This window comes from Pseudomonas sp. LPB0260, assembly GCF_013388395.1.
Genome location: NZ_CP058247.1, coordinates 1,192,555 through 1,418,682 on the forward strand (window position 1 = coordinate 1,192,555; position 226,128 = coordinate 1,418,682).

A 226,128-nucleotide genomic window follows, 5' to 3' on the forward strand; every position below is an offset into this window, starting at 1 on the left:
CCGATTCGCCGGTCACCCGGTCGCGCACGGTTTCGCCGGTCTTGTACACGGCCAACACGTTGCCCACTTCCAGGCCGTCGCGGGCGCCCTTGTTCAGGGTAACCACATCGAACTGACCGATCTGGGTGACGCCACGCGGCACGTCGAGAATCAGGCCGCGAACTTCGCGGGACGGCTCGCTCGGCATAAAGGTGGAGTTGATCGCCCGCTCCTCGGTGGGGAACAGGCGGTCGCCGAGGCGCACTTCCTGGGTCGAGCGGGTCAGGGTCATGGTGCCGATGTCGCCTTCCTCGGCGACGATCTCACCGCCGCCGATGTCGTCGGCGTTGATCCCGAGGAATTCCTGGGTCTCCGGATCGATATAGGTCTTGCCCTGGCGGAAGATGCCGTACACCGGGGCGTGCTCGTCGAACTGGCCACGGGCATAGACGCGATCGCCGGCGCCGCTGACCACGCGCTCGGCGTTGCCGGCGACCACATAGGGCGCGCTCTGGAACTGTTCCGGGTTATCGACGATGCGGTTGCTCAGCAGGAAGCTGTTGATCGCCTCCAGCGGAATGGTCGGAATGGCTTCGGCCATCGGCGTGACGCGCACCTTCGGCGACAGCTTGATGGTACCGCGCGACTCGCCGCGGTTGAGCATCAGGCGCGGCTGACCGTCGACGTAGACCAGGCTGAGCTCGTCGCCGGGGTAGATCAGATGAGGGTTTTCCACCTGCGGGTTGGCGTGCCAGATCTCCGGCCATTTCCACGGCTGACTGAGGAATCGACCGGAAATATCCCAGAGGGTATCGCCTTTGACCACGGTGTAGCGGTCGGGGTGGCCCTCCTTGAGTTGCACTTCCGCCTGGGCCAAGCCACCTGCGGCCAGCAGCAGCAGGGCGAGTAGTGATTTCCTCATACAGTGAATCCCTTTATCATGTGTCTTCACGTGGAGCGCCCTAGCGCCGCGACTGAAACCCAGTGAAACAGCGGCTTGAAGCCGTTTTTCAATGCTGCTCATCATCTTAGCAGCGGATTTTGACTTTATTCCACAAGTGCATCACAAACGCATATGGCGATCCTAAACATCCTCGAATTTCCCGATCCGCGCCTGCGCACCATCGCCAAGCCGGTGGATGTGGTCGACGACGCCCTGCGTCAGCTGATCGACGACATGTTCGAAACCATGTACGAAGCTCCGGGCATCGGCCTCGCCGCGACCCAGGTCAACGTGCACAAGCGCGTGGTGGTGATGGACCTGTCCGAAGACAAGTCCGAGCCGCGGGTCTTCATCAACCCCGAGTTCGAGCCGCTGACCGACGAGATGGACCAGTATCAGGAAGGCTGCCTGTCGGTGCCGGGCTTCTACGAGAACGTCGACCGCCCGCAGAAGGTCAGGATCAAGGCGCTGGACCGCGACGGCCAGCCCTATGAGCTGATCGCCGAAGGCCTGCTGGCGGTGTGCATCCAGCACGAATGCGACCACCTCAACGGCAAGCTGTTCGTCGACTACCTGTCTACCCTCAAGCGTGACCGCATCAAGAAGAAACTGGAAAAGCAACATCGCCAGCGGGCGTGAGCCTCCACCTGTATAAAGGCTTGCTGCGGCAAGCCTTTTTCTTTAGCGAGACCCCATGACTGAAGCACTGCGCATCGTCTTCGCCGGTACCCCGGAATTCGCCGCCGAGCACCTCAAGGCCCTGCTCGACACCCGCCACCAGATCATCGCGGTCTACAGCCAGCCGGACCGCCCGGCCGGCCGTGGGCAGAAGCTCACGCCCAGTCCGGTCAAGCAGCTGGCACTGCAGCACGATATTCCCGTCTACCAGCCGCTGACGCTGCGCGACCCGGCGGCCCAGGCCGAGCTGGCCGCGCTCGAGCCCGACCTGATGGTGGTGGTGGCCTACGGCCTGATCCTGCCCCAGGTGGTGCTCGACACGCCGCGCCTGGGCTGCATCAACAGCCATGCCTCGCTGCTGCCGCGCTGGCGCGGCGCGGCGCCGATCCAGCGCGCCATCGAGGCCGGCGACGGCGAGAGCGGGGTGACCGTGATGCAGATGGAAGCCGGTCTGGATACCGGGCCGATGCTGCTCAAGGTCAGCACCCCGATCGGCGTGGACGACAGCGGCGGCAGCCTGCACGACCGCCTCGCCGCCCTCGGCCCCCGCGCGGTGATCGAGGCCATCGACGGCCTGGCCGCCGGCACCCTGATTGGCGAGGTGCAGGACGATGGCCTGGCCACCTACGCGCACAAGCTGAACAAGGACGAGGCGCGCCTCGACTGGACGCGTCCGGCAGAGGAGCTGGAACGCCTGATCCGCGCCTTCAATCCCTGGCCGATCTGCCACAGCACCCTCGATGGTGCGCCGCTCAAGGTGCTCGCCGCAAAGCTGGCAGACGGGCAGGGCGCAGCGGGGCAGGTGCTCGCCGCCGACAGGGACGGCCTGACGGTCGCCTGCGGCGAGGGCGCCCTGCGCCTGACCCGCCTGCAGCTGCCGGGCGGCAAGGCCCTGGCCTTCGCCGACCTGTACAACAGCCGGCGCGAGCAGTTCGCCCCCGGCAAGGTGCTGCTGTGATGAGGGCCGGGGCATGAACCCGCGCCTGGCCGCCGCCCGCGCCCTGGCCGCCGTGCTCAACGGCAAGGCCTCCCTGGGCAGCAGCCTGCCGCAGCAGCTGGACCGGGTCGAGCCGCGCGACCGCGGCCTGACCCAGGACCTGGCATTCGGCACCGCCCGCTGGCAGCCGCGCCTGGCCCTGCTGGCCGAGAAGCTGCTGCAGAAGCCCTTCAAGGCCGCCGATCGCGATGTCGAGGCGCTGCTGCTGATCGGCCTGTACCAGCTGTTCTACACGCGGATTCCGCCCCATGCGGCAATTGGCGAGACGGTGGCCTGCGTCGACAAGCTGAAGAAGTCTTCGCTCAAGGGCCTGCTCAATGCCGTGCTGCGCCGCGCCCAGCGCGAGGGCGAACAGCTGCTGGCCGAGCTGGAACGCGATCCGGTGGTGCGCACCGCCCACCCGCGCTGGTTGCAGAAAGCCCTCAAGGCCCACTGGCCGGAACACTGGGAAGCCATCTGCGCGGCCAACAACGCCCACCCGCCGCTGATCCTGCGGGTCAACCGGCGCCACGGCAGCCGCGATGACTACCTGGCCGAATTGCGCGCGGCGGGGGTCGAAGCCGAGCCCTGCGCCTTCAGTCAGGACGGTATCCGCCTGCTGCAGGCCTGCGACGTGACCGGCCTTCCGGGCTTCGCCGAGGGCCGGGTCAGCGTGCAGGACGAAGCCGCCCAGCTGGCCGCAGAATTGCTCGAACTGGCCCCCGGCCAGCGCGTGCTGGACGCCTGTTGCGCCCCGGGCGGCAAGACCTGCCACCTGCTCGAGGCCCAGCCGCAGCTGGCCGCGGTGGTGGCGGTGGACCTGGAAGAGAAGCGCCTGGTGCGGGTGCGCGAGAACCTCGCCCGGCTCAGCCTGCAGGCCGAACTGATCGCCGCCGATGCGCGCGCGGTCGATGCCTGGTGGGATGGCCAGGCCTTCCAGCGCATCCTGCTGGATGCCCCCTGTTCGGCCACCGGGGTGATTCGCCGCCATCCGGACATCAAGCTGACCCGCCAGGCCGAGGACATCCCTGCCCTGGCGCAGCTGCAGGGCGAGCTGCTGGACGCGCTGTGGCCGACCCTGGCGGTCGGCGGCATCCTGCTCTACGCCACCTGCTCGACGCTGCCCACGGAGAACACCGAGGTGATCGCCGGCTTTCTCGCCCGCACGCCCGGTGCCCGCGAGCTGGATATCGCCGGGCCATTCGGCCTGAAACAACCCCATGGCCGCCAGCTGCTCGCCCAGGCAGAGGGTCATGACGGTTTCTACTATGCCAAGCTGATCAAGATCGCCGCCGATCGCGGCTGAGGAACAGAGCGGATGAAGATCATCATTCTCGGCGCCGGCCAGGTCGGTGGCACCCTGGCCGAACACCTGGCCAGCGAGGCCAACGACATCACCGTGGTGGACACCGACAGCGACCGCCTGCGTCAGCTCGGCGACCGCCTGGACATTCGCACCGTGCAGGGCCGCGGCTCCTTTCCCGCGGTGCTGCGCCAGGCCGGGGCGGAAGACGCCGACATGCTGGTGGCGGTGACCAACAGCGACGAAGTCAACATGATCGCCTGCCAGGTGGCCTACACCCTGTTCCACACCCCGACCAAGATCGCCCGGGTGCGCGAGGCCGCCTACCTGTCGCGCAGCGGCCTGTTCAACAACGAGTCGATCCCGGTCGACGTGCTGATCAGCCCGGAACAGGTGGTGACCAACTACATCAAGCGCCTGATCGAATACCCCGGCGCCCTGCAGGTGATCGACTTCGCCGAGGGCAAGGCCCAGCTGGTGGCGGTCAAGGCCTACTATGGCGGGCCACTGGTCGGTCAGCAGCTGCGCCAGCTGCGCGAACACATGCCCAACGTGGACACCCGGGTGGCGGCGATCTTCCGCCGCAACCGGCCGATCATGCCCAAGGGCGACACGGTGATCGAGGCCGACGACGAGGTGTTCTTCATCGCCGCCAAGGCCCACATCCGCGCGGTGATGAGCGAGATGCGCCGTCTGGAGAACAGCTACAAGCGGGTGGTGATCGCCGGCGGCGGGCATATCGGCGAGCGCCTGGCCGAGGCCATCGAGAGCCGCTACCAGGTGAAGATCATCGAGATGAACCCGGCCCGCTGCCGTTACCTGTCGGAGAGCCTGGACAGCACCATCGTGCTGCAGGGCAGCGCCTCGGACCGAGACCTGCTAGTGGAGGAGAACATCAACGATGCCGACATCTTCCTCGCCCTGACCAACGACGACGAGGCCAACATCATGTCCTCGCTGCTGGCCAAGCGCCTCGGCGCGCGCAAGGTGATGACCATCATCAACAACCCGGCCTACGTCGACCTGGTCCAGGGCGGCGAGATCGACATCGCCATCAGCCCGCAGCTGGCCACCATCGGCACCCTGCTGACCCACGTGCGCCGCGGCGATATCGAGAGCGTGCATTCGCTGCGCCGCGGCGCAGCGGAGGCCATCGAGGCGATCGCCCATGGCGATGCCAAGTCGAGCAAGGTGGTCGGTCGCGCGATCGAGGAGATCGCCCTGCCGCCGGGCACCACCATCGGCGCGATCATCCGCGACGAAGAGGTGCTGATCGCCCACGACGACACGGTGATCGAGTCCGGCGACCACGTGATCCTGTTCCTGGTCGACAAGAAATACATCCGCGACGCCGAAAGCCTGTTCCAGGTCGGACTAACCTTTTTCTAAGAGCCACCGCTTGCGTGGTCCTCGGTCCACCTGCAAACAGGAGTCACCATGCTGGAATCCCTGGAAAAAATGCTCGCGCAAGGCATGGACAACGCCCTGCTGCGCTTCGGCCTGGGCAAGGGCTACCTGGATGCGGGAGAGTTCGCCCGCGCCGCCGAGCACTTCCAGCGCTGCGTGGAATTCGATGCGAACTATTCGGCGGCCTGGAAGCTGTTGGGCAAGGCGCACCTGGAACTGGGTGACCGGGCGGCCGCCGAGCACGCCTGGCAGCAGGGCATCGCCGCGGCCCAGAGCCACGGCGACAAGCAGGCGGAAAAGGAGATGACGGTGTTTCTCAAGCGCCTGCAGCGCCAGGCGCCGCAGGACTGAGCCTCAGTCCTCGACGAAACGCAGGCCCACGCCCTCGCTGTCCACGCGCATCACTTCCATCTGCAGCACCGGCGCCTCGATCGGCAGGTCCTGGACCTGTCCGGTGACCCGGGTGCCGGCCTCCAGACTGGCCAGTTGCGGGTGCTTGACGTAGACCCCTCCATCGGAGAGATCGCGGGTCTGCGCCACCAGCTCGCCGAAGCTCGGGTGACAGATCTTGATCCGGCATTTCATCGACGTACGGATGTGTTGGCGCTGGTTGGACATGGGTGCGGCGATCCTTGGCATGGGTCCTAAGGTTAATAGCGCAAGTTGCCGGCCACGCCCAGTGGCGCCGGCAGAAAAACCGCCATCGTGGGTCGATTTCCTCCGGCGCCATGGGATGGCGGCTAGTACCACTTCGCCTCGCCGTCCGGGCGCTTCTTGAAGCGCTTCATGCTCCACATGTACTGGCTCGGATAGGCGCGCACGTAGCGCTCGATCACCGCGCTCATGGCGGCCACGCCTTCCTCGACGTTCTCGCTGTACATGCCTTCGGGCGCGGCCTCGAAGATGACCTTGTAGCCGCTGCCATCGTCCAGGCGCAGCGCATGCAGGAACACGCCCCGGGCCTTGCCGCCGGCGAGCATGCCGGGCACGAACCTGCTGGTCAGGGTCGGCACGCCGCAGAAGGGCACGAATACACCGGAAGACCGGCTCGGCTCCGGATCGGCGGGAATACCCACGGCACCGCCGCGGCGCACCTCCTTGATGACACTGAGGATGCCCTCCTTGGTCGAGGGCGCCACGCGGTTGCCCATCTGCGCCCGCTGCCGGGCCAGCAGCTCGTCCACCGCCTTGAGCTTGGGCGGGCGGTAGAAGATGACCGGCTTGCACTGCGCGCAGTAGAAATGGTTGAGCACTTCCCAGTTGCCCAGGTGACTGGTGATGCCGACCACGCCCTTGCCGGACGCCAGGGCCTGCTGCAGCACCTCCAGGCCCTCGACCTCGCGCACCAGGGCCAGCGACCTGTGCGCCGGCCAGACCCAGGCGCAGGCGCTTTCGGTGAGGGTCTTGCCGATGTCCGCCAGGGTGTCGCGCAACAGGCGCTGATGGGCCGCCGCATCCAGCTCGGGAAAGCACTTGCTCAGGTTGATGCTGGCGACATCGCGCGAGCCGTTGGGCAGCTTCCACATCAGCCAGCCGATGGCGGCGCCCAGGCCTTGCACGGCGCGCCAGGGCAACAGAGCCAGCAGGTGCAGAAAGCCCACCACCAACGCTCCTTTGAGCTTCTCCACAGGCAACTCCCGAAAATTGCAAAGCGCCTATTGTAACCAGGCGGCGGCGCGCCTGGCAGGCGGCAACTGCGGGACCGCGCGGCGATGCCGCCCGGGCTCCGCTACCGAGGCGGTTAATTGGCGATCAGCACCGGGTAGCGGTCGCAGTCGGTGGTGTGGTCCATGACCATGCCGGCAGCCTGCATGTAGGCGTAGCAGATGGTCGGACCGACGAAGGTGAAGCCGGCCTTCTTCAGCGCCCGGCTCATGGCCTCGGCCTCGGCGGTGACGGCCGGCACCTGACTGCGCTCGCTGAAGTGGTTGACCTTGGGTGCGCCGCCGACGAAGGACCAGAGCAACCCCACCGGGTCCTCCAGCCTCAGCCAGGCCTGGGCATTCTGCCGCACGGCCCTGAGCTTGAGGCGGTTGCGGATGATCCCCGGGTCCTGCATCAGGGCCTCGATCTCCTCGTCGCTCAGCTGCGCCAGGCGCTCGGCGTCGAAACCGAACAGCACCTGGCGGTAGCGGGCGCGCTTCTTCAGCACGGTGATCCACGACAGGCCGGCCTGGAAGCCTTCCAGCAGCAACAGCTCGAACAGGGCCTGGGGATCGCGTTGCGGCACCCCCCATTCCTGGTCGTGATAGGCCTGGTAGAGGGGGTCTTCGGTGCACCAGAAGCAGCGTGGCATAGGGCCTTCCCGGGCGGCGGAGGCCGCCAGGATTGGGGTATACTCCCGCCCTTTCTGTCGCAGCCTCAACAGGTGAATTTTTCGTGAGCCAGACTACGCCTGCCGTGCGCACCTTCCAAGACCTGATCCTGACCCTGCAGCAGTACTGGGCCGAGCAGGGCTGCGTGGTGCTGCAGCCCTACGATATGGAAGTGGGCGCCGGCACCTTCCACACCGCCACCTTCCTGCGCGCCGTCGGCCCGGAAACCTGGAACGCCGCCTACGTGCAACCCAGCCGCCGCCCCACCGACGGCCGCTACGGCGAGAACCCCAATCGCCTGCAGCATTACTACCAGTTCCAGGTGGTTTTGAAGCCCAATCCGGAGAACTTCCAGGAGCTCTACCTGGGCTCGCTGGCGGCCATCGGCATCGACCCGCTGGTGCACGACATCCGCTTCGTCGAGGACAACTGGGAATCGCCGACCCTGGGCGCCTGGGGCCTGGGCTGGGAGATCTGGCTGAACGGCATGGAAGTCACCCAGTTCACCTACTTCCAGCAGGTCGGCGGCATCGAGTGCTACCCGGTGACCGGCGAGATCACCTACGGCCTGGAGCGCCTGGCCATGTACATCCAGGGCGTCGATTCGGTGTACGACCTGGTGTGGACCGACGGCCCGTTCGGCAAGGTCACCTACGGCGACGTGTTCCATCAGAACGAGGTGGAGCAGTCCACCTACAACTTCGAGCACGCCAACGTCGACAAGCTGTTCGAGCTGTTCGACTTCTACGAGAGCGAAGCCAACCGCCTGATCGAGCTGGAGCTGCCGCTGCCGACCTACGAGATGGTGCTCAAGGCCTCGCACACCTTCAACCTGCTCGACGCCCGCCGCGCCATCTCGGTGACCGAGCGCCAGCGCTACATCCTGCGCGTGCGCACCCTGGCCCGCGCCGTGGCCCAGAGCTACCTGCAGGCGCGACGCAAACTCGGCTTCCCCATGGCCACCCCCGAACTGCGTGACGAAGTACTGGCCAAGCTGGAGGCTGCAGAATGAGTGCATTGGATTTCCTCGTCGAACTGGGCACCGAAGAGCTGCCGCCGAAGGCCCTGAAGAGCCTCGGCGAGGCTTTCCTCGCCGGCATCGAGAAGGGCCTCAAGGCCGCCGGCCTGGACTACCAGGCCAGCCGCTTCTACGCCGCGCCGCGCCGCCTGGCCGTGCAGATCGACCAGCTGGCGAGCCAGCAACCCGATCGCAGCAACACCCTCGACGGCCCGCCGCTGCAGGCCGCCTTCAACGCCGAAGGGCAGCCGACCCAGGCGGCCCTGGGCTTCGCCAAGAAGTGCGGCGTGGAGCTGGAACAGATCGACCGCAGCGGCCCCAAGCTGCGCTATACCCAGCGCATTCCCGGGCAACCGGCCAGCGCCCTGCTGCCGGCGATCGTCGAAACCTCGCTGAACGAGCTGCCGATTCCCAAGCGCATGCGCTGGGCGGCGCGCCGCGACGAGTTCGTGCGGCCGACCCAGTGGCTGGTGATGCTGTTTGGCGACAACGTGATCGACTGCGAGATCCTCGCCCAGAAGGCCGGCCGCGAGTCCCGCGGCCATCGCTTCCACAGCCCGAGCAAGGTGCGCATCAGCACGCCGGCCACCTACCTGGAAGACCTGCGCAGCGCCTACGTGCTGGCCGACTTCGCCGAGCGTCGCGAACTGATCGCCCAGCGAATTGCCGAGCTGGCTGCCGAGCAGCAGGGCACGGCAATTGTCCCGGCAGGCCTGCTCGATGAAGTCAGCGCCCTGGTCGAGTGGCCGGTGCCGCTGGTCTGCGCCTTCGAGGAACGCTTCCTCGAGGTGCCCCAGGAGGCGCTGATCACCACCATGCAGGACAACCAGAAGTACTTCTGCCTGCTGGACGCCAATGGCAAGTTGCTGCCGCGCTTCATCACCGTGGCCAACGTCGAGAGCAAGGACCCGGCGCAGATCATCAGCGGCAACGAGAAGGTCGTGCGCCCGCGCCTGACCGATGCCGAGTTCTTCTTCAAGCAGGACCAGAAGCACAAGCTCGAGCACTTCAACCAGCGCCTGGCCGGCGTGGTGTTCCAGGCCCAGCTCGGTTCGGTCTATGAGAAGGCCCAGCGGGTATCGACGCTCGCCGCCTTCATCGCCGAACGGGTCGGCGGCGACGCCGAGCGCGCGGCGCGCGCCGGTATCCTCTGCAAGTGCGACCTGGCCAGCGAGATGGTCGGCGAGTTTCCCGAGATGCAGGGCATTGCCGGCTACTACTACGCCAAGCATGACGGCGAGGCCGAAGACGTCGCCCTGGCGCTGAACGAGCAATACATGCCGCGTGGCGCCGGCGCCGAGTTGCCGAGCACCCTGACCGGCGCCGCGGTGGCCCTGGCCGACAAGCTCGACACCCTGGTCGGCATCTTCGGCATCGGCATGCTGCCCACCGGCAGCAAGGACCCCTACGCCCTGCGCCGAGCGGCCCTGGGTGTGCTGCGCATCCTCATCGAGAAGGGCCTGGACCTGGATCTGAACGAAGCCGTGGCGGTCGCTATCGAGCAGTTCGGCGACAAGGTCAAGGCCGAGGGGCTGGCGGTCCAGGTGCAGGACTTCGTCTTCGACCGCCTGCGCGCGCGCTACGAAGACGAAGGCGTCGACGTGGCCGTGTACCAGTCGGTGCGCGCCCTGAGTCCCAGCGCGCCGCTGGACTTCGATCAGCGCGTGCAGGCGGTCCAGGCCTTCCGCGCACGCAGCGAGGCCGAGGCCCTGGCCGCGGCGAACAAGCGCGTGTCGAACCTGCTGAGCAAGTTCGACGGCCAGGTTCCCGCCCAGGTCGACGCCGCGCTGCTGCAGGAGCCGGCCGAACAGGCCCTGGCCGCGGCCGTGGCGCAGGCGGAGCAGGCGGTGCTGCCGATGGCCGCCGCGCGCTGCTACCGCGAGGCCTTGGAGCAGCTGGCCAGTCTGCGCGAACCGGTGGACAGCTTCTTCGAGGCGGTGCTGGTGAATGCCGACGACACGGCCGTGCGGGCCAACCGCTACGCCCTGCTGGCACGCCTGCGCGGGCTGTTCCTCGGCGTGGCCGACATCTCCGTGCTGGGCTGAAGCCCGGCCAAGACGGAATAGGGTGCCGGTCGGCAGACCACGGGTCTGCCGACTGGAATCCGCGCTCCTCAGCTCGAAGCGACCGATATGAAACTGCTGATTCTCGACCGCGACGGCGTCATCAATCACGACTCCGACGCCTACATCAAGAACCTCGAGGAATGGATTCCCCTGCCCGGGGCCATTGAGGCGATCGCCAGTCTGTCCAAGGCCGGCTGGACGGTGGCCGTGGCCACCAACCAGTCCGGTCTGGCCCGCGGCTATTACGACCTGGCGACCCTGGACGCCATGCATGCGCGGCTGCGCGAGCTGGTGGCGGAGCAGGGCGGCGAGCTGGGCCTGGTCGTCCATTGCCCGCACGGTCCGGACGACGGCTGCGATTGCCGCAAGCCAAAGCCCGGTATGCTGCGCACCATTGCCGAGCATTACCAGGTGTCGCTGGCCGGCGTATGGTTCGTCGGCGACAGCAGCGGTGACCTCGACGCCGCCCGCGCCGTCGACTGTCAGCCCGTGCTGGTCAAGACCGGCAAGGGTCAGCGGACCCTCGCCAAGCCGCTGCCAGCGGGTACCCTGGTATTCGATGATCTGCCGGCCGTGGCCGCGCAGCTTCTCCTCAGATAACGCAGGCCTGGCCTGCCACGGTAAGAGCTCCCATGTCGACAGTGCAGTCCATCAGAACCGTCCTTTTCTACCTGTTGCTGTCTGCCAGTGCTTGCTTCTGGTGCATCCTCAGCATGTTCGTCGCGCCCTTCCTGCCGTTCCGCGCGCGCTACCGCTTCGTCAACCAGACCTGGTGCCGCTGCGCCGTGTGGCTGGCCAAGGTGGTGGTGGGCATTCGCTATGAGGTCAAAGGCCTCGAGCACATCCCGCAGCAGCCGTGCGTGATCCTCGCCAAGCACCAGAGCACCTGGGAAACCTTCTTCCTCTCGGCCTTGTTCGAGCCGCTCAGCCAGGTGGTCAAGCGCGAGCTGCTTCGCGTGCCGTTCTTCGGCTGGGCGATGGCCATGCTCAGCCCCATTGCGATCGACCGAAGCAACCCCAAGGCAGCCCTCAAGCAGCTCGCCAAACAGGGCCACGAGCGCCTGCAGCAGGGCGCCTGGGTGCTGATCTTCCCGGAAGGCACGCGTATTCCCACGGGGCATATCGGCAAGTTCTCGCGAGGCGGCGCGGCGCTGGCGGTCAATGCCGGACTGCCGGTGCTGCCGGTGGCGCACAACGCCGGCGAGTTCTGGCCCAAGGAAGGCTGGAGCAAGACGCCAGGCACCATTCAGGTGGTATTCGGCCCGCTGATGTACGCAGAAGGGAGCGGGCCACGGGCGATTGCCGAACTGAATGACCGCGCCTTCGCCTGGGTCGCCCAGACCCAGCGCGAGATCGGCGCCCTGAGCGCCGATGCGACGCCAAGCGAGCCCGTCGAGTCCGCCTGAGCGAAATGTGGATAAGCTGTGTGTAAATAACTCGACCGACCACCAGCTTGTTATGTAACAAGCTGATTTATATAAATTTTATTCGATCAGGCGAATTTTCGATTTTGGTGGGTAAGTTTTCCAGGCATAGAAAAGCCGGCCAGTTTGGCCGGTTTTTTTTGCCCGGGTGCAGCTCAAGTACGCAGGCGCCGACAAGGCCGGTAGCTTCATCCGTAAAAACAAAGAACCCGCCGAGGCGGGTTCTTTCCTGACCATTCGACATCCTGTCGGCGCATCCTAGCGATGGTCAATCATCCTTGATTCCGAGCGAGTCCTTCGCTCAGTGGATTGGGTGTAGATTAATCTCCACCCGGGTCGGGAGATAGTGCCAAACGCCGCCAGTCCATGTAAGCCATTGGCTATTCAGTCGGGCTAACGCCACGATCCGGCACGTTACACCCGCTGCGCGCTGTGATCCGGCAGCTCTAACTGCGCCTGCCGCGCGGGGCTCGATTCAAGGAAGCGCTGTATGTCGATGACTGTTGTCACCCATGAATGTAGCGCTTGCGATTTCAGTCGCTGGGACTCACTCAGCTGGGTGTACCGCTTTTATCTAGATGGCGAAACCAGGGTCACCATGCAATCGGCATTGGGCTGGTGTCATGGCTGCAGTGACTTGAGAGTGGTTGAAGTGTTGCCCTCCGCACAAGCCGAGGGCCAACTGCAACGCCCATAAGGGTCAACTTCTCACACCCTGGTTGCGGCGGCGTGCTGACGGCAGCCTGCGACGGCACACGGCTAAGCATGCGCCTGACAGAGCAGGCCGTTGATCTCGGATGACGACGCACGGGCTAGATAGGGGTCAAGGGAGCTGCCTATCTCATCTGCCCGAGTCCTCCAGGCGGACGGCAAACGCTCCGGGCGCTATATGCACCAACGAAGATCGGCCCAGGCAACCCGATCTCGTCTCATGCCTATCGCTAGAGTCCGGTTAAGCGCTCTCGGCACAATGCCTTGTGCTACACAGCGTTGCCGAGCAATAGAAAACCCGGCTCTGGGCCGGGTTTTCTACTCATCGCACGGCAACTAATGCCCCGTGATAAGGCCTACACGTCGAGGTTGGACACCGCCAGGGCGTTGGTCTCGATAAAGTCGCGGCGCGGTTCGACTTCGTCGCCCATCAGGGTATTGAAGATCTGGTCCGCGGCAATCGCGTCTTCGATACGCACCTTGAGCATGCGCCGGACTTCCGGATCCATGGTGGTTTCCCACAGCTGGTCCGGGTTCATCTCGCCGAGCCCCTTGTAGCGCTGAATGCTGTGGCGCTTGGTGCTCTCGGTCATCAACCAGCCCAGGGCGTCCTTGAAGGTGCTGACCGGCTTCTTGCGCTCGCCACGCTGCACATAGGCGCCTTCCTCGAGCAGATTGTTCAGCTGATCGCCCAGGCTGGTGACCGTCTTGTAGTCGTTGCTGGAGAAGAAGTCACGGTTGAAGGTGATATAGCTGGAGTTGCCGTGGGAGATCAGCTCGACCTCCGGCAGCCACAGGTGGCGCTCGTGGTCTTCGCGCAGGCTGGTCTTGTAGACCAGGCCGGATTTCTCCATGGTCTTCAGGCGCGCGGCGAACAGCTCCAGCCAGGCCTGCATGGCGTCCTTGTCGGCCAGTTGCTCGAGGCTTACTGCCGGCAGGTAGACGAAATGCTCGGTCAGTTCCAGCGGGTACAGGCGCGAGAGGCGCTTGAGGGTCTTCATCACGGTGCGGTAGTCGTTGACCAGGCGCTCCAGGGCCTCGCCGGACAGGCCGGGGGCGCTCTCGTTGACGTGCAGGCTGGCGTCCTCCAGGGCCGACTGGGTCATGTATTCCTCCATGGCCTCGTCGTCCTTGATGTACTGCTCCTGCTTGCCCCGCTTGACCTTGTACAGCGGCGGCTGGGCGATGTAGATGTAGCCACGCTCGACCAGTTCCGGCAACTGACGGAAGAAGAAGGTCAGGAGCAGGGTGCGGATGTGCGAACCGTCGACGTCAGCATCGGTCATGATGATGATGTTGTGGTAGCGCAGCTTGTCGATGTTGTATTCCTCGCGGCCGATGCCACAGCCCAGGGCGGTGATCAGGGTGCCGACCTCCTGGGAGGAAATCATCTTGTCGAAGCGCGCCTTCTCGACGTTGAGGATCTTGCCCTTGAGCGGCAGGATCGCCTGGGTCTTGCGGTTGCGCCCCTGCTTGGCCGAGCCGCCCGCGGAGTCACCCTCCACTATGTAGAGTTCGGAGAGCGCCGGGTCCTTTTCCTGGCAGTCGGCCAGCTTGCCGGGCAGACCGGCGATGTCCAGGGCGCCCTTGCGACGGGTCATTTCGCGGGCCTTGCGCGCCGCCTCACGGGCGCGGGCGGCGTCGATCATCTTGCCGACCACGGCCTTGGCTTCGTTGGGGTTCTCCAGGAGGAACTCGGAGAAGTACTTGCCCATTTCCTGCTCGACCGCGGTCTTCACCTCGGAGGAGACCAGCTTGTCCTTGGTCTGCGAACTGAACTTGGGGTCCGGGACCTTCACCGAGATGATCGCGGTGAGGCCTTCCCGGGCATCGTCCCCGGTGGTGGAAATCTTGTGCTTCTTGGCCAGGCCTTCCTGCTCGATATAGGCATTCAGGTTACGCGTCAGCGCGGAGCGGAAGCCGGCCAGGTGGGTACCGCCATCGCGCTGCGGAATGTTGTTGGTGAAGCACAACAGGTTCTCGTTGAAGCTGTCGTTCCACTGCAAGGCGACTTCGACACCGACCCCATCATCGCGCTGCACGCTGAAGTGGAACACCTGATTAACGGTGGACTTGTTGATGTTCAGGTACTCGACGAAGGCGCGCAGACCACCCTCGTACTTGAACAACTCCTCCTTGCCGGTGCGCTCGTCCTTGAGGACGATGCCCACGCCGGAGTTGAGGAAGGACAGTTCGCGCAGGCGCTTGGCGAGGATGTCCCAGCTGAAATGAATATTGTGGAAGGTTTCTTCCGAAGGGCGGAAGTGGATCTGGGTGCCGGTGCCATCGGTATCGCCCACGGCCGCGAGCGGTGCCTGGGGAACGCCATGAACATAGGTCTGCTCCCAGATCTTGCCGTGACGGCGAATGGTCAGGATTAGTTCCTTGGACAGCGCGTTGACCACCGAGACACCCACGCCGTGCAGCCCGCCGGAGACCTTGTAGCTGTTATCGTCGAACTTACCGCCGGCATGCAGCACGGTCATGATCACTTCGGCGGCAGAGACCCCTTCATCCTTGTGGATGTCCACCGGAATGCCACGACCGTTGTCACGCACGCTGATGGACTCATCCGGGTGGATGGTGATGGTGATCTCGCTGCAATGGCCGGCGAGCGCTTCGTCAATCGAGTTGTCGACCACCTCGAAGACCATATGGTGCAGACCACTGCCATCGTCGGTATCGCCGATGTACATACCAGGTCGCTTGCGTACGGCATCCAGGCCCTTCAGGACCTTGATGTTATTGGAGTCGTACGTTTGGTTTTCGCTCATGCCTTCACTCCCGGTGGTCGTGGGTCTGGGTGATGCCGCCATGTTCCACGTGGAACATGGCAACCGGCGTATCCGTGCGCCAGCCTTCCCTCAACAATTCATGGTCTACACAGGTGATAAACACCTGGCAGTGCAAATCTTCCAATAAACGGCAAAGCGCGCGACGGTGCTGCTCGTCCAGTTCTGACGGCAAGTCATCCACCAGATAGATGCACTGGCCGCGCTTGGCCTGATCAACCAAATGCCCCTGGGCAATGCGCAGGGCACAGACAACCAACTTCTGCTGGCCACGGGACAAGATATCCGCGGCGTTATGGGCGCCCAGCCGCAACCTGAGATCGGCGCGCTGCGGGCCGGATTGCGTATGCCCGATCTGCTGATCGCGGGGCAGCGAAGTGGCCAGTACCTGACTCAGCTCACGCTCCTTGTCCCAGCCCCGGTAGTAGCTGAGTGTCAGTCCTTGTAGCTCGACCAACTCACTCAACACGCCCTCGAACACCGGCTTGAGCAGTTGAATATAGGCACGCCTATAGCCGTCGATCTCGTCGCTGGCCAGGCACAGTTCGCGGTCCCAGGCCGCCTGCGAAGCGGCGTCAAGTGTACCATGCCGCAGCCATGAGTTCCGCTGCCGCAGGGCCTTCTGCAGCCTCTGCCAGGCTCCAAGGAAGCGAGGTTCCACGTGGAACACCCCCCAATCGAGAAACTGTCGACGAACCTTGGGCGCCCCCTCCAGCAAGCGAAAACTGTCCGGATTAATCAGCTGCAGCGGCAGCGCATCGGCCAGTTGCGCGGCGCTGCGGGCACTCTCGCCGTCGATGCGTATCTGCAGCTCACCCTGACGATCACGGGACACGCCCAGGTTGCACAACCGGCCATCAGCCTGCTGGACCTGGCCGAACACGGTGCAGGTTGGTTGCTCGTACTGGATCAGCGGCAGCAGCCGATTGCTGCGAAAGGAACGGGCCAGGCCCAGCAGATGAATGGCCTCGAGCAAGCTGGTCTTGCCGCTGCCGTTGGCGCCGTGAAGGATATTGATGCGAGGGGAGGGGGAGAGGGTCACCGGGTGCAGGTTGCGCACCGCGGTGACCGTGACGCGGGTCAGGGACATTTAAGGGTTACAGGCGCATCGGCATCACGACGTAGGAGGAATCGTCGTTGTCTGCCTCCTGAACCAACGCACTGCTGTTGGCATCGGAGAGAATCAGGCGCACCTGCTCGGTGGTCATCACGCCGAGCACGTCCAGCAGATAGCTGACGTTGAAGCCGATCTCCAGGGCGCTGCCGTTATAGTCGACGGCAATCTCCTCCTCGGCCTCTTCCTGCTCCGGGTTGTTGGCCTGAATCTTCAGCAGGCCCGCCGCCAGCTGCAGACGGATGCCCCGGTACTTCTCGTTGGACAGAATCGCGGTGCGGCTGAAGGCTTCACGCAGCCCCTGACGGTCGGCCACCACCAGCTTGTCACCGCCGCGCGGCAACACGCGCTCGTAGTCCGGGAACTTGCCGTCTACCAGCTTGGAGGTGAACGTGAACTCGCCGGTGGTGGCGCGGATATGGTTCTGCCCGAGCACCACGCTGACGCTACCATCCTGCTCGGTGAGCAGGCGCGCCAGCTCTAGGATGCCCTTGCGCGGCACGATGACCTGGTGACGCTCGACCTGCTCGATCGCCGCCTCCATAGAGCACATCGCCAGACGATGACCGTCGGTTGCCACCGCGCGCAGCACGCCGCTCTGCACCTCCAGGAGCATGCCGTTAAGGTAATAGCGCACGTCCTGCTGGGCCATGGCGAAGCTGGTCCGCTCGATCAGGCGGCGCAGCTTGCTCTGCACCAGGCTGAAGGTCAGCGAACCCGGACCTTCCTCGACCGTGGGGAAATCGTTGGCCGGCAGGGTGGACAGGGTGAACCGGCTGCGGCCAGCCTTGACCAGCAGCTTCTGCTCGTCGACGCGAATGTCGATCAACGCATCGCTCGGCAGGCTCTTGCAGATATCCATCAGCTTGCGCGCCGGCACGGTGATCTCGCCCGGTTCGGCGGCATCTTCGAGGGTGACCCGTCCGACCAGTTCGACTTCCAGGTCGGTGCCGGTCAGCGACAGCTGCTGGCCTTCGACGACCAGCAACACGTTGGACAATACCGGCAAGGTCTGGCGACGTTCCACGACGCCGGCGACCAGTTGCAGCGGTTTCAACAGGGCTTCTCGTTGAATGGTGAAATGCATGGTCTAGTCCCTTGCCTAGTGGAAATGCGTAATTAAGTGGTCAGTGTACGCAGCAGATTCTTGTAGTCCTCGCGGATGTCCGCGTCGGATTCCCTAAGTTCAGCAATCTTACGGCATGCGTGCAATACCGTGGTGTGATCGCGGCCGCCGAAGGCATCGCCGATCTCCGGCAGGCTGTGGTTGGTCAGCTCCTTCGACAGCGCCATGGCCACCTGCCGTGGCCGTGCCACCGAACGCGAGCGGCGCTTGGACAGCAGGTCGGAAATCTTGATCTTGTAGTACTCGGCCACCGTGCGCTGGATGTTGTCGATGCTGACCAGCTTGTCCTGCAGGGCCAGCAGATCCTTCAGCGACTCACGGATCAGCTCAATGGTGATGTCGCGGCCCATGAAGTGGGAATGGGCGATCACCCGCTTCAGCGCCCCTTCCAGTTCGCGCACGTTGGAACGGATGCGCTGGGCGATGAAGAACGCGGCGTCATGCGGCAGGTCGACCTTGGCCTGGTCGGCCTTCTTCATCAGGATGGCCACCCGGGTTTCCAGTTCGGGCGGCTCGACCGCCACGGTCAGGCCCCAGCCGAAGCGCGACTTCAAACGCTCCTCGAGCCCTTCGATCTCCTTCGGGTAGCGATCGCTGGTGAGGATCACCTGCTGGCCGCCTTCGAGCAGCGCATTGAAGGTATGAAAGAACTCCTCCTGGGAGCGCTCCTTCTTGGCGAAGAACTGGATGTCATCGATCAGCAGGGCATCCACCGAACGGTAGAAGCGCTTGAACTCGTTGATCGCATTGAGCTGCAACGCCTTGACCATGTCGGCGACGAAGCGCTCCGAGTGCAAGTAGACCACCTTGGCATTGGGATTCTTGGCCAGCAGGTGGTTGCCCACGGCGTGCATCAGGTGGGTCTTGCCCAAGCCCACGCCACCGTAGAGGAACAACGGGTTGTAGCCGTGCTTGGGATTATCGGCAACCTGCCAGGCAGCCGCTCGGGCCAGCTGGTTGGATTTGCCCTCGACGAAGTTGTCGAAGGTGAAGGTGCGGTTCAGGTAGCTGGTGTGCTTGAGCGCCCCCTCGACCTGCACCGTGCGCTCGCTGCGTACCGGCTGCTGGACCGCCGTGGACTGCGCCATGCTATCGAACTTCGCCCGCGACGGCGGCTCGACTGCCGCAGGATTGACCGGCGGCGGATTGACCGGCACAGGGCTGGCCGCCACTGCGCTGGCTGGCTGCCGAATGCTGGCGCCGCCCGCCGCAACTCGTGGAGCCGCGGAGCGCTTGCTACCTATTAATAAGGAAAGCGCCGGCACCAGGCCGTTGGTCCGTTCTGCCAACAGCTCGAGCAGACGGCCCAGGTACTTCTCATTGACCCAATCGAGCACGAAACGGTTCGGCGCATAGACACGAAGCTCGTCGCCTTCGGCTTCGACCTGCAGTGGACGGATCCAGGTGTTGAATTGCTGAGCAGGCAGTTCATCGCGCAGAAGCTCCACGCACTGCTGCCAAAGTTCCACGGACACGGATATCCCCTAAGTCGTAAGGCGGTGAGGCAAAAACAGCCGCCATTGTAGCCGCCGGAGCACGAGTTATCCACATGAAAGCGTCGCGTCATCCAACCAAATCAGGCGCTTGCGCCCATTCCTGAAAAAGTCAATCACGCCCCTGAAGTCTGTGGATAACCGCCACGGAAACCAGCGGACAACCCCAGGGATAACCCATGGTATAAATCGTCTGTGGATAACCAGACATTTCATCCCCAGCTTATCCGCGCCAACCGCACAGGCCCAGCACCGTTTTCTGACAGACTTACTCCAGCGCGAAGCCCGCTAATCCAGGGGCTTAGAAGCGCTTATCCACAGATGACGGGTGTCCTAATCATTACAAACACTTCTAAACATCTTTAAATATTCTCTTCTTTATATTTCTTCTGATCGGAAGAAAGCCTGGTTGGAAATTGACCTGCCCCCGGCTTTCTCTACAATCGCCGGTCTCTTAAAACCGGGGCCATTCCGGCCCGTCGACGACCACCAGGTACCGCACCATGAAACGCACTTTCCAACCCAGCACCATCAAGCGCGCTCGCACCCACGGCTTCCGTGCCCGTATGGCCACCAAGAACGGTCGCGCAGTCCTGTCGCGTCGTCGCGCCAAAGGCCGCAAGCGTCTGGCCGTCTAAGCATTCTGTCTTGTGGTGAGTCGAGGCTTCGGTCGGGAAAAGCGTCTGCTAACTCCCCGCCAGTTCAAGGCAGTCTTCGACTCCCCCAGCGGCAAGGCTCCGGGCAGAAATGTCCTGCTGCTCGCGCGCAACAACGAGCTCGATCATCCCCGTCTGGGTCTGGTGATCGGCAAGAAGAGCGTCAAGCTCGCGGTTGAGCGCAATCGCCTGAAACGCCAGATCCGCGAATCGTTCCGCCTCAACCAGGACAACCTGGCAGGCTGGGACATCGTGGTGGTTGCGCGTAAAGGCTTGGGCGATCTGCAGAATGCCGAACTGGCTCAACAGTTCGGCAAGCTCTGGAAGCGTCTGGCACGCAACCAGCCCGGCCAGCAGGCCAATGCCCAACCCGGGGTGAACGACGGTCCCCATGCGTAAACTGGCTTTAGCTTCAATCCAGTTCTACCGCTACGCCATTAGCCCGCTGATGGCCAACCACTGTCGTTTCTATCCCAGCTGTTCTTGCTACGCGCAGGAAGCCATCGAGCATCATGGTCTTCTGCGTGGTGGCTGGCTGACCCTGCGTCGGCTCGGTCGCTGTCACCCGTGGAATCCCGGTGGCTACGACCCGGTACCCCTCTCGAATACCTCCCGTTCCTCTTCGATGGCCGAATAATCATGGATATTCAACGCACGATCCTGATCGTCGCCCTGGCAATCGTGTCCTATGTGATGGTTCTCCAGTGGAACCAGGACTACGGCCAAGCTGCCCTGCCGACTCAGACCGCCACATCCAGCAGCAGCGTACCGGGCCTGCCGGAAACGGCTGCGGCCACCAGCAGTGACGACGTGCCGACGGCTGGCACCGAGGTCAGCGAACCGAGCGTGATCAGCAGCCCGGTCAGCGAAGAGCTGATCCGGGTCAAGACCGACGTGCTGGACCTGTCCATCGACCCGCGCGGCGGTGACGTGGTGCAGCTGCATCTGCTGCAGTACCCGCGTCGCCAGGATCGCCCGGATGTCCCGTTTCAGCTGTTCGACAACGGCGGCGAGCGCCTGTACCTGGCCCAGAGCGGCCTGACCGGCGCCAACGGCCCCGATGCGCGCGCCAGCGGCCGACCGCTGTACAACAGCGAGCAGCGCGAGTACCGCATGGCGGAGGATCAGGACCAGCTGGTCGTAGAACTGCAGTTCAGCGAAGCCGGGGTCAACTACACCAAGCGCTTCACCTTTGAACGCGGCCAGTACGACCTGAACGTCAGCTATCTGATCGATAACCAGAGTGCCCAGGCCTGGACCGGCAACCTGTTCGCCCAGCTCAAGCGCGACGACAGCGGTGACCCATCCTCGAGCACCGCTACCGGCACCGCCACCTACCTGGGTGCCGCGCTCTGGACCAAGGAAAAGCCCTACACCAAGGTGTCGACGGGCGACATGGACGACAAGAACCTGCGCGAAACGGTGACCGGCGGCTGGATCGCCTGGCTGCAGCACTATTTCGTCACCGCCTGGGTCCCGGCGAAGGACAGCACCAACCTGGTGCAGACCCGCAAGGACAGCCAGGGTAACTACATCATCGGCTTCACCGGCCCGGCGTTGAACGTCCCGGCAGGCGCCAGTGCCGAGACCAGCGCGATCCTCTACGCCGGCCCGAAGACCCAGGAAAACCTCGAGGCGTTGTCGCCGGGCCTGGACCTGACCGTCGACTACGGCATCCTCTGGTTCCTCGCCAAACCGATCTTCTGGCTGCTCGGCCATATCCACGACCTGCTGGGCAACTGGGGCTGGTCGATCATCGTCCTGACCATCATCATCAAGCTGGCGTTCTTCCCGCTGTCGGCCGCCAGCTACAAGTCGATGGCGCGCATGCGTGCGGTATCGCCCAAGCTGCAGGCGCTGAAGGAGCAGTTTGGCGACGACCGCCAGAAGATGTCCCAGGCGATGATGGAGCTGTACAAGAAGGAAAAGATCAATCCGCTGGGCGGCTGCCTGCCGATCCTGGTGCAGATGCCGGTGTTCCTGGCCCTCTACTGGGTGCTCCTGGAAAGCGTGGAAATGCGCCAGGCCCCTTGGATGCTCTGGATCACCGACCTGTCGATCAAGGACCCCTTCTTCATCCTGCCGATCATCATGGGCGCCACCATGTTCATCCAGCAGCAGCTCAACCCGACGCCGCCGGATCCGATGCAGGCCAGGGTGATGAAGATGATGCCGATCATCTTCACCTTCTTCTTCCTCTGGTTCCCCGCCGGTCTGGTGCTGTACTGGGTGGTCAACAACGTCCTGTCGATCGGCCAGCAGTGGTACATTACCCGCAAGATCGAAGCCGCGAGCAAGGCCGCTGCCGCCTGACCCGCCCCAGCTTCTGAGCGCTAAACAAGACGCCCCCGCAGTGGGGCGTCTTGCTATCCAGCATTCGGAGTCCAGCATGCAAACAGCCCGTGAAACCATTGCCGCCGTCGCCACCGCTCAAGGACGGGGCGGAGTCGGCATCGTGCGCGTCTCCGGCCCGCTGGCGGAGCAGATCGCCCTGACCATCTGCCAACGCCAGCTGCAGCCGCGCTATGCCCACTACGGCGCGTTCTACGCCGGCCCCGAGCAACTGATCGACGAAGGCCTGGCGCTGTACTTTCCGGGCCCGAACTCCTTTACTGGTGAGGATGTACTCGAACTGCAGGGACATGGCGGGCCCGTGGTGCTGGACCTGCTGCTGCGTCGCTGCCTGGAACTCGGCGCGCGCCTGGCGCGGCCAGGCGAGTTCAGCGAACGGGCCTTCCTCAACGACAAACTCGACCTGGCCCAGGCCGAGGCCATCGCCGACCTGATCGAGGCCAGCTCCGAACAGGCCGCGCGCAACGCCCTGCGCTCGCTGCAAGGGGAGTTCTCCCGGCGCATCCACGCCCTCACCGAACGCCTGATCCAGCTGCGCATCTATGTCGAGGCCGCCATCGACTTCCCCGAGGAGGAAATCGACTTCCTCGCTGACGGTCATGTCCTGGCGCTGTTGCAGGGCGTGCGCGAAGACTTATCCACAGTACTGCGCGAGGCCGGTCAGGGTGCGTTGCTGCGCGACGGCATGACAGTGGTGATCGCCGGCCGGCCCAACGCCGGCAAGTCGAGCCTGCTCAACGCCCTGGCCGGCCGCGAGGCGGCCATCGTCACCGAGATCGCCGGCACCACCCGCGACGTGCTGCGCGAACACATCCACATCGACGGCATGCCCCTGCACGTGGTCGATACCGCCGGCCTGCGGGATACCGAGGACCAGGTCGAACGGATCGGCGTGGAGCGCGCGCTGAAGGCCATAGCCGAGGCCGACCGGATACTGCTGATGGTCGATGCCACGGCACCGGAGGCTGCCGACCCCTTCGCCCTCTGGCCGGAGTTTCTCGAGCGCCGCCCGGATCCGGCCAGGGTCACCCTGATCCGCAACAAGGCCGACCTGTCTGGCGAACCGGTGGCGCTGGACGTCTGCGACGACGGCCATGTGACCCTCAGCCTGTCGGCCAAGTCCGGTACCGGCCTGGAACTGCTACGCGACCACCTGAAGGCCTGCATGGGCTATGAGCAGACCGCAGAGAGCGGCTTCAGTGCCCGCCGCCGCCACCTCGAGGCCCTGCGTCAGGCCGCCGCCAGTCTCGATCACGGCCACGCCCAACTGACCCTGGCCGGGGCCGGGGAACTGCTGGCCGAAGACCTGCGCCAGGCTCAGCACGCCCTTGGCGAGATCACCGGGGCCTTCAGTTCGGACGAGCTGCTCGGACGGATCTTCTCCAGCTTCTGCATCGGCAAATAGCGCCCCCAGCGCTTCGCCAGGCGTCACCATCCAATCCATTTCCCCACTGCGGCGCTTTTGCGTCGCAGGGCTTTTGCCTGCGCGCGAGTCGCCGAAACGGTAATCCACAGGCCACCTAAGCCCTGTGGAAAACTGCCCTTGAGCCCGGTCGATAACCCGGTCACAAAACTGAGGATAAACCCGCCTGTGCATAACTGACACTTTGATCCACAGGTTGAGCCCAGCTCTCCCACCGCCTGCTGACCGGAATGGCACAGTCTTATACATCGCTCAATACAGCGTGCGACTAGGCCTGGCGCCATCTATCCACAGAAAAGCTCTTCATAAGTAATAAACATAAAAACAAAGCTTTATAAAAATTCATTCATATATTCTTTATTAACCGACCCGATTCCTCTCCCCCTCCGGGTTGGCTATTTTTTGTGCAAAAGGCTTCTTTCAGCCCGGCTAACTGCCTATACTTGCCGGCTTTCCAGCTTTTCGACCCAAAAGCCCCCCAAATTCTCAACAGGCACGAGGTGCGTGGTGGATTTCCCTTCCCGTTTTCAGGTGATAGTCATCGGCGGCGGCCATGCCGGTACCGAGGCGGCGCTGGCCGCCGCGCGCATGGGCGTGAAAACCCTGCTGCTGACCCACAACGTGGAAACCCTCGGGCAGATGAGCTGCAACCCGGCCATCGGCGGCATCGGCAAGAGCCACCTAGTCAAGGAAATCGACGCCCTCGGCGGGGCCATGGCCCAAGCCACCGACCGCGGTGGCATCCAGTTTCGCGTGCTCAACAGCCGCAAGGGCCCGGCGGTGCGCGCTACCCGTGCCCAGGCCGACCGCGTGCTGTACAAGGCGGCCATTCGCGAAACGCTGGAAAACCAGGCCAACCTGTGGATATTTCAACAGGCGGCGGACGACCTCATTGTCGAGCAGGATGAGGTCAAGGGCGTGGTTACCCAGATGGGCCTGCGTTTTCTCGCCGATTCGGTGGTTTTGACCACCGGAACCTTCCTCGGCGGACTTATCCACATCGGCATGCAGAACTATTCCGGCGGCCGCGCCGGCGATCCACCCTCGATCGCCCTGGCCCGACGCTTGCGCGAATTGCCGCTGCGGGTCGGTCGTCTGAAGACCGGCACCCCGCCGCGCATCGATGGCCGCAGCGTGGACTTCTCGGTGATGACTGAACAGCCCGGCGATACCCCGACGCCGCTGATGTCCTTCCTCGGCAAGGCGCAACAGCAGCCGCGGCAGATCAGTTGCTGGATCACCCATACCAATGCGCGCACCCACGAGATCATCGCCGCCAACCTCGATCGCTCGCCGATGTACTCCGGCATGATCGAAGGCATCGGGCCGCGCTACTGCCCGTCGATCGAAGACAAGATCCACCGCTTCGCCGACAAGGACAGCCACCAGGTGTTCATCGAGCCCGAGGGCCTGACCACCCACGAGCTGTACCCCAACGGTATCTCCACCTCGCTGCCGTTCGACGTGCAGCTGCAAGTGGTGCGCTCCATCCGCGGCATGGAGAACGCCCATATCGTCCGTCCTGGCTACGCCATCGAGTACGACTATTTCGATCCCCGCGACCTCAAGTACAGCCTGGAGACCAAGGTGATCGGCGGACTGTTCTTCGCCGGCCAGATCAACGGCACCACCGGCTACGAAGAAGCCGGTGCCCAGGGCCTGCTGGCCGGCGCCAACGCCGCGCTACGGGCCCAGGGCAAGGGCAGCTGGTGTCCACGACGCGACGAGGCCTACCTCGGCGTGCTGGTCGACGACCTGATCACCCTGGGCACCCAGGAGCCCTACCGCATGTTCACCTCGCGCGCCGAGTACCGGCTGATCCTGCGCGAGGACAACGCCGACCTGCGCCTGACCGCCAAGGGCCGTGAGCTTGGCCTGGTCGACGACGAGCGCTGGGCCGCCTTCGATGCCAAGCGCGAAGGCATTGCCCGGGAAGAACAGCGCCTGAAGAGCACCTGGGTGCGGCCGAACACCCCCCAGGGCGAGGCCATCGCCGCGCGCTTCGGTACCCCGCTGAGCCACGAATACAACCTGCTCAACCTGCTCAGCCGCCCGGAAATCGATTACGCCGGTCTGGTCGAGCTGACCGGCGGCGGCGCCGAAGATCCCCAGGTCGCCGAGCAGGTGGAGATCAAGACCAAGTACGCCGGCTATATCGACCGTCAGCAGGAAGAGATCGCCCGGCTGCGCGCCAGCGAAGACGTGCAACTGCCGGCCGACATCGACTACTCGAGCATTTCCGGCCTCTCCAAGGAGATCCAGCACAAGCTCGGTGAGACCCGGCCGCAGACCCTCGGTCAGGCTTCGCGGATCCCCGGGGTGACTCCGGCGGCGATCTCGTTGCTGCTGATCCACCTAAAGAAACGCAACGCCGGCCGCCAGTTGGAGCACAGTGCCTGATGCAAGTGGTCACCCATCGCCATGCCGAAGAACTGGCCCAGGGCGCCCGCGAGCTAGGCGTCGAACTGTCCGCGGCGCAGCAGGAGCAACTGCTCGCCTACCTGGCCCTGCTGATCAAGTGGAACAAGGCCTACAACCTCACCGCCGTGCGCGATCCCGATGAAATGGTCTCGCGTCACCTGCTCGACAGCCTCAGCGTGGTGCCCTTCGTCGCCGAGGCCGGGGACAGCTGGCTGGACGTCGGCAGTGGCGGCGGCATGCCGGGCGTTCCCCTGGCCATCTTGTTTCCCGAGCGGCGCTTCACCCTGCTCGACTCCAATGGCAAGAAGACCCGCTTCCTCACCCAGGTGAAGCTCGAGCTCAAGCTGGCCAATCTGGAAGTTATCCACAGCCGGGTGGAGGCCTACCGGCCGCAGCAGCCATTCGCCGGCATCTGTTCTCGGGCCTTCAGCGCTTTGGAAGATTTCGCCAACTGGACCCGCCACCTCGGCGACGAGCAGACCCGCTGGCTGGCGATGAAGGGCGTGCACCCGGACGACGAGTTGCAGGCATTGCCGCAGGACTTCCGTCTCGCCGCCACCGAGGTGCTCAAGGTTCCCGGTTGCCAAGGTCAGCGCCATCTGTTGATACTGCGGCGCTCGGTCTAGGGGGAACGGCAGATGGCTAAAGTATTCGCAATCGCTAACCAGAAAGGCGGCGTGGGCAAGACCACCACCTGCATCAATCTGGCCGCCTCGCTGGTGGCGACCAAGCGCCGCGTGCTGCTGATCGACCTCGATCCCCAGGGCAACGCCACCATGGGCAGCGGCGTGGACAAGCACGGTCTGGAGCACTCGATCTACGACGTGCTGATCGGCGAATGCGATGTGGCCGAGGCCATGCAGCTCTCCGAACACGGCGGCTACCAGCTGCTGCCGGCCAACCGCGACCTGACCGCCGCCGAGGTTGCGCTGCTCGAAATGAAGATGAAGGAGAGTCGCCTGCGCTACGCCCTGGCGCCGATCCGCGAGAACTACGACTACATCCTCATCGACTGTCCGCCGGCGCTGTCCATGCTCACGGTCAACGCCCTGGTCGCCGCCGATGGGGTGATCATCCCCATGCAATGCGAGTACTACGCCCTGGAGGGGCTCAGCGACCTGGTCAACAGCATCCAGCGCATCGCCCAGATGCTCAATCCGAGCCTGAAGATCGAAGGCCTGCTGCGCACCATGTACGACCCGCGCATCAGCCTGACCAACGACGTTTCGGCGCAGCTCAAGGATCACTTCGCCGACCAGCTGTACCAGACCGTGATCCCGCGCAATGTGCGCCTGGCCGAAGCGCCGAGCTTCGGCATGCCGGCGCTGGTATACGACAAGCAATCCCGTGGAGCCATCGCCTACCTGGCCTTGGCCGGCGAACTGGTTCGCCGTCAGCGCGCCAGCGCCCACACCGCAACCGCATAAGGAATTCCGCATGGCCGCCAAGAAACGAGGGCTAGGACGAGGCCTGGACGCCCTGCTGGGGGGGACCAGCGTCAACGCCTTGCAGGAGGAAGCCGTCCGGGCCGACAGCCAGGAGCTGCAGCACCTGCCGCTGGACCTGATCCAGCGCGGCAAGTACCAGCCGCGTCGCGACATGGACCCCACCGCCCTGGAGGAACTGGCCCAGTCGATCAAGGCCCAGGGGGTGATGCAACCGATCGTGGTGCGGCCGATCGACGGCGGGCGTTACGAGATCGTCGCCGGCGAACGCCGCTGGCGCGCCTGCCACCAGGCCGGGCTGGAGCGGATTCCGGCGATGGTCCGCGAGCTGCCGGACGAGGCCGCCATCGCCATGGCGCTGATCGAGAACATCCAGCGCGAGGACCTCAACCCGATCGAGGAAGCCGTCGCCCTGCAGCGACTGCAGCAGGAGTTCCAGCTGACCCAGCAGCAGGTGGCCGAAGCCGTCGGCAAGTCGCGCGTAACCATCACCAACCTGCTGCGCCTGATTGCCCTGCCGGAAGAGATCAAGACCCTGCTCGCCCACGGCGATCTGGAGATGGGCCACGCCCGTGCGTTGCTGGGCCTGCCCGCCGAGCAGCAGGTCGCCGGGGCGCGACATGTTGTCGCACGCGGACTCACCGTGCGCCAGACCGAGGCACTGGTCAGGCAGTGGCTGAACACCCAGGAAAAAACTGTCGAGAAGGTCAAGCCCGATCCGGACATCAGCCGCCTCGAACAGCGTCTGGCTGAACGCCTGGGCTCGCCGGTGCAGATCAAGCATGGGCAGAAGGGCAAGGGGCAACTGGTTATCCGTTACAACTCGCTGGACGAGTTGCAAGGTGTGCTGGCCCACATTCGCTGAAACATTTGCAGGTGTAACGAGTAGTCGGAAATCACTGCCGAAGGTTGAATGGGGGGGAACCACCCCTATACTCTGCGCGCATTTCGTCGGCACAAAGTATGCCAAGTCATTGATTGTTTTGGCGCTGACGCCAGAGGTCCGCTTCCAGGAACAGAACACGATGGATGCTCGCACGCCGAATCGCCTGCCCTTCCATCGTCTACCGGTAATCCCGGTGCTGGTGGCGCAACTGGTCGTGGCTTCGCTCGCCGCTGCCGTGTTGTGGCAATGGCGTGGCCCGGTGGCCGGTTACTCGGGGCTGTTGGGTGGCCTGATTGCCTGGCTGCCGAACCTGTATTTTGCCCACAAGGCGTTCCGGTTTTCCGGGGCGCGGGCCGCTCAAGCCATCGTCCGGTCGTTTTATGCCGGTGAGGCGGGCAAATTGATTCTGACGGCAGTGCTGTTTGCGCTGACGTTCGCAGGCGTGAAGCCATTGGAAGCGCTGGCGGTATTCGGCGTGTTCCTCCTGACCCAGGTGGTCAACTGGTTCGCGCCCCTGCTGTTGAAAATAAGACTTTTTAGACCTTAGGGCGTTTGAGGCAAACATGGCAGAACAAACCGCTTCGGGCTATATCCAGCACCACCTGCAAAACCTGACCTTCGGTCAGCACCCGGTGAACGGCTGGAGCTTTGCCCACACCGCACAGGAAGCCAAAGAAATGGGTTTCTGGGCCTTCCACGTGGATACCCTGGGCTGGTCCGTCGTATTGGGCCTGGTCTTTATCCTGCTGTTCCGCATGGCCGCCAAGCGCGCCACCAGCGGTCAGCCCGGCGGCCTGCAGAACTTCGTCGAAGTGCTGGTGGAGTTCGTCGACGGCAGCGTCAAGGACACCTTCCACGGGCGTAACCCGCTGATCGCCCCGCTGGCCCTGACCATCTTCGTCTGGATCTTCCTGATGAACCTGATGGACCTGGTACCGGTCGACTTCCTGCCGTTGCTGGCCGCGACCATCAGCGGTGATTCGCACCTGTTCTTCCGCGTGGTACCGACCACCGACCCGAACGCCACCCTGGGCATGGCCCTGTCGGTATTCGGCCTGATCGTCTTCTACAGCATCAAGGTCAAGGGCATCGGCGGCTTTATCGGCGAGCTGACCCTGCACCCGTTCGGCAGCAAGAACCTGCTGGTCCAGGCGCTGCTGATTCCGGTGAACTTCCTGCTCGAGTTCGTCACCCTGATCGCCAAGCCGATTTCCCTGGCCTTGCGTCTGTTCGGCAACATGTACGCCGGCGAACTGATCTTCATCCTGATTGCCGTGATGTTCGGCAGTGGCCTGTTCCTGCTCAGTGGCCTGGGCGTCGTCCTGAACTGGGCCTGGGCGGTGTTCCACATCCTGATCATCACCCTGCAGGCGTTCATCTTCATGATGCTGACCATCGTCTACCTGTCGATGGCGCACGAAGACAACCACTAACAGCACTTACGTACCCTGCAGCCGGTTCCTGAACGGGAGTCGGCCGAGGGGCCGGTGATGTCGGTGGCAGCCCGCAAGGGCAAGCTGGAAACGATTTAGCTTTACCGCTCTACCTTAGAAAACCTTAACCAATACGACATAAAAGTCGGGAGGAAAAATGGAAACTGTAGTTGGTCTGACCGCGATCGCTGTTGCTCTGCTGATTGGCCTGGGTGCCCTGGGTACCGCCATTGGCTTCGGCCTGCTGGGCGGCAAGTTCCTGGAAGGCGCTGCGCGTCAGCCGGAAATGGTTCCGATGCTGCAAGTGAAAATGTTCATCGTCGCCGGTCTGCTCGACGCCGTGACCATGATCGGTGTTGGTATCGCACTGTTCTTCACCTTCGCGAACCCCTTCGTTGGTCAAATCGCTGGCTAATCACTCGACTATTCGAGTGATTGGTTTGCCGGACAACGAACGAGCGAGGTGTTGGCGTGAACATTAATGCAACCCTGATTGGCCAGGCCGTTGCCTTCTTCATCTTCGTGATGTTCTGCATGAAGTTCGTATGGCCTCCGGTCATTACGGCTCTGCAGGAGCGTCAGAAGAAGATTGCAGATGGCCTGGACGCTGCCAGCCGTGCGGCTCGTGACCTGGAGTTGGCCCATGAAAAAGTGGCCCAGCAACTGCGCGAGGCGAAAACCCAGGCAGCCGAGATCATCGAGCAGGCCAAGAAGCGCGGTACCCAGATTGTCGACGAAGCCCGTGAACAGGCTCGTGTCGAAGCTGACCGCGTGAAGGCTCAGGCTCAGGCCGAGATCGAACAGGAACTGAACAGTGTCAAAGACGCCTTGCGCGCCCAAGTGGGCAGCCTGGCGGTCAGCGGCGCCGAGAAAATCCTGAGCGTATCCATCGACCAAAACGCGCATGCGGAGCTGGTTAACAAACTGGCAGCCGAAATTTAAGCGAGGGCGCGATCATGGCAGAACTGACCACGCTGGCCCGACCTTACGCTAAGGCTGCCTTCGAGTACGCCCAGGCCCACCAGCAGCTGGCCAATTGGTCAGCCATGCTCGGCCTGGCGTCTGCAGTGTCGCAAGACGACACCCTGCAGCGCGTGCTCAAGGCCCCGCGTCTGACGAGTACAGAAAAGGCCACCACCTTTATCGAGGTGTGTGGTGACAAGTTCGACGCCCAGGTACGCAATTTCATCCACGTCCTAGCCGAAAACGATCGCCTGGCCCTGTTGCCGGAGATCGTCGAGCTGTTCGAGCTTTACAAGGCCGAGCAGGAGAAGACGGTTGACGTGGATGTCACCAGTGCCTTCGCATTGAGCGATGAACAGCAAGACAAACTCGCCAAGGTTCTCAGTGCACGGCTCGGCCGAGAAGTGCGTCTGCACGCCGCGGAGGACGCCGCCCTGATCGGTGGTGTCGTCATTCGCGCCGGCGACCTGGTTATCGATGGCTCAGTTCGCGGCAAGATCGCGAAGCTGGCCGAAGCATTGAAATCTTGAGTTTGAAGGGGCAGCAGAGCTATGCAGCAACTCAATCCTTCCGAAATTAGTGAAATCATCAAGGGACGTATCGAGAAACTCGACGTCTCTTCCCAAGCCCGCAACGAAGGCACCGTCGTCAGCGTTTCCGACGGCATCGTGCGCATTCACGGTCTCGCCGATGTGATGTACGGCGAAATGATCGAGTTCCCGGGCGGCGTCTTCGGCATGGCACTGAACCTGGAGCAGGACTCCGTCGGTGCCGTTGTGCTGGGTGCTTACACCAGCCTGGCCGAAGGCATGAGCGCCAAGTGCACCGGTCGCATCCTGGAAGTTCCGGTTGGTCCGGAACTGCTGGGCCGTGTGGTCGATGCCCTGGGCAACCCGATCGACGGCAAAGGCCCGCTCAACAACGTCGCCACCGACGCGGTTGAAAAGGTTGCACCGGGCGTGATCTGGCGTAAGTCGGTCGACCAGCCGGTGCAGACCGGTTACAAGTCGGTTGACGCCATGATCCCGGTAGGCCGTGGCCAGCGTGAGCTGATCATCGGTGACCGTCAGATCGGTAAGACCGCCCTGGCCGTCGACGCCATCATCAACCAGAAAGACAGCGGCATCCGCTGCGTCTATGTGGCCATCGGTCAGAAGCAGTCGACCATCGCCAACGTGGTACGCAAGCTGGAAGAGAACGGCGCCCTGGCCAACACCATCGTGGTGGCCGCCTCCGCTTCCGAATCCGCTGCACTGCAGTTCATCGCACCGTACGCCGGTTGCACCATGGGCGAGTACTTCCGCGACCGCGGCGAAGACGCGCTGATCGTGTATGACGATCTGTCCAAGCAGGCCGTGGCCTACCGCCAGATCTCCCTGCTGCTGCGCCGTCCGCCAGGCCGTGAAGCCTACCCGGGTGACGTGTTCTATCTCCACAGCCGTCTGCTGGAGCGCGCCTCACGCGTTTCCGAAGAGTATGTGGAGAAGTTCACCAACGGCGAAGTGAAAGGCAAGACCGGTTCCCTGACCGCCCTGCCGATCATCGAAACCCAGGCTGGCGACGTTTCCGCGTTCGTTCCGACCAACGTGATCTCGATCACCGACGGTCAGATCTTCCTGGAATCGGCCATGTTCAACTCGGGTATCCGTCCGGCCGTCAACGCCGGTATCTCGGTATCCCGCGTCGGTGGTGCAGCCCAGACCAAGATCATCAAGAAGCTCTCCGGTGGTATCCGTACCGCCCTGGCTCAGTACCGTGAACTGGCGGCCTTCGCCCAGTTCGCTTCTGACCTGGACGAAGCCACCCGCAAGCAGCTCGAGCATGGTCAGCGCGTCACCGAGCTGATGAAGCAGAAGCAGTACGCGCCGATGTCCATCGCTGACATGTCGCTGTCGCTGTATGCCGCCGACCGTGGTTTCCTGCGGGACATCGAAGTCGCCAAAGTCGGCGCTTTCGAGCAGGCCCTGATCGCTTACTTCAACCGGGATCACGCCGCTCTGCTGGCGAAGATCAACGAGAAGGGTGACTTCAACGACGACATCGATGCCCAGCTCAAAGCCGGTATCGAGAAGTTCAAGGCCACCCAAACCTGGTAAGCCGCAGCGGGGGCCTCGCGGCCCCCGCCTGCTAACCCGATAGGTGTCAAATGGCAGGCGCAAAAGAGATTCGCAGCAAGATTGCGAGCATCAAAAGCACGCAGAAGATCACCAGCGCCATGGAAAAGGTGGCGGTCAGCAAAATGCGCAGGGCTCAACAGCGCATGGCGTCGAGCCGTCCCTATGCGGAGCGTATCCGCCAGGTCATCGGTCATCTGGCCAACGCCAACCCGGAATACCGTCACCCGTTCATGATCGACCGCGAAATCAAGCGCGTCGGTTATGTGGTGGTGAGTTCGGACCGGGGTCTGTGCGGTGGCCTGAATACCAACCTGTTCAAGGCTCTGGTCAAGGACATGGCGAGCAATCGCGAGCGCGGCGTGGAGATCGATCTCTGCGTGATTGGCAGCAAGGGTGCGGCTTTCTTCCGCAACTTTGGTGGCAACGTAGTCGCTGCGATCAGCCACCTGGGCGAGGAACCGTCGATCAATGATCTGATCGGCAGCGTCAAGGTGATGCTCGATGCGTACCTCGAGGGTCGCATCGACCGTTTGTCCGTGGTCTCGAACAAGTTCATCAATACCATGACGCAACAGCCGACAGTGGAACAGTTGATTCCGCTGGTGGCGACTCCGGATGAAGAACTCAAGCACCACTGGGACTACCTGTACGAACCCGACGCCAAGGAGCTGCTGGACGGCTTGATGGTGCGTTACGTGGAGTCGCAGGTGTACCAGGCGGTGGTCGAGAACAACGCGGCCGAGCAGGCTGCGCGGATGATCGCGATGAAGAACGCCACCGACAACGCCGGTGACCTGATCAGCGATTTGCAGCTGATCTACAACAAGGCGCGTCAGGCAGCGATCACCCAAGAGATTTCGGAAATCGTCGGCGGCGCTGCCGCGGTTTAAGAACGGTTCAAATATTCAGAGGAACCAAAGATGAGTAGCGGACGTATCGTTCAAATCATCGGCGCCGTTATCGACGTGGAATTCCCGCGTGATCAGGTGCCGAGTGTTTATGAAGCGTTGAAAGTAGTCGGCGCTGAAACCACCCTGGAAGTTCAGCAGCAGCTGGGCGACGGCGTGGTACGTACCATTGCGATGGGTTCGACCGAAGGCCTCAAGCGTGGCCTGGACGTCGGCAGCACTGGCAAGGCCATCTCCGTACCGGTCGGTAAAGCGACCCTGGGCCGGATCATGGACGTGCTGGGCAACCCGATCGACGAAGCCGGTCCGATCGGCGAAGAAGAGCAGTGGGAAATCCACCGCCCTGCGCCCTCCTATGCCGAGCAGGCAGGCTCCAACGAGCTGCTGGAAACCGGCATCAAGGTTATCGACCTGGTTTGCCCGTTCGCCAAGGGTGGTAAGGTCGGTCTGTTCGGTGGTGCCGGTGTCGGCAAGACCGTAAACATGATGGAACTGATCCGTAACATCGCCATCGAGCACAGCGGTTATTCCGTGTTCGCCGGTGTGGGTGAGCGTACTCGTGAGGGTAACGACTTCTACCACGAGATGAAGGATTCCAACGTTCTCGACAAGGTAGCCCTGGTCTACGGTCAGATGAACGAGCCGCCAGGCAACCGTCTGCGCGTGGCACTGACTGGCCTGACCATGGCCGAGAAGTTCCGTGACGAAGGCCGTGACGTACTGTTGTTCGTCGACAACATCTACCGTTACACCCTGGCCGGTACCGAAGTATCCGCACTGCTCGGCCGTATGCCGTCGGCGGTGGGTTACCAGCCGACCCTGGCCGAGGAAATGGGCGTCCTGCAGGAGCGCATCACCTCCACCAAGAAGGGCTCGATCACCTCGATCCAGGCGGTATACGTACCGGCGGACGACCTGACCGACCCGAGCCCGGCGACCACCTTCGCCCACCTGGACGCCACCGTGGTACTGTCCCGTGACATCGCCTCGCTGGGTATCTACCCGGCCGTCGATCCGCTGGACTCCACCAGCCGTCAGCTCGACCCGCTGGTGATCGGCCAGGAGCACTACGACACCGCTCGCGGCGTGCAGTACGTGCTGCAGCGTTACAAGGAACTGAAGGACATCATCGCGATCCTCGGCATGGACGAACTGTCCGAAGCGGATAAGCAACTGGTATCCCGCGCCCGTAAGATCCAGCGCTTCCTGTCCCAGCCGTTCTTCGTGGCGGAGGTCTTCACCGGCTCGCCAGGCAAGTACGTTTCCCTGAAGGACACCATCGCTGGTTTCAGCGGTATCCTGAAAGGCGACTACGACCACCTGCCGGAGCAGGCGTTCTACATGGTCGGCGGCATCGAAGAAGCCATCGAGAAAGCGAAGAAACTGTAATCACCCCATGCGCCTGGCAACGGGCGCATCAGGCTGTGGATAAAGTGTTATCCACAGCCTGTAATGTGAGGCAAGCGTATGGCTATGACAGTCCATTGCGATATCGTCAGCGCAGAAGCGGAAATCTTCTCCGGTCTGGTGGAGATGGTGATTGCGCACGGCAACCTGGGTGATCTTGGTATCGCTCCGGGCCACGCGCCGCTGATCACCGACCTCAAGCCGGGCCCGATCCGTGTGGTAAAGCAGGGTGGCGAAGAGGAGGTGTATTACATCTCCGGCGGCTTCCTGGAAGTGCAGCCGAACATGGTCAAGGTTCTCGCCGACACCGTGCAGCGCGCCGCCGACCTGGACGAAGCCTCTGCCCTGGAAGCCGTCAAGGCGGCCGAGAAGGCTCTGCACGAACAGGGTGCCGAGTTCGACTACGGCTCCGCCGCAGCACGTCTGGCCGAGGCCGCAGCTCAGCTGCGCACCGTCCAGCAGCTGCGCAAGAAGTTCGGCGGCAGCTGATTCCGCCAGGCTTCATCGCAAGTCAGTAAAAGGGTAGCCTTGGCTACCCTTTTTCTTTTCCGTCATTCCTGGATCAGCCCCGCCCATGTCTCTCGATATCGTCATCCTCGCCGCTGGCCAAGGCACCCGCATGCGCTCCGCCTTGCCGAAAGTCCTGCATCCGGTCGCCGGCAAGTCCATGCTCGGCCACGTCATCGACACCGCGCGGGCGCTGTCGCCCCAGGGTATCCATGTGGTGATCGGCCATGGCGCCGAGACGGTGCGTGAGCGCCTGGCGGCGGACGACCTGAACTTCGTCCTGCAGCGCGAACAACTCGGCACCGGCCATGCGGTGGCCCAGGCGCTGCCGGCGTTGTCCGCCGAGCGGGTGCTGATCCTCTACGGCGACGTGCCGCTGATCGAGCAGGCCACCCTGGAGCGTCTGCTGCAGAAGGTCGGCGACGATCAGTTGGCCCTGCTCACCGTCGACCTCAACGACCCCACCGGCTACGGCCGTATCGTTCGCGACACCAGTGGTGCGGTGCAGGCGATCGTCGAGCACAAGGACGCCACGCCCGAGCAGCGGCAGATCTGCGAAGGCAACACCGGCATTCTCGCGGTCCCCGGTGCGCGCCTGGGCGAATGGCTGGGGCGGTTGTCCAACAGCAATGCCCAGGGCGAGTACTACCTGACCGACGTGATCGCCATGGCGGTCGCCGACGGGCTGCCGGTAGCCACCGAGCAGCCGTTGGACGCGATGGAGGTGCAGGGCGCCAACGACCGCATCCAGCTGGCCGAACTGGAGCGCCACTACCAGCGTCGCGCCGCGCGCCAGCTGATGGCCCAAGGCGTGACCCTGCGCGATCCGGCGCGTTTCGACCTGCGCGGCGAGGTCACGGTCGGCCGCGACGTGCTGGTCGACATCAACGTGATTCTAGAAGGCCGGGTGGTGATCGAGGACGGTGTTGAGATCGGCCCGAACTGCGTGATCAAGGACAGCGTTCTGCGCAGGGGCTCGATCGTCAAGGCCAACAGCCACCTGGACGGTGCGGAGCTTGGCGAGGGCGCCGACTGCGGCCCCTTCGCCCGCCTGCGTCCGGGCGCGGTGCTCGGCGCCAAGGCCCATGTCGGCAACTTCGTCGAGCTGAAAAACGCCGTGCTGGGTGAGGGCGCCAAGGCCGGTCACCTGAGCTATCTGGGCGATGCCGAGATCGGCGCGCGCAGCAACATCGGCGCCGGCACCATCACCTGCAACTACGACGGCGCCAACAAGTTCCGCACCCTGATGGGCGAGGATGTGTTCATCGGTTCCAACAGCGCCCTGGTGGCCCCGGTTTCCCTCGGCGATCGTGCCACCACCGGCGCCGGTTCGGTGATCACCGGCGACGTGCCGGCCGACAGCCTCGCGGTGGGCCGGGCCAAGCAACGCAATATCGACGGCTGGAAGCGACCGACCAAGCGCAAGGGCTGAGTGCCGGAGGAGGCAAGGATGCCGTTACGCAAAGCCTGGCTAGGGGTGGCGGCTGCGCTGCTGTGGGCTGGTCTGCCGGAATGGCCCAAAATTCCGGTGGAGGGTGCCGGCCCCCGAGACTGGAACGCGCAGACCTTCTGGTACGAACCCTGGGGCCGCTCCGGCGTGCACAAGGGCATCGATATCTTCGCCAAGCCCGGCACTGTGGTACGTTCTGCCAGCTATGGGGTGGTGCTGTACCGTGGTGAGCTCGAGCGGGGCGGCAAGGTGATCCTCGCCCTCGGGCCGAAGTGGCGCATTCACTACTATGCCCATCTGCAAGCCTATGACGTCTATCCTGGGCAGCCGCTGCTTGGTGGCACTTACCTGGGCAGGGTCGGCGACAGCGGCAATGCGCGGGGCAAGCCTGCGCACCTGCACTATTCAGTGGTCAGCCTGCTGCCGTTGCCATGGCGAATGGACGATACGACCCAGGGTTGGAAGAAGATGTTCTACCTCGACCCCAACCAGGTCCTTTCACGCGCCGAGTGATGACCCGGCCCGGGATTCCGCCATTTGCCCATCTCGCGCTTGACGCAAAAGCTCCGTTAGGTTTTGATTCGCGCCATTAACTTTCGAATCGAAACTTATCCATGTCGAAACGCAACACCCCGCAGCGTCGCCACGCCATCCTCGCCCTGCTCGCTGAGCAGGGCGAGGTCAGTGTCGACGAGCTGGCCAGAGCCTTCGCCACCTCGGAGGTGACCATCCGCAAGGACCTCGCCGCCCTGGAGAAGAACGGCCTGCTGCTGCGCCGCTACGGCGGTGCGGTGCCGATGCCCCAGGAGCTCATAGGCGAGGGCGGTCAGCCGGTCTCCCGTTACAAGCAGGCCATCGCCCGCGCCGGCGTGGCGCGTATTCGCGAGCACGCGCGGATCATCATCGACAGTGGCACCACCACCGCGGCGATGATTCCCGAGCTGGGACACAAGCCCGGTCTGGTGGTGATGACCAACTCGCTCAACGTGGCCAACGCCCTGCGCGATCTGGAGCATGAGCCGGTGCTGCTGATGACCGGTGGAACCTGGGACCCCCATTCCGAGTCCTTTCAGGGACAGGTCGCCGAGCAGGTGCTGCGCTCCTATGATTTCGACCAGCTGTTCATCGGCGCCGACGGCATCGACCTGGCACGGGGCACCACTACCTTCAACGAACTGTTGGGGCTTTCGCGGGTCATGGCCGAGGTCGCCCGCGAAGTCATCGTCATGGTCGAGAGCGACAAGATCGGCCGCAAGATTCCCAACCTGGAGCTGCCCTGGAGCAGCGTCCATACCCTGATCACCGACGAGCGCCTCGCTGCCGAGGCTCGTGAACAACTGTTGGCGCGCGGGATCAAGCTGATCTGCGCAGCCGTGGAAGGCTAAGGAGAGAACACTATGTGTGGCATCGTAGGCGCCGTCGCCGAACGCAACATCACCGCTGTGCTGGTCGAGGGCCTCAAGCGCCTGGAATACCGTGGCTATGACAGCGCAGGGGTGGCGTTGCTCAACGCTCAGGGCCAGCTCGAGCGCCGCCGCCGGGTGGGCAAGGTCAGCGAGCTGGAGCAGGCCCTGGCCGCCGAGCCCCTGGCCGGTCGCCTGGGCATTGCCCACACCCGCTGGGCCACTCATGGGGCGCCGAGCGAGAAGAATGCCCACCCGCACTTCTCCGGCAGCGAGCTGGCGGTGGTGCACAACGGTATCATCGAGAATCACGAGGAGCTGCGTGCCCAGCTCAAGGACCTGGGCTATGTGTTCAGCTCGGACACCGACACCGAGGTCATCGTCCACCTGCTCGACCACAAGCTGAAGAGCCAGCCGGACCTCACCGCGGCGCTCAAGGACGCGGTCAAGGACCTGCACGGCGCCTACGGCCTGGCGGTCATCAGTGCCAAGCAGCCGGACCGCCTGCTCGCCGCCCGCAGTGGCAGCCCCCTGGTGATCGGCCTGGGCCTGGGTGAGAATTTCCTGGCCTCCGACCAGCTTGCGCTGCGCCAGGTGACCGACCGCTTCATGTACCTGGAAGAGGGCGACATCGCCGAGATCCGCCGCGATTCGGTGCAGATCTGGACGGTCGATGGCCAGCCGGTGCAGCGCGAGAGCGTGCAGTACCACGAGGGCGCCGAGGCGGCCGACAAGGGCGAATACCGCCACTTCATGCTCAAGGAAATCCACGAGCAGCCCAAGGTGGTGCAGCGCACCCTGGAAGGCCGCCTGGCCGCCGATCATGTGCTGACCCAGGCCTTCGGTCCCCAGGCCGCCGAGCTGTTCGCCAAGGTGCGCAATGTGCAGATCGTCGCCTGCGGCACCAGCTACCACGCCGGCATGGTCGCCCGTTACTGGCTCGAGGCGCTGGCCGGCGTGCCCTGCCAGATCGAGGTGGCCAGCGAGTTCCGCTACCGCAAGGTGGTGGTGCAGCCCGACACCCTGTTCGTCAGCATCTCCCAGTCCGGCGAGACGGCCGATACCCTCGCCGCATTGCGCAACGCCAAGGCCCTGAGTCCCGAGCAGGGCGGCTACCTGGCCAGCCTGGCTATCTGCAACGTCGGCATCAGTTCCCTGGTGCGCGAGTCCGACCTGACCCTGCTGACCCAGGCCGGACCGGAGATCGGGGTGGCCTCGACCAAGGCCTTCACCACCCAGCTGGTGGCCCTGCTGCTGCTGACCCTGGCCCTGGGCCGGGTGCGCGGCACCCTCGATCCGCAGCTGGAGGCCGAGCTGGTCGAAGAGCTGCGTCGCCTGCCGACCCGCCTCGGCGAAGCCCTGGCCATGGACACGGTGGTGGAGAAGGTTTCCGAACACTTCGCCGAGAAGCACCACACCCTGTTCCTCGGCCGTGGTGCGCAGTACCCGGTGGCCATGGAGGGGGCGCTCAAGCTCAAGGAGATCAGCTACATCCACGCCGAAGCCTACCCGGCCGGCGAACTCAAGCACGGCCCATTGGCGCTGGTCGACAGTGACATGCCGGTGGTCACGGTGGCGCCGAATGACGAACTGCTGGAGAAGCTCAAGTCCAACCTGCAGGAAGTGCGTGCGCGCGGCGGCGAGCTGATCGTCTTCGCCGATGAACAGGCGGGCATGAGCAATGGCGAGGGCACCCATGTGGTGAACATGCCGCACATCCACGAGGTGCTGGCGCCGATCCTCTACACCATTCCGCTGCAGCTGCTGTCCTACCACGTCGCCGTGCTCAAGGGCACCGATGTCGACCAGCCGCGCAACCTGGCCAAGAGCGTCACGGTGGAATAGGGCGAATCGACTGAGGGGCTGTCGAACGCCGAGGACGGCCAGCCGGCTGGAGCAGGGGAGGTATCGTTAGCACTGGCCGAGCGCGGTCTTCCGCGGTTTCATTCCATCGGGACGCGCTCGGTTTGCTCAGGAAGGTTGTCGAACCCAGGTGATGGGCAACTCATCGGTCGTTTCAGACGTCATCCCGATGAGTTGCGCCGTCATCAGCGGACGAGGCCGGCTTATTTGACTCCCATACGGCGCAGGGCCGCAGGTTGGAACTCACTCTTGGACGTTCTGACGCCAAACTGGATGGGATGCTGGGCATCCACCAGCAGTCCGTAGATCAGGTAGCGCGCGCTGTTCAGGTCGTAGATCGCCTCCCCGGCATACCAGGGCACGTCGGCGTAATGGAACTGCACGTGGAACCCCTCGGAGAATCGCCACAGCTCGCCGCGGTTGTCGTATTGCTCGGCCAGGGCGATCTGCCAGGTGTCCTCGTCGAGGTAGAACACGCGCTTGCTGTAGATGTGGCGCATGCCGGGCTTCAGTTTGCCGACTACCTTCCACACCCGGTGCTTCTCGTAGCGGGTCAGGTTCTGGTTGACATGGCCCTTGCCGGCGACATCGGCGACCGTAAGCGCTTGGTCGGTCAGGCGGAAGTTGTTGTAGGGAATGTAGATTTCCTCTTTCCCTTCCAGCGTCCAGTCGTAGCGATCCGGCGAGCCGATATACATGTCGGCGTTATCCGACGTGCGCAGACCGTCCGCCGCGGTGCCGGGGCCGTCATAGGCAACCTGCGGCGCGCGCCGCACCCGGCGCTGACCGGCGTTGTACATCCAGGCCAGGCGCGGCTGTTCCACCTGGTTGACGGTTTCATGAACCAGCAGGATGTTGCCGGCAAGGCGCGACGGGGCGAGTACGGCCTGGCGGGCGAAGAACAGGACGTTCTTGTCATCGACCTCGTCATAGCCATCGAGCTTTTCCGGCCACGCCCCCTCCTCTTTGATCCTGACTTCGCTGAAGCTGCCATTGGCCTGGGTGATGACCTGCAACTGATCGCGGACCAGGCTGCCCCCCCGGTAGCGCATGAAGTGGTTCCAGACGGCCTCGACGCCGTTCTTCGGCTCGGGGAAGGGGTAGTAGCCCTTGTAGCCCTCCACCCCGTTGCCGTCGGCGCTCAACTTTGCGTGACGCGCGTTGTACCTGGCGGCCTCCAGCACGGACTCAGGTAGCGCAGCCGTACGGTGGGTCGGATAGACATTGATAAAGTAGCTGTCCGGGTAGCGCTGAAACATGGCGATCTGGCCATCGGTCAGATGGCCCTTATGCGCCTGGTAGTTTTCAGGGGTGATGCGCAGCAACGAGGACTCGTTGGCAAACGGATCGGACAGTTCGGCGCCGGACACTTTGAGTCCACCGCTCCAGGCGGGGATCGAACCGTCGGCGTTAGCCGCCACTTCAGCGCCCAGCGCGGTCAGTTCCTGCGCATGAGCAGCCCCACTGCCGAGCAACAGCAAAGCAAACAGAATGGTATTTTTCATCTTACTTCACCTGCAGTTCATCAATTTTCGCCGCGGCCAGTTTCAGATAGCTCGGGCTGATCCCAGTGGATATCTGTTGGGCATAGGAAAACCAGCTGTAGGCAAACTGCGCGTGCTGCAGGGCAAGTTGCTTGCCGCTGTTTGCAGCGCTCAGGTGACACTCGCCAGCCGTAATGGCCATGCTGCTGCTGATCAGTTCCTTATCAATTTCATTGGTAAGGCAGACGTGTTCGACTTGCTCTTGACTTGCCGAGGCGTAGCCCACCAGGGACGCCGTGATGGCGGCCACGAGGCCGAGAGGCCGGATTCTGCTCATGTCGATCGCTCCAATATTTGCCATGCTGTGCGTGTGGTTCCATAATAGAACCAGCGCCAGCCTAGGTTCTGTAATAGAACCTGTCAAGGCATTTTGCGCGCTCGATCAGGGGCCCATATTTTTCAAGGTGTTAGGTGGTTGTTTATGGAAAGAGTGAGCTTTGAAGGGCGAAATTGCTCGCTGGCGCGGTCGCTCGATGTTCTCGGCGACTGGTGGAATGTGCTGATCGTCAGGGAGGCCTTGTGGGGCGCGAGCAAGTTCGATGACTTTCAGCGCAACCTGGGCATGTCGAAGAGCATCCTCTCCAAGCGGTTGAAACTGCTGCTCGAGCATGAAGTGCTGCAGAAGGAAAACCGCGGCGGCAGTGTCGACTACTTCCTCACGGAGAAAGGTCAGGAAATCAACACGATCATCATGAGCATGCTGCAGTGGGGGGATCGCTGGTATCCCCACGCCGAAGGGCCGCCCGTTGTCCTGATCAACAGGAAGACGGGGTCGCCTCTGACTCAGGTGAAGTTCTGTGACCAGGACGGTCAGGAAGTCAGCCTGGAGGAGATTGGCGTATGCGCAGGTCCCGGCGCCAATGCGGAAACCCGGGAGCGGATTCGCCAGGTACACCTCAAGCGCGCGATGGAGTAGCCGAGCTCCTTCGGGCGGCCGCTTGCCAATCGCCCAGACGAATCGGCCTCTAAGCCGGCGGGTGTCTGGATAATCGCCCCTGGCCGCGGCGGGGAGCGGGTTCACTCCCAGTCTTCATTCGGCGCCTGTTCTCGGCGCCAGCCGGAGTTCAGGTTGCCGGCGGCACACCGGTAGCCGGCATGTGTGCGGCTTCCCGCAGGCTTTCCAGCAGATCATCCAGCGCCGGGTCCTGATGCGGCTCATCGCGCCAGCACATGCCGAGCATGCCCTCGCCGTCCAGTTCGAAGTCGAGGATCTTGACCAGACCGCGCCCGGTGAAGTGCTCTGCCACCCGTCCGGAAACCGCCGACAGCATGTCACTGCTTTGCAGCAGCCACAGGTTGGCCATCAGCGAGGTTGACTCGACGCGGCAGGACAGGGGTTTGAGTCCGGCGCTGCTGAGCGCCGCATCGAGGCGGCTGCGGATGGGCGTGCCGGTTGGCCAGAGTACCCAGTCCTGGGCCTGCAGGTCCTGCCATTGAAGCTGCTTGCGCTCGGCGAGCAGGTGCCCGGGGCGCGCGACGATGCGCATCGGCTCGCGCTGAAGCATCTCGCTGTGCAGGTTGGCGCGCGGCTGATAGTTGTCCAGGCGACCCACCACTACGTCCAGTTCGCCCTGCTCGAGCTTCTCCAGCAGGGTGTTCATGGTGTTTTCCTGCAGCTCTACCCGGCCCTTGGGGTGGCGGCGAAGGAAGGCCATGACCGCGTCGGGAACCAGACTGGGCGCCGCCGCCGGGGAGGTGCCGAGAGCGACCTGGGGCGCGCCAAACTCCTGCAGGGCCGCCAGATTATGCTGGGCACGCTCCATCTCGCTGAGGATGCGCCGCGCGTGGTTGAGCAGCAATTGCCCCTCGGCGGTGGGCTTCAGGCCGCGGGCATGGCGCTCGAACAGCGTGGCGCCGACATCCTCCTCAAGTTCCTTGAGCCACTTCGACAGCCCGGGTTGGGTGGTGTGGGCCACGCGCGCGGCCTCACTGAGGCTGCCGGTTTCACTGAGGACGGTCAGCAGGTTCAAGTGATGCAGCCGCAGGCGTCGAGTCCAGTTCATGTCTTCGTATACCGTAAATGGTATGGATGCATATCAAAATATCATTATTAGGATATGTGTTCGAGTTGAATAATCCCCCATCGAACGCATTGCGCTTGCCGCCAAGCCGGTGCATCTGGAGCCGAGCGCGATGCGCGGGCAGACGATCAACTTGTTTGCATGAGGGGATGAGGAATGGACAGCCACGAGACCATTGGCGCCGCACGGCCAGACTTCTATCGCCGTATCGATGCCCACGCCTTGTTTCCGCTCTGGGAGCAGCTCCACAGCCTGGTGCCGGCGCAACCGGCAGGCCACTGCGTGCCGGCCCTGTGGCGCTATCGCGAGTTGCGCCCTTTCCTGATGGAGGCCGGCGAGTTGATTACCGCGGAGGAAGCGATTCGTCGGGTGCTGGTGCTGGAGAACCCGGCGATCCGCGGTCAGGCGGCGCTTACCCCTTCGCTTTACGGCGGCCTGCAGCTGATCCTGCCGGGCGAGATCGCCCCGAGCCACCGCCATAGCCAATCGGCCCTGCGCTTCGTGGTCGAGGGGCGGGGAGCCTATACCGCGGTCGACGGCGAACGGACCACCATGGAGCCGGGTGATTTCATCATCACCCCGTCCTGGACCTGGCACGACCACGGCAACCCGGCGGTTGTCGAGGGCGGCGAGCCGGTGGTGTGGCTCGATGGCCTGGATATTCCGCTGGTGCGCTTCTTCGGCGCCACCTTCACGGAAGACGCCGAGCAGGCGGTGCAGCCACTGACTCGCCAGGAAGGCAACAGCATGGCCCGCTACGGCATGAACCTGCTGCCGGTGCGGCAGCAGAGCAGGTCCCACACTTCGCCAATCTTCAACTACCCCTACGTCCGCACCCGTGAGGCCCTCGACACCTTGTTGAGGCAGGGCGAGGTGGATGCCTGGGACGGCGTCAAGTTGCGCTATGTCAACCCGACTACCGGTGGCTGGGCCATGCCGACCATCGCCACCTTCATGCAGATCCTGCCGCGCGGTTTCCGCGGACAGACCTATCGCAGCACCGATGCCACCGTGTTCTCGGTCGTCGAGGGCAAGGGCAGCGTGAGGATCGCCGGTGAGCGGTTCGACTTCCAGGACAAGGACATCTTCGTGGTGCCGAGCTGGGCTGCTGTGAGCTTCCAGACGGATGAAGACTGCGTGCTGTTCAGCTACTCCGACCGCCCGGTCCAGGAAGCGCTCGGCATTCTGCGCGAGCTGCGCGAACCCCAGTGACAGGAGGAGAAGACCATGACCTATGTATTTCCACCGCAGGCCCCGACCACGCTCCCGGTTGTCGGCAGTGATCAACAGTTTCCGGTGCGCCGGGTCTATTGCGTAGGCCGCAACTATGCCGCCCATGCCATCGAGATGGGATTCGATCCAGACCGTGAGCCACCGTTCTTCTTCTGCAAGCCCGCCGATGCCGTGGTCGCCGTGACCCATGGCCAGACGCTGGAGCTGCCGTATCCAACGGAAACCAGCAACTACCACTATGAGATCGAACTGGTCGTGGCCATCGGCAAGGCGGGGCGCGACATTTCCCTGGAGCAAGCCGAAGCGCACATCTTCGGTTATGCCGTGGGCCTGGACATGACCCGTCGCGACCTGCAGATAAAGATGCGGGAAATGGGCCGACCCTGGGAGCTGGGCAAGGCGTTCGACGCCTCGGCGCCCATCGCGCCACTGTATCCGGCGGCGCAGGTCGGTCCGCTTAAGGACGCCGGCATCTGGCTGCAGGTCAACGACATCGACAAGCAGCGCAGCGACATTGCCAAGCTTATCTGGTCGGTGCCGGAGACGATCTGCTACCTGTCGCGGTTCTTCGAGCTGCAACCCGGCGACCTGATCATGACCGGCACCCCTGAAGGCGTGGGCGCGGTCGGCCCCGGCGACCTGATGGTCGGCGGCGTGGATGGCCTTGGGGAAATCCAGGTGCGCGTGGTGTAACACGCCGTCCAACCAAGTCGTATCAGGCCATCCGGCTCGACCGACGATCGAGCCGGCAGGAAGGCCTAACTATGGGGAAGGCAGGCCATGCAGCTCTACGGTTTCTTTAACAGTTCGACGTCCTACCGGGTGCGCCTCGCGCTGGCACTCAAGGGATTGGACTACGACTACCACGGCGTGAATCTGCGCGGCGGCGAGCAGTACAGCCCGGAGCATCGTGAGCGAAGCCCGATCGGCGGCGTACCGGTGTTGATCAGCGAAGACGGCGCCGAGCTGACCCAGTCGCTGGCGATCATCGACTACCTCGATGGCCGCTATCCGCAGCCGCGCCTGATTCCGCTCGACCCGTCCACGCGGGCTCGCGTGCTGGAGATCGCCTGCCTGATCGCCGTCGACATCCACCCGATCAACAACCTGCGGGTGCTCAACTACCTGAAGCGGGAATTCGACTGCTCGCCCGAGCAGCAGAAGGCCTGGTACGGGCACTGGGTGGCGGAGGGCCTGGGCGCGGTGGAGCAATTGCTGCAGCGCCGGGGCCAGGTCGGCCCCTACTGTCTGGGCGACACCCCGACCCTGGCCGATTGTTGCCTGGTGCCGCAGGTGGCCAATGCCCAGCGCATGGGCTGTGACCTGCAGGCCTACCCGCGAGTGTTGGCGGTCTATGCACACTGCCTCGCTCAACCGGCATTCCAGGCGGCGGCGCCGGCCAATCAACCCGACTACGTCGGCTAGTCGGCGAGGCGCGCGTTCGGCCAGTCGGTCATCCACCGGGCTGATGCGCCGCCGAGCGCGATCCTGCCGCGGCCGGGGCAAGTACGCAGGCTAGTGTCGGCGGATATGTTCCAGCAGCCAGCTGGTCGCGGGACCGAGTTCCGAGCCGACGCGCTGCACCACATGGGCGGCGAGCGTTTCGCCGGCCACGGGAAGGGCTTCCAGTTGCAGGGCGACGAGTGATCCGTCGTCGAGATGTGGGCGGGTGAGGTGTCCCGGCAGACTGCCCCAGCCCACACCGGCGCGGATCAGTTGCAGCTTCATCTGGATGTCGGTCACCCGCCAGCTGTTGGAGGAGAACACGTTGAAGTCGCGGCCGCTGGTCAAGTTGCTGCGGTCGGACAAGACGATTTGCGGGTGGTCACGGAGCAGGTGGGTGGAAATGCGCCCGTCAACTTGCGCCAGTGGGTGATCGGGAGCCGCCACCACTTGGGTATCGATGGGGGACAAGGCATGGCCGATAAGTCCCGCGGGAACTTCGGGAAGGGTGGCGAGAATACCGAGGGCGCAGGTTCCGTTTAGCACCAGGTCGGCAACTCCGCCGAGCGAATCGGAATAGATTCTCAACGATACTTCGGGAAACTGTCGATTGAACTCATTGAAGAGTGAACTCAGGGGGATGAGCGGATAAACCAAGTCGCTGACAATTGAAACTTCCGCCTCCAGTCCGGCAGACATTGCCCGGGCGTGAGTCTTGAGTCGGTCAGTTCTGGCGATAATTTCTTTTATTTCTCCCAGTAGTGTCTTTCCGGCTGCGGTCAGTACCGGCCGATATCCGCTGCGATCAAAAAGTTCAACATCCAGTTGCGACTCAAGTGTCGATATTGAGTAGCTGACGGCCGACTGCGCGCGCCTTAAACGCCTGGCGGCGGCGCCGAAACTGCCTTCCTCGACGATGGTCAACAACACCCGCAATTGGTCGAGGGAGAGGCCTTCAATGTTCATGTTGGACACTCGGCACTTAATCTAAAAATTAGATCATCTTAGACAGAAGGATGCGCATATTCAAGGTAGAACAAAGCGCCTACAACATCACCACGGTTTACCGGAAATACCGAAAGACAACTAAGTGCGGCCCGACAAACAACATTCCGACGTGCAGGCGAACGCCGTGATGTCGCGACGAAAACAATGAGGTGAGCAGATGAACGACAAGAACTATGAGTTAAGAAGAAACTCAATCGGCCCCATGCAATTGGTGTGTTTCGTCATTGCCGCTGCCGGCCCGCTGGCCGCGACGGTCGGTGCATCGCCAGCCGCCTTCTCTTTCGGCAACGGTCTGGGCGTGCCGGCGGTCTACGCCTTCGTCGGTCTCATGTACCTGATCTTCAGCATTGGCTTCATGGCCATGAGCAAGCATGTCAAGAGTGCCGGCGCCTTCTACAGCTATGTCGCCCTGGGTCTGGGCAATGCCTCGGGACTGGGCGCGGCGTTTGTCGCGGTGGTGACCTATACCACGGTGCAGTGCGCGATCTACGGCCTGTTCGGTCTGATGTTGGAGGAAATGCTCTCCGGCCCGCTAGGGGTGCAGGTTCCCTGGTGGGTGTACTCGCTGGGCGCGCTGTTTCTGGTGCACCTGTGCGGCAGCCGCAACATCGACTTCAACGCGAAACTGCTGCTGGTCCTGATGGCCGGCGAAGTGGCCTCGCTGCTGCTGTTCGACCTGGTCGCGCTGCTGAGCGCGGACGGCCACGCAGAAGTGGTTGGCGAGGTGGTTGCCCTGTCCAATATTTTCTCTCCGGGACTCGGCATCACCATCATCTTCGCCGTGACCTGTTTCCTCGGCTTCGAAGCCACCGCCATCTACGCCGAGGAAGTCAGGAATCCGGAAGTCAACGTACCGAAGGCCACCTATATCTCGGTCATCGTCATTGCCCTGGTCTACACCCTGAGCACCGCGTCGCTGGTACTCGGATATGGCGTGCATGAAGTGGTGGACGCGGCCAAGAATGCACCGGCCAGTTTCGTCTTCGATATCAATACCGCCTATGTCGGCGAGTTCTCCACGCGGATCATGAGCGTGCTGTTGGTGACCAGCTTGTTTGCCGCGCTGTTGTCGTTCCACAACGCCCTGGTGCGTTATTACCACGCCCTGGCCAAAGTGGGTGTGTTGCCGAAGAAGTTCGCCGAGGTGAACCCGGTTCATCAAATTCCGACCAATGCCGGTGCCCTGCAATCCATTACCGCACTCTTGCTGGTAGGCGGCTTCGCGGTGATGCAGCAGGACCCCTTCGCCATCCTCTACTCGTGGATGAGCACCATTTCCACCATCGGCCTGCTGTTCGTTCAGTTGCTGGTGATGGTCGCGGTCATTGGTTACTTCCTGAGAAACAAGCACCAGGTCTCGATGCGCCGAGGGCTGCTGGCCCCGGGCCTGGCAGCGCTCTGTCTGCTCGCCTGTCTGGTGCTGGTCATTGCCAATCTCAACCTGTTGAGCGGATCCGAATCCTGGGTCGCGTATTCCTTCCCCATGTTGATCGCTTTCAGCTGGTTGGCGGGCTACCAGTTGGCCAAGTCCGGGGTGCGTCTGGGTGAACAGGAAGTCGGTGTTTAACACCGCACGGATTAACGCATTGATAACCGCTGAACCGGAGAACAATCATGAAAGCGCTCAATAAAGCATCTATTCGCGACAACAACACCAAGTATCAATGGCACTCCCACACTCAGCCAGGACGCGACAAGGACTGGCGGCCGATCGTCATCGCCAAGGGCGACGGCTGCTATGTCGAGGATATCGACGGCAAGCGTTATGTCGACGGACTGGCCGGCCTGTGGTGCGTGAACGTCGGCCACAACCGCCCGGAGATCAAGCAGGCAATTGCCGATCAGCTCGATCAGATCGAGTACTACGCCTCCTTCCTCGGCACGACCACGCCGCCGTCGATCGAGCTGTCGAAGAAGCTCATCGAGATGACCGCCCAGGAGGGCATGGACAAGGTGATTTTCTCCTCCGGTGGCTCGGACGCCGTGGAGAATGCCCTGAAGATCGCCCGGCAGTACTGGCGCGTGCAGGGCAAGGGCGAACGCACCAAGTTCCTCTCGCTCAAGCAGGGCTATCACGGCATCCACATCGGCGGCGCCTCGGTAAACGGCAATACCTTCTTCCGCAGCAACTACGAGCCGCTGCTGCCGGGCTGCTATCACGTGGCGACGCCCTGGTTGTACCGCAATCCCTGGACCCAGGACCCGGAGGAGCTGGCGGCGATCTGTGCCGACCTGCTGGAGCGGGAGATCGTCTTCCAGGGCCCGGAGACCATTGCCGCCTTCATCGCCGAGCCTGTCCAGGGCGCTGGCGGCATCATCATCCCGCCGGCCAGCTACTGGCCGATGGTGCGGGCGATCTGCGACAAGTACGGCATCCTGCTGATCGCCGACGAAGTGGTGACCGGTTTCGGCCGTGCCGGGGAGATGTTCGGGGTGCGCGCCTGGGGCGTGAAGCCGGACATCATGACCCTGGCCAAGGGCATCTCCAGCGGCTACATCCCCCTGGGCGCCACCGTGCTGAGCGAGAAGGTCACCTCGGCCTGGGAAAACAGCACCTCCGATGCCGGCATTCTGACCCTCGGCTACACCTACGGCGGCCACCCGGTGGCCTGCGCGGCGGCCCTGGCCTGCCTGGACATCACCGAGAAGGAAGACCTGCCGGGCAATGCCAAGCGCCAGGGCGAGCGCATGCTGTCGGCGGTCAAGCACTTCGCGACGACCTACAAGTCGGTGGGCGACGTGCGCGGCATGGGCCTGATGGTCTGCCTCGAGCTGGTCAGCGACAAGAAGACCAAGGAGTCGGTGGATGAGGGCTTCGTCCAGCAACTGGCGAGCAAGGTGATGGAGGCGGGGGTGATCATCCGTCCGGCCGGACAGAAGCTGATCGCCTCGCCACCCCTGGTGATCAACGACGCGGAGTGCGACAAGATCGTCGAGGCGCTCACCTATGCCTTCGATGCCCTGGACCGCCACTGAGGCGTGGACCCTGTTCCGCTGATGCGGCCGATCGGGAGTGCCGCCGAGACCATTCAGGCACTCCCCGACTCTCCCGCGAACGGCACCCGGCAGACGCCGGGCGCCCTCGCCTGAATACCCTGTGGAGTTATCGATGAGCACGAACAAAGCCTTGCACTGGATTGGTGGCGAGTGGCTGGACTCTGGCACCACCCGGGAGTCCTTCAACCCGGCCAACGGGGAGCCGCTTGGCGTCTATGCCGACGGCGGCACGGAGCAGGCCCGGGCGGCGGTCGCCGCTGCCAAGCTGGCCTTCGCCGAACCCGCGTGGAAGCACGACAGGCAGCTGCGGGCGAGGGTCCTCAGCGACCTCGCCGATGCCTTCGAGCTGTACGCCAATGCCCTGATCGACCAGCTGTGTCTGGAGAATGGCAAGACCCGGGCCGAAGCCACCTTCGAGGTGACGATGGTGCCGAACAAGCTGCGTTACTACGCCTCGCTGGTCAGAACCGACTATGGTCGCGCGCTCGACGCGGTGCCGGGCAAGTTGTCGATTCTGCTGCGCGAGCCGATCGGTGTGGCCGGCATCATCGTGCCGTGGAACTCGCCGGTGGTGCTGCTGGTGCGCTCCCTGGCGCCGGCGCTGGCGGCTGGCGCCACGGTGGCGGCCAAGATGCCGGGGGAAACGGCGCTGACCAATGCCCTGATCGCCCGGGTGATCGCCGAAGTGGCGTCGCTGCCGACCGGGGTGATCAACCTGTTCACCGAGTCCGGCGCCGAGGGCGCCAAGCACCTGGTCGATTCTCCCGATGTGGCGGCCATCAGTTTTACCGGCAGCACCCAGACTGGCCAGGCCATCGCCCAGGCGGGCAGCAAGACGCTCAAGCGCCTCAGCCTGGAGCTGGGCGGCAAGACGCCGATCATCCTGCTGGACGATGCCGACGTGGAGGCCGCGCTGCCGGTGCTGGAGAAGTCGGTCACGGTGTTCGCCGGGCAGTTCTGCATGACCGGCTCGCGCCTGTTGGTGCACCGCTCCCTCGAGGGTCGGGTGCTGGACCTGCTGGCCTCGCGGTTGGCCCAGGTCCGGGTCGGCCCCGCCAGCGACCCGGGCAGCGACATGGGGCCGATGATCAGCCAGGCGGCGGTCGAGCGGGTCGATGGGCTGGTCGAGCAGGCCATTGCCCAGGGCGCGCAGGTCATCTACCGGGGCGGCCGCCCGGAGGCGGGCGCTCACCCCCAGGGCGCCTTCTACCGCCCGGTGTTGCTCAAGGTGTTCGACCCGGACGCGGCCATCGTGGCCAACGAGACCTTCGGCCCGGTCATGACGGTGCAGGTGTTCGACTCGGACGAGGAAGCGATTCGCCTGGCCAACCACAGCGCCTACGGCCTAGCCGCCAGCGTCTGGAGCCGGGATATCGACCGGCCGCTGCGCCTGGCCCGGGCGCTGGATGTCGGTACCGTGTGGGTCAACGACTGGGCCTGCGTGCACGATGAGTTCGAGGAAGGCGGCACCAAGATGTCCGGACTCGGTCGCCTCAACGGCCCCTCGGCGATCGAGCATTTCACCGAGTTCAAGCACATCAACCTGAAGCCCGGGCTGTCCGCCTGATCCATCGGTGGGCGGCACGATGGAGCGCTGCCCGCCGGGTGCGCCAAGAGATGCCCGTCGCCGACAGCCATGCCGGGGCGGGCATTTTATCGTCGGCCTGTAACGCCAGCCGCAGACCGTCCTCTAGTTCTGTACCGATGGCCCAGATCGAAGGTCATCGGCTCAATCAGACTGTTCGAGGATCACTCCATGAATACCAAGACCACCGCCACCGGCGCCGCCCTGGCTTTTGCCGCCGCTACCCTGTTCGCCGGCCTGACCAGTACCGTCGCCGTGGCCGAAGAGGCGCAGATTCATTGCTACGGCGTCAATGCCTGCAAGGGTCAGAACGACTGCAAGACCGCCAGCAACGCCTGCAAGGGCCAGGGCTCGTGCAAGGGGCAGGGCTTCAAGACCATGACCCTGGCCGAGTGCAACCTTGCCAGGGGCCGCGTAGGCGAGTGAGCGATGGGGGCCGGCCGAGCGGCCGGCCCTTTTGCCTCGCACCACAGCTGCCAGGCCGATGAGCAACTAGGCTGTCTGAACGTTTCGCGCGGAGAGTCTGTGATGGGATTGCTGAGTTTCCTGGGGCGGGCCATGGGGCAGCCTAGCAGCCCGCGGCCAGATGGCGAGGCCCAGGCTCAAGTGCTGGCCAGCCTGCTGGGGATGGCCTGGGTGGTGGAGGCGCGCGACCCCTATACCGGCGGGCACTTGTGGCGGGTGTCGCGGTTTTCCGAGCTGCTGGCGCGCCAGGCCGGCCTGGCCGAGGCCGAGACCGCGCGGATCAGCCTCGGCGGCTTTCTCCACGACCTCGGTAAGATCGGGATTCCCGATGCGATCCTGAACAAGCGCGCGCGACTCAGCGAGGAGGAGTACGCGGTGATCAAGACCCACCCGGAGGTCGGCTTCCGCATGCTGCACGGCCATCCCTTGGCCGGGCTGGTCAGCGATGCGGTACGCCTGCACCACGAAACCCCGGATGGCCGTGGCTACCCGCTCGGTCTCAAGGGCGGCGAGATTCCGCCGATGGCGCGCATCGTCGGCATTGGCGACGCCTTCGACGCCATGACCAGCAGCCGTCCCTATCGAGTCGGCATGCCGGTGGAGCAGGCCCTGGGCATCATCGAGGCGAATCTAGGCCGGCAGTTCGACGCCGAATTGGGCGCCCGTTTCATCCAGTTGGGCCGCGCCGGTGCGCTCGACCACATCGTCGGGCACAGCGACCTGGGCATTCCCCTGCAGACCTGCATCATGTGCGGGCCGACCCTGGTGCAGCGTCGCGGGCAGCAGGCCGGCGAGCACCTCTATTGCCGTTCCTGCGGCGGCGAGTATCGCCTCGAGGACGGCGCCGATGAGCGACTGCAGGCAAAGCCGACCGGTGCCCGGGGCGGCCCGGCCGAGCTCGCGCCGGTGGCCGACGAGCAACTGATCGGTGAGCTGGTGCAGGCCACTGCCCGGCAGGTGCTGAGCCTGGACTCCGGCGCGCCGTCTCGATAATTCCGTCGCGGGCTTGTAACGGTGCCGAGCGCGCCGACTCTAAAAGGTGTCGGCCCAGATCCCGTCGTACCGGACCGAGCTATCCCACCACAAGAGGATTACCAGCATGTCCATCAAGACCACTGCCGCCGGCGCCGCCCTGGCGCTCGCCGCCGCCGGCCTGTTCGCCAGCCTGCCGACCCTGGTCATGGCCGAGGAGGCCATGGTCAACTGCTACGGCGTCAATGCCTGCAAGGGCCAGAACGACTGCAAGACCGCCAACAACGCCTGCAAGGGCCAGGGCGCGTGCAAGGGCCAGGGCTTCAAGAGCATGACCCTGACCGAGTGCAATGACGCCGGCGGCACGGTCGGCGAGTGAAAGGAATAGGGCGGCCCCGGCCGGGTCGCCCCGATCCTGTCAGCAAAGGAGTTCGGCATGTCCACTGATGCAGCCTGCCTGGGCTTCGGCCTGGGTCTGCGCACCCCGTATTACCAGCAGATCGTCGAGCAGCGTCCGCCGGTCGACTGGTTCGAGATCGTCACCGAGAACTTCCTGGTCGAGGGTGGCAAGCCGCTCTACTACCTGGACGCCATCGGCGAGCACTACCCGCTGGTCATGCACGGCGTATCGCTGTCGATCGGCGGCCCCCACCCACTGGATCGAGACTACCTGCAGCGCCTCAAGCAGCTGGCGCAGCGGGTCAATCCCGCCTGGATATCCGACCACCTGTGCTGGAGCCGTGGCAGCGCCCACCAGCTGCATGACCTGCTGCCGCTGCCCTTCACCGAGGAGAGCCTGCAGCACGTGGCCGCGCGGGTACGCCAGGTGCAGGACGTGATCGAGCGGCCGCTGGTGCTGGAGAACGTCTCCAGCTACCTGCGCAGTACCGACGATCAGTTCAGCGAATGGCAGTTCCTCGCCGCGCTGAGCGAGCTGAGCGGCTGCGAGCTGCTGCTCGACGTCAACAACGTCTACGTCAGCGCGCGCAACCTTGGTTTCGAGCCCTGGGATTTCATCAGCGGCCTGCCACCGCGGCGCATTCGCCAGCTGCACCTGGCCGGGCACAGCGACTATGGCAGCTACCTGATCGACACCCATGACCAGCCGGTGGCCGACCCGGTCTGGCAGCTGTACCGGCGCACCCTGCGCCATCTCGGGCCGGTCGCGACCCTGCTCGAGCGCGACGACCACTACCCACCGCTGGCGGAACTGCTCGACGAACTGGGCAAGGCCCGCGCCGTCGCCGCCGAGGCGCTGGAGGTCACGCCGTTATGCGACTGAACGACTGGCAGCGGCAAATCGAGGACTATCTGCTCGGCGCCGACCCCAGGCCCAGCCCGGCCTTGCGCGACAGCCTGCGTGGCAGTCCGGCGCTGGACGCCGAGCAAGGCCTGGCGATCTATCACAACGCCTATCGGGCGCGGCTGCTCGAAGCCCTGCGCGGTGACTACGGCGCCCTGCACGGCTGGCTAGGTGACGAGGAGTTCGACGCCCTGGCCCAGGCTTACATCGACCGTCATCCCTCCCGGCACTTCAGCCTGCGCTGGCTGGGCGAGCGCCTAGGCGAATTCATCGACGGCCACCTGGTGCCAGAGCAGGCCGCGCCGCTCGGCGAACTGGCGCGCCTGGAGTGGGCCTTCACCCTGGCCTTCGATGCGCCGGCGGGCGAGCCCCTGACCCTGGAGCAGATGGCCGCCCTGGCGCCCGAGGACTGGCCCGCCCTGCAGGTGCGCCTGCTACCCGGCGTGCAATGGCAGGCCTGTCGCTTCAACAGCCTGGCGATCTGGCGCGCGTACAAGGAGCAGGCCGCATTCCCTGGCAGCCTGGAATTGCCCCTGGCCCAGGTCTGCCTGATCTGGCGGCACGGCCTGATCAGCCACTACCGCAGCCTCGGCGCGGCCGAGGAGGCCGCCCTGCGCGGCATGGCGATCGAGGGCTGGAGCTTCGCCGAACTCTGCGAACAGCTCGGCGAGTTCGGCGACAACGCGCCGCTGCAGGCCGCCAGCTGGCTGCGCCAGTGGCTGCAGGACGGGCTGCTGCAGCGGCATGGCCGATAGCCAGCTTATGGGGAACCGATGGCCTGACTGAGCAGTCTTCTGAACTACTCTTTCCAGTGATCTGGAGAGGAGGGAGGTGCCATGCTCGCCTATCTGCCGGCAAATCTGCGTGACCTGCAACTGCCCTTGCGCCTGCGCCTGTGGGACGGCAAGCAGATCGATCTGGGCCCCCAGCCACGGGTCACCCTGGTGGTCAAGGACCCGAGCCTGGTGACGCAGCTGGCCCATCCGAGCCTGGACGCCCTGGGTGGCGCCTACGTCGAGGGGCGCATCGACCTGGAAGGGCCGATCAGCGAGGTAATCGCCGTCGGCGATGCCCTCAGCCAGGCGCTGATCGGCGATGAGGCATCGGCCGAGCCGGAGTTCCAGCCCCACGACAAGGACACCGATGCCGCGGCGATCAGCTACCACTACGACCTGTCCAACGACTTCTACGGGCTCTGGCTGGATCGCGAGCTGGTCTATTCCTGCGCCTATTTCGAGACCGGCACCGAAGACATCCACCAGGCGCAACAGGCCAAGTTGCGCCACCTGTGTCGCAAGCTGCGCCTGCGCCCGGGCGAGCGACTGCTGGATGTCGGCTGCGGCTGGGGCGGCCTGGCGCGCTTCGCCGCCCGCGAGTTCGGCGTCGAGGTGTACGGCATCACCCTCAGCCAGGCGCAGCTGGAGCTGGCCCGCCAGCGGGTCGCGGCCGAGGGCCTGGACCAGCAGGTGCAACTGGAACTGCTGGATTACCGCGACCTGCCCCAGGACGGCCGTTTCGACAAAGTGGTCAGCGTCGGCATGTTCGAACACGTCGGCCACGCCAACCTGGCGCTCTATTGCCAGCGCCTGTTCGGCGCGGTGAAGAGTGGCGGCCTGGTGATGAACCACGGCATCACGTCCCGCTACACCGACGGCCGCCCGGTGGCCCGCGGCGGCGGCGAGTTCATCGACCGCTACGTGTTCCCCGAGGGCGAACTGCCGCACCTGGCCACCATGACCGCGCGGATCAGCGAGGCCGGCCTGGAGGTGGTCGATGTGGAGAGCCTGCGCCTGCATTACGCGCGCACCCTGGATCACTGGAGCGCACGCCTGGAGGCCCAGCTGGACCAGGCGGCGCGGCTGGTGCCGGAACAGGCGCTGCGCATCTGGCGCCTGTACCTGGCCGGCTGCGCCTATGGCTTCGCCCACGGCTGGATGAACCTGCACCAGATCCTCGCGGTCAAGCCGCACGCCGATGGCCGCCACGATCTGCCCTGGACCCGCGCCGACCTGTATCGCTGAGCCGCGCACCGGCTCCCTATCCCCGGTCAGGGCATTTTTCTTCAATACCGCAGCCCTTCGCGGGCGTCAGTCTGCGCCTTCTCTCTGACGACCCCGATAGGTGTGCGATGAACCTCCAGCTTTCCATGGCGGCCTTTGCCCTGGCGGCCTCCATTTCCCCGGGCCCGGTCAATCTGGTGGCGCTGAGTTGCGGTGCCAACTATGGCCTGCGCGCCAGCCTGCGTCATGTGACCGGGGCGACCCTGGGCTTCACCCTGCTGTTGCTGGCCATGGGCCTGGGTCTGCACCAGCTGCTGAGTCAGTGGCCAGCGCTGGATGTGCTGATCCGCTGGTCGGGGGTGGCCTTCCTGCTGTACATGGCCTACGGTCTGGCGCGCGACGATGGCCGGCTGGACGGCGGCAAGGCGCAGCGACCGCCCTCGCTGCTCACCGGGGCGCTGATGCAATGGCTCAACCCCAAGGCGTGGCTGGCGTCCCTGGCCGGCATGGGGGCCTATGCGGCGGGCGGCGAGTTTGGCTTGGTCGGCCAGTTCGCCGCGCTGTACTTCGTCATCTGTTACCTGTCCATCGCCTGCTGGGCCTACGCGGGCACGTTCATGGGCCAGTACCTGCAGGAGGCCGGGCGCATGCGCCTGTTCAATCGCGGCCTGGCGCTGCTGTTGCTGGGCTCGGCGGTCTACCTGCTGTGGGCCTGATCAGCTGGCGCGGCGGTACTGCCCCGGGGTGGCGGCGAGCAGCTGTTTGAAGGTGCGCTGCAGGTGGGCCTGATCGGCGAAGCCGGCCGCCAGGGCCACCTCGACTATATCCTCGCCGCGCCTGAGCCGGGCCTGGGCAAACTGGATGCGGCAGTTGACCAGGTAGGCATGGGGCGTCATGCCGTAGTGGCGGCGGAAGCAGCGGGTCAGGTAGGAGGCCGAGAGGCCGGCCGCCGCGCAGATGTCCTCCAGCTTCAAGGGGCGGGTGCAATGTGCGCGGATGAACTCGGCGGCCAGGTGGATACGTGGGTTGTCTGCGCGGCGCCTGGCGGGCGTTGGCTCGAGGCGCTGCTGCAGGCCACTGAAGAACTCCAGCAGGGCACAGTGCTTGGCCAGAGTCTCGACCTGCGGATCGACGAGCAGGTGGTACAGGCCGGTCAGGCCGGCATGGAGCGCCGGGTCCTGGCTGAGGATAGCCGCGAAGGGGCGTAGCGGATGGTTGCGGTCGAAGCCCAGCTGGTGCTGCAGCTCAGTCAGCCAGGCGGTGTCCACATAGAACATCTGGTAAGACCAGGGCTGGCCCTCTATGGGGTTGCAGGCGTGCACGTCGCCCGGGTTCATCAGCACCACGCTGCCGGCGCCGATGCGCTCGCGCGCCTTCTCGTTGAGGTAGGTGCTGCGGCCGGTGGTGATGGCGCCGATGGAGAAGGTGTCGTGGGAATGCTTGGCGTAGCACACCCGTCGCCCATCCACTACATCCCGTACTTCGACGAAGGGTAGTGCGGGGTCGCGCCAGAAGCGTGGTGTGCTCGCCGGGTGTGCCTGTGCCATGTCGCTTCGCTCCCTCGTCCCTGTCGTCCGCGACTATAGCCGCGCCAGGCCAGGGCACAAAGCCCGGCCTGCAACAGGTGACGCATTGCCTTACCATGCCGGCATTGCCCTGAGCCGAGCCGTGCATGCCCGCTTTCCTCCTGCGTTATCGCGTCGTCCTGATCGTTGCGCTGATTCTCCTCGGCCTGTCCGCCAGCATCTGGCTGGCCGGGCGCTATGCCGAGCGGCGTGCCTGGGAGGAGCGCAGCGGTGAGGCCCGCGGCCAGCTGCAGCTGTATGCCCAGTCGATCCACACCCTGGTCGAGCGTTTCCGCTCGGTGCCCGAGGTGCTGGCCCTGGACAGCGACATCAAGTCGCTGCTGCGTGCGCCGAGCGACCGCCTGTTGCGCGGACGCCTCAATCAGCGCCTGGAACAGCTCAACGCCGCCGCCGGCTCCAACGTGCTGTACCTGCTCGACCAGCGCGGCGACACCCTGGCGGCGAGCAACTGGCGCGACTGGACCAGTTTCGTCGGCAACAACTACGCCTTTCGCCCCTATTTCCAGGATGCCCTGCGCCAGTCGGCCGGGCGCTATTTCGCGGTCGGCGTGACCACCGGGATTCCCGGCTATTTCCTCTCCCACGTGGTACGCGACGACGATGGCGGGGTGCTCGGGGTGCTGGTGGTCAAGCTGGAGCTGGAGGAGCTGCAGCGCGAGTGGGCCGCCCAGCCCGGGGTGCTGCTGGTCGCCGACAGCTATGGGGTGGTGATCCTCAGCAATCGTCCGGCCTGGCGCTTCCGTGCCCTGCAGGCCTTGAGCGATCAGGACCGCGCGGAGCTGGTGGAGGTGCGCAAGTACGCCGAGCAGGCGCTCCAGCCCTTGCCCAGCGAGCTGCGCGGCAAGATCGATACCGCCGCCGAGTGGCGCCGGGTGAGCGGGCCGGAAGGGCCCCGTGACTACCTCTGGCAGAGCCTGACGCTGGCCGAGGATGAGTGGACCCTGCACCTGCTGGTCGAGCCGCAGACCCTGGTCGACAGCGTGCGCAGCTATCGCCTGGCCGCCGCCGGGGTGTGGATGACCCTGGCCTTCCTCCTGCTCTATCTCGCCCAGCGGCGCAAGAACCAGCGCCTGCAGGCGGGCATCCGCGAGCGCCTGGAGCGCGAGGTGACGCTGCGCACCGCGGAGCTGCGCGAAGCTCAGGAAGGCCTGGTGCACGCGGCGAAGATGGCCGCCCTGGGGCAGATGTCGGCGGCCATGGCCCATGAGATCAACCAGCCGCTGACCGCCATGCAGATGCAGCTGGGCAGCCTGCGCCTGTTGCTCGACAGCGGCCGCCAGGCCGATGTGCGCGAGGGCCTGCAGCGCATCGACGGCCTGCTGCAGCGCATGGCCGGGCTCACCGGCCACCTGAAGACCTTCGCCCGCAAGAGCCCGGCCGGCCTCAGCGAGCGCCTGCGCCTGAGCGAGGTGCTCGAGCAGGCCCTGCAGCTGTTGGCGCCGCGTCTGCGCAACGAAGACGTGGAGCTGCGCCGCGAGATCGACGCCAGCGTGCAGGTGCTGGGCGACGCCATCCGCCTCGAGCAGGTGCTGCTCAACCTGCTGCACAACGCCCTGGACGCCATGGCCGGGGTCGACAAGCGGGTGCTCAGCCTGTCGCTGCAGCGTGATGGCGAGCACTGCCTGTTGCGGGTCGCCGACAGCGGCGGTGGCATTGCCAGCGAGCACCTGGGTCATGTGTTCGAGCCGTTCTTCACCACCAAGCCGGTGGGCCAGGGCCTGGGCCTGGGGCTGGCGGTGTCCTATGGCATCGTCCGCGAACTGGGCGGCAGCCTGGAGGCGGCGAACCACGCCGAGGGCGCGCTGTTCACCCTGCGCCTGCCGCTGGCCCCCGCGCCTTAGGCGGGCCTTTGCGGCTGCGAGGCAACCGGCCTGCGCGATACACTGGAACCATGGACTGAGGAGGCGTGATGAGCGGTCAGGTAATAGTGGTCGATGACGAGGCGGCGATCCGCGAGGCGGTGCAGCAGTGGCTGGAGCTGTCCGGCTTTCGCGTGCAGAGCTGCGCCAGCGCGGAACAGGCCCTGGCCCTGGTCGACCGCGACTTTCCCGGGGTGCTGGTCAGCGATGTGCGCATGCCCGGCAGCGACGGCCTGCAGCTGCTCGACAAGCTGGTGGCGCTGGACCGCGACCTGCCGGTGATCCTGGTCACCGGCCACGGCGATGTGCCGATGGCGGTGCAGGCCCTGCGCAACGGTGCCTACGATTTCATCGAGAAACCCTTTACCCCCGAGCGCCTGCTCGACAGCGTGCGCCGCGCCCTGGACAAGCGTCGCCTGGTCTGCGAGAACCGCCAGCTGCGCCAGCAGTTCGCCTTCAAGGACAGCATCGAGGGGCAGTTGCTCGGCATGTCCAAGCCGATGGAGAACCTGCGCCGGCAGATCCTCGAGCTGGCCGCCACCTCGGTCAACATCCTTATCCGTGGCGATACCGGCAGCGGCAAGGAGCGGGTCGCCCGCTGCCTGCACGACTTCAGCGCGCGCGCCGGCAAGCCCTTCGTCGCCCTCAATTGCGCGGCCATTCCGGAGAACCTGTTCGAGAGCGAGCTGTTCGGCCACGAGAGTGGTGCCTTCACCGGCGCCCAGGGCAAGCGCATCGGCCGCATCGAGCATGCCGACGGCGGCACCCTGTTCCTCGACGAGATCGAGAGCCTGCCGCTGGCCCAGCAGGTCAAGCTGCTGCGCGTGCTGCAGGAGAAGACCCTGGAGCGCCTCGGCTCGAACAAGAGCATCCGCGTCGATCTGCGGGTGATCAGCGCGGTCAAGCCGGACCTGATGGACGAGGTGCGCGCGGGGCGGTTTCGCGAGGACCTGTACTACCGGCTGAACGTGGCGACCCTGCGCATCCCGCCGCTGCGCGAGCGGCGCGAGGACATCCCCCTGCTGTTCGAGCACTTCGCCCGCCAGGCGGCGCTGCGCAACGGCCGCGAGGCACCGGCGCTGGCGCCGGGCGAGCTGGCCAAGCTGCTCGGCCACGACTGGCCGGGCAACGTGCGCGAGCTGATCAACGCCGCCGAGCGCCACGCCCTGGGCCTCAGCACGGCGGAGGCGGAGGGCGGGGCGCAGTCCCTGGCCGAGCAGATGGAGGCCTTCGAGGCCCAGTGCCTGCACAACGCGCTGTTGCGCTGCCAGGGCAATATCACCCAGGTCATGGCCCTGCTGCAGCTGCCGCGGCGCACCCTCAACGAGAAGATGCAACGACACGGCCTGCAGCGCAGCAGCTATCGGCCAGCCGGCAGCCCCGACGACGAATAGGCAATTTTCCGCCTATTGTCGGTTATGAATGGGCGGAAAGTTGCTTGTCTATCCCGCGTTGTTTGGGCTTGACCCCTCTATTACGGGGCTTTCCTGCCCTGGCACGCTACCTGCTATAGCTCTTGTCAGCCACGCGCCTCTGCAAGCGCGGGCGACCATAAGAAAGACAAGAGGTCAGCCAATGAACCGCCACTGCCGCTCCGCGAGCTTGTCTCGCCCCGCTGTTCCGCGCCTCCTCTTGCGCGCCAGGCCCTGGCCCGGTGTCGGCGATTGCCGCTTTCGCGAAATCCGCTAGTCCCCGGACGGGCCCCGAAGCTGCGGCGGACGGGCATCGTCTACAGTGAAAACTCTGCACAAGTCATAACAACGACGGAGATTCTTCCATGCGATTGACCAAGCGTTTCAGCCTGTTCGCCGCTGCTGCGGCCCTGACTGCCAGCACCGCGGTGCTCGCCGCACCGACCTTCATCAACATCCTCACCGGCGGCACCAGCGGTGTGTACTACCCGATCGGCGTCGGCCTGTCGCAGCTGTACAGCAACGGCATCGAAGGCGCCAAGACCTCGGTGCAGGCGACCAAGGCCTCGGTGGAGAACCTCAACCTGCTGCAGCAAGGGCGTGGCGAGCTGGCCCTGGCCCTGGGCGACTCGGTCGCCGACGCCTGGACAGGTGTGGAGGACGCCGGCTTCAAGACGCCGCTGAAGAAGCTGCGGGCGATCGCCGCCACCTACCCGAACTACATCCAGATCGTCGCCAGCCAGGAGTCGGGCATCACCAGCCTGGAAGACCTCAAGGGCAAGCGCATCTCCGTCGGCGCGCCGAAGTCCGGCACCGAGCTGAACGCCCGCGCCATCTTCGAGGCCGCCGGCCTGAGCTATGAGGACATGGGCAAGGTCGAGTTCCTGCCCTACGCCGAGTCGGTCGAGCTGATCAAGAACCGCCAGCTGGATGCCACCCTGCAGTCCTCGGGCCTGGGCATGGCGGCGATCCGCGACCTGGCCGCGACCCTGCCGATCACCTTCGTCGCCATCCCGGGCGAAGTGACCGCGAAGATCGGCAACGCCGCCTACCAGGCCGCCGCCATCCCAGCCGGTACCTATGACGGCCAGGACGCCGAAGTACCGACCGTGGCTATCACCAACATCCTGGTCAGCCACGAGGGCGTGTCCGACGAGGTCGCCTACCAGATGACCAAGCTGATGTTCGACAACCTCGAGCGCCTGGGCACCGCCCACTCCGCGGCCCAGGACATCAAGCTGGAAACTGCGGCGAAGAACCTGCCGATCCCGCTGCACCCGGGTGCCGAGCGCTTCTACAAGGAAGTCGGCGCGCTGTAAGCCACACCGGCGAACGAACGGTCGCCCTGGCGGCGGCCGTCCGTTCGCCCGCTGGTTCTCCACAGAGACGCTAGTAAAACCAGCGTGGCGGCCTGTTTCGCCGGCGGCCGCTTAGGCAGCTGCCGAGCGGCGGCGCGCCGCGTCCACGGCAGGTTTTGCTAGCGACTCTTCCGCTTTATCGATGTTGTATTGAGGGCGTGACCTCCATGAGTGAACACAACCAAGGCCTTGCTGCGCGTCCGGGCGACTGGCCGAAGGCGCTTTTTTACGTGGCGTTGCTGTTCTCCAGCTTCCAGATCATCACTGCCGCCTTCCACCCGGTATCCAGCCAGATCCTGCGCGCGGTGCACGTGGGCTTCCTGCTGCTGGTGGTGTTTCTCAGCTTTCCCGCCGATGGCAAGGACAAGCCCTGGCAACCCCTGGCCTGGCTGCTCGGCCTGGCCGGCATGGCCACCGCGGGCTATCAATGGTACTTCGAGGCCGACCTGATCCAGCGCTCCGGCGACCTGACCGACATGGACATGGTCATCGGCCTGACGCTGACGGTGCTGGTGTTCGAGGCGGCGCGCCGGGTGATGGGCATCGCCCTGCCGCTGATCTGCGGCCTGTTCCTCGCCTACGGCCTGTTCGGCCAGTACCTGCCGGGCGACCTGGCGCACCGCGGCTACGGCCTGGACCAGATCGTCAACCAGCTGTCCTTCGGCACCGAGGGCTTCTATGGCACCCCGACCTATGTGTCGGCCACCTACATCTTCCTGTTCATCCTGTTCGGCGCCTTCCTCGAGCAGGCCGGGATGATCAAGCTGTTCACCGACTTCGCCATGGGCCTGTTCGGCCACAAGCTCGGCGGCCCGGCCAAGGTCTCGGTGGTGTCGTCGGCGCTGATGGGCACCATCACCGGCTCCGGCGTGGCCAACGTGGTCACCACCGGCCAGTTCACCATTCCGCTGATGAAGCGTTTCGGCTACCGCGCGGCCTTCGCCGGCGGCGTCGAGGCCACCTCGAGCATGGGCAGCCAGATCATGCCGCCGATCATGGGCGCGGTGGCGTTCATCATGGCCGAGACCATCAACGTGCCATTCTTCGAGGTGGCCAAGGCCGCCCTGGTGCCGGCGCTGCTGTACTTCGGCTCGGTGTTCTGGATGGTTCACCTGGAGGCCAAGCGGGCCAACCTGCAGGGCCTGCCGAAAGCCGAGTGCCCCGATCCCTGGGCGGCGGTCAAGGCGCGCTGGTTCCTGCTGATCCCGCTGTTCATCCTGATCTACCTGCTGTTCACCGGGCGCACCCCGCTGTTCTCCGGGATGGTCGGCCTGTCGCTGACCGCCATCGTCATCCTCGGCTCGGCGATCATCCTGCGGGTGTCCTCGTTCGGCCTGCGCATGGCCTTCTGGATCGCCCTGGGCCTGCTCTGTGCCGGCTTCTTCCAGCTCGGCATCGGCGTGGTGTTCGCCGTGGTCGCGCTGCTGGTGGCGATCTGCTGGTTCATCAAGGGCGGCCGCGACACCCTGGTCATCTGCCTGCACGCGCTGGTCGAAGGCGCACGCCATGCGGTGCCGGTGGGTATCGCCTGCGCCCTGGTGGGGGTGATCATCGGCGTGGTGTCGCTGACCGGGGTGGCCTCGACCTTCGCCGGCTACATCCTGGCCATCGGCCAGGACAACCTGTTCCTCTCGCTGATCCTCACCATGCTCACCTGCCTGGTGCTGGGCATGGGCATCCCGACCATCCCCAACTACATCATCACCAGCTCGATCGCCGCGCCGGCCCTGCTGGAGCTGGGCGTGCCGCTGATCGTCTCGCACATGTTCGTCTTCTACTTCGGCATCATGGCCGACCTCACCCCGCCAGTGGCGCTGGCCTGCTTCGCCGCCGCGCCGATTGCCAAGGAGAAGGGCCTGAAGATCAGCCTGTGGGCCATCCGCATCGCCATCGCCGGCTTCGTCGTGCCGTTCATGGCGGTCTACGACCCGGCGCTGATGCTGCAAGGCAGCGGCGGCTGGCTGGCGACCCTGTACATCCTGTTCAAGGCGGCCGTGGCGATCGGCCTGTGGGGCGCGGTGTTCACCGGCTTCCTGCAGTGCAAGATGCCCTGGTGGGAGCGCGCGCTGGGTTTCGCCGCCGGCGCCAGCCTGATCCTCGCCACGCCGATGAGCGATGAGATCGGCTTCGCCCTGGCCGTGCTGTTCCTCGCCGTGCATTTCTGGCGCGGTCGCCGCGTCCAGGCGGCCGCCGCGTGATCGGGCTGTGCATGGGCCTGGCCGGGGCGATCTGGGCCGAACTGCCGGTTCCGGCGTTCACCCTGGCCTGGCGGCACAGCATCGAGAAGATTCGCTGGGAAGAGGATTACCGCGTCGCCGCCGAGGGCTTGTTGCTCGGCGAGGCGCGGGTCAAGGGTTCGGGCGCCGGCATGGAGATTCCTGCCGATGCCGAACTGCATGAGGGCAGCTGGCACTACCGCCGCCAGTTACCGCCCCTGCAACCGCTGCGCCTGGGGCGAACCCCCGAGGCAGGGGACTACCAACTGTGTTTCGACCAGCGTTGTCACCCAATGAGTGACTGGCTCGGCCCGCCACAAGCGAGCCAGCCGGCGTTGGAACTCTGGAGCTGTGAGCTCGGCTCCCCCTTGTCCCCGGTGGACAAGGGCCAGGGTGACGGCTGAGGCCGCGCCCGCTCCCGGCGCCACAAGCGCGGGCTGCTGCAAGAGGAAAACCCCCAGTCGGCCTGGCCACTGGGGGTTTTGTTCGTCTGCAGCTTGCCGAACGGCGCTGCCGCGGTGCTCAGTCGATTTCGTACTTGGCCTTGAGCCGTTGCACCAGCTGCGGCTGCTGCTGCAGGAAACGGTCGAAGGCGGCGATCACCTCGGGATGCAGGCGGCTGGACAGGTAATAGTCGCCGTCGACATGGGGCAGTCCGGGGTCGAACCGCAATGCGTCCTCCGCCAGGCCGGCGGCGCGCAGCGCCAGGCGTGCCACCCGCGGATTGAGGTAGATCGCATCGACCCGGCCGCTGGCCGCCATGCGCAGCAGCGAGTCGATGTGATTGCTCTGCGTCAGGCTCATGTGCCCGCCCTCGATGTCCGCCAGGTACGGCCAGGGGGTGAAGCCCAGCTGGGTGCCGAGCCGGCGTATCCGCGCCTTGCCCAGGCCGACGTGGGCGCGCAGCACCATCACGCCGTCGGTATAAGGCGCCACGGCCTGGCTGTAGTGGACCCGGTGGCCCTGCTTCTGCCGGGTTTTCCAGTGCGGGTGATCGGGGAACTTGAAGTCCAGCTTGCCGGCCAGGTAGTCGCCGAGCAGGCGCTTGACCGGCAGCGCCACGTAGGTGAACTGGTGGCCCTGGTCGGCGGCGAAGGCGTCCAGCAGTTCGCGGGCGTAGCCCCGGTACTGGCCGTCTTCGACGGTGAAGTAGGGCAGGTAGGGCTGGCGCTCGACGCCCACGCGGTACTGTTCGGCGTGCAGCGCAGTGGCGCCGGCCAACAGACTGAAGCAGAAGATGACCGGCAGGCGGAAGTTCATCGGCAGCGACTCGTTGAGACTCCGTAATGCAAAGCTCGCGACTCAGCACTAACCATAGCCAGTGACGCCGGCCTTCGGGGTTTTTCTGTCGGCCTAGAGTATCGGCGAGATCAGCCGCGCCACGCGCATGGCCAGGCGCTGCAGGTGGCGCACCTTGTGGCGGTCGGCCCGGACCAGCTCGCGCGAGCGGGCGAAGTCGGCCTCGAGCATCTGCGCGACCTGGCTGGCGAAGGCGTCGTCGACGGTGAGCAGGGTGATCTCGAAGTTCAGGCGGAACGAGCGGTTGTCCAGGTTGGCGCTGCCGATGGCGCAGGCGCCCTGGTCGATCAGCATGACCTTCTGGTGGAGGAACCCGGGCAGGTAGCGGAACACCCGGACCCCGGCGCGCAGGGCCTCGAAGGCGTACAGGCTGGAGGCGGCATAGACCACCCGGTGGTCGGGGCGCGCCGGCAGCAGGATGCGCACGTCGACGCCGCGCAGCACGGCCAGGCGCAGGGCGCTGAACAGCGCCTCGTCGGGCACGAAGTAGGGGCTGGTGATCCAGATCCGCTCACGCGCGGCGTGGATCGCCTCGACGAACAGCAGCGAGCCGGTTTCCTGGGGGTCGGCCGGGCCGCTGGTGATCAGCTGGCAGAGCATGCCGCTGCTCGGGTAGGCCTCGGGCAGCAGCAGCGGCGGGATCTGCCGGGTGGCCCAGAACCAGTCCTCGGCGAAGGATTCCTGCAGGCAGGCGACCACCGGGCCGCGCACCTCGACGTGGGTGTCGCGCCAGGGCGCCAGTGGCGGCTTGCGCCCGAGGTACTCGTCGCCGACATTGAGGCCGCCGAGAAAGCCGCGCTCGCCGTCCACCACCACCACCTTGCGGTGATTGCGGAAGTTCAGCTGAAAGCGGTTGAACAGCCCGCCGCGGGTGGGGAACGCATGGATCTGCACGCCGGCGCTGCGCAGGCTGTCGATGTAGTGGCGGGGCAGGGCGTGGCTGCCGATGCCGTCGTACAGGATGTACACCCGCACTCCGGCGCGCGCGCGCTCCAGCAGCCGCTCATGCAGGCGCCGGCCGAGGACGTCGTCGCGGACGATGAAGAACTGCAGGAGGATCACCTGGCGGGCCTCGGCCAGGGCGGCGAAGATCGCCGCGAAGGTCGCCTCGCCGTCGATCAGCAGCTGCACCTGATTGTTCGCCAGGCAGGGCATTGAGCCCAGGCGCGGCAGCGCGCGCAGGCGGCGGAAGGCCTTGGACGCGCGGGCGGTGATGGCTTCCTCGACCCAGGGCCGCCAGTTCAGCGCGGCGATGGCGCTGTGCATCTCCTGGTCGGCCAGGCGCCGGGCCTTGATATAGGCATCGAAGCGGCTGCGGCCGAACACCAGATAGGGCAGCAGGGTCAGGTAGGGCATGAAGAACAGCGATACCGCCCAGGCGATGGCGCCCTGGGCGGTGCGCACGGTGAACACCGCGTGGATGGCGGCCAGTACGCCGAGCGTATGGATCGCGGCGAGCAGGTAGGTCAGCAGGTGGGGGATGCCAAGGTCCGTGAGCATGCGCATTCCTGTGCGGCAGAAACCGGTGTAAAGCAGGCCAGTCACAGCGTGCAGTGTCGCATCAACCGGGGGCCAGGCGGCAAGATCTGACGCCTGCGCCTAGGGGCGTGCCGCGTTCGGACCGGCAGGGTGTCGGCTGGGCTGTTACGCTTATGGGCAGCCGAGCTGAAAATCGGTCGAAACGTGCAGGGCGCAGCCCAGTGTTTGCGTCTATCTGCGAGTCAAACAAAAAAGGAGCACGTCACATGGCAAAAGATCCTGCGCAGGGGAAAGCCCCGCCAGCAGAGAGCCTGGATAGCATTCCAGCCCCGACCGGGGCAGCGAACCTGATCGACACCGACTATGTCATCGGCCAGGACAACATCAAGGGTCGCTTCCTCTTCAACCTGGACATCCATGGCAAGGTGTTCACCATCTCGGCGCTGCTCAGCGTGCTGTTCGTGGTCCTGACCCTGGCCCTGCAGAGCGAGGTCGAGCCGCTGTTCACCGCCCTGCGCAACTGGCTGACCAGCAACCTGGCCTGGTTCTTCCTTGGTTCGGCGAACATCTTCGTGCTGCTGTGCGTCGGCCTGATCTTCTCGCCGCTGGGCCGGGTGCGCCTGGGTGGCAAGGAAGCCACCCCGGACTACACCTACAAAGGCTGGTTCGCCATGCTGTTCGCTGCCGGCATGGGTATCGGCCTGATGTTCTATGGCGTGGCCGAGCCGATGTCGCACTACGGCTCGTCCCTGGGCGGTACCAGTGTCGGCGAGGACGGTGTACGCACCGACTGGGCGCCCCTGGGTGCCGCGGCCGGCGACGAGCAGGCCGCCGCCAGCCTGAGCATGGCCGCCACCATCTTCCACTGGGGCCTGCACCCCTGGGCGATCTACGCCATCGTCGCCCTGTCCCTGGCACTGTTCTCCTTCAACAAGGGCCTGCCGCTGAGCATCCGCTCGATCTTCTATCCGCTGCTCGGTGAGCGGGTCTGGGGCTGGCCGGGGCACCTCATCGACATCCTCGCGGTGCTTGCCACCCTGTTCGGCCTAGCCACCTCCCTTGGCATCGGCGCGCAGCAGGCATCGGCCGGGCTGGAGTATCTGTTCGGCATCCAGTCCAACGACACCAGCATGGTGTTGCTGGTGGTGGGTATCACCGCGATCGCCCTGGTCTCGGTGATGGCCGGCCTGGACAAGGGGGTCAAGCGCCTGTCGGAAATCAACATGGTGCTGGCGGCGCTGCTGCTGCTGTTCATCATCGTGGTCGGTCCGACCCTGGCGATCATCACCGGCTTCTTCAGCAATCTGGGCAGCTACCTGGTCAACCTGCCAGCCCTATCCAACCCGATCGGCCGCGAAGATGCCAACTTCAGCCAGGGCTGGACCGCCTTCTACTGGGCCTGGTGGATCAGTTGGTCGCCGTTCGTCGGTATGTTCATCGCCCGCGTCAGCCGCGGCCGTACCGTGCGCGAGTTCCTTATCGCAGTGTTGCTGGTGCCTTCGCTGGTATCGGTGCTGTGGATGACCGCCTTCGGCGGCACGGCGCTCAGCCAACTGCTCGGTGATGGCTTCACCGGGGTGCAGGATGCCGCGCTGGAGCTGAAGATGTTCGCCATGTTCGGCGAGCTGCCACTGACCGAGATCAGCTCGTTCGTCGGTATCGTCCTGGTGATCGTGTTCTTCGTCACCTCGTCGGACTCCGGCTCCCTGGTGATCGATACCATCACCGCCGGCGGCAAGGTCAATGCGCCGGTGCCGCAGCGCGCCTTCTGGGCGATTCTGGAGGGTGTGGTGGCCATCGCCCTGCTGCTCGGCGGTGGCCTAGTGGCCCTGCAGGCGATGGCGGTGTCCGCTGGCTTCCCCTTCACCATCGTGCTGCTGGTCGGCTGTATCTCCATCGTCAAGGGACTGATGTCCGAGCCGCGCTGAGTGGGCAGCTGAGGCTGTTCGCTAGCACGCGCTACCGATAAAGGCGCACCCAGGCGGGTGCGCCTTTTTTCATTGCCAGAGTTCGCCGACCGCGATGCTCCCGGCGTCCATTCGCGCCACCTGGGCCTGCAGCAATTCGGCGGTGGCCAGGGCATCGGTCAGGGCATGGTGTGCCTGGTACAGCGGCAGGCCGTAGCGCAGGCGGCTGTCGGCCAGGCGGATCGACACCGGCTTGCGGCCCATCATCCGGTCCAGCCAGCCGGGCCGATGCTTGCCGCGGTGCAGCCGGGCTTCCAGCTGCATGGTGTCGATCAGCGGAAAATGCAGGCCTTCGCCGATCAGCTGGCGCATGGCCTGATCGAGAAAGCCGCGCTCGATGCGCTGGTAGTGCACCACCATCACCTTGCCGGCCATGACGGCCAGCAGTTCGTCGAACACGCTGGCCAGCGGCGGTGCGTCGCGGATGTCCGAATGGGTGATGTGATGGAAGGTTACCGACTGGCTGCTCAGCTCGCACGCCGGCTTGACCACCCAGTAGCGCGCCTGGCCGCAGCGGATGCGCCGCAGGTTGAACGGCACCAGGCCGAGGCTGACGATCGAATCGCGCTGGCTGTCGAGGCCGGTGGTTTCCACGTCCAGGGCCAGCAGAGGTACGTCTTCCAGCGGCGTATCCGCGCTTACGGTGCCTGCCTTATAGAAGCGCGATAGCCGTTCATCACGGGTTTTGGCCGCGAGTTCGCCGAGGATGTTCTGCCAGTCGGGGATGCTCGATTTGCCGTCCCTGAGCAGGGTGCCTGGCAGGCTCACAGTGGCCGCCCCGCTTCCTGTCCCGGATAGCGGAAGCGCAGGAACTTCTGCGCATTGCTCAGCACCTGGAAGGCCGACTTGAGGCTGTGCCGGTCGGCGGCGGAGATGTGCTCCGGCTCGATGTAGTTGTCCGGCTCGCGGCCTTCCTGAATGTCCATGGCCTGGTGGCGTATGCGCACGATGGAGAGAAACTCCAGGGCATAGCGCAGCTGGGTGATGGCCTCTTCGGTGAGCAGCTTGGTCTCGGCGATGGCGTCCAGGCGTTCCAGGGAGTTCTGCGCCTTGGAGCCGCAGGCCAGGGCATGCACGCGGATCAGGTCGGTGAGCGGCGCGGTGCCGCGGCCCTTGAGGTTGATGATGTTGTTCTGCTGGCCATCCTTTTCCATCACGAAGGTGCGGAAGAAACCCAGGGGCGGCGTGCGGTTGAGGGCGTTGCGCGCCAGGCTGGCGAGGAACAGCGGGTTGCTGCTGGCCTTCTCCGCCAGCAGCGCCTTCAGGCTTTCGGCCAGCGCGGCTTCGCCATAGACGCTGTCCAGATCGAAGAAGATGCAGGCGTTGAGCAGGGTTTCCGGGTTGGGGCGTTCGATCCACTGGGTGAAATAGCCCTTCCACACCCGCAGCGGCTGGCGCCATTTGGGGTTGGTGGCCATGATCCCGCCCTTGCAATAGCTGTGGCCGCAGGCCGCCAGGCCGTCGCTGACGAAGGTCGCCAGCTTGAGGAAATACTCGTCGTGCACCCGCGGGTCGAAGCGGTTGTCCAGCACCAGGGCGTTGTCCTGGTCGGTGACGATCAGCTGCTCATCCCGGGCCATCGAGCCCAGCGCCAGGAAGCAGTAGGGCACCGGTGGCGGGCCGAGCTCCTGCTCGGCCAGCTCGAGCAGGCGCTGGGTCAGGCTGCGGCCGATGCCGGACATGGCGCTGCCGATCATATGGGCGTTGGCCTGTTCGTTGACCAGGCGCAGGAAGGTCGCGCGCAGGTCCGGCAGCAGGCCCTGCAGCTCCGCCACCGACTGCCGGTTGAAGATGTTGTTGACCAGGTACAGGCTGCTCTGGGATTCGTAGCGGATGATGTCGGAGAGGTTGATCACCCCGACCGGCCGCTGGCGGTGCACCACCGGCAGGTGATGGATGTTGTTGCGCAGCATGCACAGCATCGCCTCGAACACAGAGTCCTCGGCCTGGATGGTGATCGGATCGGGTGACATCACCTGGTCCACCGGCGTGTCCAGGGCCAGGCCCTCGGCCAGTACCCGGGTACGCAGGTCGCGGTCGGTGGTGATGCCGGCCATAACCTGGGTCGGGCCGCTGTCGCCGGCGGCCTTGGTGCCAAAGATCACCAGGGAGGAGACGCCGTGCTCGGTCATCATCCGCGCGGCGTCCTGCACCGAGGTGCCCAGGGGCACGCTGACGGTGCGCCGGGTGATCAGCTTGCGCACCTCCGTGCTCATCAGCTCGGTGGCGTTGCCCTGGGGCGCCTCGCGTGGCTTGAGGCGTGACACGCCCTCGGCTTCGACGAAGTCGGCAAAGGCGTCATTCGCCTCGCAGAGTTGCTCGAACATGGCGCCGGGGATGAAGTAGATCAGGCTGTCTTCGATGGCGCGGGCCGGCAGGCGTACCTTGTGCCCGCGCAGCAGGCCGAACTGGCCGAACACTTCGCCCTCGGCCAGGCGGTTGTACAGTTCGCCGTTGCGCCGGTAGATCTCCACCGCGCCGCTGCGGATGTAGTGCAGATCCTCGATCGGCGCGCCGTAGCTGAGGATGTCGCTGCCGGCCTTGAAGTAGCCGACCTCCACCTGGCGGGCGATCTCGTCGAGGGTTTCCTCCGGCAGCGCATCGAAGGGCGCATGGCGGCTCAGGTGGTCGCGAATTTCGATCTGTTCGACCTGCATGCGCTCCTCGTAGGCTGATGTCTCGGGTCAAGGCAAGACCTTAACCGCTATTGCGTCATTGTGCCTGCTGCGCTGCGCCGACGCGAGATTGCTGGCCGGTCCGCGGGCCCTTCATTGCCGGGCCCGGCAGTGGCTCATGCCTGTCCGTCCCAGCGGCTTTTGGCCACCGCGTCGTGGGCATGCAGGCTCTCGGCGTGGATCACTTGCAGGGTGAAAGCGCGAATCCCGTGCTGCTCGCGCATCGCCTGGTGCAGGCGGCGAGCGGCGTCCTCGCAGAACATCAGGTTCTTCCCGTTCGCCAGGGCGAAGGCCTGCTCGTCGGCGCGCTTGACCGCCGTCTGCAGGGCGGTACCCAGTGCCGCTTCGGCAGCATCCACGAGGCGAAGCACTGGCAGGGTCTCCAGCGTCGGCTCGAGGCACAGCTGCAGGCGCGCCTCGCTGCGCTGGCTGTGGGGGGTGGCAAGGATGCCGCTGGAAGCGCCAAGCCAGGCGACTATGTCGGCATGCTCGAGCGGTCCTTGGGCAAAATCCGCGAGAAACTTTTGCTGAATCAGTTGCCGCGCCAGCGCCGCCGAGCACGGGCAGGTCGAGGAATAGCCGAGCGTCAGCTGCAGTTCCACGTGAAACCCCGTGTCGTCCAGGCGGGTGTTGAGTGCCAGCGGGTAAGCCTTCCATCCGGCCAGCGGGCTGACGAGCGCCGGGCGCTTGAGCAGCAGTTCACCGCGCAGGTTCAGATAGGCACGTTGCGACAGGCCAGCGTGGCTGCCTAGGAACTGGCGCAGCACCGCTTGCAGGGTCGGAAGGCTCAGCTCCTGCTGCTCCAGGGCCTCCAGCGCCAGGTACAGGCGCGACATATGGATGCCCCGCGCATTGGCATCGTCCAGGCTGACCCCGGCGTCCACCCGACAGTCCAGCGGCTTGCCGGCGAACAATACGGGCAAGGCTATCTGCTGCATGCCGACGAAATCCAAGGTGGGCAGAGCCCGGGGGCTGGTCTGGGCGGCGATATCGGGCAGGCTGAGGTCGGTCATCGTATTTCCGGAATGGTTGTGAACTAAAGTGTTATGTTATAACAGATAAAAGATGCAACCCTGACGAGACCCGACCGTGCTCAGCGAATCCGAACTGCTCGCCATGCCCGCCAGTGCCTACATGAACGACACGCAGAAGGCGTTCTTCCGCCAGCGCCTGATCGTGCAGCGCGGTGAACTGCAACGACGCATCGACGAGGAATTCGGTGAGCTGCGCGAACAGCAGCAGGCCAGCGATCCGGCCGACCTTGGCAGTGCCGAGGAGCAGCGGCAGTGGCAGCTGCGCCAGCTTGAGCGCGAGAAGAAGCTGCTGGACAAGATCGACGAAGCCCTGGAGCGCCTGGCCCGCGGCGAGTACGGCTGGTGCAGCGAGACCGGCGAGCCGATCGGTTTGCGCCGCCTGCTGCTGCGGCCCACCGCCAGCCTCTGCGTCGAGGCCAAGGAGCGTCAGGAACAACGCGAACGCCATATCCGTGATGTGCGAGGAACCCCCAATGGATAACCGTCTACCCGTAACCGTGCTGTCCGGCTTTCTCGGCGCCGGCAAGAGCACCCTGCTCAACCATGTGCTGAGGAACCGCGAGGGGCTCAAGGTCGCGGTGATCGTCAACGATATGAGCGAGATCAATATCGATGGCCGCGAGGTCCAGCGCGATGTCAGCCTGAGCCGCGCCGAGGAGCGGCTGGTGGAGATGAGCAACGGCTGCATCTGCTGCACGTTGCGCGAAGACCTGCTCAAGGAAGTCGCGCGGCTGGCGGCGGAGGGGCGCTTCGACTATCTGCTGATCGAATCCACCGGCATCTCCGAACCCTTGCCGGTGGCCGAGACCTTCACCTTCCGTGACGAACAGGGCCAGAGCCTGGCCGACCTGGCGCGTCTCGACACCCTGGTCACCGTGGTCGACGGGCTGAATTTTCTGCGCGACTACCATGAGGCCGAAGACCTGGGCAGCCGTGGCGAAACCCTCGGCGAGGAGGACCAGCGTTCGATCACCGACCTGCTGATCGAGCAGGTGGAGTTCGCCGATGTCATCCTGATCAGCAAGATCGACCTGATCAGCCAGGCCGAGCGTGAAGAGCTGACGGCCATCCTGCGCAGCCTCAATGCCCATGCCGAGGTGCATGCGATGAGCATGGGCGCGGTGCCCTTGGAAAAGGTCCTCAACACCGGGCGTTTCGATTTCGAGCGTGCGGCCCAGGCGCCTGGCTGGCTCAAGGAACTGCGTGGCGAGCACGTGCCGGAAAGCCAGGAGTACGGCATCGTCTCCAGCGCCTACCGCGCGCGTCGTCCGTTCCACCCGCAGCGCTTCTTCGACTTCCTCGGCCGCGAGTGGAGCAATGGCCGGCTGTTACGCTCCAAAGGCTTCTTCTGGCTGGCGAGCAAGCCGCGCGAAGCCGGCAGCTGGTCCCAGGCCGGTGGCCTGATGCGCCACGGTTTTGCCGGGCGCTGGTGGCGCTTCGTGCCGAAAAGCCAGTGGCCAGAGGATGAACAGGGGCTGCAGGCAATCATGCAGAACTGGCAGGCGGATGTCGGCGATTGTCGCCAGGAGCTGGTGTTCATCGGCCAGCACATCGACTTCGCCCGGCTGCATGCCGAGCTGGACGCCTGCCTGCTCGACGACACGGAAATGGCCCAGGGCGAGCAGTCCTGGACCAGCCTGGCGGACCCCTTCGGTCCCTGGGTCGAGGAGGACGCCGCCTGATGCATGCGCTCCTGTATCGACAGCCGCCCACCCAGATGCTCGGCGAGCAGCTGGAGGTGCTCACCGAAGTGCTGCGCGACGAGGTCAACCTGGCGATCTGGCAGCGTCGCCTGCCGGCGCAGATCGCCGACTTCGCCGGCCTGCTGCTGGCCCAGGGGCATGCCCTGGGGCAGACGTTGGTCCTCGACCTGGCGACCAGCGAGAGCCAGCCCGAGCTGACCGGCCTGCTTGCCGAGTACAGCGACCTGCCGGGTCAGGCCGTCTGTCTGGCCGATATTGCCTGGCTGGTCGGCGCCTTCGCCTGCCTGTTCGATGCCAGGCGCATCGGCCTGCGCCTGCGTGCGCTGGACCGGGCGATGTGCCCGCGCTTTCACGTCGACCATGTGCCCGTGCGGCTGATCACCAGCTATGCGGGGCCGGGCAGTCAGTGGCTGGCGGAAGGCGCGATGCTGCGCCAGCGGCTGGGCGATCCCAACGCGGAGCCGCAGGACCCGGCGCTGATCAACGGCAGCCAGGCCGGGCATGTGCTGTTGGCCAAGGGCGAGAAATGGTCGGGTAACGAGGGCCGTGGGCTGATCCACCGCTCGCCGCAGCCGCTCGGTGGCGAGCGTCGGCTGCTGCTGACCCTGGACTGGCTGGCGTAGTCGGGCCGGCCTTTAGCGGGCCATCCACACGCCCTTGTTCTGCCCTTCGCAGAAGGGCTTGAGGTAGGTGGCGTCGCTGCTCACGCCGTAGTAGTGGATATCCTGCTGGTACGGTGTGCCGCCGACCCTGGCATTGCGGCAGACGCCGAAGGCGCCCATCGGGCACTGCTCGACGAAGGCCACTTCGACCTTCTGCCCCTTGAGCTGCGGCTGGCAGAAGCCGTTGCGAAACAGCTGCGGCGGGATGCTGCGGTTCTGCTGGCAGACCTTGACGTCCAGGCGCTCGGCCTGGCTGTGGATGACGCAGGCCTCGCCCCAGGCCAGGGTGGACAGGGCGCAGAGGCTCAGCAGCGCTAGACGACGCATCGAATCGACTCCCGGTGAAGATGCCGGCGACTCTAGCACGACGCGATTTCCGCGTCTGCGCAGCACGCCGGGGCTTCTCCTCCCGGCCCTTTGACCGCACCATAGGCCCATGCTGAAGCACATCCCCACGCACCTGATCGGCGGCCCCCTGGGGGCCGGCAAGACCAGCCTGATTCGCCAGCTGCTGGCGCAGCGGCCGGCCCATGAACGCTGGGCGGTGCTGATCAATGAATTCGGCCAGATCGGCCTGGATGCCGCCCTGCTGGAAACCGACGCCCTGGGCGTGGCCCTCGGCGAGGTGGCCGGCGGCTGCCTGTGCTGCGTCAACGGCGTGCCCTTCCAGGTCGGGCTGGGTCGCCTGCTGCGCAAGGCCCGGCCGCAGCGCCTGCTGATCGAGCCCTCCGGCCTCGGCCATCCCGTGCTGCTCCTCGAACAACTGCGCCAGCCGCCCTGGGCCGGGGTCCTGGCCGTGCAGCCCCCGGTACTGGTGCTGGACGCTGCGGCGCTGGCCGCCGGTCAGGCCCTGGCGGACAGCCAGCAGGCGGCGCTGGCCAGTGCCGGGCTGCTGTTGCTGAACAAGGCCGAGGACCTGGACGAGGCGGCCAGGGCCAGGGTGCAGGCCCAGCTACCCGCGTGCGCGCTGCACTGGACCAGCCAGGCGGCGCTGGACCTGGCGCAGTTGCCCGGATATGCCCGCGAGGTGTCGGACGGCGGCGATCTGGCGGGATTGCCGGAAGCGTCTGCGCCGCTGCCGCGCATCTGGCGCACGCCTGCCGAGCCGATCTGCCAGGTCCAGGCGCTGCCCGAGGGCTGGAGTATCGGTTGGTCCTGGCACCCGAGCCAGCGCTTCGCCCAGCGCGCCGTGCAACAGTGGCTGGCGACCCTATCCTGGCGCCGCGCCAAGCTGGTGCTGCACAGCGACGCTGGCTGGTGCTCGGCCAACGCCCTCGACGGTCAGCCGCTGCGCTGGCAGGCCAGCGCCTGGCGCAAGGACTCGCGCCTGGAGCTGATCTTCGCCGCCCCCCAGGACGTCGACGCGCTGCGTCAGGCCATGGCCGCCTGCAGGGGCTAGTGTCCACGGCTTGTCGGCGGCGCCGAAGCCGACAAGCAGAACCGATTGGTCATCCGCGCCGGCCTGATAAGCTTGCCCGTCGTTCCCACCGCCGAATACAGCCATGCATCTAGAGTCCTGGTCCCACGCCTGTTCCGCCGGTTTTACCCTGCGTGGCTGGAACAGCCCGCCCTCGGGCAAGCCGCTGCTGCACTTCCTGCATGGCAACGGCTATTGCGGGCGGGTCTATGAGCCGCTGCTGGAACGCCTGGCCGAGGATTTCGACCTGTGGCTGTGCGATGTGCAGGGGCATGGCGACAGCGACCACGGCGGCCGTTTCCACGGCTGGAACCGCAGCGCCGAGCTGGCCCTGGAGGCTTTCGCCGCCGGGCGTGAGCAGTTTGCCGAGGTGCCGGCCTTCGCCGCCGGACACAGCTTCGGCGGCGTGCTGACCGGCCTGATGCTGGCCCAGCAGCCACAGCTGTTCCAGCGCGCGGTGCTGCTCGATCCGGTGCTGTTCACCCCGGCGATGATCGGCGTCATGGCGCTGTCCGATGTGGTTGGCCTGAGTCAGCGCAACACCCTGGCCAGCAAGGCGCGCAAGCGGCGCCAAAAGTGGCCGGATCGCCTCGCCGCCCATGCCGCCCTGCACGGCCGCGGCATGTTCCGCGGCTGGACCGAGGCGGCGTTCGAGGCCTATATCAATCATGCCCTGCGCGACACCGAGGAAGGCGTCGAGCTGAAATGCCGGCCGAGCCGCGAGGCGGACATCTTCTCCTCCTTCCCCAAGCGCCTGTGGCCGTCGCTGGCCAAGGTGGTGACGCCGACCCAGGTGCTCTATGGCCAGGCCAGCTATCCCTTCGTCGCCAAGTCGGTGGCGCGCTGGTGCGCCAGCAATGCTCATGTCCACGCCCAGGTGGTCCAGGGCGGCCACTGCTTCATGCAGGAGCAGCCCGATGACTGCGCCGAGCGGGTGCTCGCATTTCTCGTGCCCTGAAGTGGTCCAGGGCGCTGCGCTGTCTTGGTCGGAAGGTGCGCGCCTCAGCCCTCGCGCTCGCGGCGCCAGCGCTCCAGCTCGATCACCTGGGGATTGTCCGGCGGCGGGGCGTTGAATGGATGGGGCTCCAGTTCGATGCGCCCGAGGTGCTGGCCGAACATGACGATGCTGCCGACATGGCGCTGTTCGCCGGTGACGGTGAACTCGAAGCCATAGACCCGCGCCAGGCGCTTGCGGCCGCGGGCGTCGGCCAGCAGGGTGATCTTGCGCAGGGCGACATTGCCGTCGAGCAGCTCGACCTCGGCCTTCGCGCAGTGCTGCTTGACCAGGGCCAGGGCGCGCTCGCGCAGGCCGTGGGCGTGCCACAGCCAGGCGCCGGCGGTGGCCAGCAGCATCAGGACGAAGATATTGCCGAGGGTCAGCATGGTGAGCTCCAGGTAGCCGCGTGCATCTGCTGCGGATAGCCCGCATTCTGCCAGGGTGCCGGGGTGGCTGTCTTGGCCGTGGCCTCAGTCCTCGTCCTTCAGCTCCTGGTAGCGCTGCTCCAGTTCCTGGCGAATCGCCCGGCGCTGCCGGCCCTGGGCGAAGCGCCGCTGCTCCTCGACGGTTTGCGGCTGGCGCACCGGCACCGCGATGGGCTTTCCCTTTTCGTCCACTGCGACCATGGTGAAGAAGCAGCTGTTGGTGTGGCGCACCGAGCGCTCGCGGATGTTCTCCGTCACCACCTTGATGCCGATCTCCATGGAGCTGCGGCCGGTGTAGTTGACCGAGGCGTGGAAGGTCACCAGCTCGCCGACGTGGATGGGTTCGCGGAAGGTCACCTGGTCCACCGACAGGGTCACCACGTAGCAGCCGGCGTAGCGGCTGGCGCAGGCGTAGGCGACCTCGTCGAGGTACTTGAGCAGGGTGCCGCCGTGCACGTTGCCGGAAAAATTGGCCATGTCCGGGGTCATCAGTACGGTCATCGACAGCTGGGCGTTTCCGGCTTCCATGGTTGGGCTCTGTGTGGCTGAGGGGATACCCTTCTGAACGAATCAGGGGGACCGCGGGTCACGCTCGAGCTGGGCAAGTCCGGGCGCGGCCGAGCCGTCTGCGCCTACTTGCCGGCGGAAAGCCCGAAGTCGATGGCCAGGTCGGCGCCGGTGATCGCCTCGGCATGGGGCTGGCACAGGTACCAGACCATCTCGGCGACTTCCTCCGGACGCAGGAAGCGCGCCCCCCGGCCCTGCGGGTAGAGGCTCAGCAGCTCGCGCTTGTAGGCCGTGGGGTTGCCGTTGCCGTAGCGCTCGGCCTGGTAGTCGAGCATCGGCGTGGCGATATCGCCGGGCGACACCGCATTGACCCGCACCCCGTGCTCGGCCAGCTCCAGGGCCAGGGTCTTGCTCAGCATCACCAGCGCCGCCTTGCTCGCGCAGTAGGCCGCCGAGCCGCGATAGGCCTGGCGTCCGGCGTCGCTGGCGATATTGACGATGCAGCCGCGAAATTCCTTGAGGTGCGGGATGGCCGCCTGGCTGAGGTAGAAGGCGGCCTTGAGGTTGACGCCCATGACCAGGTCGAAATCCTCTTCGCTGAACTGCGCCACCGGCCCCTCGCGCCAGACCCCGGCGGCATTGATCACCGCGTCCAGGCGCCCGGTGCTGGCCATCACCTTGGCGATCAGTTCATGGCAGTTGTCGGCGCTGCGCAGGTCGGCGGTGCTGCTGAAATCCAGTGGCACCTGGCCATTGAGCGCATGCAGGCCGCCCTTGTCGACATCGGTGGCCGTGACCCGCCAGTGACTCTGCGAGAAGCGCTTGGCGATGGCGCGGCCGAGGCCGCCGGCGGCGCCGGTGATGAGGATAACGGGCGTGCTCATGGGGCGGTCCTCCTGGGCTAAATTCAATCAAGTCTAGGAAAGTGCAAGCACTTAGCGTCGCCTGGCTGGCCGGGCGAGCCTCCTTGGGGGGTGAACTGCTGCGTCGAGTAGGCGCTCGCTGTTTCAAATTCTTGCGATCAGGGAGCCATATTATTTTGAACGAAATGTTCGATTATCAGCACATCATCTGTTCGCGGTTCCGGTTGTGTCAATGCTTAGGCTTCGCGCGCTGTGCCACAGACTATAAGGCGGGACATTCAGATACCCAATGCGTTGACCTAGGCTTGTTCAACTTGGCCGATGCTGCTTGCTCAGTTGGCGCTGTCGCCATGGCCTTCGATGTAGACGCGGACTTGTGATTTCGAAAGGGGCCTGGCAGGAGCGCCAAGCATCCGGGGGAAATTGTGCCGCCTGCTGGGGTAGGCGGGTATCGTCGACTGGTGAGTGCCTACAGCCAAACTCTGGCCCGCGAGCGCGGGCCGAAGCTTGTGCACTTCATGCCTAGAAGTTGTAGCGAACTTTGGCCGTGAAGGTGTCCGACGCGTAGTCGCTCTTCTCCAGGCGATCGTAGCTGGCGCCTACTGTCAGCGCGCCGAGGCTGTAGTCCGCGCCGATGCCAACTTCATAGCTGTCGCGTGCTGGCCTTGCGCCGGAGGTGGAAAACGGTGTTCCGCCGAGCACGAAGCTGGAGGTGCTCTCGCTCTTGTCGGCGCCGAAGTCGTGGTATGCCATCAGCCTGATCTCGGGAACCAGCGTGCCCTGACCTGCATCCATGTTGCCTGCCAGACGCACACCAGCACCGAGTTCTGCCGCCTCATGTGTCTGGCCATCAACTTTCAGCGCGGCCGACGAGCCGGACTCGCTGTAGCCGTCGATTTTTATCTGGCTGAAGCGTGCGGCAAGACGTGGTTCGACCAGCAACGCACTGCTCAGGGGGTAGGCGTAACCAGCCATCAGATTGAGGCCAAGCAGATTAGTGTCGTAATTGCCCTTGGCAACCGTGGTAGCGATCTGGCGCTTGCTCGCGTTGTCGTTGAAACCGGCGGTCACGCTGGCATCGACGAAGACGTTGCCCTCGCTATAGCCCCCGTACAGGGTGATGGCGTGACTATCCACCTGGGTGGTGTTTCCGTTATCGCCGTTCACGCGGCTGTCGAGGTAGCTGTAGGCCACGCCAAGTGTGGTCCGGTCGTCGATCTTGCCATCGGCGCCGACAATGACGCCGTCGGTGCGAGCCGTATAGCCCGCCACGCCGTCACGCAGGTCTTGGTTGGCTTCGCTGTGCAGACCCTGGAGCCAGACACCGGTTTCCTTAAAGGCGTCACCCGACGCCATGCCGCGAGTGGAGCTGCTGCGCGCGCCAGTGGCACCTGCCACCTTGTTCTGGCTGCCTGCCGCTGCCTGAACCGCGCCAGCGGTATTCTGTGGCTGCAACTGTTCGGCCAGCTTGGCCAGCTTTACCGGATCGTTACCGGCAGCAATAAAGGCTTGCAGCACCGGATCGTTCGGGTTGCTCAGGGCCAGCTGATTCATACCAGTGACGAAGCTCGCGGTAGCGACCTGCGCGTTGCCGGTGGCACCTGTCTGCCTGATGGCTTCGGCTACCTGGACAGAGCTCTTGGTGCTGACTTTGGCGGTCACCTCGTTGCCTTGTGCCACAAAACTATCGACATTCAGAAAGGCCGAGCTACTGGTCACCGACAGGCCATTGTGCTCGAGGGCGCCGGCTTTGATGAGCTTGTATTCTTTGGCCTGAGCGCTGAAGTCGCTGCCCTGGGCAGCCAGTTTGATTAGCGCCCCTTGGGCGAACTCAGCCGTGCCAGCGACATCCAAAATGGCCTTGCTCGGGTCGGTTGTGCGGCTCAGGTTCAGACCAAGCGAGGAGTTACCGGCGACATAGATGTTGCCGTCCAGGCGGGTATGGGGGAGGCCCAGCTCGAAATGACCGACGCGCTTGTCGGAGGTGCTGCCAACATCGATCCAACCGCTGTGTGCCATATCCTTCATGCGGATATGGGCGTCTTCGCTGTCGCTGCCAGTGAAGGTCACATTGCCGTAAATTTCGATATTACTCAGGTCGATTAGGTTGCCGGTGATACTGCCGCCAGTTGCGGTCAGATAGACCGGGCCGCTTGCCTCGCTTGCATCAATGGCGCGACTCTGGGAAGACATGACGCCGCTGTTGGCGATTCGCAGCGGAGAGCGAGCTGTGCCGCCTTCGATGCTGAAAGTGCCGATTTGAATAGCGGCGCCTTGCCCTTCGATCGAACCGGTGTTGCTCACATGAGTTTGTTCGTTGCTGTCGTATGTCATACCGTCGAGCAGCAGGCCAATCGAGTTCTTACCCAGCGCGATGATTCGGCCGCTGTTTTCGATTTCGCCCATGAAGAAAGGCATGACGAGAGTGGCCGACTCTGTAGCGGTTACATCGATAGCGCGGGCATCTTCACCAATGGCCTGGATCAGGCCGTGGTTAATCAGTTTGCCTTCAAGATCGCTGCCCATCAGCAGCATCCCCTTGGCCTTTTGGCCCTCCGCCAGGATCTTACCGCTGGCGGTGTTGATCAGGTTTCCGCTGATCTGAGACATGCCGGAGAACTCGAGCGCTCGGACGCCTTCGCCCCAATGCACGCCACCAGTGGCGCTCAGGATGCCTTGGTTGACGAGGTTACCTTCGATGTTTGCGGGATCCAAAAGCATGGCGGCGGCGCCACCGCCGGTGACCGAGATGCTGCCCTTGTTGATCAGGCTGCCGCTAATATACGGCACTGGCGTCGCGTCATTGGTCAGGCCCAGACCCAGGCCGCCAGCGTTATCGCCGTAGGCATCGATTGTGGCGTTGAGGATAAGGTCGCCGTCGATGTCGATGCTGTTGAGTTCGATCGCATCTTGGTCGCTGTTGCTGCTGGTAAAAGCACCGATGACTTCGACGCTTTCGTTGAAGCTATCCTCGTTTAGCTCGATCCCGAGGTTGGTGAGAGAAAGGCTTATCGCGAGGGCCGGCGTGACTGCGCCGGTCACGGCCAGGGCGAGGAGGGTCTTGCAGAAAGAGACAGACGGCATTGTTCATCCTTGGGTGCGAGATCGTTTTCAATCGCTTCCGTGCGAGGCATCTGTGGAGGGTTGCGTCGGTTGTCAGGCCTAGTGGCGAGACGCCCCGGACAAAGCGCGCGGATAGTAGCCAAAAATATGGCCATTTGATATCTGCCATCCGGAAATTTTCTGTGCTGTCTGGACCCTCGCTTGGAGGCCGGGCAACCGACGGCCCGTTGCCTGCTACCCCCTTGTACCAGTTGCTGACTGCTGAGCCGCTCAGCTCTCCAGCCAGACGTCGCGGACCCAGTGCCACACCGACTCCCAGGATTCATCCTCATTGATCTCGCCGGTGTCGGCCTCCCACAACAATACGGTGCCGTCTTCTTCCACGACGTAGTAGTTGCCCTGGTCTTCACACAGCGGCACATACTCTCGCGGAACCCCGAGGGACCAGGCGGTGGCGGCGACTTCCGGTAGGTAGGTGTGTGACTGCGGGTCGGCGGCGGTCACCGGCTCCAGGCGGCCGTAGACCACGTCGCTGACGGTGAGCAGGAATTCGCGCAGGGCATAGGGCAGGTGGATGAGGATCTGTTCCTGGATATCCACAAGGGTTTCCTCGTCCGGAAGTTCCAACGGCACCGGTACCGGCTCGTTCAATTCGCGCAGCTGATCGATCACTTCTTCCACGACAACAGGTCCTCATGCATGGGGATGGGCTTTATACAGCAGCCGATGCCGCGAGGATAAAGCACAGTCGGTGTCCGTGCTCACCCCTGGTCCGGGCGGCGGGCCAATGCCTTCGCGCGCATAGGCCCGTAACTGCTGTTGGCGGCCGCTGCTAGCATCAAGTGTTCTGCCTGATGGGGCCCCGGCAACTAGAATTCAAGCATGAGCCGGTCGCTCATTTGCAGCCCGCAGCGCGGGCGTGAACCGGAGGTGCATCATGCATATGGCAGCAACAGTCCAGCGCAGCCTGGAGCGAGCGCAGATTAAATTCGATATCGTGCCCCACCCGCATTCGGAGAGCAGCCTGGAATCGGCGCGAGTCGCCAGCGTGCCGGCCGAGCGTCTGGCCAAGCCGGTGATCCTCGACGACCGCAAGGGGCACTACCTGATGGCCGTGCTCCCGGCCAACCGTCACCTGGACATGAGCATGGTCTGCAAGGGCGACGAGCTCTGGCAGCTGAGCAGCGAAGCGGACATCGCCGGCCTGTTCAAGGACTGCGAGCTCGGTGCGGTGCCGGCGGTTGGCGAGCCCTACGGGATGAACATGCGGGTCGATCCGCTGCTGACCCGCCAGCAGGACATCTACTTCGAGGCCGGCGATCACGAGAGCCTGGTGCACATGAGCACCGAGCAGTTTCTCAAGCTGGTGCCCCGTGCCGAAGTCTGCGAGCTGTGCCCGCAGGCCTGAGGCGCCGCGGCCGCCGATCTACTATCGGCGTCGCTCCATCGCCTGTCGGCGCCGTCATGGCACAGGCAAGAAGCAGGCTGGCCGGCGCTGACGCCTGGACATAAAAAACCCCAGGCAGGCCTGGGGTTCGCGCTGTACCGGGAACCGGTCAGTTCTGGCGGATGCCCGCCACCAGCCACGGCTGGTTGTCGCCGACGGCACGCTCCAGACGCCAGCTTTCGCTGAAGGCCTCGCCCTGGTCGAAGCGCGAAGTCTTCGACACGCCGCTGAAGGTCAGGGTGGCCACGGTCTTGTCGCTCATGTCGTCGACGCCGTCCAGCTGCACGTCGAGGTTGTCGATGTAGGTCGACTGGAAGCCGTCGCCCAGCTCGGCGCGCTCGCGCTTGAGGAAGTCCAGCAGCTGCGGGGTGACGAACTCGGCGATCTTGTCCATCTCGTTGGCGTCCCAGTGCTGCTGCAGGCTGAGGAAGTGCTCGCGGCCGGCGCTGACGAAGCTCTGCTCGTTGAACCAGGCCGGGGCGTTGATCACCGGCTTGATCGCGGCGCTGCCGCCGCCGAACACCGGGTTGGCGGCGGCCGGCATTTCCCGCTGGTAGGGCGCGCCACCGGCCATGGCCGGCTGGGCCTGACGGCGGCGGGCGGCGAGGAAGCGGAACAGCAGGAAGGCGATCAGGCCGAAGATCAGCATGTCCATGATCTGCAGGCCTTCGAAGCCGTCACCCATGAACATCGAGGCCAGCAGGCCACCGGCGGCCAGGCCGGCCAGTGGGCCGAGCCAGCGCGAGGCGCCGCTGGCAGCGGCAGGCTGACGACCGGCGGTCGGCGCGGTGGCGGCCGACTGGCCTTGTGGCGCAGCCTGGCGAGTCTGGTGGCTCGGCGCGGAGCCGAACGACTTGCCGCCGCCCAGGCGCTTGGCTTCGGCTTCGAAACTCATGGTAAGGCCCAGGCTCAGGCACATGGCCAGGGCGATGCTGAGGAAACGCTGCATGATCGGTCGTCTCTTGGTGGTTGGAACGCTGCACGGCATCTTGCACGGCCAGGGCGATTAAGGCCAGCCGCAGAGTGTTTCGGACTTTTGCCTATTGTCGGTTCCGCCGCCGCTGGCCATCGCGCTAGGGGCTCGCAGAGAGGCGCCGAATCAGGTTCAGGGCCGCAACAGCATCAGCAAGGGGCCGATGCGCAGCTGCCGGCGCAGGTAGGCGCGCAGCTCGGCCGGCTCCTCGTCGGGGTGGCGAAGCCAGTGCAGCACCGTGCGCAGGTAGGCGCCGCTGAGCAGGCTCTCTTCGGCGACCCGATGCAGGTGAATGGCCTCGCGCTGCGCCGCCTCGCGCCACCACTGCACGGTGCGGCTGACGCGCAGCAGGCCGAGCACCTGCAGGTGGATGTGCCCGGGTTCCAGCTTGTACAGCAGCATCTGCCCGGTCACCTCACGGTGGGCGGCGAGGCAGTCGAGCCAGGCGATCAGCAGTTCTTCCAGGCGCCTGGCCGGGTCCAGGGTGATCAGGTCGGCGGCCGTCGCCCGGGTCAACAAGGCGTGGTCGGCGCGGTCGAACCAGGCCTCGACCAGTTGATCCTTCTCCCGGTAGTGCAGGGCGATGCTGTCCAGGCCGACGCCCAACTGGGCGGCGACGTCGAACAGGTGCAGGCGCTCCCAACCGCAGACATCGGCCAGTTCCAGCGCGGCGTCGAGGATCTTCGGCGCGGTGACGGTGGTTTTCTTCATCGGCTCACCTCGTTTCAGAGTATGGGCCGGGCGCGCAGAGGGGCAGGGCGGAAACGACAAACGGAGCCCGAAGGCTCCGCTTGCATGGTGTGGCAGTCAGGCGCGGGTGCGCTCAACGCCAGTTGTACAGCTCCTTCTCGGACAGCTGGTGCATCTGGGCGACCTGGGCCTGGAAGGCTTTCATCGAGGCCCAGATGCGTCCGTTCAGCTCGCTCTGTGCGGCCAGCTCACCGAGTACTTCCTCGGACTGGAACTGCATGGCCTGCAGCACCTCGTCGGGGAAGCGCTTGAGCAGGGTGCCCTGCTGCTTGAGCTGATCCAGGGCCATGGCGTTGTGGTAGACGTAGTCGTCCAGCATGTCCTGGTTGGCGGCGCGGGTCGCCTCGGTGAGGATCGCCTGCAGGTCGGCCGGCAGGCTGTCGAGGGCCTTCTGGTTGATCAGCAGCTCGAGCACCGCCTGGGGCTCCTGCCAGCCCGGGTAGTAGTAGAACTTGGCCGCCTTGTGCAGGCCGAAGGCCAGGTCGTTGTAGGGGCTGACCCAGTCGGTGGCGTCGATCGCGTTGGTCTGCAGGGCGGTGAATATCTCGCCGCCGGGCAGGTTCACGGTGGTCGCGCCGAGGCGGCTGAGCACCTCGCCGCCGAGACCCGGCATGCGGATCTTCAGGCCCTTGAGGTCATCCAGGGAGTTGATTTCCTTGTTGTACCAGCCGCCCATCTGCATGCCGGTATTGCCCACCGCCAGTGGCTTCACGCCAAAGGGGGCATAGGCCTCGTCCCACAGCTGCTGGCCGCCACCCTTGCTCAGCCAGGCGTTCATCTCCGGGGTGGACAGGCCGAACGGCACGGCAGTGAAGAACTGCGCCGCCGGTACCTTGCCCTTCCAGTAATAGGCGGCGCCATGGCCGAGCTCGGCGGTGCCGCGCGACACCGCATCGAACACCTCCAGCGGCGGCACCAGTTCGCCACCGGCGTAGACCTTGATGGTCAGGCGGCCGTTGCTCATGGTCGCGACCCGCTCGGCCAGGCGCTCGGCGGCGGTGCCCAGGCCAGGGAAGTTCTTCGGCCAGGCGGTGACCATCTTCCATTGATAGGTCTGTGCTTGCTCGGTCGCGGCTTGCTCAGTGGTGGCTTTTTCGTCATTGCAGCCGGCCAGACCGATGGCGGCGAGCAGCGCCGCAGCGGCGCCGAACAGGAAACGGCGGTTCATCGAATATCTCCCCAATTGCGCGGTGGTGTGGTTGTTGGTCTTGTTAAAGCGCTTGCAGCTTGGCGTAGCTGAGCATCAGCCACTTGCTGCCTTCGTTCTCGAAGTTCACCTGGACCCGGGCCTGGGCCCCGGCGCCCTCGAAGTTGAGGATGGTGCCCTCGCCGAACAGCGAGTGCTGCACGCGCTGGCCGAGGCTGAAGGCGGTTTCCGGTACGGCGCTGCCGGCGAACATGCTGGCGCCGCTCATGTTGCGGCTGCTCGCGCCCAGGGGGCGGCTGACGCTGTTGGACAGGCGCACTTCCTGGATCAGTTGTGGCGGGATCTCGCGGACGAAGCGCGACACCTTGTTGTAGGTCTCGCTGCCGTACAGGCGGCGGGTCTCGGCGTAGGTGATCACCAGCTTGTGCATGGCGCGGGTGATGCCGACGTAGGCCAGGCGTCGTTCTTCCTCGAGGCGCCCGGGTTCTTCCAGGCTCATCTTGTGCGGGAACAGGCCCTCTTCCATGCCGACCAGGAACACCTGGGGGAATTCCAGGCCCTTGGCGCTGTGCAGGGTCATCAGCTGGATGCTGTCTTCGTTCTCCGCCGCCTGGGTGTCGCCGGCCTCCAGCGAGGCGTGGCTGAGGAAGGCCTGCAGCGGCGACAGCTCGTCGTCTTCGTCGTTGTCGAAGGCCCGCGCGGCGCTGACCAGTTCCTCGAGGTTCTCGATGCGCGCCTGGGCCTTCTCGCCTTTTTCCGCCTTGTGGTAGGCGATCAGCCCGCTCTGCTCGATGACCGTCTGGGTCATCAGGTGCAGCGGCATGCTCAGGACCTTGGCGGCCAGGTTCTCGATCAGCTCGATAAAGCCGGCCAACGCGCCAGAGGCTCTTCCCGGCAGGGCCTTGGCGGCGACCATCAGGCGGATCGCCTCCCACATCGAGACCTCATGGGCGCGGGCGTATTCGCGGATCGCCTCGACGGTCTTCTCGCCGATGCCGCGCGCCGGCACGTTGATCACCCGTTCGAGCGCCGCGTCGTTGCCGCGGCCGTCGAGCAGGCGCAGGTAGGCCATGGCGTTCTTGATCTCGGCGCGCTCGAAGAAGCGCTGGCCGCCGTAGATGCGGTAGGGGATCTTCTCGCGCAGCAGCGCCTCTTCCAGCACCCGCGACTGGGCGTTGGAGCGGTAGAGGATGGCGATCTCGCTGCGCTTGAGGCCTTCCTTGCGCAGGGCGTCCTCGATGGTCTCGACCACGTAGCGGGCTTCGTCGTGTTCGTTGAACGCCGCGTACAGGCTGATCGGTTCGCCGTCGCCGCCTTCGGTCCACAGCTCCTTGCCCAGGCGCCCCTGGTTGTTGGCGATCAGCGCGTTGGCGGCCTTGAGGATGCCGGCGCTGGAGCGGTAGTTCTGCTCCAGGCGGATCACCTCGGCGTCCTTGAAGTCGTCGGAGAACTGCTGGATGTTCTCGATCCGCGCGCCGCGCCAGCCGTAGATCGACTGGTCGTCGTCGCCCACCACCATCAGGCTGTCACCGCCCTTGGCCAGCAGGCGCAGCCAGGCGTACTGCACGGCGTTGGTGTCCTGGAACTCGTCGACCAGAATGTGGCGGAAACGCCGCTGGTAGTGCTCGAGCAGGCCGGGCTTGTCGCGCCACAGGTCCAGGGCGCGCAGCAGCAGCTCGGAGAAGTCGATGACCCCGGCGCGGGCGCAGGCCGCCTCGTAGGCTTCGTAGATCTTCAGCATGGTGGCGAGGAACAGGTCGCCGCCGGGCTGGATGTTGTTCGGCCTCAGGCCCTCGTCCTTCTGCCCGTTGATGAACCACTGAGCCTGGCGCGCCGGCCAGCGCTGCTCGTCCAGGCCCAGCTCGCGGATCACCCGCTTGACCAGGCGCTGCTGGTCGTCGGAATCGAGGATCTGGAAGTTCTCGGCCAGCCCGGCTTCCTGCCAGTGCGCGCGCAGCAGGCGGTGGGCCAGGCCGTGGAAGGTGCCGACCCACATGCCGGCCGGATTCATCCCGAGCATCTGTTCGATGCGCGCGCGCATCTCGGCGGCGGCCTTGTTGGTGAAGGTCACCGACAGGATGCTGTGCGGCGAGGCACGCTCGACCTGGATCAGCCAGGCGATGCGGTGCACCAGCACCCGGGTCTTGCCGGAGCCGGCGCCGGCCAGGACCAACTGACGGCCCAGGCCGGCGGCTACGGCCTGGCGTTGGGCATCGTTGAGGGAATTGAGGAGAAGCGAGAGGTCGTCATGCATCGCGGCATTCTAGGGGGCGGGGCCAGGCAGGGCAAACCGCGACGCATGTCGGGCTGGCGTGGACGACCGGCTGGTCACCAGGCCGGGTGCCGTGTCGGGCCTCTGGCCACGACCAAAGTCGCTCTTGCAACCGACGAAATGGCTGCAGCGGACGGTTGGGCCAGGCGTCTGCCTCGGGTATGCTCCGCCGACGCCTAGGCAACCACTACAAGAACATCGCCTATGACCGCCACCACACATGCCGCCGTCACGCAGCCTCCGCTGGACGAGGGCAGCCCCAGCCGTCGCCCGTTCGCCACCGATATCGCCGTGGAGCGCACCCGCCTGCTCTATCACGGTTCGCGGGTGCCGACCCTGTTGATGCTGCTCACCGGCCTGGCCTGTGTCTTCCTGCTGTGGGCGCCGCACAACCGCCTGTTGCTGAGCGTCTGGCTGGTCTGGCTGGTGCTGCTGGCGCTGCTGCGCCTGGTCCAGGTGACCGCCTTCAATGCCGCGCCGGCCGAGGCCCAGGCCCAGTCGCACTGGCGCTGGCGCTTTCTCGTCGGCGCCGGGGTCTCCGGCCTGACCCTGGCCTTCGCCGCCATCGTCCTGGTGCCGCCCGACGAGTTCTTCCAGCAGGCCCTGCTCCTGGGGTTGCTCTCCGCGGCGATCCTCTCCGCCAGTGTCGCCTATGCGGTCAGCCTGCCGGCCTTCCTGACCTTCGTGCTGCCCTGCCTGGTGCCGACCCTGGGCTACCTGCTGCTGAGCGACCACCAGCTGCTGCGCGGCTGGGGCCTGGTCGGTTCGATCCTGGCCCTGGCGTTGCTGGTGGTGGCCTGGCAGGTCAACCGCCTGTTGCAGCGCAGCCTGTTGCAGCGCTTTCAGAACCTGGCGCTGATCGACAATCTCGAGGACGCCATGCGCCAGGCCGAGGGGCTGAATGCCGAGCTGGGGCGGGAGGTCGAGCAGCGCTGGCGCGCCGAGCACGAGCTGCGTGAGGCCCACGGCGCGCTGGAAGTGCGCGTGGCCGAGCGCACCCTGGAGCTGGACGCCGCCACCCAGGCCCTGGGCAAGAGCCAGGCGCGCCTGGCCCTGGCCCTGGAGGCCAGCGAGCTGGGCCTGTGGGACTGGAACCTGGAGAGCGACGAGGTGCACCACTCGCACCTCAAGGAGATCTTCGGCCTGGAGCCGGAAGCCGTGCAGATCATGCTGCGCGACCTCAAGCCGCGGCTGCACCCGGACGACCTGCCGCTGCTGCGCCGCGCCCTGGTCGAGCACTTCAAGGGCCGCAGCGACGGCTACCAGATCGAGTACCGCATCCAGCACGCCAACGGCCATTGGGTGTGGATCGAGGACCGTGGCCGCGCGGTGGAGCGCGACGCCAGGGGCCGGGTCCTGCGCATGCTCGGCACCCGCCGCGACATCAGCGCGCGCAAGCTCCAGGAAGAACAGCAGCGCCTGGCCGCCACGGTGTTCGAGGCGGCCAGCGAAGGCATCGTCATCCTCGATCCGGACTACCGCCTGCTGGCGGTCAACCAGGCGTTCCGCCAGGTCACCGGCTATCGCCAGGACGAGCTGGTCGGCCAGAGCGTGGCGACCCTGATCGGCAGCCGCGAGTCGCGCCGCCAGTACCAGATGATCCGCCTCGAGCTGGAGGCGGTCGGCAGCTGGCAGGGCGAGCTGATCGAGACCCGCAAGAACGGCGAGCTGTATCCGCAGTGGCTGCAGCTCAAGGTGGTGCGCGACGGCAGGGGCCAGGCCAGCCACATCGTCGGCTTCTTCGCCGACCTGTCGGCGCGGCGCGAGACCGAGGAGCGCCTGCGCTACCTGTCGCATTACGACGAGCTTACCGGCCTGGCCAACCGCAGCCTGTTCAAGCAGCGCCTGCACGAGGCCAGCCAGCGCGCGCGGCAGAGCGGCCGCAGCCTGGCCCTGCTGCACATCGACCTGGACCGCTTCAAGCTGCTCAACGACAGCCTCGGTCACGAGCTGGCCGACCAGCTGCTGCGGCAGATGAGTCGCCGCCTGGCCCAGGCCGTGCCCGAGGCGGACACCATCGCGCGGCTGTCCAGCGACGAGTTCGCCGTGCTGCTCGATTCCTACGGCAGCCTGTCGAGCCTGGCGCGCATGGCCAGCCGTCTGCTGGCCAAGCTGCGCCTGCCGCTGCTGGTCGGCGGCGAGGAGCTGGTGGTCAGCGCCTCGGTGGGCATCAGCCTGCTGCCGGACAACGCGCGGGAGATCTCCGCGCTGATCAGCCAGGCCAACATGGCCATGCAGCATGCCAAGCACCTGGGCGGCAACACCTTCCAGTTCTATACCGACAACCTGCAGGCCTGCACCCTGGAGCGCCTGCAGTTGGAGAACCAGCTGCGCAAGGCGATCGAGGAAGGCCAGCTGGAGGTGTTCTATCAACCCAAGCTGTGCCTGGCCGACGACAGCGTGAAGGCCGCCGAGGCGCTGGTGCGCTGGCGCCACCCGAGCCTGGGCCTGGTGCCGCCCGGCGAGTTCATCGGCCTGGCCGAGGAAACCGGCCTGATTGCGCCGATCGGCGAGTTCGTCCTGCGCCAGGCCTGCCAGCAGGCGCGCGAGTGGCAGCGGCAGGGCCTGGCCGACCTGCGCGTGTCGGTCAACCTGTCGGTGCATCAGCTGCGCAAGGGCAACCTGACCAGCCTGGTGCGCCAGGTGCTGGAGGACACCGGCCTGGCCGCGCACAACCTGGAGTTGGAGCTGACCGAGAGCCAGCTGCTGGACAACGTCGAGAGCGTCATCGCCACCTTCCAGCAGTTGCGCGAGCTGGGGGTCAAGCTGGCGATCGACGACTTCGGCACGGGCTACTCCTCGCTCAGCTACCTCAAGCGCTTCCCGGTGGATTACGTGAAGATCGACCAGAGCTTCATCCGCGACCTGGCGATCGGCGGCGAAGACGCGGCGATCACCCGGGCGATCATCGCCATGGCCCACGGCCTGGAGCTCAAGGTGGTCGCCGAAGGGGTGGAGACCCAGGCGCAGATGGACTTCCTCAAGGCCCAGCATTGCGACGAGATCCAGGGCTATTTGATCAGCAAGCCGGTACCCGCCGAGGCGTTCGCGCGCCTGCTGAGCGAGCAGGCGGCGGTCACATTGCAGGCTTGAGCCGCGCCGAGGTCACGGCAGGCAGCCGACAGTCAGTTCCAGGGGGGCATCGGGGTAACGTCCGTTATCCTGCACCGCCGTGCACATCACCGGCGGCAGGGTTGCCAGGTGCGCGGGGTCGGGGCGTGCGTCGACGCGGCCACGAATCGCAAGGTCGAGTCCTTGGGTGGCCCGGGCCGGCAAGATCAGGGGCGTCGGGGTCAGACCGCTGACCTCCACCGCGAAGCTGTTGGGGTTGCGCACCGCGACCACTCGCAGCCTGTCCGAGGCGCCGGCGAACAGTTCTTCCAGCACGGTGCCGGCCCAGAACGGCGTACCGCGGCACTCGTAGGGGTGGGGCGAGGTGCGGGTCAGGTTGGGATCGACCACCACCACGGTGGCGCCGGCATCGAAGCGGCCGAGCGAACCGGGTATTCCGGCGCGCTGGCCGTCGATGTCGATCACCTCGCTGAAGAAGCCGATGCGGGTGGTCTGCTCGACCACGAACTGGCGTTCGCCGCGGTGCTCGTTCCAGATATCGCTGGCCCGCTCCAGAGGCGGAGTCGGCTCGGGGGTCAGTTCGAGGCGCGCGTTCATGTTGGGCAGGCAGCCGGCGTTGCTGGGTGTTGCGCAATCGGTGGTGCGGTTACGCACATTGACGATAGCCGCGCAGGCATTGCACTGGCCGTCCACGCAGGAGGCGCCGCTGGCGCAATCGGATGAGCTGCTGCAGCTCTGCAGGCTGGGGGTGTTGCCGTTGGCGAAGCGACAGAAACCGGGGTCGGCGCGGACCTGCAGGTCCCAGTCGATCAGCACGCTGTCGCCCGGGCAGGCCAGGGTCGGGCGCACGCCGAACGCGCCCGGTGCGCCGCCGAGGCCGGAACGGTCCAGCATGCAGCCGGAAGTGAGCAGGAGCAGGGCGAGGAGCGCGATCAGGGGATATTTGAACATGGCGAAGTCCCTTCGCTAGGTGAGTCCTTCTCTTAGCGATAGCAGCTGCTCGGGATGATGCAAGCCGTGGCGACCGAAGGCGGCCCGGCCGCAGGTTGGGCGCGGTTACAGCTATTGTCCGGACGGGTCGCGGCCCGCTACTGTCGCGTGCTTCGCACCGCGAGACGCACCCATGTCGACATCCGATAGTCGCCCCGCCAACGCCACCCTGCTGTTGCTGGCCTCGCTCTATTGCGCCCAGGGCCTGCCCTCGGGGCTGATCGCCCACTCGCTGCCGGTGCTGCTGCGCCAGCACGGCGTCGATCTGGCGCTGATCGGTCTGCTCAAGCTGCTGGCCCTGCCCTGGTTGCTCAAGGTGCTCTGGGCGCCCTGGGTCGACCGCCTGTCCTCCCCGCGTCTGGGCCATCATCGCGGCTGGATCCTGCCGCTGCAGGGCGGCATCGCCCTGGTCGTCGCCGGGCTCGCCCTGCTGGCGCCGGGCGAGCTGTTCGGCAGCCAGCTGCCGCTGTTGCTGGGCCTGCTGCTGCTGGTCAACCTGGCGGCGGCGACCCAGGACGTCGCCACCGACGGTCTCACCGTGCGCCTGCTGCCGGAGCGCTGGCGCGGCCTGGGCAACAGCCTGCAGGTGGGCGGCTACAAGGTCGGCATGCTGGTCAGCGGCAGCGGCCTGCTGCTGGTCTACGACAGCCTCGGCTGGAGCCTGTCGATGGGCCTGCTGCTGCTGTTGCTGCTGCTCACCCTGGTGCCGATCTGGCGCTTCGCCGAGCGCCAGCAGCTGCCCTTTCGCCCGGCGCTGGCCGAGCCGTCCGGCCCCGGCCTGCTGCTGCGGCACTACCGCGGCCTGCTGGTGCAGCCAGGCATGCTGCTGTGGCTGGCGGTGCTGCTGAGCTTCAAGCTGGGGGACGCCCTCGGTTCGCCGATGATCAAGCCGATGCTGGTGGACCAGGGCTGGAGCACGGCCGAGCTGGGCCGGCTGACCCTGATCAGCAGCCTGGTGGGGATCGCCGGGGCGTTGCTTGGCGGCCTGCTCTACGCGCGCCTCGGCGCGTTGCGGGCGCTGCTGCTGTTCGGTGCCCTGCAGGCCCTGGGCATCGGCGCCATGGCCGCGCTGGCGCAGGCTGGTGGCGATCACGCGCTGGTCTATCTGCTGGCGCTGTTCGAGCAGGCGGCCGACGGCATGTCCACGGTGGCGCTGTTCGCCGCGATGATGCGCCAGTGCCGCGCCGAGCACGAAGGCGCCGACTTCACCCTGCAGGCCTCGGCGCAGCTGCTGCTCGGCGGCCTGGTCGGCGCCACCAGCGGGCTGCTGGCCGCCTGGCTGGGTTATGCCGGACTGTTCTTGTGCGCCGGCGCGCTGGGCCTGCTGGTGCTGGGGCTGCTGCCGCTGTATTTCCGGCGGGCGCAGGCGGCTACGTGCTGATGCCCATGGCCGCCGCCCCGGCGCCCGGGCTCAGTCCGCCCACTGCCGGCCATGCCGCTCCAGCAGGCTCTGCGCTTGCTCCGGGCCGTTGCTGCCGGCCGGGTAGGGGCGCGGGCTCTGGTAGTGCTGGTGCCAGCCCTTGATGATCGGATCGATCCACTCCCAGGCGGCTTCCACCTCGTCGCGGCGCATGAACAGCGTCGAGTCGCCTTCGATCACGTCCAGCAGCAGGCGCTCGTAGGCATCCCAGCGGCGCTGCTTGCTGAATGCCGCGGCCAGGTTGAGGTCCAGCTCCACCGGTTTCAGGCGCATGCCCTTGCCGGGGTGCTTGGCCATCAGCTGCAGGCTGATGCGTTCCTCCGGCTGCAGGCGGATCAGCAGGCGGTTGGCTTCGCCGTCGCCGAACAGGCGGTGCGGCACCGGCTTGAACTGGATGAGGATCTCCGAGGCCTTGCGCGCCATGCGCTTGCCGGTGCGCAGGAAGAACGGCACGCCGGCCCAGCGCCAGTTGTCGATTTCCGCCTGGAGGGCGACGAAGGTCTCGGTATCGCTGTCGTTGTCGACATTTTTCTCGAAGTAGTACGCCGGCACGTCATGCCCGCCGAGGACCCCGGCGCTGTACTGGCCGCGCACGGTCTTGTCCTGCACGTCGAGGCCGCCGATGGGTTTGAGCGCCTCGAGTATCTTCACCTTCTCGTTGCGCACCGCCTCGGCGTCGAAGCGCACCGGCGCCTCCATGGCCACCAGGCAGAGCAACTGCAGCAGGTGGTTCTGCACCATGTCGCGCATGGCCCCGGCATGGTCGTAGTAGGCGCCGCGGTTCTCCACGCCGAGGGTCTCGCAGACGCTGATCTGCACATGGTCGATATGCCCGGCGCGCCACACCGGCTCGAACAGGGCGTTGGCGAAGCGCAGCGCCATCAGGTTCTGCACGGTCTCCTTGCCCAGGTAGTGATCGATGCGGAACACCCGTGACTCGTCGAACACCGCGCCGATGGCGGCGTTGATCGCCTGAGCCGACTCCAGCGAGTGGCCGATCGGTTTCTCCAGCACGATGCGCGCCTTGGGCCCGGCCAGGCCGGCGAGCTGCAGGTGCGCGGCGATGTCCTCGAACAGGTCCGGTGCGGTGGCCAGGTAGTGCACCCGCACGCGCGCCTCGTCACCCCCCAGGTACTTGGCCAGGCGGCCGAAGTCGGCGCTCTGCCCGGCGTCCATGGCGAAGTAGTCGAGGCGCTCGGCGAAGCGCTGCCAGGTGTCGTTGTCGAAATCGGCCCGCGCCACCTGGGCGCGGCAGCGGCGCTCGGCGAGGGCCTGGTAGGCGGCGCGGCTGTGCTGGCTGCGCGCCAGGGCGACGATGCGCACCTCGGCGTGCAGGCGGCCTTCGCGATGCAGGTGGTAGAGGGCGGGCAGCAGCTTGTGCAGGGCGAGGTCGCCGGTGCCGCCAAAGACCAGCATGTCACAGGAAATGCTCAAAGCAGGAACTCCGACTCGGTTTGGCCGTGCGGGGGAGGCGGGCATGTAGTATAACTACAAGCTCACTACAACCCGGCTGTTCCGATCATAACCGAGTCGCCACTTGGATGAGGGGCGGTCGCCGGATACGCCATCCATCAAGCCGAGCCTAATCTTGTGAATTTGTTGCAGCACATCGCCCAGTCCCGCCACCTGTTACGCAAGTCGGAGCTCAAGGTCGCCGACCACGTACTGCTCGATCCGGCTGCGGTGATGCACAGCTCCATGGCCGAGCTGGCGCACAACGTCGGCATCAGCGAGCCGACCATCGTGCGCTTCTGCCGGGCCATCGGCTGCGGCGGCTTCCAGGACCTCAAGCTCAAGCTGGCGCAGAGCCTGGCCGCCGGCGCCAGCTTCGGCCAGTTCGCGATCCACGAGGACGACTCGGTCGCCGACTTCAGCCTGAAGATCTTCGACACCACCCTGCACACCCTGATGGAGGTGCGCGAGCACCTCGACCCCCAGGCCCTGCAGCAGGCCATCGCCGCCTGTGCCCAGGCCCAGCGCGTGGAGTTCTACGGCTTCGGCGCCTCCGGCGCGGTGGCGGCCGATGCCCAGCACAAGTTCTTCCGCCTGCTGCTGAACGCCGCGGCCTATTCCGACCCGCACATGCAGGCGATGAGCGCGGTGACCCTGAAGCCCACCGACGTGGCCATCTGCATCTCCCAGTCCGGCCGCTCCAAGGACCTGCTGATCACCGCCAACCTGGTCCGCGAGACCGGCGCCACCCTGATCACCCTGTGCCCGAGCCAGACCCCGCTGGCCGACCTGGCCTCGGTGGTGCTGGCGATCGACGTGCAGGAGGACACCGAGATCTACACCCCGCTGACCTCGCGCATCGCCCACCTGGTGGTAATCGACGTGCTGGCCATGGGCGTGGCCATGGCCCGCGGGCCGAGCCTGGTCAACCACCTCAAGAGCGTCAAGCGCAGCCTGCGCAGCCTGCGCCTGTCGCCCAAGTCGGTGAAGGTGGTCGAGGAGCACTAGGGCGGCAGCGGCGGCCATGAAGCAACGACTCCTGCAGTAGGGTGCGCCGCGCGCACCTTAAACAATCCAGGGCCTCGGTGCGCGAGGCGCACCCTACCGGCATCGGTCATCGCAGCTTCATCGCGCTGCCGTCATCGCGTCATCAAGCAAAAGCAGGCTGGAACTCCCGCTACTCGGTCTGGGAGTCACAGCATGTCTGGTTATGTGGATCAGGCGCAGTCCTGCGCCAAGCTCGATGCCAAGGCCCGCCGCAAGGCGCTGGACCAGCGCCGCATGGCCTATCGCCGGGCCATCGAGAGCTATGCCGAGCAACGCCGCTTGCAGGCGCTGCTGGCCGACTATCCCGAGCTGATCGCCGCTAGCTACCCGGCGTCGCGTCAGGCCCTGGAGCCGCGAAGCGCTCGGCCAGGGCACTGATCTGGCTGCGCTGGTTGCGCACATAGGCGAAGAAGGCCTGGGCCACCGGCGACAGGTACTTGCCCCGCGGGTGCACCACGCACCAGCTGCGCATCAGCGGCAGCTCGGCGACCGGCAGCTCGCGCAGCACGCCCTGGGCCAGTTCGCGGCGCACCGCGTGGCGTGGCAGCAGGGCCAGGCCGAGGCCGGCGATCACCCCTTCCGCCTGGCCCTCCAGGGAGCCGACCTCCAGGGTGTGGGCGAAGTGCGCGCGCTTCTGGTGGCAGTATTCCTCGCAGGCCTTGCGCGTGCCCGAGCCGGGCTCGCGCACCAGCAGCGGCCAGCCGGTCAGGTCCTGCAAACGCAGTTGCTCGGCGCCGCACAGCGGGTGCTCGGGTGGCGCCACGGCGACGATGGGGTTGTTGAGAAACGGCAGGAACTCCAGGGCCATGTCCGACGGCACCAGCGACATGATCAGCAGGTCGTCGCGGTTGGCGCTCAGGCGCTTGAGCGCCTGGGCGTGATTGACCACCACCAGTTGCAGGCTGACCTCGGGGTAATCCCGGCGAAAAGCGGCGAACAGGTGAGGAACGAAGTACTTCGCGCTGGATTCCACCGCCAGGCTCAACTGCCCCTGCAGGGAGCCCTGCAGGTCGGTCAGCTGCATGTCGAGGCTCTCCAGGCGGCCGAAGATGTCGGCGCTGGCCAGTTGCAGGGCCTCGGCCGCGTCGGTCAGGTGCAGCTTCTTGCCGACGTAGTCGAACAGCGGCTGGCCGAGCAGTTCCTCCAGCTGGCGAATCTGCAGGCTGACCGCCGGCTGGGTCAGTGACATCTCTTCCGCGGCGCGACTGTAGGAGCGCTGTTGGCACACCGAGCGGAACACCTGGAGCTGGCGCAATGTCATGCGCATCAAAGACTTACGCACTTTGTACCTCGTTTTCGAGCGATTCGGGCGGGCTGCCAGGCAGAGTGTATTAGCTATTACTTATAGCTAATCAAATTATTATTAATTTTGGGTAATTGGTTGTTCGGCGTAGGGTGATGACGCGACCGCTAGCTGGATAGCAGTCGCGCGCAGACCGGCTGATGCCGGCGCGCCAGCAACGATCTATCTGAGCCTGGCCGAGGAAAACGCTTGTGATCAAGAAAATCCTGATTGCCAACCGCGGTGAGATTGCCGTCCGCATCGTGCGTGCCTGCGCCGAGATGGGCATCCGCTCGGTGGCCATCTACTCCGACGCCGACCGCATGGCGCTGCACGTCAAGCGCGCGGACGAGGCCCACGGCATCGGCGACGACCCGTTGGCCGGCTACCTGAACCCGCGCAAGCTGGTGAATCTGGCGGTGGAAACCGGTTGCGACGCCTTGCACCCGGGCTACGGCTTCCTCTCGGAAAACGCCGAGCTGGCGGAGATCTGCGCAGAACGCGGGATCAAGTTCATCGGCCCGAGCGCCGAGGTGATCCGCCGCATGGGTGACAAGACCGAGGCCCGGCGCAGCATGATCAAGGCTGGCGTGCCGGTCACCCCCGGCACCGAAGGCAACGTCGCCGACCTGGAAGAGGCGCTGCGCGAAGGCGAGCGCATCGGTTACCCGGTGATGCTCAAGGCCACCTCCGGCGGTGGCGGCCGCGGCATCCGCCGCTGCAACAGCCGCGAGGAGCTGGAGCAGGCCTACCCGCGGGTGATCTCCGAGGCGACCAAGGCCTTCGGCAGCGCCGAGGTGTTCCTCGAGAAGTGCATCGTCAACCCCAAGCACATCGAGGCGCAGATCCTCGCCGACAGCCACGGCAACACCGTGCACCTGTACGAGCGCGACTGCTCGATCCAGCGGCGCAACCAGAAGCTCATCGAGATCGCCCCGAGCCCGCAGCTGACCCCCGAGCAGCGCGCCTATATCGGCGACCTGGCGGTGCGCGCGGCCCAGGCGGTGGGCTACGAGAACGCCGGTACCGTGGAGTTCCTCCTGGCCGAGGGCGAGGTGTACTTCATGGAGATGAACACCCGGGTGCAGGTGGAGCACACCATCACCGAGGAAATCACCGGCCTGGACATCGTCCGCGAGCAGATCCGCATCGCCAGCGGCCTGCCGCTGTCGGTCAAGCAGGAAGACATCATCCACCGTGGCTTCGCCCTGCAGTTCCGCATCAACGCCGAGGACCCGAAGAACAACTTCCTGCCCAGCTTCGGCAAGATCACCCGCTACTACGCCCCCGGCGGCCCCGGTGTGCGCACCGACACTGCGATCTACACCGGCTACACCATTCCGCCCTACTACGACTCGATGTGCCTGAAGCTGATCGTCTGGGCGCTGACCTGGGAAGAGGCGATGGACCGTGGCCTGCGCGCCCTGGATGACATGCGCGTGCAGGGGGTCAAGACCACCGCCGCCTATTACCAGGAAATCCTGCGCAATCCGGAATTCCGCAGCGGCCAGTTCAATACCAGCTTCGTCGAGAGCCATCCGGAACTGACCGAGTACTCGATCAAACGCAACCCGTCGCACCTGGCCATCGCCATCGCCACTGCCATCGCGGCCCACGCTGGCCTGTAAGGGAAGGATCAGAACATGAGCAAGAAGATCACCGTCACCGATACCGTCCTGCGCGACGCCCATCAGTCGCTGCTCGCCACGCGCATGCGCACCGAGGACATGCTGCCGATCTGCGACAAGCTGGACAAGGTCGGTTACTGGTCCCTGGAAGTCTGGGGCGGCGCCACCTTCGACGCCTGCATCCGCTTCCTCAAGGAAGATCCCTGGGAGCGCCTGCGCAAGCTCAAGGCCGCGCTGCCCAACACCCGCCTGCAGATGCTCCTGCGCGGGCAGAACCTGCTCGGCTACCGCCATTACAGCGACGACGTAGTCAAGGCCTTCGTGGCCAAGGCGGCGGTCAACGGCATCGACGTGTTCCGCATCTTCGATGCGATGAACGACGTGCGTAACCTGCGCGTGGCCATCGAGGCGACCAAGGCCGCCGGCAAGCACGCCCAGGGCACCCTGGCCTACACCGTCAGCCCGGTGCACACGGTCGAGGCCTTCGTCAAGCAGGCCAAGGCCATGCAGGCCATGGGCATCGACTCGGTGGCGATCAAGGACATGGCCGGCCTGCTCACCCCCTACGCCGCCTTCGACCTGGTCAAGGCGCTGAAGGAGGAGGTCGACCTGCCGGTGTTCGTGCACAGCCACGACACCGCCGGGCTCGGCGCCATGTGCCAGCTCAAGGCGATCGAGGCCGGCGCCGACCATATCGACACCGCCATCTCCAGCATGGCCTGGGGCACCAGCCACCCGGGCACCGAGTCGATGGTCGCCGCGCTCAAGGGCAGCGAGTACGACACCGGCCTGGACCTGGAGCTGCTGCAGGAGATCGGCCTGTACTTCTACGCGGTGCGCAAGAAGTACCACCAGTTCGAGAGCGAATTCACCGCCGTGGATACCCGCGTGCAGGTCAACCAGGTGCCCGGCGGGATGATGTCCAACCTGGCCAACCAGCTCAAGGAGCAGGGCGCCCTGGACCGCATCAACGAGGTGTTCGAGGAGATCCCGCGGGTGCGCGAGGACCTCGGCTTCCCGCCGCTGGTCACCCCGACCTCGCAGATCGTCGGCACCCAGGCGGTGTTCAACGTGCTCGCCGGCGAGCGCTACAAGACCATCACCAACGAGGTGAAGCTCTACCTGCAGGGTCGCTACGGTCTGGCCCCGGGCAAGATCAACGAGCAGCTGCGCAAGCAGGCGATCGGCAGCGAAGAGGTGATCGACGTGCGCCCGGCCGACCTGCTCAAGCCGGAGATGGTCAAGCTGCGCGGCGAGATCGGCGCCCTGGCCAAGTCCGAGGAAGACGTGCTGACCTACGCCATGTTCCCGGACATCGGCCGCAAGTTCCTCGAGGAGCGCGAAGCCGGCACCCTGACCCCCGAAGCGCTGCTGCCGATTCCCGAGGCGGGTGGCGTGGCGGCGGCGGGCGGCGAAGGGGTGCCGACCGAGTTCATCGTCGACGTGCACGGCGAGAGCTACCGAGTGGATATCACCGGCGTCGGCGTCAAGGGTGACGGCAAGCGCCACTTCTACCTGTCGATCGACGGCATGCCGGAGGAGGTGGTGTTCGAGCCGCTCAACGAGTTCGTCGCCGGTGCCGGCGGCAAGCGCAAGGCCGCCGCGGCGCCGGGCGACGTCAGCACCAGCATGCCGGGCAACATCGTCGAGGTCCTGGTCAAGGAAGGCGATGCGGTCAAGGCCGGCCAGGCGGTGCTGATCACCGAGGCGATGAAGATGGAAACCGAGGTGCAGGCGCCAATCGCCGGCACCGTCAAGGCCGTGCATGTGGCCAAGGGCGACCGGGTCAACCCGGGCGAAGTATTGATCGAGATCGAGTGAAGGCCGCGACATGTATCGTCATCTAGGCTTTCCAACGTCTTGTAACGAGTGAGTCCTCTGGGAGCCGCAAGGCTCCCTTTTTTTGCCCGGTCGATGGGTGTCGGCCGATTCAGGAGCGTGAAATGGGTATCGATCCCGTAGTGTTGTTCTTTGTCTTCGGTCTGGCCGCCGGCCTGCTGAAGAGCGAGCTGAAGCTGCCACCGGCGCTCTACGAGACGCTGTCGATCGTGCTGCTGCTGGCCATCGGCCTGCACGGCGGGGTGGAGCTGGCCGAGCAGGCAAGCGCGCAACTGCTCGGCCAGTCGGCGCTGGTACTGCTGCTGGGCATCGGCTTGCCGCTGCTGGCCTTCGTGATGCTGCGCGGCCTGCGCTTCGACCGCATCAACGCGGCGGCGGTGGCGGCGCACTACGGCTCGGTCAGTGCCGGTACCTTCGCCGTGGTGGTCGCCTACATGGTCTCGCGGGAGATCGCCTTCGAGAGCTACATGCCGCTGTTCGTGGCCATCCTCGAGGTCCCGGCGATCCTGGTCGGCATCATCCTGGCCAAGGGCATCAGCCGCGATACCCACTGGGGCGAGCTGGGTCGGGAGATCTTCCTCGGCAAGAGCATCATGCTGCTGCTCGGCGGCCTGATCATCGGCGCGGTGGCCGGCAAGGAGGCGATCAAGCCACTGGAGCCGCTGTACACCAGCATGTTCAAGCCGGTGCTGGCGTTCTTCCTGCTGGAGATGGGCCTGATCGCCTCTGGCCAGCTGGGCTCACTCAAGCAGTTCGGCCTGCGCCTGGTGAGTTTCGCCCTGCTGATGCCGCTGCTCGGCGCGCTGATCGGCGCCCTGCTGGCACGCTTCATGGGCCTGTCGCTCGGCGGCACGGCCATGCTCGCCACCCTGGCGGCCAGCGCCTCCTACATCGCCGTACCGGCGGCCTTGCGCCTGGCCTTGCCCCAGGCCAATCCCTCGTTATCCTTGACCGCGTCCCTGGGGATCACCTTCCCCTTCAATATCCTGATCGGCATTCCGCTCTATCACGCGCTGGCCGAAAAACTCATCGCCTGGGGGATCTGACATGAATGCATCGACCCGTACCCTGCTCACCGTGATCTGCGAGGCGGCCCTGGAGAAGAAGCTGGTGGCCGACCTGGAACACCTCGGCGCGCCCGGCTGGACCATCGCCGATGCGCGCGGTCGCGGCGCCCACGGCGTGCGCAGCGCCGGCTGGGACACCGAGGGCAACATCCGCGTGGAGATCATCTGCACCCGCGAGCGGGCCGAGCAGCTGGCCGGGCACCTGCAGCAGCGCTACTACGCCGACTACGCGATGATCTGTTACCTGGCCGAGGTCGAAGTGCTGCGCCCGCAGAAGTTCTGATCCGCGGCCACCGCGGGCCGGCGCTGTGATCAGCGCCGGCCCGCGAGCGTCTAGCAGCCATAGCCCGGGCGCCGTCCGGGGATGGCTGCGAACCCGACCATGCAAGCACTGCTGAACGAGATACTCGACGAAGTCCGCCCGTTGATCGGCCAGGGCAAGGTGGCCGATTACATCCCCGCCCTGGCCGATGTCGCGCCGAACCAACTGGGCATCGCCGTGTACGGCAACGACGGCGAGCTGCACCTGGCCGGCGATGCGCGTACGGCCTTCTCGATACAGAGCATTTCCAAGGTGTTCAGCCTGGTCCAGGCCATCGGCCATTCCGGCGAGGCGATCTGGCAGCGTCTCGGCCACGAACCCTCCGGGCAACCGTTCAACTCCCTGGTGCAGCTGGAGTTCGAGCGTGGCCGGCCGCGCAATCCGTTCATCAACGCCGGTGCCCTGGTGATCTGCGACATCAACCAGTCGCGTTTCGCCGCTCCGGCCCTGTCGATGCGCGACTTCGTCCGCCGCCTGGCCGGCAACCCCGAGCTGGTGATCGACAACCGGGTCGCCGAGTCGGAGTACCAGCATCGCGCGCGCAACGCCGCCATGGCCTACCTGATGCAGGCCTTCGGCAACTTCCACAACGACGTCGAGGCGGTGCTGCGCAGCTACTTCAGCCACTGCGCCCTGCGCATGAGCTGCGTCGACCTGGCCCGGGCCTTCAGCTTCCTGGCCAACGACGGCTTCTGTCCGCACAGCGGCGAACAGGTGCTCAGCGCCCGCCAGGCCAAGCAGGTCAACGCCATCATGGCCACCAGCGGGCTGTACGACGAGGCCGGCAACTTCGCCTACCGGGTCGGCCTGCCGGGCAAGAGTGGGGTTGGCGGCGGCATCGTCGCGGTGGTGCCGGGGCGCTTCAGCGTCTGCGTCTGGTCGCCGGAGCTGAACGCCGCCGGCAACTCCCTGGCCGGCATGGCAGCACTGGAGCTGCTCAGCCAGCGCATCGGCTGGTCGGTGTTCTGAGTCCGCCGCCGCCCGGCGACTGAGTCCTAGGGTGGATGTCGCCGTTCACATCCAGCACGGGGTCTGGTGGATCGAGAACGGGCGATCCACCCTACAGCAGCTTGCGGTACTGGACGAAGCCCGAGCGTTCGGCGACGCGCTCGTACAGCAGCATGGCGCGGCTGTTGCTCTCGTGGGTCAGCCAGTAGACCCGCGCACAATCGGCCTGGTGCGCCTGGTCGTAGACATGCTCGATCAGCTGGCGGCCGACGCCGCTGCTGCGCAGGTCCTTGGCGATGAACAGATCCTGCAGGTAGCAGTAGTCGCCGGCGGTCCAGGTCGAGCGGTGGTAGATCCAGTGCACCAGGCCCACGGCCTGGCCGTCGTGCCAGGCCAGGGCTGCGTGCATGGGCTCGCCGGGGTCGAGGAAGCGCTGCCAGGCCTGGTCGCTGGCGGCGCTGGGGATTTCGGTCATGTAGAAGCGTTGATAGCCCTGCCACAGCGGCAGCCAGGCGGCATGGTCGTCGGCGCCGACCGGGCGGATCTCAACGTCGATACGAATGGGCATGGGAGCGGGCTCCTGGGGGGCTGAGCTGTCATCCTGAAACCCTTGGGCCCAGGCTGCAAGCCCGCAGTGGGCCGTGCGCCCCGAACCGGCGGTGCGCCGGCGCAGGGCACAGCGGGCCTCAGTCGGCGTTTTCCCCACACAGGTCGACGGCGAACCACTGCTCCACCTGCGCCTGGTCCAGGCCGGCGCCGAGCAGGGCGAACAGCTTGCCCAGGGCCGCTTCGCGGGTCATCCCACCGGCCGAGACCAGGCCGGCGCTGGCCAGCTGGCTGCCGGCGGCATAGACGCCGAACTCGACATGGCCGTGGGGGCACTGGCTGATCGCCGCCAGCACCACGCCACGCTCGTGGGCCGACCTGAGCGCGGCGAGCAGCGCGGCATCGTCCGACGGTCCGGTGCCACTGCCGTAGCACTCGACCAGCAGCCCGCGCACGTCGCCGGCCAGCAGCGCCTCGACCTGGGCGGCCTGGATGCCCGGGTACAGCGGCAGCACCGCGAGGCTCACCGGCTGGCGCGGCCGGCGGTAGTCGAGCTCGGCGGGAATCACCCCGGCCCGTGCCGCGCTGCGCCGGCGCGGCAGTTCGCTGAAGGCGTCGAACACCGCGCTGCCCAGCTTGCTGACCCGGTTGCCCTGCATCAGCCGGCCGTTGAAATACAGGTGCACGCCGGCGGCGATGCCCTGGTGCAGCGCCTGCATGGCGCCGAACAGGTTGCTCCAGGCGTCGCTGTCCGGGGCGCCGGCCGGCAGCATGGAGCCGGTCAGCACCACCGGCACCGGCAGGCCCAGCAGCAGGAAGCTCAAGGCCGCGGCGCTGTAGGCCAGGGTATCGGTGCCGTGCAGCACCAGCACCGCGTCGCAGCCCTCCTGTTCGACGCCGGCGCGGATCGCCTCGACCATCGCCAGCCAGTTGGCCTGGCTCATGTTGGCGCTATCGATCGGTGGCAGCAGTTCGCGGAATACCCAGTCGGGCAGCTGGCGGGCGGTTTCCAGGGCCTGTTGCGAGCGCAGGCGCGACTCGAAACCGGAGGCCGGCGCCAGACCGGCGGCGGTCTGCTGCATGCCGATGGTGCCGCCGGTGTAGAGCACCAGAATTTTTGTCGTAGGCATTGGCGTCTCCTCAATAAGCAACAGGGGCCATTTCGGCCCCTGTTGTATCACTGCGCTGACCGATCAGCGCTGATGCGCGGCGTGGGCGATCTCGGCATCCGCCGCCGGGGCGGCGCTCGGCGGGTTGGCGGGCCAGGCTGCCGGGTCCAGATCCAGGTCGGCGAACTGCTTGGGATCGAATACCGGCGACTCGACGCCGGCCTTGACCTGGCTGTCGTAGTCGCGCATCAGGCGCAGGCCGACCTTGAACAGCAGCGCCAGGGCCACCAGGTTGGCCACCGCCAGCAGGCCCATGGTCACATCGGCGAAGGCGAACACGGTGCCCAGGTCCTGCACCGAGCCCCAGAGTACCAGGGCCACCACCAGGGCGCGGTAGACCATCACCGGTCCACGCTTGCTGCTGAAGAAGCCCAGGGCGTTCTCACCCAGGTAGTAGTTGTAGATCAGGGTGGTGAAGACGAACAGCAGCAGGGCGACGCTGACGAACACCCGGCCCCACTCGCCCACCACGCTGGCCGCGGCGGTCTGGGTCAGCACCACGCCGGCCATCTCCATGCCCGGCTGGTAGACACCGGAGAGCAGGATGATCAGCGCGGTGCAGCTGCACAGGATGATGGTGTCGATGAACACGCTGAGCGACTGCACGATGCCCTGGGCCACCGGGTGCTTGACCTCGGCCACCGCGGCGACGTTGGGCGCGCTGCCCAGGCCCGCCTCGTTGGAGAACAGGCCGCGCTTGACGCCCATGATGATCGCCGCGCCGATGCCGCCGGCGAAGGCCGGCTCCAGGCCGAAGGCGCTCTTGACGATCAGTGCCAGGGTTTCCGGGACCTGACCGACGTTGCTGCCGATCACGAACAGCGCCAGGGCGAGGTAGGCGAAGGCCATCACCGGCACCAGCACGTCGGCGATCTTGGCGATGCGCTTGATGCCGCCGAAGATGATCAGGCCGATGACGGCGGTCAGGACCAGGCCGCTGATATGGGTCGGCACGCCGAAGGTGTCATGCAGCGAGCTGGCCACGGTGAAGGACTGCACGGCGTTGAAGCCGAAGCCGAAGGTCACCAGCAGCAGGATCGAAACGACGATGCCCAGCCAGCGCTGGCCGAGGCCGTGCTGGATATAGAAGGCCGGGCCGCCACGGTAGCTGCCGTCGGCCTCGCGGCGCTTGTACAGCTGGGCCAGGGCGCACTCGAAGTAGCTGGTGGCCATGCCGACCAGGGCGACTATCCACATCCAGAAGATCGCGCCCGGGCCACCGAGCATGATGGCCACGGAAACCCCGGCGATGTTGCCGGCGCCGACGCGCCCGGCGACGCTGAGCATCAGGGCCTGGAACGAGCTGAGCTGGCCCGGCTGACGCTGGAAGGCTTCGGCGAGGATGCGGAACATGCGGCCGAAGTAGCGGAACTGCACGAAGCGCGACAGCACCGTGAAATACAGGCCAAGGCCGATCAGCATGACGATCAGCAGCTTGCTCCAGAGCAGGTCGTTCAGAAGGTCGAGCATGAGAGTGTCTCTCTTGTAGTTGTGCGGGGAGGCCACGCTGGCGGGTGACGGGGGCATGGTTGGGTAAAGTCCCGCGCCAGGCAATTTCGCGGGTTGCGGCGATCCGATGCGAGTTGATGCTATAGTCGCGCCGCTCGCATCACCCCTCGCAGGTCCCATGTCCGATCACTTCAGTCACAACCTCAAGTTGCTGTGCAGCCACTACCGCTCGATCGCCGAGGTCTGTCGGCAGCTGGCGATCAACCGCGGCCAGTTCAACAAGTACCTGAGCGGCCAGAGCCGGCCGACGCCCTACAACCTCAAGCGCATCTGCGACTTCTTCGGCGTCGAGGACTACGAGCTGGGCCTGCCGGCGGAGCAGTTCGCCGGCCTGATCGGCGCCCGCAGCGGCGGCCAGGAGCGCGCGGCGGCCGGCGATCCGCTGCTGGAGCTGCTGCAGCCGTTGCGCGAGCAGGGCAGCAGCCTGTCGCGCTACTGCGGCTACTACCTGGAGTACGCCAACTGCATGTCGGTGCCGGGGCAGATCCTGGTGTCGCTGGTGCAGCTGCGCGAGGAACGCGGCAGCTACCTGTTCGAGCGCCAGGAGCGCCAGGGCCGCCCCCACGGCCCCGGCCCGGAGGCCGACGACTCGGTGCGCTGCCGCTACCTGGGCGCGGCCTTCTACCTGCAGGACCGGCTGTTTCTGATCGACTATGAGTCGCTGACCGGCAACGAGATGAGCCAGACCATCCTGATTCCCAGCTTCAAGAGCCGCATCACCCGCCTCAACGGCCTGAAGACCGGGGTCTCCAGTGGCGACCGGCGCACCCCGGCCTGCACCCGGGTGGTGTGGGAGTTTCTCGGGGTGGAGGTCAATCGGGTCAACGCCTACCGCCAGGTGATGCTCTATGGCCCGGACGATCCGCGCATCGATGCCGACGTGCGCCAGCGCCTGGCCGCGGCCCACCTGCGCGACGGCCTGTTCGAGATCGAGTGAGCGGGCTCAGGCCTGGCCGCCATCCTCGCGCAACTGCTCCAGGCTGCGTATCTGCCGGCCCCGGGCATCGAAGTTGTCGGGCGCCAGCCAGCGCCGGAAGGCGGCGCGACAGCCTGGCCAGTCGGCGTCGATGATGGCGAACCAGGCGCTGTCGCGGTTGCGCCCCTTGACCACCCTATGCTGGCGGAAGGTGCCTTCGTAGACGAAGCCCAGACGTTCGGCGGCGCGCATGGAGCGGGCATTGCGGGCGTCGCATTTCCATTCCAGGCGGCGGTAGCCGAGCGTGCCCATGGCCAGCTCGGCCAGCAGGAAGACCGCCTCGGTGGAGGCCGGCGAGCGCTGCATGACGCCGCCGAAGGCGATATGGCCGATCTCGATGCAGCCGTCCTTGGGCGCCAGGCGCAGAAAACTCAGCAGGCCGACGGCGCGCTGGCCGGCCAGGTCGATCACGGCGAAGAACAGCGGGTCGGCGCTGGCGGCGTTGGCCGCCAGCCAGGCATCGAAGTCGGCGCGCTCGGTGAAGGGGCCGTAGGGCAGGTAGTCCCACAGCAGCAAATCGGCGCCCGCCCCCTGCAGGGCCTGCCACAGGTCTGCGCCGTGGACCGCCGGATCCAGCGGCTCGAGGCGTACGTAGCGGCCCTGTAGCGGGGCGCGCTGCGGCAGCGGGCGGGGTTGCCAGTCGCTCAGGTCGGGGCGGGTCATGGCGCGGCTCCCTTCACAGGTTCTTGCGGTATTGGACAAAGCCGGAGCGCTCGGCGATGCGCTGGTACAGCCGCATGGCATTGCCGTTGCTCTCCTGGGTCAGCCAGTGCACCCGGCTGGCGCCGGCGTCGCGGGCCTGGGCGTAGACGTGCTCGATCAGCCGCCGGCCGATGCCGTTACCGCGGCTGTCCGCGGCGACATACAGGTCCTGCAGGTAGCAGCTGTTCTCCACCGACCAGTTGGAGCGGTGGAAGATCCATTGCACCAGTCCCACGGCCTGTCCGTCGCGCCAGGCCAGGGCGGCATGGGTCGGCTCGGCGGGGTCGAGAAAGCGCTGCCAGGTGACCGCGCTGGTTTCGGCGGGCAGCGCGGTTCGATAGAAGTCCAGATAGCCCTGCCACAGCGCCAGCCAGGCGGCGTGGTCGGCGGCGCCGATGGGGTGAATCTCGATCGCCATGCTGGTTCCTCGGCTCAGTGGTCGTTGCCCATGCGCGCGGCCAGCGCGCGGTCGCGGTGGGCATCGCTGCCGGTCAGGCCCTGGTGCACGCCCTGGCGGTCGGCCTGGTTGCGGTTCTGGCTGAGCTTCCATTGGCCATCGAGGCGCTGGATCGGCAGGGCGAAGCCGACAATGGCGCGCAGCATGGCGTCGATATAGTCGCGCGGCGCGTCGCTCACCGCCCAGGGTTGGGCCCGGCCCGCCTCGTGGTGCTCGCTGAGGCGGCTGACCAGTTGCAGCAGGCGCTCGGCATCATCGAACACCTCGGCGCGGCCGTGGGCGTGCACGGCGATGTAGTTCCAGGTCGGCACCGCCTTGCCGTGCTCGGCCTTGCTCGGGTACCAGCCTGGGCTGACGTAGGCATCCGGGCCCTGGAAGACCGCCAGGACCTCGCCGCCACCCTCGAGGTCGCGCCACTGTGGGTTGGCCCGGGCAAAATGGCCGTAGAGGGTGCCGAACTCGCCCTCCTCGGGGGCCAGCAGCAGCGGCAGGTGGCTGGCCTGCAGGCCGTTCGCGCCCTGGCTGAGCACCGTGGCCAGGCCGCTGGCGGCCATCTGCTGGTGCAGGGTGGGGAGGTCGTGCTGGCGAAAGATCGCAGGAGTGTGCATGGCGAGTCTCCGAATGGGGTATTGCCATGTTAGGCAAGGTATTGGTCTGTTGTAAGATCCATTAACTGCGACTTTGATGGAGCCAATCCGTGCCATTGCCTGCGCCACTGCCCGTCGACCTCTCCGGTATTCGCCTCGACCCGGCCCTGGGCCTGGCGCGCCAGCTGTACCAGGCCCTGCGCGAGCGGATTCTCGATGGACGCCTGGCCAGCGGCACCCGCCTGCCGGCCAGCCGCGACCTCGCCGCGTTGCTGGGCATCGCCCGCAACACCGTGATCCGCGCCTTCGACCAGTTGTATGCCGAGGGCTATGTGGAAGGGCGCGTCGGCGCCGGCACCTATGTCGCCGAGTTGGCCGCGGTGGTGCGCCCGCCATCGGCGCTCTGCGGCGCAGCGCCGGCCAGCGGGCCCTTGCAGCGCCTGCAGCAGCACCATCTGGGGCAGCCGCTGGAGGGCGCCCCGCGGGCCTTCCGGGTCGGCGTGCCGGCCTTCGACCTGTTTCCCTTCGAGACCTGGGCGCGCCTCAGTGCGCGTTTCTGGCGTAGACCGGACCCTGCGCGCCTGGGCTATGGCGACCCGGCCGGCGACGCGCAGCTGCGCGAGCTGGTCGCCGCCTACCTGCGCCACAGCCGCGGCCTGCACTGCGACCCGGCGCAGATCGTCATCACCTGCGGCGCCCAGCAGGCCATCAGCCTGTGCGCGCAGCTGCTGGTCGAGGCGGGCGACCGGGTGGCCATCGAGAACCCCGGCTACCGTGCCGCCGGCCACGCCTTCGCGGTGGCCGGCGCGCAATTGCAGGGCATCGCGGTGGACGGCGAAGGGCTGGACACGGCGGCCCTGACGCGGGCAGGCCGTTGCCGTCTGGCCTATGTCACGCCCTCGCACCAGTACCCGACCGGGGTCACCCTGTCGCTGGCGCGGCGCCTGGCGCTGCTGGACTGGGCGGAGCGCCAGGACGCCTGGATAGTCGAGGACGACTACGACGGCGAGTACCGCTACAGCGGCACGCCGCTGGCGCCCTTGGCCGCCCTCGATCGCCGCGGCCGGGTGCTCTATGTCGGCACCTTCTGCAAGATCACCTTCCCGGCGCTGCGCCTCGGCTACCTGGTGCTGCCAGCGACGCTGGTCGAACCCTTCGCCCGGCGCCGCGCCCTGGACATGCGTCACTCGGAGATCGGCACCCAGGCGGTGATGGCCGAATTCATCGCCGCCGGCCATTTCCAGCGGCACATCAGGCGCATGCGCAGTACCGCGCGCAGTCGCCGCGACGCCCTGCTGGCCGGCTGGCCGCGGCAGGTGCCCGGCTGCGCGCCGTTGCCCGTGGTGGAAGCGGGCCTGCACCTGTGCGTGCGGGTCGACAGCCTGGCGCGCGAGCGCGAGCTGGTCGCCGCCGCCGGGGAGGTGGGGGTGGAGGTCAACGGTCTCAGCGACTACTGGCTGGTGAACAGCGAAGTGCCGGAGGACCGGCGCGCCGGACTGGTGCTGGGGTTCGCCGCGGTGCCCGAGGCGCGGATCGCCGAGGCTTTGCAGGCGCTGCGCAGGGCCTGGAAGTTGTAGCGGCGCGTGCCGCCTAGAACGCGGTGCAGCAGCGCCTGGACGCCGTTGACCTGCACGGTGACGGGTAGGAAAGCGAGGGGCCCGGGATGGGCAGGGAAAGGCGGGGGAGGATGGCTCGGCGGAGGCGAGACCGGGACCGTCAGGCGAACGCCTGCCACGGCGGGCAGGCGTCCGTTTTCAACGCGGTATCAGTTGCCGGCGGGCTGCGCCTTGGCCATCACGCTGGCCGGTGCAGCTGGCGCGACAGGCGCCGCGTCGAGCTGGTCGACGACTTCATGGCGACCGTTGTTCAGACGCAGGCTGCAGACCTTGGTGTCCAGGGCTGCGCCGAAGTCCTCGCGGGCCCAACGGACCAGGGACACGGACATGATGATCATCACCGGAAGCATCGGCAGGGCCACGACCAGGGTCGAGGTCTGCACGGCCTTGAGGCCACCGACAGCCAGCAGGCCGACGCCGAACAGGGCCAGCATGACCGCCCAGAGGATGCGGTTGGCGCGCGCCGGTTCTTCGTAGCCCGTCAGCTCGCGGGTGCTGGTGGAGGCCAGGGTGTAGGCCGACGAGTCGACGGTGGTGGCCAGGAACACGAAGCACAGCACGGTGAAGGCCGGGATGATCAGGCCGGAGAACGGCAGCGACTTGATCACCGCGACCACCATGGCCGGCATGCCCTGGTTGTTGAGGATGCTCAGCACGTCCACGGTACCGCTGGTCTGCAGGTGCACGGCGTAGCCACCCCAGATGGCGAAGAACGCCCAGCAACCGACGCTGCCCCAGACCACGCCATTGAGCACCAGGTCCTTGATGGTACGGCCGCGGGAGATGCGCGCCACGAACAGGCCCATCATCGGTGCGTAGGCGACCCACCAGGCCCAGTAGAACACGGTCCAGCCTTCCGGGAAGCCGCCTTTCTCGACCGGGTCGGTCCACAGCGAGATGTGGAAGAAGTTGTCCAGGTACAGGCCCATGCTGTTGGTCCACATGCCGATCAGGTACAGCGTCGGGCCGGCGACCAGGACGAATACCAGCATCAGGATGGCCAACACACCGTTGATGTTGGACAGGGTCTGGATGCCTTTATTCAGGCCGTTCCAAACGCTCCAGGCGATCATCACGGTCCACAGGGCGAGGACGCCGAGTTGCAGCAGGAACGAGTCCTCGAGGCCGAACATTTCCTGGAACAGGGCGGACACCAGTGGAACCGACAGGCCCAGGGAGGTGCCGACGGCGCCGATGATGGAGAACATCACGATGACGTCGATCAGCTTGCCCAGGGGGCCATCGACCAGGCCACCGAACACGCCGCGGCAGGCTTCGGACAGGCGCAGCACGTTGCCCTTGCGCACGTACAGGTAGTAGGCCATCGGCACGGCCGGCAGCAGGTAGATGGCCCAGGGGATCAGGCCCCAGTGGAACATCGGGTACATTGCGGCCCACTCGGTGGCGGCGCTGGTGCCCTTGGTCAGGTGCAGGGGTGGGCCGTCGAGCAGGTAGATCGGCTCGGCGAACGACCAGCTGCAGATGGAGATGCCGATGCCGGCGCAGAACAGCATGGTGATCCAGGCACCGTTGGCAAACTCGGGCTTGTCTTCCGGCGCGCCGAGCTTGATGCGGCCGAGCGGGCCGAAGGCCAGCCAGCCCATGAAGGCGAACGCGGCGACACCACCGGCCAGGAACAGCCAGCTGAAGGTGCCGGTGATCCAGGCGAACAGATTGTTGACGACTTTCGATCCGGCTTCCGGAAAGAGCATGAGGGGGATACTGGTACAGAGCACGGCGACCACGGCGGGCCAGAAGATCGTCTGCTCGATACCTTTGCCAGCAAGGTTGTTGTTATTCATCCACTCGTTACCTCGCGGACAGGCCAGGCGTGCCTGTCCGTGCTTGTTTATTATTTTCTACGGCCTTTGCGCAGCAGCTTGAGCCGGGGGCATGGCGAGCTTCGGTCGTCAGGCAACGGTGGCGAAGTGCGCGCTGCTGTGCTCGGTTCGCTGCAGCAAAGGATCGTTCGTCTGCTCTGCGCTCCTGCGCAAGTGGGGCTCCCGTGCAGCGGTTAACCAATGGTTAACATATACTGTGAGTTAACATTAGCCTATAGCCTTGCCCCAGCACAACCCCACGGGGCGCGTGTTCGTCGGATATTTGCGGGTTTTCAAGGGGAGGGACGGGCAGCCGATCAGGCCCGGTGACACCAGGAGCGGGGCGCAGGGTATGCATGGGCTGAAGGCCGGTCAGCTCGGCTGACGGGCAGCGACCGAGGCGCGGGTTCGAGCGGCCAGCGGCAAGGCCGGGCGAGCGGATGCGCTCCTGGCCCCTGTGTCGCCTGCATGGCCGGGCCGCCGCGCCCTTGTGCGGGATTTGCTACGAAGCGGCCTGGGTCGCCGCGCCAAGGGCCGCCAGCTGTGCGCGGCAGTGCGCCAGTTCGGCCTCTTGCCGTTCGCGTTGCGCCCGTTGCTCGGTGACGTCCTCGAGGAAGGTGATCAGGTGCTCGGCCTCGCCGCTGCGCGGATTGCGCTGCAGCGAGGTGCGCGCGCGAATCCAGATGAAGTGGCCGGCGCGGTGGCGCATGCGCTTCTCGATCTCGTACATGTCCACTTCGCCGGCCTTGAGACGCTTCAGCAGGTCCAGGTTGTGGCTCAGCTCGTCCTCATGGCTGAGCAGCTGGAAGCGTTGGCCGCAGAGCTCCTCGCTGCTGTAGCCGAGCAGGCTGCACAGGCGCTGGTTGACCTTCAGCCAGGTGCCGTCGAGGTCGATATAGGCCATGGCGCCGCAGGCCTGTTCGAAGATGGTGCGAAAGCGCTCCTCGCTGTCGCGCAGGGCCTCTTCGGCGATCTTGCGCTCGGTGCTGTCGGTACTCACCCCGGTCATGCGCAGCACCCGCCCCTGGCTGTCGCGGATCGGCGTGGCGCGCGAGGAGATCCAGCGCACCTCGCCGCTGCCGGTGACGATGCGAAAGTCCAGCTCGTAGGGTTCGCCGGTGGCGATGGCCTGGTCGATCGCCGCCCTGAGGGGCTCGGCATCCTCGGGCACCACGTGGGGCCAGAAGTCGTCGTTGCGGTTCACCGGCCAGCCGTAGATCTTCTCCACGTTGTGCGAGTAGGTGACCTCGTCGCTGAGCAGGTTCCACTCCCAGATCACCACGTTGGCGTTCTGCAGCGCCAGGCGCATGCGCGACTCGCTTTCCATGATCTCGGCGGCGTACTGGCGGCGCACGTCGGTCATCGGCAGCTCGACGGCTTCGGCGCTGTCGGCCTCCAGCTGGCCCTGCTCGCCGTAGCGCAGCCAGATCCAGTTGACCTCGAGGAACTCGGCCAGGCTGCGCAGGCGATCCTCGTCGATCGCCCCGCCGCGGGTCCACTTGTGCACCGCGGTGCGGGAAATGCCCAGGGCATTGGCCACGGCCTGCAGGCTCAGTTTCTTGAGCTCGAGCAGTTCCTTGAGGCGAAAGGCAAAGCTGTCAGGTTCCATCGCACGACCTTCTCGGGGGCGCCATGCTTGCGCGGCGCAGGGTCAGGAAAGCACCCGGACTGGCTGCTGCGGCAGGCCGGGGCGACTGTGGTCGGCGATTATACACAGTGGCCCCGAGCCCCTGGCGGCGTTACAGGTCCAGCACCAGGCGCGGCGTGCGGGCCCGGGAGACGCAGACCATCAGGGTCTTCTGCAGGGCCTTCTCGTCGTCGCTGAGGTACTGGTCGCGGTGATCGACCTGGCCTTCGAGAATGGCGGTCTCGCAGGTGCCGCACACGCCTTCGCGGCACAGGCACTCGATCTCGGCGGCGTTGGATTTCTCGATGGCCTGGAGAATGCTCACGCCTTCCTCGACGCGGATTTCCGTGCCGGAACGCGCCAGCACCAGGGTGAAGGCGGCGCCTTCGGCCGGGGCCACGGCGAACTGCTCCCAATGCACGCGCGTATCGGCGATGCCCTGGGCCTTGGCCGTGTTGATCACCGCATCGATCAGCGGCTTGGGCCCGCAGACATAGAGGTGGGCGTCGGCCTCCAGGCCGGCGATCAGCGCGGCGAGGTCGAGGCCCTGCTGCAGGCTGTCGATATAGAAACGGGTGCGCTCGCCATGGGGACCATCGCGCAGTTCGTCGGCGAAGGCGCCATGCTCGGGCGCACGGAAGGCGTAGTGCAGTTCGTACTCGGCGCCCTGCTCCTGCAGTTCATAGAGCTGCGAGAGGAACGGGGTGATGCCGATGCCGCCGGCGATCAGCACGTGACGGCCGGCCGCCGGGTCGATGGCGAACAGGTTGTTCGGTGCGGCGATGGTCAGCTGGCTGCCCACCTCGACCTTGTCGTGCATGAACGCCGAGCCGCCCTTGGACTGCTCCTCGCGGCGCACGCCGATCTGGTAGGACGCGGTGTCGCGCGGCGAACTCATCAGCGAGTAGGCGTTGCTGTACAGCTTATCGCCATCGTGCATCTGCACGATGATGTGGCTGCCGCCTGTGAAGGCGGGCAGCGCGCTGCCATCCAGGGCACACAGGGTGAAGCGCTTGATCAGCGGAGTCACCTGCTCCACGGCGGTCACCCGCACGTCGATCATCTGATACTTGTTGGACATGGTTTCCTCCACTGCGCGCTCAGCCGCGCATTACACCGCTAGACACAGGTATTTGATTTCCAGGTAGTCGTCGATGCCGTACCTGGAGCCCTCGCGACCGAGGCCGGACTGCTTGAGGCCACCGAATGGCGCCACCTCGTTGGAGATCAGCCCGGTGTTGACGCCGACCATGCCGTACTCCAGCTGCTCGGCGATGCGCCAGACGCGGGCGATGTCGCGGCTGTAGAAGTAGGCGGCCAGGCCGTAGGGCGTGTCGTTGGCCATGCGCACCACTTCCTCGTCGCTGGAAAAGCGCACGATCGGCGCCACCGGCCCGAAGATTTCCTCGTCGAGGATCTGCATGCCCGGCTGGACGTCGGCCAGCACGGTGGGGGCGAAGAACTGCTCGCCGAGCTCGAGGTCGTGACCGCCGGTGACCAGGCGGGCGCCCTTGCCCAGGGCGTCGTCGATCAGGCTGCGCACCTTGGCCACAGCCTTGGTGCTGATCAGCGGGCCGACCTGGGTGCCCGGCTCGAAGCCGTTGCCCACCTGCAGGTCGCGGACCCGGGCGGCGAAGGCCTGGGCGAAGGCGTCGTGCACCTTGTCGTGGACGAAGATGCGGTTGGCGCAGACGCAGGTCTGCCCGGCGTTGCGGTACTTGGAGACCATGGCGCCTTCGACGGCGGCGTCGATGTCGGCGTCGTCGAAGACGATGAACGGCGCGTTGCCGCCCAGCTCCAGGGAGACCTTCTTCACCGTGCTGGCGCACTGGCTCATCAGCAGGCGGCCGACCGGGGTCGAACCGGTGAAGCTGAACTTGCGCACCTGCGGGTGCTCGGTGAGCTGCTTGCCGATGGCCACGGCGTCGCCGGTGACGATGTTGATCACCCCGGCCGGCAGCCCGGCGCGCTCGGCCAGTTCTGCCAGGGCCAGGGCGGAGAACGGCGTTTCGTTGGCCGGCTTGACCACGATGGTGCAGCCGGCGGCCAGGGCCGGGGCGACCTTGCGGGTGATCATCGCCGCCGGGAAGTTCCACGGGGTGATGGCGGCGCACACGCCGATGCCCTGCTTGATCACCAGCAGGCGCTTGTCGGCGCTGGGCGATGGAATGATGTCGCCATAGGCGCGCTTGCCTTCCTCGGCGAACCACTCGATGAAGGAGGCGGCGTAGCGGATCTCACCGAGGGCTTCGTTGAGCGGCTTTCCCTGTTCCCAGGTCATCAGCGCGGCAAGGTCCTGCTCATGCTCCTGGACCAGGTCGAACCAGCGGCGCAGCAGGCGTGCACGCTCCTTGGCCGGCAGCGCGCGCCAGGCCGGCAGGGCGGCGTCGGCCGCCTCGATGGCGCGCAGGGTCTCGTCGCCGGCCATCTGCGGTACATGGCCGATCAGTTCGCCGGTGGCCGGGTCGGTGACTTCGACGCGTGCGGCGCTGTCGGCGTCGCACCAGCTGCCGTTGATGTAGCACTGCTGGCGGAACAGTTGGGGGTCTTTGAGTTTCACGTAGGGCATTCCCATTCAGGTGCGAAGGCCGGGCAGGCTTGCCCGGCCGCGGGCAGTCAGGCGTGCTGGGCTTTGGCCAGCAGGCTGTGGAAGTGGGAGATGCCGTGCTCGCTGATGCCGCTGCGCTGCTTGTCCACCATGATCCGGCCCTGGCCGCGGTAGCCGCGGGACTTCAGGCCCTTCTGCACGCTGGTGACCAGGTTCAGGTCTTCCGGGCGGAACACGTTGCGGTACCACTCGATCAGGTTCTTCTGCTCCTCGGTCAGGTCCTTGTTGAGGAAGTAGATGTCGTAGTGCTGCACGGTCTCGTCGGCGCTGACCGGGAACTCGTAGATCACGGTCATGAACTGGGCGCTCGGCGGTACGTTGAACATGGTGCACGGCCATGCCCAGAAACCGTTGAAGCTGGCGCCGCCGGCGCTCTCGTCGAACTGGAAGGACTTCTCCGAGGACTTGGCCTCGCCGTACTGCAGGCTCCAGTTCGGGAACAGCTTGTGCCAGTAGGTCTCGATCTTCACCGAGTCGGAGAACCCCGGGTGGGCCGGACCGCAGTGGTAGCACTCCTGGTAGTTGTCGACGATGGACTTCCAGTTGGCCGGGGTGTTGGAGACGAAGCGGGCGGCCAGGTGCAGGTCGTCGATCACCGCGCAGGCTTCGCGCATCTTGGCGCCCATGCCCGGCAGCTGGTCTTCGACGGTGCCGGCGTTGGGGTCCATGTTGATGTAGATGAAGCCGGCGTATTCCTCGACCTTCAGCGGCACCAGGCTGGAGTTTTCCTTGTCGAAGTTGACCACGTTGTCGCAGTTGCGCGCGTGGGCCAGCTCGCCGTCGAGCTTGAAGGCCCAGGCGTGGTAGGGGCAGGTGATGACGTTCTTGGCCTTGCCTTCGCCGCTCAGCAGCTGGTGGCCGCGGTGCGGGCAGACGTTGTAGAAGGCGCGCAGGACCATGTCGCGGCCGCGCACGATGATGATGCTCTCGCCGATGATCTCGCGGGTGATGTAGGCGTTGGCTTCGCGCACTTCGCTGCCATGGCCGACGCAGATCCAGCTCTTGGCGAAGATGCGTTCCTTCTCGTCCTCGAATACGGCGGGCGAGGTGTAGTAGTAGGCCGGGATGGTGTAGGCCTCTTCCGGATTGGCGCAGAAGTCGACCGGCAGTTTTTCGAAAGTATCCTTCGCCCGGAGGTGGCTCGGCGGGATGATGTAAGCCTGCTCTTGGTTGTTACCGAGGTCGGCTGGCAGCTGTTCGAAATCACTCATCACTAGGCCCTACGTTGGAATGCATATTTATTGTGGGGGTGATTTGGTTAACTAACAGTTAACGATCACTGAGGGTTAACAGTATGCGTAAAGTCCGACCGCTGTGCAAGAGCTCCAGGCACGCCTGGGCAGGCCCGTGCCGGGACTTTTTGATGAACGGTCGGGGACTGGCGGCCGGGGACGCGAGTGGCGCGCCGTCAATAAAAGGAAGGGGCGCATCCATGGATGCGCCCCTGGTGTGACCGCGCCGCCCTGTGGGCCGGTGCGCCGGTGGCTCAGAGCGCGGCGGCGATGGCCTGGCCGACCTCCTGGGTCGAGGCGTTGCCGCCCAGGTCGCGGGTCTTCGGCCCGCTGGCGATGACCTGCTCGATGGCCTGCAGGATGCCGTCGTGGGCGGCGCGGTAGCGCTCGTCGCCATTGCCGAGGAAGTCGAGCATCAGCGCCCCGGACCAGATCATGGCGATCGGGTTGGCGATGTTCTGGCCGAAGATGTCCGGCGCCGAACCGTGCACCGGCTCGAACAGCGAGGGGAAGCGGCGCTCGGGGTCGAGGTTGGACGAGGGCGCGATGCCGATGGTGCCGGCACAGGCCGGGCCCAGGTCGGAGAGGATGTCGCCGAACAGGTTGGAGGCCACCACCACGTCGAAACGGTCGGGCTGCAGGACGAAGCGCGCGCAGAGGATGTCGATGTGCTGCTTGTCCCACTTCACCTCGGGGTAGCGCTCGGCCATGGCCGCCACCCGCTCGTCCCAGTAGGGCATGCTCACCGCCATGCCGTTGGACTTGGTGGCGGCGGTCAGCAACTGGCGCGGGCGCTGCCGGGCGACCTCGAAGGCGTACTTGAGGATGCGGTCGACGCCGCGGCGGGTGAACACCGATTCCTGCAGGACGAACTCGTGCTCGGTGCCCTCGAACATGCGCCCGCCCAGGGAGGAATACTCGCCCTCGGTGTTCTCGCGGATCACCAGGAAATCGATCTCCCCCGGCTCGCGGCCGGCCAGCGGGCAGGGCACGCCGGGGAACAGGCGCACCGGGCGCAGGTTGACGTACTGGTCGAAGTCGCGGCGGAACTTGAGCAGCGAGCCCCACAGGGAGATGTGGTCGGGCACCTTGTCCGGCCAGCCGATGGCGCCGAAGTAGATCGCATCGAAGCCCTTGAGACGCTCGAACCAGTCGTCCGGCATCATCTGCCCGTGTTCCAGGTAGTAGTCGCAGCTGACCCAGTCGATCAGCTCGATCTGCAGGTTCAGGTCCCACTTCCGTGCCGCCGCCTGCAGCACCCGCAGGCCTTCGGGGAGGACTTCCTGGCCGATACCGTCGCCGGGAATCGCGGCGATTCTGAATGCTTTGCTCATGTGTGCGTTGCTCCTGTCGCTGATTGCCGATGGCGGTGGATGCTATACAGGCGCAGTCGATAGATAATCAGTACAAATGTGCATTCATAGGACACGAATCGTGAATAATCTGCCGAATCTCGCCGACCTGCGCCTGTTCATGCAGGTGGTGCGGCGCTGCAACTTCGCCGCGGTGGCCGTTGAGCAGGGGCATTCGGCGGCCTTCGTCAGCAAGCGCATCCGCCTGCTCGAGGAGCAGCTCGGCGCCCGTCTGCTGCACCGCACCACCCGCCGGGTGGCGCTGACCGAGGAGGGCGAGCGGGCCTACCAGTGGGCGCAGAAGATTCTCGATGCGGTCGAGCGCATGACCGATGACGTCTCCTCCCTGCGCGAGGAGCCGCGCGGCGAGTTGCGCATCGTCAGCAGCTTCGGCCTGGGTCGGCGTCACGTGGCGCCGGCGCTGTCGGCGCTGGCCGCGCGCTACCCGCAGCTGGACATCCACTTCGAGGTGTTCGACCGCGCGGTGGACCTGATTGCCGAAGGCTATGACCTGGACATCCGCGTCGGCGACAGCATCGAACCGCACCTGATCGCCAGGCGCCTGGCGGCCAACAGCCGGATTCTCTGCGCCGCGCCGGCCTACCTGGCCGAGCACGGCCAGCCGCGCAGCCTGCACGAGCTGGCCCAGCACGATTGCCTGGTGATCAAGGAGCGCGAGCACCCGCTGGGGCTATGGCGCCTGCAGGGGCCGGAGGGGGTGGAGCAGGTCAAGGTGACCGGGCCGCTGTCGGCCAACCACGGCGAGATCGCCCACCAGTGGGGCATCGACGGCAGGGGCATTCTGTTGCGTTCGTACTGGGACCTGTACGACAGCCTGGAGCAGGGCAGGCTGGTGCAGATACTGCCGGCCTACAGCCAGCCGGCGAATATCTGGGCGGTGTACGCCGCGCCCCTGGCCCGTTCGGCCAAGGTGCGGGTCACCGTGGAGCACCTGCGCGACTACTTCGCCGAGCGCTTGGGCCTGGTCGAGCCAGGCGCCAGGGACGGCTAGCCGGCTCAGGCCTTCAGTGGCACCAGGCGCGGGGCGATCATGTTCTCCGGGCGGAGGATGTCGTCCAGCTCGGCGTCGTCCAGCAGTTTCTCCTCGCGCACCAGTTCCAGCACGCCGCGGCCGCTGTCCAGCGCCTGCTTGGCGATGCGCGTGGCGTTCTCGTAGCCGATGTAGGGGTTGAGGGCGGTGATCAGGCCGATGGAGTTCTCCATCAGTTCGCGGCAGCGCGCCTCGTTGGCGGTGATGCCGTCGATGCACAGCTCGCGCAGCATATCCATGGCGCGGGTCAGCAGGCGGATCGAGTCGAAGATCTTGTAGGCGATCAGCGGCTCCATGACGTTGAGCTGCAATTGGCCGCCCTCGGCCGCCATGGTCAGCGCCAGGTCGTTGCCGATCACCTCGAAGGCCACCTGGTTGACCGCCTCGGGGATCACCGGGTTGACCTTGCCCGGCATGATCGAGCTGCCCGGCTGGCGCGCCGGCAGGTTGATCTCGTTGATCCCGGTGCGCGGGCCGCTGGACAGCAGGCGCAGGTCGTTGCAGATCTTCGACAGCTTGACCGCGGTGCGCTTGAGCATGCCGGAGAACAGCACGAAGGCGCCCATGTCGCTGGTGGCCTCAATCAGGTCGGCGGCCGGGGTCAGCGGGTGGCCGCTGATCACGGCCAGGCGCTGCACCGCCAGGGCCTGATAGGCCGGGTCGGCGTTGATCCCGGTGCCGATCGCGGTGCCGCCCAGGTTGACCTCGGTGAGCAGGGTCGGGGCGAGCAGCTTGAGGTGCTGCAGGTCTTCGCCGAGGGTGGTGGCGTAGGCGCGGAACTCCTGGCCCAGGGTCATGGGCACGGCGTCCTGCAGCTGGGTGCGGCCCATCTTCAGCACATGGCCGAACGCCAGGCCCTTGGCCGCCAGGGACTGGATCAGCTTGTCCAGGGCGGTGAGCAGGCTGTCGTGGCCGAGCAGCAGGCCCAGGCGGATGGCCGTCGGATACGCATCGTTGGTCGACTGCGCCATGTTCACGTCGTTGTTCGGGTGCAGGTACTGGTACTGGCCCTTCTCGTGCCCCATGGCCTCCAGCGCAATATTCGCAATGACTTCATTGGCGTTCATATTGGTCGAGGTGCCGGCGCCGCCCTGGATCATGTCGACCACGAACTGCTCGTGGAACTCGCCCTGGATGATGCGCGCGCAGGCGGTGCTGATCGCCGTGTGCTTGGCCGCCGAGAGATGACCCAGGGCGCGGTTGGCGTCCGCCGAGGCCTGCTTGACCATGGCCAGGCCGACCACCAGCTTCGGGTAATGCGCCAACGGCACCCCGGACAGGCGGAAGTTGTGCACCGCCCGCAGGGTCTGGATGCCGTAATAGGCGTCGGCCGGGACTTCGAGGGTACCGAGCAGGTCTTTTTCGATGCGGAAGGATGCAGCAGCGGACATGATGGCGGGCGTCTCTTGGATAGGCGGCGCAGGCCGCGATGCCTTTAAGAGTAGGGTTGCGGGGCGTTCTCGGCCAATGCTGTTAAACGCTGGGGTATGCACATTCGGCATAATGTCGGCGTGACGCCGAAGTGTCGGCGGGCGTAGGGTGGATGACGCTTTACCCATCCACCGGAGCAGGGGATGGCCGATGCGGTGGATGAAAAGCGCCTCATCCACCCTACGCATGGCGCGCAATAGCAAGGGATATCCCATGAACCTGGAAACCAAATGGCTGGAGGACTTCATCGCCCTGGCCGCCACCCGCAGCTTTTCCCAGGCGGCCGAGAAGCGTCACGTCACCCAGCCGGCGTTCAGCCGGCGGATCAAGGCGTTGGAGCAGATGCTCGGCCTGGTCCTGGTCAACCGCGCCTGCACCCCGGTGGAGCTGACCGAGGCCGGCCAGCTGTTCCTGGTCACCGCGCGCAGCCTGGTCGAGCAGCTCGGCGAGGTGGTGCGGCATCTGCACAACCTCGAGGGCCAGCAGGGCGAGGTGCTGCAGATCGCCGCGGCGCACTCGCTGACCCTGGGCTTCTTCCCCGAGTGGATCGCCCGCCTGCGCCGCGAGGGCCTGCCGCTCAACACCCGGCTGGTGGCGACCAACGTCGGCGAGGCGGTGCACGCCCTGCGCGAGGGCGCCTGCGACCTGATCCTCGCCTACTACGACCCGGATGCGGCGCTGCAGATGGACCCGGAGATCTTCCCCTCGCTGCACCTGGGGCGCACCGAAATGCTCCCGGTGTGCGCGGTGGACGAGGGCGGGCGGCCGCTGTTCGACCTGGCCAGCGGCCAGAGCGTGCCCCTGCTGGCCTACACGGCCGGGGCCTTCCTCGGCCGCTCGGTCAACCTGCTGCTGCGCCAGCGCGCGCTGCGCTCGACCACGGTGTACGAGACGGCCATGGCCGACAGCCTCAAGAGCATGGCCCTGCAAGGCATGGGCGTGGCCTGGGTGCCGCGCCTGTCGGTGACCATGGAACTGGCCCGCGGCGAGCTGGCGGTATGCGGCGACGAGCAGTGGCAGGCGCCGCTGGAAATCCGCCTGTACCGCTGCGCCCTGGTGCGCAAGGCCGCGGTGCGCCTGCTGTGGCGCAAGCTGGAAAGCGGTGAAGTGGGGCGTTGAGCCGCTCGCCGGGGCGGCTCAGGCGAATACGCTCACGGTCTGGCGACTGCTCAGGGCCATCCGCCCGTGCTGGTCCCACAGCCAGGCGTCGATATGGCTGTAGCCGTTGGCCGAGTGGCGGATCTCGGCCTGGTACTGCCACCAGTCGCCGGCCGTGCAGTCCTCGGGTACCTGCACGAAGTCGACGGTCCAGGTCAGCGAGCTGCCGGCGGCCGGCCCTTTCAGCAGGGTGAACACCGCCGGCGGCCAGGCATCCAGCAGGGCCAGCAGCTCGGCAACGCCAGCGCCGCGTGGCGCCGCTTCGCGCAGTTTGATCCAGCCGCCCAGGCGCGGCTCTTTGCCACCCATGAACGGCATTGTTCCGACCCCATAGCGGTAATCGAAGTGCTGGGTGAAGTCGGGCGTCAGGCCGGCGATGAAGGGAAACTGGGTCGCGGCCTCGGGGCCTTGATGGTCGGAGCCGGGGCGGCGTCCAGCCGAACCGCGGAGGCGCGGTCGCCGCCGAAGCTGGCGAGCATGACCACGCAGGCCTGATCGTTCTGATAGGCCGTCGCCTGGACCTGGGTCGCCGCCTTGCCGGCACGCAGCACCTTGACCCGCACCTCCATCGGCCCCGGCGCCACCGGGGCGACAAAGGAAACCAACAGCGAACGCACCGGCCGGTCCGCGGCCACTTGCGGCTTGAGCTTCTCGAACAGGCAGGCGGCCAGCAGCCCGCCGAAGGTGGCGCGGCCCTGGCCCCATTGCTGGGGAATCTCCAGGTGCGGCGAAGCGGCATCGGCAGCGCCGAGCAGGATGTTATGCAGGGTCATGGTCAGTCCTTTGAAGAGGGTCGGGTTGTGATTGGCGGCCGTCGTCAGGCGTGGCAGGCCAGGTGGTTGTCGAGAAAGGCGATGACCCGCCGTGCGTACGCCTCCGGCTGCGCCTCGTAGGCGTGGGTGTGCTTGGCCCCCGGCACCTGCCAGAACTCGGTGTGGGTGCTGGAGGCGAGCGCGGCATGCAACTGCTTGCCGTCCTCGACCGGGGTGTAGATGTCGTCCTCGCCGTAGATCAGCAGCAGCTTGGGCTGACCCACCAGCCTGGCGGCCGCATGCAGGGGGCGCAGACGGCGCTCACCGGCCGGATACAGCAACTTCGAGAGCTGGATGCCGAGTTTGGGAATCGGGTAGCGGCTCCAGAAATGCAATAGGGTGGGGAAGGAGGACTCGAGCACCGCGGCGCTGAATGGATGGTCCCGTTCAGCCAGCGCACAGACGCTCATGGCCGCGCCCATGGAGGCGCCGGCGACCGCCACCGGCAGGTCCGGGTAACGGGCTTGCAGGACCTGGCCGGCGGCCAGCACGTCCAGGGGGAAGTCCATGGTGGTGGAGCTGCTTTCACCGAAGCCATTGAGGTCGAAAAGCATGACGTGGTAACCGGCGGCGCGGAGCAATTCGGCGTGGCCGTATTTCAGCCAGAAGCCCTTGGCCGCCGTTCCCATGGGATGGCACATCAGCACCGCGCCCTTGGCCGTTGCCGTACGGGCCTGGGCCAGCAGCGCCGCCAGGCTGGCACCCGAACGGCTGTCGATGGTCAGGCGCTGCCACTGCGCCTGGTCGACGTCTTCCGGCCAGCGCCAGGGTTTCATGAAGCGGCCGAAGAAGGGTTTCTTGAAGATTCGATAGGCTGTATTTTTCATCGCCGCGCCTCTGTCGCTTGAGGGGTTGGGACAGCTCGAGCCGCAGCACGCTGCGTCTCTGGAGTGGCGCCATGCTAGGCACCCGCTGCGCTGCCCACCATGGGCAGAAATGACTAATTGCATGCGAGATTTTCCCGCGTAGCCCAGGGAGGGATGGCGATGAAGGTGACCGTTCTGATGGCCGACCGTTGTTCGGCCACCAGCGTCTCGGCGGCCCTGGAGTTTCTCGAGTGCGCCAATGTGCTGCATGGCCTGGCGGCCGGTGCCGGGGCGGAGCCGGGGCGCCAGCCGTTCGCGGTGCAAAGCGCGTCCATCGACGGGGCGCCAGTCACCTGCACGGGAGGGCTGCGGTTGACGCCGAGCAGGGCCCTGGCCGAAGTCGAGCAGACCGACCTGATCATCGTCCCCGGCTTTATGTTCAACATCCTCTCGGTGTTGCCCGGCATGGCGCCGGTGAGCGCCTGGCTGCAGCACCATCATCGCCAGGGTGCCTATATCGCCAGCATGTGCACCGGCTCATTCGTCACGGCCCAGGCGGGCTTGCTGGACGGCAGGCGCGCCACCACCCACTGGATCTTCAGCGAGCAGTTCGCCCGGCACTTTCCCAAGGTGCAACTGCAGGCCGAACGCAGCGTGACCGACGATGGCTTGATGCTCTGTTCCGCCGGTTCTACGACCGGTAGCGATCTGCTGTTGCACATCATTCGCCGCTTCGCCTCGCCCCAGCTGGCGGCCGAATGCTCGAAGAAGATGCTGGTCGACAGCGCCGAGCGCCTGCAGACCCCCTACATGAGCCCCCATTTCGACAAGACGCACCAGGATGTCGAGATACTGAAGATCCAGATCTGGCTGGAAAAGCGCCTGGGGCAGCCCATCGTCCTGGAGCAGCTGGCCGACCAGTTCGCCCTGAGCCTGCGCAACATGATCCGCCGGTTCAAGGAGGCGACGGGGCAGACACCCGGACAGTACCTGCAGAACCTGCGCATCGAGCGGGCCAAGCATTTGCTGGAAGCGGGGGCGGAGAATTTCGATCGGATAACCCAGCAAGTGGGCTATGAGGACGCCAGCTCCTTTCGCCGGCTTTTCAAAGAGCGGGTGGGCATTTCGCCCGGAGCCTATCGCCGGCGCTTCAACAGCCACTACCGCAGCGGGCAGGGCTAGCTGGGCCGCCGGCGAGCCGGGCAGGCGGCCTTTGGCAGCCTCAGGTCCCCGACTTGATCCGCGTCCAGGCACGGGTGCGCAGGCGCTCGGCCTTCTGCGGCAGCGGCTTGAGCACGAACAGGGTCTTCTGCGCCTGCGCATTCGGGGTCAGATCAGGGTTGTCGCGAATCTCCGCGCTGACCAGCGGCATGGCGTCCTTGTTCGGGTTGGGGTAGCCGAGGAAGGTGCTGATCGGCGCCACCACCTGCGGGTCGAGCAGGTTGTTGAGGAACTCGTGGGCCTCCTCGACGTTGCGCGCGCTGGCGGGGATGGCGAAGGAGTCGAACCACAGCGGCGCGCCTTCCTTGGGCAGGCGCCAGTCGACCACCACGCCATTGCCGGCTTCCTTGGCGCGGTTGGCGAACTGGTAGAAGCTGCCCGAGTAGCCGACCGCCACGCAGATGTTGCCGTTGGCGATGTCGTTCATGTACTTGGCCGAGTGGAAGTAGCGCACGTGCGGGCGGATCTTCAGCAGCAGGTCGGTGGCCTTGTCGTAGTCCTCGCGCCTGGTGCTGGAGGGATCGAGGCCCAGGTAGTGCAGGGCGATGGGCAGGATCTCGCCCGGCGAGTCGAGCATGGTCACCCCGCACTGGGCCAGCTTGGCGATGTTCTCCTCCTTGAAGATCAGCTCCCAGCTGTTCACCGGGGCGTCCGCGCCGAGGGCGGCCTTGACCTTCTCCGGGTTGAAGCCGAGCAGCACGGTGCCGTACATGTAGGGCACCGCGTGCTCGTTGCCCGGGTCGTTGGCGGCCATCAGCTGCAGCAGCGCCGGATCCAGGTGCTGCCAGTTGGGCAGCTTGCTCTTGTCCAGCTTCTGGAATACCCCGGCGCGGATCTCGGTGTCGAGGAAGGTGTTGGTCGGCACCACCAGGTCGTAGCCGGAGTTGCCGGTAAGCAGCTTGGCCTCCAGGGCCTCGTTGGTGTCGAACACGTCCCAGGTCAGCTGGATGCCGGATTTCTCCTGAAACGCCTTGGGCACCGAGGGCAGCATGTAGTCGGCCCAGTTGTACACGCGCAGCTCGCGCGGTTTGTCGGCGCCTTGCGCCTGGCCGAGGCCGCCGAGCAGGGCGCCGGCGCAGAGGGTGGCGCTCAGGGTGCGGGTGAGTCTGTTCATCGCGGTCACTCCATTTTTCTTGTGATTCAATCACCGCGCCCGGGAGCGCGGGATTGTCGTAGGGTGGATGACGTTTTATCCATCCACCTGGGGAGATCCGGTGGACGAAAAGAGCGTCGTCCACCCTACGAAGCTACGAGCCTGGGCGTCGAGCAGGGCTCAGGCGCCCTCGAAACCTTCCAGTACGTTCACGGCGTTGATGCCAATGGCTTCCACCGCGTAGCCGCCTTCCATGACGAACAGGGTCGGCAGGCCGAGGGCCTCGATGCGTTCGCCCATGCGCAGGTAGTCCGGACTGTCGAGCTTGAACTGGGAAATCGGGTCGTCCTTGAAGGTGTCCACCCCCAGCGACACCACCAGCACCTCGGCGCCCGATTCGGCGATGCGCTGGCAGGCCTGTTCCAGCGCCGCGCTCCAGGTCACCCAGTCGCTGCCGGCGGGCAGCGGGTAGTTGAAGTTGCAGCCCTCGCCGGCCCCCTCGCCGTACTCGTCGGCATGGCCGAGGAAGAACGGAAACTCGGCCGCCGGGTCGCCGTGGATCGAGGCCACCACCACGTCGCTGCGCTGGTAGAAGATCGACTGGGTGCCGTTGCCGTGGTGGTAGTCGACGTCGAGGATCGCCACCTTGGCGCGGCCCTGGTCGAGGAAGGCCTGGGCGGCGATGGCGGCGTTGTTCAGGTAGCAGTAGCCGCCCATCACCTCGGCGGCGGCATGGTGACCCGGCGGCCGGCACAGGGCGAACACGCTGTGGGCGCCGGCGGCGATCTCCGCCTGGGCGCTGAGGGCCACCTGGGCGGCGCTGTAGGCGGCTTGCCAGGTGCCGGCGGTGATCGGCGCGCCGGCGTCGAAGCTGTAGTAGCCGAGCTGGCCGTGCAGGCTGCTGGGCAGCTGCTGGCGCAGGGTGCGTGCCGGCCAGGTGTAGGGCAGCAGGTCGCCCTTGCCGCCCTGAGCCTGCCAGCGCGCCCAGGCGCCTTCGAGGAAGTCCAGGTAGGCCGGCGAGTGGATGCGCGCCAGTGGCGCGCGGCCGAAGTCCTTGGGCGCGCGCACCTCGCCGAGGTCGCGTTCCCTAACCCGCGCGAGGATATGGTCGGCGCGCTGCGGCTTCTCGAAACAGGGCAGCAACTGGCCGTCGATCAGCTCGCAGCTGCCGTGGTGCAGGTGATGGTCGTCGCTGTAGTAGGTCAGCATGGGTGAACGGCTCCCGGTCTCGCCTGTGTTGTTGTAGGAGTCATTGTTCGCCGCGTGGGCCGGCAGGAGAACGCTGGCAACGGCCAATAGGGGATCGATGTGGCCAAAAGTGTTGGCCGGCGCTTGCCTTGGCTCGTAGGGTGCGCCGTGCGCACCAGGGCCGGGTCGCAAACGGCTGGGTGCTTACCGCACCCTAGGGGCAGGTCGATATCGCTGGGCCAGGCTGATCAGGCGCGAAAGCGACTGGGTGCGACCCCGCTCCAGCGCTGGAAGGCATGGCGGAAACTGGCGCTCTCACTGAAGCCCAGGGCCTCGGCGATGCGGCAGATCGGCCAGTCCTCCTGGGCCAGCAGGGCCTTGGCCCGCTCGAAGCGCAGCTCGTCGAGCAGCTCCTGGTAGTGGGTGCCGAGTTCCCGCAGGCGCCGGCGCAGGGTGCGCGGCGAGCAGTGCATCTGCTGCGCCAGTTGCTCGAGTCCCGGCGGCGCGGCCAGCTGGCTGGTCAACTCCTCGCGCACCCGCTGCAGCCAGGCCTGGCGGGTGGTGAACTCGGCGTTCTGCTTGCGGCAGCGCGCCAGCATGTCCTGGTGGGTGACCGGGTCGGCCAGCGGCAGGCGCCGCTGCAGCCACTCGGCCGGGAAGGCGAAAGCGTTGCGCGTGGCGTCGAACTGCAGCGGGCAAGGGAAGCTGGCGCTATAGCGCTCGACATAGGTCGGCCGGCCGTGGCGGAACTGCGCCGCGACCAGCGGCAGCGGCTGGCCGAGCAGCTCGTCGCAGATCAGCTTGAGCGAGGCCTGGCACATCTCCACGTTGAACTGTTCCAGCGCCGGTGCGTGGCGGTACCCGGCGGCGCTGACCCAGGCCAGCTCGCCCTCGACGTTCAGATCCAGCCTGAAATAGGTGCCGAGCAGGGCCGGGTACTGCAGCATCAGCCGCCAGGCGTCCCCCAGGGTGGCACTGGACAGGGCGGCGTAGCCGAGCAGACCGTAGGACGACACATGCAGGCGGCGGCCCAGCTCCAGGCCGAGATCGCTGCGCAGGGCCAGGGCATTGGCGCATACCTGCAACTCCTGGGTGCGGGTGATGCGCAGATCGTCGCCGTCCAGGTCGCCGGCCTGGATGCCGCTGCCGGCCAACAGGGCCTCGGCCGCGTCGGGCCGCTCGGCGAACAGCTCGAGGATCAGCGACACCACGTGCAGGGTGGTCAGGTGGGCGTGCAGCATGGGGGGATTCCGTGCGCTTCGGATGACTGAAAAACAGCAAGAAGCATACCGCGAGCCAAGGTTGATCGGCTTCGTCCGTAACTTATGGGTAAACCGTTGGCAGTTCGTGGGCCAACAGCGCGTCACCCAGCCTACTGAGGCCCAGGCAAAACTTGATACTCCGGTTGTTGCCCAGCACGGTTACAGGCAACGAACAGTGGAAGGAGGCGCAGCCTCTGCCAGCGGAGTTATTCAGCTTCTTGTTTGGTGATTCGACGTCCTAGGCGTCGATATCGCTCCACACCGCGAACTCGTTGCCGCTGGGCTCGATGAAATGGAAACGCCGGCCGCCGGGGAAGGCGAAGATGGCCTTGCTGATCCGTCCGCCGGCCCGCTCGATTTTGGCCTGGGTTTCTTCCAGGGCGGCGCTGTAGAACACCAGCAGGGCGCTGCCCTGGTCCTGCTCCGCGCACAAGTTCGCTTTGAAGAACCCGCCATTCAGGCCCTGGTCGGCAAACGCCGTGTACTCCGGGCCGTAATCGGTGAAGGCCCAGGCGAACGCCGCCTCGAAGAAGGCCTTGGTCGCGGCCAGGTCCTTGGCCGGAAATTCGACGTAGTTGAGCTTTTCGTGCTGGTTCATCGTGCTGTTCTCTCTGGTGTCCGCGGGGCAGGCCTATAGGTTCAGCATAATTGAGCTTGTCTGCCTTTTCGCTTCGCCCAAGAACCTGGTGGGCAAACAACGCGTTGCCCACCCTACGCCCCCGGCGCCTCCACCCACCACCGCAGCGGCCTGAGGGTGGAAAACGGCGAAGCCTTTCCACCGTGAGTGGCAGGCTACTCGTTGCGCCGCGTCCTCATAGCGGAAAGGCCACACAGCCCGCGCCCGGCGTCTGGCGACGGACGGTCATGCAGGGGGGGCGCTATTTGTGTCGTTACGCTATACTGCGCCGCCTTCAAATCCGCCGGCTCGCGGGTTTGACCCAAACATGACAAGCCACGCCCCTGTGCGTGGCTTGTTGGTTTTTGACGCGCCGACAGGCGCCAGATGAAGAGGCACGACGATGAGCGCACTGGTTGGCGTGATCATGGGCTCCAAGTCCGACTGGTCCACCCTTAGCCACACCGCCGAGATGCTGGACAAGCTGGGCATTCCCCATGAGGTCAAGGTGGTGTCCGCCCACCGCACCCCGGACCTGCTGTTCCAGTACGCCGAAGAGGCCGAAGGTCGTGGCATCCAGGTGATCATCGCCGGTGCCGGCGGCGCCGCCCACCTGCCGGGCATGTGCGCGGCCAAGACCCACCTGCCGGTGCTCGGCGTGCCGGTGCAGTCGTCGATGCTCTCGGGCGTCGATTCGCTGCTGTCGATCGTGCAGATGCCGGCCGGCATCCCGGTCGCCACCCTGGCCATCGGCAAGGCCGGTGCGGTCAACGCGGCGCTGCTGGCGGCGAGCATCCTCGGCCACCAGCACCCGGAGTTCCACGCGGCGCTGAAGAAGTTCCGCCAGGAACAGACCGAGACCGTGCTGGACAACCCGGACCCGCGTCAGGCCTGAGTGGCTGCGGCACGGCGCCTCCGCGCGCCGTGCCTGGCTCGGCATGCCCGGGGGCTGGGTGTAGAATCCGCGTGCTGGGCGGCGCGCGACGCACACCTGCTTGCTCTCGCCACCCATTGAAAGGGGCTTTCTAGATGAAAATCGGTGTAATCGGTGGCGGTCAGCTGGGCCGCATGCTGGCCCTGGCGGGCACTCCGCTGGGCATGAACTTCGCTTTCCTCGACCCGGCGCCGGACGCCTGTGCCCAGGCCCTGGGCGAGCACATCCGCGCCGACTACGGCGACCAGGACCACCTGCGCCAGCTGGCCGACGAGGTCGACCTGGTGACTTTCGAGTTCGAGAGCGTGCCGGCCGAGACCGTGGCCTTCCTCTCGCAGTTCGTGCCGGTCTACCCCTGCGCCGAATCGCTGCGCATCGCCCGCGACCGCTGGTTCGAAAAGTCGATGTTCAAGGATCTGGGCATTCCCACCCCGGAATTCGCCAACGTGCTGAGCCAGGCCGACCTGGACGCCGCGGCCCTGAGCATCGGCCTGCCGGCGGTGCTCAAGACCCGCACCCTGGGCTATGACGGCAAGGGCCAGAAGGTCCTGCGCAAGCCCGAAGACGTGGTCGATGCCTTCGCCGAACTGGGCAGCGTGCCGTGCATCCTCGAAGGCTTCGTGCCGTTCAGTGGCGAAGTGTCGCTGGTCGCCGTGCGTGGCCGCGATGGCGAGACGCGCTTCTACCCGCTGGTGCACAACACCCACGACAACGGCATCCTCAGCCTGTCGATCGCCAGCACGGACCACCCGCTGCAGGCCCTGGCCGAGGACTACGTCGGCCGCGTGCTGAGCAAGCTCGACTACGTCGGCGTGCTGGCCTTCGAGTTCTTCGAGGTCGACGGCGGCCTCAAGGCCAACGAGATCGCCCCGCGGGTGCACAACTCCGGGCACTGGACCATCGAGGGCTCGGAGTGCAGCCAGTTCGAGAACCACCTGCGCGCCGTTGCCGGCCTGCCGCTGGGCTCGACCGCCAAGCTCGGCGAGAGCGCCATGCTCAACTTCATCGGCGAAGTGCCGGCGGTGGACAAGGTGATCGCCATCGACGACTGCCACCTGCACCACTACGGCAAGGCCTTCAAGATCGGCCGCAAGGTCGGTCACGCCACCCTGCGCTGCGCCGACCGGGCGACCCTGGATGCGCGCATCGGCGAAGTCCAGGCGCTGATCGCCGGGGCCTGATGCGGCCTGCCCCGGCGCCGTCCAGCGACGGCGCCGGGGCGCTCATGCGGAACCTCTGGGGCGCCTGCCCGTCTGATGGCCTAGCGCCACGGTCATCTGGACCGTGGCTTTCCATCTGTCCGGAGGGCACGCCATGGGCATCATCGGTATCATCTTCATCGGCCTGATCGTTGGCCTGATCGCACGTTTCCTCAAGCCCGGCAACGACGGCATGGGCTGGATCATGACCATCCTGCTGGGCATCGGCGGCTCCATCGCCGCGACCTACGGAGGCCAGGCCCTGGGCATCTACGAGGTTGGCCAGACGGCGGGCTTTATCGGCGCGGTGGTCGGCGCCGTGGTCCTGCTGATCATCTATGGCGCGATCAAAAAGGGCTGAGCCAGGCCCCTGACGGCATCTGCGAGTATTCCCTATGCGTTATCTGCTGCTGATTCTGCTTGTACTGAGCCGCCTGGCGCTGGCCGAGCCGGCCGAAACCGACTGGCTGGAGCTGATGCCGGAGGAGGACCGCCAGGCCCTCGAGGCGATGCCGGAGATCAGCCACGACGGCGCGGAGCAGGACAGCGCCTTCTATGCTCCCGGCGGCCTCAAGCAGCAGGACAACAGCCTGCCGGCGGTGATGTACTCGACCAGCACGGTGGCGGCGCTGGACGGCAAGTCGATCCGCCTGGGTGGCTACCCGGTACCCCTGGAAAGCGACGCCGAGGGCCGCAGCACCCTGTTCTTCCTGGTGCCCTATCCCGGCGCCTGCATCCACGTGCCGCCGCCGCCGCCCAATCAGCTGGTGCTGGTGCGCTACCCCCAGGGCATCGAGCTGCAAGACATCTACGCGCCGCTGTGGGTCAGCGGCACCCTCAAGGTCGAGCCGGTGAGTAACGAACTGGCCGATGCGGCCTACGCCCTGGATGCCGGCTCGGTGCGCCTGGTGGAGGAGGCGGACCTCTAAGGGGCGGCGCTCCACGCACGTAGGGTGCGCCGCGCGCACCAAATGCCTGGTTGCCGGTGGAGCGCATGGCGCACCCTACGGGATGCCCGGTCGTCAGACCCGCAGGGTGCGCTGCGCGCACCAGATGCCTGGTTGCCGGTGGTGCGCCTGGCGCAGCCTACGGAATGCCCGGTCGTCAGGCTCGCAGGGTGTGCTGCGCGCACCAAGCACCTGGTTGCCGGTGGTGCGCATGGCGCACCCTACCGGGTCCGAGCGTCGGGCCTGGCGCGCCGCAAGACCCTCCCTTTGCCTATGCTTGAAGCCAGGTGTCCCTTTCGTGCCGGCTGCCTGGCTTCCTGAGCACGGATCGGCCTGCGCCTGCCCGGACTCGGGGAGCGAGCCATGACACAAGGTCTGGCGATTCTGCTGTTCGCGGTCTTCGCCCTGCTCAGCGGCGCCCTGCTGCGCTTCTTCCTGCACGGCAGCAAGGTGCCCTATTCGGTGGCCCTGCTGCTGCTCGGCCTGCTCCTGGGCGCGCTGGCCCAGCAGGCCTGGCTGCCGGCGTGGGCGGCGGAGTTCGGTCAGAGCATCGAGCAGGTGGCCGGTATCGAGCCGCAACTGATCCTGTTCCTGTTCCTGCCGGCGCTGATCTTCGAATCGGCCTTCGCCATGGAAGTGCACCTGTTCCGCCGCATGCTGGTGCAGATCGCCCTGCTGGCGGTGCCCGGCCTGCTGATCGCGACCCTGCTCACCGCGCTGCTGGTGCGCCTGGCCCTGCCCCTGGACTGGAGCTGGCCGGTGGCGCTGATGTTCGGCGCCCTGGTCAGCGCCACCGACCCGGTGGCCGTGGTGTCGCTGCTCAAGGAGCAAAGCTCGCGCAAGCGCCTGGAGACCCTGATCGAGGGCGAATCCCTGCTCAACGACGGCACCGCCATCGTCTTCTTCGTGCTGTTCTACAGCATGCTGGTGGGCGGCGCGGTCGATACGGGGATCGGCTCGGTCAGCCTGGAGTTCCTGCGGGTGGTCTGCGTAGGCGCCCTGGTCGGCCTGCTGGTGGCGGCCGCGGTGGTGTTCTGGGTCGGCAAGGTGTTCAACGATGCGGTGCTGGAAACCGTGGTGACCATCGCCGCGGCCTACCTCGGCTTCATCGTCGCCGAGCATGGCTTCCATTCCTCGGGGGTGGTGGCGGTGGTGACCACCGCGGTGCTGCTGGCCGGCGTCGGCCGCACGCGCTTCAGCCCGGAGGTGATGCACTACCTGCGGCATTTCTGGGAAATGCTCGCCTATATCTTCAACACCCTGATCTTCCTGCTGGTTGGCATCATCATCGCCCGCTTGGTGGCGCCGCCGTCGCTGGGCATGTGGCTGAGCCTGCTGCTGCTCTATCTCGGGGTGAACCTGATCCGCGGCACCACCATCGCGCTGCTCTCGCCGCTGCTGGCGCGCCTGGGCATCGGCCTGACCCGCGACAAGGCCATCGTCCTCACCTGGGGCGGCCTGCGCGGCGCGGTGGCCCTGGCCCTGGCGCTGTCGGTGGCGCAGCAGAGCCAGATCGACGCCGAGATCCGTGAACAGGTGCTGTTCCTCACCGCCGGCCTGGTGGTGCTGACCATCGTGATCAACGGCGGCACCATCAGCGCCCTGCTGCGCTACCTCGGCCTGGCCCAGCTGCCGGCGGCCAAGCGCGCCACGGTACTCAAGGCCGAGGGGCTGATTCACAGCGAGGTGGCCGACCTGCTCAGCTTCCTGCGCCGGGACGAGCTGCTCGCCGACGCCGACTGGGCGAGCATCGAGCGCAGCCTGCAGGGGCTGCGCCTGAGCCCGCAATTCCAGGCCAGCGATCCGGGGCCGGAGGAGGACCTGGAGATCTTCTACAAGCGCCAGCTATTGGAGAGCGAGCGGCAGAACTACTGGAACCAGTTCGGCCTGGGGCTGCTCGACCATGGCGCCGCGGGGCGGCTGGTCGAGGCGGTGGAGGCGGCGCTCGACGGCACGCCCGACCTGGGGCCGCGGCGCAAGCTGCAGACGCTCTGGTCCGATCCGCCCTGGCTCGAGCGCCTGGCCCGCTGGGGCTGGCTGCATCGCACGCGCTTTCGTCACCTGGCCGCGGTCTACGGCACCCTGCGCGGCTACCTGCAGGCCCAGCAGGCGTTGCTGAGCCTGGCCGCCGACCTGGCCCCGGACCCCGCCATGGCGGCGGCCGCGCAGCGGCAGATCGCCGCCAACCTGGAGCAGGCCCGGCACTGCCTGGAGCAACTGCGGCGTGAGCATGGCGCCGCGGTCGGCCAGCTGGAGACCTATACGGCGCTGCGCCTGCTGCTCAACCGCCAGCGCGAGGCGGTGCAGCACCTGGCGGACGAGGGCGTGCTGGAGCCGGCGGAGAGTCGCAAGCTGATCGAACGGGTGGAGCAGCAGATGTTCGAGCTGGCCCGTGGTCGCGCCGACGCGCTGGATCGAAAAGACTAGGGCGCTGGCCGCTGCGCAGTGGGCTGTGCGCTGGCGGGGCTTGGTGTCGGTGAGGGTGCGTTCGGGGGCTGTTCGGGCGAGGCAGGTGGCCCAGGTGAAGGCGGCGCGCGCCATCACCCGGGCCCGTCCAGTGGAAGGGGCGGGACCGGGAGAGGAGCCACGGTCCCTCAGGCGCTTTACGGAATGAGCACGCTGTAGTCCTCCACTTCGCCGTAGTCGTAGGTGCCGCAGGCGTTGGGCGCGGTGTTGTAGCGCATGGCCACGCGCATGCGGGTCTTGCCGCTGGTGGCTCCGGTTGGGATGTTCAGGGTGCCGTTGATCACCGTGGTCTTGGCACTGCCGGAGCTGAACACCTGCTCGCCGGCGTCGCTGAAATCACCGTCCTGGTTGAGGTCGATCCACACCTTCCAGTACTGCTTGTAGGCGGTGCCGGCGAACTGCGGGGTGAGGGTCAGGCTGTTGTTGCCGCGCAGCACGTTGATCTGCTGGCCGGTGAAGTCGCTGTAGCTGCTGGCGCCCGAGCTGTTGCTGAAGCTGCCGACCTGCACCTTGCCGATCCACTCGTAGCTGGCGCTGCCACTGGCGGCGCTGCAGTACTGCGCCGGCGGGGTGCCGCCATCCTTGTTGATCACCAGGAAGCTGGCGCTGACCGCGCCCCAGGCACCGGAGCTGTCGCGGCTGCGCACATAGACCAGGTGCTTGCCTTCGCTCAGCCCTGCGGTCACCAGGCTGCCGGTGAAGCCCTCGGTGGCGCTGTTGAAGCTGCCGTCGCTGGCCTGCAGGGCCGCAGGCGTGGCGCCGGATTCCCAGGGCGCCTTGTCGATGTAGACCTCCACCGCGTTGATCGCCTGGGTGCTTTCGCTGCCGTTGCTGTTGTTGAAGCGGGCGTCGCTGGCCGTGCCGCTGATGGTCACCGCGGTGCCGGCCGGTACGCCGGTGGTGGCGGCGCTGCCGCTGAGGCTGAGGGCGGTCACGTCCGGCCCGGACGGGGTGAGGTAGGGGCTGCGCACCACCTTGGCGGCGTAGATCAGCGCCGGCAGGTTGTTCGGCTTGATGGTGTTGGTGTAGGTGCTGCAGTTCTGGAAGAACTGGGTGCCCAGCTCGAAGGTGAAGGCCGCCACGCCGAGTTCGCCATAGCTGATGCCGTCGCTGGTGCCGTCGGTGGGGTAGAGGCCGATGGACTGCTGCGGGCTGTAGCCGTTGAAGAAGGCGAACTTGCGTCCCAGGGTCTGCAGGGCTGTGCCGTTGGGCGCCGGGGTGCTGGTGTCGCCCCAGGGCCAGAGCACCAGTTCGCTGTAGCTGTGGATATCCAGGTGGATGCCGCTGGTGTCACTGGGCGCCGCGTCGTTCTTGCCCGGGCCGCGACGGTCCGGCCACAGGCCGCGCACGTAGTTCTCCAGGGCCTGGATCTCCGGCTCGGAACCGGCGCTTGGGCCACGGTAGGTGTCGTTGCACTGGCTGCCGCTGGAGCCCTGGCCGTTGGTGCTGTTCCAGCCGAAGGTGAAGTTGCGGTTGAGGTCGGCGCCGCGGCTGTTGCTGGTGGCGCCGCAGTAGTTCTGGTTGGTGTTCTTGCGCCAGGACAGCCCGGTCTCGGCCTTCTTGCGGCCGTCCGGGTTGGCCATCAGCATGATGTGCACCTCGTGGTGGTCGAGAATCCAGGTGGCATCGGCATCCTGGCCATAGCCGTCGACCAGCCAGCGGGCGAAGTCCAGGGTCAGCGCCGCGGTGGTGTACTCGCGGGCATGGATGGCGCTGTTGATGAACAGCTTGGGCTTGTTGCCGGTCTTGGCCTGGTTGGTCAGCTTGAGCACGCGCATGTCGTGGCCGCCCAGGTTGCTGCTCTTCTCCCAGGAGTCGCCGACATCCAGCCACTGCGCCAGGGTCGGCTTGCTGCTGGCCATGCCGGCGGCCACCGCGAAGGTTTCCTCCACCGTGGCGTAGCAGGAGTAGCCGGGAATACCGCTGGCGGCGGCGCTGCTGGTGCTCATGCTGTCGCTCGACTTCGCCTGCTGTTTCAGCAGCAGGCGGTTCTGCATGTTGGTCAGCACCTGATTGCGCTTCTCGATGAACTCGCTGGCCGGGGCGAAGGTGAAGCCGAACACCTGCAGCTTCTGCATCTCTTCGTCGTTCAACTCCATCACCAGGTAGCCGTCGTTGTAATGCGACTCGAGCATCTGGCCGTGGAAACTGATGGCCGCCTTGCGGGCCACCTCCTTGTTGGGGAAGAACGCCTTGTAGATCTTGTTGGAGGCCTTCTCCTGCTCGAGCAGGAGAAAGTCGTCCTGCGAGGCGTTGGGGGCAGCCAACGCCAGGCCGGTATTGACACTGGCCACCAGCAGGGCGATGGCAGAGAAGGTGTGTAGAGCTGTCTTCATTATTCATTTCCTTCGAATAAAGTTGCTCGGCGAAGCGGGATGGGCTTCGCGATGGGAAGAGTTCTTGTGGAACTCAGGACGGCTAGGGCATGCATTCCGCTGCCAGCCGGGAACGGGTCAGTACTTCCTCAACTGATCCCGATCGGCTACTGGTGCCAGCGCGGGCAGGGAACCGTTGCAAAGTAGAAGTGCTCTAATTTGCTGTCAATTTCCGGCTAAGTCCGCAGAAAATAAGGCTTTTTGGGCATTCGGTACGCTATAAGCGACAGCCTGCGTGTGGCGCAGAGAAACCGCGGCGCGGTCGAGCGCATTGCCTGGTTTTTCGAATCAATCGGTTAGCGCCGCCGATGGATGGCGAAGGATTTCGCGGCGTTGGCAGCCAGATAAATGACGGCCGCGCCGGCGCCTTAAATTGCCGTTACTTCGCGCGCGGGAAGTGTCGAATCGATCACGGAGATATAAGGATATGTCGCATTCACGAAGATCGGCGCTGGGCAGCCTGCTCGACAAGCTGGCGGCCTGTGGCTTGGCCGCCCTGCTGACGGCCTGCGCCGTCGCCGAACCCGCGCCGCAGCTGTCGACCGAAGCCCAGCGCCTGGCCCACAAGTGGCAAGCGATGCGCGCCAAACCGGGGCATTTCACCGGCGGCGCGTGGGACGACCAGGTCGACAAATGGCAGGGCGCCAAGCACCAATTGATGCAGCAGTTGCTCGACCTAGCCTGGACCGAGCGCTACGACGCCAGCCAACTGCGTACCCTGTTCGGCGCCCCGGATAGGGTCTTAGCCCCCGCCGCGGCCGAATACGCAGATGGCCTGCGCCAGACCAACTGGCAAGGCCAACCTAGCGGCGAACTCTGGGCCTATGAGTGGCGCGGACAACACGACCAGTTGCTGTTTGCCGTGGACGGTGAGGAGGTCAGGGCGGCGGGGTGGTGGTTGCTGTATGAGTAATGGGGGCAGATTTGTTTGATTAATAAATCTTTCCCCTTTTTGTCCCATTTAATCCTGGCGTCTAACCATAGCTTCCTATTATCGAAAATATTCCTGAATCAGGGTCAAAACGCATGACGAATTCACACTCTGATTTTCCCTCCCTCCAAAAAACGAGTACTTTAACATTGAATGCTAAAGGGTTGTCTTGATTTGCTTTGTATGAGGTGATTTCGATTTCTTCTATTGAGTCAATCGCTATATTGGCATAGCTATTGTCAAGGGTATTTCTACCCCAAAGAAATGAATTAATAAAATATTCATAATCACCTTTTAGAAAACCATAGAGTTGTTCTTCAAGATATTCCTTGTTCATGTGTTGCATAAAACGCTTCACATCTTTTGATTTTATTGAGCTCAGAAATCCGGTCAAGAATGCAGTTTTTATGTCGATGCGCCGGGCCAGACCTGGATCGCTGTAGAGGCAATCTGGTCCTCTGCACTCATTCTGCAGTTCCCGCAGATATAAATTTCGCTCTTGGGTGATTTTTATTGCACAGTCCATATCAAATAAAAACTGATAAGGCTGCCTATATCCGCACTGACCATCTCTCAATCTGATCCAACTTAGCTGGCTTTCTCTAGCAACCTGCTTGCCTTTCATGTCTAGCGACGATATGAGTTTGGTATAAGATTGATTTAGAGATATGTCTGAGTTTTTATAGGCTTCACTTAAGCAGCGCAACCCATTGAAATCATCTGTAGGCGTACGGCATGCAGCCATTGCCTGCGCGGCTGTAAGAAAAATAATAACAAAGCACATACTGATATTGCGCATTAATTAAACTCAACTGTGGGCAAAAATCCGGAGGCGAGAAAAATTGCAGTTTCATTTGTTTGGAATGTGGGCAGTCGTATAAATAAATCTATCTTTTTCCATTCGTATATTTATCCGTATATGGATTTTCTGGCTTATTAGAAGAATGCCGCTATGTTGGGAGTGTAGGAAGATTTATTTATCCAGAAGCGTGCGCCACCTGCCACAAATAGAGTTGTCCCCTTTCCCTAATAAGTCGTGGTCTGTCCTCTGTTCCTTGCCTCTTATTGTTCTGTTGATTCGGGACGGCTAGTCTAATTGCTATCTATGCATTCGAGAGTCCCGATGTGTTTGTTTTGAATCGGTACGAAGCATCTTTTGTTTTGTTCTCCTGTAGGCTCCAAGGGCGTTATGCTTAGCTGTAGATGGACGCCGTTTTTGGAGAATTCAGGGTTGCTAAAATATGCATCAGCAACTTCCGTAGCAAAAGACAGGCCGTTAAATTCGCAAATACGTGCTGTTTCTGTTGCTTGCCAGTTTTTCGGGTTAATTATTTGAATGTATGCGCATGGTTCTTCATATAGCCTGGAGTATCGTACGAGTGTATCTCCGATTCGCGCAGAGCTTGCTTCGGCTATTTTTGAATAATCAACCTCACCGCCAATGGCTACTGTTGGGAGAAATGCCAGGATAAATAATTCGGATATTTTTCTCATGTATTATCTCAGGTAGCTTGCTCGTCTATTAAATCGATCGCTTGGTACGCCAGGCCATTTTGAGTTATCAGCGATTGTTGTGCTTAGCGCAGGTAGGTCATTGTCAACAATATGTTGCTGTACTAGTTTTCTGGTGCTTGGAGTGTAGTCGCCTCGATATATTAAATCGACGGCAATGTCTTGAATTTTACTATTGATGTCATTCCAGTTAAGATATCCGTAACTTTCAATGTTCGAGGGTGATCCAGATATTCGTATTACTTCGCTCTTCATGAATTCATAAACTGGTATAAATAATTTATATTGCTGCTTTCTTGTAATTTGGAATTTTTTAATTTCGTCGCTTGCGCCATCTAAATATGTTTTTGCAGCTTGTCCTTTTAAGCCTTTGGCACCTATTAGCCAGCTAAATAGAGGCTCTGGCACACCTGCTTCTGTAAGATCAGCTTCTGGGTTAGGGCGCTGGCCAAGGTCATAGCCTCTCCCGATGGTCACCCCTGAAGCACCCCTGGGCCAGTGAGCCACACGGCTGAAATGAATTGAGTTGGTAATGTCATTTCCTTCTACGTCGAATGTTAGCTGTCCACGCGGAACTTTTAGCCACTTAAGATCATTCTCATCGTCTAGGAGGCTGAAACTACCAATTAGCCCTATTACTTGAAAATGCCACGCCTTCCCATCCCCGCTAATCCCATGCTGGCCTGCCAGATCGCTCCACCAACTCAGCTTCTCGATCCGCTGTTTCTCAATCTCCCAGATTTGGTTCGGCTTGCCGGGTTCCTCTGCCAGCAACGGGTCGAGTTCGTCCCATTTGCTCTTGTCCCAGTACCACTCGCTCTCGTACTTGGTGATGAGTTGACCCAGCACTTGGGCGTGCCAGGGTTTGCCGAGGGCTGCGCGAATTTCGTCGCTGGTTAGTACGCCGTCTTTGTCGCTGTCGACGATGTCGAAGAGACGGGCAATGGCGAGGACAGGGCCGCCGTCGGCCTTGTTGATCTGGGTGCGATAGTTTTGCTTTTCCTCCTCACTCAGCATGCCTTTGGCGTTGAAGGTATAGGCGAGCTTTTCGACCGGTGTGCCAGTGTCTTCGATGCATTGGAAACCTGGCCATTCCCATGGGCTATGGCGCGTGGTGATGAGGTCCTGTTCAGCAAGCCAGCCGTTGATGGGGTTGCCATCCTTGTCGGCGAACAGCCCGTCCAGGCGCCACCAGTTGGTTGTGTTGGTCGTACTGCTGCCGGAGGCCGCGTTGCTGACCTTGATTTTGTGGGTGGCCGGCAATCCGTCCAGCAAGGCTTGCGGAATGATCAGGTCTACACCGATCCGGTTGCCCGGATCGCCTTGTTTGGGTGGGTTGTCGGGCTTGATATCGTCACGGTGCGCGATCAGCCGGCTGGCATCCTTGTGGACCTTGAGCAGGGTTTTATCGGCATCTGGCAGGGTACGGGCCCAGGCTCGGCTTTTGCTGATAAAGCCAGGCACGTCTTCGCAGCTGAACACTTCCAGATGCAGCAGAGGTTGTGCTGCGCCGTTGTGGTTTTGATAGGTGCCTAGATGACCGATCAGGTCGCCGGCCTTGATCGCGATGCCTGTGTCCAGCACCACCACACTGTCCTTGGCTTTGGGTTCGAGCTGGGCTTTGAGCAATTTGAAGGCGACAAAGCCGGGTAGCTTGCCTTCGCTGTCTGGCGTCAGGGCCGCTTCGGCTGCACCGCTGACGATGCTGAGCAACTTACAGAAATCGCCCCCTGAATGGCTGACGGTAACCTGCGCACCTTTGCTTAGCACCGCCAATTTCGCCCCGTTGGTGTTGGGCTCGGCACGGACATTGAGGCCTTGATCCTTGGTGTCGACTATATACGTGTCCGCCCCCCAGAATGTTGGCCGGGGGAGGCTTGATTTGGCCTGATAGGCGGCCCAATCCTGCAGGTGCATATACAGGCTGTAAAAGGTCAGCGCGGGGGGGGACTGTTCGCTGGTTGTTGCGCCTCCGTTGCTCGGCCGGGGGGGCTGAAGCTTATGTTTGACCAGGACGAACCCCGAAGAAAATGGTGCGCGCTTGACCATGGGAACATCGTCGCGGTACTCGCTGATCGGGTAGCTGTCATTAATTCGGTAGGCGATCACCTCGCCGTCGGCGATGCAGCGCACGCTGGATTGATCGAAGACTGCGGCGGTGCCTTTGTCGAAATGCACGCCGCCATGCCATAGGCCGTTTTCGCCAGTCGGGTAGTAGCCACCACTGGCCTTGGCCATATTGGTCAGATACTGCAGAGGGTTGATCGCTGTCCCCGTGTTTGGAAACGGATACGCCCAGTTGATCGGTTTGCTGTCTGCCATGATTTTTCCGAATCCCTAATCCTTGTGTGCAGGCCATGCGGTGGCTTGCGTCTATCCCTGTCAGCCGGAGAAATTGAGCATGCGCTTGGGCTTCTTCTTGGTCTGTTCGAGCCGGTTAAGCAGCGCCTCGTCCAGCAGGTTGCCCGCCTTGTCGCTGTCCGCTGCCCCCGGCAGTACCGGCGGTTTGATCTTGATGCCCGAGCCCTTGCCCGGCGCGCCGCCGGCGTTGATCTTGGCCAGGGGGCCGGAAATCGTGATGCCGCCGGGGTGGAGTTTGATGAAGCTGCCGCCGGCCTTGAGGGTCAGTTCGGTGCCGGCTTCGATCACCATCTTCTGCCCGGCCTTGAGGTGGATTTCCCGACCGGCCTTGGTCAGCTGGGCGCTGCCGAGCTTGATGTGCTGGTTCTGCCCGACCGTGAGGTGGTCGTCGGGTTTGACCTGGACCCTGCGGTCGCCGTGCACCGTGAGGTGCTCCTCGGCCTGCAGCTCGGTATAGCTGTTGGCCTCGACGGTGTCGTGGCGTTCGTGGCCGACGCGGATGCGCTGGTCGTGCTCGATGTTCTCGTCCCAGTCGCGCTGGGCGTGCAGGTAGATCTGCTCGGCGCCCTTGCGGTCCTCGATGCGCAGTTCGTTGTAGCCGCCGCCACCCGGGCTGCTCAGGGTCTTGAATACCGTGCGGGTCTTGTTCGCCGGCAGGTCGTAGGGCACCACGTGTTCCTTGTGATACAGGCAGCCGGTGACCAGGGGCTGGTCGGGGTCGCCTTCGAGGAAGGTCACCAGCACTTCCATGCCGATGCGCGGGATGGCGATGGCGCCATAGCCGTCACCGGCCCAGCTGTTGGACACGCGCAGCCAGCAGCTGGTCTTGTCGTCGGCCTGGCCGTGGCGGTCCCAGTGGAACTGCACCTTGACCCGGCCGTACTGGTCGCAGTGGATCTCCTCGCCGGCCGGGCCGGTGACCACCGCGCTCTGGCTGCCGAGCACGCGCGGCTTGAGGTGGGCCAGCGGCGGGCGGAAGGGCACGTCCCAGGGGGTGGCGGTGAAGCGGTTGCGGTAGCCCTGAGTGAAACCATCAGCGATTTGCACGTCGTGGGTCACCGACTCTTCCAGCACCTGGGGCTGCTTGCCCTCATGGACGACCTCGGTGAGCAGCCACAGGTCGTTCCACTCGCGGCGCGGGTGCTCGGAGATTTCCAGCAGGTGGCCGCTGACCAGCCTGGGCTGGTCACTGCGACCTTCGGCCAGGCGGTAGTCGGCGCGATGTCGCTCCAGCTGGCGCTGGCTCAGGTGCTTGCCGCGCTTGCGGTCCACAAAGCGCCCGGGGTAGTCGTAGTCCTCCAGGTCCGGCAGCGGCGCGGCCTCGGGGTCGCGCTCGGCCTTGTGCGCCGCCTGCATCAGCAGGCGTGGTTGCTCGAAGTCGTAGTCGCGGCGGGTGGTGCGGCTGGTGCGGGTTTCCAGGCGTACCCGCAGGCGCTTGATCACCGGCTCATCGGCGGTCATGCCGTTGTCCTGCAGGTAGGCGGTGGGCTGGCCGAGCCTGGCGAAGGCGCTCTGCTCGTCGCCGAACACCAGTACATGGCCGTCCGTGCTGTGCCGGAAGTGGTAGTGAATGCCTTCCTCCTCGCACAGGCGCTGGACGAAGTGCAGGTCGCTCTCGTCGTACTGCACGCAGTAGTCGCGCTCGGGGTAGACAGTGGGGCCGAGCTGGAAGCGGTAGGCGTCGGCGAGGATGCCGTGTTCCTCCAGCACCGTGGCGACGATCTGCGGCACCGTCAGGTGCTGGAAGATGCGCTGGTTGTGACGATGGGCCAGGTAGGCCAGCTGCGGCACGATGCGCAGGCTGTAGCGGGTCAGGCGCTTGCCGGATTCGCCCTGGGCCACTCGATGGATCAGCCCATGGATGCCCGGGCCATCCGGGCTGAAGGCGAGGAAGGCGCGCTGGTGCAGCAGGCTCTGCAGGTCGAGGTCGGGGCGTTCGCTGACCAGCTCCAGCTCGAAGGCGTAGGGCTGGCTGATCGCCTCGCGACCGTTGAAGGCGAGCACCTGCAGGTCGTGCTCGACGCCCTCGATGCTCAGGCTGAAATGGCTTTCATTGGCCGGGTTGAACATTGCGATTTCCTTGTGCAGAACTCATCCATGGGGGCCGTCAGCGCGCCGGGCGCAGCCAGCGTTGCAGCCGCGTTGGCGGCGGCGTGCGAAATGCTTCGAGCAGCTCGGCGCAGCCGATGTTGCGTTGCGCCGGATCGAACGCCAGGGCCGTGCGCAGGGCGTGCCAGCAGTGGGGCGGCAGCTGGGGCGGCCGTGACAGGTCGTTGTCCAGCTGCATGGCCTTGGCCTGCTTGGCGCTGAGGCGGCGAAACGGGTGGCGACCGCTGCTCAGCTCGTACAGCACGCAGGCCAGGGCATAGACATCGGCGGCGGCGGACAGCGGCGCGCCGTCGAGCAGTTCCAGCGCGGCGTAGCGCGGCGTCCAGGCGGCGAAGCGGCTGCGGCACAGGCGCGGCAGACCGGGCAGCAGCCCCTCCAGCGGCTGGCCGAGACCATAGTCGAACAGGCGCAGGCCGTCGGCGGCGAGCATCACATTGCTGGGCTTGAGGTCGCCGTGCAGCACGCCCTGGTCGTGCGAGTAGCTCAGGGCCTCGAGCAGGGCGATGGCGATCTCGTGCAATTCGGCCCAGCTCAGGCCCTCGGGACGCTCGCCCAGCAGCTGATCGAGGGTCGGACCCTTGAGCAGTTCCAGGGTGAGGAAGGCGCGCTGGCTCGGCAGGTCCACCTCGAAGCCAAACAGGCGCACCACATGGCGGTGGCTGAGCCGCGCGGTGAGGGCGAACTCGCTGTACAGCAGGGTATTGGCGTCCGGGTACTCGGCGAAGTCGTCGCTCAGGGTCTTGACCGCGACATAGGGCTCGGGGTCGCCGAACTGTTCGCGCAGCAGGTCGCGGGCACGGTACACCGCGCCCATGCCGCCGACGCCGAGCAGGCGTTCGATGCGGTAGCGGCCGCCGAGTACCTCCGGCAGCTCGCCGAGTCGCACCGGCTCGTGGGCGGGCGCCGCCTGCGCCGGGGCCGCGGTGGCGGCCAGGGCGAAGTAGGTCAGGTCGCTGGCTTCGCCGCCGAGTGCCGGCGTGCCGTCGAGCAAGGCTTCACTCATTCCTCGGTCCTCATTGGCGAATCACCACGGCGCTCAGGTTGTCCCGCGCCGGGCCGTCGAGGGCCTGTTGGAACAGCCGGTTCATCGCCAGTTGCGGCGAGGGCAGGTTGAGGGCGGCGCTCAGTTCGTCGACCGACAGGCCCTGGTACAGGCCGTCGCTGCACAGCAGGAAGGCATCGCCGGGCAGCACGTCCAGCTCGAGGATGTCCAGCTGCAACGTCTCGCTGGCGCCGATGGCGCGGGTCAGGGCATGGGCCGCCGGATGCCGCGCGGCTTCCTGGGGCGCCAGGCCCTGTTCGTCGATCAGCTGCTGGCGCAGCGAGTGGTCGCGGCTGAGCTGATACAGGCGGCCGCCGCGCCACAGGTAGCAGCGGCTGTCGCCGGCCCAGATGCAGGCGGCGCGTGCGCCCTCCACCAGCAGCGCGACCACGGTGCTGCCGATCACCGTGTCCGGGCGTTCGGCGGTGACCGTGAGGGCCTGGCTGAGGTGCCGGTTGAGCCCGTGCAGGCACTGGCGCAGCCGTCCCAGGCGCTGCTGCAGGCCGCCCTCGGCGGGCAGCTCGGCCAGCTGCTCGACGATCAGGCGGCTGGCCAGGGCGCCGTTCTGGTGGCCGCCCATGCCGTCGGCGACCGCCCACAGGCCCTGCTCCGGCAGGGCCAGGAAGGCGTCCTCGTTGCGCGCGCGGACCTTGCCGGTGTCGGTGCGCGCGGCGCTGCGCCAGGTGCTCACGGCGACTGCCGGCATCAGAGCGTCGCCGGCAGCTTGAAGCTGCGCAGCAGGCCGAGGTCGAAGGGGTTCGGCGAGCGCTGGCTGTGCAGCAGGTAGTTGGCGCGCAGGCCGCCGAGGTCGGCCTTGAGCATCAGCACGTCGCGGCCGCTGTGGTAGTCGACCTTCATCAGGTCGAGCAGGCGGAACAGCGACCAGGGCCCGGTGTTCTTCTCGATGCCCACGCGGCGCCCGCCGAGCTCCTCGACCACCAGGCTGGTGCGGCCCTCGTCGGCTTCGGCCGGCCAGTGGAAGGCGGTCTGCACGATCGGTCCGTGGCGGTACTCCAGTTGCTGGCTGCCGAAGCGGAAGTCGGCGCGGCTGAGGCTGGAGTCCAGCGAATAGGGCTCGAGCTTGAACAGCACCTTGGGTTCGTTCGGGTCCTCGGCGAAGAAGCTGCGGCGGATGGTCTGCGCGTGGCTCATCTGCAGCAGGAACTCGCGCGACAGCGGCAGGCCGCGGCCATCGACCTGGCGCAGGCGGTACTGGCCGGCGCTGCCGCTGACGAAGGGCTTGAGGTAGCCGTCGAAGAAGCGCTGGGCGATGCCCTGGCCCTTGAAGAACTCGCGGAAGTCGGCGATCGCCACCTCGCTCTCGCTGTGCGCGCTGAACGGGTAGCGCTGCTTCAGCGCGCCGTCGTAGGCGGCGTACAGCTCGCTCTGGTAGCGCTGGTTGAGGTAGTGGTAGGCGTCGCCCAGCACCAGCATCCAGCTGTCCTCGGCGAGCAAAGCGAGCCAGTTGCCGATCGGCTGGGGCAGCCGGGCGGCGCTGCCGCGCAGCTGGTTGATGGCGTCGCGGCGGCCGCTCATGCGTGCCTTGGCCAGCTCGAAGGCGGCCTGTTCCGGGGCGCTGGAGTGGGCCAGGCCGGCCAGTTGCAGCTGCAGGGCGTCGAGCGCCTGCAGGCTGCCGGCCAGTTCGGCGCCGGCACCGCCGTTGTCGTCGAGCAGGCGGTGCAGCGGCTCGAAGCGCCGTTCCAGGGTCTTGCGCGCGGTGTCCGGCAGGTTCTTGACCAGGGCGGCCTGGGCCTGCTGCGCCGCGGCGCTGGCCAGCTTGGCGGCCTTGCCCAGCTTGCCCTTGGCGCCCTGCAACGCCTCGGCGGCGGCGCCGGCGTCATCGGCGGCCTCGGCCAGGCCCTTGAAGCGGGTGTTGTCGCGCACCTCCACCAGCAGTTGCAGCAGCGGCGAGTTGGCGGCGGTCAGGCCGGCCAGCTGCAGGGCGCCCTGGTTGGCGCTGGCGATCGGCTCCAGGCTCAGCTGGGCCAGGGCCTCGCCCCAGTAGTTGGCGTAGTCGCGGAAGTACAGCTGCTCCATCTCCACCAGCAGGCGGCCGAGGTCGTTGCTGCTCAGGCTGTCGCCTTCGCCGAGTACCCAGTTGTCACGCAGGATGTCGCGCACCAGGTCGCCGCCCTGGGCGACGAACAGTTTCTGGTAGCCGGCCTGGGTGTAGAAGCCGGGGATGGCGTAGTCGCTGCCGACGAACAGTCCGGCCTGGGGGCCGAGCTTCTGGCTCAGGCGGTAGTCCGGCAGGCTGCGCGCCTGCTCGCGGAGCATGCGGTAGACCACCGCCGCCAGCGACTCGCTGCGCAGCACCTGGCGCGCCTGGGCCACCAGCGGTGCGTTCAGCGCGTAGGGCGCGAAGGGCTCGGCCAGCAGGCGCTCGAAGTGCTGGTTGAGGCCGCGCTGGGCGGCGCTGTTGCCGCTGTAGCGCAGCGACCAGTCGGCCGCCAGCCATTCCTGCAGGAAGGCCACGTCGCGACGCTCTTCCAGGTTGAGCATCAGGTAGGCGCGCAGGCTGTTGAGCAGACGCTCTCGATCACCGAGGTTGGCGCGGATCTGCGCCTCCAGCTGGCGCGCGACCCGTGGCAGCAGCAGGTTCTCCAGTTCGCCGCGGTAGGCGCGCTGCAGGGTCGGTGCGAGCGCCTCGCCCTGGTACAGGCCGCCGCGCTGCAGGTAGGACAGCTGGTCGACCGGCGGGAACACGCGGGTGGCGGCATAGCTGCTGTCCAGCGCCTCGAGGGTGCGCAGGGCGTCGTCCTGGGCGGCCACCGCATCATGCTGGCGGGTTAGCTGCTGGGCGATCTCGCGCAGCTGCTCCAGGCGCCCGTGGTTGCTCGAGAAGCCGCTCGCCCAGAGGGCGCCGAACAGCGCGAGCACGGCGAAGGCGCCGGCGTACATGGCGCGCTGGCCCCAGTCGATGCGCCGCACCTCCTTCTGGTCCAGGCCGGCCAGCTCGGCCTCGGGGAAGATCACCCGGTCGAGCAGCTGGTGGATGAAGCGCGCGCGGCCGCTGCGGAAGGTCGGCAGGGCGCTGCTGGCCAGGCCGAGGTTGCGGCCGATGCCGCTGGTGCTCGGGTCGAGCTGGTCGCCGAGCTGCGGGGCGCTGGTCAGGTAGAAGCCGCGCAACTGGCTGGCGCGCTGGTAGCGGTTGCCGCTGAAGGCCAGCTCGATGAACAGGCACAGGCGCTCGCCGATCTGCCCGAGCTGGTGCGGGAAGTCGAGGATACGGCCGCGGCGCTGGGTGTCGCGCTCTTGATGCATGCGCAGGATCACCTGGCTGTTGAGGCGACGCAATAGTTCCTCGAATTCCTGGCGCACCACGGTGACGTCGGTGGCGTCCTGTTCCTTGCGGAAGCTGGCGCCGAGCACCTGTTCGCTTTCCTCGCGCGACAGCTGGTCGAAGAACTCGTCGAAGCCCAGCACCTTGTCGGCCTTGCTCAGCACCAGGTAGACCGGCACGCTGGCGCCCAGGCGCTGGTGGATCTCGTGCAGGCGCTGGCGGGTCTGCCGCGCCAGGTTCTCCAGCTCGACTTCGCTGCCGCCCTGCAGCTGCTCGACCGGGATATTCACCAGCACGCCATTCAGTGGCCGCGCGCGGCGTTTGCGCAGCAGGCCGAGCAGGAAGTCCCAGGCGCGCCCGTCGACCAGCGGGTCGGGCTGGCTCAGGTAACGGCCGCAGGTGTCGATCAGCACCGCGTGGTCGGCGAAGTACCAGTCGGCGTAGCGGGTGCCGGACACATCCTTGGTCAGGCGCTGGTTGTCGCCGCGGTTGAGCGGGAAGTCCAGGCCGGAGAAGTCCAGCAGGCTGGTCTTGCCGCTGCCCTGGGGGCCGAGCAGCAGGTACCAGGGCAGCTCGTTGCGCCATTTCTCGCTGCGCCCGCGGTACAGGCTGGAGCGCTTGAGGGTGCGCAGGGCGTCATTGAAGCGGTTGCGCAGCTCGAGCTGCTCTTCGTCGATCAGGCCCTCGCGGCGCAGGCGCTCCTGGGCGTCGGCGTCGTCTTGCGCGGCCTTCTTGCGCGCCGTGGCCTTCCAGCTGGCGAAGACCATGGCCAGGCCCCACAGCAGGAACAGCGCGCTGATGCTCAGCAGGCGGCTGGTGGCGGGTTCCCAGAACTTGTAGTCGTCGACCGCCAGCAGCGGACCGACGAACCACACCAGCAGGGCCAGGAGCAGCACCAGGCACAGGCTCCAGACCCAGGTCTTGCGGAAAAATGCGGCTAACTTGCCGAAAAAGCTCTTCATTTCAGATCATCCATGAGTGCACCCGCGGACGGGTCGAGTTGCTCGTACGGCTGCAGAACGGTCGCGCGCTGCTCGCCCAGGACCCAGGCGAAACCGCCATAGATCACCCCGAGGCTGACCAGGGTCAGCAGCGCCACCAGCCACCAGGGGACGATGCGCACCAGGCGCCGGCGGGTGTCCTTGAGGCCCTGCCAGTGCGGCGAGATCTCCCGCGGCACGTCGCCGCGCATCTGGCGGATCTGCCGGTACAGGCTGTCGCGCACCGCCTCCAGCTCGAGCATGCCGCGTGGCAGCACGCGGTACTTGCCTTCGAAGCCGAGCGACAGGCACAGGTACATCAGCTCGAGCATCGGCAGGTGCTTGACCGGGTTGCGCGACAGGCGCTCGAGCAGTTGGAAGAACTTCTCGCCACCGAAGGTCTCGTTGTGGAAGGAGGACAGCAGGCTCATCTGCGACCATTCGCTCTCGTTGCCCCAGGGGGTGGTCACCACCGCCTCGTCGACCACGGTGCACAGCACGTAGCGCGCGGCCATCACCTGGCTGCTCTCGGCGCCGTCGTGCAGGGCGCGGTGCTCGAACAGCTTGATCGCGCCGGACAGGCGCTGGTGCAGGCTGTGCAGGTCCTCGCTGTCGAAGCTGTGCTTGAGCCGCACCACCTCCGAGAGCAGCGCGGAGGCCGCGGCCACCAGCGGGTTGAGGCTGATGTTGAAGCTCTCCGCCGGGCGCAGGCGCGCGGCGTAGATCATCCGCTCCTCCAGTTGCTCGAATTTCGGCGCCGCGGCGAAGTCGGTCAGCGGGCTGTGCGCCGGGGCGTCGCCCTGGCGGTTGAGGATGACGGTCTTGTCGTCCTGGCCGTATTCCATGTCCTTGGTCGTCATATCAGTTCCTGATCGCCCAGAATTTCAGCTCAAGCCCGGAGAACTCGCCGGACACGTGGAAGGCGAAGCCGCCGGAGCTTTCCAGCTGCGCCAGGTCCTCGGAGCCGAGCTCCAAGGCGAAGTAGGTCTTGCCGGAGTGGAAGGGAATCTGCCGTGGCGCCACCGGCAGCGGTTTGACCTTGATCCCCGGCAGGTGCAGGTTGACCAGCTGGCGGATGCGCTCCACCGGACCGATCTTCAGGTGCGCCGGCAGGCGCTGGCGCAGCTCCTCCGAATCGCACTGGGCGCTGGCGGCGAGGACGAAGGCGGAGGTGCCGAGCAGCTTGTGGTCGTGCAGCGGCGACACCTGGATGCCGTACTGGCGCTGCTGCAGCAGCAGCTCGATGGCATGCTGCTCCAGCACCATCGACAGCACCTGGCGGATCGCGTCCATCAGCTTGCGGAAGCTCAAGCCCTGGTCGCTGTGCTGGTAGCGGCTGTCCAGGCGCGGGCGCTTGGTCTCGCTGGAGAAGGTCGCGAGTTCGCCGAGCAGGCCCAGCAGCTCGCGGTAGATCTGTTCCGGGTGCACCTGCTCGATGCCCAGGTAGTGGCGCAGCACCGGTTCGAAGCGGTTGATCAGCTGCAGCATCATGAAGTCGCCGACCTCGGCGCCGCCGACCTTGCCGGTGGCGCGGATGCGCTCGGCGAGGATGTCGCCGCGGTGGCCGAGCATGCTGATCACCTCCTTGAGGCAGGACAGCAGGTAGCCGGAGGCCTGGAAATTGACGTAGGTGGGGATGAACTCCGGGTCGAGGCTGATGACCCCGTCCGGGGTGGTGTCCAGCACCTCGCACAGCTGCAGCTTGACGTAGGCCTGGTCGCTCTGCTGCTCGCCGAGCAGCAGGCGGAAGTCCGGACGGCCGCAGCTGACCTGGCTGGAGGCGCTGTCGCCGGCGTTGGAGTCGGCCACTTCCTCGTCGAAGGCGGTGTAGCGCGCCAGCACGTCCTGCTGCTCGGGGCGGCGGCTCTCGATATGGTTGCCGGTGACCAGCGGCAGGGCCAGGTACACCGGGGTATTGCCGGTATTCGGCGGCACGTCCAGGGCCAGCGGCTCGCGCTCGGCGCCGATGTCGAACAGGCTGCCATCGGGCAGCACGCCACTGGCCTTGCTCACCACCAGCTTGCCCATGTTGAGGAACTGGCGGTCGATCTCCAGCTCGAAGAAGCCCCAGGCGTAGCTGGCCAGCTTCTGCGTGCGGGTCTTGAGCTGGTGCTCGTAGTAACGGTCGCTCTGCTGGAAGTGCTGCGGGCGCAGCAGCATGCCTTCCTGCCAGACCACCTTGTGCATGGTCATGGCTCAGTCCTCGTCCTGGTTGTCGTCGAGCGCCTGGATGCCCTGGGCATCCAGGGTCAGGGCGATCTGGTTGCGCGCCTGCGCCTGCAGCGGGATGACGTAGCGCCAGCTGGTTTCCGGCAGGTCACGGTAGGCGGCGAGCACGCCGACGTAGCGGCTGCCGTCCTGTACGGAGAGCCTCAGACGGCGGGTTTCGCCCGGCCGCAACTCAAGCTCTTCCTGGGTCACCAGGTCCGGTGCCAGGGCCTTCTTCGGCCGCTGGTAGAGGGAGAAGAAGTCGGCGTTCTCGAAGGCCACCGGGTGCTTGAGCTCGATCAGGCGCAGGACGATGGGCGAGGGCCGGCCATTGAGGTCCGGGTTGAGCTGCTCGCTGCCGCTGAGCTCGAGGTCGAGCTTGGTCATCTTCGAGTAGGGCGACAGCGCCGAGCAGCCGGCCAGGGCCAGCAGGCTGGCGAGCAGGGCGAAAAGGGGTAAGCGGAACATGGGGATCATCCTTGAGCGTCGGTGTTGAGGGTGGCGATCAGGCGCACCTGTTCTTCGTAGGCCTGGGCGAAATCACGGGCGAACAGGCGTTCGCTCCAGTCGTCGTTCTGTTGCAGCGCGCCGTGCAGGCGCCGGTAGGCCCGCCAGCGGCTGCCGGCGGTGGCGATCAGCGGCTTGCGCCCCTCGCGCTCGAAACGCAGCGCCAGCTGCTCCGGCGACAGCTGCTCGAACAGGCCCTTGACCGCCGCGCGGCTGGCCGCCAGCAGCGCCACCTGGTGCGCCTGCAGGTCGCGGAAGCCGCGGTTGATCGCCTGTTCGGCCGGCAGCTGGCCGGCCTTGCCGCCACGCAGCAGGGCGCTTAGCGCCTCGCCGGCATCGCCGCTGTGCTTGAGCGGGTTGTTGCCGGCGCTCTGCACCGTGGTCAGGGCCAGGCGCATCTCGTTCTTCAGCTCGCTGCGGGTGCGCAGGCTCTGCTGCAGGCTGCCGACGCTCTGCTTGAGCAGCTTGGCGGCGTTCAGCGCCAGGGCTTCGCGGGCGTCGTCGTCGAGGTCGTCGAGGCGCACCCCCAGGGCCTCGCCGAACTTCTCCCAGAAGCTCGGCGGCAGGCGCTGCGGCTCGGGGGCGGGCTTGGGCTGCGGCGCCGGGGTGGGCATCACCAGTTCCGGCACCCGCAGGTTCTCCTCGTCGATCTGCGCGTAGTCGCGCTGCTGCACCGGCACCGAACGCGGGCGGATGATCGCGGTGAGGTCGTCGACCTCGGCGTACACCCGCTCCTGCTGCTCCAGGGCGGTGAGCGGGTCGAGGTCGAGGAAGGCATCGTCGGGGATGATGCTGCCGGCCGGCTGCGGCCGACCGATATCGCCCTCGAACAGCGCCGGGTCGCGGATCAGCCGCGCGCGGATCTCGAAGTCGCCGAGGCAGTACACGCTGCCATGCTCGACGCGCTGCGGCTCGCCCTTGCGCAGGCTGGCGCCGCTGTCCTTGAGCTGCACGCCGTTGCTGCTGGTGTCGGTCAGGTAGAAGGCGCCGTCGCGGTAGCTCACCTCGGCATGCCGCCCGGACAGCACACGCTTGCGATCGGGGATCACCCAGTCGCAGTCCTGCGCCCGGCCGATAATGCCGCCGGCCTGCTTAAAGGTTTTGGTGGTCATTAGACCTGGCACGAACTGCTGTGCACTGACCACATCGAAGACCAGTTCCATGGTGTTTTGCTCCTGGCGGTCAGTTGCCGCGAGTTTCGGCTTGCGGATCGCCCAGGGGGCGGTAGGCGTCGTCGCTGTACTTGTAGTTGCCGCTGCAGCCGGCCAGACACAGGGCCAGGGCGAGCAGGGCGGAGGAGTAGGTGCGGTGCAACATCGAAGGGGCTCCTTGCGGTTCGAATGGGGGCGGGGCGGATGGCAGGCGCGGCATCAGCTGGCCTTCTCCGGCAGGTTGGGGAAGATGCGCCGCGTGCCGGACTTTTCCGGGGTGTGCGGCAGCTGCTCGACACCCAGCGGGTAGCGGAAGGCCGAGGTGTGGATATAGGGCGGATCGAGCGCCTCGATCGCCGCCAAGGCACGGGCATGCCCCGCCGGGTCGAAGGACTGCTCGGCATAGGGCTTGAGGTCGTCGGGAATGCGATGCAGCTCGTTGTCAGGCAGTTCGTCGAAGGGAACCTGGCGCGACAGCGCCTCCCGATGCATGCGGTGCAGGCCCAAGTGCGCCAGTTGCGGGCGGGTATGGCGCTCTTCGACCAGGTAGACGGTGTTGCCGCGCACCTCGCACGTCCAGCCATTGGCGTCAGCCTTGGCGCGGGCATGGGCGATGACCGCATGCTTCTGCGCCCGCTCCTTGGGCTCGAAGCCGCTGAGGCTGTAGCGCTCGCGAACCACGCGCTCGATATTCGCCGGGTCGCGGGCGGGGTCGGCATAGCCGCCGCCGATATCCGAATGCACGCCCACGCCCGTCAGTTCGACGAAATGCGCGGGTGCCGAGGGGCCATTCTTCACCGAGGTCAGCGGGAACTTCTCGCGCACCTCCTGGCCGGCGACCAGGTGGTAGACGTACTGGGCGGACTCGGCCTTCAGGTTGAGGTTGAAGTTGCCCTCATCATCGTTGCCCGGCCAGTAGAAGGAGCCGACGCTGTCGTACAGGCCGACGAAGCGCACCCGGGCTCTGACCGTGCTGCGCGGGTACATATCCACCACGCGCCGCGTTGGACCTTTGCCGCTGCCCCGGTGTTGGCTATATGGCTTGCGAGCCATCAATAGATTGGGGTTGAGCTGGACGTCCCACAGCGAAACGGTTTCTTTCTTGCCGTTAAAATCAGGCAGGCCATGATTGATCATATTGACGAAATGGCGAGCCAGAGCGGCGCCTCGACTAAAGCCGAAGACATCGAAAACAATTTCGCCAGGGTGCTCCGGTATTTTTTCGATTAATTCGTGCAACTGCTTGCGGGCGCTATGCAGTCTTGCTTCACCACCTGTTGCACCCATCGCAAAAGCAAGGCCAACAACGCTATCGTCACCATCGTTAACCGTTCCGATGCCTTCAATATATATCCTGTATTGATGGTTGCTGGGGATTTCATCATAGATATCGGAGAGTTTTGCGATATTTGTCATAGCTCTGGTTGAGCTACCGCGGTCGTTGTCTTTGTTATTTCCAGTGCCGTCAAAGAATACGCCAATGACTATTTGCGGTATTTCGCAGCAAAGCGAGCCGTTATCTATCCCGGCAGAGATTTTTTTACTCGTTTCGTAGGCTTTTAGGATGTCCATAGTGTTATTGCTCGATCCCGGGTATTGGTTGTATTCTTCCTTTTTTTATTCTTTTTATAGTGCCCTTGAGGTATACCTTGGGATCGCCGGCTGTTTCCTCCCCAGTTCCATATCCAATAACGGTGACTTTTTCATTTCTCCCGCAAACGTATCTGTAGGAACAGGACGACTTTAGAGCCGATTTCATTTCACCCCTGGGGCCGAGAACGAATATTAATGCAGGTTCAGTAGTGTTCTCTCCAAAGGCTTTTGCGTGGGCCTTGATAAGGTCGGGCAGGTCAGGTGATAGCGCAATTTGCGCTGTGTAGTACTTCTGTGTCTGATACGAAAACCAATTCGCTTGTGCTGTCCTTGGAACTATGTTTTTGCCAGACAGTGCGATGCGCGTTCCGTCAAAGGTTTCCTCCAGTGTTTCTGGATTTTCCCAGCCGCCGGACAGGGCACCACCGCCAACTGGGCTGTGAAATACCTGGGCTCCGTTTCGGAGCGTAAGAGCCTGCCCATGGATCGGCGCGCTAGAACCTATCTGTATATTGTATTGAGCTTGGTCCACGTCACTTGCTGGGCTCTTGCTGGCGCATCCGGTATTCGAAATAAGCGAAAAGAGTGCAAGTAGCACGCCTGTCAATTTGAAGTTGATTCTCAATATGCTCATCTAGATTTGCTCTTTAAGGTCTGTTTGCACTGTCGGGGGGCAGGCCAGCAGTAGTTCGCTCAACGCGATATCTGGGGTTGATTGCTTACGCTCCAGTGCCGCTTGTATCTGAGGCTCCAACCAAAGTTGCTCACCTTGCTCGAGCGCCAGCACGGCGAGAAACAGCCGGTCCTGGCGGTCGCTGATGCCGTGCTGTTGCAGGCGCTTATCCAACTGCGCGGCCCACTGGTATTGATCCTGGGCTGTCCACTGCGCCAGGGGCTCGGGGTAGTGCTGGTGCAGTTGGCCGAGCAGGCGCGGAATCGCACTGGCGCGGGCCAGGGCCTGTTGCATGTCCGCGTCTATGGCGATTTCGGCGGGTGCCAAGGGCAGCGGCGCGGCGTCGCGGGCGGGGCCTTGCAGGTGGCAGTCGCGAGCCTCCAGCGGCAGCCAGGCGGCCCAAGCTTCGCCGGCGCGGATGGCCTGGGCGCGCCAGTAGGCGCAGGCAGGGTCTTGCAGGCCGGCCATCACCTGCGGGTCGTAGTAGCGCATCAGCGCCAGCTCGCCATCGGCCAGGCGAGCGTCGAGCAGATGGCGCAGGTGCTCGGCCAGTTCGGCCAGCGGGGCCGGGCTGGCGACCAGGATGCCCAGCGGGCGCTGTTCCAGTTGGGCCAGCAACTCCTGCCACGGTGCCGGTTCTCCATCCAGATGCAGCAGCCAGGGGCCCTGTTCGCTCAGTTCGGCGCGTGGGGTGTGCAGGAACAGGCTCTCCGCCTGCGGGTCGGGGTGCGCGGTCCAGATGTGCTGCAGCAGCTTGGCGTCCTGGGCGCCGTCGAGCAGGGCGTAGACCACCTGCTGTTCGTCAGCCGCGCGTTGCTGCCAGTCGGTCAGCCAGTCCTGAAACGACTTCATGACGCACTACCTGCCATTGCCTGGGCGCGCTTTTCCGCGCATTCCTTGCAGAAGGGCACGGCCTGCTCGGCGGCGGAGATCAGGCGCAGTGGGTTCAGGCTGGTGCGCTTCGGCGCGGGCGGCACGCTGTTGAGCAGGGCCTGCTGGGTGCGCTCGCCGGCCTTGTCCTGATCCGCCGCATTGGGGATGAGCGGCGGCTTGATCTTGATGCCCGAGCCTGTGCCCGGGCTGCCGCCGGAGTTCATCTTGATATTGGCGCCGCTCAGGGTGACGCCGCCGGGATCGAGCTTGAGGAAGCTGCCGCCGCCGGCCGCGGTGAGTTCCATGCCGGCGTCGATCACCACCTTGCTGCCGGCGTAGTAGTGGATCTCGCTGCCGGCCTCGACGTACTGGCCGCTGCCGACCTTCACGTGCTGCTTCTGGCCGACCGTCAGGTGGTCGTCGCTGCGGGCCTCGACCTTGCGGTCGAGGTGGGTGGTGCGGTGTTCCTCGGCCTTGAACTCGCTGTGGCTGTTGGCTTCGACGCTGTCGTGGCGCTGGTGGCCGACGCGGATCTTCTGGTCGTGCTCGATGTTCTCGTCCCAGTCGCGCTGGGCGTGGACGTAGATCTGCTCGGCGCCCTTGCGGTCCTCGATACGCAGCTCGTTATAGCCGCCACCGCCGGGAGAGCTGAGGGTCTTGAACAGGCTGCGGGTCTTGTTCGCCGGCAGGTCGTAGGGCACCACGTGTTCCTTGTGGTACAGGCAGCCGGTGACCAGCGGCTGGTCGGGGTCGCCTTCGAGGAAGGTCACCAGCACTTCCATGCCGACACGGGGGATGGCGATGCCGCCGTAGCGGTCGCCGGCCCAGCTGCTCGACACCCGTAGCCAGCAGCTGGTCTTGTCGTCGGCCTGGCCCTCGCGGTCCCAGTGGAACTGCACCTTGACCCGGCCGTACTGGTCGCAGTGGATCTCCTCGCCCGCAGGGCCGGTGACCACGGCGCTCTGGCTGCCCAGCACCTGGGGCTTGGGATGGCGCAGGGGCGGGCGGAAGGCCACGTCCCAGGGCGTGGCGCTGAAGCGGTTGCGGTAGCCCTGGGTAAAGCCGTCAGCGGATTCGACGTCGCTGGTCACCGACTCTTCCAGCACCTGGGGCTGCTTGCCCTCGTGCTCGATCTCGGTGAGCAGCCACAGCTGGTTCCAGTCCGCGCGCGGATGGCCGCTGAGGTCGAGGAAGTGGCCGCTGACCAGCAGCGGCTGGTCGCTTTCGCCCCGGGCCAGTTCGTAGTCATGGCGGTGGCGTTCCAGGGCGCGTCTGCTCAGGTGCTTGCCGCGCTCGCGCTCGACGAAACGACCGGGGTAGTCGTAGTCCTCCAGGTCCGGGCTGAACTCGCTGGTGAAGGCGGCCTCCATCAGCAGGCGCGGCTTCTCGAAGTCGTAGTCGCGGCGGCCGACCCGGCTGCTGCGGGTTTCCAGGCGCAGGCCGAAACGCTTGATCACCGGCTCGTCGGCCACCAGGCCGCTGTCCTGCTGGTAGGCGGTAGGCGCCAGCCGAGGGAACACCGTCTGGTCGTCGCCGAACACCAGCACATGGCCGTCGGCGCTGTGCTGGAAGTGGTAGTGGATGCCCTCTTCCTCGCACAGGCGCTGGATGAAGTGCAGGTCGCTCTCGTCGTACTGCACGCAGTACTCGCGCTCGGGATAGGCCGAGCCGAGCTGGAAGCGGTAGGCATTGGCCTGGATGCCGTGCTCCTCGAGCACCTGGCCGATGATCTTCGCGACCGGCAGGTGCTGGAAGATGCGCTGGTTGAGGCGGTGGGCCAGGTACGCCAGTTGCGGGCGCAGGCTGAGGTGGTAGCGGGTCAGACGCTGGCCGGAGTCGCCCTGGGCGACGCGGTAGACCAGCCCGTGAATGCCGCCGCCCGGCGCGAAGGCGAGGAAGGCCGGCTGGTGCAGCAGGCTTTCCAGGTCGAGATCGGGGCGCTCGCTGACCAGCTCCAGCTCGAACTCGAAGGGCTGGTTGAGCGCCTCGCGGCCGCTGAACGCGAGCACCTGCAGGTCGTGCTCGGCACCGCCGAGGTTGAGGCTGAAGTGGGTCTGGTTGGCTGCATTGAACATGCTCGTCTCCTTGAGCCTTATACGTCCGCCGGGCTGATGCTCAGCCGGTCCATGCGGTACAGCAGGGTGCGCCGTGGCAGGCCCAGTTCGCGGGCGGCCTGGCTCTGGTTGCCGCGGTTCTTGCGCAGGCAGTCGAGCAGCAGGTTGCGCTCGACCCGCTCCAGGCGTTCGCGCAGGTTCATGCAGGCGTCGTCGGCCTGGCTGTCGTGCTGCAGGTTGAAGTGCTCGGGCAGCAGTTCGCCGCCTTCGCACAGCAGCACGGCGCGCTCGACCAGGCCCTTGAGCTCGCGCACGTTGCCGGGAAAGGCGTAGCTGGCCAGTTGCGCCAGGGCGGCGTCGGACCAGCGGCACGGGTCGCGCTGGAGGAAGGCGCTGGCCTTGTCGGCGAAATGCCGGGCCAGGCGCAGGATGTCTTCGTCGCGCTCGCGCAGCGGCGGCAGCTCGATGGGGAAGTGCGACAGCCGATAGAACAGGTCCTCGCGGAAGCGCCCCTGCTCGACCTGGCTGCGCAGGTCGCGGTGGGTGGCGGCGACGATGCGCACGTCGACCTTGTGCGTCGAGGTCGAGCCCAGCGGGCGTACCTCACCCTCCTGCAGCACGCGCAGCAGCTTGGCCTGCAGGCTCAGGGGCATGTCTCCGATCTCGTCGAGGAAAAGGGTGCCGCCATCGGCCGCATCGAACAGGCCCTTGCGGTCCCGTTCGGCACCGGTGAAGGCGCCCTTGCGGTAGCCGAACAGCTCGCTTTCCAGCAGGTTCTCCGGCAGCGAGGCGCAGTTCTGCACGATAAAGGCCTTGCTGCGGCGCAGGCCGCAGTCGTGGATGGCGCGGGCCACCAGTTCCTTGCCGGTGCCGGTCTCGCCGGTCAGCAGCACGCTGACCGGGTTGTGCAGCACCTTGCCGATCAGCCGATAGACGTCGCGCATGCGCGGGCTGTCGCCGATCAGGCCATAGCCGCTGGCACAGGGGCTGGGCTGGGCGACCGGCGGCTTGTCGCCGCTGGGCGCGCGCAGGCGTTGCAGCAGGTGCAGCTGGGCGATCGCGAAGGCGCCGAGCTGGCCCAGGGCGCCGGCGAACCCGAGCAGCTCGCGGGGGGCGTGGTCGGCGCACAGCAGCAGGCCGCTGACGCGCTTGCGCTCGTCCAGCAGCGGCAGGCACAGCAGGCTGCGCCAGGGCCGTGCGGCATCCGGCAGAAAGCCGCTCTGGTGCAGGCTGGCGTCCAGCTCGGCGAGGCTGAGCACCTGGTTCTGGCACAGGCAGAACTGCAGCAGCTGTTCGCCGTCGTAGTCGCTCGGCAGGCTGTCGGCCTGGCGTGGCTGCAGCAGGCCGTCCAGCCATTCGGCGCACAGGGTCAGGCGCGTGTGGGTGCTGTCGAGCAGGTACAGCTGGCTCAGTTGGCAGTCGGCCAGCTGTGCCGCCGCTTCGACCAGGCCACCGAGCAGGCTGTCGACATCGGCCGTGCGCACCAGCCCGGCGTAGCGCTGCAGCAGGGCCTCGGCGAAGTGCAGCGGCCGCGGGACCTGATGAAACAGCGGCGGCAGTTCAGGCGAATTCACAGACCAGCGCTCCTTCGCCATCGAGGGTGGCGTGTACCCGCTGCAGCGCCTCGCCGCCGGCCATGGCGGCGAGCAGACGGTCGACCACCAGGGGCTGCAGGTGCTGGTCGAGCAGGTGGTCGATCAGACGCGCGCCGCTGTCGCCCTGGCTGCAGCGCTCGGCCAGGTGCGTCACCAGGGCCGGGCAGTGGCTGAAGTGCAGCTGGCGGCGCGCCAGGCGCTCGCCGAAACGCGCCAGCTTGAGGGTGACCAGCTCGTTCAGCACCTCTCCGCCCACCGGGTAGTAGGGCACCACGCGCATGCGCGCCAGCAGCGCCGGCTTGAAGTGCTGGCTCAGGGTCGGGCGGATGGCCAGCTCCAGGTCCTCGCTGGCCGGGCGCTGGCCGGCCTGGCAAAGGGCATCGATGCGCTCGCTGGCGAGGTTGCTGGTCATCAGGATCAGGCAGTTGCGGAAGTTGATCTCGCGCCCTTCGCCGTCGTTGGCCACACCCTTGTCGAAGATCTGATAGAAGACGTTCATCACGTCCGGGTCGGCCTTTTCCACCTCGTCGAGGAGGATCACCGAGTACGGCTTCTGGCGCACCGCCTCGGTGAGCATGCCGCCCTCGCCGTAGCCGACGTAGCCGGGTGGTGCGCCGATCAGCCGCGATACCGTGTGCTTCTCCTGGAACTCGGACATGTTGATGGTGGTGAGGAAGCGCTCGCCGCCGTACAGCAGGTCGGCCAGGGCCAGGGCGGTTTCGGTCTTGCCGACGCCGCTGGGGCCGACCAGCAGGAACACCCCGACCGGCGCGTCGGGCTTGTTCAGGCCGGCGGCGGTGGCGCGCGTGGCGCGGTCCAGGGCTGCGATCGCCTGGGGCTGGCCGCGCACCCGTTGGGCCAGGTCGCTGGCGAAGCTGAGCACCTTGCTGTTGTGCTCGCGAGCCAGTTGGCTCAGCGGCACGCCGGTCCAATGGCTGATCACTTCGGCCACCAGGCGCGGGCAGACTTCATGGCTGACCAGGCGCTCGGCGGCCTGGGCGGCGGCCAGCTGCGCCTGGGTCTCGCACAGCTCGGCTTCCAGTTGCTGCAGGTCGGCTGCCGGTTCGGCGTCGGCTTGCTCGTTGCCGGAGCCCTGGCGCGCAGTTGCACACAGCTGGCGCAGTTCCAGCAGGCGCTCGGCGAGGGCACGCTGCGTGGCCCAGCGGGTTTCCAGCTGCTCCAGTTCGGCGCGCGCTTCGCCCAGGCGCGTCTGCAACTGGGCCAGGGCGTCTGCGTCGATCGCCAGGCCGGCGTCGCGGTCGCGGCGCAGGGCCTGGTCCTGGCGCTGGCCTTCGGCGATCTCGCCGCGCAGGCGCTCCAGGGCCTCCGGCGCGGCGGCCAGGCTGATGCGCACGCGGGCGCAGGCGGTGTCGAGCACGTCCACCGCCTTGTCCGGCAGCTGGCGACCGGCCAGGTAGCGGGCGGACAGTTCGGCGGCGGCGGCCACCGCATCGTCGCGCAGGTAGATGCCGTGGCTCTTCTCGTAGACCGGAGCCAGGCCACGGAGAATGGTCAGCGCCTCGGCGACTGTCGGCTCGTGCAGTTGCACCGGCTGGAAGCGCCGGGCCAGGGCCGGGTCCTTCTCGAAGTACTTCTTGTACTCGCTCCAGGTGGTGGCGGCGATGGTGCGCAGCTCGCCGCGCGCAAGGGCCGGCTTGAGCAGGTTGGCGGCGTCGCCGCTGCCGGCCTGGCCACCGGCGCCGATCAGGGTGTGGGCTTCGTCGATGAACAGGATGATCGGCTTGGGCGAAGCCTTGACCTCGTCGATCACCCCTTGCAGGCGGCGCTCGAACTCGCCCTTGACGCTGGCGCCGGCCTGCAGCAGGCCGAGGTCCAGGCACAGCAGTTCGACGCCCCTGAGCGCCTCCGGCACCTCGCCGCTGGCGATGCGCAGGGCCAGGCCCTCGACGATGGCGGTCTTGCCGACGCCGGCTTCGCCGACCACGATCGGGTTGTTCTTGCGCCGGCGGGCGAGGATGTCGACCATCTGGCGGATCGCCGCGTCGCGGCACAGCACCGGGTCGAGCTTGCCGTCGCGGGCCTGCTGGGTGAAGTTGTGGGTAAAGCGCTTGAGGTTGGACTCCCCCGCGGCGACTGGCCTAGCGCCGCCGGTTTCAGGCTGCTGGGCCAGGGCGAAGTCGCGCAACCGCTCGGCGTTCAGCTTGGCCAGCAGCGGCTGATAGTGGCTACCGGCATAGCGCATCGGGTTGCGCAGCAGGGCGAGGATCAGCGCGGCCTGCGCCACCTGGCTCTGGCCGAGCTCCAGGCTGGCCACCAGCAGGGCGTCCTGCAGCCATTGCACCAGTTCGGTGGAGAACACCGGGTTGCGCGACTCGCTGTGCTCGCCGCGTGGTTGCAGGGCGCGGGCCAGTTCGCCGGGGTCCACCTCGGCGTCCTGCAGGGCCCGTCCGAGCAGGCCATCGGGGCGCTCGAGCAGGCCGAGCAGCAGGTCCTCGACGAGGATCTTGCTGCCGCCGCGGATCACGCAGCGCTCGGCGGCGGCCTCCAGGTCGCGGCGGGTCTCGGCGTCCAGGGCCTGTACCAGTTGTTGCAAGTCGACGTTGATCATTGTCTCTCTGTCCTTAGTGAGCTTTGCTGCCGAGGGTGACCAGGCCGTCGGCCCGGTCACGGCCGAGCCAGCTGGTCCAGCCGAGGCGGCAGGGATTGTCGGCGCCGATGCACAGTTCGCGGATCTCGTCCTGGCGCAGCTCCAGGCGGATGTCGTAGTCCAGCGGGTCGCGCAGGGTGAAGCGCACCAGCGCGCACAGGGGTTGGTAGCCGCTGCCGATCGGCAGGAATTCGTGGAAGCGCTGCCAGCCGAGCTGGCGGATATGGATGCGGAACTTGCCGCCGCGGTCGCGCACGAACTCGCCCAGCACCAGGCTCTCGCCCAGTTGGCTGTTGGCCAGGCCGAGGCGGTTGCGTTGCTCGCCGAGGATCTCCACCTGGCGCTCCAGGCATTGCTCGATATGCAACTCGGCGTGCTTGAAGTAGTAGCGCAGCACCGACTCGATCAGCGCCGCCGAATGGGCGCGCAGGCTGAGCAGGCCGAGGTAGGGCAGCAGGCGCTTCCAGTTCAGTTCGGTGGCGGCGCGAATCTGCGCGCCACCCAGGCCGATCAGGGCGAACAGCTGCTCGGAGAAGGGGTCCAGGGCGCCGCTGTGGAATCGCGCGTGGTAGCGGTACTTCTGCCAGATCGGCAGCAGCAGGCGCTGCAGGCGGTTGTTGAACAGGTCGAGGAAGTCGCGCGTCGGGTTGCCGTCTTCGCTGTCGCCCAGGGCCTGCTCGCCATAGAAGGCCGGCAGCGGTGAGCCGGCACCGAACAGGCTGACCAGGTTGATGCGCAGGCGCGCGCGCAGCTCGCCGTGCTCCTCGAAGAACTGCACGCGATCGATATCGCTGCCGGGAAAGCCCAGGCTGGGATTGGCCTGGAATTCCAGGCGCTGCTGCAGGGCCTCGTCATCCAGCTGGGGATGGGCGGCCCGCAGGCGATCCAGCACCAGCTGCACACCCTGGAACAGGCTGTACTCGCGGATGCCCCGACTCAAGCGGCTTAGAGCAGGGGCTGTTGCCCCATGCGCGGCGTCCATTGGTACACCTCTCCCTGTGTGCTCTGCACGCGCAGCTCGTGGTACGAGTTGAGGCTGGCGTAGAGGGCGAAAAATTCATTGAGCACCGAGGCGAAGAGGAACAGGTCGCCCTCGCCCACGTAGCCTTCGGGGTTCATCGTCAGCTCGGTGCGCACCCCGCGCACCGGCAGTCCGCGGTGCAGGCGGTCGACGTGCTGGTGGCGGATGCCTTGCAGACCGCCGAGCAGGCGTTTGCTGACCTTTTCGGCGTGCTGGTCGTAGTAGCGCGGCAGGTCGTAGGTCTCGAGGATCACCTTGAGCGCCTCGACGTTGGCCAGCGACAGGTAGTTCAGCGACATGTTGCTGATCAGTTTCCAGAGGAAGTCGCGGTGCAGCGGCGGCGCGTAGCTGGGCGTCACCGCGCTGATATTGCGGAAGGTCAGGAACTCCGGGGTGTCCTCGCTGGGCATGCAGATATCGCCCAGGCCCAGTTGCCGGGGCAGGTTCTGGTTGGTGCAGGTCAGCTCGATCGACAGCGTCTCGTGCTGGTCGAGGTTGCGCAGGCCGAAGCTCAGGTAGGTTTCCAGGCCGTCGCCGAGCAGCGACGGCTGCTGGCGCACGCTGTAGTGCGGCCGCGCCAGGGGCACGTCGAAGCTCGGGTCGTGCTCGAAGGACTCGAACGGCACGTATTCCTCGTAGCCCTGGCCGCCGGGTTTCCAGCCGGTGACCCGGTCCACCGAGAACACCCCGCAGTGCTGCGAATCGAACTCGGCCGGCAGCAGCAGGTACTGGTCCTGCTTGCCGTCCAGGCGGATCGGGATGGCGTCGTGGGCGAACAGGTTGACCACCGGCGTGCAGTACAGGCGCACGTTGTCCAGGGTCGGGCGAATGCGCTGCACCCCGGCCTTGACGATGTCGAAGCGCAGTTCCAGGCCGCGGGCCTGCTCGAGCAGCTCCGCGGGCAGGCGCTTGAGCGCATCCAGGCCCTTGAGGTCGACGAACAGGAACTTGTCCTGGAAGGCGAAGTATTCCTGCAGGTAGCGGTAGCCACGGAAGGTGTTCAGCGGATAGGGGATCAGCGCCTGATCTTCGTCGAAACCCACCGGCTGCAACTGTTCGGCGCCCAGGCGCAGGTTGGCCACCGCCTGGCCGCCCGTGTCCTTGACCAGGGCCTGGCCGTCGGCGCCGAGCAGCACCAGCTGGATGCCGCTCAGATGGCGCAGCAGGCCGAGGTAGAGCAGCTGACTGATATAGCGCTCGCCGGCCAGGTGCAGGCGCAGCTGCTTGAGGTTGAGCTCACCGAGGTGGCCGTCGGCGCTCATGCCCAGGCGCAGGCTGAGCAGCGCGCCGTCGCCCTTGACCGAATAATCCAGGCCGTTGAGCGCCAGCGGCAGCACCTCGGTGGCGAAGGCGGTGCGAAAGCGGCAGGTCACGCCCTGGATCGGCCTGGACTCCACCGGCGTATGGCGCGGCACCGGCAGGGCCGGACCGGGGCGCTTGAGCGGGTCGAACTGGAGCATGCTGAAGGCCGGCAGCGGACGCATGTAGTTCGGCCACAGCAGGTGCATCAGCGAGTGGGTCAGCTCCGGCAGCTCGTCGTCGAGCTTCTGCCGCAGGCGCCCGGTGAGAAAGGCGAAGCCCTCCAGCAGGCGCTCGACATCCGGGTCGCGCCCGCTCTGCCCGAGAAACGGCGCCAACGCCGGGCTACGCTCGGCAAAGCGCTTGCCCAGTTGGCGCAGGGCGGTGAGTTCGCTCTGGTAGTAATGGTTGAAAGACACTGATCAATCCCTGATTTTCTAGAGCCGTATGGCCTGTTCTTCTAGCGTTCGGTTGCGAAATAACACTTAGTCAACCGCACTCTCGCAGAGACCAGCCTGCATAACCGTCGTCGGTAGGGTAGATGGCGTTTCCGTTCACCCACTTCTCGCTTTCGCTGTCGGCGAATTCGCGTTGCCAAAGCAGCCATTCAGAACTCTTCAGCAGCGTTCCATCCTTGCGGTACACCCGGAAGTAGGCGTCACTGCTAAAGAGCTTGATGAGTTTCCCGGGTACACCCAGAGAGGAGAATTTTGGAATGTAGGCGTTGATATAGCAGGCGCGGGATTCGCTCCAAGTCGTTGCATAGGGCTCGGTGTTTCGGCTGAGGTTGGTCTTTACGTACAACCAGATGGCCAACGGCACCAGCATAACCACTGCCGCAATAAGCAAAACAATCTTGTTCCGAAGTCTGCTGGGCATGGGGTTCTCAGATGCTCGAGGCACGCGCTTTGAATTCATCAAAGTCGACATCGTTTAGGTGTACGACGATGGACACGGGGTAGCGTTTGACGGTCGAAAAAATGAGGAAGTCGCCGCCTTTGTTCCATTTCTTTCGATAACTGTTGAAGCTGCCATTGGTAACCTTGAAGTATCGATCGTCGGCTTTGTCGATGTAGTCCGGCTCAGCCAAGTAATCGATGGGGCCAGGTCGGATGACAGCTTTCTTATTCCAATAGCCCAGTAGCTGATCGCCATCGACATTTAGGAAGTCATAGGTATCTCGGACGTACAGGCCGATTTCCTCAATCTCAATAGCAGGGAATCCGTGATCGTTAGCCATTGTGCGAAATTTGGTGGCGGCAATCTTTATGGCGAAACTGCCCAATGCGCCGTATACGTCGTCAAGGTCGTCGGTAGCCTTTTCCCAAGTGCTTGCGCCGATGCGGATTAGGTTGAACTGAGAGGTGTCTTCCAGCTGAATTGCGGAGAGACCGCTGAAGTCCTCGTACGCGTTCTTCAACGTGCGAGCCTTCCCGTCGAGATGGCCGATGCGCTGCAAGCGAGTCATTAATACGATCAACCCTTTGGAAAGCTGGTCGAGTGGTGTCTTTAAACGTCCTACCGTGGCGTTGAATTCGGTGACATTGCTCAGCTCGGAGATCAGTTCCTCGACATGGCGCTGAACCCTAGTCGAGCTGCTGAACAGCCAGTCGAAAGGAAGGTCGGTGAGCAGTTGAGCGGGGGCCAGGTTGCTGGGTGAGACGCTGCCGCGTTTCACGTCCTTGGGCAGCTCATAAGCAGGACCAGTGAACCATTTACGCATTACGCGGGCGCCTTCTTTCCAACCCAACGTATCCATTGCAAGAGGGATGTCGGTGATCTTGAAGGTCTCTACAGGAGTTTCCTTGCCTGCCACTTGGCTTGCAGGGGTCAGCTTGGACAGGGTAGTGGTCATCGGCTGGCTCATTAAGCGATCACCAGAGCTGTTTGCGGCTCCAGAGTCAGGGTTACGCCTTCGGCTTTTCCGGCTGAGATCAGCTGAGTTTTGCCTTGCTCGTCTGTTACGCCGTGAATCACCTTCCCTGAGTCGGTTTCAAGACGATAGGCGTGACCGGTTAGTGGCTGCCCGCTGCTAGCGTCGCGCAAAACGAAATGCTCATTAAAGACACCAGCCATTACCACTGGCGCTGGCGCGGTAAAAGCTGCCCCCCCCCCACTGGTGCCAATCAGCACAGTCCCGGAACCCGCCGTCACCACATTGCCATGACTGCCCACGGTGCCGATGGTGGTCGCCGGCTTGCCGTTGATCAGCACGGTGGGAATCACCGCGCTGGCCAAGGCGCCGCCGCAGGCCGAGGGGTCGCCTTGGCGGGCGGCGGGCAGGCCGTCGAACAGCACGTCGGGGGAGCCGGCGGCGATCGGGTTGTTGCCGTGACCGGGAATCGGGCAGGCGGTGGGGTCGTTCAAGCGGGCGGCGGGTTTACCGGACATCCTTGTCGCTCCTCAATGGACGTTCACTTGTCCGCTGCCATCCAGGCGCGCGGAGAAACTGACCTGGCGTTTGATGCCGTCGACCTGCAGCAGGCCCTCGATGGAAAAGGACAGGCTCAGCGGGTCGTGGCTGCGCGGCAGGGAGATCACCCGCACCTGACGCAAACGCGGTTCGTACGCCTCGATGAAGCGTTCGATGGCGATACGCGCCTGCTGCAGCGAGTCGTGCAGCGACAGGCGCATATCGTTCAAATCGGGCAACCCGTAGTCGGGCAGCGTCTGCACGCTGCCCGCCCGGGTGCTGAGCATCTTGGCCAGGTGGGCAGCCACCGATGCCATGGCGGCGACCTCGCGGTCCCAGCCGGCGCGCTGGCCGGCCTCGCCACCGAGGCGTTCGAACAGGCTTCCGTACCCGGCCATAAGGATGCTTATTCCTTGTCCAGCTTGCCGACCAGCGACAGGGTGAAGTCGGCACCCATGTACTTGAAGTGCGGGCGCACGTTGAGGCTGACGCGGTACCAGCCCGGCTCGCCTTCGACGTCGCTGACGATCACCTGGGCGGCGCGCAGTGGGCGGCGGCTACGTACTTCGGAGCTGGGGTTTTCCTGGTCGGCGACGAACTGGCGGATCCACTTGTTGAGTTCCAGTTCCAGGTCGGTGCGCTCCTTCCAGGCGCCGATCTGCTCGCGCTGCAGCACCTTGAGGTAGTGGGCCAGGCGGTTGACGATGAACAGGTACGGCAGCTGGGTGCCGAGCTTGTAGTTCAGTTCGGCGGTCTTGCCTTCCTCGCTGATGCCGAAGAACTTCGGTTTCTGCGCCGAGTTGGCGGAGAAGAACGCGGCGTTGTCGCTGCCCTTGCGCATGGTCAGGGCGATGAAGCCTTCCTCGGCCAGTTCGTATTCGCGGCGGTCGGAGACCAGCACTTCGGTGGGGATCTTGGTCTCGATTTCGCCCATGCTCTCGAAGTGGTGCAGCGGCAGGTCTTCCACCGCGCCGCCGCTCTGCGGGCCGATGATGTTCGGGCACCAGCGGAACTTGGCGAAGCTGTCGGTCAGGCGGCTGGCGAAGGTGTAGGCGGTGTTGCCCCACAAGTAGTGCTCATGGCTGCCGGCGACGTTTTCCTTGTAGACGAAGCTCTTCACCGGGTTGTCTTCCGGGTCGTAGGGGTTGCGCAGCAGGAAGCGCGGCACGGTGAGGCCGACGTAGCGGGCGTCTTCCTGCTCGCGGAAGCTCTGCCACTTGGCGAACTGCGGGCCTTCGAAGTGGTCCTTGAGGTCCTTGAGGTCCGGCAGGCCGGTGAAGCTTTCCAGGCCGAAGAACTTCGGCCCGGCGGCGGCGATGAACGGCGCGTGGGACATGGTGGCGACGCTGGCCACGTACTGCAGGGTCTTGATGTCCGGGGCGCTCGGGTCGAAGAAGTAGTTGGCGATCAGGGCGCCGACCGGCTGGCCGCCGAACTGGCCGTACTCGGCGGTGTAGATGTGCTTGTACAGGCCGGACTGGACGACCTCCGGGCTGTCTTCGAAGTCATCGAGCAGGTCCTGCTTGGAGGCGTTGAGGATCTCCAGCTTGATGTTCTCGCGGAAGTTGGTGCGATCCACCAGCAGCTTGAGGCCGCGCCAGGAGGATTCCAGGGCCTGGAACTGCGGGTGGTGGAGGATCTCGTCCATCTGCCGGCTGAGCTTGGCGTCGATCTGGGCGATCATGCGGTCGACCATGGCCTTCTTCACCGGCTCGTGCTCGTTGTGCGGCTTGAGCAGTTCTTCGATGAAGGCCGATACGCCGCGCTTGGCGATGTCGTAGGCCTCGTCGTCGGGGGTCAGCTTGGTCTCGGCGATGATGCGGTCGAGAATGCCGAGGTCCGCGGCGCTGTGGCCGCTCTCTAGTGCTGCGCTAGTGCTCATTGGTCAGCGTCCTTGTCTGTGGAAATCAGGAGTCCAGGGTGGCTTGGGCGGCCAGGCCGAGTTCGCCGAGCACGCGGTCGCGCGAGTCGTCGTCGGCGAGCACGCTCTCGATGGCTTTGCGGAAGGCCGGGGCGTTGCCCAGCGGGCCCTTCAGGGCGACCAGGGCGTCGCGCAGCTCCATCAGCTTCTTCAGCTCGGGCACCTGTTCGACCAGGTTGGCGGGGTTGAAGTCCTTCATCGAGTTGATGCGCAACTGCACGGCCAGCTCGTCGTCGCTCGGCTCGTCCTGCAGGCGGTTGGCGACGCCGAAGGTCAGGTTGAGCTCCTGCTTGGCCAGCACCTCGTCGAAGCTGTTCTTGTCGATGCTGATCGGCTTGCGATCCTCGATCTTGCGTTCGTCGGCGCGCTGGGTGAAATCACCGAGCACCATCAGCTTCAGTGGCAGTTCGATCTCTTCCTGGGCGCCGCCGGTGGCGGGCTTGAAGGTGACGTTGATGCGTTCCTTGGGGGCTACCGAGCCTTCTTTGGCCATGGTCATTCTCCGTTGCGGTTATGGCCCGTGGGCCTAGTCCAGTACCACTTCGAGGTCGAGGTGGCACAACCTGCGGTAGATCTCGTCCTTGTGCTCGCGCACGGCATGGTTTTGCGGCAGCAGTTCGCAGCAGCTGTGCAGCATGCGCAGCACCTCGAGGCTGAGATCGGGCTCCCAGTCGCCCAGACCGGAGGTCTGCAGCAACTGGTCGAGCGAGTCGAGTTGGGTCTTGGCCAGTTCGTATTTCTTCGCGGCGAAGCACAGGCGCGCCAGGCTCAGCTGCCAATAGAAGCGCTCGCGGCCGCCGCGGGCTTTCGCCAGGCCCTGTTTGAGTTGCTGCACCGAGGCCTTCAGGCCTTGCTTGCGCAGTTGCGGCAGGGTCTCCTGCAGGGCCTGCTCCCAGGCCGGCTGGTCGCTGCCCTGGTCATGGGCGGGAGCGCTCTCGCTCGCCGGTGCCTGCAGGTGTGGCAGCACATGGGAGCTGATCCAGGCGCGGGTCTGGGCGTCGGCGAAGGCGCTGCCATCATGGAAGCGCAGCTCCTCCAGGCCGGTCATGCGCTGCAGGAACAGCGCCAGCTGGATCTCCACCTCGCGCATCGCCTGCTCGGCGTCGAGGCCCTGCAGGCATTGCCAGGCCAGGTGCTGGCCATCCAGCCAGAAGGGCGCGCGGGCGATGCTGGCCTCCAGGTCGACCAGCAGGTCTGCGTACTGGCCCTGCTGGTAGCGTTCCCGATAGCTGGCCAGCTTGTCGGCCGGCAGGCCGCGCAGGGCGGTGACCTGCTCGGCGTTGCGCTCCGGCAGGCTGTCGATCGGCAGCCACAGCAGGGTGCGCGCCAGGCGCAGGGCGCGCAGGTCGCTGGCCTTCTGCTTGAGCCAGTAGGCGCACAGGGGGCGGGCCTGGTCCTGCAGGCTGCGCAGGCTCTTGTGCGCATCCTTCTCGTTGTCCACTGGTGCGCCGGGCGTGAGGATCTGGGAGGCGGCCTGCTTGACCTGGGCCAGTGCCGCGCCGACGCTGCCGGGCTCCGGTTGGCCCTGGCTGGCGCGGCTCACCAGCTCGTCCAGGCGCCGGCACAACGGCAGCAGCAGCGGGGCGTGCTCGCCGAGGTGCCCGGACAGGCAGGCTTCGAGGGCGCGCAACTGTTCGGCGAGGCTGCGGAACAGCGCCAGCTGCTCGCCGATCGGTACATGTTCGGCCAGTGCCTGCTCCAGGCGCGGCAGCAGCCAGCCGATGGCGGCGGCACGGGTGCGTGGCTTGCGCGGGTGCAGGTCCGCCCAGTGGTTCAGGCACAGGTAATGCAGCAGGCTCAGGCCCGCCTGCAGCCCGGCGAAGGATTCGCGCTGGTACAGGCCCCAGATCAGCCAGGCGGCGACACGCAGGTCCTTGGAGTGGGCGCTGAGCAGCGTCTCGCTGCCTTCGCGGACTTTCTGCCAGTCGATGGCGCCGGCGTCATGCAGCGCACTGGCCTTGCCCAGTTCGTTTTCCAGGCTTTCGTATTCGCTGGAATAGCGGACATCGCTACCGGCGAAATCCCCCTGTTCAATAGGGAGTTTTGCCAGCGCCAAATAGTGGGCGGTGAGCTTACTTGAATAGGTCATTCCATGACTCGAATATATGTCCGTGCAACTCAGGTGCGCCTCTCTATATAGAGAGGCGCGGACTAACCAATAACCTGAGTTGTGCAACTTTCTGCGCACATCAATGTGCAATAAGTTGCGCAAAGCCCTTATGGGGTGGGCATCCTAGTCCGATGAGTGGCGATGGGCAACCGGCAAAAGTGTGAAGCCTGTACCAGCTGTAAACAAAGACCGAACCAATAAGCGGCAATTAGTTTCTGTGAATTTCGCGCAGCACTTGGCAATTAAGGATGGCCAATAGCGGCTGTAAGTCGTTTCGCTACCGGTGCTGTAAGTAAATACTTACTGGCAAATTAGTGGCGCATCACAAAGCGCGCAGAAGTTCGTCCGGCGCTGTGAGCGGGCGCCGGGATCGATTGTCGTGTTTGCTGTGGCCAGGCGCTTGCGGCGCTTCCGGGTGGCAGGCTTCAGAGCCTCCCCCCGGCTGGTCTCAACCCGCCAGCGGCTCGCTCCACAGGCTGACACTGAGGCGATGTTCGGCGCCGGGCGCCAGCACCACGAGGTCTTCCATGACATTGGCGTGTTCGATGCACAGCATGCCTTGCCAGGCATCGCTGGCGAACTGCGAGAGCCGTTGCGCCTTGTCGGTCCAGGGATTCCACAGTACCGCCGAGCGCGAGCCGCTGCTGCGCAACTGGATGCGCCGCTGCCAGACGGGGTCGAGGATGCTCAGCTGTGCGGGGGTGTCGAGGTAGATGCGGTCGGTTTCGCCGGCAAAGCGCAGCGGGTCGAGCTGCTGACGCTCCGTCCAGTCGTCCAGGGTGTCGATGTAGCGACAGCCCTGCAGACCTTCGACCTGGGCCTGGCGCACGTCGCCGACGGCGAAGTAGCTGTGCAGGGCCTGGCTCAGCGCCAAGGGCGCGTCGCCGAGGTTGCGGCTGACCAGGTCCAGGTGCAGGTGCTGGTCGAGGCGGATGCGCAGCTTCAGTTCGGCGGCCTGTGGCCAGTTCGGCAACGGCTGCTCGGCGCTGTTGAAGGCGAAGTCCAGATTGACTCCGTCGTCGCGCTTGTCGATGCCCAGCAGGTTCCACTCGAGGTCGCGCACCAGGCCGTGGGATGGCATCAGGTTGCCACCTGTGTGCATCGCTTGCACCGCCTGCGGGTTGCGCCGCAGGTCGCCGAACCAGGGCCAGCACACCGGCACGCCGCCGCGTACGCTGCGCCCGCTTTCGTAGGCCGCCTGCTCGCTCAGCCAGATCAGCGGCCGTTCGCCGTCGCGCTGGTAGCTCAGCAGCTGGGCTCCTTGCTGAGCGACCAGCAGCTCGGCGTCCGCATGACGGATGCGCCAGCAGGTCAGGGCGCCCATTTCGATCCGTTCAACGTTGGAAGTGGCCATTGCTATGCCTTGTCGCCAGTGAAGATGACCCTATTGGAACGCAGCTTGCCCGGCAGTCCAAGGGGCAGATAGCAAAACGCCCGTCACGAGGACGGGCGTTTTGCCGGTTGCGTTGCCTGTTACTTGCCGTAGACCTGTTCCGGCAGCCAGGTGATCAGCCCCGGGAACTGGTAGGCGATGACCAGCAACAGCATCTGGATCAGGATGAACGGAATGACGCCGCGGTAGATGGTGCTGGTCGGTATCGAAGCGGGGGTGACCCCGCGCAGGTAGAACAGCGCGAAACCGAATGGCGGGGTGAGGAAGGAGGTTTGCAGGTTCAGTGCGATCATCACCCCCAGCCAGACCGGATCGAGGCCCATGGCCAGCAGCACCGGGCCGACGATCGGTACCACCACGAAGGTGATCTCGATGAAGTCGAGGATGAAGCCGAGCAGGAAGATCACCAGCATCACCACGAAGAAGGCGCCGAGCACGCCGCCGGGCAGCTGGGCGAACACCTCCTCGATCATCGTCTCGCCGCCGAAGCCGCGGAACACCAGGGAGAACAGCGAGGCGCCAATCAGGATCATGAACACCATGGCGCTGATTTCGGTGGTGCCGTAGGCCACTTCGCGCAGCTGGCCGAAGTTCAGCTTGCCCTTGGCGAAGGCCAGCAGCATGGCGCCGAGGGCGCCGAGGGCCGCCGCTTCGGTGGGCGTGGCGTAGCCGGCGAGGATAGAGCCCAGGACTGCGGCGATCAGCGCCAGCGGCGGTAGCAGGGCGGCGGTCAGCTTGCCCCACTCGATCGGGCCGAGCTCCTCCTGGGGCAGCGCCGGCAGTTTCTTCGGCTGGAAGATCGCCGTGCCGACGATGTAGAGGATGTACAGGCCCACCAGCAGCAGGCCGGGGATGAAGGCGCCGACGAACAGGTCGCCGACCGACACGGTCTTCGGCGAGAAGATGCCCATCTTCAGTTGCGCCTGCTGGTAGGCGCTGGACATCACGTCACCCAGCAGCACCAGGACGATCGATGGCGGGATGATCTGCCCCAGGGTGCCGGTCGCCGCCAGGGTGCCGGTGGAGATGGCCGGATCGTAGCCGCGGCGCAGCATGGTCGGCAGGGCCAGCAGGCCCATGGTGACCACGGTGGCGCCGACGATGCCGGTGCTGGCGGCGAGCAGCGCGCCGACCACGCAGACGGAAATCGCCAGGCCACCGCGCAGGGTGCCGAACAGCCGCGACATGGATTCCAGCAGGTCCTCGGCGACCCGCGACTTCTCCAGCATTACGCCCATGAACACGAACAGCGGCACGGCCAGCATGGTCTGGTTGTTCATGATGCCGAACAGGCGATTGGGCAGGGCGCTCAGGTAACCGGCGTCGAAGGTGCCAGTCAGCGCGCCGATGCCGGCGAAGATCAGCGATACACCGCCGAGGGTAAAGGCCACGGGGAAGCCGGCCATCAGGGCCAGGCAGATACAGACGAACAGCAGAATCGCCATCAACTCAACCATTTTTCACCTCGGACTCGGGCAGGCGGCCGGCCAGCAGGTAGGCCGCCTTGATCAGATCGGCAACACCTTGCAGGGCGAGGCTGAAGACCAGCACCAGGATGATGCTCTTCTGCAGGTAGACGAATTTCAGGCCACCGGACTCGCTGGAGGCCTCCAGGGTCGACCAGGAGTTGGCGACGTAGTCCCAGCTGGCCCAGCCGAGGTACAGGCACAGCGGCAGCAGCAGCAGCAGGTTGCCGCAGACCTCCACCAGGGCTTGGCGGCGGCTGGTGAACTTCTGATAGAAGATGTCCACGCGCACGTGGGCGCCACGGATCAGGGTCCAGGCGGCGGCTCCCATGAACACCAGGGCATGGGCGTAGAGCACGGATTCCTGCAGGGCGATGGCGCCGATGCCGAAACCGTAACGCAGCACCACCACGATGGCGGTACCGACCACCAGGAACAGGGTCAGCCAGGCGCATCCCTGGCCAAGGCGGGTGTTGAGCGCGTCGATCAATCGAGCAATGCGCAACGGCATGGGAGGGGTGTCGGACATGTGGAGTCCTTGTCGTTGTGGGTGAGAGTTGCAGGCAGCCGCGGATTCTAGGCGGGCCCGGGCGAAGGCGGCAATGACCCTACAACTTTAGTCGTATCTACTAGGCTTGAGGGTCACGAGGCCTTATGTTACTTGAGCACGGTCTAACTTCAGCGATCCTGTGGTCAGACCAATACAACAAAAAGGAGCATTGCATGAAACGTCGTCAGATTCTCGCAGCAGCGGGCGTAGGCCTGGCCGCCACCGCACTGGCAGGCTGCAACAAGGAGGCCGAAACCGCTGCCAAGCCCCAAGAGGGCGCGGGCGCAGAGACCTTCAACTGGAAAATGGTCACCTCCTGGCCGAAGAACTTCCCCGGCGTCGGCGTCGGTGCCGAGCGTTTCGCCAAGCTGGTCGAGGAAATGAGTCAGGGCCGCCTGAAGATCAAGATCTATGCGGCAGGTGAACTGGTGCCGGCGCTCGAGGTGTTCGACGCCGTCTCCCGCGGTACCGCGGAAATGGGCCATGGCGCGCCTTACTACTGGAAAGGCAAGGTGCCGGCTGCGCAGTTCTTCTGCGCCCTGCCATTCGGCCCGAACGCCCAGGAAATGAACGCCTGGCTGCACAAGGGCGGTGGCATCGAGCTGTGGGAGGAGGTCTACAAGCCGTTCGGCGTGCTGCCGATGGCCTGCGGCGCGACCGGCGTGCAGACCGCCGGCTGGTTCAACAAGGAAATCAACTCGGTCGAGGACTTCAAGGGCCTGAAGATGCGTACCCCGGGCCTGGGCGGCGAAGTGCTGACCAAGATGGGCGGTACCGTGGTCAACATGCCGGCCGGCGAAATCTTCACCGCGCTGCAGACCGGTGCGATCGACGCCACCGAGTGGATCGGCCCGTACAACGACCAGGCCCTGGGCTTGCACAAGGCTGCCAAGTACTACTACACCCCGGGCTGGCAGGAGCCGAACGTCACCTTCGAGCTGGACGTCAACCTCAAGGCCTGGGAAACCCTGCCGGCCGACCTGCAGGCCATCGTCCGCGCCGCTGCCCGCGATGTGAACGCCGACATGCTCGACGACTACAACGCGCGCAACATGGAGGCCATGGAGCAGCTCAAGGCCGAGGGCGTCGAAGTGCGCAGCCTGCCGGACGATGTGCTGGCCAGGCTCAAGGAAGTGGCTGCCGAAGTGGTCGAAGCCAGCGCCGCCGCCGATCCCGCGGCGGCCAAGGTGTGGGCGCAGCAGAAGGCCTACCTGCAGCGCCTGTTCGAGTACGCGGAAGTCAACGAGAAGATCATGTACAACATCCGCGGCTGATCTTCGCGCCACAGCAAAACGCCGGCTCTCGAGCCGGCGTTTTAATGTGTTCGCTCGCAGGGGCGCAGCGGATCAGCGGCGCGGCGGAACCGGACGGGTGCGACCGCTGCCGTCGATGGCGACGAACACGAACACCGCCTCGGTGACCTTGCGCCATTCGCTGGACAGCGGATCGTCGCTCCACACCTCGACCAGCATCTGGATCGAGCTGCGGCCGACTTCCAGGGTCTGGGTGTAGAAGGACAGCTGGGCGCCGACGGCCACCGGCACCAGAAACGCCATGCGGTCGATCGCCACCGTGGCGACGCGGCCACCGGCGACCTTGCTGGCCATGGCGGTGCCGGCCAGGTCCATCTGCGCTACCAGCCAGCCGCCGAAGATATCGCCGAAGCCGTTGGTCTCGCGCGGCAGCGCGGTGATCTGCAGGGCCAGGTCGCCTTGGGGAATCGGATCATCCTGTTCGAATTCGTTCATGTCGATTACGGCTCGCGGCGCGGTTGTTGTTGTGGGCGCGGAGTCCACAGGGGTGCGGGTTCGCCGAGTATACCGACTGAGTGGTCGGCGGGCGACCATGGCGCGCCGGCGCCGTGCGTTCGTCCGCATTTGCCGGAGTTGTGCGCGAAATCGGCTACGGTCATCTAACTGTCACATTGGTTTCATAGATTGGTCACACGGCCTGCTGATACTTGGCCTCGACCCAACCCCACCCTAATTTGTTAGGAGCAAGGCATGAAACTTACGCGTTTGATGGCGGCCATGACTTTTGTTGCCGCTGGTGCTGCCACCGCTACCGCGGTCGCCGCTGTCGATCCGGCTCTGCCGACCTATGAGAAGACTTCGGGCGTATCCGGCAACCTGTCCAGCGTAGGTTCCGACACCCTGGCCAACCTGATGACCCTGTGGGCCGAGGACTACAAGAAGCTCTACCCGAACGTGAACATCCAGATCCAGGCGGCCGGTTCGTCCACTGCGCCACCGGCGCTGACCGAGGGTACCGCCAACCTCGGCCCGATGAGCCGCAAGATGAAGGATGCCGAACTGCAGGCCTTCGAAGAGAAGTATGGCTACAAGCCGACCGCCATTCCGGTGGCTATCGACGCCCTCGCGGTGTTCGTGCACAAGGACAACCCGATCAAGAGCCTGACCATGCCGCAGGTCGACGCCATCTTCTCCAGCACCCGTCTGTGCGGTGAGGCCAAGGACGTCAAGACCTGGGGCGACCTCGGCCTGAGCGGTGAGTGGGCGGTCAAGCCGGTGCAGCTGTTCGGCCGTAACTCGGTATCCGGCACCTACGGTTACTTCAAGGAAGAAGGCCTGTGCAAGGGCGACTTCAAGGCCAACGTCAACGAGCAGCCGGGTTCGGCCTCCGTGGTGCAGTCGATCTCCAGCACCCTGAACGCCATCGGCTACTCGGGCATCGGCTACAAGACCTCCAGTGTTCGCGCTGTACCGCTGGTGGACAAGAACGGCGTGGCTGAAGAAGCCTCCGAAACCAACGCCCTGGCCGGTAAGTACCCGCTGTCGCGCTTCCTGTTCGTCTACGTGAACAAGGCGCCGAACAAGGCCCTGAACCCGCTGGAGGCCGAGTTCATCAAGCTGGTGCTGTCCAAGCAGGGCCAGGAAGTGGTGGTCAAGGATGGTTACATTCCGGTGCCGTCCAAGGTTGCCGAAAAGACCTTGAAGGAGCTTGGTCTGTAACTAGACTGACAGGTTTGCCGCGGCTGGGAGCCGCGGCAAGCGGCAAACGCGCCCGCCCCTCCCTGTGGAGTGGCGGGCGTCGTCACGTCACCGCGCTGTAACTTTTTTGTCATATAAGACAGTTAGATTAAGGTCCCGCTTAACCAGCGGCGCGCGTGCGTAACCGCCCAGAGATCTTCGTATGACCGACTTGGCCACTGACCCCATGACCGCACCTCAGAACAGCAGCCAACGGCTGGATTTCAATACTCCTGCACTGCAGCGCAAGCGCCGCAGACGGGCCATCAAGGACCGCCTGGCGCACTGGTACGTGTCGATCGGTGGCCTGGCCGTGCTGGGCGCGATCACCCTGATCTTCTTCTACCTGGCCCACGTGGTGCTGCCGATCTTCTCCGGCGCCGAGCTGGAAGCGCAGCCGGCGCAGCGGCCGGCCTGGCTGGCCGAGCGGGGCGACGCCCTGCTGCTGGCGGTGGAGGAGCAGAACAAGGTGGCCATGCGCCTCGATCGCTCGGGGCAGGTGCAGTTCTTCGCGACCAAGAGTGGCGCGGCGCTGAGCAGCGTGGAGCTGCCGCTGCCGGCCGGCGTCGACATCGTCTCGCTCGGCGAGGACCAGCCGGGCAGCCGCCGTGTGGCCCTGGGCCTGTCCAACGGCCAGGTGCTGGTGTTCAAGCAGAACTACCGGGTGACCTACCCGGACAACGTCAAGACCATCACCCCGACCCTGGAGTATCCCTTCGGCGAGGCGCCGATCAGTCTGGACCCCCAGGGCCGCGCCCTGGAGCATGTGGCGATCAGCCAGAACGGCGATACCCTGCTGCTCAGCGCGTCTACCGGCGCCGAACTGCACGTGCTGTCGATGAGTCGGGAAGAGAATGACTTCACCGGCGAAGTGACCCAGGAGGAGCGCCGCATCGAGCTGCCGCAGATCGCCGAGCCGATCAGCGAGCTGCTGATCGACCCGCGCCACCAGTGGCTCTATGTGTTCAACGGCCGGGCCACGGCCGATGTCTTCGACCTGCGCAGCAAGAGCCTCAATGGCCGTTACAAGCTGCTCGAGGGCGACGCCCGGGTCAGCGTCGTGAGCCCGCTGCTGGGCGGTATTTCGCTGCTGGTCGGCGACAGCAAGGGCGGCATCCGCCAGTGGTTCATGGTGCGTGACGAGGACGGCCAGTCGGCGCTGACCCGTATCCGCGATTTCAAGCTGGGCGACAGCGCGATCACCCAGTTCCTCCCGGAAGAGCGGCGCAAGGGCTTCATCGCCCTGGACGCCGACGGCAAGCTGGGCATCTTCCACAGCACCGCGCACCGCACCCTGCTGGTCGAGCAGGTCGCCGAGGGGCCGGCCATCGCCACCCTGTCGCCGCGCGCCAGCCGCGTACTGGTGGAGTCCAACGGGCAGATCCAGCCTTTCGTGGTCGACAACCCGCACCCGGAGGTGTCCTGGAGTTCGCTGTGGGGCAAGGTCTGGTACGAGAGCTATGACGAGCCCAAGTACGTCTGGCAGTCGACCTCGGCCAATGGCGACTTCGAGCCCAAGATGAGTCTCTCGCCGCTGACCTTCGGTACCCTGAAGGCGGCCTTCTACGCCATGCTCCTGGCCGCGCCCCTGGCCATCTGCGCGGCGATCTACACCGCCTACTTCATGGCCCCGGCCCTGCGCGGCAAGGTCAAGCCGGTGATCGAGCTGATGGAGGCGCTGCCGACGGTGATCCTCGGCTTCTTCGCCGGCCTGTTCCTCGCGCCCTATGTGGAGGGCCACCTGCCGGGCATCTTCAGCCTGCTGCTGCTCACCCCGCTGGGTATTCTGCTGGCCGCCTATGGCTGGAGCCGCCTGCCCGAGCGCATCCGCCTGCTGGTGCCGGATGGCTGGGAAGCGGCCCTGCTGATCCCGGTGATCCTGCTGGTGGCGGCCTTCTCCCTGAGCATGAGCGGTCACCTGGAGAACTGGTTCTTCGGCGGCGACATGCGCCTGTGGCTGAGCAACGACCTGGGCATTCCCTTCGACCAGCGCAACGCCCTGGTGGTGGGCCTGGCCATGGGCTTCGCGGTGATCCCGAACATCTACTCGATCGCCGAGGACGCCGTGTTCAGCGTGCCCAAGAGCCTGACCTTCGGCTCCCTGGCCCTCGGTGCGACGCCCTGGCAGACCCTGACCCGGGTGGTGATCCTCACCGCCAGCCCGGGCATCTTCTCGGCGCTGATGATCGGCATGGGCCGCGCGGTCGGCGAAACCATGATCGTGCTGATGGCCACCGGCAACACGCCGATCATGGAAATGAACATCTTCGAAGGCCTGCGCACCCTGGCCGCCAACGTGGCGGTGGAGATGCCGGAGTCGGAAGTCGGCAGTACCCACTACCGCGTGCTGTTCCTCGCCGCGCTGGTGCTGCTGTCCTTCACCTTCGTGATGAATACCCTGGCCGAGGTCATCCGTACCCGCCTGCGCAAGAAATATGCGTCGCTCTGAGAATTGGGAAGGTAGATGTCCGTGAAAACCAAAGAGCAAAACCTCAAGTCCTGGTTCAAGAGCGGCGCGCCTTGGGTCTGGATGACCGCCGGCGGCGTGGCCATCGCGGTGATCATGACCCTCGGCCTGCTGTCGGTGATCGCCACCCGTGGCCTGGCGCATTTCTGGCCGGCCGACGTGATCGAGTCCAGCTACCAGGTGCCGGGCGAAGCCCCGCGACTGCTGGCCGGCGAGCTGGTGCAGTCCGAGGAGGTGCCGCGAGCTCGGCTCAAGGCCGCAGGGTTGCCCGTGGAAACCGAAGGCGCCGAGTTCATGACGCGTCAGCTGCTCAAAGTGGGCAACCGCGAGACGTTCGGCGCCGACTTCAGCTGGGTGGTCGCCGAATGGCTGCACGACTCCGCCACCCCGGCCAACCTGCTGGTGATGGAGCGCCGCGAGTGGGGCAACTTCTACGGCTACCTGGTCAACGTCAAGCAGGGCGGCCAGCTGGTCGCCGAGGGTGATGGCGCCTGGAGCGAGCTGCAGCAGCGCATCGCGCGTATCGACGACCTGCACCAGCAGATCGCCCGGCTGGAAAAGAAGGACATCGGCCGCATCAACTACGGCCTCGAGCGCCTGCGCCTGAAGACCCGTCGCCTGGAGCTGGAAGGCACGCTGGACGCCGCCGCCCAGGCCGACCTGGACGCCGAGCGGGCGCAGTGGGACGCCGAGTACAAGGTCCTCGAAGCCCAGCTGATCGAACTCAACCAGCAGTTCAACCGCGACAGCGTCACGGTCCGCACGGTCGATGGCCGCGAGCAGGAGATCAGCCTGGGCAAGGTGGTGCGCGCCTATCAGCCGAACGCCATGGGCGTCATGGACAAGCTCGGTTTCTACTTCGCCAAGGTGTGGGAGTTCGTCAGCGAGGACCCGCGTGAGGCCAATACCGAGGGCGGCATCTTCCCGGCCATCTTCGGTACGGTGATGATGACCCTGATCATGGCGGTGATCGTCACGCCGTTCGGCGTCGTCGCGGCGATCTACCTGCGCGAGTACGCCAAGCAGGGGGCGATGACCCGGATCATCCGCATCGCGGTGAACAACCTGGCCGGGGTGCCGTCGATCGTCTACGGCGTGTTTGGCCTGGGCTTCTTCGTCTATGTGCTGGGCGGCTCGATCGACAGCCTGTTCTTCCCCGAGAGCGCACCGGCACCGACCTTCGGCACGCCGGGCCTGATGTGGGCCTCGCTGACCCTGGCGATCCTCGCCGTGCCGGTGGTCATCGTCGCCACCGAGGAAGGCCTGGCGCGCATTCCGCGGGCGCTGCGCGAGGGTTCCCTGGCCCTGGGCGCGACCAAGGCCGAGACCCTGTGGAAGGTGGTGCTGCCGATGGCCAGCCCGGCGATGATGACCGGCCTGATCCTCGCCGTGGCCCGCGCCGCCGGCGAAGTGGCGCCGCTGATGCTGGTGGGCGTGGTCAAGCTGGCGCCGGCGCTGCCGGTCGACGGCAACTACCCCTACCTGCACCTGGACCAGAAGATCATGCACCTGGGCTTCCACATCTACGACGTCGGCTTCCAGAGCCCCAACGTCGAGGCCGCGCGACCGCTGGTGTACGCCACCGCGTTGCTGCTGGTGCTGGTGATCGCCCTGCTCAACCTCAGTGCGGTGTATATCCGCAACCACCTGCGCGAGAAGTACAAGGCGCTGGATCACTAAGGTTTCTATATCGCCGGCGCCAGCCTCGAGGCGGCGCGGTCAACGAATTGTTAGCGTAGGGAGTCTCCCATGCAGCACCAAGCACAAGCACACGGCATCGACATCTCCGCCCTGGGCCGCGACAAGCAGAGCCTCGACATCAACAAGGAGACCGTGGCCATCGAAGTGCCCGGCCTGAACCTGTTCTACGGCGACAAGCAGGCGCTGTTCGACGTCAAGCTGAACATCCCGCGCGAGCGCGTGACCGCCTTCATCGGCCCGTCCGGCTGCGGCAAGTCGACCCTGCTGCGCACCTTCAACCGGATGAACGACCTGGTCGATGGCTGCCGCGTGGAAGGCGAGATCAACCTCGACGGGCGCAACATCTACCGCAAGGGCGAGGACGTGGCCGAACTGCGCCGCCGGGTCGGCATGGTGTTCCAGAAGCCCAACCCCTTCCCCAAGAGCATCTACGAGAACGTGGTCTACGGCCTGCGCATCCAGGGCGTGAACCAGAAGCGTGTGCTCGACGAGACCGTGGAGTGGGCGTTGAAGAGCGCGGCGCTGTGGGACGAGGTCAAGGACCGCCTGCACGACTCGGCCCTGGGCCTGTCCGGCGGCCAGCAGCAGCGCCTGGTGATCGCCCGCACCGTGGCGGTGCAGCCGGAAGTGCTGCTGCTCGACGAGCCCTGCTCGGCACTCGACCCGATCTCCACCCTCAAGGTCGAAGAGCTGATCTACGAACTGAAATCCAAGTACACCATCGTCATCGTTACCCACAACATGCAGCAGGCCGCCCGGGTTTCCGACTACACGGCGTTCATGTACATGGGCAAGCTGATCGAGTACGGCGACACCGACACCCTGTTCACCAACCCGGCGAAGAAGCAGACCGAAGACTACATCACCGGTCGTTACGGTTAAGCGGATTCCGTAGGGTGCGCCATGCGCACCACAGGGCCGGTGCGCATAGCGCACCCTACACGCAGCATTCGCGGAGTGAATTGGAATGATCAACAAAGACAGCCTCACCCATCACATCTCCCAGCAGTTCAACGCCGAGCTGGAGGAGGTGCGCAGCCACTTCCTGGCCATGGGCGGCCTGGTCGAGAAGCAGGTCAACGATGCGGTTACCGCGCTGATCGAGGCCGATTCCGGCCTGGCCCAGCAGGTGCGCGAGGTCGACGACCAGATCAACCTGATGGAGCGCAACATCGACGAGGAATGCGTGCGCATCCTCGCCCGCCGTCAGCCGGCGGCCTCCGACCTGCGCCTGATCATCAGCATCTCCAAGTCGGTGATCGACCTGGAGCGCATCGGCGACGAGTCGACCAAGATCGCCAAGCGCGCCATCCTCCTGTGCGAGGAAGGCGAGTCGCCGCGCGGCTACGTGGAGATCCGCCATATTGGCGACCAGGTGCGCAAGATGGTGCAGCAGGCGCTGGACGCCTTCGCCCGCTTCGACGCCGAACTGGCCCTGTCGGTGGCGCAGTTCGACAAGACCGTCGACCGCGAGTACAAGACCGCCCTGCGCGAGCTGGTCACCTACATGATGGAGGATCCGCGCTCGATCTCCCGGGTGCTCAACGTGATCTGGGCGTTGCGTTCGCTGGAGCGCATCGGCGACCACGCGCGCAACATCGCCGAGCTGGTGATCTACCTGGTGCGCGGCACCGACGTGAAGCACATGGGCCTGACCCGCATGCGGGAAGAGGTCGAGGGCACCGGCAAGAACGCCTGAGGCCGGCGCTGGCGGCGCCACGGGCGGACCTGCGTCGCCGTTCGCCGCTTTAGGGTTGGCCAGCTGCCAGCTGCCGCGACTATGCTAGGGGCCATTCGAAAGGGAGTGGCCGATGAGTAAAGTCAACGTACTGGTGGTGGACGATGCGACCTTCATTCGCGACCTGGTGAAGAAGGGGCTGCGCGATCACTTCCCGGGCGTACAGATCCACGAAGCCATCAACGGGCGCAAGGCCCAGCAGTTGCTCGGCCGGGTCGCCATCGACCTGATCCTCTGCGACTGGGAAATGCCCGAGATGTCCGGGCTCGAGTTGCTCAGCTGGTGCCGTGAGGAAGAGCCCCTGAAGGCCATCCCCTTCATCATGGTCACCAGCCGCGGCGACAAGGAAAACGTGGTGCAGGCGATCCAGGCCGGGGTCTCGGATTTCATCGGCAAGCCCTTCTCCAACGAGCAGCTGGTGACCAAGGTGAAGAAGGCCCTGAGCCGCGCCGGCAAGCTGCAGGCCCTCCAGGCCCAGGCGCCGAAGGCCCTGGCCAGCGGCTTCGCCAACGACTCGCTGGCCGCCCTGACCGGCGGCAAGGCCGAAGTGATCAAGCCCGTCGCGGGCGATGAAGCGAAACCCGCCGCCAGCCCCCAGCCCGTGCCGCCGAAGCCCGCGGCGCGGGCGATCAGCGCCGGCCGCGGCCAGGGGCAGCTGCGCCTGCCGGGTGGCACCATGGCCTGCGTGATCAAGGCGCTGAGCCTCAAGGAGGCGCTGTTGCTGGTCAAGCGCGGCGGCCTGCTGCCCCAGGTGCTGGAAAGTGCGGTGCTCGACCTGGAGCAGGGCGAGGGCGGCGAAGTGGCCCGGCTCAACGGCTACCTGCATGCGGTCGCGGCCTTCGAGCCGAAGCCCGACAGCGAGTGGCTGCAGCTGACCCTGCGCTTCGTCGACCAGGATCCGCAGAAGCTCGACTACCTGTCGCGCCTGATCGCCCGCGGCACCGCGCAGAAGCATTTCAGCCCCGGCGCCTGAGTGCGCCGCCGGTCGCCGCGCGGCGCGGTGGCGGGAGCTGGCTCACAACGCCGAGTCGCTCGCCTCGCGCCACAGATGGGGGACTGCTAGTCTCCAAACTCCGGATATCAAAAAGCCATAAGATCCGAGTTCGTTATGCTAGGGCGTCTGATTCTACTCTGCAGTCTATTGTCCGCAGCCGGCCAGGTTGCGGCCTTGACCATCTACAAGTACACCGATGCCAACGGCGTGGTCACCTATTCCGACCAGGCCGCGCCGGGGGCCCAGGTGTTCGTGTTCCGCGACCGCATGGTCGAGCGCCTGGACAACCAGGTGAAGCTGGAGACCCGCAAGCACGCCGCCGGCGAAACCCTGCTGGTGCGCAACGACCTCTATGCCCCGGTGCAGGTCGAGCTGAAGCTGGTGGATGTCGACAACGCCGTCGGCGCGCCGGATGAGCCGATCAACTGGGTGCTGCCGCCGCGCAGCAAGATCCGCCTGGCCACCCTGGCCCCGCGCGATGCCAGCCAGCCGCTGCGCTACACCCCCAAGCTGCGCTACGCCCTCGGCGATCCGCGCCTGGTGCCGAGCGAGCAGCGCTATCCGCTGCCCTGGCGCGGCGGGCCGTTCCGCCTGACCCAGGGCGCCAACGGCAAGTACAGCCACTTCACGCCCAAGGGCCGCTATGCCCTGGACATCGCCATGCCCGAGGGCACGCCCATCGTCGCGGCGCGCAGCGGCGTGGTGGTGAAGACCGAGAACCAGCAGAGCGGGCGCGGCAACAACCCGTCCGGCAACTACGTGCGCATCCTCCACGACGACGGCACCATGGGCGTCTACCTGCACCTGATGAAGGGCTCGGTCAGGGTCCACGAAGGCGTCCGGGTGAATGCCGGCCAGCAGATCGCCCGCTCCGGCAACACCGGCAACAGCACCGGGCCGCACCTGCACTTCGTGGTGCAGCGCAATGTCGGCCTGGCCCTGGAGTCGATCCCGTTCAGCTTCGCCCAGCCGGTCGACAGCCTGCCCAACTTCGCCGTCGGCGGCGAATGAAAAACCCCGCTGCCGGCTCGATAGCGCTCGAGCCGGCAACGGGGTTTTCCTGTGCCTGCTGCTAGCCGCGCTAGCGGAACGCCAGGTCGCGCAGGAACAGGGTGATCGGCGGGAACATGATCAGCAGCACCGACATCAGCAGCAGGATGATGAAGAACGGCAGGCTGCCGCGCACCACGTCCACGTAGGGGCGGCGGAAGACCGCGATGGCGGTGAAGATGTCGCAGCCGAAGGGTGGCGTGGCCGAGCCGATCGCCGCCTGCAGGGTGATGATGGTGCCGACCAGCACCGGGTCGAGGCCGGACAGGCGCACCGCCGGGGCGAAGATCGGCACCAGGATCAGCATCACCACGATCGGGTCGACGAACATGCAGCCGAGGAAGAAGGCGATCGAGATGATGATCAGCAGTTCGGTCGGCGAGGCGCTCATGATGCCGATGCCGCTGAGGATCGCCTGGGGAATCTGGGCGAAGGAGATCACCCAGGAGAACGCCGAGCCGGCCGCCACCAGGATGAACACCACGGCGGTGATCAACCCGGTGGACAGGGCGATGGACGACAGATCGCCGAACTTCACCCGACGGTAGATCAGCACCTCCAGAATCAGCGCGTAGAGCACCGATACCGCGGCCGCCTCGGTGGGGCTGAACACCCCGGAGTAGATGCCGCCGATGGTCAGCACCGGCAACAGCAGCGGGAGGATGGCGCGGCGGCAGGTGACCAGGCGCTCCATCCAGCTGAACTTCTCGCCGCTGGGGATGCCGGTGACGCGCGCGTAGATGTAGCAGTAGCCAGCCAGCAGGGTCATCAGCAGCAGGCCCGGGCCGATGCCGGCGATGAACAGCTCGGCCACCGAGGTGCCGGACACCACGCCGTAGATGATCATGCCGATGCTCGGCGGAATCAGCAGGGCGATGTCCGAGGCGTTGATGATCAGCGAGATGGCGAAGCTGTCCTTGTAGCCCTGTTGCAGCATCTTCGGCCGCATGATGCTGCCGACACCGACCACCGTGGCCTGGGTCGAGCCGGAGAGGGCGCCGAACAGCGCGCAGCTCAGCGCCGTGGTCACCGCCATGCCGCCACGCACGTGGCCGACGAAGGCCATGGCCACGTCCAGCAGGCGATTGGCGGTGGCGCCGCGGGTGATGATGTCGGCGGCGAGGATGAACATCGGCACCGCCACCAGGGCGGCCGGGCGGATGCCGGCGATCATCTGCTGGATGATGAACTCCGGGCCCATGGTGAAGAAGAACGTGAAGCCGGCGGCGGCGGCGGCCAGCAGCGTGGTCATCATGGGGAAGCCGGCCAGCAGCAGGACCAGCATGATGAGCAGCAGGGCGGTGGTCATATCCATGGCGACGGCACTCAGGGTTGCGGCGGAAGGGGGGTGTCGACGTGGCGCGGCGGCGCCTCGCGCCGGCCGAGCAGGACCAGCAACTGGGTGAAGGCGTGGCGCAGGAACTGCAGGCCGGTCATGCCCAGCCCCAGGGGGATCACCAGGTAGATGTAGTGCAGCGGCATCTGCAGCGCCGAGGAGGCGCGGCCGACGCGGGCGGCCGACTCCACGTAGCCGACCGCCGCCCAGGTCAGCCAGAGCATCAGTGCGGCGGTGAGCAGGTTGATCAGCAGCAGGCTGGCGGCGGCCGGCTTGCCGGTCAGCTGCTCGACGAAGGCGCTCATGCTGATGTGCCGGCTATGCCGGGCGGCATAGCTGCAGCCGACGAAGGTGACGAAGATGATGAGGAACTGGTTGAGCTCCTCGGAGAAATAGATGCTCTGGTTGAACAGGTAGCGGCCGAACACGTTGCCGACCGAGTTCAGCGCCATCAGCAGGATGGCGCTGGCGAGGATGAAAGCCTCGAGCTTCTCCAGCAACCAATCCAACTTGTGCAACCAAGACATAGCCACCTCCAGCCCGTCGTCGAGACGTCGAGTCGACGGACATTGTTCTTGTTGTGGAAGCCAGACCTTATCCCCGGTCAAAAATCATGTCAATTAATATTTGAATCAGTACATGTGTGCCATATTTGTGCAAATGTAATGATTCTGCCCTGTTTTAGAACACGAAGTGCATGGGCGGCGGCGTCTCGCCGAACAGCCCATTGAGCGTAGCCAGCCCGGCCTGCAGGCGCGAGCGGCTCTGCTCGGCGCCCAGGCTGATGCGCACGTGCTGGTTGCTGCGGTCGGCAGTGGCCAGGAAGGGTTCGGCGGGGAAGATCATCACCCCTTCCTGGCGTGCGCGGCGGGCGAACTTCTCCGGCTGCCAGTGGGAGGGCAGCTCGGCCCAGATGTGCATGCCGTTGGGATGGGCCCTGAAGCGGCAGCCGTCGAGCAGCTCGCGGGCGATCTGCTGGCGCGCCGCGAACTCCTGCTGCTGGAAGGCGACCATGCGCTCCAGGGTGCCGTCCTGCATCCACCAGCTGGCGATCTCGAAGGGCATCAGGGTGGCCATCCAGGTGGTGCTGCGCAGGCGGCCGATGGCCTGCTGCACCAGGTGCGGCGGGGTGATCAGGTAGCCGGCACGCATGCCCGGCAGGGTGATCTTGGTCAGGCTGGTGGCGTAGAAGCTGCGCTCCGGGATCAGCGCCGACAGCGGCGGGTGGCGGTCCGGTTGCAGGGCGCCGTAGACATCGTCCTCGACCACGGTCAGGTCATAGCGGCGGGCCAGTTCGGCGATCGCCTGGCGGCGCTCCAGGCCCATTGTGTCGGTGGTCGGGTTGTTCATGGTCGGGGTGCAGAACAGCACCCGCGCGCCGCCCTGCTTGCAGGCCGCCTCCAGCGCATCCGGGAGCAGGCCCTGGTCGTCGGTGGCGATGCCCTTGAGGTTGAAGTGCAGGGTCTGCGCCAGCGCCAGCAGCAGCATGCAGGTCTCCCGCTCGCACAGCACCGTGTCGCCGGGCTTGAGCACGGTGGCCATGGCGATGGTCAGGGCGTGGGCGGCGCCGTTGCAGAACAGCATGTGGTCGGGATTGGCCGGCATCTTCTGCTGCGCCAGCCAGGTGCAGACCACCTCGCGGTGCTGGGTCAGGCCCTGGGTCGGGTGGAAGGAGGTGATGAAGTCATCGCGCCCCTCCCGGGCCAGGCGCTCCAGGCCCTCGCGGTAAAGCCTGACGTGGCGCTGGGTGCACACCGGGTGGGCGGTGGACAGGTCGATGCCACGGTGCGGGTCCTCGTGCTCGTCGGTGGACAGGTAGTCCGACTCGTGGCTGACGTGGCGGCTGCGCACGAAGGTGCCGCTGCCGACCTGGGCGTAGATGGCGCCCTGCTTCTCCGCATGGGCATAGGCGTTGCTCACCGTCTGCACGCTGACGCCCAGGGTCTCGGCCAGCTCGCGGTGGGTCGGCAGCTTGCTGCCGGGCAGCAGCGCGCCGCTGTTGATCGCCTCGGTCAGGGCGTTGCCGATGGCCAGGTATTTCGGTTGGCCGGAACGGATAAAGGGCTTCAGATCAATTGTCATAGAACAATAAATTCCTTGACGATGATTGTAATGATCATAATATGGGTCTCGAACGCTATTGACCTGTATTTGTAGCGGTCACTTTAGCAGGTTTCAGTACAATTTCTCCAGGGTGGTCGATTGACCGCGGTGCCGGAACGGCATGGCTCCTGGAGGGTGCGGGGAAGGGCTGTCATGGCCGCCCCGCATTGCAGCGATGTCGTCCGCCCGGTTGTTGCCCGGCGGGCTGATAGAGGCCTGAACGCCACGGCGTTCGTTATCGAGATGCTGTCATGAGTGAAATCGCGTTGAATTTCAGCCGTGAAGAGTACGCCCAGCGACTGGCCAAGGTGCGCGCCGCCATGGTCGAGCGGGGGATCGCCACGCTGATCGTCCACGACCCGTCGAACATGGCCTGGCTGACCGGCTATGACGGCTGGTCCTTCTATACACCGCAGTGCGTGGTGGTCGGCCAGAGCGGCAATCCGCTGTGGTACGGCCGCGGCATCGACGCCAACGGCGCCCGCCGTACCGTCTACCTGCCGGAGGAGGACATCGCCTCCTACAGCGACCGCTATGTGATGAACCCGCCGCACCACGCCCTCGACTACCTGTGCGAGCAGGTGCTGCCGGCCCGGGGCTGGACCGCCGGGGTGATCGGCGTGGAGATGGACAACTACTACTACAGCGCCACCTCGCACCAGGCGCTGCAGCGGGGCCTGCCGAAGGCTCAGCTGGTGGACGCCACCGGCCTGGTCAACTGGTGCCGGGCGATCAAGTCGACGCAGGAAGTCGAGTACATGCGCGTCGCCGCGCGTATCGTCGAGAACATGCACCGGGCGATCATCGAGATGATCGAGCCGGGCCTGCCGAAGAACGTGCTGGTCGGCGAGATCTACCGGGTCGCCTGCGTCGGTCACGACGGCAAGTTCGGCGACTACCCGGCCATCGTGCCCATGCTGCCGTCGGGCAAGGACGCCTCGGCGCCGCACCTGACCTGGGACGACCGGCCGTTCAAGAAGGGCGAAGGCACCTTCTTCGAGATCGCCGGCTGTCACAAGCGCTACCACTGCCCGCTGTCGCGCACCGTCTACCTGGGCGAGCCCTCGGCGGCGTTCCGCAAGGCCGAGGAGGCGATCAACGCCGGCCTCGAGGCCGGTCTGGCGGTGGCCAAGCCGGGCAACACCTGCGGCGACATCGCCCGCGAACTGAACAGCACCCTGCGCCGTTACGGCTACGACCGCGGCGACAACCGCTGCGGCTACCCGATCGGTCTGAGCTACCCGCCGGATTGGGGCGAGCGCACCATGAGCCTGCGCGAAAGCGACACCACGGTGTTGCAACCGGGCATGACCTTCCACTTCATGCCGGGCCTGTGGCTGGACGACTGGGGGCTGGAGACCACCGAAAGCATCCTGATCACCGAAAGCGGCGTGGAAACCCTTTGCGACTTCCCGCGCCAACTGTTCGTGAAGGCTTGAGATGAGTGCAGCACAGATGAATATTTCTCCCGAATCCGACCTGCAGGCGACCAGTCTCTCGACTATCGCCGAGGTCGGCGAAAGCACCATCAGCAGCACCGTCGACTTCGAGCGCGACGGTGTGCAGCACGGCTTCCTCAAGCTGCCGTACTCCCACGACCAGTCGGCCTGGGGCTGCATCATGATCCCCATCACCGTGGTGAAGAACGGCGCGGGTCCCACCGCGCTGCTCACCGGCGGCAACCACGGCGACGAGTACGAGGGCATCACCGCGTTGCTCAAGCTGGCCGGCGAGCTGCGTGCCGAGGACGTCCAGGGCCGGGTGATCATCGTCCCGGCGATGAACTACCCGGCGGTGCAGAACGGCAGTCGCACCTCGCCGATCGACAAGGGCAACATGAACCGCTCGTTCCCCGGCAACCCCCACGGGGCCATGACCGAGCGCATCGCCGACTACTTCCAGCGCTACCTGATCCCGCTGTGTGACTACGCTTTGGATATCCACTCCGGTGGCAAGACCCTGGACATCCTGCCCTTCGCCGCGGCCCACCGGCTGCCCGACCCCGAGCAGGAAGCCAAGTGTATCGAGGGCGCCCGGCTGTTCGGCACCGCCGCCAGCATGATCCTCTTCGAGCTGGATGCGGCCTCACTGTACGACACCGCCGTGGAAGCCCAGGGCAAGGTGTTCGTCACCACCGAGCTGCGCGGCGGCGGCACCAGTACGCCGCAGACCATGGCCCTGGCCGACCGTGGGGTGCGCAACTTCCTCAAGTTCGCCGGAATCATCGAAGGCGAACTGGAACTGGCGGACGAGCCGGCGCTGCAGCTGGATATGCCCGACGCCAGCTGCTACGTGCAGAGCGTGCACCGCGGCATTCTCGAGCTGGCCCTGAGCCTGGGCGATCGGGTGCGGCGCGGCGACCTGGTGGCGCGGGTGCATGCCTTCGAGCGTACCGGCACGCCGGCGGTGGAATACCGCGCCGAGCGTGACGGGATGCTGGTGGCGCGGCGTTTCCCCGCGCTGGTGGACATAGGCGACACCCTGGCGGTGATCGCCGACGTAATCGAAGGCTGAAGACAAGCGGGCTCAGTCGCGAATTCCTTAGAAAAACAAGCGGAGACCTCACCATGAGCAAGTTCAGCACACTGAAGAAGGCGGCCCTGGCCGCGGCAATGGGCCTGGCCCTGGCGGGTCAGGCGAGCCTGGCGACGGCGGCCGAGGAGTGGAAGTTCGCCCTGGAGGAGATCAGCGGCAGCGTGCAGGACGCCTACGCGCAGAAGTTCAAGCAGCTGGTGGAAGAGAAGAGCGGCGGCGACATCACCGTCACCGTCTATCCGTACGGCGCCCTGGGCGAGTCGGAAGACCTCACCGAGCTGGTGGCCAACGGCGTCCTGCAATTCACCCACGGCTCCACCGGCATCCTCGGCTCCACCGCGCCGGGCATGCAGGTGTTCTCCGTGCCCTACCTGCTGTCGCAGAACAACAAGGTCAACCTCGAGCTGCTGACCGAAAGCCCGACCATCTACGGGCCCATGGCCGACAAGCTGAAGACCCGCAACCTGCGCCTGCTGAGCATGTACCCGGAAGGCGAGATGGTCTGGACCACCAACAAGGTGGTGCGCAAGCCGGCCGACTTCGCCAACGTGAAGATGCGCGTGATGGCCTCGCCGATGCTGGTCGAAGCCTACAAGTCGTTCGGCGCGGTGCCCACCCCGCTGCCGTACTCCGAGGTCTACGGCGCCCTGCAACTGAAGATGGTCGACGGCCAGGAGAACCCGATCTTCGCCATCGAGGAGATGAAGTTCTACGAGGTCACCGATGTGCTGACCTGGTCCGGCCACCAGCAGTTCACCGTCGCCGTGCTGTCCAACGAATCCTGGTACCAGGGCCTGCCGGCGGCGCAGCGCAAGATCATCGACGAGACCGTGGATGAGTTGGCGCCCTATATCTTCGAGACCCAGGCCAAGTACAACCAGGAGCGCCTGGAGAAGATCCAGCAGGCCAAGCCGGGCATCCAGCTGGTGCGCCTGAACGAGGAAGAGCAGGCCGCCTTCCGCGAGGCCAGCCAGACCATGCGTGACAAGCTGGTGGAGCTGGCCGGTCCGGAAGCCGGGGCTGCCCTCGAGGCGCTGGAGGCGGAGATCGCCGAGCTGGAAAAGAAGTACTAAGACGCGCGAGTCGAGCGTGAGCCGGCGGGGCTTGTCCCGCCGGCTTTGTCATACCTGGAGCGCAGGGCAGTTCTGCGCCGGAGCGGTTCTATGCGTTTGGACAGTTACGACCTGAAGATACTGCGCATCCTCCAGCACAACGGGCGCATCACCAAGTCCAGCCTGGCCGAGGCCATCAACCTGTCGGTCAGCCCGTGCTGGGAGCGGGTCAAGCGCCTGGAGGAAGCCGGCATCATCCGCGGCTATGGCGCCCAGTTGAACACCGAGATTCTCCTCAAGCGCGCGGCGGTGATGGTCGAGATCACCCTCAAGCAGCACAACCGCGAGGCCTTCGCGCGTTTCGAGAAGGCCATGCTGGACTGCCCGCAGGTGACCGAGTGCTACGCCACCGGCGGCGGCGTCGACTACATCGTCAAGGTCATGGCCGAGGACATCGACCAGTACCAGCGCCTGGTCGATCGCTGGCTGATGGCCGACCTGGGCATCGAACGCTACTTCACCTACATCGTCACCAAGACCATCAAATGCGCCGAGCCGCCGCTGGAGCTGGAGTCCGGCGACGGCGATTAACCACGGCGAGCAGGGCCGGTTGCCGGCCCCGGGCGGTCAGCGGCTGGTGCCGATGCTCTGCAGCGCCGGGCGATGGCGGTAGATCAGCAGCCCCAGGGTCACGGCATAGAGCCCGATGACCACCAGGCCCACCCACTGGATCTCGAACGGGGTGAACTTGAACAGCAGCACCAGGGCGGTGAGCAGGCCGACGTTCAGGGCGATAAAGCGTCCATGGCCGAGCTTGGCCACGGTGATGCCGAGGTTGTCGGTGTACAGGCGCACCAGGGAGTCGACCGAGTTGATCACGAAGATCACCCCGACGCCGAGCATGGCCAGCTTCCAGAACTGGCTGACCTCGATGCCCAGGTCGAAGTAGCCGTAGAGCACGGAGAACCAGATCGCCAGGGGAATCGACGGTATCACCAGCAGCGCCAGCAGCAGCTGCCAGGTGCGCAGGCCGCCGACGAAGCGCGAGACGAACTGGCCGATCATCACGCTCCAGGCGAACCACCAGAACAGGTAGAAGGCGTGGTAGTCGCCCAGCGGCAGGATGAAGCCGTGCAGCTCGGCGAAGTAGCCGCTGCCGATCTTCGCCGCCGCGTCGGCGAAGTAGCCCACGCCGAGATCGCCTGCCCACCACATGCCGAGAATCAGGGCGAAGAACAGCCAGGTCGAGCCGACGCTGAGGATCTTCAGGTAGCGGATGTCGGTGCTGGAATAGACAGCCGCGAGGATGATCCCCACCACCACCAGGTAGGCCAGGGTGTCCCCCAGCTCCGGCGCGTACCAGGCGATGTTGACCAGGAACAGGTAGGCGGTGAAGGCGCAGGTGGAGACGATCACCAGGTTGTTGACCAGCTTCACCGGGCGCAGCTCGAACAGCTTGACCCGCGGTTCGACCACGCAGAAATAGAAGGTGGTGATGAAGTAGAAGGCCCAGATCAGGAAGCCCCAGAAACCGAACTCCACCGCCAGGGGATTGGAGAACTGGTACTGGGCCTCCTCGGCATAGGTGGGGAACTCGGTCAGCGGGAAGATGATCAGGCCCATGTCCAGGCCGGAGGTGAAGAGGATGGCCAGGAAGGTGAACAGGCCCACCGGCTCCGGGCCGGTGCAACGCAGGTTGCCCCAACGCACCAGCACCAGCAGGGTGGCCGCAAGCAAGGCGATGATCGCCCCCGATAGAATCAGATTCATAGAGCCCTCATGTGCCGTGAGCGAGCGGTCCCTCGTTCGACTCGGCGGCAATTTCTTGTTGGAGTGACGTCTCGCACCCGACCACGCCTGGCGTGGTCGATGCCGGCACCATCCTGGCCAGTCAAAGCGACCGCTGCATGCCCGAGGGCGTCGCCAAGCGTCGTGATCCCGGCTCGTCGCCCGGGCCAAAGCCGCGTACTAGCCAATCTGCGCCCCGATCCGGCCAAAACCGCCGGGCCCTGGGCGGCGCCGAAAAAAATCGTCTGCAGGGCCCGGCAAAGAAAAAAAACCAGGCGCGCAGCCCCGGCTAAGAGAAAAAACCGCGCGCCCATCCCCCCTAAAGTGGAAGCCGTAAACACGCACCACGCCCTGCAGCACGCACTCGCTGCGCCAGGGCCCGCAGAGGGGACGCCGTCCATGCACACACTGAAAGATCCGCGCCTGGTTCGCCAGCTGGCCTACGTCAACGGCAAATGGGTCGCCGGCAACGAAGGTCGCGACGAGGCGGTCATCGATCCGGCCAGCGAAGAAATCATCGGCCGCTGCACCCTGCTCGACCAGGATCAGGTCGCCGCCGCCATCGACGCCGCCGAGGCGGCCTTTCCGGCCTGGCGCGCCCGCTCGGTGGACGAGCGCGGCGCCATCCTCGGCAAGTGGCACGACCTGCTGCTGGAGAACAAGGAAGACCTGGCCCGGCTGATGACCCTGGAGCAGGGCAAGCCGCTGGACGAGGCCCGCGGCGAGATCGACTACGCCGCTTCCTTTGTCCGCTGGTTCGCCGAGGAGGCGCGCCGCGCCTATGGCGAGACCATCCCCAGCCACATCCGCAACGCCCAGCTGGGCAGCGTACGCGAGCCGATCGGCGTCGCCGCGCTGATTACCCCGTGGAACTTCCCCTGCGCGATGATCACCCGCAAGGCCGCCGCGGCCCTGGCCGTGGGCTGCACTGTGCTGGTCAAGCCGGCCGGCGAGACGCCGTTCTCCGCCCTGGCCCTGGCCGAACTGGCCGAGCGTGCCGGCTTCCCCGCCGGGGTGTTCAACGTCATCACCGGCGAGCCGGAAATGGTCTCCCAGGTGCTCTGCGCCAGCGACAAGGTCAAGGCGCTGTCCTTCACCGGCTCGACCCGGGTCGGCCGCCTGCTGCTGCAGCAGGCCGCGGCCACGGTGAAGAAGTGCTCGATGGAGCTGGGCGGCAACGCACCCTTCATCGTGCTGCCGGACATGGACGTGGAGCAGGCCGCCCAGGCAGCGATCGACGCCAAGTTCCAGACCACCGGCCAGGACTGCCTGGCGGCCAACCGCATCTTCGTGCATCGCTCGCTGTATGAGCCGTTCCTCGCCGCCTTCGCCCGGCGCATGGGCGAGCTGACCGTCGGCAACGGCCTGATCCGCGGGGTCAACCAGGGCCCGCTGATCAACGCCAAGGCGGTGGCCAAGGCCCAGGAGCTGGTGGACGACGCCGTGGCCAAGGGCGCCCGCCTGCTGGTCGGCGAACAGGACCAGGCGCCGGGGCGCAACTACTTCATGCCGACCCTGCTGGCCGATGTGACCGCGGACATGCGCGTCTACCGCGAGGAGAACTTCGCCCCGGTGGCCGGCGTGCTGGCCTGGGACGACCTGGAGCAGCTGATCGCCCAGGCCAACGACACCGAGTACGGCCTGGCCGCCTATGTCTATGGTTACGACATGCGCCAGGTGTGGCGCCTGCTGCGCGGCCTGGAGTTCGGCATGGTCAGCGTCAACTCGGTGAAGATGACCGGCCCGCCCGTACCCTTCGGCGGCGTCAAGCAGTCCGGCCTCGGCCGCGAGGGCTCGCGCCACGGCCTCGATGAATACAGCCAGATCAAGTACTACTGCCTGGGCAACCTGCCCAGCGCCAGCGGAAGTTAATCGCGCTCAGCTGCCTGAACGCCACCCGAAACCGAATCGAACGAGGGCAATGCCATGACCATCGACACCCAGAAGATCATCGAGATCGACCGCCAGAACGTGTTCCACGCCTCCACCCACCTGAAGCAGCATGCCCACGGCGAGAGCCCGGCGCGCATCGTCACCGGCGCCAAGGGCATCCGCATCCAGGATTCCCTGGGCAACGAGTTCATCGACGGCTTCGCCGGCCTGTACTGCGTGAACATCGGCTACGGCCGCACCGAGATGGCCGAGGCGATCTACGAGCAGGCCAAGCAGCTGGCCTACTACCACACCTATGTCGGCCACACCACCGAGGGCATGGCGACCCTGTCCGAGCGCATCGTCAGGCTCGCCGGCCAGGGCATGAGCAAGGTCTACTACGGCATGTCCGGTTCGGACGCCAACGAGACCCAGCTCAAGCTGGTCTGGTACTACAACAACATCCTCGGCCGTAAGGAGAAGAAGAAGGTCATCTCCCGCGACCGCGGCTACCACGGCTCGAGCATCGCCTCCGGCTCCATGACCGGCCTGCCGGTGTTCCACGCCCACTTCGACCTGCCGCTCGAGCGCATCAAGCACACCGTCGCGCCGGTCTACTACCGCCGCCCCGACGACGGCATGAGCGAGCTGGAGTTCTCCCGCTACTGCGCGCAGAAGCTCGAGGAGATGATCCTCGCCGAAGGCCCGGACACCGTCGCGGCGATGATCGGCGAGCCGGTGCTCGGCACCGGCGGCATCGTGCCGCCGCCGCAGGGCTACTGGGCGGAGATCCGCAAGGTGCTGGACAAGTACGACATCCTGCTGATCGCCGACGAAGTGGTCTGCGGTTTCGGCCGCCTGGGCGTGGACTTCGGCTCGCAGTACTACGAGATGAAGCCGGACCTGATCACCGTGGCCAAGGGCCTGACCTCGGCCTACCAGCCGCTGTCCGGGGTGATCGTCGGCGAGCGCGTGTGGCAGGTGCTGGAGCAGGGCACCGACACCTACGGCGCCATCGGCCACGGCTACACCTACTCCGGCCACCCCATGGGCATCGCCTCGGCGATCGCCAACCTGGACATCATCGAGCGCGAGAACCTCACCGCCAACGCCCGCGACACCGGCGCCTACCTGCAGCAGCGCATGCAGGAGACCTTCGGCAACCACCCGCTGGTCGGCGAGGCGCGCGGCATCGGCCTGCTGGCGGCCCTGGAGTTCTCCAGCGACCGCAGCAAGCGTCAGCACTTCGACCCGAACCTCAAGGTCGGCCCGCAGATCTCCGCGGCCTGCCTGGAAGAGGGCCTGATCGCCCGGGCCATGCCGCACGGCGACATCCTCGGCTTCGCCCCGCCGCTGGTGGTCACCCGTGGCGAGATCGATGACATCGTCGCCCGCGCCGAGCGGGCGGTGAACAAGGTCACCGACAAGCTGATCAGCAGCGGCGCCTGGCAGGCCAAGTAACCGGCCAGGTCAACGCGGGGGGCATCGAGACGGTGGCCCCCGCTTGCGTTCACAGGTTGGACTTTGAACATGAATGAGCAACTGACCCTGCAAGACATCTACCGGGCCCGCCAGCGCATCGCCGGTCTGGCCCTGCGCACCCCGCTGGTGCGTTCCGAATCGCTGTCGCGGCGCTGGAACTGCGAGGCCTGGCTCAAGCTCGACTGCCTGCAGCCCACCGGCGCCTTCAAGCTGCGCGGCGCGGTCAACGCCCTGCTCGGCCTGGATGCGGCGCAGCGCCAGCGCGGCGTGGTGACCATGTCCACCGGCAACTTCGGTCGCGCCCTGGCCTACGCCGGCCAGCACCTGGGCATTCCGGTCAAGGTGTGCATCTCGCGCCTGGTGCCGGAGAACAAGGTCGAGGCCCTGCGCCGCAGTGGCGCCGATCTGGTGATCCACGGGCAGATTCAGGACGAGGCCGACGTCGAGGCGCGGCGCCTGCGCGACGAGCAGGGCCTGGCCTATGTCTCGCCGTTCGACGATCCGCTGGTCATCGCCGGCCAGGGCACCTGCGGCCTGGAGATCATGGAGGAGCAACCGGACATCGACATGCTGTTCGCCGGCCTGTCCGGCGGCGGCCTGATCGCCGGCATCGGCCTGGCGGTGAAGAGCATCAACCCGCGGGCCGAGGTGATCGGCGTGAGCATGAACGAGGGCGCGGCGATGCTCGAGAGCCTGGCCGCCGGCCATCCGGTGCAGGTGCCCGAGGTGGCGTCGCTGGCCGACAGCCTGGGCGGCGGCGTCGGTCTGGACAACGCCTGGAGCTTCGCCATGACCCAGCGCTACATGGACCGCGGCTACCGGGTCGACGAGGCGCAGATCGCCCGCGCCATGGTGCATTTCCTGCGCGAAGAAAAACTCCTGGTCGAGGGCGCCGCCGCCGTCGGCGTGGCCGCCGTCGAGCAGCACCAGCTGGACCTGAGCGGACGCCGCGTGGCGTTCGTGGTCAGCGGCCAGAACCTGTCCACCGCCACCTTTGCCGAGGCCTGCCGCCTGGCCGGAGAACGCCCTTATGAAAATCTATAACCGCCAGCAGATCGCCGAGCGGGTCAAGCTCGACCCGGCCGCCCTGGAAGCCGTCGAGGCCGGTTTCGCCGCCCTCGGCCGCGACGAGGTGGCGATGCCGCCGATCCTCAGCATGAACATCGCCGAGAGCAACGGCGAGGTCGACGTGAAGACCGCGCACATCCGCGGCTGGCCGCGTTTCGCGGTGAAGATCAGCCCCGGCTTCTTCGACAACCCCAAGCTCGGCCTGCCCAGCCTCAACGGCCTGATGCTGCTGTTCTCGGCCAAGACCGGGCTGGTCGATGCGGTGCTGTTCGACGAGGGCTACCTGACCGACATCCGCACCGCCCTGGCCGGCGCCATCGCCGCCAAGCACCTGGCCCGCGAGGACGCCCAGCGCGTCGCGGTGATCGGCGCCGGCCTGCAGGCCGAGCTGCAGGTCGCGGCCCTGCGCCTGGTGCGTGACATCCGCGAGGTGCATGTGCACGCCCGCGACCGCAGCAAGGCCGAGGCCTATGCCGCGCGCCTGCGCGAGCAGTACGGCCTGGCGGTGGCGGTGCACGACAGCGCCGCCGCGGCCTGCGCCGAGGCCGACATCGTGGTCACCACCACCCCGGCCCGCGAGCCGGTGCTGCGCTGGAGCGACCTGCCCAAGGGCGTGCACGTCACCGCCATGGGCTCGGACAACCCGCACAAGAACGAGCTGGAGCCGACCATCCTGGCCAGCGCCGATGTCGTGGTGGTCGATCGCCTCAGCCAGTCCCGCGCCCTCGGCGAGCTGCACCACGCCCCGGCCCTGGAGCGCGAGGTGTTCGAGCTGGGCAGCCTGATCGCCGCGGGGCGCAAGGCGCGCAGCGGCGCCGAGCAGATCACCGTGTGCGACCTGACCGGCACCGGGGTGCAGGACACCGCCATCGCCAACTACGCCGCGCGCCTGCTCGAGGAGGCCTGAGATGATCCAGTCCTTCGCCGAGTTCCAGGCCCTGCAGCAGACCTTCGAGCACGTGCGCGCCTGCGATGACGGCCACGTGCGCATCGGCCTGGTGCAGCTGGCCAGTGATTTCACCCTGGAGAACGAGTGGCGCCAGCTGCTCGGCGAGCGGGTCGAGCTGTACAGCACCCGCACCCCCTGCAGCCCGACCGTGACCCCGGACGGGCTGCGCGGCCTGGCCCAGGGCCTGAGCCAGTCCAGCGCGTTGCTGGTGCCGGGCATGCCCCTGGACGTGCTGGCCTTCGGCTGCACCTCGGGGAGCATGCTGATCGGTGAACAGGAGGTGACCCGGCTGCTCAACCAGGCGCACCCCGGCGTGCCGGTGACCAACCCCTGGAGCGCGGTCAAGGCGGCCCTGCGCGGCCTCGACGCGCGGCGCATCGCGGTGCTCACGCCCTATATCGGCGAGGTCAACTACCCGATCTACCAGGGCCTGCAGCAGGCCGGCCACGAGGTGGCGGCCTTCGGCACCTTCGGCGTGCTGGAGGATGCCGAGATCCCGCGGATTCCCGAGGCGGCCATCGAGCAGGCGGCGCGCGAGCTGCTGATCGGCCAGCGGGTCGACGCGCTGTTCCTCTCCTGCACCAACCTGCGCACCCTGGGCATGCTCGCTGAACTGGAGCGCAGCCTGGGCCTGCCGGTGATCTCCAGCAACCAGGCGATGTTCTGGCATGCCCTGCAACTGGCCGGCTGCGTGCACCGGCCCCAGGGTTTCGGTACCTTGCTGACCGACAGCTACGCGTTGGCTTGAAGGGCGCACGCACGCGCCCGGCCAGCGTGCTGCAGCGGGGAGTCTGAGGTGCAGGACAGACAGAAGGGCTTGCTGTTGACCGCGTTCGGGGTGCTGGTGCTGTCCCCGGACGCCCTAGTGTTGCGCTGGCTGGCCGCCGATGCCATGCAGGTCCTGGCCTGGCGCGGCCTGCTCATGGCCATCGGCCTGGGCCTGCTGCTGGCCTGGCGCTACCGTGGCGGGCTGCCGGCCGCCGTCCGCCGTTGCGGCTGGGTCGGCCTGGGCTGCGGGCTGTGTTACTGCGGCAGCACCATCGGCTTCGTCCAGGCCATCACCCTGGCCGGGGCGGCCAATACCCTGCTGATCCTCAGCATCGCCCCGCTGATCGCCGCGGCCCTGGCCTGGCTGTTCCTCGGCGAACGCCTGGCGCTGCGCACCCTGCTGGCGATCCTGATCTGCGTCGGCGGGGTGCTGCTGATCGTCGCCGACGAGGCGCCGGGCAACAGCCTGGTCGGCAACGCCTGGGCCCTGGCGGCCGCCACCCTGCTGGCCGGCAACTTCACCCTGGCGCGCAGCCGCCCGACGGTGGACATGAGTCCGGCGCTGCTTCCCGGCGCCCTGCTGGTGTCGCTGCTGGGTTTCCTGATCGGCGGCAGCCCGGAGCTGAGCGTGCCGCAGTGGGCCGGCCTGGCCTTCATGGCGGGGGTGCTGCTGCCGTTGGCCTTCATGCTGATCCAGCTCGGACCGCGCTGGATCAGTGGCACCGAGGTGGGCCTGCTGCTGTTGCTGGAGGTGGTGCTGGGGCCGCTGTGGGTCTGGTGGCTGCTGGGCGAGGCGCCGAGCAGCCAGGTGCTGCTCGGCGGCGGCCTGATCTTCCTCACCCTGTGCGGCCACAGCCTGCTGGGCTGGCGCCGCGGGCCGGCGGCCCAGGCCGGCTGAGCGGGTCAGTCCAGGCGCAGCACCTTGGCCAGGAGGATCTTCGGCCCCTTCATCTTCTTGACGATGATGCGCAGGCCCTCGACCTCCAGCACCTCTTCTTCCTCCGGTACCCGCTTGAGGGTCTCGTAGACCAGCCCAGCCAGGGTTTCCGCCTCGACATGGTCGAGGTTGACCCCGAGCAGGCGCTCGACCTTGAACAGCGGCGTGTCGCCGCGCACCAGCAGCTTGCCCGGCTGGTAGGCGAGGATGCCGCGCTCGGCCTTGCGGTGTTCGTCCTGGATGTCGCCGACCAGGGCCTCGAGCACGTCCTCCATGGTCAGGTAGCCGATCACCTTGCCGTCGGCCTCCTCGACCAGGGCGAAATGCGCGCCGCCCTGGCGGAACTGCTCGAGCAGGCTGGACAGCGGCAGGTGCCGGGTGACCCGTTCGATCGGGTGCATCAGCTCGGAGATCTTCAGCGCCGAGGGCAGCATCTCCAGCAGCGACAGGTGCAGCAGCAGGTCCTTGATGTGCAGCACGCCGACGAAGTCCTCGGCCTCGGTGTCGTACACCGGGTAGCGGCTGTACTTGTGCCGGCGGAACACGCTGAACACCTCCTCCAGGGGCGCGTTCAGCTCGAGGGAGATCAGGTCCTCGCGGGAGTTGGCCCAGTCCACCACCTCCAGCTCGCCCAGCTCCACCGCCGAGGCCAGCACGCGCATGCCCTGGTCGCCGGGGTCGCGGGCGCGGCTCGAATGCAGGATCAGCTTGAGTTCGTCGCGGCTGTAGTGGTGCTCGTGGTGCGGCCCCGGTTCGCCCTGGCCGGCGATGCGCAGGATGGCGTTGGCGCTGGCGTTGAGCAGGAAGATCGCCGGGTACATCAGCCAGTAGAACAGGTACAGCGGCCCGGCGGTCCACAGCGACAGCAGTTCGGGCTTGCGGATCGCCCAGGACTTGGGCGCCAGTTCGCCGACCACGATGTGCAGGTAGGAAATGATCGCGAAGGCGCTGAAGAAGGCGATGCCGCTGACCAGCTTCGGCGACTCGATGCCGATGGCGCCGAGCAGCGGTTCGAGCAGGTGGGCGAAGGCCGGCTCGCCGACCCAGCCCAGGCCCAGGGACGCCAGGGTGATGCCCAGCTGGCAGGCCGACAGGTAGGCGTCCATCTGCTCGTGCACGGTGCGCAGGATGTGCCCGCGCCAGCCGTGCTGCTCGGCCAGGGATTCGACCTTGGTGGCGCGCAGGCGAACGATGGCGAACTCCGCGGCGACGAAGAAGCCGTTGAGCAGGACGAGGAAGAGGGCGAATAGAACAAGGCCGAAATCGGCGAAATAGGCAGCGGCGGAGTAACTAGAGGAGGGGTCCATAAAGGGTTCGGTTGACCAGAGACCGCTAAAGGGTGGGGGTTGTCGCCGGGCTTTGCAAGCGCCGACGCTAGTTGCTCCGCTGGACCACCTGGGCGCTGGCGAAATGGCAGGTGAAGGCGCTGCCCTTGCCCAGGGTGCTGCTGATGTCCAGGCGTCCGCGATGGCGCAGCAACACGTGCTTGACGATGGCCAGGCCGAGGCCGGTGCCGCCGGTGTTGCTGGCGCGGCTGGCGTCGACCCGGTAGAAGCGCTCGGTCAGGCGCGGCAGGTGCTTGGCCTCGATGCCCGGCCCGTTGTCGCGCACCATCAGGTGCGCGCCCTGTTCGTCGGCCCACCAGCGGATGTGGATGTCGCCGGCGTCCGGGGTGTACTTCACCGCGTTGAACACCAGGTTGGAGAAGGCGCTGCGCAGCTCCGCCTCGCTGCCCTTGAGCTTGAGGTGCGGGTCGGCGTCCAGGCTGATGCGATGGCCGCGCTCGCCGGACAGCGCCTGGGCGTCGTTGCTGATCGACAGCAGCAGCAGGTCGACCGCCACCGGCTGGTTGTCGGTGGGGTAGTTGGTGGCCTCCAGCTTGGCCAGCAGCAGCAGGTCGTTGAGCAGGGTCTGCATGCGCGCGCCCTGTTGCTGCATCTGCTGCAGCGCACGCAGCCAGCGCGGGCCGAGCGCCTCGGCGTTGTCCAGCAGGGTTTCCAGGTAGCCGGTGATGACCGTCAGCGGGGTGCGCAGCTCGTGGGAGACGTTGGCGACGAAATCCTTGCGCATCTGTTCCAGCTGATGCAGGCGGGTGACGTCGCGCACCAGCATCAGGTGCTCGTTGTTGCCGTACTGGGTGATCTGGATCTGCAGGCGCAGGCGGCTGTTGACCGGCGAGGGCAGGTCCAGCGGCTCGCGGTAGTTCTCGCGCTCGAAGTATTCCTTGAAGCGCGGGTCGCGCACCAGGTTGCTGATCGACTGGCCGCTGTCCTGCGGGGTCTGCAGGCCAAGCAGGGTCTCCGCGGCGCGGTTCCACCACTCCAGGTTGCCGTCGCGGTCGAGCATGATCACCGCGTCCTTGAGCGCCGCGGTGGATTCCTGCACGCGGTCGATGACCGCCTGCAGGCGGCCGCGGGCCTTCTCGTTGCGCCGTTGCAGGTGGTAGATGCTGTCGAACACCTCGCCCCACAGGCCGTAGCCGTCCGGCGGCGGCTCGTCCGGCTTGTGCTCGCGCAGCCACTTGTGCAGGCGCAGCAGCTGGCTGAGGGTCCAGGCCAGGTAGCTGGCCAGGCCGAGCACCAGCACCCAGGCGGTCTGGCCGGTGACCAGGCCCAGCAGCAGGCAGGCGCCGAGCAGCAGCACCAGGCGGCGCGTCAGGGCGCCATGCCAGTTTTGGTTCACGTGAAAGTCATCCGCCAATCGATCCTTACAGCCATCCGCTGATACGGGCCGGGTAGCCTAACCCAAAAGGTCTGGCTGCTAGCTCTTGGTGGAGAAACGATAGCCGGTGCCGCGCACGGTCTGCACCAGACTTTCGTAGGCCTCGCCGAGGGCCTTGCGCAGCCGGCGGATATGCACGTCGACGGTGCGCTCCTCGACGTAGACGTTGCCGCCCCAGACCTGGTCGAGCAGCTGGCCGCGGGTATAGGCGCGCTCCTGGTGGGTCATGAAGAACTGCAGCAGGCGGTATTCGGTGGGGCCCATCTCGGCCGGCTTGCCGTCGATGGTCACGCGGTGGCTGACCGGATCGAGCAGCAGGCCGCCGACCTCGATCGGCCCCTCGCTGTCGCTGGGGCCGGCGCGGCGCAGCACGGCCTTGAGACGGGCGACCAGCTCGCGCGGCGAGAACGGCTTGGTGATGTAGTCGTCGGCGCCGACTTCCAGGCCCTGGATCTTGTTGTCCTCTTCGCCCTTGGCGGTGAGCATGATGATCGGGATGTCGCCGGTCAGCTCGTCGCGCTTGAGGCGCCGGGCCAGCTCGATGCCGCTGGTGCCGGGGAGCATCCAGTCGAGGAGGATCAGGTCGGGCTTGCGGTCGACGATCATGGCGTGGGCCTGCTGGGTATTCTCCGCTTCCAGGCACTCGTATCCGGCCATCTCCAGGGCCACCGCGATCATCTCGCGGATCGGTGCTTCGTCATCGACGATCAGGATGTTTTTGCCAACCATGGGTCCCGCCTCGGCTCGTTGAACTGTCTAGCGCCGCATTAGATAACGGAATTATTGCAGCTATGTGACAGCCGCATGGAGCCAGTCTACACCGCGCCGCCGGCGCCCCGGCCGCCGCGCCGCGGGCGGGGGCTCAGCGCAGGGCGTAGTCGGCGACCAGGCCGAGGAAGATCGCCAGGCCGGCCCAGTGGTTGTGCAGGAAGGCGTTGAAGCAGGCCATGGGCTTGCGGTTGCGGGTCTTGTGGTACTCCCAGGCGAAGCAGCCGGCGGCGACCAGCAGGCCGAGGTGGAAGTACAGGCCCAGTTTGAAGCGTGCCGCCGCCAGCAGCAGGCACACCAGCGCCAGGCCCTGCAGGCTGGCGATGATCAGGCGATCGGCGTCGCCGAACAGGATGGCGGTGGATTTCACCCCGATCTTCAGGTCGTCGTCGCGGTCGGCCATGGCGTAGTAGGTGTCGTAGGCCACGGTCCACAGCAGGTTGGCGATATACAGCAGCCAGGCCTCCGGCGGCACGCCACCGGTCTCGGCGGTGAAGGCCATCGGCATGCCCCAGGAGAAGGCCGCGCCCAGCACCACCTGGGGGTAGAAGGTGTAGCGCTTCATGAAGGGGTAGCAGGCGGCCAGGGCCAGGCCGCCGAAGGACAGCCAGATGGTCGCGGCGTTGGTCAGCAGCACCAGCACGAAGGCCGCCGCCACCAGCACGGCGAACAGCAGCAGGGCTTCGCGCGGCTGAATCCGCCCGCTGGCCAGCGGGCGCGCGCGGGTGCGGGCGACGTGGCCGTCGAAGTCGCGGTCGGCGTAGTCGTTGATCACGCAGCCGGCGGCGCGCATCAGGATCACCCCGGTGACGAAGATGAACAGGTTCTTCGCGCTCGGCACGCCCTCGGCCGCCACCCACAGCGCCCACAGCGTCGGCCACAGCAGCAGGTAGATGCCGATCGGCTTGTCCAGGCGCATCAGCTGGATGAAGTCCCAGGCGCGGGGGTGCAGGCGATCGAAGAATTTCAGCAGGCGGGTATACATCGGGCGCGTCTCCGTGCGGGCTGCCGCGGATTATACGGATGATCGAAGCGTAGGGTGGATGAGGCTCTGCTCATCCAGCGCTACAGGCTCGATGGTGAGGTGCGGGGTGAGAGGACTCGGTGGAAAACGCTGCGCGGTTTTCCATGGGGTGGCCACCCAGCCTAGGCATCGATTCCCGCCGCCGGCCAGAACGCCGGCAGGAACACCTCGGCCACCAACACGCCGAGGGCGCCGCGGCTGAAGCAGGAGCGCCGCGCCCACAGGCGTTCGGCGCGCACCTCGCTGGGCAGCCAGGGGGCCGGGTAGTGGCAGGCCTGCAGCGCGCCGCGGTCGAAGGCGCGGTCGCTGAACAGCAGTTCGCCGAGCGAGCGGCTGCCGAGCTGGTCGAGGGCCAGGCCGGAGCCTTCCAGGGCGCTGCGCGCGGCCACGCTGCGGGCGAACACCCAGGGCTGGCCGTGGCCGCGCAGGAAGACTTCACGCACCCAGCCGAGGCTGGCGTCGGCCACCCCGAGGGCGGCGCATTCGTCGTTGCGCAGGCGCTGCCAGCCTTCGACCAGCGGGGTGACGCTGAACTGGCCGTCGGCCAGGGCGGTCAGGCGGCGGGTCAGCGAGTCCTGGTTGAACAGCCAGTCGCGCACCCCGGCGACGGGCGCCGGATGCAACTGGCCGGCGCTGTACCAGCGCGGCGGGTGGGCAAGGGAGGCGTGGGACACGGACGGGCTCGGGGCAAATCACCAGCGCGCGAGTCTAGCACGGCCTCCGCCGCCGGTTGACGCCGAACCATCCTCGGTGCAGGGCGGCGCGGCCGCTTGCCCTAGTTCCAGCCCTCCAGGCGCATGGTCGCGCGCACCAGGCGCTGCTCCTCCTGCTCGATGTCGCGCAGGTTGTCGCGGATGCCGTGGATGTGCTCGCGGGCGGCGCGCTGGGCCTGCTCCGGCAGGCGTTCGATCACCGCGTGGTACAGGCGCGCGTGCTGGCGGTCGATCTGACGCTTCTGCATGGGCCGGTGGTAGAGGTTGTTCACCGAGGCGAACACCGTGCTGAGCATCAGGTCGGTGAGCGACTGCAGGGTGTGCAGCAGCACCGGGTTGTGCGAGGCCTCGCAGATGGCCAGGTGGAAGGCGTGGTCGAGGCGCGCGTGCTCCCGCGGCTCGACGCCATCGGCGTGGTCGTGGGCGGCGAGCATCTCCTCGTAGCGCCGGGTCAGCAGGACGAAGTCGGCATCGGTGCCGCGCAGGGCCGCCAGGCGCGCCGATTCGGCCTCGAGCAGCGCGCGTACCTCCAGCAGGTCGTAGAGGGTGCGCGGCTGCGAACTGAACAGGCTCATCAACGGGCTGGCGTCGCGCGGCCCGCTCAGCGAGGCGACCCGTGAATCGCGGCCCTGGGCGGTCTCGATGATGCCGCGGCCGCGCAGCACCTTGAGGCCCTCGCGCAGGGCCGAACGGGAGATGCCCAGCTTCTCGCACAGGCGGCGTTCCGAGGGCAGCGGCTGGCCGACCTTGAGCACGCCGTCGACGATCAGGCGCTCGATGCGCTCGGCGACCACGTCGCTGACCTGGCGGCGGGCGGGGGAGGTGGGTTCGCTCATGGGCAACCTCGCTGTGCTGGTAGGACCAGTTGGAAAGAGATATCCACAGGCCGATCACTATAAACCTGAAAGCCAGTATCCATAAGGTCTGTCGCTGCTCAGTCAGTTCAAGTCTGCGAAAAAAACTGGTCGTACCAGTGTTTGCCGCGATGGACGCCGACGCCCGCCGGGCCTAAAGATTGGCGCCACATCGCGGTCCGGGTGCTGGCGCCCGGGCCGCCTAGAACAATGACGCTGCCTGATTGAGACTGCCATGAGCATTTTGTACGACGAGCGCGTCGACGGCGCGCTGCCCAAAGTCGACAAGTCCGCGTTGCTGGGCGAGCTGCAGGCGCGCCTGCCGGGCCTGGAAATCCTGCATACCCAGGAGGACCTCAAACCCTACGAGTGCGACGGCCTGTCGGCCTACCGCACCACCCCCATGCTGGTGGTGCTGCCCGAGCGCGTCGAGCAGGTGGAGAGTCTGCTCAAGCTCTGCCACCAGCGCCAGGTGCCGGTGGTGGCGCGTGGCGCCGGCACCGGCCTGTCCGGCGGCGCGCTGCCGCTGGAACAGGGCATCCTGCTGGTGATGGCGCGCTTCAAGCAGATCCTCGAGGTCAATCCCGCAGGACGTTTCGCCCGGGTCCAGCCCGGCGTGCGCAACCTGGCGATTTCCCAGGCCGCCGCGCCCTATGACCTGTACTACGCCCCCGACCCGTCCTCGCAGATCGCCTGCTCGATCGGCGGCAACGTCGCCGAGAACGCCGGCGGCGTGCACTGCCTGAAATACGGCCTGACCGTGCACAACCTGCTCAAGGTGGAGATCCTCACGGTCGAGGGCGAGCGCATGACCCTGGGCAGCGATGCCCTGGACTCGCCCGGCTTCGACCTGCTGGCGCTGTTCACTGGCTCCGAGGGCATGCTCGGCATCGTCACCGAGGTCACGGTCAAGCTGCTGCCCAAGCCGCAGGTGGCCAAGGTGCTGCTGGCGGCCTTCGACTCGGTGGAAAAGGCCGGCCGCGCCGTGGGCGACATCATCGCCGCCGGCATCATCCCCGGCGGCCTGGAGATGATGGACAACCTGGCGATTCGCGCCGCCGAAGACTTTATCCGCGCCGGCTACCCGGTGGAGGCCGAAGCCATCCTGCTGTGCGAGCTGGACGGCGTCGAAGCCGACGTGGAGGACGACTGCGCGCGGGTCGAGGCGGTGCTCAAGCAGGCCGGCGCCACCGAGGTGCGCCTGGCCCGCGACGAAGCCGAGCGGGTCAAGTTCTGGGCCGGGCGCAAGAACGCCTTCCCGGCGGTCGGGCGCATCTCGCCGGACTACTACTGCATGGACGGCACCATCCCGCGCCGCGAACTGCCCGGCGTGCTCAAGGGCATCGGCGAGCTGTCCGAGGAGTTCGGCCTGCGCGTGGCCAACGTGTTCCACGCCGGCGACGGCAACATGCATCCGCTGATCCTCTTCGATGCCAACCAGCCCGGCGAACTGGAGCGCGCCGAGGCCCTGGGCGGCAAGATCCTCGAACTCTGCGTCAAGGTCGGCGGCAGCATCACCGGCGAACACGGCGTGGGCCGCGAGAAGATCAACCAGATGTGCGCCCAGTTCAACAGCGACGAGCTGACCCTGTTCCACGCGGTGAAGGCGGCCTTCGACCCGAGCGGCCTGCTCAACCCCGGCAAGAACATCCCGACCCTGCACCGCTGCGCCGAGTTCGGCGCCATGCATGTGCATCACGGTCAGCTGCCTTTCCCCGAACTGGAGCGTTTCTAATGGTCATGCGTCACGACGCAGACGCCAGTGCGGCGCTGCTGGAACAAGTCAACCACGCCCTCGACAGCGGCACCGCGCTGCGCATCCAGGGGGGCAACAGCAAGGCCTTTCTCGGCCGCCAGGTGGACGCCGAGGTGCTCGACACCCGTGCCCACCGCGGCATCGTCAGCTACGACCCAACCGAGCTGGTGATCACCGCCCGCGCCGGCACACCGCTGGCCGAACTGGAAGCGGCGCTGGACGAGGCCGGGCAGATGCTCACCTGCGAGGCCCCGCATTTCACTGAGGGCGCCACGGTCGGCGGCATGGTCGCCGCCGGCCTGTCCGGCCCGCGCCGGCCCTGGTCCGGGGCGGTGCGTGACCTGGTCCTGGGCACCCGGGTGATCACCGGCCTGGGCAAGCACCTGCGCTTCGGCGGCGAGGTGATGAAGAACGTCGCCGGCTACGATCTGTCGCGCCTGATGGCCGGCAGCTTCGGCTGCCTCGGGGTTATCACCGAGGTGTCGCTCAAGGTGCTGCCCAAGCCGCGCCAGACCCTCAGCCTGCGCCTGCAGATGGACGCCGCCCAGGCCCTGCAGAAGCTCGCCGAATGGGGCCAGCAGCCGATCCCGCTGAGTGCCGCCAGCCATGACGGCCAGGCCCTGCACCTGCGCCTGGAAGGCGGCGAGGGCTCGGTGGCCGCGGCCCGCGAGCGCCTCGGCGGCGAGCTGCTGGAAAGCGACTACTGGGCCGACCTGCGCGAGCAGCGCCTGGGTTTCTTCGCCGATCCACGGCCGCTGTGGCGCCTGTCCGTGCCGAGCAACAGCGGCGTGCTGGCCCTGCCCGGCGAGCAGCTGATCGACTGGGGCGGTGCCCAGCGCTGGCTGAAGTCCGACGCCGATGCCGCGGCGATCCGGCAGATCGTCGGCGAGGTCGGTGGCCACGCCAGCTGCTTCAGCGCCGGTCACTGCGACACCCCCTTCCAGCCGCTGGCCGCGCCGTTGCTGCGCTACCACCGCCAGCTGAAAGCCCAGCTCGATCCCCAGGGGCTGTTCAACCCTGGCCGCATGTACTCCGAGGTGTAGGTCGTGCTCACAGTAAATGGCAGCCGCGCCGCCGCTCCGAAAGGCGCAAGGCTAGGCGTGAGGAGAGAAATTTGGTTACTCCAAATGAACGACGAACAACGACGAATTGCGTTTTTCGGAGCGCGGCCCGAAGGGTTGGCCCTGTGCTCGCGTCATGCGGTGTTGCAGAACTTGCCGAGGGTTCACCATCGCCTGCGTTCCGCGCCTTGCCTGGCGCGAGCACAGAGCCAACGCGAAATGCCATTTACTGCGAGCACGACCTAAGATGCAGACCAACCTGAGTGAACACGCCAAAAGTCTGCCGCGTGGCGAGGAGGCCGAGAGCATCCTGCGCAGCTGCGTGCACTGCGGCTTCTGCAACGCCACCTGCCCGACCTATCAGCTGCTCGGCGACGAGCTGGACGGGCCGCGCGGGCGTATCTACCTGATCAAGCAGGTGCTCGAGGGCAACGAGGTCACCGCCAAGACCCAGCTGCACCTGGACCGCTGCCTGACCTGCCGCAACTGCGAGACCACCTGCCCCTCCGGCGTGCAGTACCACAACCTGCTGGACATCGGCCGCGCCGTGGTCGACGCCGCCGTGCCGCGGCCGCTGGCCCAGCGTGCGCTGCGCGAGAGCCTGCGCGCGGTGGTGCCCAACGCCAGCCTGTTCAAGGGCCTGACCCAGGTCGGCCAGGTGCTGCGCCCGTTGCTGCCGGCAGCGCTCAAGGCCAAGTTGCCGCACGCCGCGCGCCCGGCCAAGCCGCGTCCCGAGCCGCGTCACGCCCGTCGTGTGCTGATGCTCGAAGGCTGCGTGCAGCCGGGCCTGTCGCCCAACACCAACGCCGCCACGGCGCGGGTGCTCGATCGCCTCGGCATCAGCGTCACGCCGATCTTCGAGGCCGGCTGCTGCGGTGCGGTGGACTACCACCTCAACGCCCAGGACGCCGGCCTGCAGCGCGCCCGGCGCAACATCGACGCCTGGTGGCCGGCCATCGAGGCCGGCGCCGAGGCCATCGTACAGACCGCCAGCGGCTGCGGCGCCTTCGTCAAGGAATACGGCCACCTGCTGGCCCAGGACCCGGCCTATGCCGACAAGGCCAAGCGCGTCGGCGCCCTGGCCAAGGACCTGGTCGAGGTGCTCGGCGCCGAACCCCTGGAGCAACTGGGCGTGCGCGCCGACAGGCGCCTGGCCTTCCATTGCCCCTGCACCCTGCAGCATGCGCAGAAGCTCGGCGGCGCGGTCGAAGGCGTGCTCGGCCGCCTCGGCTTCAGCCTCACCGCGGTGGCGGACGGCCACCTGTGCTGCGGCTCGGCCGGGACCTACTCGCTGACCCAGCCGGAGCTGTCCAGGCAGCTGCGCGACAACAAGCTCGATGCCCTGGAGAGCGGCAAGCCGGAGGTGATCGTCACCGCCAACATCGGCTGCCAGACCCACCTCGATGGCGCCGGCCGTACCCCCGTGCGGCACTGGATCGAACTGGTCGAAGAGGCCATGAGCTAACAACCACGGCCGCGTTGCCGTAGCCCGGATGCAATCCGGGGCGGCCACAAGCTCCCGGATTGCATCCGGGCCACGAATTCACGCACTACGCGACAAACAATCACGAGGAACTACAGATGCAAAGCAAAGCCGTACTGGGTCAAGCCGAGGTCGCCCGCATTCTTGCTGCCGCCCGCGCCGAAGCGCAGCAGAACAGTTGGGCCGTGGCCATCGCCGTGGTCGACGACGGCGGTCATCCGCTGGCCCTCGAGCGCCTCGACGGCTGCGCGCCGATCGGCGCCTACATCGCCACCGAGAAGGCCCGCAGCGCGGCCATCGGCCGGCGCGAGACCAAGGGCTACGAGGACATGGTCAACGGCGGTCGCAGCGCCTTCCTCTCCGCCCCGCTGGTGACCTCTCTGGAAGGCGGCGTGCCGGTGCTGGTCGACGGCCAGGTGGTCGGCGCGGTGGGTGTGTCCGGGGTCAAGGCCGAGCAGGACGCGCAAGTGGCCAAGGCCGGCATCGCCGCCCTGGGCTGATTCGAATAGCGACGCGGCCCCCAGGGGGCCGCTGCCGGCGCCGGGCGCCGGGCGCCGCACAAGCAACGATTTCTGGAGAGTGGAAAATGACCGATCGCGTGAACTGCCAGCGCCTGCAAGTGGCCGCCAACCTGCAACGTTTCGTCGACGAGGAAGTGCTGCCGGGCAGCGGCATCGAGCGCGAGGCGTTCTGGGCCGGCTTCGACGCCCTGGTGCATGACCTGGCGCCGCAGAACCGCGCGCTGCTGGCCGAGCGCGACGCGCTGCAGGCCCAGCTGGACGCCTGGCACCGCGAGAACCCGGGCCCGGTGAGCGACATGCCGGCCTACCGTGCCTTCCTCGAGTCCATCGGCTACCTGCTGGCCCAGCCGGACAGCGTGCAGGCCACGACCGCCAACGTCGACAGCGAGATCGCCAGCCAGGCCGGCCCGCAGCTGGTGGTGCCGGTGATGAACGCACGCTACGCGCTGAATGCCGCCAACGCCCGCTGGGGCTCGCTGTACGACGCCCTGTACGGCACCGACGCCATCTCCGAAGCAGGCGGCGCCGAGAAAGGCCCGGGCTACAACCAGACCCGCGGCGCCAAGGTCATCGCCTTCGCCCGCGCCTTCCTCGACCAGGCCGCCCCGCTGGCCAGCGGCTCCCACGCCGACTCGGTCAGCTACCGGGTGGTCGACGGCCAGCTCCAGGTGACCCTGGAAGACGGCACCCAGACCGGCCTGGCCCAGGCCGACAAGTTCGTCGGCTTCCAGGGCGAGGCCAGCGCACCGAAGGCCGTGCTGCTGAAGAACAACGGCCTGCACGTGGAAATCCAGATCGACCCGAACAGCCAGATCGGCGCCACCGACGCCGCCGGGGTCAAGGACCTGCTGGTCGAGTCCGCGCTATCGACCATCCTCGACTGCGAGGACTCGGTGGCCGCGGTCGACGCCGACGACAAGCTGCTGGTCTACCGCAACTGGCTCGGCCTGATGAAGGGCGACCTGAGCGAGGAGTTGGAGAAGGGTGGCAAGCGCATCGTCCGCCGCCTCAACCCGGACCGCCAGTACACCGCCGCCGCCGGCGGCGAGCTGACGCTGCACGGCCGCTCGCTGCTGTTCGTGCGCAACGTCGGCCACCTGATGAGCAACCCGGCGATCCTCGACGGCGAGGGCAACGAGATCCCCGAGGGCATCCTCGACGGCGTGATGACCAGCCTGATCGCCCTGCATGACCTGCAGCGCCGCGGCAACTCGCGCACCGGCAGCGTCTACATCGTCAAGCCGAAGATGCACGGCCCGGCCGAAGTGGCCTTCGCCGACCAGCTGTTCGGCCGCATCGAGGACCTGCTCAAGCTGCCGCGCCACACCCTGAAGATGGGCATCATGGACGAGGAGCGGCGCACCAGCGTCAACCTCAAGGCCTGCATCGCCGCCGCCGGCGCGCGTGTGGCCTTCATCAACACCGGCTTCCTCGACCGCACCGGCGACGAGATGCACAGCGCCATGGAAGCCGGCGCCATGCTGCGCAAGGGCGACATGAAGAGCAGCGCCTGGATCCAGGCCTACGAGCGCAACAACGTGCTGGTCGGCCTGAGCTGCGGCCTGCGCGGCCGCGCGCAGATCGGCAAGGGCATGTGGGCCATGCCGGACCTGATGGCCGCCATGCTCGAGCAGAAGATCGGCCACCCCAAGGCCGGGGCCAACACCGCCTGGGTGCCGTCGCCAACCGCCGCCACCCTGCATGCCCTGCACTACCACCAGGTGGACGTGCAGGCGGTGCAGCGCGAGCTGGAGGCCATCGACCTCAACAGCCAGCGTGACGAACTGCTCAACGGCCTGCTCAGCGTGCCGGTGGCCGCCGAGCGCAACTGGAGCGCCAGCGAGATCCAGGAAGAGCTGGACAACAACTGCCAGGGCATCTTCGGCTACGTGGTGCGCTGGGTCGAACAGGGCGTCGGCTGCTCCAAGGTGCCGGACATCCACAACGTCGGCCTGATGGAAGACCGCGCCACCCTGCGCATCTCCAGCCAGCACATCGCCAACTGGCTGCACCACGGCGTGGTCAGCGCGGAGCAGGTGCGCGAGACCCTCGAGCGCATGGCCAAGGTGGTCGACCAGCAGAACGCCGGCGATGCCAACTACCGGCCGATGGCGGCGGACTTCGCCCAGTCGGCGGCCTTCCAGGCGGCCAGCGACCTGGTGTTCAGGGGCCGCGAGCAGCCCAGCGGCTACACCGAGCCGCTGCTGCACGCCTGGCGTCTGCGCTTCAAGCAGCAGGGCTGATTCAGGTCAAACGATAGACAGCCGCGGGCGTCGCCGACGTTCGGGCTGGCGAGCATGGACGCCCGCCCGGGGGGACCCGGAGCGGGCGGCCGAAGGTCGGCCCGGGCCAACTGCCCGGGCCGCCCAGATGCGTGGCACCGGGTCACCCCGGTAACTGTGGTTCACAAAAACAACTAGGAACCAAACCCATGAGTCAAACACTGCTGTCGATCCTGGCCTTCGTGCCGCTGGTACTGGCGGGTGTGCTGCTGATCGGCTTCCGCTGGCCAGCCAAGTACGCCATGCCGGTGGTCTTCCTGCTCACCGCGCTCATCGGCCTGACGGCCTGGGACATGTCCTTCAACCGGGTTCTGGCCTCCAGCCTGCAGGGCCTGATCCTCACCGCGTCGATCCTCTGGATCATCTTCGGCGCGATCCTGCTGCTCAACACCCTCAAGCATTCCGGCGGCATCGCCGCCATCCGCCGCGGCTTCGCCACCATCACCCCCGACCGCCGGGTCCAGGCGCTGATCATCGCCTGGCTGTTCGGCTGCTTCATCGAGGGCGCCTCGGGCTTCGGTACGCCGGCCGCAGTGGCCGCGCCGCTGCTGGTGGCCCTGGGCTTCCCGGCGCTGGCCGCGGTGGTGCTGGGCATGATGGTGCAGTCCACGCCGGTGTCCTTCGGTGCAGTCGGCACGCCGATCCTGGTCGGTGTCGCCGGTGGTCTGGATCAGGCCGGCATGAGCGCCCAGCTGACCGCCCTGAACAGCAGCTGGGAGGTGTTCTTCCACCTGATCTTCTCCCGGGTGGCGATCACCCACGGCCTGATCGGCATCCTCATGCCGCTGATCATGCTGTCGATCATGACCCGCTTCTTCGGCAAGAATCAGTCCTGGAAGGAAGGCCTGGAAATGGCCCCGTTCGCCATCTTCACCGGCCTGTGCTTCGTCCTGCCCTACATGGCCGCCGGCGTGTTCCTCGGCCCCGAGTTCCCCTCGATGATCGGCGCCATGGTCGGCCTGGCCATCGTCATTCCGGCGGCCAAGGCCGGTTTCCTGCTGCCCAAGCAGGCCTGGGACTTCGCCGACGCCAAAGACTGGCCGGCCGAGTGGATGGGCAAGATCGAGATGAAGCTCGAAGACATCGTCGGCAAGGCGCCGATCTCCGTGCGCATGGCCTGGGCCCCGTACGTGCTGCTGGCGCTGTTCCTGGTGGCCTCGCGGGTGTTCCCGGAGCTGAAGGCCGCGCTGATGAGCGTCAGCTTCGGCTGGACCGATATCCTCGGTGAGACCGGCGTCTCCGGTGCCATCCAGCCGTTGTACCTGCCGGGCGGCATCCTCTGCGCCGTGGTGCTGGTCACCTGCCTGCTGCATCGCATGCGCCTGTCCGAACTGGGCGCGGCGGTCCACGAGTCGAGCCGCACCCTGCTGGGCGCCGGCTTCGTGCTGATCTTCACCATCCCGATGGTGCGTATCCTGATCAACTCAGGGGTCAACGCCTCCGACCTGATGTCCATGCCGGTGGCCATGGCCCAGCTGGTGGCCGACAGCGTGGGCGGCATCTACCCGTTCTTCGCGCCGGCGGTCGGCGCCCTGGGGGCCTTCATCGCCGGTTCCAACACCGTGTCGAACCTGATGCTGTCGCAGTTCCAGTTCAACGCGGCGGGCCTGCTCGGGGTTTCCGGCGCGATGATGGTGGCCGCTCAATCGGTTGGCGCGGCGGCGGGCAACATGATCGCCATCCACAACGTGGTGGCGGCCTCGGCCACCGTCGGCCTGCTCGGTCGCGAGGGCATCACCCTGCGCAAGACCATGCTGCCGACCCTCTACTACCTCGTGGCGGCCGGTGGCCTGACCATGATCGCCATGTACGGCATGGGCATCAGCGATCCGCTGCTGCAGGCGCGCTAAGCGCCGGCGTGGCTGCCCGCCGCCTGGCGCGCAGCCACCGACCTGGTCTGCCCAAGCCGCCGGATGACATTCGTCGCCCGGCGACTTGGCGCATCTGCGCAATTGCGGTAGCGTGCCCCGCGCAACACTGTGAGACTCGCCAGAGGTAGCAATGAAGAAGTGGCAATGTGTGGTCTGTGGGTTGATCTACGACGAGAGCCAGGGCTGGCCCGATGAAGGCATCGCCGCCGGGACGCCCTGGCAGGACGTGCCGGAAGACTGGCTGTGTCCGGACTGCGGTGTCGGCAAGATGGATTTCGAGATGATCGAGATCGCCTGAGCCCGAGAATTTCCCACGGCGGCCCTGGCCGCCGTTTTTATGCGTGGGCCGTGCTTGGCCGGGGGCCGGCAATTGCAGTAGGGTCTGTTGAAATGACCCCGCAAGGAGGCCCCATGAGCAAGTGGCAATGCGTTGTTTGCGGCTTCATCTACGACGAAGCCGAAGGCCTGCCGGACGAGGACATCCCGCCCGGTACTCGCTGGGAGGATGTTCCCGCCGACTGGCTTTGCCCGGATTGCGGGGCGAGCAAGGCCGATTTCGAGATGATCGAGGTTGGCTGAGCGAGCCGCTCGGCCAACGCGCCCCAGCACAACAGAGGAAGGGATGATGAGTGCACCCGTGGTGATCGTCGGCACCGGATTGGCCGGCTACAACCTCGCCCGCGAGTTCCGCAAGCTCGACAGCAGCACGCCGCTGCTGCTGATCAGCGCCGACGATGGCCGTTCCTACTCCAAGCCGATGCTCTCCACCGGGTTCGGCAAGCACAAGGACGCCGACGGCCTGAGCATGGCCGAACCCGGCGCCATGGCCGAGCAGCTGAACGCCGAGATCCGCACTCATACCCGCATCAGCGGCATCGATCCTGGCCACCAGCGCCTGTGGATCGGCGAGGAGGCCGTGGCCTATCGCGACCTGGTGCTGGCCTGGGGCGCCGAGGTGATCCGCGTGCCGGTGGCCGGCGATGCCGAGGATGCGATCTTCTCGATCAACGACCTGGAGGACTACGCGCGCTTTCGCGCCGCGGCGGCCGGCAAGCGTCGGGTGCTGCTGCTCGGCGCCGGGCTGATCGGCTGCGAGTTCGCCAACGACCTCAGCGTCGGCGGCTACCAGGTCGAGCTGGTCGCCCCCTGCGAACAGGTGATGCCGGGGCTGCTGCATCCGGCCGCCGCCGCCGCGGTGCAGGCCGGCCTGGAAAGCCTGGGGGCGCGCTTCTACCTCGGCCCGGTGCTGAGCAGCGTCCAGCACCAGGGCGATGGCTTGCTGGCGCAGCTGTCCGACGGCAGCGAGATCGCCTGCGACCTGGTGGTCTCCGCCGTCGGCCTGCGCCCGCGCATCGAGCTGGCCGCCGCCGCCGGCCTGGCCGTCAACCGCGGGGTGGTGGTCGATCGCCAGCTGCGCACCTCCCACGCCAATATCTACGCCCTGGGCGATTGCGCCGAGGTCGACGGCCTCAACCTGCTCTACGTGATGCCCCTGATGAGCTGCGCCCGCGCCCTGGCCCAGACCCTTGCCGGCAAGCCGACCCAGGTCAGCTACGGCCCCATGCCGGTCACGGTGAAGACCCCGGTGTGCCCGCTGGTGGTCTCGCCGCCGCCGCGCGGCCGCCAGGGCGAGTGGACGGTGGAAGGCAGCGGCAGCGACATCAAGGCCCTGTGCCGCGATGCCGAGGGCAACCTGCTGGGCTACGCGCTGACCGGCGCCGCCGTGCAGGAGAAGCTGGCGCTGAACAAGCAGCTGCCGCCGCTGCTGGCCTGAGCGCCTCCCGATCTGGCGGATTTGCCCTGGCCTGGCTCGCTTTAACCGTCGAGTGACACTGGCGCAGGGCCAGATCACATGCCATCCTCCCTGGGTCTGCCGCAGCGTAGAGCCGTTGCGGCGCCTTGGCCGCTGTTCTGGAAGAACAGCACGGACACAACAACAATAACCGTCTAAGAGGCAACTATGCGTAAACCGGAACTCGCCGCCGCCATCGCCGAAAAGGCCGATCTCACCAAGGATCAGGCCAGTCGTGTACTCAACGCCGTGCTCGAAGAAATCACCGGTGCACTGAACCGCAAGGACAGTGTGACCCTGGTCGGTTTCGGTACCTTCGTCCAGCGTCATCGAGGTGCCCGCACCGGCAAAAACCCGCAGACCGGCCAGCCGGTCACGATCAAGGCCAGCAACACCGTCGCCTTCAAACCGGGCAAGTCCCTGAAAGACGCGGTCAACTGAGCCTGGCCCGCCCGGAGCCTCCCGGCTCCGGGCTCGCCCGAGCAATACCCGCTGCGCCGCCACGACCATGCTTTGGTTTGGCTGTCAGCCCCGCCACACACCGCTACAATGCGCCGCCATTTACGACACCCGCCGAGGCCGTGCGCATGAAGTTCCGTTTTCTCCTGTGGATGCTGGGCCGCCTGATGGCCAAGGCCAGCCGCGAAAATCCCGCCTTCCAGCAACAACTCGCCGACCGCGACATGGTGTTCCAGCTGCACACCCTGGACGGCAAGATCGCCCGCCATTTCGTCGTCAAGAACCAGCGCGTCAGCAGCAAGCGCGGCGCGGCCACCCAGCCGGCCTTTGCCCTGGGCTTTCGCGATGGTGCCTACGGCTTCGCCACGTTCAACGCGAAGAACAAGCAGCTGGCGTTCATGCAGGGCATCCAGAACAAGGATATCCAGATCCAGGGCGACCCGGCGCTGGTGCTGTGGTTCCAGGGCCTGACCAAGTACCTGGCGCCGAAGAAGCGCGTCGAGAAGAAAGCCGCCTGAACACGCCACTGGCTGGCGCCCGGCACATTCGCTAGGCTGGGCGCTGCCACAGTGGAAGCCCCCTCATGCGTTTGATCATTGCTGCCTTGCTGCTGTCCGTCGGCATGGCCCACGCCGCGCCGCCCAAGGCCGACGATTTCGCCCCCGTGCTCGAACTGGCCGGGCTGCGCCTGCTATGCGAGCAGAGCGCGCCGCTGGTGCAGCGCGGCATGAATCCGGCGCAGCAGGCCCAGTTGGGCCGGGCTTTCGCCGCCGATGGCTTGTGCCGCGATCTGGCCGAGCAGCTGGCCGGTAAGTTCGATCGGGACCAGCTCGAGCAGGCCCGGCAATTGCTCGACAGCCCCCTGGCCCGGCGTTTCACCGCGGCCGAGCGTGCGGTGGGCGAGGGGGACGGCACGGCGCTGGCCGATTATCGCGAGCAACTGGCCGCGCGCCCGCCGCGCCAGGACAGATTGGCCCTGGTACGACGTCTCGACGCGGCCGCACGCACCACCGCACTGGCCACCGTGCTGCGCTACGAGGCCGGCAAGACCCAGGCCTTGCTGGCGCTCAAGGCGCGCGGCGAGACCCTCGACGAGCAGGCCCTGAGCAGCCAGACCCAGGTCCAGGTCGCGGCGTTGAAAACCTCCAGCGCCGCCGCGGTGGAATCCTTCATGCTCTATGCCTACCGGCAGATTCCCAGCGAGCAGCTGGCCGACTATGCCGCGCTGTACGAGCACCCGGCGGTCAGCCATCTGCTGGAAAGCAGCGTGCAGGTGCTGCCGCAGCTGTTCGCCGCGCGTCGCGCCGCGTTCAGGTAAACACTCCAACGAAACGACAAAGGGGCCCGAGGGCCCCTTGGTCATTGGCGACGACGCATCCCGCGCTAGTGCAGCGGGTGGAACTGCGCCGCCAGCTCGCGCAGCGCCACCTCGGCGGCCAGCACCTTGTCCACCGCCTCCTCGGCCTTGTCCCGGCTCAGGCCGAGGGCGTCGAGCAGTTGCTGTGGAATCTCGCCCTGTGGGCCGGCGCCGATGCCGCGGTTGCGTAGCAGCCTGACGGCCAGGCACACCAGGTTCGGGTAGGCGGCGTGAGGGCCGGCGTAGTCCGGGTCGTGCTGGAAGCGCAGGGCGCTGGCCAGCTCTTCCGGCATGTCCCAGTAGCGCATCAGCCAGGCGCCGATCTGCTCGCGCGTGATGCCCAGCAGGTGCTGCTCGATATAGCCGGGCGACAGGTGCGGATTGACCTCCAGATGGCGGCAGATCAGCGAAAAATGCGGCGGGAAGACGTGGGCCAGCACCAGGTAGCCAAAATTGTGCAGCAGCCCGGCGAGGTAGGTCAGCCCGGCTTCCGGGCGCTGTGCCCGGGGCATGGCGCGGGTCAGCCCTTCGATCACCGCGGCGCTGTAGATCGCCTGCTGCCAGTAGGGCGTGGCCTGCTGCGGCTGGTCCTTGGGCAGGCTCAGGGTCTTGCCCAGGGCCAGGCCGAGGGCCAGGTTGATCACCAGGTCGAAGCCCAGCACGCGGACGATGGCGTCCTCCACCGAGCGGATCTTGCCGGGCGCGGCGTAATAGGGCGAGGCGGCCCAGCTGACCACCTGGGCGGCCAGCGCCGGGTCGGTCTCCACTACCCCGGTGATGTCGTCCACCGTGGCGTCCGGATCGACCCGCAGCTTGATGATGCGCTGGGCGGTCTGCGGCAGCGGCGGGATCTCGATGGTCTCCTCCAGGCGCTGCTGGATGCGCCGGGCGGTGAAGGCCTGGACCGCCTGGCTGATCTCCTCGCGGTCGTCGTCCGGGCGGTCGAGGTTCGGCCGGATATTGCTCAGCGGCTCGCCGAAGCGTGCCGCGCTGGCCTTGCTCAGCAGGCCCTTGAAGGCCTCGCTGGCGATCTCCAGCAGCACCCCGGGCTGGCCTGATGCCAGGTACAGCGTGGGCTCCTGCAGCAGGCGCTCATCGTACAGGCAGGGCGAGCTGGTCAGTGGCGGCAGGCCCGGCAGCTCGCGCAGCTCGTGCTTGGCGAGCATGCGCTCGAGGCGCTCGGGTTTGACCGCGGCGAGCTGGCGTCCGGTCAGCTCGGCCAGGCGACTGAGGTCGAGCAGCTGGCTATGCGGGTAGAGCACCAGCAGGGCGCCCACCGCGTCGTCGAGCAGCACCGCCTGCACGCGCTGGGCGGCGGGCAGCTGCGGGGTCTCGCTGCACACCCGGTAGGCGAGCGCGAGCTTGTCGAGCAGCTGCACGATCACCTGGGGCGCATGCACTGCGGAGTCGGGGGCGAGGGCGGCTTCAGTCATGAGGGCATCCGACGTGGAGGGAGCGGGTGCTCCGAAGTATAACCAGCGGGCCGGCGGACGCACGACGAGGCGACGGCAGTCCCGCGCCTGGCATCACACCTGCCCATATTGTTGACCATGGCGCAGCCAGCGCTGCAGCAGCGGACTGACGTGCTGCGGCCAGTGCGCCAGCAGGGCCTGGGCGGCATCGCGCACCGCCGGCAGCAGGTCGGCGTCGCGCATCAGGTCGGCGACCTTGAACTGCAGCAGGCCGGTCTGGCGGGTGCCGAGCATCTCGCCGGGGCCGCGCAGCTCCAGGTCCTTCTCGGCGATGAGGAAACCGTCGCTGGTCTCGCGCATGATGCCCAGGCGCTCGCGGCCCAGCTGCGACAGCGGCGGGTGGTAGAGCAGCACGCAGTGGCTCGCCGCGCTGCCGCGGCCGACCCGCCCGCGCAGCTGGTGCAGCTGGGCCAGGCCGAGGCGCTCGGGGTTCTCGATGATCATCAGGCTGGCGTTGGGCACGTCGACGCCGACCTCGATCACCGTGGTGGCGACCAGCAACTGCAATTGGCCCAGCTTGAACTGCTCCATCACCGCGGCCTTCTCCGCTGGCTTCATGCGCCCGTGGATCAGGCCGACGTGCAGGCCGCCGAGGGCGGCGGCGAGGTCGGCGAAGGTGGTTTCGGCGGCCTGGCAGGTCAGCTCCTCGGATTCCTCGATCAGGGTACAGACCCAGTATGCCTGGCGCCCCTCGTTGCAGGCCGAGCGCACCCGTTCGATCACTTCCAGGCGGCGACTGTCGGCGATCACCAGGGTGTTGACCGGGGTGCGGCCCGGCGGCAGCTCGTCGAGGATCGAGGTGTCCAGGTCGGCGTAGGCGCTCATCGCCAGGGTGCGCGGAATCGGCGTGGCGGTCATGATCAGCTGGTGCGGACAGAGGCGGCCGCCGACGCCTTTCTGGCGCAGGGCCAGGCGCTGCTGCACGCCGAAGCGGTGCTGCTCGTCGATGATCACCAGGGCCAGGTTGCGAAACTGCACCTCGTCCTGGAACAGGGCATGGGTGCCGACCACCATCGGCACGCCGTCGGCTATCTGCGCAAGCGCGCTGGCGCGGGCCTTGCCCTTGAGCTTGCCGGCCAGCCAGGCGACCTCGAGGCCGAGCGGCTGCAGCCAGCGGCTGAAGTTGAGGAAGTGCTGCTCGGCGAGGATCTCGGTCGGCGCCATCAGGGCCACCTGGTAGCCGGCCTCCAGGGCCTGCAGGGCGGCGAGGGCGGCGACCACCGTCTTGCCGGCGCCGACGTCGCCCTGCACCAGGCGCAGCATAGGCTCGTCCTGGCTCAGGTCGTAGGCGATCTCGGCGCCGACTCGGCGCTGCGCGCCGGTGGGCGGGAAGCCCAGGTTGCTGAGGAACTGCGGCGGCAGGCGCTTGGCCGGCGGCAGCGGCGGCGCCTGCTGGGCGCGCACCTGTTCACGCAGACGCTGC

Annotated in this window: 202 protein-coding genes (2 of these 202 cut by a window edge); 107 read left to right on the forward strand and 95 right to left on the reverse strand. The window is 66.0% G+C overall.

Annotated features, from left to right (window positions below; translation table 11 throughout):
* Positions 1–901: the 5' portion of a LysM peptidoglycan-binding domain-containing protein gene (locus tag LPB260_RS05145; RefSeq protein ID WP_208707635.1), read on the reverse strand. It extends 125 nt beyond the left edge of the window; only the first 901 of its 1,026 coding nucleotides appear in the window; it begins with the start codon at positions 899–901; its stop codon lies off the left edge, out of view.
* 153 nt (positions 902–1,054) lie between these two features.
* Between LPB260_RS05145 and def the strand changes: the two genes are divergently transcribed.
* Genes def through LPB260_RS05170 form a run of 5 tightly spaced genes read left to right on the forward strand, consistent with a single transcriptional unit; the run spans position 1,055 to position 5,637 of the window.
* Positions 1,055–1,561: a peptide deformylase gene (gene def / locus LPB260_RS05150; RefSeq protein ID WP_208707636.1), complete on the forward strand. Its 507-nt coding sequence runs from the start codon at positions 1,055–1,057 to the stop codon at positions 1,559–1,561.
* Between the two features lie 55 nt (positions 1,562–1,616).
* Complete coding sequence (gene fmt / locus LPB260_RS05155) at positions 1,617–2,558, forward strand: methionyl-tRNA formyltransferase (protein ID WP_208707637.1); 942 nt, start codon at positions 1,617–1,619, stop codon at positions 2,556–2,558.
* Between the two features lie 13 nt (positions 2,559–2,571).
* On the forward strand, positions 2,572–3,882 hold the full coding sequence (gene rsmB / locus LPB260_RS05160; protein ID WP_208707638.1) for a 16S rRNA (cytosine(967)-C(5))-methyltransferase RsmB: 1,311 nt from the start codon (positions 2,572–2,574) through the stop codon (positions 3,880–3,882).
* Between the two features lie 12 nt (positions 3,883–3,894).
* A complete protein-coding gene (gene trkA, locus LPB260_RS05165) occupies positions 3,895–5,268 on the forward strand; it encodes a Trk system potassium transporter TrkA (protein WP_208707639.1) in 1,374 nt (457 codons plus the stop codon).
* A gap of 48 nt (positions 5,269–5,316) precedes the next feature.
* Positions 5,317–5,637: a tetratricopeptide repeat protein gene (locus LPB260_RS05170; protein ID WP_208707640.1), complete on the forward strand. Its 321-nt coding sequence runs from the start codon at positions 5,317–5,319 to the stop codon at positions 5,635–5,637.
* Between the two features lie 3 nt (positions 5,638–5,640).
* Here the strand turns inward: LPB260_RS05170 and LPB260_RS05175 are convergent, their stop codons facing one another.
* From LPB260_RS05175 to LPB260_RS05185, 3 genes are all read right to left on the reverse strand, one after another.
* Positions 5,641–5,904: a PilZ domain-containing protein gene (locus LPB260_RS05175; protein ID WP_208707641.1), complete on the reverse strand. Its 264-nt coding sequence runs from the start codon at positions 5,902–5,904 to the stop codon at positions 5,641–5,643.
* 122 nt (positions 5,905–6,026) lie between these two features.
* On the reverse strand, positions 6,027–6,914 hold the full coding sequence (locus LPB260_RS05180) for a lysophospholipid acyltransferase (RefSeq protein ID WP_208707642.1): 888 nt from the start codon (positions 6,912–6,914) through the stop codon (positions 6,027–6,029).
* Positions 6,915–7,027: 113 nt separating this feature from the next.
* On the reverse strand, positions 7,028–7,582 hold the full coding sequence (locus tag LPB260_RS05185) for a DNA-3-methyladenine glycosylase I (RefSeq protein WP_208707643.1): 555 nt from the start codon (positions 7,580–7,582) through the stop codon (positions 7,028–7,030).
* A gap of 83 nt (positions 7,583–7,665) precedes the next feature.
* On the opposite strand from LPB260_RS05185, the gene glyQ reads away from it, so the two are divergent.
* The 4 genes from glyQ to LPB260_RS05205 all read left to right on the forward strand — a co-directional run bounded on the left by glyQ (position 7,666) and on the right by LPB260_RS05205 (position 12,091).
* A complete protein-coding gene (gene glyQ, locus LPB260_RS05190) occupies positions 7,666–8,613 on the forward strand; it encodes a glycine--tRNA ligase subunit alpha (RefSeq protein WP_208707644.1) in 948 nt (315 codons plus the stop codon).
* A complete protein-coding gene (gene glyS, locus LPB260_RS05195; RefSeq protein ID WP_208707645.1) occupies positions 8,610–10,664 on the forward strand; it encodes a glycine--tRNA ligase subunit beta in 2,055 nt (684 codons plus the stop codon). Before glyQ ends, glyS begins: the two co-directional genes overlap by 4 nt.
* A gap of 87 nt (positions 10,665–10,751) precedes the next feature.
* On the forward strand, positions 10,752–11,285 hold the full coding sequence (gene gmhB, locus LPB260_RS05200; protein WP_208707646.1) for a D-glycero-beta-D-manno-heptose 1,7-bisphosphate 7-phosphatase: 534 nt from the start codon (positions 10,752–10,754) through the stop codon (positions 11,283–11,285).
* A gap of 32 nt (positions 11,286–11,317) precedes the next feature.
* Positions 11,318–12,091 (forward strand): 1-acyl-sn-glycerol-3-phosphate acyltransferase, encoded by a 774-nt coding sequence (locus LPB260_RS05205; RefSeq protein ID WP_208707647.1) that lies wholly within the window; start codon positions 11,318–11,320, stop codon positions 12,089–12,091.
* Positions 12,092–13,176: 1,085 nt separating this feature from the next.
* On the opposite strand, the gene gyrB is transcribed toward LPB260_RS05205, so the two are convergent.
* The 4 genes from gyrB to dnaA are packed head-to-tail and all read right to left on the reverse strand — an operon-like array spanning position 13,177 to position 19,327.
* Positions 13,177–15,594: a DNA topoisomerase (ATP-hydrolyzing) subunit B gene (gyrB, locus tag LPB260_RS05210; protein ID WP_208707648.1), complete on the reverse strand. Its 2,418-nt coding sequence runs from the start codon at positions 15,592–15,594 to the stop codon at positions 13,177–13,179.
* A gap of 4 nt (positions 15,595–15,598) precedes the next feature.
* Positions 15,599–16,702, reverse strand: a complete 1,104-nt coding sequence (gene recF, locus LPB260_RS05215) for a DNA replication/repair protein RecF (RefSeq protein ID WP_208707649.1) — start codon at positions 16,700–16,702, stop codon at positions 15,599–15,601.
* 7 nt (positions 16,703–16,709) lie between these two features.
* Positions 16,710–17,813, reverse strand: a complete 1,104-nt coding sequence (gene dnaN, locus LPB260_RS05220) for a DNA polymerase III subunit beta (RefSeq protein WP_208707650.1) — start codon at positions 17,811–17,813, stop codon at positions 16,710–16,712.
* A 32-nt stretch (positions 17,814–17,845) separates the two neighbouring features.
* The gene (gene dnaA / locus LPB260_RS05225) at positions 17,846–19,327 is read right to left on the reverse strand and encodes a chromosomal replication initiator protein DnaA (protein ID WP_208707651.1); all 1,482 of its coding nucleotides are present in this window, start codon (positions 19,325–19,327) and stop codon (positions 17,846–17,848) included.
* A gap of 521 nt (positions 19,328–19,848) precedes the next feature.
* Between dnaA and rpmH the strand changes: the two genes are divergently transcribed.
* The 22 genes from rpmH (at position 19,849) to glmS (ending at position 40,561) form a co-directional block, all read left to right on the forward strand.
* Positions 19,849–19,983: a 50S ribosomal protein L34 gene (gene rpmH / locus LPB260_RS05230; RefSeq protein ID WP_002551315.1), complete on the forward strand. Its 135-nt coding sequence runs from the start codon at positions 19,849–19,851 to the stop codon at positions 19,981–19,983.
* Positions 19,984–19,995: 12 nt separating this feature from the next.
* Positions 19,996–20,400: a ribonuclease P protein component gene (rnpA, locus tag LPB260_RS05235; RefSeq protein WP_218281506.1), complete on the forward strand. Its 405-nt coding sequence runs from the start codon at positions 19,996–19,998 to the stop codon at positions 20,398–20,400.
* A complete protein-coding gene (yidD, locus tag LPB260_RS05240; protein ID WP_208707653.1) occupies positions 20,393–20,638 on the forward strand; it encodes a membrane protein insertion efficiency factor YidD in 246 nt (81 codons plus the stop codon). The genes rnpA and yidD overlap by 8 nt, the downstream gene beginning before the upstream one ends.
* A 2-nt stretch (positions 20,639–20,640) precedes the next feature.
* Positions 20,641–22,314, forward strand: coding sequence for a membrane protein insertase YidC (gene yidC, locus LPB260_RS05245; RefSeq protein WP_208707654.1), 1,674 nt, complete (start codon positions 20,641–20,643; stop codon positions 22,312–22,314).
* Between the two features lie 76 nt (positions 22,315–22,390).
* A complete protein-coding gene (gene mnmE, locus LPB260_RS05250; protein ID WP_208707655.1) occupies positions 22,391–23,758 on the forward strand; it encodes a tRNA uridine-5-carboxymethylaminomethyl(34) synthesis GTPase MnmE in 1,368 nt (455 codons plus the stop codon).
* 525 nt (positions 23,759–24,283) lie between these two features.
* Positions 24,284–26,176, forward strand: a complete 1,893-nt coding sequence (gene mnmG / locus LPB260_RS05255; protein ID WP_208707656.1) for a tRNA uridine-5-carboxymethylaminomethyl(34) synthesis enzyme MnmG — start codon at positions 24,284–24,286, stop codon at positions 26,174–26,176.
* Complete coding sequence (rsmG, locus tag LPB260_RS05260; protein WP_208707657.1) at positions 26,176–26,823, forward strand: 16S rRNA (guanine(527)-N(7))-methyltransferase RsmG; 648 nt, start codon at positions 26,176–26,178, stop codon at positions 26,821–26,823. The genes mnmG and rsmG overlap by 1 nt, the downstream gene beginning before the upstream one ends.
* A gap of 12 nt (positions 26,824–26,835) precedes the next feature.
* Positions 26,836–27,624: a ParA family protein gene (locus tag LPB260_RS05265; RefSeq protein WP_208707658.1), complete on the forward strand. Its 789-nt coding sequence runs from the start codon at positions 26,836–26,838 to the stop codon at positions 27,622–27,624.
* A gap of 10 nt (positions 27,625–27,634) precedes the next feature.
* Complete coding sequence (locus LPB260_RS05270; RefSeq protein ID WP_208707659.1) at positions 27,635–28,507, forward strand: ParB/RepB/Spo0J family partition protein; 873 nt, start codon at positions 27,635–27,637, stop codon at positions 28,505–28,507.
* A 160-nt stretch (positions 28,508–28,667) separates the two neighbouring features.
* Positions 28,668–29,075, forward strand: a complete 408-nt coding sequence (locus LPB260_RS05275; protein WP_208707660.1) for a F0F1 ATP synthase subunit I — start codon at positions 28,668–28,670, stop codon at positions 29,073–29,075.
* Between the two features lie 16 nt (positions 29,076–29,091).
* A complete protein-coding gene (gene atpB, locus LPB260_RS05280; RefSeq protein ID WP_208707661.1) occupies positions 29,092–29,961 on the forward strand; it encodes a F0F1 ATP synthase subunit A in 870 nt (289 codons plus the stop codon).
* Between the two features lie 157 nt (positions 29,962–30,118).
* Positions 30,119–30,376, forward strand: coding sequence for a F0F1 ATP synthase subunit C (atpE, locus tag LPB260_RS05285; RefSeq protein WP_003097235.1), 258 nt, complete (start codon positions 30,119–30,121; stop codon positions 30,374–30,376).
* A 56-nt stretch (positions 30,377–30,432) separates the two neighbouring features.
* Positions 30,433–30,903, forward strand: coding sequence for a F0F1 ATP synthase subunit B (locus LPB260_RS05290; RefSeq protein WP_208707662.1), 471 nt, complete (start codon positions 30,433–30,435; stop codon positions 30,901–30,903).
* Positions 30,904–30,917: 14 nt separating this feature from the next.
* Positions 30,918–31,454, forward strand: coding sequence for a F0F1 ATP synthase subunit delta (locus LPB260_RS05295; RefSeq protein ID WP_208707663.1), 537 nt, complete (start codon positions 30,918–30,920; stop codon positions 31,452–31,454).
* Positions 31,455–31,475: 21 nt separating this feature from the next.
* Positions 31,476–33,020: a F0F1 ATP synthase subunit alpha gene (gene atpA / locus LPB260_RS05300; protein ID WP_208707664.1), complete on the forward strand. Its 1,545-nt coding sequence runs from the start codon at positions 31,476–31,478 to the stop codon at positions 33,018–33,020.
* Positions 33,021–33,070: 50 nt separating this feature from the next.
* On the forward strand, positions 33,071–33,931 hold the full coding sequence (gene atpG, locus LPB260_RS05305; protein ID WP_208707665.1) for a F0F1 ATP synthase subunit gamma: 861 nt from the start codon (positions 33,071–33,073) through the stop codon (positions 33,929–33,931).
* A 30-nt stretch (positions 33,932–33,961) separates the two neighbouring features.
* Complete coding sequence (gene atpD, locus LPB260_RS05310; protein WP_208707666.1) at positions 33,962–35,338, forward strand: F0F1 ATP synthase subunit beta; 1,377 nt, start codon at positions 33,962–33,964, stop codon at positions 35,336–35,338.
* Between the two features lie 78 nt (positions 35,339–35,416).
* On the forward strand, positions 35,417–35,845 hold the full coding sequence (locus LPB260_RS05315) for a F0F1 ATP synthase subunit epsilon (RefSeq protein ID WP_208707667.1): 429 nt from the start codon (positions 35,417–35,419) through the stop codon (positions 35,843–35,845).
* A gap of 85 nt (positions 35,846–35,930) precedes the next feature.
* Positions 35,931–37,295, forward strand: a complete 1,365-nt coding sequence (gene glmU, locus LPB260_RS05320) for a bifunctional UDP-N-acetylglucosamine diphosphorylase/glucosamine-1-phosphate N-acetyltransferase GlmU (RefSeq protein WP_208707668.1) — start codon at positions 35,931–35,933, stop codon at positions 37,293–37,295.
* A gap of 18 nt (positions 37,296–37,313) precedes the next feature.
* Positions 37,314–37,826 (forward strand): M23 family metallopeptidase, encoded by a 513-nt coding sequence (locus LPB260_RS05325; RefSeq protein WP_208707669.1) that lies wholly within the window; start codon positions 37,314–37,316, stop codon positions 37,824–37,826.
* A 101-nt stretch (positions 37,827–37,927) separates the two neighbouring features.
* Entirely contained in the window at positions 37,928–38,698 is a 771-nt protein-coding gene (locus LPB260_RS05330; protein ID WP_208707670.1) for a DeoR/GlpR family DNA-binding transcription regulator, read from the forward strand.
* Positions 38,699–38,710: 12 nt separating this feature from the next.
* Positions 38,711–40,561, forward strand: a complete 1,851-nt coding sequence (glmS, locus tag LPB260_RS05335; RefSeq protein ID WP_208707671.1) for a glutamine--fructose-6-phosphate transaminase (isomerizing) — start codon at positions 38,711–38,713, stop codon at positions 40,559–40,561.
* A gap of 221 nt (positions 40,562–40,782) precedes the next feature.
* On the opposite strand, the gene LPB260_RS05340 is transcribed toward glmS, so the two are convergent.
* Complete coding sequence (locus LPB260_RS05340; RefSeq protein ID WP_208707672.1) at positions 40,783–42,084, reverse strand: DUF1329 domain-containing protein; 1,302 nt, start codon at positions 42,082–42,084, stop codon at positions 40,783–40,785.
* A 1-nt stretch (position 42,085) separates the two neighbouring features.
* On the reverse strand, positions 42,086–42,400 hold the full coding sequence (locus LPB260_RS05345) for a hypothetical protein (protein ID WP_208707673.1): 315 nt from the start codon (positions 42,398–42,400) through the stop codon (positions 42,086–42,088).
* Positions 42,401–42,544: 144 nt separating this feature from the next.
* Between LPB260_RS05345 and LPB260_RS05350 the strand changes: the two genes are divergently transcribed.
* A complete protein-coding gene (locus tag LPB260_RS05350; RefSeq protein WP_208707674.1) occupies positions 42,545–43,039 on the forward strand; it encodes a helix-turn-helix domain-containing protein in 495 nt (164 codons plus the stop codon).
* 148 nt (positions 43,040–43,187) lie between these two features.
* Here the strand turns inward: LPB260_RS05350 and LPB260_RS05355 are convergent, their stop codons facing one another.
* On the reverse strand, positions 43,188–44,126 hold the full coding sequence (locus LPB260_RS05355; protein WP_208707675.1) for a LysR family transcriptional regulator: 939 nt from the start codon (positions 44,124–44,126) through the stop codon (positions 43,188–43,190).
* Positions 44,127–44,300: 174 nt separating this feature from the next.
* On the opposite strand from LPB260_RS05355, the gene gtdA reads away from it, so the two are divergent.
* The 3 genes from gtdA (at position 44,301) to maiA (ending at position 46,802) form a co-directional block, all read left to right on the forward strand.
* Positions 44,301–45,356 (forward strand): gentisate 1,2-dioxygenase, encoded by a 1,056-nt coding sequence (gene gtdA / locus LPB260_RS05360; RefSeq protein ID WP_208707676.1) that lies wholly within the window; start codon positions 44,301–44,303, stop codon positions 45,354–45,356.
* 15 nt (positions 45,357–45,371) lie between these two features.
* Positions 45,372–46,070: a fumarylacetoacetate hydrolase family protein gene (locus tag LPB260_RS05365; protein WP_208707677.1), complete on the forward strand. Its 699-nt coding sequence runs from the start codon at positions 45,372–45,374 to the stop codon at positions 46,068–46,070.
* An 87-nt stretch (positions 46,071–46,157) separates the two neighbouring features.
* Entirely contained in the window at positions 46,158–46,802 is a 645-nt protein-coding gene (gene maiA / locus LPB260_RS05370) for a maleylacetoacetate isomerase (protein WP_208707678.1), read from the forward strand.
* A gap of 90 nt (positions 46,803–46,892) precedes the next feature.
* Here maiA and LPB260_RS05375 read toward each other — a convergent pair whose 3' ends face one another.
* Complete coding sequence (locus LPB260_RS05375; RefSeq protein ID WP_208707679.1) at positions 46,893–47,786, reverse strand: LysR family transcriptional regulator; 894 nt, start codon at positions 47,784–47,786, stop codon at positions 46,893–46,895.
* 199 nt (positions 47,787–47,985) lie between these two features.
* On the opposite strand from LPB260_RS05375, the gene LPB260_RS05380 reads away from it, so the two are divergent.
* The 10 genes from LPB260_RS05380 (at position 47,986) to LPB260_RS05425 (ending at position 57,866) form a co-directional block, all read left to right on the forward strand.
* Positions 47,986–49,395 carry an APC family permease gene (locus tag LPB260_RS05380; RefSeq protein WP_208707680.1) on the forward strand — a complete coding sequence of 470 codons (1,410 nt, stop codon included), beginning with the start codon at positions 47,986–47,988 and terminating at the stop codon, positions 49,393–49,395.
* Positions 49,396–49,442: 47 nt separating this feature from the next.
* Entirely contained in the window at positions 49,443–50,804 is a 1,362-nt protein-coding gene (locus tag LPB260_RS05385; RefSeq protein WP_208707681.1) for an aminotransferase class III-fold pyridoxal phosphate-dependent enzyme, read from the forward strand.
* Positions 50,805–50,937: 133 nt separating this feature from the next.
* The gene (locus LPB260_RS05390) at positions 50,938–52,392 is read left to right on the forward strand and encodes an aldehyde dehydrogenase family protein (protein WP_208707682.1); all 1,455 of its coding nucleotides are present in this window, start codon (positions 50,938–50,940) and stop codon (positions 52,390–52,392) included.
* Positions 52,393–52,581: 189 nt separating this feature from the next.
* Positions 52,582–52,836, forward strand: coding sequence for a hypothetical protein (locus tag LPB260_RS05395; RefSeq protein ID WP_208707683.1), 255 nt, complete (start codon positions 52,582–52,584; stop codon positions 52,834–52,836).
* A gap of 102 nt (positions 52,837–52,938) precedes the next feature.
* Positions 52,939–53,868 (forward strand): HD-GYP domain-containing protein, encoded by a 930-nt coding sequence (locus tag LPB260_RS05400; RefSeq protein ID WP_208707684.1) that lies wholly within the window; start codon positions 52,939–52,941, stop codon positions 53,866–53,868.
* Between the two features lie 106 nt (positions 53,869–53,974).
* Positions 53,975–54,226, forward strand: a complete 252-nt coding sequence (locus tag LPB260_RS05405) for a hypothetical protein (RefSeq protein ID WP_208707685.1) — start codon at positions 53,975–53,977, stop codon at positions 54,224–54,226.
* A gap of 57 nt (positions 54,227–54,283) precedes the next feature.
* Positions 54,284–55,129, forward strand: coding sequence for a DUF692 domain-containing protein (locus tag LPB260_RS05410; RefSeq protein ID WP_208707686.1), 846 nt, complete (start codon positions 54,284–54,286; stop codon positions 55,127–55,129).
* Positions 55,120–55,905, forward strand: coding sequence for a DNA-binding domain-containing protein (locus LPB260_RS05415; protein WP_208707687.1), 786 nt, complete (start codon positions 55,120–55,122; stop codon positions 55,903–55,905). The genes LPB260_RS05410 and LPB260_RS05415 overlap by 10 nt, the downstream gene beginning before the upstream one ends.
* A gap of 81 nt (positions 55,906–55,986) precedes the next feature.
* Positions 55,987–57,171, forward strand: a complete 1,185-nt coding sequence (gene cfaB, locus LPB260_RS05420) for a C17 cyclopropane fatty acid synthase CfaB (RefSeq protein WP_208707688.1) — start codon at positions 55,987–55,989, stop codon at positions 57,169–57,171.
* A gap of 107 nt (positions 57,172–57,278) precedes the next feature.
* The gene (locus LPB260_RS05425; protein WP_208707689.1) at positions 57,279–57,866 is read left to right on the forward strand and encodes a LysE family translocator; all 588 of its coding nucleotides are present in this window, start codon (positions 57,279–57,281) and stop codon (positions 57,864–57,866) included.
* Here the strand turns inward: LPB260_RS05425 and LPB260_RS05430 are convergent, their stop codons facing one another.
* Complete coding sequence (locus LPB260_RS05430) at positions 57,867–58,697, reverse strand: AraC family transcriptional regulator (protein ID WP_208707690.1); 831 nt, start codon at positions 58,695–58,697, stop codon at positions 57,867–57,869.
* A gap of 125 nt (positions 58,698–58,822) precedes the next feature.
* On the opposite strand from LPB260_RS05430, the gene LPB260_RS05435 reads away from it, so the two are divergent.
* The 5 genes from LPB260_RS05435 (at position 58,823) to LPB260_RS05455 (ending at position 65,985) form a co-directional block, all read left to right on the forward strand.
* Entirely contained in the window at positions 58,823–60,577 is a 1,755-nt protein-coding gene (locus LPB260_RS05435) for an ATP-binding protein (protein WP_208707691.1), read from the forward strand.
* A gap of 68 nt (positions 60,578–60,645) precedes the next feature.
* Positions 60,646–61,989 (forward strand): sigma-54 dependent transcriptional regulator, encoded by a 1,344-nt coding sequence (locus LPB260_RS05440; RefSeq protein ID WP_208707692.1) that lies wholly within the window; start codon positions 60,646–60,648, stop codon positions 61,987–61,989.
* A gap of 383 nt (positions 61,990–62,372) precedes the next feature.
* Positions 62,373–63,326 (forward strand): TAXI family TRAP transporter solute-binding subunit, encoded by a 954-nt coding sequence (locus LPB260_RS05445; RefSeq protein WP_208707693.1) that lies wholly within the window; start codon positions 62,373–62,375, stop codon positions 63,324–63,326.
* 206 nt (positions 63,327–63,532) lie between these two features.
* Positions 63,533–65,563: a TRAP transporter permease gene (locus LPB260_RS05450; protein WP_208707694.1), complete on the forward strand. Its 2,031-nt coding sequence runs from the start codon at positions 63,533–63,535 to the stop codon at positions 65,561–65,563.
* On the forward strand, positions 65,560–65,985 hold the full coding sequence (locus LPB260_RS05455; RefSeq protein WP_208707695.1) for a DUF1850 domain-containing protein: 426 nt from the start codon (positions 65,560–65,562) through the stop codon (positions 65,983–65,985). Before LPB260_RS05450 ends, LPB260_RS05455 begins: the two co-directional genes overlap by 4 nt.
* Before the next feature lie 118 nt (positions 65,986–66,103).
* Here LPB260_RS05455 and LPB260_RS05460 read toward each other — a convergent pair whose 3' ends face one another.
* Together LPB260_RS05460 and cls are read right to left on the reverse strand one after the other, a co-directional pair.
* A complete protein-coding gene (locus LPB260_RS05460; protein ID WP_208707696.1) occupies positions 66,104–66,841 on the reverse strand; it encodes an ABC transporter substrate-binding protein in 738 nt (245 codons plus the stop codon).
* A 93-nt stretch (positions 66,842–66,934) separates the two neighbouring features.
* On the reverse strand, positions 66,935–68,380 hold the full coding sequence (cls, locus tag LPB260_RS05465; RefSeq protein WP_208707697.1) for a cardiolipin synthase: 1,446 nt from the start codon (positions 68,378–68,380) through the stop codon (positions 66,935–66,937).
* Positions 68,381–68,625: 245 nt separating this feature from the next.
* Between cls and LPB260_RS05470 the strand changes: the two genes are divergently transcribed.
* Positions 68,626–70,287: a BCCT family transporter gene (locus LPB260_RS05470; RefSeq protein WP_208707698.1), complete on the forward strand. Its 1,662-nt coding sequence runs from the start codon at positions 68,626–68,628 to the stop codon at positions 70,285–70,287.
* Between the two features lie 69 nt (positions 70,288–70,356).
* Here LPB260_RS05470 and LPB260_RS05475 read toward each other — a convergent pair whose 3' ends face one another.
* The 3 genes from LPB260_RS05475 to folE2 all read right to left on the reverse strand — a co-directional run bounded on the left by LPB260_RS05475 (position 70,357) and on the right by folE2 (position 74,014).
* Entirely contained in the window at positions 70,357–71,094 is a 738-nt protein-coding gene (locus LPB260_RS05475; RefSeq protein ID WP_371926112.1) for a 3'-5' exonuclease, read from the reverse strand.
* Positions 71,091–72,983, reverse strand: a complete 1,893-nt coding sequence (locus LPB260_RS05480; RefSeq protein ID WP_208707699.1) for a DUF294 nucleotidyltransferase-like domain-containing protein — start codon at positions 72,981–72,983, stop codon at positions 71,091–71,093. Before LPB260_RS05480 ends, LPB260_RS05475 begins: the two co-directional genes overlap by 4 nt.
* Before the next feature lie 134 nt (positions 72,984–73,117).
* Positions 73,118–74,014 (reverse strand): GTP cyclohydrolase FolE2, encoded by an 897-nt coding sequence (folE2, locus tag LPB260_RS05485; RefSeq protein WP_208707700.1) that lies wholly within the window; start codon positions 74,012–74,014, stop codon positions 73,118–73,120.
* 103 nt (positions 74,015–74,117) lie between these two features.
* Here folE2 and dksA point away from each other — a divergent pair, with 103 nt between their 5' ends.
* The 3 genes from dksA to LPB260_RS05500 are packed head-to-tail and all read left to right on the forward strand — an operon-like array spanning position 74,118 to position 76,361.
* Positions 74,118–74,516 (forward strand): RNA polymerase-binding protein DksA, encoded by a 399-nt coding sequence (gene dksA, locus LPB260_RS05490; RefSeq protein ID WP_208710064.1) that lies wholly within the window; start codon positions 74,118–74,120, stop codon positions 74,514–74,516.
* Positions 74,509–75,717 carry a zinc metallochaperone GTPase ZigA gene (zigA, locus tag LPB260_RS05495; protein ID WP_208707701.1) on the forward strand — a complete coding sequence of 403 codons (1,209 nt, stop codon included), beginning with the start codon at positions 74,509–74,511 and terminating at the stop codon, positions 75,715–75,717. Before dksA ends, zigA begins: the two co-directional genes overlap by 8 nt.
* Complete coding sequence (locus LPB260_RS05500; protein WP_208707702.1) at positions 75,717–76,361, forward strand: DUF1826 domain-containing protein; 645 nt, start codon at positions 75,717–75,719, stop codon at positions 76,359–76,361. The genes zigA and LPB260_RS05500 overlap by 1 nt, the downstream gene beginning before the upstream one ends.
* Before the next feature lie 12 nt (positions 76,362–76,373).
* Here LPB260_RS05500 and LPB260_RS05505 read toward each other — a convergent pair whose 3' ends face one another.
* Positions 76,374–76,727, reverse strand: coding sequence for an NADH:ubiquinone oxidoreductase (locus tag LPB260_RS05505; RefSeq protein ID WP_208707703.1), 354 nt, complete (start codon positions 76,725–76,727; stop codon positions 76,374–76,376).
* 109 nt (positions 76,728–76,836) lie between these two features.
* Here LPB260_RS05505 and LPB260_RS05510 point away from each other — a divergent pair, with 109 nt between their 5' ends.
* A complete protein-coding gene (locus LPB260_RS05510; protein WP_208707704.1) occupies positions 76,837–77,799 on the forward strand; it encodes a GTP-binding protein in 963 nt (320 codons plus the stop codon).
* Positions 77,800–77,902: 103 nt separating this feature from the next.
* Positions 77,903–78,775: an alpha/beta fold hydrolase gene (locus LPB260_RS05515; RefSeq protein ID WP_208707705.1), complete on the forward strand. Its 873-nt coding sequence runs from the start codon at positions 77,903–77,905 to the stop codon at positions 78,773–78,775.
* Between the two features lie 44 nt (positions 78,776–78,819).
* Here the strand turns inward: LPB260_RS05515 and LPB260_RS05520 are convergent, their stop codons facing one another.
* The 5 genes from LPB260_RS05520 to LPB260_RS05540 form a co-directional block, all read right to left on the reverse strand.
* Positions 78,820–79,200 carry a DUF3301 domain-containing protein gene (locus tag LPB260_RS05520; protein WP_208707706.1) on the reverse strand — a complete coding sequence of 127 codons (381 nt, stop codon included), beginning with the start codon at positions 79,198–79,200 and terminating at the stop codon, positions 78,820–78,822.
* An 84-nt stretch (positions 79,201–79,284) separates the two neighbouring features.
* On the reverse strand, positions 79,285–79,767 hold the full coding sequence (locus LPB260_RS05525) for an acyl-CoA thioesterase (protein ID WP_208707707.1): 483 nt from the start codon (positions 79,765–79,767) through the stop codon (positions 79,285–79,287).
* Positions 79,768–79,871: 104 nt separating this feature from the next.
* Positions 79,872–80,630 (reverse strand): SDR family NAD(P)-dependent oxidoreductase, encoded by a 759-nt coding sequence (locus LPB260_RS05530; RefSeq protein ID WP_208707708.1) that lies wholly within the window; start codon positions 80,628–80,630, stop codon positions 79,872–79,874.
* Between the two features lie 501 nt (positions 80,631–81,131).
* Positions 81,132–83,693 carry an autotransporter outer membrane beta-barrel domain-containing protein gene (locus tag LPB260_RS05535; RefSeq protein WP_208707709.1) on the reverse strand — a complete coding sequence of 854 codons (2,562 nt, stop codon included), beginning with the start codon at positions 83,691–83,693 and terminating at the stop codon, positions 81,132–81,134.
* A gap of 249 nt (positions 83,694–83,942) precedes the next feature.
* Positions 83,943–84,353: an SMI1/KNR4 family protein gene (locus LPB260_RS05540; RefSeq protein WP_208707710.1), complete on the reverse strand. Its 411-nt coding sequence runs from the start codon at positions 84,351–84,353 to the stop codon at positions 83,943–83,945.
* Between the two features lie 256 nt (positions 84,354–84,609).
* On the opposite strand from LPB260_RS05540, the gene LPB260_RS05545 reads away from it, so the two are divergent.
* Positions 84,610–85,080, forward strand: coding sequence for an aminoacyl-tRNA deacylase (locus LPB260_RS05545; RefSeq protein ID WP_208707711.1), 471 nt, complete (start codon positions 84,610–84,612; stop codon positions 85,078–85,080).
* Positions 85,081–85,228: 148 nt separating this feature from the next.
* On the opposite strand, the gene LPB260_RS05550 is transcribed toward LPB260_RS05545, so the two are convergent.
* The 4 genes from LPB260_RS05550 to uvrD form a co-directional block, all read right to left on the reverse strand.
* Positions 85,229–86,068: a Tim44 domain-containing protein gene (locus tag LPB260_RS05550; RefSeq protein ID WP_208707712.1), complete on the reverse strand. Its 840-nt coding sequence runs from the start codon at positions 86,066–86,068 to the stop codon at positions 85,229–85,231.
* A 156-nt stretch (positions 86,069–86,224) separates the two neighbouring features.
* The gene (locus LPB260_RS05555; RefSeq protein ID WP_208707713.1) at positions 86,225–86,803 is read right to left on the reverse strand and encodes a TetR/AcrR family transcriptional regulator; all 579 of its coding nucleotides are present in this window, start codon (positions 86,801–86,803) and stop codon (positions 86,225–86,227) included.
* A 112-nt stretch (positions 86,804–86,915) separates the two neighbouring features.
* A complete protein-coding gene (locus tag LPB260_RS05560; RefSeq protein ID WP_208707714.1) occupies positions 86,916–88,010 on the reverse strand; it encodes a TRAP transporter substrate-binding protein in 1,095 nt (364 codons plus the stop codon).
* Between the two features lie 43 nt (positions 88,011–88,053).
* The gene (uvrD, locus tag LPB260_RS05565; RefSeq protein ID WP_208707715.1) at positions 88,054–90,243 is read right to left on the reverse strand and encodes a DNA helicase II; all 2,190 of its coding nucleotides are present in this window, start codon (positions 90,241–90,243) and stop codon (positions 88,054–88,056) included.
* A gap of 222 nt (positions 90,244–90,465) precedes the next feature.
* On the opposite strand from uvrD, the gene LPB260_RS05570 reads away from it, so the two are divergent.
* Positions 90,466–93,354: an EAL domain-containing protein gene (locus tag LPB260_RS05570; protein ID WP_208707716.1), complete on the forward strand. Its 2,889-nt coding sequence runs from the start codon at positions 90,466–90,468 to the stop codon at positions 93,352–93,354.
* Positions 93,355–93,366: 12 nt separating this feature from the next.
* Here the strand turns inward: LPB260_RS05570 and LPB260_RS05575 are convergent, their stop codons facing one another.
* Positions 93,367–94,284, reverse strand: coding sequence for a hypothetical protein (locus tag LPB260_RS05575; protein ID WP_208707717.1), 918 nt, complete (start codon positions 94,282–94,284; stop codon positions 93,367–93,369).
* 172 nt (positions 94,285–94,456) lie between these two features.
* Between LPB260_RS05575 and LPB260_RS05580 the strand changes: the two genes are divergently transcribed.
* Positions 94,457–95,704 (forward strand): MFS transporter, encoded by a 1,248-nt coding sequence (locus LPB260_RS05580; RefSeq protein WP_208707718.1) that lies wholly within the window; start codon positions 94,457–94,459, stop codon positions 95,702–95,704.
* Between the two features lie 30 nt (positions 95,705–95,734).
* On the opposite strand, the gene zwf is transcribed toward LPB260_RS05580, so the two are convergent.
* Positions 95,735–97,222, reverse strand: coding sequence for a glucose-6-phosphate dehydrogenase (gene zwf, locus LPB260_RS05585; RefSeq protein WP_208707719.1), 1,488 nt, complete (start codon positions 97,220–97,222; stop codon positions 95,735–95,737).
* 111 nt (positions 97,223–97,333) lie between these two features.
* Between zwf and hexR the strand changes: the two genes are divergently transcribed.
* Both hexR and LPB260_RS05595 read left to right on the forward strand, forming a co-directional pair.
* The gene (hexR, locus tag LPB260_RS05590; RefSeq protein WP_208707720.1) at positions 97,334–98,203 is read left to right on the forward strand and encodes a transcriptional regulator HexR; all 870 of its coding nucleotides are present in this window, start codon (positions 97,334–97,336) and stop codon (positions 98,201–98,203) included.
* Positions 98,204–98,395: 192 nt separating this feature from the next.
* A complete protein-coding gene (locus tag LPB260_RS05595) occupies positions 98,396–98,620 on the forward strand; it encodes a PA3496 family putative envelope integrity protein (RefSeq protein ID WP_208707721.1) in 225 nt (74 codons plus the stop codon).
* Here the strand turns inward: LPB260_RS05595 and LPB260_RS05600 are convergent.
* The gene (locus LPB260_RS05600; RefSeq protein WP_218281540.1) at positions 98,562–99,509 is read right to left on the reverse strand and encodes a LysR family transcriptional regulator; all 948 of its coding nucleotides are present in this window, start codon (positions 99,507–99,509) and stop codon (positions 98,562–98,564) included. The genes LPB260_RS05595 and LPB260_RS05600 overlap by 59 nt on opposite strands.
* Positions 99,510–99,736: 227 nt before the next feature.
* Between LPB260_RS05600 and LPB260_RS05605 the strand changes: the two genes are divergently transcribed.
* The 5 genes from LPB260_RS05605 (at position 99,737) to glsB (ending at position 105,349) form a co-directional block, all read left to right on the forward strand.
* Positions 99,737–101,152, forward strand: coding sequence for an acetyl-CoA carboxylase biotin carboxylase subunit (locus tag LPB260_RS05605; RefSeq protein WP_208707723.1), 1,416 nt, complete (start codon positions 99,737–99,739; stop codon positions 101,150–101,152).
* 15 nt (positions 101,153–101,167) lie between these two features.
* Complete coding sequence (gene oadA, locus LPB260_RS05610) at positions 101,168–102,973, forward strand: sodium-extruding oxaloacetate decarboxylase subunit alpha (RefSeq protein WP_208707724.1); 1,806 nt, start codon at positions 101,168–101,170, stop codon at positions 102,971–102,973.
* Between the two features lie 122 nt (positions 102,974–103,095).
* The gene (locus LPB260_RS05615) at positions 103,096–104,037 is read left to right on the forward strand and encodes a sodium-dependent bicarbonate transport family permease (RefSeq protein WP_208707725.1); all 942 of its coding nucleotides are present in this window, start codon (positions 103,096–103,098) and stop codon (positions 104,035–104,037) included.
* 1 nt (position 104,038) lies between these two features.
* On the forward strand, positions 104,039–104,341 hold the full coding sequence (locus tag LPB260_RS05620) for a DUF3240 family protein (protein WP_208707726.1): 303 nt from the start codon (positions 104,039–104,041) through the stop codon (positions 104,339–104,341).
* A gap of 99 nt (positions 104,342–104,440) precedes the next feature.
* Positions 104,441–105,349 carry a glutaminase B gene (gene glsB, locus LPB260_RS05625; protein WP_208707727.1) on the forward strand — a complete coding sequence of 303 codons (909 nt, stop codon included), beginning with the start codon at positions 104,441–104,443 and terminating at the stop codon, positions 105,347–105,349.
* 91 nt (positions 105,350–105,440) lie between these two features.
* Here glsB and LPB260_RS05630 read toward each other — a convergent pair whose 3' ends face one another.
* The 3 genes from LPB260_RS05630 to LPB260_RS05640 all read right to left on the reverse strand — a co-directional run bounded on the left by LPB260_RS05630 (position 105,441) and on the right by LPB260_RS05640 (position 108,513).
* A complete protein-coding gene (locus LPB260_RS05630; RefSeq protein ID WP_256625506.1) occupies positions 105,441–105,896 on the reverse strand; it encodes a GNAT family N-acetyltransferase in 456 nt (151 codons plus the stop codon).
* A 118-nt stretch (positions 105,897–106,014) separates the two neighbouring features.
* On the reverse strand, positions 106,015–107,004 hold the full coding sequence (locus LPB260_RS05635) for an asparaginase (protein WP_208707728.1): 990 nt from the start codon (positions 107,002–107,004) through the stop codon (positions 106,015–106,017).
* Between the two features lie 63 nt (positions 107,005–107,067).
* Positions 107,068–108,513, reverse strand: a complete 1,446-nt coding sequence (locus tag LPB260_RS05640; protein WP_208707729.1) for a sodium:alanine symporter family protein — start codon at positions 108,511–108,513, stop codon at positions 107,068–107,070.
* Positions 108,514–108,670: 157 nt separating this feature from the next.
* Here LPB260_RS05640 and LPB260_RS05645 point away from each other — a divergent pair, with 157 nt between their 5' ends.
* Entirely contained in the window at positions 108,671–109,489 is an 819-nt protein-coding gene (locus tag LPB260_RS05645) for a helix-turn-helix transcriptional regulator (protein ID WP_208707730.1), read from the forward strand.
* A gap of 6 nt (positions 109,490–109,495) precedes the next feature.
* On the opposite strand, the gene LPB260_RS05650 is transcribed toward LPB260_RS05645, so the two are convergent.
* The 3 genes from LPB260_RS05650 to LPB260_RS05660 are packed head-to-tail and all read right to left on the reverse strand — an operon-like array spanning position 109,496 to position 111,295.
* Positions 109,496–110,191: a GNAT family N-acetyltransferase gene (locus LPB260_RS05650; protein WP_208707731.1), complete on the reverse strand. Its 696-nt coding sequence runs from the start codon at positions 110,189–110,191 to the stop codon at positions 109,496–109,498.
* Between the two features lie 13 nt (positions 110,192–110,204).
* Complete coding sequence (locus LPB260_RS05655; RefSeq protein ID WP_208707732.1) at positions 110,205–110,648, reverse strand: GNAT family N-acetyltransferase; 444 nt, start codon at positions 110,646–110,648, stop codon at positions 110,205–110,207.
* A 14-nt stretch (positions 110,649–110,662) separates the two neighbouring features.
* Positions 110,663–111,295 (reverse strand): FMN-binding negative transcriptional regulator, encoded by a 633-nt coding sequence (locus LPB260_RS05660; RefSeq protein WP_208707733.1) that lies wholly within the window; start codon positions 111,293–111,295, stop codon positions 110,663–110,665.
* An 89-nt stretch (positions 111,296–111,384) separates the two neighbouring features.
* Here LPB260_RS05660 and LPB260_RS05665 point away from each other — a divergent pair, with 89 nt between their 5' ends.
* Positions 111,385–112,851, forward strand: coding sequence for a PLP-dependent aminotransferase family protein (locus tag LPB260_RS05665; RefSeq protein WP_208707734.1), 1,467 nt, complete (start codon positions 111,385–111,387; stop codon positions 112,849–112,851).
* Positions 112,852–113,039: 188 nt separating this feature from the next.
* Here LPB260_RS05665 and LPB260_RS05670 read toward each other — a convergent pair whose 3' ends face one another.
* The 6 genes from LPB260_RS05670 to LPB260_RS05695 form a co-directional block, all read right to left on the reverse strand.
* Positions 113,040–114,692, reverse strand: coding sequence for a BCCT family transporter (locus LPB260_RS05670; protein ID WP_208707735.1), 1,653 nt, complete (start codon positions 114,690–114,692; stop codon positions 113,040–113,042).
* Positions 114,693–115,212: 520 nt separating this feature from the next.
* Positions 115,213–116,319 carry a PAS domain S-box protein gene (locus tag LPB260_RS05675; protein WP_208707736.1) on the reverse strand — a complete coding sequence of 369 codons (1,107 nt, stop codon included), beginning with the start codon at positions 116,317–116,319 and terminating at the stop codon, positions 115,213–115,215.
* Between the two features lie 130 nt (positions 116,320–116,449).
* Positions 116,450–117,418 carry a PDR/VanB family oxidoreductase gene (locus LPB260_RS05680; protein WP_208707737.1) on the reverse strand — a complete coding sequence of 323 codons (969 nt, stop codon included), beginning with the start codon at positions 117,416–117,418 and terminating at the stop codon, positions 116,450–116,452.
* A 30-nt stretch (positions 117,419–117,448) separates the two neighbouring features.
* Positions 117,449–118,897 (reverse strand): NAD-dependent succinate-semialdehyde dehydrogenase, encoded by a 1,449-nt coding sequence (locus LPB260_RS05685; RefSeq protein WP_256625649.1) that lies wholly within the window; start codon positions 118,895–118,897, stop codon positions 117,449–117,451.
* Positions 118,898–118,953: 56 nt separating this feature from the next.
* The gene (locus tag LPB260_RS05690; protein WP_208707739.1) at positions 118,954–120,156 is read right to left on the reverse strand and encodes an aromatic ring-hydroxylating dioxygenase subunit alpha; all 1,203 of its coding nucleotides are present in this window, start codon (positions 120,154–120,156) and stop codon (positions 118,954–118,956) included.
* Positions 120,157–120,431: 275 nt separating this feature from the next.
* Positions 120,432–121,511 (reverse strand): tartrate dehydrogenase, encoded by a 1,080-nt coding sequence (locus LPB260_RS05695; RefSeq protein WP_208707740.1) that lies wholly within the window; start codon positions 121,509–121,511, stop codon positions 120,432–120,434.
* A gap of 76 nt (positions 121,512–121,587) precedes the next feature.
* On the opposite strand from LPB260_RS05695, the gene LPB260_RS05700 reads away from it, so the two are divergent.
* Positions 121,588–122,541: a LysR substrate-binding domain-containing protein gene (locus LPB260_RS05700; RefSeq protein ID WP_305888804.1), complete on the forward strand. Its 954-nt coding sequence runs from the start codon at positions 121,588–121,590 to the stop codon at positions 122,539–122,541.
* A 5-nt stretch (positions 122,542–122,546) separates the two neighbouring features.
* On the opposite strand, the gene LPB260_RS05705 is transcribed toward LPB260_RS05700, so the two are convergent.
* Entirely contained in the window at positions 122,547–123,971 is a 1,425-nt protein-coding gene (locus LPB260_RS05705; RefSeq protein WP_208707742.1) for an aspartate ammonia-lyase, read from the reverse strand.
* A 253-nt stretch (positions 123,972–124,224) separates the two neighbouring features.
* Here LPB260_RS05705 and LPB260_RS05710 point away from each other — a divergent pair, with 253 nt between their 5' ends.
* Entirely contained in the window at positions 124,225–125,130 is a 906-nt protein-coding gene (locus tag LPB260_RS05710) for a LysR substrate-binding domain-containing protein (RefSeq protein ID WP_208707743.1), read from the forward strand.
* Between the two features lie 18 nt (positions 125,131–125,148).
* On the opposite strand, the gene LPB260_RS28990 is transcribed toward LPB260_RS05710, so the two are convergent.
* From LPB260_RS28990 to LPB260_RS05720, 3 genes are read right to left on the reverse strand one after another with little or no spacing between them, the layout of a single operon-like run.
* Complete coding sequence (locus LPB260_RS28990; protein ID WP_256625650.1) at positions 125,149–125,547, reverse strand: acyl-CoA thioesterase II; 399 nt, start codon at positions 125,545–125,547, stop codon at positions 125,149–125,151.
* Positions 125,535–125,942: a thioesterase family protein gene (locus LPB260_RS28995; RefSeq protein ID WP_256625516.1), complete on the reverse strand. Its 408-nt coding sequence runs from the start codon at positions 125,940–125,942 to the stop codon at positions 125,535–125,537. Before LPB260_RS28995 ends, LPB260_RS28990 begins: the two co-directional genes overlap by 13 nt.
* 44 nt (positions 125,943–125,986) lie before the next feature.
* Complete coding sequence (locus tag LPB260_RS05720) at positions 125,987–126,808, reverse strand: S9 family peptidase (protein ID WP_208707745.1); 822 nt, start codon at positions 126,806–126,808, stop codon at positions 125,987–125,989.
* A 159-nt stretch (positions 126,809–126,967) separates the two neighbouring features.
* Between LPB260_RS05720 and LPB260_RS05725 the strand changes: the two genes are divergently transcribed.
* Positions 126,968–127,969 (forward strand): GlxA family transcriptional regulator, encoded by a 1,002-nt coding sequence (locus LPB260_RS05725; protein ID WP_208707746.1) that lies wholly within the window; start codon positions 126,968–126,970, stop codon positions 127,967–127,969.
* A gap of 40 nt (positions 127,970–128,009) precedes the next feature.
* Here the strand turns inward: LPB260_RS05725 and LPB260_RS05730 are convergent, their stop codons facing one another.
* The 4 genes from LPB260_RS05730 to LPB260_RS05745 all read right to left on the reverse strand — a co-directional run bounded on the left by LPB260_RS05730 (position 128,010) and on the right by LPB260_RS05745 (position 132,149).
* Positions 128,010–129,122: a polyamine ABC transporter substrate-binding protein gene (locus LPB260_RS05730; protein ID WP_208707747.1), complete on the reverse strand. Its 1,113-nt coding sequence runs from the start codon at positions 129,120–129,122 to the stop codon at positions 128,010–128,012.
* A 159-nt stretch (positions 129,123–129,281) separates the two neighbouring features.
* Complete coding sequence (locus LPB260_RS05735; RefSeq protein WP_208707748.1) at positions 129,282–130,310, reverse strand: histone deacetylase family protein; 1,029 nt, start codon at positions 130,308–130,310, stop codon at positions 129,282–129,284.
* A 227-nt stretch (positions 130,311–130,537) separates the two neighbouring features.
* Positions 130,538–131,530, reverse strand: a complete 993-nt coding sequence (locus LPB260_RS05740; RefSeq protein ID WP_208707749.1) for an AraC family transcriptional regulator — start codon at positions 131,528–131,530, stop codon at positions 130,538–130,540.
* A gap of 259 nt (positions 131,531–131,789) precedes the next feature.
* Positions 131,790–132,149 (reverse strand): VOC family protein, encoded by a 360-nt coding sequence (locus tag LPB260_RS05745; RefSeq protein ID WP_208707750.1) that lies wholly within the window; start codon positions 132,147–132,149, stop codon positions 131,790–131,792.
* Positions 132,150–132,570: 421 nt separating this feature from the next.
* On the opposite strand from LPB260_RS05745, the gene purE reads away from it, so the two are divergent.
* The 5 genes from purE (at position 132,571) to LPB260_RS05770 (ending at position 137,674) form a co-directional block, all read left to right on the forward strand.
* Positions 132,571–133,062 (forward strand): 5-(carboxyamino)imidazole ribonucleotide mutase, encoded by a 492-nt coding sequence (purE, locus tag LPB260_RS05750; protein WP_208707751.1) that lies wholly within the window; start codon positions 132,571–132,573, stop codon positions 133,060–133,062.
* 134 nt (positions 133,063–133,196) lie between these two features.
* A complete protein-coding gene (locus LPB260_RS05755) occupies positions 133,197–134,282 on the forward strand; it encodes a 5-(carboxyamino)imidazole ribonucleotide synthase (RefSeq protein WP_208707752.1) in 1,086 nt (361 codons plus the stop codon).
* Between the two features lie 133 nt (positions 134,283–134,415).
* Positions 134,416–134,661, forward strand: coding sequence for a GlsB/YeaQ/YmgE family stress response membrane protein (locus tag LPB260_RS05760; protein ID WP_208707753.1), 246 nt, complete (start codon positions 134,416–134,418; stop codon positions 134,659–134,661).
* 34 nt (positions 134,662–134,695) lie between these two features.
* A complete protein-coding gene (locus tag LPB260_RS05765; protein WP_208707754.1) occupies positions 134,696–135,229 on the forward strand; it encodes a DUF3299 domain-containing protein in 534 nt (177 codons plus the stop codon).
* A 381-nt stretch (positions 135,230–135,610) separates the two neighbouring features.
* Positions 135,611–137,674, forward strand: coding sequence for a sodium:proton antiporter (locus LPB260_RS05770; protein WP_208707755.1), 2,064 nt, complete (start codon positions 135,611–135,613; stop codon positions 137,672–137,674).
* A 176-nt stretch (positions 137,675–137,850) separates the two neighbouring features.
* Here LPB260_RS05770 and LPB260_RS05775 read toward each other — a convergent pair whose 3' ends face one another.
* A complete protein-coding gene (locus tag LPB260_RS05775) occupies positions 137,851–140,049 on the reverse strand; it encodes a M14 family zinc carboxypeptidase (protein ID WP_208707756.1) in 2,199 nt (732 codons plus the stop codon).
* Positions 140,050–140,515: 466 nt separating this feature from the next.
* On the opposite strand from LPB260_RS05775, the gene LPB260_RS05780 reads away from it, so the two are divergent.
* The gene (locus LPB260_RS05780) at positions 140,516–141,001 is read left to right on the forward strand and encodes a hypothetical protein (RefSeq protein ID WP_208707757.1); all 486 of its coding nucleotides are present in this window, start codon (positions 140,516–140,518) and stop codon (positions 140,999–141,001) included.
* Positions 141,002–141,062: 61 nt separating this feature from the next.
* On the opposite strand, the gene LPB260_RS05785 is transcribed toward LPB260_RS05780, so the two are convergent.
* From LPB260_RS05785 to LPB260_RS05930, 30 genes are all read right to left on the reverse strand, one after another.
* Positions 141,063–141,818: a lysozyme inhibitor LprI family protein gene (locus LPB260_RS05785; RefSeq protein ID WP_208707758.1), complete on the reverse strand. Its 756-nt coding sequence runs from the start codon at positions 141,816–141,818 to the stop codon at positions 141,063–141,065.
* A 293-nt stretch (positions 141,819–142,111) separates the two neighbouring features.
* Positions 142,112–142,513, reverse strand: a complete 402-nt coding sequence (locus LPB260_RS05790) for a hypothetical protein (RefSeq protein WP_208707759.1) — start codon at positions 142,511–142,513, stop codon at positions 142,112–142,114.
* Between the two features lie 3 nt (positions 142,514–142,516).
* The gene (locus LPB260_RS05795; protein ID WP_208707760.1) at positions 142,517–144,853 is read right to left on the reverse strand and encodes a hypothetical protein; all 2,337 of its coding nucleotides are present in this window, start codon (positions 144,851–144,853) and stop codon (positions 142,517–142,519) included.
* A gap of 60 nt (positions 144,854–144,913) precedes the next feature.
* Positions 144,914–146,962, reverse strand: a complete 2,049-nt coding sequence (gene tssI, locus LPB260_RS05800) for a type VI secretion system tip protein TssI/VgrG (RefSeq protein ID WP_208707761.1) — start codon at positions 146,960–146,962, stop codon at positions 144,914–144,916.
* 37 nt (positions 146,963–146,999) lie between these two features.
* Positions 147,000–148,004, reverse strand: a complete 1,005-nt coding sequence (locus LPB260_RS05805) for a serine/threonine-protein kinase (protein ID WP_208707762.1) — start codon at positions 148,002–148,004, stop codon at positions 147,000–147,002.
* Positions 148,005–148,014: 10 nt separating this feature from the next.
* Entirely contained in the window at positions 148,015–148,749 is a 735-nt protein-coding gene (locus LPB260_RS05810; RefSeq protein WP_208707763.1) for a PP2C family serine/threonine-protein phosphatase, read from the reverse strand.
* Entirely contained in the window at positions 148,749–152,288 is a 3,540-nt protein-coding gene (gene tssM, locus LPB260_RS05815; protein WP_208707764.1) for a type VI secretion system membrane subunit TssM, read from the reverse strand. The genes LPB260_RS05810 and tssM overlap by 1 nt, the downstream gene beginning before the upstream one ends.
* A complete protein-coding gene (icmH, locus tag LPB260_RS05820; protein ID WP_208707765.1) occupies positions 152,285–153,166 on the reverse strand; it encodes a type IVB secretion system protein IcmH/DotU in 882 nt (293 codons plus the stop codon). Before icmH ends, tssM begins: the two co-directional genes overlap by 4 nt.
* Before the next feature lies 1 nt (position 153,167).
* On the reverse strand, positions 153,168–154,499 hold the full coding sequence (tssK, locus tag LPB260_RS05825; protein WP_208707766.1) for a type VI secretion system baseplate subunit TssK: 1,332 nt from the start codon (positions 154,497–154,499) through the stop codon (positions 153,168–153,170).
* A 3-nt stretch (positions 154,500–154,502) separates the two neighbouring features.
* Positions 154,503–154,982 (reverse strand): type VI secretion system lipoprotein TssJ, encoded by a 480-nt coding sequence (gene tssJ / locus LPB260_RS05830; protein WP_208707767.1) that lies wholly within the window; start codon positions 154,980–154,982, stop codon positions 154,503–154,505.
* 5 nt (positions 154,983–154,987) lie between these two features.
* Entirely contained in the window at positions 154,988–156,184 is a 1,197-nt protein-coding gene (gene tagH / locus LPB260_RS05835) for a type VI secretion system-associated FHA domain protein TagH (protein ID WP_208707768.1), read from the reverse strand.
* A gap of 19 nt (positions 156,185–156,203) precedes the next feature.
* The gene (locus tag LPB260_RS05840) at positions 156,204–156,338 is read right to left on the reverse strand and encodes a type VI secretion protein (RefSeq protein ID WP_208707769.1); all 135 of its coding nucleotides are present in this window, start codon (positions 156,336–156,338) and stop codon (positions 156,204–156,206) included.
* Between the two features lie 53 nt (positions 156,339–156,391).
* A complete protein-coding gene (locus LPB260_RS05845) occupies positions 156,392–157,744 on the reverse strand; it encodes a DUF2235 domain-containing protein (protein ID WP_208707770.1) in 1,353 nt (450 codons plus the stop codon).
* Between the two features lie 4 nt (positions 157,745–157,748).
* Complete coding sequence (locus LPB260_RS05850) at positions 157,749–158,399, reverse strand: DUF2931 family protein (RefSeq protein WP_208707771.1); 651 nt, start codon at positions 158,397–158,399, stop codon at positions 157,749–157,751.
* Positions 158,400–159,290, reverse strand: a complete 891-nt coding sequence (locus LPB260_RS05855; RefSeq protein ID WP_208707772.1) for a DUF4123 domain-containing protein — start codon at positions 159,288–159,290, stop codon at positions 158,400–158,402.
* Complete coding sequence (locus LPB260_RS05860; protein WP_208707773.1) at positions 159,287–161,386, reverse strand: type VI secretion system tip protein VgrG; 2,100 nt, start codon at positions 161,384–161,386, stop codon at positions 159,287–159,289. Before LPB260_RS05860 ends, LPB260_RS05855 begins: the two co-directional genes overlap by 4 nt.
* A 17-nt stretch (positions 161,387–161,403) precedes the next feature.
* Entirely contained in the window at positions 161,404–162,915 is a 1,512-nt protein-coding gene (locus LPB260_RS05865) for a sigma 54-interacting transcriptional regulator (RefSeq protein ID WP_208710069.1), read from the reverse strand.
* Positions 162,916–162,925: 10 nt separating this feature from the next.
* Positions 162,926–165,529, reverse strand: coding sequence for a type VI secretion system ATPase TssH (gene tssH / locus LPB260_RS05870; protein ID WP_208707774.1), 2,604 nt, complete (start codon positions 165,527–165,529; stop codon positions 162,926–162,928).
* A 13-nt stretch (positions 165,530–165,542) separates the two neighbouring features.
* Positions 165,543–166,550, reverse strand: a complete 1,008-nt coding sequence (tssG, locus tag LPB260_RS05875) for a type VI secretion system baseplate subunit TssG (RefSeq protein WP_208707775.1) — start codon at positions 166,548–166,550, stop codon at positions 165,543–165,545.
* Positions 166,514–168,307, reverse strand: coding sequence for a type VI secretion system baseplate subunit TssF (gene tssF / locus LPB260_RS05880; RefSeq protein ID WP_208707776.1), 1,794 nt, complete (start codon positions 168,305–168,307; stop codon positions 166,514–166,516). The genes tssG and tssF overlap by 37 nt, the downstream gene beginning before the upstream one ends.
* 70 nt (positions 168,308–168,377) lie before the next feature.
* A complete protein-coding gene (locus LPB260_RS05885; protein ID WP_208707777.1) occupies positions 168,378–168,767 on the reverse strand; it encodes a hypothetical protein in 390 nt (129 codons plus the stop codon).
* Positions 168,768–168,774: 7 nt separating this feature from the next.
* Positions 168,775–169,743, reverse strand: coding sequence for a DUF6402 family protein (locus LPB260_RS05890; protein ID WP_208707778.1), 969 nt, complete (start codon positions 169,741–169,743; stop codon positions 168,775–168,777).
* An 11-nt stretch (positions 169,744–169,754) separates the two neighbouring features.
* On the reverse strand, positions 169,755–170,279 hold the full coding sequence (locus LPB260_RS05895) for a PAAR domain-containing protein (protein ID WP_208707779.1): 525 nt from the start codon (positions 170,277–170,279) through the stop codon (positions 169,755–169,757).
* 12 nt (positions 170,280–170,291) lie between these two features.
* Complete coding sequence (gene tssE, locus LPB260_RS05900; protein ID WP_208707780.1) at positions 170,292–170,699, reverse strand: type VI secretion system baseplate subunit TssE; 408 nt, start codon at positions 170,697–170,699, stop codon at positions 170,292–170,294.
* A gap of 8 nt (positions 170,700–170,707) precedes the next feature.
* Positions 170,708–172,183, reverse strand: a complete 1,476-nt coding sequence (tssC, locus tag LPB260_RS05905) for a type VI secretion system contractile sheath large subunit (RefSeq protein ID WP_208707781.1) — start codon at positions 172,181–172,183, stop codon at positions 170,708–170,710.
* Between the two features lie 25 nt (positions 172,184–172,208).
* Positions 172,209–172,715 carry a type VI secretion system contractile sheath small subunit gene (tssB, locus tag LPB260_RS05910; protein WP_208707782.1) on the reverse strand — a complete coding sequence of 169 codons (507 nt, stop codon included), beginning with the start codon at positions 172,713–172,715 and terminating at the stop codon, positions 172,209–172,211.
* 33 nt (positions 172,716–172,748) lie between these two features.
* Complete coding sequence (tssA, locus tag LPB260_RS05915; protein ID WP_208707783.1) at positions 172,749–174,311, reverse strand: type VI secretion system protein TssA; 1,563 nt, start codon at positions 174,309–174,311, stop codon at positions 172,749–172,751.
* 469 nt (positions 174,312–174,780) lie between these two features.
* Positions 174,781–175,686, reverse strand: coding sequence for a D-hexose-6-phosphate mutarotase (locus tag LPB260_RS05920; protein ID WP_208707784.1), 906 nt, complete (start codon positions 175,684–175,686; stop codon positions 174,781–174,783).
* Positions 175,687–175,805: 119 nt separating this feature from the next.
* Positions 175,806–177,182, reverse strand: coding sequence for a TRAP transporter large permease subunit (locus LPB260_RS05925; protein WP_208707785.1), 1,377 nt, complete (start codon positions 177,180–177,182; stop codon positions 175,806–175,808).
* Positions 177,175–177,720, reverse strand: a complete 546-nt coding sequence (locus LPB260_RS05930; RefSeq protein WP_208707786.1) for a TRAP transporter small permease subunit — start codon at positions 177,718–177,720, stop codon at positions 177,175–177,177. The genes LPB260_RS05925 and LPB260_RS05930 overlap by 8 nt, the downstream gene beginning before the upstream one ends.
* Positions 177,721–177,914: 194 nt before the next feature.
* Here LPB260_RS05930 and LPB260_RS05935 point away from each other — a divergent pair, with 194 nt between their 5' ends.
* Positions 177,915–179,015: a TRAP transporter substrate-binding protein gene (locus LPB260_RS05935; RefSeq protein WP_208707787.1), complete on the forward strand. Its 1,101-nt coding sequence runs from the start codon at positions 177,915–177,917 to the stop codon at positions 179,013–179,015.
* A gap of 72 nt (positions 179,016–179,087) precedes the next feature.
* Here the strand turns inward: LPB260_RS05935 and LPB260_RS05940 are convergent, their stop codons facing one another.
* On the reverse strand, positions 179,088–179,489 hold the full coding sequence (locus LPB260_RS05940) for an acyl-CoA thioesterase (RefSeq protein ID WP_208707788.1): 402 nt from the start codon (positions 179,487–179,489) through the stop codon (positions 179,088–179,090).
* A 255-nt stretch (positions 179,490–179,744) separates the two neighbouring features.
* Between LPB260_RS05940 and LPB260_RS05945 the strand changes: the two genes are divergently transcribed.
* From LPB260_RS05945 to LPB260_RS05975, 7 genes are all read left to right on the forward strand, one after another.
* Positions 179,745–180,713, forward strand: coding sequence for a PstS family phosphate ABC transporter substrate-binding protein (locus LPB260_RS05945; protein WP_208707789.1), 969 nt, complete (start codon positions 179,745–179,747; stop codon positions 180,711–180,713).
* Between the two features lie 181 nt (positions 180,714–180,894).
* Positions 180,895–183,180, forward strand: a complete 2,286-nt coding sequence (locus tag LPB260_RS05950; RefSeq protein ID WP_208707790.1) for an ABC transporter permease subunit — start codon at positions 180,895–180,897, stop codon at positions 183,178–183,180.
* An 81-nt stretch (positions 183,181–183,261) separates the two neighbouring features.
* Positions 183,262–184,878 (forward strand): phosphate ABC transporter permease PstA, encoded by a 1,617-nt coding sequence (pstA, locus tag LPB260_RS05955; RefSeq protein WP_371926163.1) that lies wholly within the window; start codon positions 183,262–183,264, stop codon positions 184,876–184,878.
* A 69-nt stretch (positions 184,879–184,947) separates the two neighbouring features.
* Complete coding sequence (gene pstB / locus LPB260_RS05960; protein WP_208707792.1) at positions 184,948–185,781, forward strand: phosphate ABC transporter ATP-binding protein PstB; 834 nt, start codon at positions 184,948–184,950, stop codon at positions 185,779–185,781.
* A gap of 85 nt (positions 185,782–185,866) precedes the next feature.
* Positions 185,867–186,598: a phosphate signaling complex protein PhoU gene (gene phoU / locus LPB260_RS05965; protein ID WP_208707793.1), complete on the forward strand. Its 732-nt coding sequence runs from the start codon at positions 185,867–185,869 to the stop codon at positions 186,596–186,598.
* Positions 186,599–186,710: 112 nt separating this feature from the next.
* Positions 186,711–187,610, forward strand: a complete 900-nt coding sequence (locus LPB260_RS05970) for a response regulator (RefSeq protein WP_208707794.1) — start codon at positions 186,711–186,713, stop codon at positions 187,608–187,610.
* 135 nt (positions 187,611–187,745) lie between these two features.
* Positions 187,746–188,642 (forward strand): peptidoglycan DD-metalloendopeptidase family protein, encoded by an 897-nt coding sequence (locus LPB260_RS05975; RefSeq protein ID WP_208707795.1) that lies wholly within the window; start codon positions 187,746–187,748, stop codon positions 188,640–188,642.
* A 70-nt stretch (positions 188,643–188,712) separates the two neighbouring features.
* On the opposite strand, the gene LPB260_RS05980 is transcribed toward LPB260_RS05975, so the two are convergent.
* From LPB260_RS05980 to LPB260_RS05990, 3 genes are all read right to left on the reverse strand, one after another.
* Positions 188,713–189,990 carry a TRAP transporter large permease gene (locus tag LPB260_RS05980; RefSeq protein WP_208710072.1) on the reverse strand — a complete coding sequence of 426 codons (1,278 nt, stop codon included), beginning with the start codon at positions 189,988–189,990 and terminating at the stop codon, positions 188,713–188,715.
* Positions 189,991–190,007: 17 nt separating this feature from the next.
* Complete coding sequence (locus LPB260_RS05985; protein ID WP_208707796.1) at positions 190,008–190,544, reverse strand: TRAP transporter small permease; 537 nt, start codon at positions 190,542–190,544, stop codon at positions 190,008–190,010.
* A 154-nt stretch (positions 190,545–190,698) separates the two neighbouring features.
* The gene (locus LPB260_RS05990; protein ID WP_208707797.1) at positions 190,699–192,099 is read right to left on the reverse strand and encodes a PLP-dependent aminotransferase family protein; all 1,401 of its coding nucleotides are present in this window, start codon (positions 192,097–192,099) and stop codon (positions 190,699–190,701) included.
* Between the two features lie 272 nt (positions 192,100–192,371).
* Between LPB260_RS05990 and doeA the strand changes: the two genes are divergently transcribed.
* The 4 genes from doeA (at position 192,372) to LPB260_RS06010 (ending at position 196,298) form a co-directional block, all read left to right on the forward strand.
* Positions 192,372–193,559, forward strand: a complete 1,188-nt coding sequence (gene doeA / locus LPB260_RS05995; RefSeq protein WP_208707798.1) for an ectoine hydrolase DoeA — start codon at positions 192,372–192,374, stop codon at positions 193,557–193,559.
* Positions 193,560–193,575: 16 nt separating this feature from the next.
* The gene (doeB, locus tag LPB260_RS06000; protein WP_208707799.1) at positions 193,576–194,634 is read left to right on the forward strand and encodes a N(2)-acetyl-L-2,4-diaminobutanoate deacetylase DoeB; all 1,059 of its coding nucleotides are present in this window, start codon (positions 193,576–193,578) and stop codon (positions 194,632–194,634) included.
* Positions 194,635–194,687: 53 nt separating this feature from the next.
* Positions 194,688–195,728 carry a TRAP transporter substrate-binding protein DctP gene (gene dctP, locus LPB260_RS06005; RefSeq protein ID WP_208707800.1) on the forward strand — a complete coding sequence of 347 codons (1,041 nt, stop codon included), beginning with the start codon at positions 194,688–194,690 and terminating at the stop codon, positions 195,726–195,728.
* A 90-nt stretch (positions 195,729–195,818) separates the two neighbouring features.
* Positions 195,819–196,298 (forward strand): Lrp/AsnC family transcriptional regulator, encoded by a 480-nt coding sequence (locus tag LPB260_RS06010; protein WP_208707801.1) that lies wholly within the window; start codon positions 195,819–195,821, stop codon positions 196,296–196,298.
* Between the two features lie 36 nt (positions 196,299–196,334).
* Here the strand turns inward: LPB260_RS06010 and LPB260_RS06015 are convergent, their stop codons facing one another.
* Positions 196,335–197,477 carry a BCCT family transporter gene (locus LPB260_RS06015; RefSeq protein ID WP_208707802.1) on the reverse strand — a complete coding sequence of 381 codons (1,143 nt, stop codon included), beginning with the start codon at positions 197,475–197,477 and terminating at the stop codon, positions 196,335–196,337.
* Between the two features lie 417 nt (positions 197,478–197,894).
* On the opposite strand from LPB260_RS06015, the gene LPB260_RS06020 reads away from it, so the two are divergent.
* From LPB260_RS06020 to LPB260_RS06045, 6 genes are all read left to right on the forward strand, one after another.
* A complete protein-coding gene (locus LPB260_RS06020; protein ID WP_208707803.1) occupies positions 197,895–199,367 on the forward strand; it encodes an NAD-dependent succinate-semialdehyde dehydrogenase in 1,473 nt (490 codons plus the stop codon).
* A gap of 54 nt (positions 199,368–199,421) precedes the next feature.
* Positions 199,422–200,828: an aspartate aminotransferase family protein gene (locus LPB260_RS06025; RefSeq protein ID WP_208707804.1), complete on the forward strand. Its 1,407-nt coding sequence runs from the start codon at positions 199,422–199,424 to the stop codon at positions 200,826–200,828.
* 69 nt (positions 200,829–200,897) lie between these two features.
* A complete protein-coding gene (gene eutB / locus LPB260_RS06030; protein ID WP_208707805.1) occupies positions 200,898–201,893 on the forward strand; it encodes a hydroxyectoine utilization dehydratase EutB in 996 nt (331 codons plus the stop codon).
* Positions 201,880–202,824 (forward strand): cyclodeaminase, encoded by a 945-nt coding sequence (locus tag LPB260_RS06035; protein ID WP_208707806.1) that lies wholly within the window; start codon positions 201,880–201,882, stop codon positions 202,822–202,824. The genes eutB and LPB260_RS06035 overlap by 14 nt, the downstream gene beginning before the upstream one ends.
* 1 nt (position 202,825) lies before the next feature.
* Positions 202,826–203,614, forward strand: a complete 789-nt coding sequence (locus tag LPB260_RS06040) for an aspartate/glutamate racemase family protein (RefSeq protein ID WP_208707807.1) — start codon at positions 202,826–202,828, stop codon at positions 203,612–203,614.
* A 48-nt stretch (positions 203,615–203,662) separates the two neighbouring features.
* The gene (locus LPB260_RS06045; RefSeq protein ID WP_218281508.1) at positions 203,663–204,532 is read left to right on the forward strand and encodes a DMT family transporter; all 870 of its coding nucleotides are present in this window, start codon (positions 203,663–203,665) and stop codon (positions 204,530–204,532) included.
* Positions 204,533–204,537: 5 nt separating this feature from the next.
* On the opposite strand, the gene LPB260_RS06050 is transcribed toward LPB260_RS06045, so the two are convergent.
* From LPB260_RS06050 to glcC, 6 genes are all read right to left on the reverse strand, one after another.
* Entirely contained in the window at positions 204,538–205,878 is a 1,341-nt protein-coding gene (locus LPB260_RS06050; RefSeq protein ID WP_208707808.1) for a hemolysin family protein, read from the reverse strand.
* 67 nt (positions 205,879–205,945) lie between these two features.
* Entirely contained in the window at positions 205,946–207,253 is a 1,308-nt protein-coding gene (gene phoR, locus LPB260_RS06055) for a phosphate regulon sensor histidine kinase PhoR (RefSeq protein ID WP_208707809.1), read from the reverse strand.
* A gap of 78 nt (positions 207,254–207,331) precedes the next feature.
* Positions 207,332–208,021, reverse strand: coding sequence for a phosphate regulon transcriptional regulator PhoB (gene phoB / locus LPB260_RS06060; RefSeq protein ID WP_208707810.1), 690 nt, complete (start codon positions 208,019–208,021; stop codon positions 207,332–207,334).
* Positions 208,022–208,154: 133 nt separating this feature from the next.
* Positions 208,155–209,045, reverse strand: coding sequence for a 4-hydroxybenzoate octaprenyltransferase (gene ubiA / locus LPB260_RS06065; protein ID WP_208707811.1), 891 nt, complete (start codon positions 209,043–209,045; stop codon positions 208,155–208,157).
* A 161-nt stretch (positions 209,046–209,206) separates the two neighbouring features.
* Entirely contained in the window at positions 209,207–209,758 is a 552-nt protein-coding gene (locus LPB260_RS06070; protein WP_208707812.1) for a chorismate lyase, read from the reverse strand.
* Positions 209,759–209,859: 101 nt separating this feature from the next.
* Positions 209,860–210,633, reverse strand: coding sequence for a transcriptional regulator GlcC (gene glcC / locus LPB260_RS06075; RefSeq protein WP_208707813.1), 774 nt, complete (start codon positions 210,631–210,633; stop codon positions 209,860–209,862).
* Positions 210,634–210,886: 253 nt separating this feature from the next.
* On the opposite strand from glcC, the gene glcD reads away from it, so the two are divergent.
* The 12 genes from glcD to LPB260_RS06135 all read left to right on the forward strand — a co-directional run bounded on the left by glcD (position 210,887) and on the right by LPB260_RS06135 (position 223,194).
* A complete protein-coding gene (glcD, locus tag LPB260_RS06080) occupies positions 210,887–212,386 on the forward strand; it encodes a glycolate oxidase subunit GlcD (protein ID WP_208707814.1) in 1,500 nt (499 codons plus the stop codon).
* 5 nt (positions 212,387–212,391) lie between these two features.
* Positions 212,392–213,450, forward strand: coding sequence for a glycolate oxidase subunit GlcE (glcE, locus tag LPB260_RS06085; protein ID WP_208710078.1), 1,059 nt, complete (start codon positions 212,392–212,394; stop codon positions 213,448–213,450).
* Positions 213,451–213,715: 265 nt separating this feature from the next.
* Positions 213,716–214,933 (forward strand): glycolate oxidase subunit GlcF, encoded by a 1,218-nt coding sequence (glcF, locus tag LPB260_RS06090; RefSeq protein ID WP_208707815.1) that lies wholly within the window; start codon positions 213,716–213,718, stop codon positions 214,931–214,933.
* A gap of 116 nt (positions 214,934–215,049) precedes the next feature.
* Positions 215,050–215,451: a heme-binding protein gene (locus tag LPB260_RS06095; protein ID WP_208707816.1), complete on the forward strand. Its 402-nt coding sequence runs from the start codon at positions 215,050–215,052 to the stop codon at positions 215,449–215,451.
* Between the two features lie 86 nt (positions 215,452–215,537).
* Entirely contained in the window at positions 215,538–217,715 is a 2,178-nt protein-coding gene (locus tag LPB260_RS06100; RefSeq protein WP_208707817.1) for a malate synthase G, read from the forward strand.
* Positions 217,716–217,903: 188 nt separating this feature from the next.
* Positions 217,904–219,604, forward strand: a complete 1,701-nt coding sequence (locus tag LPB260_RS06105) for an L-lactate permease (RefSeq protein ID WP_208707818.1) — start codon at positions 217,904–217,906, stop codon at positions 219,602–219,604.
* A 151-nt stretch (positions 219,605–219,755) separates the two neighbouring features.
* Entirely contained in the window at positions 219,756–219,923 is a 168-nt protein-coding gene (locus LPB260_RS06110) for a rubredoxin (RefSeq protein ID WP_208707819.1), read from the forward strand.
* Between the two features lie 113 nt (positions 219,924–220,036).
* Complete coding sequence (locus LPB260_RS06115) at positions 220,037–220,204, forward strand: rubredoxin (RefSeq protein WP_208707820.1); 168 nt, start codon at positions 220,037–220,039, stop codon at positions 220,202–220,204.
* 46 nt (positions 220,205–220,250) lie between these two features.
* The gene (locus LPB260_RS06120; protein ID WP_208710081.1) at positions 220,251–221,399 is read left to right on the forward strand and encodes an NAD(P)/FAD-dependent oxidoreductase; all 1,149 of its coding nucleotides are present in this window, start codon (positions 220,251–220,253) and stop codon (positions 221,397–221,399) included.
* A gap of 186 nt (positions 221,400–221,585) precedes the next feature.
* Positions 221,586–221,858 carry an HU family DNA-binding protein gene (locus LPB260_RS06125; protein WP_208707821.1) on the forward strand — a complete coding sequence of 91 codons (273 nt, stop codon included), beginning with the start codon at positions 221,586–221,588 and terminating at the stop codon, positions 221,856–221,858.
* A gap of 146 nt (positions 221,859–222,004) precedes the next feature.
* The gene (locus LPB260_RS06130; RefSeq protein WP_208707822.1) at positions 222,005–222,394 is read left to right on the forward strand and encodes a helicase; all 390 of its coding nucleotides are present in this window, start codon (positions 222,005–222,007) and stop codon (positions 222,392–222,394) included.
* A gap of 65 nt (positions 222,395–222,459) precedes the next feature.
* Positions 222,460–223,194: a hypothetical protein gene (locus LPB260_RS06135; RefSeq protein ID WP_208707823.1), complete on the forward strand. Its 735-nt coding sequence runs from the start codon at positions 222,460–222,462 to the stop codon at positions 223,192–223,194.
* 65 nt (positions 223,195–223,259) lie between these two features.
* On the opposite strand, the gene LPB260_RS06140 is transcribed toward LPB260_RS06135, so the two are convergent.
* Both LPB260_RS06140 and recG read right to left on the reverse strand, forming a co-directional pair.
* Positions 223,260–224,666 carry an aminoacyl-tRNA deacylase and HDOD domain-containing protein gene (locus tag LPB260_RS06140; protein WP_208707824.1) on the reverse strand — a complete coding sequence of 469 codons (1,407 nt, stop codon included), beginning with the start codon at positions 224,664–224,666 and terminating at the stop codon, positions 223,260–223,262.
* Between the two features lie 93 nt (positions 224,667–224,759).
* On the reverse strand, positions 224,760–226,128 hold the 3' portion of the coding sequence (recG, locus tag LPB260_RS06145; RefSeq protein WP_208707825.1) for an ATP-dependent DNA helicase RecG. The gene runs 707 nt beyond the window's last position; only the last 1,369 of its 2,076 coding nucleotides appear in the window; its start codon lies beyond the right edge, outside the window — the gene reads right to left on this strand; its stop codon occupies positions 224,760–224,762.

Bases quoted from the DNA above. Each gene is read 5' to 3' on its own strand.
- phoB (WP_208707810.1), bottom strand. From the start codon at position 208,021: ATGGTTGGCAAAAACATCCTGATCGTCGATGACGAAGCACCGATCCGC.
- LPB260_RS05785 (WP_208707758.1), bottom strand. From the start codon at position 141,818: ATGCGCAATATCAGTATGTGCTTTGTTATTATTTTTCTTACAGCCGCG.
- LPB260_RS05770 (WP_208707755.1), top strand. From the start codon at position 135,611: ATGACACAAGGTCTGGCGATTCTGCTGTTCGCGGTCTTCGCCCTGCTC.
- LPB260_RS06130 (WP_208707822.1), top strand. From the start codon at position 222,005: ATGAAGTTCCGTTTTCTCCTGTGGATGCTGGGCCGCCTGATGGCCAAG.
- LPB260_RS05860 (WP_208707773.1), bottom strand. From the start codon at position 161,386: ATGTTCAATGCAGCCAACCAGACCCACTTCAGCCTCAACCTCGGCGGT.
- trkA (WP_208707639.1), top strand. From the start codon at position 3,895: ATGAAGATCATCATTCTCGGCGCCGGCCAGGTCGGTGGCACCCTGGCC.
- LPB260_RS05840 (WP_208707769.1), bottom strand. From the start codon at position 156,338: ATGTTGCACCGCACCTACTCCTCCGCCCTGCTCGCCCTGGCCCTGTGT.
- LPB260_RS05405 (WP_208707685.1), top strand. From the start codon at position 53,975: ATGTCCATCAAGACCACTGCCGCCGGCGCCGCCCTGGCGCTCGCCGCC.
- LPB260_RS05760 (WP_208707753.1), top strand. From the start codon at position 134,416: ATGGGCATCATCGGTATCATCTTCATCGGCCTGATCGTTGGCCTGATC.
- ubiA (WP_208707811.1), bottom strand. From the start codon at position 209,045: ATGTATACCCGCCTGCTGAAATTCTTCGATCGCCTGCACCCCCGCGCC.
- LPB260_RS06025 (WP_208707804.1), top strand. From the start codon at position 199,422: ATGACCATCGACACCCAGAAGATCATCGAGATCGACCGCCAGAACGTG.
- LPB260_RS05775 (WP_208707756.1), bottom strand. From the start codon at position 140,049: ATGAAGACAGCTCTACACACCTTCTCTGCCATCGCCCTGCTGGTGGCC.
- LPB260_RS05435 (WP_208707691.1), top strand. From the start codon at position 58,823: ATGCCCGCTTTCCTCCTGCGTTATCGCGTCGTCCTGATCGTTGCGCTG.
- LPB260_RS05705 (WP_208707742.1), bottom strand. From the start codon at position 123,971: ATGTCCGCTGCTGCATCCTTCCGCATCGAAAAAGACCTGCTCGGTACC.
- LPB260_RS05925 (WP_208707785.1), bottom strand. From the start codon at position 177,182: ATGGTTGAGTTGATGGCGATTCTGCTGTTCGTCTGTATCTGCCTGGCC.
- LPB260_RS06120 (WP_208710081.1), top strand. From the start codon at position 220,251: ATGAGTGCACCCGTGGTGATCGTCGGCACCGGATTGGCCGGCTACAAC.
- LPB260_RS05970 (WP_208707794.1), top strand. From the start codon at position 186,711: ATGAGTAAAGTCAACGTACTGGTGGTGGACGATGCGACCTTCATTCGC.
- dctP (WP_208707800.1), top strand. From the start codon at position 194,688: ATGAGCAAGTTCAGCACACTGAAGAAGGCGGCCCTGGCCGCGGCAATG.
- glsB (WP_208707727.1), top strand. From the start codon at position 104,441: ATGCAAGCACTGCTGAACGAGATACTCGACGAAGTCCGCCCGTTGATC.
- LPB260_RS05510 (WP_208707704.1), top strand. From the start codon at position 76,837: ATGCTGAAGCACATCCCCACGCACCTGATCGGCGGCCCCCTGGGGGCC.
- phoU (WP_208707793.1), top strand. From the start codon at position 185,867: ATGATCAACAAAGACAGCCTCACCCATCACATCTCCCAGCAGTTCAAC.
- LPB260_RS05425 (WP_208707689.1), top strand. From the start codon at position 57,279: ATGAACCTCCAGCTTTCCATGGCGGCCTTTGCCCTGGCGGCCTCCATT.
- LPB260_RS05400 (WP_208707684.1), top strand. From the start codon at position 52,939: ATGGGATTGCTGAGTTTCCTGGGGCGGGCCATGGGGCAGCCTAGCAGC.
- LPB260_RS06095 (WP_208707816.1), top strand. From the start codon at position 215,050: ATGCAAAGCAAAGCCGTACTGGGTCAAGCCGAGGTCGCCCGCATTCTT.
- LPB260_RS05550 (WP_208707712.1), bottom strand. From the start codon at position 86,068: ATGCAGCGTTTCCTCAGCATCGCCCTGGCCATGTGCCTGAGCCTGGGC.
- LPB260_RS05205 (WP_208707647.1), top strand. From the start codon at position 11,318: ATGTCGACAGTGCAGTCCATCAGAACCGTCCTTTTCTACCTGTTGCTG.
- LPB260_RS05755 (WP_208707752.1), top strand. From the start codon at position 133,197: ATGAAAATCGGTGTAATCGGTGGCGGTCAGCTGGGCCGCATGCTGGCC.
- glmS (WP_208707671.1), top strand. From the start codon at position 38,711: ATGTGTGGCATCGTAGGCGCCGTCGCCGAACGCAACATCACCGCTGTG.
- LPB260_RS05650 (WP_208707731.1), bottom strand. From the start codon at position 110,191: ATGACCCGCCCCGACCTGAGCGACTGGCAACCCCGCCCGCTGCCGCAG.
- LPB260_RS06015 (WP_208707802.1), bottom strand. From the start codon at position 197,477: ATGAATCTGATTCTATCGGGGGCGATCATCGCCTTGCTTGCGGCCACC.
- glmU (WP_208707668.1), top strand. From the start codon at position 35,931: ATGTCTCTCGATATCGTCATCCTCGCCGCTGGCCAAGGCACCCGCATG.
- LPB260_RS05890 (WP_208707778.1), bottom strand. From the start codon at position 169,743: ATGACCACTACCCTGTCCAAGCTGACCCCTGCAAGCCAAGTGGCAGGC.
- tssC (WP_208707781.1), bottom strand. From the start codon at position 172,183: ATGAGCACTAGCGCAGCACTAGAGAGCGGCCACAGCGCCGCGGACCTC.
- LPB260_RS05735 (WP_208707748.1), bottom strand. From the start codon at position 130,310: ATGCTGACCTACTACAGCGACGACCATCACCTGCACCACGGCAGCTGC.
- LPB260_RS05600 (WP_218281540.1), bottom strand. From the start codon at position 99,509: ATGCGCATGACATTGCGCCAGCTCCAGGTGTTCCGCTCGGTGTGCCAA.
- LPB260_RS05990 (WP_208707797.1), bottom strand. From the start codon at position 192,099: ATGACAATTGATCTGAAGCCCTTTATCCGTTCCGGCCAACCGAAATAC.
- LPB260_RS05175 (WP_208707641.1), bottom strand. From the start codon at position 5,904: ATGTCCAACCAGCGCCAACACATCCGTACGTCGATGAAATGCCGGATC.
- LPB260_RS05725 (WP_208707746.1), top strand. From the start codon at position 126,968: ATGAAGGTGACCGTTCTGATGGCCGACCGTTGTTCGGCCACCAGCGTC.
- LPB260_RS05810 (WP_208707763.1), bottom strand. From the start codon at position 148,749: ATGCCGGCAGTCGCCGTGAGCACCTGGCGCAGCGCCGCGCGCACCGAC.
- LPB260_RS05390 (WP_208707682.1), top strand. From the start codon at position 50,938: ATGAGCACGAACAAAGCCTTGCACTGGATTGGTGGCGAGTGGCTGGAC.
- dnaN (WP_208707650.1), bottom strand. From the start codon at position 17,813: ATGCATTTCACCATTCAACGAGAAGCCCTGTTGAAACCGCTGCAACTG.
- LPB260_RS05655 (WP_208707732.1), bottom strand. From the start codon at position 110,648: ATGGCGATCGAGATTCACCCCATCGGCGCCGCCGACCACGCCGCCTGG.
- LPB260_RS05675 (WP_208707736.1), bottom strand. From the start codon at position 116,319: ATGGAACCTGACAGCTTTGCCTTTCGCCTCAAGGAACTGCTCGAGCTC.
- LPB260_RS05720 (WP_208707745.1), bottom strand. From the start codon at position 126,808: ATGAAAAATACAGCCTATCGAATCTTCAAGAAACCCTTCTTCGGCCGC.
- LPB260_RS05635 (WP_208707728.1), bottom strand. From the start codon at position 107,004: ATGCCTACGACAAAAATTCTGGTGCTCTACACCGGCGGCACCATCGGC.
- zigA (WP_208707701.1), top strand. From the start codon at position 74,509: ATGGATAACCGTCTACCCGTAACCGTGCTGTCCGGCTTTCTCGGCGCC.
- LPB260_RS05560 (WP_208707714.1), bottom strand. From the start codon at position 88,010: ATGAACCGCCGTTTCCTGTTCGGCGCCGCTGCGGCGCTGCTCGCCGCC.
- LPB260_RS05415 (WP_208707687.1), top strand. From the start codon at position 55,120: ATGCGACTGAACGACTGGCAGCGGCAAATCGAGGACTATCTGCTCGGC.
- LPB260_RS05895 (WP_208707779.1), bottom strand. From the start codon at position 170,279: ATGTCCGGTAAACCCGCCGCCCGCTTGAACGACCCCACCGCCTGCCCG.
- LPB260_RS05765 (WP_208707754.1), top strand. From the start codon at position 134,696: ATGCGTTATCTGCTGCTGATTCTGCTTGTACTGAGCCGCCTGGCGCTG.
- LPB260_RS05500 (WP_208707702.1), top strand. From the start codon at position 75,717: ATGCATGCGCTCCTGTATCGACAGCCGCCCACCCAGATGCTCGGCGAG.
- oadA (WP_208707724.1), top strand. From the start codon at position 101,168: ATGAGCAAGAAGATCACCGTCACCGATACCGTCCTGCGCGACGCCCAT.
- glyS (WP_208707645.1), top strand. From the start codon at position 8,610: ATGAGTGCATTGGATTTCCTCGTCGAACTGGGCACCGAAGAGCTGCCG.
- LPB260_RS05790 (WP_208707759.1), bottom strand. From the start codon at position 142,513: ATGAGAAAAATATCCGAATTATTTATCCTGGCATTTCTCCCAACAGTA.
- LPB260_RS05185 (WP_208707643.1), bottom strand. From the start codon at position 7,582: ATGCCACGCTGCTTCTGGTGCACCGAAGACCCCCTCTACCAGGCCTAT.
- tssJ (WP_208707767.1), bottom strand. From the start codon at position 154,982: ATGTTCCGCTTACCCCTTTTCGCCCTGCTCGCCAGCCTGCTGGCCCTG.
- LPB260_RS06135 (WP_208707823.1), top strand. From the start codon at position 222,460: ATGCGTTTGATCATTGCTGCCTTGCTGCTGTCCGTCGGCATGGCCCAC.
- LPB260_RS06110 (WP_208707819.1), top strand. From the start codon at position 219,756: ATGAAGAAGTGGCAATGTGTGGTCTGTGGGTTGATCTACGACGAGAGC.
- atpB (WP_208707661.1), top strand. From the start codon at position 29,092: ATGGCAGAACAAACCGCTTCGGGCTATATCCAGCACCACCTGCAAAAC.
- LPB260_RS06125 (WP_208707821.1), top strand. From the start codon at position 221,586: ATGCGTAAACCGGAACTCGCCGCCGCCATCGCCGAAAAGGCCGATCTC.
- LPB260_RS05630 (WP_256625506.1), bottom strand. From the start codon at position 105,896: ATGCCCATTCGTATCGACGTTGAGATCCGCCCGGTCGGCGCCGACGAC.
- LPB260_RS05340 (WP_208707672.1), bottom strand. From the start codon at position 42,084: ATGAAAAATACCATTCTGTTTGCTTTGCTGTTGCTCGGCAGTGGGGCT.
- LPB260_RS05505 (WP_208707703.1), bottom strand. From the start codon at position 76,727: ATGCGTCGTCTAGCGCTGCTGAGCCTCTGCGCCCTGTCCACCCTGGCC.
- def (WP_208707636.1), top strand. From the start codon at position 1,055: ATGGCGATCCTAAACATCCTCGAATTTCCCGATCCGCGCCTGCGCACC.
- LPB260_RS05350 (WP_208707674.1), top strand. From the start codon at position 42,545: ATGGAAAGAGTGAGCTTTGAAGGGCGAAATTGCTCGCTGGCGCGGTCG.
- LPB260_RS05645 (WP_208707730.1), top strand. From the start codon at position 108,671: ATGTCCGATCACTTCAGTCACAACCTCAAGTTGCTGTGCAGCCACTAC.
- LPB260_RS05640 (WP_208707729.1), bottom strand. From the start codon at position 108,513: ATGCTCGACCTTCTGAACGACCTGCTCTGGAGCAAGCTGCTGATCGTC.
- LPB260_RS06010 (WP_208707801.1), top strand. From the start codon at position 195,819: ATGCGTTTGGACAGTTACGACCTGAAGATACTGCGCATCCTCCAGCAC.
- gmhB (WP_208707646.1), top strand. From the start codon at position 10,752: ATGAAACTGCTGATTCTCGACCGCGACGGCGTCATCAATCACGACTCC.
- LPB260_RS05445 (WP_208707693.1), top strand. From the start codon at position 62,373: ATGCGATTGACCAAGCGTTTCAGCCTGTTCGCCGCTGCTGCGGCCCTG.
- LPB260_RS05515 (WP_208707705.1), top strand. From the start codon at position 77,903: ATGCATCTAGAGTCCTGGTCCCACGCCTGTTCCGCCGGTTTTACCCTG.
- yidD (WP_208707653.1), top strand. From the start codon at position 20,393: ATGCGTAAACTGGCTTTAGCTTCAATCCAGTTCTACCGCTACGCCATT.
- LPB260_RS05570 (WP_208707716.1), top strand. From the start codon at position 90,466: ATGACCGCCACCACACATGCCGCCGTCACGCAGCCTCCGCTGGACGAG.
- LPB260_RS05660 (WP_208707733.1), bottom strand. From the start codon at position 111,295: ATGCACACTCCTGCGATCTTTCGCCAGCACGACCTCCCCACCCTGCAC.
- LPB260_RS05380 (WP_208707680.1), top strand. From the start codon at position 47,986: ATGAACGACAAGAACTATGAGTTAAGAAGAAACTCAATCGGCCCCATG.
- LPB260_RS05670 (WP_208707735.1), bottom strand. From the start codon at position 114,692: ATGAATAACAACAACCTTGCTGGCAAAGGTATCGAGCAGACGATCTTC.
- atpD (WP_208707666.1), top strand. From the start codon at position 33,962: ATGAGTAGCGGACGTATCGTTCAAATCATCGGCGCCGTTATCGACGTG.
- tssE (WP_208707780.1), bottom strand. From the start codon at position 170,699: ATGGCCGGGTACGGAAGCCTGTTCGAACGCCTCGGTGGCGAGGCCGGC.
- LPB260_RS05315 (WP_208707667.1), top strand. From the start codon at position 35,417: ATGGCTATGACAGTCCATTGCGATATCGTCAGCGCAGAAGCGGAAATC.
- atpG (WP_208707665.1), top strand. From the start codon at position 33,071: ATGGCAGGCGCAAAAGAGATTCGCAGCAAGATTGCGAGCATCAAAAGC.
- maiA (WP_208707678.1), top strand. From the start codon at position 46,158: ATGCAGCTCTACGGTTTCTTTAACAGTTCGACGTCCTACCGGGTGCGC.
- LPB260_RS05745 (WP_208707750.1), bottom strand. From the start codon at position 132,149: ATGAACCAGCACGAAAAGCTCAACTACGTCGAATTTCCGGCCAAGGAC.
- LPB260_RS05365 (WP_208707677.1), top strand. From the start codon at position 45,372: ATGACCTATGTATTTCCACCGCAGGCCCCGACCACGCTCCCGGTTGTC.
- LPB260_RS05850 (WP_208707771.1), bottom strand. From the start codon at position 158,399: ATGAGCATATTGAGAATCAACTTCAAATTGACAGGCGTGCTACTTGCA.
- pstA (WP_371926163.1), top strand. From the start codon at position 183,262: ATGACCGCCGGCGGCGTGGCCATCGCGGTGATCATGACCCTCGGCCTG.
- rsmG (WP_208707657.1), top strand. From the start codon at position 26,176: ATGCAAGTGGTCACCCATCGCCATGCCGAAGAACTGGCCCAGGGCGCC.
- LPB260_RS05535 (WP_208707709.1), bottom strand. From the start codon at position 83,693: ATGCCGTCTGTCTCTTTCTGCAAGACCCTCCTCGCCCTGGCCGTGACC.
- LPB260_RS05355 (WP_208707675.1), bottom strand. From the start codon at position 44,126: ATGAACTGGACTCGACGCCTGCGGCTGCATCACTTGAACCTGCTGACC.
- LPB260_RS05470 (WP_208707698.1), top strand. From the start codon at position 68,626: ATGGCAAAAGATCCTGCGCAGGGGAAAGCCCCGCCAGCAGAGAGCCTG.
- LPB260_RS05845 (WP_208707770.1), bottom strand. From the start codon at position 157,744: ATGGACATCCTAAAAGCCTACGAAACGAGTAAAAAAATCTCTGCCGGG.
- LPB260_RS05805 (WP_208707762.1), bottom strand. From the start codon at position 148,004: ATGAGTGAAGCCTTGCTCGACGGCACGCCGGCACTCGGCGGCGAAGCC.
- LPB260_RS05440 (WP_208707692.1), top strand. From the start codon at position 60,646: ATGAGCGGTCAGGTAATAGTGGTCGATGACGAGGCGGCGATCCGCGAG.
- LPB260_RS05450 (WP_208707694.1), top strand. From the start codon at position 63,533: ATGAGTGAACACAACCAAGGCCTTGCTGCGCGTCCGGGCGACTGGCCG.
- LPB260_RS05930 (WP_208707786.1), bottom strand. From the start codon at position 177,720: ATGTCCGACACCCCTCCCATGCCGTTGCGCATTGCTCGATTGATCGAC.
- LPB260_RS05345 (WP_208707673.1), bottom strand. From the start codon at position 42,400: ATGAGCAGAATCCGGCCTCTCGGCCTCGTGGCCGCCATCACGGCGTCC.
- doeB (WP_208707799.1), top strand. From the start codon at position 193,576: ATGAATATTTCTCCCGAATCCGACCTGCAGGCGACCAGTCTCTCGACT.
- LPB260_RS05275 (WP_208707660.1), top strand. From the start codon at position 28,668: ATGGATGCTCGCACGCCGAATCGCCTGCCCTTCCATCGTCTACCGGTA.
- eutB (WP_208707805.1), top strand. From the start codon at position 200,898: ATGAATGAGCAACTGACCCTGCAAGACATCTACCGGGCCCGCCAGCGC.
- glcD (WP_208707814.1), top strand. From the start codon at position 210,887: ATGAGCATTTTGTACGACGAGCGCGTCGACGGCGCGCTGCCCAAAGTC.
- LPB260_RS05935 (WP_208707787.1), top strand. From the start codon at position 177,915: ATGAAACGTCGTCAGATTCTCGCAGCAGCGGGCGTAGGCCTGGCCGCC.
- LPB260_RS05885 (WP_208707777.1), bottom strand. From the start codon at position 168,767: ATGCCCAGCAGACTTCGGAACAAGATTGTTTTGCTTATTGCGGCAGTG.
- tssM (WP_208707764.1), bottom strand. From the start codon at position 152,288: ATGAAGAGCTTTTTCGGCAAGTTAGCCGCATTTTTCCGCAAGACCTGG.
- LPB260_RS05615 (WP_208707725.1), top strand. From the start codon at position 103,096: ATGGGTATCGATCCCGTAGTGTTGTTCTTTGTCTTCGGTCTGGCCGCC.
- glcC (WP_208707813.1), bottom strand. From the start codon at position 210,633: ATGAGCGAACCCACCTCCCCCGCCCGCCGCCAGGTCAGCGACGTGGTC.
- LPB260_RS28995 (WP_256625516.1), bottom strand. From the start codon at position 125,942: ATGACCCTGCATAACATCCTGCTCGGCGCTGCCGATGCCGCTTCGCCG.
- rsmB (WP_208707638.1), top strand. From the start codon at position 2,572: ATGAACCCGCGCCTGGCCGCCGCCCGCGCCCTGGCCGCCGTGCTCAAC.
- LPB260_RS05410 (WP_208707686.1), top strand. From the start codon at position 54,284: ATGTCCACTGATGCAGCCTGCCTGGGCTTCGGCCTGGGTCTGCGCACC.
- LPB260_RS05740 (WP_208707749.1), bottom strand. From the start codon at position 131,530: ATGCTGCACGCCCACCTGACCACCCTGCACGTGGTGTCGCTGATCCTC.
- LPB260_RS05700 (WP_305888804.1), top strand. From the start codon at position 121,588: ATGTGCATTCATAGGACACGAATCGTGAATAATCTGCCGAATCTCGCC.
- cls (WP_208707697.1), bottom strand. From the start codon at position 68,380: ATGCTCACGGACCTTGGCATCCCCCACCTGCTGACCTACCTGCTCGCC.
- cfaB (WP_208707688.1), top strand. From the start codon at position 55,987: ATGCTCGCCTATCTGCCGGCAAATCTGCGTGACCTGCAACTGCCCTTG.
- gyrB (WP_208707648.1), bottom strand. From the start codon at position 15,594: ATGAGCGAAAACCAAACGTACGACTCCAATAACATCAAGGTCCTGAAG.
- rpmH (WP_002551315.1), top strand. From the start codon at position 19,849: ATGAAACGCACTTTCCAACCCAGCACCATCAAGCGCGCTCGCACCCAC.
- LPB260_RS05575 (WP_208707717.1), bottom strand. From the start codon at position 94,284: ATGTTCAAATATCCCCTGATCGCGCTCCTCGCCCTGCTCCTGCTCACT.
- icmH (WP_208707765.1), bottom strand. From the start codon at position 153,166: ATGACGACCAAGGACATGGAATACGGCCAGGACGACAAGACCGTCATC.
- LPB260_RS05530 (WP_208707708.1), bottom strand. From the start codon at position 80,630: ATGAGCACGCCCGTTATCCTCATCACCGGCGCCGCCGGCGGCCTCGGC.
- LPB260_RS05270 (WP_208707659.1), top strand. From the start codon at position 27,635: ATGGCCGCCAAGAAACGAGGGCTAGGACGAGGCCTGGACGCCCTGCTG.
- LPB260_RS05580 (WP_208707718.1), top strand. From the start codon at position 94,457: ATGTCGACATCCGATAGTCGCCCCGCCAACGCCACCCTGCTGTTGCTG.
- gtdA (WP_208707676.1), top strand. From the start codon at position 44,301: ATGGACAGCCACGAGACCATTGGCGCCGCACGGCCAGACTTCTATCGC.
- tssK (WP_208707766.1), bottom strand. From the start codon at position 154,499: ATGACCATGCACAAGGTGGTCTGGCAGGAAGGCATGCTGCTGCGCCCG.
- LPB260_RS05945 (WP_208707789.1), top strand. From the start codon at position 179,745: ATGAAACTTACGCGTTTGATGGCGGCCATGACTTTTGTTGCCGCTGGT.
- tssH (WP_208707774.1), bottom strand. From the start codon at position 165,529: ATGATCAACGTCGACTTGCAACAACTGGTACAGGCCCTGGACGCCGAG.
- LPB260_RS06100 (WP_208707817.1), top strand. From the start codon at position 215,538: ATGACCGATCGCGTGAACTGCCAGCGCCTGCAAGTGGCCGCCAACCTG.
- LPB260_RS05295 (WP_208707663.1), top strand. From the start codon at position 30,918: ATGGCAGAACTGACCACGCTGGCCCGACCTTACGCTAAGGCTGCCTTC.
- LPB260_RS05325 (WP_208707669.1), top strand. From the start codon at position 37,314: ATGCCGTTACGCAAAGCCTGGCTAGGGGTGGCGGCTGCGCTGCTGTGG.
- atpA (WP_208707664.1), top strand. From the start codon at position 31,476: ATGCAGCAACTCAATCCTTCCGAAATTAGTGAAATCATCAAGGGACGT.
- LPB260_RS06040 (WP_208707807.1), top strand. From the start codon at position 202,826: ATGATCCAGTCCTTCGCCGAGTTCCAGGCCCTGCAGCAGACCTTCGAG.
- LPB260_RS05855 (WP_208707772.1), bottom strand. From the start codon at position 159,290: ATGAAGTCGTTTCAGGACTGGCTGACCGACTGGCAGCAACGCGCGGCT.
- LPB260_RS05375 (WP_208707679.1), bottom strand. From the start codon at position 47,786: ATGAACATTGAAGGCCTCTCCCTCGACCAATTGCGGGTGTTGTTGACC.
- LPB260_RS05595 (WP_208707721.1), top strand. From the start codon at position 98,396: ATGTCTGGTTATGTGGATCAGGCGCAGTCCTGCGCCAAGCTCGATGCC.
- LPB260_RS05695 (WP_208707740.1), bottom strand. From the start codon at position 121,511: ATGAGCAAAGCATTCAGAATCGCCGCGATTCCCGGCGACGGTATCGGC.
- mnmE (WP_208707655.1), top strand. From the start codon at position 22,391: ATGCAAACAGCCCGTGAAACCATTGCCGCCGTCGCCACCGCTCAAGGA.
- tssI (WP_208707761.1), bottom strand. From the start codon at position 146,962: ATGTTCAACCCGGCCAATGAAAGCCATTTCAGCCTGAGCATCGAGGGC.
- LPB260_RS05395 (WP_208707683.1), top strand. From the start codon at position 52,582: ATGAATACCAAGACCACCGCCACCGGCGCCGCCCTGGCTTTTGCCGCC.
- glcE (WP_208710078.1), top strand. From the start codon at position 212,392: ATGCGTCACGACGCAGACGCCAGTGCGGCGCTGCTGGAACAAGTCAAC.
- LPB260_RS05545 (WP_208707711.1), top strand. From the start codon at position 84,610: ATGCATATGGCAGCAACAGTCCAGCGCAGCCTGGAGCGAGCGCAGATT.
- tssA (WP_208707783.1), bottom strand. From the start codon at position 174,311: ATGACCTATTCAAGTAAGCTCACCGCCCACTATTTGGCGCTGGCAAAA.
- LPB260_RS05460 (WP_208707696.1), bottom strand. From the start codon at position 66,841: ATGAACTTCCGCCTGCCGGTCATCTTCTGCTTCAGTCTGTTGGCCGGC.
- LPB260_RS05620 (WP_208707726.1), top strand. From the start codon at position 104,039: ATGAATGCATCGACCCGTACCCTGCTCACCGTGATCTGCGAGGCGGCC.
- uvrD (WP_208707715.1), bottom strand. From the start codon at position 90,243: ATGCATGACGACCTCTCGCTTCTCCTCAATTCCCTCAACGATGCCCAA.
- LPB260_RS06035 (WP_208707806.1), top strand. From the start codon at position 201,880: ATGAAAATCTATAACCGCCAGCAGATCGCCGAGCGGGTCAAGCTCGAC.
- LPB260_RS05940 (WP_208707788.1), bottom strand. From the start codon at position 179,489: ATGAACGAATTCGAACAGGATGATCCGATTCCCCAAGGCGACCTGGCC.
- LPB260_RS06050 (WP_208707808.1), bottom strand. From the start codon at position 205,878: ATGGACCCCTCCTCTAGTTACTCCGCCGCTGCCTATTTCGCCGATTTC.
- purE (WP_208707751.1), top strand. From the start codon at position 132,571: ATGAGCGCACTGGTTGGCGTGATCATGGGCTCCAAGTCCGACTGGTCC.
- LPB260_RS05480 (WP_208707699.1), bottom strand. From the start codon at position 72,983: ATGCAGGTCGAACAGATCGAAATTCGCGACCACCTGAGCCGCCATGCG.
- LPB260_RS05525 (WP_208707707.1), bottom strand. From the start codon at position 79,767: ATGGAAGCCGGAAACGCCCAGCTGTCGATGACCGTACTGATGACCCCG.
- doeA (WP_208707798.1), top strand. From the start codon at position 192,372: ATGAGTGAAATCGCGTTGAATTTCAGCCGTGAAGAGTACGCCCAGCGA.
- zwf (WP_208707719.1), bottom strand. From the start codon at position 97,222: ATGCCCGCCTCCCCCGCACGGCCAAACCGAGTCGGAGTTCCTGCTTTG.
- LPB260_RS05170 (WP_208707640.1), top strand. From the start codon at position 5,317: ATGCTGGAATCCCTGGAAAAAATGCTCGCGCAAGGCATGGACAACGCC.
- LPB260_RS06105 (WP_208707818.1), top strand. From the start codon at position 217,904: ATGAGTCAAACACTGCTGTCGATCCTGGCCTTCGTGCCGCTGGTACTG.
- LPB260_RS05330 (WP_208707670.1), top strand. From the start codon at position 37,928: ATGTCGAAACGCAACACCCCGCAGCGTCGCCACGCCATCCTCGCCCTG.
- dksA (WP_208710064.1), top strand. From the start codon at position 74,118: ATGCCCGCCAGTGCCTACATGAACGACACGCAGAAGGCGTTCTTCCGC.
- glcF (WP_208707815.1), top strand. From the start codon at position 213,716: ATGCAGACCAACCTGAGTGAACACGCCAAAAGTCTGCCGCGTGGCGAG.
- tssG (WP_208707775.1), bottom strand. From the start codon at position 166,550: ATGGACGCCGCGCATGGGGCAACAGCCCCTGCTCTAAGCCGCTTGAGT.
- LPB260_RS06115 (WP_208707820.1), top strand. From the start codon at position 220,037: ATGAGCAAGTGGCAATGCGTTGTTTGCGGCTTCATCTACGACGAAGCC.
- LPB260_RS05680 (WP_208707737.1), bottom strand. From the start codon at position 117,418: ATGTCCAACAAGTATCAGATGATCGACGTGCGGGTGACCGCCGTGGAG.
- LPB260_RS06020 (WP_208707803.1), top strand. From the start codon at position 197,895: ATGCACACACTGAAAGATCCGCGCCTGGTTCGCCAGCTGGCCTACGTC.
- LPB260_RS05975 (WP_208707795.1), top strand. From the start codon at position 187,746: ATGCTAGGGCGTCTGATTCTACTCTGCAGTCTATTGTCCGCAGCCGGC.
- LPB260_RS05690 (WP_208707739.1), bottom strand. From the start codon at position 120,156: ATGAGTGATTTCGAACAGCTGCCAGCCGACCTCGGTAACAACCAAGAG.
- LPB260_RS05920 (WP_208707784.1), bottom strand. From the start codon at position 175,686: ATGGCCACTTCCAACGTTGAACGGATCGAAATGGGCGCCCTGACCTGC.
- LPB260_RS05265 (WP_208707658.1), top strand. From the start codon at position 26,836: ATGGCTAAAGTATTCGCAATCGCTAACCAGAAAGGCGGCGTGGGCAAG.
- LPB260_RS05730 (WP_208707747.1), bottom strand. From the start codon at position 129,122: ATGAACAGACTCACCCGCACCCTGAGCGCCACCCTCTGCGCCGGCGCC.
- recF (WP_208707649.1), bottom strand. From the start codon at position 16,702: ATGTCCCTGACCCGCGTCACGGTCACCGCGGTGCGCAACCTGCACCCG.
- tagH (WP_208707768.1), bottom strand. From the start codon at position 156,184: ATGGAACTGGTCTTCGATGTGGTCAGTGCACAGCAGTTCGTGCCAGGT.
- LPB260_RS05980 (WP_208710072.1), bottom strand. From the start codon at position 189,990: ATGACCACCGCCCTGCTGCTCATCATGCTGGTCCTGCTGCTGGCCGGC.
- yidC (WP_208707654.1), top strand. From the start codon at position 20,641: ATGGATATTCAACGCACGATCCTGATCGTCGCCCTGGCAATCGTGTCC.
- LPB260_RS05555 (WP_208707713.1), bottom strand. From the start codon at position 86,803: ATGAAGAAAACCACCGTCACCGCGCCGAAGATCCTCGACGCCGCGCTG.
- LPB260_RS05780 (WP_208707757.1), top strand. From the start codon at position 140,516: ATGTCGCATTCACGAAGATCGGCGCTGGGCAGCCTGCTCGACAAGCTG.
- folE2 (WP_208707700.1), bottom strand. From the start codon at position 74,014: ATGACCGACCTCAGCCTGCCCGATATCGCCGCCCAGACCAGCCCCCGG.
- LPB260_RS05985 (WP_208707796.1), bottom strand. From the start codon at position 190,544: ATGTCTTGGTTGCACAAGTTGGATTGGTTGCTGGAGAAGCTCGAGGCT.
- LPB260_RS05520 (WP_208707706.1), bottom strand. From the start codon at position 79,200: ATGCTGACCCTCGGCAATATCTTCGTCCTGATGCTGCTGGCCACCGCC.
- tssB (WP_208707782.1), bottom strand. From the start codon at position 172,715: ATGGCCAAAGAAGGCTCGGTAGCCCCCAAGGAACGCATCAACGTCACC.
- LPB260_RS05795 (WP_208707760.1), bottom strand. From the start codon at position 144,853: ATGGCAGACAGCAAACCGATCAACTGGGCGTATCCGTTTCCAAACACG.
- LPB260_RS05385 (WP_208707681.1), top strand. From the start codon at position 49,443: ATGAAAGCGCTCAATAAAGCATCTATTCGCGACAACAACACCAAGTAT.
- LPB260_RS05430 (WP_208707690.1), bottom strand. From the start codon at position 58,697: ATGGCACAGGCACACCCGGCGAGCACACCACGCTTCTGGCGCGACCCC.
- LPB260_RS05710 (WP_208707743.1), top strand. From the start codon at position 124,225: ATGAACCTGGAAACCAAATGGCTGGAGGACTTCATCGCCCTGGCCGCC.
- fmt (WP_208707637.1), top strand. From the start codon at position 1,617: ATGACTGAAGCACTGCGCATCGTCTTCGCCGGTACCCCGGAATTCGCC.
- pstB (WP_208707792.1), top strand. From the start codon at position 184,948: ATGCAGCACCAAGCACAAGCACACGGCATCGACATCTCCGCCCTGGGC.
- atpE (WP_003097235.1), top strand. From the start codon at position 30,119: ATGGAAACTGTAGTTGGTCTGACCGCGATCGCTGTTGCTCTGCTGATT.
- LPB260_RS06140 (WP_208707824.1), bottom strand. From the start codon at position 224,666: ATGACTGAAGCCGCCCTCGCCCCCGACTCCGCAGTGCATGCGCCCCAG.
- LPB260_RS05950 (WP_208707790.1), top strand. From the start codon at position 180,895: ATGACCGACTTGGCCACTGACCCCATGACCGCACCTCAGAACAGCAGC.